The sequence below is a fragment of the Njordella aestuarii genome, from assembly GCF_056494165.1.
The window spans coordinates 2,133,839-2,364,524 of sequence record NZ_CM151397.1 but is presented as its reverse complement, the minus strand read 5'-3'; the positions used below and the strand labels follow the sequence as shown (position 1 = coordinate 2,364,524).

The following is a 230,686-nucleotide window of genomic DNA, read 5'->3' as shown; positions in this document are numbered from 1 at the left end:
TGGTCGCACAGCAAGTATCCATACTCGAGAGGATAATTAGCATTGCGCTTGGTCGAGATCTCCTTCCAAGGTTTCCCTCATACGTTTTACTACTGCTCCAAGAAATGGAGTTGAGACAGCCAGTAGACATTGCAGCCGCGTCCTACGGAAAGCTCTATCGGGCTTCGATGACGGCCTCTTTGGCGAGAAAGGGATTCGACGTTGAGACTGCGCTGTCGTATCTCAGCGAGCTCGCGTACGCGTTCTTCAGCGAACGTACTGATGCATTTGACGACCAGCGTGCGTTTGAATGGCATAATCGCTATGTCACTGATTATAAAATCGCGTTAGAGTTCGAAGACTCTCGCAACCGCCTTGTCAGTGCCGGCCTACTATCTTATCGCAGCGGAGCGCTTCGATTTAAGGTGCGAGCCGCATTCTACTTTTTCCTTGCCAACTACCTCTCTACCCATAAAGAAGAAGCGATCTGTCAGCAAACAATCAAGACGCTGACAACAAAACTCTATCGAGAGGACGCCGCCAATGTCATTTTGTTTCTCTGCCATATCGATCCGACTCCACTCGTGATTGACGAAATGTTAGCCAATGCAAGAACAATCTTCGAAGGTGAGAAAGAGACGAACCTAACGACGGATCTTGAATTCACAGGCGATCTCGTTGCGAGACTCGGGCAGCCTGTGCTCGAAAGTGGTGATCCCGAGAAGCGACGGCAGCAGAAGCTCGAAGCCCAAGATGCTCTCGTCGAAGAAGACGACCCTTCCGACGATATGTATCAATATCGACGAGAGGACGAAACAGAACTTGATTCCGAAAACCGCCGTTATCTAGCTCAGATTAACGCTGCCATGAAGACAATTCAGATACAGGGTCAAATCGTTCGAAGTTTCGCCGGATCGCTTAAAGGCGATCGTAAGCAACACTTGGTCGAGTCGTGCTACGGATTATCCCTGCGACTACTAAACTTTATTTTTCATGCATTTAAGGTCACGAAAGACGATTTTGGCAGGCACCTTGCTGCTCGCTTCGCTGAGAAGAACCCTGAGCTGCTACCTGATCAGGTTACTGCCTTAGCGAACGCGTTTGTTTTTCTCCTTGTTCAGATGTGTACACTGGCCGTCATACGTCACGTAGCTAATTCACTTGGCGCTGAGCGGCTTGCGCCCACTCTCAAAGACATTGTTGACCAGAAAAATTCGTTCGCAATAAGGACTCTAAACGGTGCTATTCAACTCGAACACTTTAAAAATGTGCCGGAAAGGCTCGTTATTGAGCTTTATGAGGAAGCGGGCAAAAATTTGCTGATGCAGTCGGTTATCAAATATCTCGCCTTCGATCGACTTACGTATTTCCATTGTGATCACGATGTGCAACAGCGGATCTGTTCGAAGCTTGGCATAAAACTGATGGCAGCTGTCGCTCTGAACGACGACCGCAAGCGTGATTAGCTCGGCCAGTAGTGAACGGGAACGCTCTATGTTAATCAATTTTCGAAAGCCATAGTAAACGTCACGAAGCGTTCTTATACGCCTGCCCTTATTGAAACGGTCCGCACTTAGATGAGTTGATTTGGACTAAAAACTTGCTATCTAATCGGTGCGACATTCTTCCGATTGGACCTGAGCGAGTTCAATACAAGTCGAAAAAAGGCTGATCGAGGGCTTCGTTTGCAACCCTTTGTTATCGGGCAGTTGGAGTCGGGGTTCAAGACTCGAATCCGGAATGCTCGGGAATCATTCTTTTATTCACAAAGGAAGTCAGCGAATTGTATAGTTCAGTAGCAGGCCAAGGTAATGGTTCCGGATGGCGAGCCCACGTCAAGTGAACCACCGCGTAACGGCCAGTCCCATCTAGTAACTCAAATAGTGCGTCATCGCCATTTCCACGTGCGATCAGTCGAGTTTCAATTCCATGCAGCGGGTGTTCAGAACTGAATTCCGCTTCAAGCTCACGTTTGAAGCCAGCATGGAATTGTTCATCCTCGCACTCAGTTGACCACCAAGGTTCCAGCCATTCCATAACAGTCGCTCAAGTGGAATAACGACCATGTTGACCGAGCCCCCGCCAACACGTTCTCTAAAGTCGAAACGGACCGTCGGGGGGTTCGGTCCAACATTTTGTTATCCGCAGTCTTCTACGGGCTCTTCTTTTGGATTGCCGTCAAGGACTCCTCAACAAACTTTATCACGTCTGGTTTCAGCGAACCATTTGTATCGTACAAGTTGAGGCTTTCTCCTTTTCCAAGCCCAGTTTTTGTTAGTCGAGTGCGGAAATCCTCCACGGTCGAAATATTGATTCTTCGAAGTGTTTCACCTCCGATTTCTCGGAGAGTTGCCGCATCAATTTGTCTTGCGTTGCCAATTGGCCCATAGGTACGTTCGAACAACTCCTTGTTTTTGTACAAATCTAGATACACGGAGAATAACATGTCGGGGGTGCGTTTAATGTACGCCTCTGGAAAGTCACTGATCGAGTGAAGTCGATGGACGTCGACCAGCGTTGCGGCTAGACGAGCATGTTCCGCGAGGCGCTCTTCGTACCCTGGCACACGATTCGTGTAACGATCGACGAACCAGCCGCACGCCAAGGCGGCACTCAAGATGCACAGCATTAATGTCGAGAGGCTGAAACGCATACGTTGGTCAATCGCGGACGAACTACTCATTACACGCAGCCAGCGCGTGATATCGGGCTACACGACTGCGTTTTCCTCAGCTTCAGCGTAAATGGCTTTCACTACGCAGTCAACGCGCTGTTATTGTATTTTCCGCAGCTAGCGCGGATACAGGTTCGCGATGAATCTCACGCCCGCTTCGCTTAAGACGCTAAGACGTAAAGAATTGGAAGACTTCAAGGAAGATGGTGACGCATGAAGGCGGGAATACGAACAGCTTGTAGTACCGGCTTTAGCCGGTGGATTGATGCGCTTGAGCCGCCTGAAGGCGGGACTACGAACGGGGGGCAGCAGACTCAGGATGACAAACATTCTCGGATTAAATTCATCACTGTTGCCCAGCCGAACGATGATGCGCACCAGATGGCTCCTCTCCGGTAGTTCTCTCGCCAGAACCAGACGCCGCCGCGCAATGCACAAATGCCCGTGGGGATAAACAAAAACGCCATAAGAAACGCGGGAGCTAACGAGCGAAGATAATTCTTCCCTTGGGAAAAACTCACCATAGCTACATACGTAAACGTTGAAAAAACGGCTAAGCCTACCAACGTGAAAAATCCTCCCATCAAAATGCTGACCACGGTCAGAAACGGCCTCAAGAGCTTGTAGCGCACAGGCTTTTTCTCTGCCGAAAATGGCTCCGGGCTGCTGGTCGCTTCGTAGGGATTGATGTTGGGCATTTTGGTTTCGCGGCGTGGCGTTTTGTTGGTCGTAGTACAGGATACGCGATGAATCTCACGCCCGCTTTGCTCAAGACGCAAAAACGCAAAGAATTAGACGAGTTTAGGGAAGTTGGTGACGCATAAAGGCGGGAATACGAACAGCTTGTAGTACCGGCTTTAGCCGGGGAATTGATGCGCTTGAGCCGCCTGAAGGCTGGACTACGAACGGTTTGTAGCACCTGCTTTAGCCGGGGATTTGATGCGCCTGAGCCGCCTGAAGGCGGGACTACGAACGGGGGCAGTCCGAGATCATTCTTTACCAGACCGAGGATGGCCGCACGCGCATCCAATGTCGGCTTGAGAACGAAACGCTGTGGCTCACGCAAGCTCAAATTGCCGAGTTGTTTCAAACGACGCCGCAGAATGTCACCCTGCATCTCAAGGCCATTTTTGCGGAACGGGAACTGTCGGAGACCGCAACATGTAAGGATTACTTACAAGTTCGATCCGAGGGTAAACGTCAGGTCACACGCAGTTTGCGGCATTACAACCTCGAAGCCATTCTCGCCGTGGGCTATCGCGTCCGCAGCCATCGGGGGACGCAGTTCCGTCAGTGGGCCACGTCGCGATTGAGCGAGTATTTGGTGAAGGGTTTCACCATGGATGACCAGCGGCTGAAGAACCCGCCGGGAAAGGGCCAAACGGACTACTTCGACGAACTGCTGGAACGCATTCGCGACATCCGTTCCTCGGAGCGACGATTCTACCAGAAGGTACTCGACATTTACGCCACCAGCGTCGATTACGCACACACCTTGGGCAGGAGCCGACAGGAAACAATGCCCCGAGAAACCTAACACCGTGGAGGTCAATCTCATTCAGGGCGGGACAGCCAGTCCCTACCTTTCTTCCTCGCTACCTTTCTTGACTACACATCAACCAGCGACTTCGGCACGGATGCCTTATACGCTGGTTGCAAGCCTAGATATTGAGCCTGTGGCTAACAGCGACTCAGGTGAGATTCACACTCACTCGTCTTCAACTACTTCCAGTTCGATTCGTGCATCGCTTTGTTCGGCAATTTGGTAGTACCAGTACGGCTATCATTCAAGTCGACGCAATTACTATTACACAATTGGCTCAATTGTGTGATCCGGCCCTTCCACGTCGATTTGCTCTGGTTCGTCACCTACGCGGAAGACCAATGCATCAAGGTCTGAGTCATGAGCCGTCGATTCTCGATGAATCGTTCCTGCAGGAACGACAAAGAAGTCGCCAGCAAACGCATCAAACCTCTCAGCGCCGTTCCGACCAAATTCGATTCTGATTGATCCGCGGATAACGTAGACGAATGTATCGCTTGCAGGGTGAATGTGCCAACTGCTAACGTGTCCCGCATCGTTCTGAATCCGGCCCGCCCAACCGGACCAGCGACCATCTCGGTTGAAAAAGATGCGTCTTTCCAATCGCGGTATTGCAGACTCAGAAATTGAACCTTCAAGCTGAATGATGGCTGGTTTGAGTTGGTTCAAAGAAGTCTCCTACCTTGGCAGCTTTCTGGTATGCCGAACTACTCATTACACGCAGCTAGCGCGTAATATCGGACTCAACGACTGCGTTTCCTCAGCTCCAGCGTAAATATCTTTTATTACGCAGTCAACGCGCTGTTATCTTTTTTTCCGCAGCTAGCGCGCATACAGGTACGCGATGAATCTCACGCCCGCTTCGCTTAAGACGCTAAGACACAGAGAATTGGAAGAACTCCAGTAAGATACTAACTCAAACCGTCGCCGAGCCTCATGAACACGGGATTAAATGTTGGCACACACTCGCGTGTTCAGCCCCAATCTCTCATCGTCGACCGAATGTCGATTCAACTCTTCCGCGGCTGGAAACGCAACACCTGAGCCTTTATTTGTTATAACGCAATTTAACAACATGCGGAACGTAACAATCACAAGTTAGTGTACCAATAGACTTGCTTGTGCCCATGCGATCCTAATTCGTGAACCCAGCAATGCGCGTCACGCTCTGAAGTTGGAAAGCCTATAGGCATGACATTGCCATCGTCGCCCTGTCGCCAAACCTGAAAAGAGTCCAAAGTCGCCATTCTTGTCGCCCACGGTTCCGTTACTTTGCAATGCTCTATCTCTTGCTTGTTCGTTTCGGCAGTTGAAATTTTAATCGCGTCGTTCGCAAACGGTATGTGTCGTCTACCATGTTCAAATTCAGGGAGGTCGCCAAAAACGTTTGCAAGTCCATTCATCTTTGGCCCGAGCGGATGAATGAACTCATATAAGAGCTTCATTCCGCAAGGATATTGAAACGCCCAATAGTCAGCGTCACCGAGCCCGTCTACAAAACCCTGGAATCGAGATGGACCAAAATGGTTGCGAGCAGAGTCGATGTTGTAAGTAAGACTGGCGATGTGAAACACGAAAACGTGCTTCTCAGAAAGTGGTAATTCAATTGCGATTGCAGAGTTCTGCAGCATTAACGGCGATCCATTAGTGCGTGATAACACCGGCGAAAGCCGAGTCGCGGCGATTGATTTACCATTCCAAATGCACGCCAGACCGCGACTTCGGCTGATCGCTTCGTTATGTCGCGGTTTGACGGCCCCGCGATGTGACCCAGTTACTAATTGTTAAGACAGTGCCAACGAATGTCAATCCAGCGAGGGTAAGAGCAATTAGCATGACGACATTGTGATCGCGTTGCAGCAGTTGTCGAGCCACCGCAAACACAATCGAAAACGCGGCCGTCGCGAGAAGCATCGTCCGGATTGATATCTGTTTTGAATCGGAGCCAAATCGGAAAGATCGAAACGAGCCAAGGGTCGTCAAAAGTTGAACAATGATAAACACGATGCAGAACGGAAGTGCTGCGCCTTTGGGCCCTAACTTAAGTACCAACGCCTCTAGCGCAAGCAAGATAATTGCGACGATCGGCGTCAAGAATGAGACCGCTGCGAGACCTCGATCCCTAATAACCAGCGCTCCAATTCCAGCAGTCACACCTGTCGCTGAGCAGATCCACCCGGTAACTTGAATCGTCTCAATTCTAATTGCCGCTATATATGTGCAAACGGCGAAAGCGAGAATGTGAATCAGGCATAGCGTGGTGACGACAGTGCGTTTCATGAAAAAGCGACATAACTACTCATTACACGCAGCCAGCGCGTGATATCTGGCTAAACGACTGCGTGTTCCACAGCTCCAGCGTAAATATCTTTTATTAGTCAGTCAACGCGATGTTAACTTCTTTTTCGAAGCTAGCGCGGATACAGGTACGCGATGAATCTCACGCTCGCTTCGCTTAGGACGCTAAGACGTAAAGAATTGAAGGAACTCTAAGAAGATCGTGACTCAAGTTCTTCTCACCTTTGCGTCTTTGCGTGCGAGCGCTCCGGTGGATTCACGCTCGCTCAATGCATCTGTTATATTCAATGGTATTGCAGACCTGGTTTCGCTTTTTTGTCGATAATGCCTGCAGATTAGTGTGTTGTTGTTACGCACGAGGAACGTTTTTGTAATGAAGCTATTCGCGTTGGTAAAGTTTTTAGCGTTCCTATTTTTATTGCCAGTTTTGCAGTCTTACGCTGCGGACGAAGGTGTGGCTTTACCGCGAGAGATAAGTCAAGGATGGGACGCAGTAATCGAGAGGACGGCGGCAGGAAATATTGTCTACGACTTTGAGCAAGAAGGGCGGTCGCCTAATCGCTTTGAGCATAAGTGGACGAACGGGCACGCGTTTTTAACTGCAAACGCCAATTGCCTGTCACCGGACCCTAAACTTGTTGGGCAGATAGTGTGGGTGGTCAATCCGAAATATGAGTTTGCACTGCTCAGTTCAGACTTCTCTGACAAGTGGTCGGTCAAGAGTCTAGTGTTGGGGAATGGGGTTCAAACGTTATGCTCACTGCATCTTTCCAAACCACCTCCAGCTCGCGCTCCAATCGCGACAGATGATCATTTAATATCCGAACTGCTGTCCAAAGGATGGATGCAATTAAAGTTGTGTTCTCCTCTGGCAGATAATCCGAATAAGTATCGCATAGCGTTGGAGCGGAGTGACGATGCGCCGCAAGATTTTAAAGTGAGTCATTGCGATGCAGTTTTGCTTGCTGATCGCGAATATCAGCTGGATACAATAAAGGTCGAAAAAAAGCACGAATCCGGTTCGGAAGTTTACCAAGCATCGTTCAACTACGTAGGAGCGAGCAGCGATCTTTCCTGGTACGATACGTCAACAGAATACATCGGTGCCGATGGATCGAGTCTAATAAATCAAGGGATCGTCAGAATTATTGAGTCGCGCGATGCGCCGCGAGAATCTGAATTTAAGATGTCGCATTTTGGCTTGCCCGAGCCTGCTGGTCTCGAGGAAAGTCCGACGAATTGGTTTATTCTGCTTGGTTTAGCAGTGGGCACTCTACTCTTGATGGCAGCTAGGCGTTTTAAGAAAACGCAAAAACAGCCCTCTTAGCGTAATACTGAATAGGCGGAGATTCGAAAAATGAGACTAGCGTCAATACTATCGTTCTTGTGCGGCCTTGTTCTATGCGTTGTAGTGAGTCGCATTTCAATTGCGCAAGACGCAACACTTCAATTGGCGATGAATCTCACTCGCCAAATTGCGTCATGTGAACTCGAGTATGAAGTGGAGGGCGCATACCCTGGTAAAGGGTCAATTGCCATTGAAGGTGATCGCTTCTTTGTACGTCGCAAGTATGCCGATACAAACCTGACTAGCAGTGGAGGCTTTGACGGAAAATTGTATTGGATTTCTGATGAGGGCGGGGATTCGCCAAAAAAAGCTGCGTTTAGTGAATCTCCTTTTGCCAAGAACAGCGAAGTCGACACCCATCCGCTGCTGATTCCCTATATTTGGTGTTGGGAAAGCACGAGTCAGGCGAGAACTGCGGATCTCTTCTCTCCGGAGTTTTGGGAGAATTTAGCAGCCCGCATGGTTCAGCTTGAGGACGTCACCGTGAACGACATGGATTGTTCCGTCTACAAAGTCGAGTATCCTCCTCGCGGATACTATAAAGTTGCAATTGAAAAGTCGACAGGCTATCCCGTTAAATTGTCAGCTTACAAATTGTCGGACAATAGCCTTGTCGCGAACACTTTTACTGTCTCGCGGTTGAAATCCGACGGCATCGTGCTCGGCACCGATTTTGAGGTGCGGAAACAAGACGACAGCTTGGTTCAAAGAATCACGGCGCGTAACATCAAATTAAACCAAGAGATTGATCCAACGATTTTTAGCTTGGATCCATCGGGAAGTAGTCGCTTACTGAATAAAGACCTGGGTCAGGACGAGTCTCGGGCAAGCCATCTTGATTCGGATTCGAATCTGATTTCGAGAGTACGGCCAGGATGGATTGAGTTGACATTGACTCTAGCGCTCGTAATTGGGTTCGCCTATGTTATTTTTACCAGATTCCGTCGGTCGTAAGTCTTTGGCATTCTGGTTGTTATTGCTACTGACGACATCCGCTGGATGCAAAAACGCGGCCCCTCCGGTGAATCATTGGGATTCTTGGCTGTCTCGAGCATGCCAATAGATGACACCGCAGCGAAGAGCAAAGAAACCAATCGGGATCCAGAGGAGCACAATTAAAACAGCTGTGGCTGCAGTGTTGAGATAGTGCCCTTGTCCTTGAGCATACGCAGTCGCAGACTCGTAAGCAAACATTGAAGAAGCGAAGATGGCAATGACGGTAAACAGACCACCAAACAAAAAGTTGAACGCGGCCAGTAAAATAGTCACACGCTTGTGACGCGCCGGCTTTTTCTCTGCGTGCGATAGCTCTGTGGAACTGGTCGCTTCGTAGGGGTTGATGTTGGACATTGTGGTTGTGCGGCGTGGCGGTTTGTTGGGCGTAGTACATTATACGCGAAGGATCTAACGTCCGCTTCGCTTAAGGCACTAAGAATCGCACGAACTCCAGCAAGATGCTAACTCAAATCGCCGCCGGGCCGCATGAACATGGGCTTAAATGTTGGCCAACACTCGAGTGTCCAGCCCCAATCTCTCTTCGTCGACCGAATGTCGATTCAACTCTTCCGCGGCGAGAAACGCAACACCTGAGCCTTTATTCTTCATCCGAGACGATTCATCATGGTGTGCGCCAGAGCACAAGTGGAAATAACTGCGGCTATACCACAGTGCAAAATTATAAGTATCGGATAGAAACTCGGACCGCGAAGCATGTAGAAACCAATTCCCCATCCCACATTCCACAGCATGCTGAACGTCCAGAATGCAGGCACATTGGCCCATGGTTTTCCGAAAGCAATAAAAACCCAGAAAAGCCAAACGATACCTCCTGGGATGAATAGAATCCAGAACAATGATGGCAGGAATACGACACCAGTTACCGCGAGAAAGCCCGACGTCCACCGAATCCACGCCGAGACGGTTTCACGATTCTTCGGTCGATCAGATCCTGCATTCGACGGCGTAGAGTATGGATTGATTGCCACGTAAGGTAATTCTGCGTAAATGTAGATTCGGTCCGATGACGAACGGATTCAGCGAGTGCGAACTGTCAACTAAAGGTCAGTCAAAAACGACGGCCCCGCGACTTCGGTTCATCGAATGGTTCGCTGCTTTATCGACCAAACGCGGAAGATTGGGAGAGGGCAACAGCGCCAACCATTTGAATCGCGACTATCAAAGTAATACAAGCCCACAAATGCGACTTGCCACGCGAGTGGGCCCAGCCAATGAAAGCGCCCAAAAGCGGGAATTGAATCGCGGCAAGCGTCAGTGAAATTGGGAAAAGCCCCTCCGCGAAAACAAGTGGAACCATCGGAATCGGATAGATTGCACTCGCAAGCAAATAGTCACCATGTCCTGCGCCAGCGGAGATCATCCACAAAAACATCGCAAACGGCGTTGCAAGTACCCCAAGTGCAAGCCCCACGATAATCGGTGTGCGGCTTCGCGGCTTCAATGTCGGGACTGTGATGGATTGAGCAGGGAGGAATGGATTCTGCAACGTCAAACAGTTTCAGGTAATGAGGATTTTGTCGGCGAACACCTAAATTCATCGAGTGCGAGGGGAAGACTCTACGCAAGTCAAAAAGACCGACCGAGCACTTCGATACAATTCTTTGTTCTGTCTCTTATTCATGATTTTGCCGACTATGGATTGACGAAAGTGATGGCATAATGATCGATCTTAGCAGCCTTCAAGTAATGCTTGAATGCCGGAATTATAGCATAGTCACGATTGCTGCCGTATGTTTCGATAAAAACCGTTGCTCCAACTGTTTCCGGCTGTAGCCGCAATCGATAGCTGACGAATCCTTCGAGTATGTAATCGCGGAAATCTACACCGGATTCAAGTTTGGTAGGGTCGCATCTATCGATCGATCTCGCCGAGTAACCGCAATTCAGAGTTCCGTCACCGTTTAATGCAAAGAGCGAAGCTATCACATCATCGATCGGCAGTTCGATGGTGCAGTATGCAAAGGGTTGCGCGGTAGTTTCTTTCATTGGTGTACCAGCGCCATCCTTGTGACAAAACTATTCATTACACGCAGCTAGCGCGTAATATCGGACTCAACGAATGTGTATTCCTCAGTTCCAGCGTAAACCTCTTTTACTACGCAGTCAACGCGCTGTTATCTTATTTTCCGCAGCTATCGCGGATACAGGTACGCGATGAATCTCACGCCCGCTTCGCTCAAGTCGCTAAGACGCAAAGAATTGGACGAACGCAAGGTAGATGGTGACGCCTGACGGTGGTAATACCAATGGTTTGTAGTACCGGCTTTAGCCGGAGTTTAAATGCGCTTGAGCCGCCTGAAGGCGGGACTACGAACGATGGGACTGCCATGGATTGAGCAGGGAGGAATGGATTCTGCAACGTCAAACAGTTTCAGGTAATGAGGGTTTTGTCGGCGAACGACACGCATAACTCGGTCGCCAGGTTCAAGTTATTTCAAAGTTTGACAAGCTCGGCGACTCGGCGTTCATGCTATGGTTCTGCGCTTCTTCTCCGATAAGTTTGGCAATCTTCAGCCGTGCCGATTCGCAGACACCGCCAATCCGAAACGTTCCGTTAGTATATCGCGTTATCTTCAAGGGATCAGTCGGAATACTTGCAACAATGGCGCTCATTAGGCAGATAGGTGCAATCACAAGTGGTATCTGTTTTCCTACAGGTTCCCATCCGAAAACTGATAGAAGCACAACGAAGCCAACAATCATTGAGAATTGGTAGAAGCGAATGAATAACTCACGACGCTGAAAACGAACGCGTGCTTCAGGCGTAAGTCCAAAACACAAACGGCAGGAACGCGGTCGTATATCACCCCAAAACGACGTCGTTATTTGTCGCCATTGAAGCTGTGAATCTTCCACTGGCTGCCCAGTCACAACACAGATAGCGGGAAAGATTGTATCCGGAACGACAACGATGTCTGCTCCGTCAAGTCCCAACGGGAGATGAACGGGAAATTCAGTGTGCGAAGGTGGTTGGTATGGATTCAAGTTTTGACCCAGAACGTTTGGATTCCGTGAGTGCGAGCAGTTGAATCAACGAAAGTCGGTATTGATCGAGCGTCCATTTGTAGCCCATGAATTCAATGACTCGCTCGTCCCTCATGGTGTTCTCTCGACGTATGACCACAATCACCGAGCGACAATGGCGATTGTTCCATTTCAATTAAGCACACGTTTGTCGCCTCGGCGCATTTTTTGTTCTGCTAGATTTCGTTGATCGATCGCGTGTCATAAGCTGTTTCACCCGACAATACCTAACCACATTATTTTGACGGCGAAATAGTTTGCCAAAGAGTGAATTATCGCGGCGAAAATCGAAACGTACAGAACTGCGCCAAATGTTTTGGAGATGATTCCTATCAGCGTTCCGGCCACGCATGATTCGACACAAAGAAGCAAGACTCCGATCCAGCCGATTGCGGTACGTGTATAACTAGTGGTACGAATGACGCTTGAAACAGCGAGTATTTCAGGAGTGGCGGCTCGGTGAAATAAGTTTTCCAACGGTGAGTCAACAAGAAGCCCGAGGGTGATAGCCACGGTTAACATTGTCAGTGAAGAGATTGCGATAAAGATCGAATTGTGTTTGGTAGATGTGTATTCAGGCTGGCCAAAGCGATCAAGCTTAGTAATCAAAATGCATTTCGCTTTATGGTTGATGGTAGAACGACTCATTACACGCAGCTTGCGCGTGACATCGGGCGACACGACCGCGTTTTGCTCAGCCTCAGCGTAAATCTCTTCTATTACGCAGTCAACTCGCTGTTATCTTCTTTTTCGCAGCTATCGCGGATACAGGTTCGCGATGAATCTCACGCCCGCTTCGCTTAAGACGCTAAGAATTGGACGAACGCCAGCGAGAGGCTAACTCAAACTCCGCCGGGCTTCATGAACACGTGCGTAAATTTTGGCTCACACTTGCGTGTCCAGCCCCACACTCTCTTCGCCAACCGAATCTTACTTCCCCCCTGCGCCGGCTGGAGACGCAACAGCTAAGAGCGTGTCTCGAATTCGATTTCGGACTTTTTCTAGCCTCTTCAACATCAATGCAATCATGGTGATTCCACTCATGGCTTGGTGTGATTTTTCTTTGATTGTCCGATCGTCAACCCATGAACCGACGCTCGTCCCTTTGCTGGAACCCTGTTCGAAGGAATCAGATAATGGCAAGAGAATGAAGGCAAAAGAATGATGCGCAATCCATTCTTCTGCCTTCATTCTTCTGCCAATTGAGTTCGCGTGTGGGTGAGCGATGCCATCAGTGAGTCGAACCGATGCGAATTAATCGTGCAAAGATCTTCGATGGTTCGACCTGCGATACGCCCTCTGTTCTAATAAGCTTCTAACTCTAAGAAGTGAAAATGCAGAGGCGCAGAGGACGCAGAAAGAACGGCTCGTCAGGTCCTCTGCGCACTCAGCGCCTCTGCGTTTTAAATCTTAAATCGGCAACTCAGTTGGTTGTCCGATCGCCAACCCATGAACCGACGCTGGTCGCTTTACTGGTAAGCAGTTCGAAAGAATCAGATAATGGCAAGAGAATGAAGGCAAAAGAATGATGCGCAACCTATTCTTCTGCCTTCATTCTTCTGCCAATTGAGTCCGCGTGTGGGTGAGCGATGCCATCAGTGAGTCGAACCGATGCGAATTAATCGTGCAAAGATCTTCGATGGTTCGACCCGCGATACGCCTTCTGTCCTAACAAGCTTCTAACTCTAAGAATTGAAAACGCAGAGACGCAGAGGACGCAGAAAAAACAGCTCCGCATGTCCTCTGCGCACTTATCGCCTCTGCGTTTTAAATCTTACGTCGGCAACTCAGTTGATTGTCCAAGCGCCAACCCATGAACCGACGCTGGTCGCATTACTGATAAGCAGTTCGAGAGAACCAGATAGTGGCAAGAGTATGAAGGCAAAAGAATGATGCGCAACCTATTCTTCTGCCTTCATTCTTCTGCCAATTGAGTTCACGTGAGGGTGAGCGCTGCCATTAGTAAGTCGAACGATGCGAATTAATCGTGCAAAGTGCTTCGATGGTTCGGCGCGCGATACGCCCTCTGCCCTAATAAGCTTCTAACTCTAAGAAGTGAAAACGCAGAGGCGCAGAGGACTCAGAAAAAACAACTCGTCAGGTCCTCTGCGCACTCAGCGCCTCTGCGTTTAAAATCTTACGTCGGACACTGAGTTGATTGTCCAAGCGCCAGCCCATGAACCGACGCTGGTCGCTTTACTGATAAGCAGTTCGAAAGAATCAGATAGTGGCAAGAGAATGAAGGCAAAAGAATGATGCGCAACCTATTCTTCTGCCTTCATTCTTCTGCCAATTGAGTCCACGTGAGGGTGAGCGATGCCATCAGTAAGTCGTATCGTTTGAGATCTTCGATGCCGGGATCGTCGGCGTCTAATCGCTTGGTAACATCGTCCGACGACAGAACAGCAGTCGTCACCTGGTACGCGCGAAAAAGCTCAACTTCAAAACCGCCCAACTCGCGTACTCGGGTGCACGCGATGATTCTGCTCACCCTGATTCAGTCTGCGAGCACCACGCTTACCTTCGCACGCGGATAGCTCTTCTGCATCGAAACAGGGTTCCCTTCCTCCGAGGCGAGAATCGCGATCAAACAAATCTCGTTATCGTCTGAGATTTCTAACGATCGATCCCCCGTCAATGGAATGAGCGTTTTCTCAGTGCCCGGGACATCACTCAGCGGTAACGAGATGTTGGTCGCAATCCCAGAAGGAGTACATTGCGGGCAATTGATACGATAGGCAACCTCTTCGTCTTGCGATAGCAGCACGCCGCGAAGCGTGTTGTCCCTCGGAAGAAACGATAGCAACAGATCGACCGAATCCACGTCATCGTCCAAAGTAAAGGTCTTTCGATTCAGGAATTGCGGTTTTGAATTGGGCCCGTCAAGCACGGATACTACGACATCGAACTTCGTGCCGGGCTTTATGGCGATCCGGTACTTGTAGATGTTCAATCCTGTGACGCTAGAAATATCCGAGGCTGTTAGCGGCAACTGTTCGAGTTTCATGGGCTCGTCGGCCCGTGCCAAACGGTCTGAAACAGCAAAAGGCAGCGAGGCAACAATGAGCATTGACAGCAAGTGAGATCGCATTGCGGATTCCTTATGTGGATTCAATTTGTCATTAGCACAGCGACGGCGGTACCCGAGTCGCCGTCAGAAAACGATGCATTAGAATTCGACGTCATCGGCGGCTCCGGTTCTTCGCTTGGTTCGTCGGCAATTTTGCGGCTAGTAGTCTGCGCAACCTATATGCTGCGTCGTCGCCATCAAGCGTTGCGTCAGGTATCCAGTTTACCATGTTTGGACCACGATAAAGCAAGACACAATCACCAAATATCACAGCTTTCGTAAACGCTGCCCATTTCACATCGGAATTCTCTATTTCGGACTCGGTGCGAACGGCTTCTTCGGAAATAAATAGCTTCTGCTCAGCGTCCGAGTGTGGTGACTTTTTGAAATTCCGAATTGCGAGAAAATCGACAAATGACACCTTGTGGCAGACCTCGGCGCACCGCTTTGTTCTGCATCCTGTTTAATCGATAGTCGTCTTGTCCGGGGGCCAGGGCCGTATTTGAAATTGCAGTTGTGATTCAATCGTCCAACCTGTAGGCCGACATGAATCATCAAACCACTTCATTCCGTTCTCAATCCAACTAAAATAGAATTTTTCATTGTCGTCGAGCCCGTATTCACATCCACAGCATTCGCAAATGTCGTAGGACATCCGAATCTCGGAGACTGATTCGTATGTTCCACGCGGCCCCCAACCACACACAGGGCAATGGTGAATTGGATTTTCGTTGCGAAGGCGTAGCAATGACATCGTTTGTATATTCGCGATTCCGAGCGGACGCATCCTGCCGCATTTTACAAATTGACACATACGACGAAACAGTCCGTCGGGGGCGTCGGTCCAACATCTTGTTATTTGCGATGCTGCGACGGAAAATCGGGATTCAATAGCTCTTTAGCGAAGTCGGCCATGCGAAGGTTCATGGAATCCACCAACATACCTCGCAATTGTCCAGTATCGTCATCGGGCGTTTCTAAGGGCAAGCCGCTTCTGTAGGATTCGCGAATCCAAATCAATGCATCGCGTACTTCCCCTGTAGTCAAATTGCTTTCAACATAGTCGAGCGTCGCAACGCGGAGCGGGTATTCGATCGGGTGACAGGTCACATCAGCGTAGGCGGCAATCTCGAGTAGTCGAATTGTCCGTTGACCATCAATTGTTGACTTTGAGTTATCGAGTGTCCAGGCATCACGCCAATCCTGATTGGTACCGGAGTATTCGCGTGCCATCTCATTCAGTATATCGTCCGGAACGTTTGTCAGCACCGTAAAGGATTTCTCAGTCGCGTCGACAACGTCAGTCGGATTTGCACCAGGTGCTGCTGTCTCTGTTGAGCAGCCCAGCAGCACCATCGCGACAATCGTGATTGGGAGAAGTGTCTTCATGAAGCAAATAACGCCTAAAATCACTCAGTTGCCGCCTAATAACTCTCACTTCAAGAAACGCCCGATCGGTAACTCGGGTGTATTTTTTGTTCGTCCGATCCTGGGCTCGCGTGACATCGTCAGAAGATCTTTCGAACCTTGTTGTCGAGTCCAGATTCGATGACGACCCAGTGAAAGTATAGGCGTATTCCGCACAGATGCAAAAGCGTTAATGTCCACGGCGTCGGTCTGTTCGCAACATCAACATCAATCCAATACGTGTCTTCCGCAACGGTTGAAAAGTGTTTGTGGTAGAACGTAAATCCGTTTTTTTTGAGAATGAGGCCAGCTTCATCAATATCGCTGCCGATTGAAATCAATTGGCGAATTCGATTAGCATTCGCTCGGTACTCGAAGTAGGGCATAAGATCCCATGCGACTAGCACCGTCAAAATCGCAAGTACTGCCAACGCGATTAGACGTCTGTGGTTCGATGGTAGAATTTTCGATGCGGTTTCCTGAGCTGCCATTTAGCGCTTATCTTTTAGGACGAATGTCGCGTCCACCGAGACGCGGCGATAAACCTAAATTCTCAAAACCAACTATTTGCGCGCCTTCGGTGCAACGCTCTGTTATCCTAGAAGTCGCCTGATGAGCGGTATGTCGTTCCCCTGAAATCGCTGTCAGAATATCAATTCTTTGAGGCAGAACACCAATCTGAAAAACGATCCCCGGCGTAGTAAAGTCGTCAACTGACACTTGGTCAGTCGGAGCTCCAAACGCGGTTAGAGCAGAAAATACTCGCAGCGCGTTTTCTGAGTCAGCACGAACCCAAAAATCAATATCCCCAGTTGCACGTGGACAGCCATGTGCTGCCAATGCATAAGCACCAACAAGCAAAAACTCAACGTTCGCGTCGTTCAACGCGAGTAACATGTCTCTGAAATTCTTGTTTAGCATCGTGTCCTGGGACAAAAGCCCAACAATCCTGCGTAATTCGCCACACCATCAGCAGCCGTTCTGTGGCGGTAGAACCGTCCGGCGCAAGCGATCCATCTTCGTCGCTTAGATCAACCTTCCGAATGATTTCACGGTTGTTAGGGCGGTGGGTATTCATACTCGTATTGTACCAAAGTTCGGTCTTTAGGCCAGAACGAACACGGATCTCAATTAGACGGCATCTGCTCTCGGGAAATGTCTAGAATAACAGCGGCTGCAACCGAGCCGCCGCCTAGAATCCAGGATTTCATAAAACGCGCCATCCGCGGCTTCGGCTCACCGTTTTGTTATTCCGCGAATCCAGTGGTTTCATCGCGACGGTACGAACTCGTCACCAATTCTAATAGTATACAATGGTGGATTTGAGTCTCTACGCCAAACACCGCCAATCGTCAATGAGTCTTCTAGGTCAATTTCGTTATCAGTGGCCAAGCCAAAGATGATTCTGTTCAGAGTCTGGGAGCTTTGAGAGGTGACGCGTTCACCGTCAATGTTCAAAATCATCGAATCATCGTTAATACCCACGAGTGACACGGAGTTAACATCAATGGGCGTGTCAAATTTAAAGCGAAGCGAAAGTTGCTCCCAGTTCAAAACAGTCCAAATTCCCAAAGCGCAAATTGTCACGAATGCGAACGCCATCCTAAGAGAAATCTGCAACCTGCGTTTACGTGTCGAGTTTTCAATAGTTGGCATTTGGCAAATCAAGTAGAACATATCGATTCACCCAGCGGCGGGATAAATCATTGCTTTGTCTGTGTGCCTGAGCGCCGCTTGGATGCAATCCTTGGTTCTGTCCAACTGTGTTAGTCCTCGTGAATGAACTGCCAGTAGTCGTCCATCGCAACGTGACTCCAAAGGTTAAACGGCAAGTCGGACGGCCTATGTCGAACGAATCCACAATTGCCTCCAGCATTATCGTCAGTCCATAAGCAGACAACTTGATTGCGATCACGTTCTACCTTGCAGATGCGGATTGGCCCAATCCAAAGCGGTGTTTCGACAACGGCTCCAGCCTCAACCGCATCAGCGATCCGATCGAACTCTGGACGACATGAGTGGAACACCATTTTCAGCGGCATGTCGAATACGACCGTGGATAGGAGTACGGCAATAGCACCCGTGTTTAGCAATAAATGGCGTATTGAACGGATCGCAAACATTGCTGACGTGCTGATAACCAATAGTACAACGCAGATCAACGCGAGGAACATTCTCTCCATTGGCCAGATCGATGCGACAATACCAAGTGCCGGCGGTATCGCAATTAAAACGCTTGGTTTCATTGATTGGAGCGAATCCCTTTTAATGGACAGAACGATTGCGATCAACTCGCCGCGACGAGAGTTCTTCCATTTCAAAACGCCTTCGTCGTACCTGTCAAGTTGACCATTCAGTGTACAGGAAATCTACAACCGAGGTCATAAATTGGAGTATGCCAAGCCCATACCCGATACAGGCAAGGCGCCGCCCGCGTGAGTTTCCGTGGATCCGCTTCGATGCAATCCAGGATGTAACTGATGCAACCAGAAACATGAAAACACGCGGGAAAAGCAAAAAGACGCCATACTTCGAGGTTGCATGCAATCCAGCAGCGAGGCATATGCATGCCAATGGAAAAGTTATACCAAGCGAGATCAGTAACATCGACCATTTTGCAATGATTGTTGGTTGCCAGGGAGACGCCAGTGCGACCGTTCCGAGCGTGCATGCCAGAAGTGATAGTGCAGGCAAAATCCTGAAGTACCACGTCGCGTTCATAAACGCTGGGTAACCGTAATAGGCCATGAATGCGACGAAACCACAAGCGAAGGAGCCCGCGGAAATAATGCGTAGTACATTCGCGATGGGATACGACGCAGCCGCGTCAACAGTTTTGGGAGATGAATACGGATTGCTCAATTTTTGATTCTGTCGACGAACAGTGCCGTTCAGCCAGCCCACGCGGTAAAGGTCAACGTTTCAATAGCCCCATTCGCGCTCTTGGGTGCAACGGTTGGTTCGATGATTTCTAGTCGTTGTGGGGTTTGTAATCGTACACATCGTGGAGCACAAGCTCTGCAGAGACTCCAAGGGCATTGCGTTGCTCCGCGAATTCAAATTCGTCTAACGGTCCAATCGTTGTTCCCGCTTTGAAATCGCCGATCCACCAGTTAAAGTTTCCATCGTCGGGAATCATATAAGAATCTCTAGGTGACCGCTCAGTCAAGTGCTGCTGTTTCGCAATCATGAATCGATTGTCGAAGTCCAGTTCCACAACTTTCGCGGGAATCTCAATACGACCATGTATCTCGATCGTGTGTGAAGATGCGCGCCAAATATAGCAACCACCAGGCAGATCATACGACCAATCCAATACACCTGGTCCGAAACCGATCTCGCATCCAGCCGCAAAAAGGATTGCAATCGCAATCGAGCAACGCCAGAGGAGAACAGTTAGCGGTTTAGGATGATTGAGCATGGAATCTATCCAGCGAACGGCCCGCATCAAGGGGCGGCGGGAGTTGACTCACCATTGCCAGAAACGTCGCCTCCGCTGCTCCGTTGCATCGTTTGGTTCGTCGTTTTACCCTTCCAAATTGGTCGGCCAGACGCTTGCGCACGGCGGTCCGCGTCGGCAGCGATTGCATCAATGTCGCCACCGAATCGGTCAGATATTTCGCGTCGGATGCGGTGAATTTCTTCAATTGGCGTTTCAGTCGTCGATTTCTGAATCATTTCCAAGCAACTCCTCTGGCGTGCAAATCACCGGAATGGGAACCCCAGCGTCGGTGAGAACCTGATGGATACGGGGCAAGATCTTCGCGTTTGCAATGTGCTTGCAGTTCCAAGTCAATAAGTATTGTATTCGATGATGGGCTACCGTGGCGATGTGCAACGCGTCAACCTGCGCTTTTGGTGGCAGAATCGCTCGAGTCATGATCTCGTTCGCAATTTGCGTAATCTGCGGAGCATTTGGAAGTAGTGGAATCCCCGCCAGTACCTGTATGCGTTCGGCAGCCAAAATAGGATCCCCGCACGATGCCTCATCGAGCACGTATTGCGACACAACAAGTTCGTAGTTGGCTCGCTCGGTTTTCCACCATTTGCTCGTCAAAAGCTGGCGCGCCGCCATCACCACCTGAGAGCTCGGGCGTTGCCGGAGATAGCTAACGATAGATGTTTCAATGTAAACCGTATTCATCGCTTAAGTCTATCTGATCGACGAACTGCTCACTACACGCAGCTAGCGTGTGATCAAGGAGGATGGTGGCACCTGACGGTGGGACTACGAATGGTTTGTAGTACCGGCTTTAGCCGGATTTGGTTGCGCTTGAGCCGCCTGAAGGCGGGACTACGAACGTGGGGACTACGAACGTGGGGACTACGAACGTGGAGGAGTGCGAACGGAGCGTTAGGCGGATTGGCGTTTGGTTTGAGGGGTGGCGATTGGGAGGCGGATGGTGAAGACAGTGCCTTTGCCGATGGCACTTTCGACTCGGATGCGACCTTTGGCGTTTTCAATGATCTCGCGGCACATCGATAATCCTAGCCCCGTGCCCCCTTTGCCCGATGCGTCTGGACCGGCTTTGGTCGTAAAGAATCGTTCAAAAATCTTTGGCAGCAACTCTGCCTTTATGCCCGCCCCAGTATCGCGAATCGATAGTAGCACCTGAGTCGGTACGGTGTCGCGAGTTAGCTTGATCGTGATCGTGCCACGCTCTCCGATCGCTTGCCGAGCGTTCGTCACCATGTTAATCAAGATGCGTTGAATCTGCGAAGCGTCGATGGCAGCCGGCGGAACTTCATCCAATTGATGCTCGACATTGATCCGGTACTTCTGAAGCTCACGCTCCAACAGTACTAGCGTATCACGTACCGTGGCTCGCAAGTCGGTCGACGGATTCTCGCTCGTACCGCTGCGGTTTAACGACAATACGGTTGCACAGATCTTGGCGGCGCGAGTCGCACTGTCGTGGATCTTCTGCAAAGCTTTGTCGCGCGTCTGGTCGTCCTTGTGACGCAGCCCCAATTGAGCGTAATTCAGGATGGTCATCAAAACGTTATTGAACTCATGCGTCACCGTGCTCGATAGCTCGCCAACAACCGCTAGCTGTTCCAGCGACGCCAAGCGATCCTGGAGTTGCTCGAGCGTGGGCGATGTCGCAACATTGTTGGGTGCGACGGTTTCCAGTTGAGGACTGGCCTTTTTCGACATACTTGAGACCTTGTTTGGACTGTCAGCTAGCATTGCTGCAGCCGCCAGTCGTGGTGCCGCGTGACGCGAGCAATCTGGATAGATTCGGAGTGTTAAAATCGCTAAGCTAAATTCGAAAGCAGTATTTCAACTGAGTTAGTTAGTACCGAATTTGACCTGCCGATGTCAACCTTACTCGTACAATTCGAAAGCCATGCATACCATTGATTTAGTTAATCTTGGTTTTTCGCGTCTAAAGAACAAAGGCGTTGAGCTGCGATTCTTGCATCGTGCGGGAGTCGCTGGCGGACTGTGCCGAATCGCCAAGCAACATATCTTGTTTATGGACGAAAGTTCGACTGCCGCCGAGCAACTTGATTTGGTGGCCGCAGCCTTTAAACAGCTGGGCACCGATCTCAATGAACTGCCGGCCCCCCTGCGTGATGCCGTCCGCCTGCGGTGAGTTTTATTTTTGCAATTGTCGATAGATATCAAAGCTGTACATGACGACTATCTTTTTCTCTGTTGGTGAGCCTAGTGGCGATCTTCATGCCGCCGGTTTGATGCGAGCCTTGCACGCAATAGCCCCCGAGATAAAATTTCGCGGCTTTGGTGGCGAACAAATGGTCGAGCATGGTTTGCGGCAAGATTTCGATTTGACTCAGCTCGCAGTAGTCGGCTTCGCGGAAGTGCTTCCCAAGCTGCGCGAGTTCTTTGCCCTGAAAGCGCAAGCGAAAAAGATCTTTGCGACCAACAAGATCGACGCAGTTATCCTCGTCGACTTTCCAGGATTCAACTGGCATATTGCGAAGGAAGCGAAACGCGTCGGCATTCCCGTTTTCTATTATTTGCCTCCGCAACTTTGGGCGTGGGGACAATGGCGCATCCGCAAAATGAAGCGAACGGTGGACACAGTGTTGTCTGCGTTGCCTATGGAGCACGCTTTCTTTCAGGCACACGGTATGGATTCCGAGTTCGTCGGTCATCCATTCTTTGAACATGTGGCTCAACACGAGCTTGATCAAGACTGGATTGATGCGAAACTGGCAGACAATCCTAATCGAGTCGCGGTTCTCCCTGGTTCACGTCGCAAGGAAGTGGAAAACATTTGGCCGATCCAGTTCGAAGTCATCAGTCACTTAGCGGTGCGGTTCCCCGAAGTATGCTTTGATGTCGCGTGCCTCAATGAAAAACATGCGAACCTCGTGCGTTCAATGCTCGCTGAGTCTGAGAACGCAGGACTTCCAATTCAGCTTCACGTTGGAAAGACCAGCGAAGTCATTTCCGTTAGTCGATGTGTGCTGATGAAGAGCGGATCGGTTTCGCTGGAGCTGCTCGCGCGACGCAAACCGGCGAATGTGGTTTATCATGCGACGCGTTCGACGTATGCCGTTGCAACGCGACTGACCGATGTGCGATTTATGTCGCTTCCTAATATCATTGCCAACAAAGAAATCGTCCCCGAGTTCTTGGCGATCGGTCGCTCGCGTGAAATCGTGCCTCGGTTGATGGATTCTATGTCGCGATTGATCGCAGACCCCGCTGCTCGAGAGCAACAGCTTGATAATTTGCAAAGTGTCTACCAGCAATGCGGTGGCACTGGCGCTTCGACGCGAGCTGCCGCGGTAATTGTGAAGAAACTCGAAGCCCTCGGTGTCGGGCGAAAGCCGAATGTGAGCGTGTTACCCGATTTAAAAGTTGGGTAGCTTGTCGTAGATCCGTTTGCAAGATACGGTGATTGCGTACAATATGGTTTTCGACGGCAGTACACTTCGAAAGCGTGGTAATGAATCGAGTTACATTGGCACTCGTCCAAATGTCTTGTGGCGAAGACCGCAAGGCAAACGTGGAAAAAGCACTCCAAAAAGTTGCCGAAGCGGCGGCGGAAGGTGCTCAGATTGTTTGTCTTCAAGAGCTGTTCCCTGGTCTATATCCGTGCCAGTCCGAAGATCACGATAGGTTTTCGTGGGCGGAATCGATTCCTGGGCCTACGTCCGATGCGATGGCGGCCGCGGCAAAGCAGCATGGTGTCGTCGTCACGGGATCTCTGTTCGAACGCCGTGCTCCGGGTTTGTACCACAATACAGCGGTTGTCTTCGATGTGGATGGTAAAATGACGGGCATGTATCGCAAGATGCACATTCCCGATGATCCTTTGTATTACGAAAAATTTTACTTTACGCCCGGCGACACTGGGTTTGTTGTAGCAAAAACAAAGTTCGCGAAGTTAGGCGTAGGTGTTTGTTGGGACCAGTGGTACCCAGAGACGGCTCGGCTGTTCGCGTTGGCCGGGGCTCAGATTTTGCTCTATCCTACGGCGATCGGTTGGTCGGAAACAGACAAGGATTCGGTCGGGGAAAGCCAACATGAGGCTTGGGAGACGATGATGCGGTCGCATGCCATCGCAAATGGTCTTTTTGTCGGCGCAGCAAACCGAGTAGGTGTCGAGGGGGAACTCGAATTTTGGGGAGCCTCTTTCGCGTATGATCCTTACGGCAATTTGATCCATCGCGCAAGTCATAACCAGGAAGAAACGGTGATTGTGGAATGCGATCTGGCTTTGTCGGATCGAGCGCGGACGCACTGGCCGTTCTTGCGCGATCGCCGAATCGACGCGTACGGTGATTTAACAAAGCGATGGATCGACTCATGAGCAGTCCATCCTCGAGCGCAGTAGTTGCTACAAATGGGCGATATTGGCCGGCCGAGTGGACGCGACATGCGGCCACTTGGATCGCTTGGCCACATAACCTGGAGACTTGGCCGAACCGGTTTGAGCCGATCGAGCCCGTTGTGCAGCGGATGATTGAAATCATCGCCGAAGTAGAACCAGTCCATGTTTTAGGCGGGCCACCTGAATCGCTGAAGAGAGCACAAGCGGCCTTGTCCGAAAGACCGAACGTCATGGTTCACGACGTTGTGACCAACGATGTTTGGATCCGAGATTATGGACCAACGTTCGTTCATGACACTCGAACGCGGAAGACTGGCGCTGTCGATTGGAACTTTAACGCGTGGGGCGGCAAGTATCCTCCGTGGGACGAAGACGCGCAAAACGCTAAACGAATCGCTAGCATCGCGAACGTCGAAGCGAGCTCGTGCTCACTGACGTGTGAGGGTGGCGGTATCGAAACGGACGGAGAAGGTACGCTGCTTACGACCAGCAGTTGCTTGATGGCGGCTTCGCGGAACCCAAATTACACTCGGTCCGATGTCGAGGGACACTTGAAGGCGGAACTGGGCGTTCGCAAAGTGCTCTGGGTCGACGGCGGAGCACTTTCGGGAGATGACACTGACAGCCACATTGACCAGCTTGTGCGATTTACCAAACCGGGAGTGGTGCTGGCGGCTGTTTCGTACACTAGCGACGATGAAAATTTTCCGAAGCTCGCACAGCAATATGGCTTGCTGACGAAGATGACCGATGCGCACGATCGCAGCTTGGATGTCGTGCCGCTGATGACGCCACCGCCGCGTTACGTCGCTGGTAAACGCGTTCCGGAAAGCTACTGTAACTTTTATATTGCGAATTCGATTGTGTTGGTGCCTACGTTTGGCTTTCGTGAAACGGACGACGCGGCCATTCGAGTCATCGCGGAACATTTTCCGGATCGCACAATTGTGCCGCTGGACGCTTCGGATCTCATTTGGGGCCTGGGAGCGTTTCACTGTGCGACGCAGCAGCAACCCATTGCTCCGGAGTGATAAAGGTTGCTTCGTTTATTGTTCGCTGATCTTGGGTTCAACGCCCAGAAAGATGGCCGCTTCGGTAACGAGCCGTTCGGAGCTGCTCATCTCTTCGCGTTCGAGGAGGACTTGGCGAGCCATATCGGGGCAATCTGTTAACAAGCCGTTCACGCCGCGATTCATCATCGTAGACATGGTGACAGGATCGTTGACAGTCCACACGAAGACTTCTTTTCCAGCTTTGTGAGCTCGCTTGATGAAGCTGCGGGTGGCAAATCGAGCGTTAATTGCAAAGAAATCGGCGTCGATACGATTTACGTTGCCGACGGCGACTGACATGAGTACGCCGCATTTCCAACTGGGACGTAGCGAACGAAACTTTTTGACGCCCTCTAGCTTCAAAGACATCACCATCACTTCGTCCTGCATGGCAAACGATTCTACGATTTCCGCGACCCGTTGTTCAAGTTGCTGGTCGTGCCCGTAGTACTTTAGTTCGATGATTACACCGATACGTCCCTTGCACAACTCGAGGACATCGGCGAGTTTTGGCACTCTTTCGTCGGCAAACTTCGAATCAAGCCAGCTGCCGATATCTATTTTCGCGAGGTCTTCATAGCGGGCATCCCAGATCTTGAGCGAATTGCGAGATAGCTTCATAAAGTCGCTGTCGTGAACCACGACGACTTCGCCGTCAACCGTTTCTTGAACGTCGATCTCAACCCAGTCAGCTTCCATTTCGATTGCAGAACGAATTGCGGCTAAGGAGTTCTCGGGCGCAACTTTGGAAGCGCCACGGTGCGCCATGACTTGTGTAACGTCATCCGTTTGTAATGCTTGGATTGTTACGACTCCTAGCACCATCGAGCAAGCTGCTCCGGTGAGGCCAGCCGCGGCAAGTCTGGTTCGCGTCAACGTCGGTAGCGATTTGCCTTGCCGCGATTCGCTTTCGATCGTTTGCTGCATGGCCGAAAGCGATGCCGGGTGCATCGAACGGTAAGCATAATACAAGACGAACGAGAATGAGATTGTACCGATGGCGTTCAACAACAAACTAACGGTGCTCAGAAGAGCCAGCATCAACCCAACGCGGGCTGCGAGCCAGGTTATGGAACTGACGCTTGAAGGAATCAGCACATCTCCGATTCCGGCGACGACTACGGTTGCCAGGAGATTGATTGCGAGCCCCGCCGCCCCCCACAACATAATCCAGGTTAACACTTGATAGCGCCGCCCAGCAATCTTCCGAGAACTCGTCGGGAGTGCTCTGCGTGGGTTGGTCTTGTCGAAGAGTACCAGCGGCAACGAAAGAAACCAACCGGAATAGAAACGAATCAAGATGAGCGATAGAAGTGCGACAATGATTGCGCCGGCCGACACAGCAAACGTAAACTCTTGCGGACGCTCTTGTAAGTAGTAGTTGATGTCGTATTCGGTGAGTAAGCGACGGTAAACGACTGCGGCGAGTATGACAAAGGGAGCCAATACGACTAGCGACCAGCCAGCAATGCGTCCCGTTACGCGTAGGACCGATACGCTGTGCACCAAGGCGAATCGAACAGCGTTAAGCAGACTCGGCTTGGCACCGTTGGTCCTTGTCGCGAGAATCGACAACAGTGCAGATTGCTCTAACGCAAAGATGCCGAGCCATACTGCTCCGACCAGGATGACGCTCAGCCAACCAAAGGGTCCGGTGAGGAACAGAGCGATGTCGACGTCCGACAAAATCTCGTGCCCACTGACCCTTAGCAGGATTTGGATCAAGACGCTGAGAATGGGAGTGAGAACTGCGAAGGATAGGATTTTAAACGCGAGATCCGTCGCCGCCAAAGTTCGCCAGTCATGTTTTAAGCTAACCCGCAATTCTTTGATGGCTTCGGTGTCAATCATCTATCAGTTTCGGTTCAGATTCGACAAGAGGAATGGAAAGTTAGCGTATCGCGTCCATCTAGACTTAACAACATCTTAACGAAGTGGCGGTTTTTTGTGGTAGTCAGCATCGATAGGATACTCCCAATTGTGCCGCAAAGTGTAGGCGGCAGGGCAATTGGTGCAGGCCTCGCAAAAAAGGACTCAAATGGATGCGAAGTTACCGTGTGCGATCATATAAAGCGTTCACTTTAGTGGAATTGCTTGTTGTCATTGCCATCATCGGAATTATCGCGTCACTTTTGCTTCCGGCAATTCAGTCGTCGCGCGAGTCGGCTCGATTGATGTCTTGCCAAAGCAACGTTAGGCAGATTGGCATCGCCTTGTTAGGCTATGAGAGTGCGCATAAGCGATTCCCGCCCAGCCGAATTAAGTTGAGCAAACCGACTTACGAAGTCGGCTGGCAATCGATGGTACTTCCATTTTTTGAGCAAAGCGTCACGTACCAGGACTACAACCGCCAGTCGAGCTGGTGGGATAGCACGAATGTCGACGCAACGACTGTTGATATCCCTGTCTTTCGCTGTCCATCGGTTCCTTCATTGCGTGCAACCCCGTCTGTCCCGCTCTACAAGAATCGCGGCATTCATTATGGCCAGCCTCAGTTTGGTTATGCTGACTATGGAGCTATCAACGCAGTTCGTAACTCTGTCTGGGTTGTCTCGGGCGGCGCAAGCATCAACACCAAGGAAAAGCTAGGGGCATTGGGACGCGGCCCGGACGGAGTTCGCGCAGCGATGATCATTGATGGACTTTCGAATACGATTTTCATCGCGGAAGACGCTGGCCGTCCTGGACTTTTCATCAACGGTAAGGAAGGTGCGAATCCCAGCAAAGGCGTCGTGCTTAACACTCCGTTCACAGCTGATGGTTGGGGTTGGGCTGATATCGATAACGGCTTCAGCATAGATGGCGGCAACCTTCAGGGTTTGCAGAACGATACTAGTGGTTCAGGTAAAGTAACATTGGTAAAGGACGGCAAGTGTTTCATTAACTGCTCCAACGACAGCGAAATCTACGGATTCCATGCGGCCGGAGCCGTATCGGTTCGCGGCGACGGATCGGTTCACGTTCTAAACACAACGATTGACGGACTGACGCTTGCTGCCCTAGCGACTCGCGATGCACAAGACAAAGTGCCCAAGAACTAGCGGCAAATAAAGGTGTCAGGACTCCTTTTCGGACTCTGACGGTCCATTCGTTTTCCGCCCATTGCTTAGACGTAATTTGTATGAATGTTCGCCACATAGTTTCAAATTGCATGATCGTGCTGGGCGTCCTCACTTTTTTAGGCCCAAACGCTTGTTGTGCCGACCAGCACGTAAGATTATTGGGTATTGTGGAGATTGCCGCGGATTTCGAAGACCGATCAGGGCTAGACACGACGCTTGAAAATGGAAGGTCTGCTGCTCGGTTCGGTGGGATTTCGGGCATTGAGTATCTTGGCAACGATGAATACCTGTTGCTGCCAGACCGTGGCCCGATGGACGGTGCATGCAATTACGCTTGCCGATTCCACCGCATGCAAATCCGTTACGACGCAAACGAAAACCAGTTAAGCTACAAACTAGTTGCCACTACGATGCTGCAAAATGAGCACGGTGAAGCACTGAGTGGTTTAGCGAAAATCGATCAAGCGAGCGGCTTGCGGCTTGACCCTGAGGCCATTCGTGTTTTGGACAAACAGTTGCTGATTTCTGATGAATATGGCCCCGACATCAGAAGCTTTGATTTTAATGGTGTTCAGATTAGGCAGTGGTCGATTCCGAAAGCGTTCAAGCCGAACAGTTATGACTACTGCGACGAATCACAGGTCACATTTGGGCGACAGGACAATGGCGGTTTTGAGGGACTTGCGGTCAGTGCTGATGGCAAGCAGATATTTGCAGCCCTACAGAAGCCTCTAGTTCAGGACCTGGTTGAGGACGCTAGCGACGGCAGTAAGCCTATTGACGACGGTGGCTACTGTAGGTTCTTGAGATTTGACAACGAAGGAAAGGCCAACGGGCAGTTCCTGTACAAGCTGGAAGCTAAGAAATGTGGCATCAGCGAACTTGTCGTGTTGGATTCTCAGACTCTGCTGTGCCTAGAACGTGATAGCAAGAAAGATTTGGCCGCGAGCATTAAACGGCTATATCGAATTACCATTTCAGAGTCATCAAATTCGATCGATAGGATCGACGAAACGGCACAGAACATACTGGCTAGCCAGCCCGCGATGGACAAGCAGCTTTTCGTCGACCTGCTAGATCCTAACTTGGGCATCGCTGCGGATAAGATCGCAGCCAAGATCGAAGGCGTCTGCTTTGGTCCAAAGTTAGAATCGGGCGAGCAGATTCTTCTGATTGCGACCGACAATGATTTTGCTGACGAACAGCCCTCGCGCATTTACGCTCTCGCCGTCTCTGGCGCAACTCTTTAGTTTTTCGCACCAAGCAAATATCCAAGCGTTGCCCGTGAGCAATCGATTGTGCGGCACAAGCTATCTCAACCAGATCGGATCGACGCGCGCTATTCTATTTCTTGACCGATGTCAAGCGAGTGCGCACAAGCCGCTTGAATCCTCACCGTATCTTAACACAACCTACCCGCAAACTTAAAATAACCGTAATAAGATCTCCGCGTGTTCGGAATGCATTCTAACTCATATCGGAGATTTCTTATGCGCATTGTCTGCCTTGCTTTAACCTGTCTACTGACGCTGCCAACCGTTTCACACGCAGCAATTATCATCACTGAAGTAATGTCGTCATCATCGCATGGTGCCGGCACGAGCAATTCGGACTGGTTTGAGCTAACCAATAGTGGAGTTGCAGCAGTAGATATTACAGGCTGGTCGTGGGATGATGATTCCGCATTACCTGGCGTCGCTTCGTTCGGTGCAATAACATCAATCGCTGCTGGCGAATCAATCATCGTAACGCAAGAAACGCTCGGCGCGGAAGCCGCTTGGAGAACGGACTGGAATGTAGCTGCAAGTGTTCAAGTAGTTAACCTTGGCGCTACTGGAATCCCCGGTTTCAGTTCTAACGGTGACACAATTTACATATATGACGCGGCGAACACCGAAGTTACGAGCCGAGGTTTCTCGACGGCAACAAATGGTTCTACATTTGAATGGGATGCCTTTGACAACGAACTGGGCGTGAGTGTCGCTGGTGAGAACGGTGCTTATGTTGCGTCATTTAATGGCGACGGATTTTTTACAGCAGGCTCAGACATTGGCTCTCCGGGCTATGCGGTTGGCGCAACGGCTGTGCCAGAACCGTCCAGCACCGCAGCGTTGATGCTTGCAATCGGTGGCGTTGCGTTTCGTCGGTTTCGCAAAAAGAACGCGTAGTTTCGTCGATTGCTTGTTAGGCAATCTAAGATCTTAAGCTCACTGGTCTTTCTTTTTCAGGGACCCGTGAGCTTTTCTTTATTGGTATGCCGGGTTTCTCGAGCCGGATGCGTATCAGAACTCACGAAGCGTCAGAAACGAGCTTCTGTCGCACTGCCAGTGTGCTTCCGGTGTACGTCGTAGCCACTCTTCTGCATCCCGGCTTATCTGGGACACAACCGCACACTGCTACTGGGCGAGCGACCATTTGAACTTTGAGGCGTTAAGAAAGACGGAAAGATTTTTATTACCGCCGCATAGGCAACTTGGTAATTGGTTCCTTAGCCGCTATAAGAAAGAACTGACATGTGGAAGCTGACTCGCCGGTGACGAGCATGAAGTCGATTGCCGGTGCTGTCTCTGGGAGAGTGCTCCGTCGACAGATTTTACGTGTCGCAGAAATCAGACTGGATTGGCGGAATAGGAAAGAAGGAGTCCTGATTGGGAACGGCGGAGTTAAAAAAATTCGCGGGTGCAGTGACCCGTCCGCTGTGGGGCAGCTTTCGCGATTTGCTGCCAATCATCGCAGTGGTTCTGTTCTTCCAACTGATTGTGTTCCGTCAGCCGCTGCCGAACACAGGCAAGTTGGTCGTCGGTCTTGCGTTCGTGGTCGCCGGCCTGTCCTTGTTTATTGCCGGTTTGGAGATGGGTCTGTTCCCGCTTGGCGAAGGCATGGCGTACGATTTTGCGAGGAAGGGCAGCGTGCCATGGTTGCTCGCCTTCGCTTTCGCGTTGGGCTTTGGCACCACGTTTGCCGAGCCCTCGTTGATTGCGATTGCTTCTAAGGCTTCAACCTTGCGGGAATTCGAGGGCACGAGCGATCAAATAACGAACATGCAAAACAGCTTTGCATTCGCGTTGCGAGCCACAGTCGCAGTGTCCGTCGGAATTGCGTTGTCGCTGGGCGTCATTCGCATCATCAAAGGCTGGCCATTGCACTACATGATTATTAGCGGCTATCTGCTAGTAATGGTCGTTACACCGTTTGCTCCCGAGAATATCGTTGCTATCGCTTACGATTCTGGTGGAGTAACCACGTCAACGATCACTGTGCCGTTGACGGCAGCGCTGGGAATTGGGCTAGCATCTAGTATCCGAGGGCGTAGTCCGCTGACGGACGGTTTTGGACTGATCGCCATGGCATCTTTGACACCGATCTTGTTCGTGCTCGTTTTCGGGATCGTCTGGTCATGATGTTGATATCGTTGCTAGGACAATCGCTTTATTCGACGGTACATGACGTCCTGCCGATCGCGGCGATCATCGCATTTTTTCAACTAGTCGTCCTTCGCAGACCGGTTGCAAACTTTCCGCGTCTACTGTGGGGATTTGCTTTCGTGATTGTCGGCTTGGCGATGTTCCTACTTGGCCTTCAACTAGCGTTGTTTCCATTAGGTGAAGAAATGGCGAACCAGTTGACTTTGGGGCTGAAGTTTGACGAACCGGTCAGTGCGATGGCGAATGAGGGCAATTTAAGTTTACCTTGGTATGCATTCTACTGGACTTATTTATTTGCATTCGCGATTGGAATGAGCACGACGATAGCCGAACCAGCACTGATGGCCGTAGCGATTAAGGCAGAAGAGGTATCGGGCGGTACGATTCAAGCTCGCGGACTGCGACTGGCCGTCGCGGTGGGAGCCGGTCTGGGGGTTGCGCTTGGAACCTTTCGGATTGTCATCGGTGCGCCACTCCCGTACTTTATTTTGACTGGCTACGCCATCGTGGTGGTGCAGACATACTACGCTCCGAAACAGATCATTCCGATCGCTTATGATTCTGGCGGCGTCACGACCTCCACAGTAACTGTTCCACTGATAGCCGCCCTCGGGCTCGGGTTGGCCAGTCGTATTCCGGGCAGAAACCCGGCGATTGACGGCTTCGGCCTAATCGCAACGACGGCGCTTTTTCCGATCATCGCGGTGATGGCTTATGCACAACTTGCGGCGTGGGCCGATGCGCGACGCGCTAGGATTGCTGCGACAGACGCAACGGGCTCGAAAAATTGATTCACCACTATAGAATTTCACAGGAGCAAAATCGATGCGATTCAAACTGATTATTGCGTTCGTGGACGATGACAAAACGAATTCCGTCATGCAAGCAGCACGCGACACGGGCGCGACTGGTGCAACCATCATCGGCAACGCTCGCGGTGAAGGGCTGAAGCCGACGAAGTCGTTTCTTGGCCTATCCTTAGAGAGCCAACGCGACGTAGTGCTGTTCCTGGTGGAAAGTCATCTAAGCCGCGAAATTCTCGAGACCATTGGTCGTGTTGCCCAGTTTGACGAGAAGCCGGGAACTGGAATCGCAATTCAGATCGATGTTGAAGACGCGGTTGGGGTCAGCCATCAAATCGAAAAGTTAACACAAGTTGTTGAGGAGAAACTATGAGCGGAAAACAAGTTGTCCGGGTCGTCGACGTAATGAAAACCCAGTTTGATTTGGTTGACGGAAAACTTACAGTAAAGGAAGCTTTGCTGGCGATGAAGCATCCGGAGACACGGGCATTGATCGTGGACAAACGCGACGATGACGACGAGTATGGTTTAGTGCTGCTTTCGGACATTGCCAAGAAAGTTCTCGGAGCCGACCGCTCGCCGGAACGTATCAACCTCTACGAAATTATGGCCAAGCCTGTGTTGGGTATTTCGCCCAGCATGAACATCCGTTACTGTGCCAAACTGCTGGAGAGTTTTTCGATCACCCGGGCTCCGGTGATCGAAAATGGCAAGGTTTTAGGCATCGTCAGCTACCACGACTTAGTTTTGCGTGGACTGATGCAGATGATCCAAGATTAAGAGCTTGGACGGAATGTAGGTCTCAGGACGTTGGCAAGAGTCAAGCGGTTCGCGTTTCGAAGCCGCCTGTAGTGCTCAGCATGCCCGGCTATTGCGTAGAACAAATTGGCTGGATTTAAGTTTTCGCCATTGGTTCGGCAGCTTCCATGGCCGGGTCCATTTCGTCGAATATTTCACCGACTCCATCGTAAAAAATCCGGCCAATCAATAGGTCGGTAAGATTGCCTCGAAATTGCGGATGTTCTCGCATGAAGCCACCGAAGCTGAACTCCTTGCTGTAAAAAGCATCGACCAATTTTCGCACCCACGATGCGCCGCTCTTGAATTCCTTGCACCAGCTTGCAAGCTGTTGTTCCGAGAGATCGTTTTTCTTCAATCCGGCTATCACAGCGTCAGCGGCTTTCTCGCCTGTGACCAACGCGAAGAAAACGCCCGAGGAATAGATCGGGTCGATGAACCCGAAAGCATCGCCAATCAGTACCCAGCCTTGGCCTGCATGTTGAGTGGTGGAGTAAGTGTACTCTTTAGCCACGTGGGTTTTGCCGACCTGCGTCGCGTTCTCTAACCTCGGCAGCAAGCCGGGGCAAATAGCAATCTCGTCATGGTATGTCTGTTCGGTCGCCGTGTCTCGCTTGAGCATATATTCATGGTCTCCTACGCAACCAATGCTTGTGATACCATTGGAAAGCGGAATAAACCAAAACCAGCTGTCCTTTTCTTTGGTATGCATAATGATCGTCGCGCCCGCGTTGTCACCCGGGTCTCGAATCGCATCTTTCCAATAGCCCCAGATCGCGGACTTTTTCAGATTTGGATCGACCTTCTTCAAGCCAAGTTTGGAGGCGATAAGCGATTGCTGACCTGATCCATCCATTACAACTCGGCAAGATATCTGGTGCTGGCTGCCCGCTTTGTCACGCAGCGTTACACCTGAGCAAACGCCGGCGGCATCAATCTGCACATCCAGGACGCGCGTCTCGTCCACGCAATCCGCTCCCAGTTCTGCAGCCCGATCGAACATCATCTTGTCGAATTCGGCTCGCTCTACCTGCCAAGTCAAGCTACTTTCGCGAGGGTCGTGGTCTTGAAAGAAGAATGGTTCGGAATCCTTGCCGTTGGATGTAACGAATTGGACGCTGTGTTTGCGTACGAAACGAGACTGCTTCATGCGATCGATCAAGCCGAGCCTTTGCAGCGGCCAGAACACTTCCGGCATTAAAGACTCGCCGACGTGAAATCGTGGAAACTTCTCACGTTCTACCAGCAGCACGCGATAACCTGCTTCCGCAACCAAAGCCGCCGCGGTACAGCCCGCTGGACCTGCCCCGATCACCACACAGTCGTATTCCGTTTGCATCGTCAATTCCTCTGAGGTCAGGTTTTGCTTACACGTTTGTTAGGGAACCAGTGCTATCGCCAAAGCTTTGTAGGCTTTCTACGCCGAGTCGTTCCGCCATCGCAACATACAGGTTTGTCATCGGACTCATCTGATTCTGTACAAACCGGCCGGGACGAAGTGTTCCGCCGCCGCCACCCGCCAGAATGACTGGTAGGTCACTGTGCGTATGGCGATTGCCATCTGCGTTTCCAGAACCATAAACGATCATGCTGTTGTGTAACAGCGAATTGCCGTCGACATCCTCCGTCTCACCCATCCTTTTTAGGAAGGCGGCAAGTCGGCGGGTGTACCAGAGGTCAATTTCAGCGACTTTCTCGATGCGATCTTCTTTGTTTTGGTGATGGGACAAGTCATGGTGACCTTCCACAATTCCGATGTCTCCAAAGGATCTATTGCTGCCGTCGTGAGCTAACATCAAAGTCGAAATACGCGTCGAATCGGTTTGGAAGGCGAGGGTAAGCATTTCGAACATGAGATCGACGTGGTCGGAATACGTCATCGGCACCAACGATGGAGTCGGAATGCCGGGATCTTGAACTTCGCCAAACTTCTCTGAACGATCAAGTCGCGATTCAATATCGCGTATACCCGCCAAATACTGATCGAGTTTACGTTGGTCGTTTGAAGACAAACGTCTGCTCATACTGCGCGCGTCTTCGAGAACGAAATCCAAGATGGACCGCTGCTGCTGGCGTCGCGCTTGCATGTTCCTCCAGCGTTCACCGGGATCGCCTTCACCAAACAAGCGTTCGAACACGAGCCGGGGACTCGCTTCTGGTGCGACTGGCGTTGTTGGCGAAGACCACGCTAGATTGAATTGATAGGCACAGGCATATCCCGAATCACACTCGCCCGCTTGGCGTACAGCATCGCAAGTTAGCTCGAGCGATGCAAAGCGGGTCTGGTCGCCGATATTCTGAGCGAGAATCTGGTCGATTGACGTTCCCGCGTATAAATCTGTCGCGGATTTCTTCAAACGAACACCGGTTAAGAAGGTCCCGTTGCCACGCGCGTGGTCACCTGCCCCATCCGGTCCGCCATCCGCTGTCTGGTGCTCAAGCCCCTTAATGACCTGGAGCATCTCGCGGTATGGTTCCAGCGGCGCCAAAGTTTGGCCGAACTGAAACGATTTTTCGTCACCCGTTGGCCACCACGCGGAAGGGATTGCTCCGTTCGGAAAGTATACGAAAGCCGTACGCAGAGGTGCGCCCGTCGCTGTCATCGCCAATGGCTTACTCGCACTGCTGGCCATGGCGGGGCGGAGCGATGCGAACGCCGGTAGTGCGACTGCGGCGCCGATGCCGCGAAGGAATGATCGTCGTTTTAAAGCCATGTCGTCCTGCCCCTCGGAAATAGGTTCTTCGTTGTCTTTTAATTATTGTCGGCGGTAAAGTCCCACCGGTTGATCTTGGTTCTTGATTGATGCTCAGGATTCGGGATTGTTTAAGCGAACTTGCGTAAACGCAGGTGATTCGACAACCCCGTAAATCAAATCCTTTGCCAGACCGCCTGAACTCTCCAGTTTATCAACAATGCCGTCGACTGTGTCCAGGTCGTGATATTCGACTCCACGGCCCAAGGCATATGTCATCAACTTCTCGGTAATCGTGCGATAAAACTCGCCACGTCGCTCGTTCTTGAGCACCGACTTCAACTCTTGAATGTTCGTGAATTTTTCGCCAGTAATCAGCTCGCCCTGCGGATCGATTGCATCTTGCCTTTCATTGTCTCGCCACATGCCGACTGCGTTGAAGTTTTCGAGCCCCAGCCCCAGCGGATCCATGCGATTGTGGCAGCCAGCACAGACAGCCTCTTGGCGATGGATCTCCAAAGTTTCACGCAACGTCAACGACTTAGGATCGCGTCCGTTGAGTGCGTCCTCCAGCGGTGGAATGTCGGGAGGCGGAGGCGCAGGCGGCGTCCCCAGCAAGTTTTCGAGAATGAACAGCCCTCGTTTGACCGGTGAAGTACGGTCAGGGTTTGAGGTAACGGCGAGGAAAGTTCCTTGAGTCAAGACGCCGCCGCGGGGCGACCCTGATGGCAATTCCACGCGTTGCATCTCGTCGCCTTCAACACCTTCAATACCGTAGTGTTTTGCAAGTCGCTCGTTCAAGAAGGTGTAGTCTGCATCGAGCAGTTCGAGAATACTCCGATTCTCGTCGACGATAAAATCGAAAAGCATTTCGGTTTCATTGCGCATGCTCTGGCGCAATTCATAGTTTAGATCAAAACCGCGAAAGCGCCGGAAGCCTGAAAAGAGCTTCGTCCGCGCTTCCACTAGTTCGGCCTTTTCTTCCTCGGTCAAATCCGCCTCGTCCTTGCGCCGCAGTTCGCGAAATCTTTCACGCGCCTTGTCGGCATCAGGATCGGGAGCAGCGTCCCGTGCCAGCACTGCAGCGGCATTCACCGGTACCGATTCTATGTCACGCGAACGCAACCATTGCCCTACAAAGTTCTGGGTGAAAGCAAATGCCTTCCAATCGGCCAACATCCGATCGACCTGCGGCACCAAATTCTGCCGCAACTCCCCTTTATCCGCCAGTTCGAGCAGTTGTTCATCCGGCATGGATGACCAAAGGAAGTACGACAAACGTGAAGCCAATGCATAATCATCCAGCTGAGCAATATGCCATGATTCACTAGACTTTTCTTGAGAAGCAGCGACGCTACCCGCCTCGGCACCCTGCAAAACACCTTCTTCGCGGAAGATGAATCTCGGTGAAGAAATGATTGCCGCAATCGCCGCGGCCACCCCCGACTCAAACGTTGCGTTAGGCATCTTGCTGTTCTCGAGCGCGAACGCGGCAGCTCGCTCAATGAATTCAGCATCCACTGGCCGACGAAATGCTTTGCGAGCGAAGGGCTCTAGAATCCGTGCGGCATAGGCTAGCCGATCAGAGTCACTCTCTGGAACGTCCTCTGGAAAAAACTTCGCATAATCGGGCGGGCGAACGAGATGATCATCCCCCGTGGGCCCAATCAATTTTACGCCATGGACCAGCAATTTCAGGTCGCGAACTTTAGTTTCATCGGTCAAGGGCTCAAGCCGAAACGAAACCTGGTGCTCGCCAGCCTCTAGTTCACGCTCCAATCTTGCTTGAAACGTTTTATCCCCTTCCCGTGCAAACTCCTGCTCCCACGCGACCCCATTATCGATACTGAACACAAGCTTACACTTGTTATAGTCAAAAACGTTGTCGACGTAAGTCTCGTCAATCCCCAAGTGCAACTCGACGTTATACGCCCCGGAGTGTTTGACGTCGAGCTTACCTACGAGTGTGGCCGGAAGATAGTACGAGAGCGCAACTCGACTTCCATTCTGCTCTAGCTCAGTGCCTTCATCTGCAACGAAGTCCTTTCCCGGTACAAATTGCTCGGCAAGAACCCATCCTAACTTGGGAACCGCTTCATCGACTATTCGATTGGCAGCCGAAATGTACTTCTCCAGCAAGATCGGCGAAATTGTTTGTACATCCGCAATGTTGTCAAAACCATGCCCGGCATCATCCGATGGGAAGTTCTCTTCGACCTTGAAGTCGACTCCCAACAAGTCGCGAATCGTATTCTTATACTCAACACGATTCAAACGACGCACAGTCACGACACCTGGATCGGGACGGGCTGGGTCCAGTTGCATAACACCGCGTTTAACCCAATCTGTCATAAGAGTCTGATGCGCGGCGTCGAGCGACTCGCCGTTGGGTGGCATCATATCCGAACGCACCATCCGCAAGACTCGATTCCACAACTTGCGGTCCGCCACAAGCTCCTCTGGCGTCTTATACTGATCAAACGCTATTCCACCCTCGCTCGCGCCGTGTGCATGGCAGTCGTAACATCGCGATTCTAGTAGCGGCTGGATCTCCCCTTTAAGTCGCTCTATTTTCGTCGACGAGACAACCGGCGACGGCGTCGCATCATCAGCGAACACGTTCAGCGCTGAACATGGGACGAGTACCATCGTTGACAAGAGTCGGGAGCGCAAAACTGGAATTCGAGACTTCATCAAGATCAACACTTATCGCTATGGTAAGAGGACTGCGGTTCGTAGGCTGGTTGTGCGGAGGACAATTGAGTCTCCTGCACAAAGTTTCTCGACGGTGCCGGGGCATCGACTGCGGCGAGTACTTAGGCTGGCGGGGTGCTACGGTAAATTCTAGTCTGCTGCACAAACGCGGGTTAACCGTAACGGGGGAGACAAATCAAACTTTCTTTTTTTGCCAACGCCACGCAGCCTTTTTCGTTTTGCGACGCGTCGAGGTGTGCTACGATACGGCATGCCGATCGGATGGTTTACCATTGGCCTAATCGTCTCCCTTTGGACCGCGTTTTGGCTTCAATTTTAACACCACACGGCCGACAAGGTACTGCATTAATTGGTTAATGCGGACTGGAATGCCATTATTTTGGAGAAATCAGATGCTCAAGCAAGCCTTTGCTGTTCTAACGTTAACTGTTTCAACAAGTTTTCTGCTGGCGGCTGACGAAAATGTCAAACTGAAAGTATCAGAAATGCACCTTTGCTGCGGCGCTTGCACGTCGGCGGTGGAAAAGGCGGTTAAGTCGGTGGAGGGAGCAAGTGTCACTGTCAGCGAAGATGAAGGCACAGCCGAGATTGCTGCCAAGGACAAAGAAACCGCTCAGAAAGCGATCGATGCGATGACAAAAGCCGGTTTTCACGGCAAATTAGACAGCGACTTGGTCACCTTCAAAAAGGTCGAGACCCCAGAAGGAACCGTTGAATCGCTTGAGCTCGAAGGAATCCACAATTGTTGCGGTGGTTGCAACGCCGCTATCAAAGAAGCGATCGGTAAAGTTGACGGGATCAAGTCAACGACGCTTGCTGCAAAGAAATCAAGCTTTACGGCTTCTGGAAAATTTGACGCCAAAGAGCTCGTGAACGCAATGCTGGCGGCTGGCTTTCATTGCACCGTAAAAGATGAAGCGAAATAAGGCCGTCTTGGCTTGATCGCTTTCGCGGGTAACCTTAAGCGAATCGATTTACATCGCGCTTATACTCGACTCGACTATGGTACCAGGTGTTGCACTCTTTGATAGCGTCTCAGCTCAGGTGCAACGCTTTGAACACCTCGTAAAAGGGGATATGGTACCGGCCGACCTTCAACAGTTCTTACCCCAGGCACCTTCTGGACTCCGCAGCTTGACTCTTATCGAGCTTGCGAAATTGCACATGCGCCGCCGGACCGCTTTGCAGTTGCCCATCGCTACCTCAGATTACGTGCAAGCTTTTGCAGAACTTGGGCAATGCACTGGCGGGGCGCCGCTAGACCTGATCGTCGAAGAGATCAGGCTCAAGAAACTCTCAAAGGATTTTGATCCCGGTCCAATCCTGAAACAATTTCCGATACACCGGAGCGGCCTGGAAAGATTTCTTAAGGTCGGCGAAACAACGATCGCCAAATCAGTCTCTGCCAATTTTGCTAGTCGGCTGAGCGTCGGAGATCAAATCGAAGGTTTTCAGCTTATCAAAGTGCTGGGGCGTGGCTCGTTCGCAAACGTTTTTCTTTGCCGTCAAGCCAGCATGCAACGCATGGTCGCCTTGAAAGTGTCGGAGAATCGAGGCGATGAAGCAAAGATGCTTGCCAAGCTTGACCACCCCCATATCGTGCGCGTCTACGATGTACGCACTTTGCCCGACCAATCCGCCATGATGCTGTCAATGCAGTATGCGCCAGGGGGGACGTTGCAAGACGTCATTAATCTGGCAACGGGGAAGAAGTGGAGCGAACTGAGCGGCGAAACTCTACTTGCGTCCATAGATCGCCACTTGCTGGCTGCAGAAATCCCTTTCCCGGAAGAAAGTGAGCGTCGACGCCGAATCGCCAAACTCAGTTGGCTGGATCTCGTGATCGAATTAGGAATTCAACTTGCCTCTGCGTTGGACTACGCGCACTCCTCGGGAGTGTTGCATCGGGACATCAAACCTGCCAACATCTTGCTAACGGCCGAAGGCATCTGCAAATTGGCGGACTTCAATGTATCTTTTGCCGAAGAGGTCTGTGCTGGCGATGCATCGAGCTACTTTGGTGGCAGCCTGTTGTATATGTCGCCTGAACAACTGCAGGCTACTCATCCAACGTCACCGATGAACGCAGACAAACTGGATGAACGCTCCGACGTGTTCTCACTGAGCACTGTGTTATGGGAACTGTTGGTCTTACGCACACCTTGGCCTACCGATCAATTGCTCAACGACTGGCAAACGACAATTGAGACCATGCGTCAGCACCGCATTTTAGACCAACCTCAATTACCAACGCTGCCACGTATGTCGCTGCAATTTGAGCGAGTTGTGAACGTGCTGAAGCAAGGCTTGGACGCAAATTCCGACACTCGGATCGGATCGGCTGCACTGCTGGGCGGGCAGCTTCGTCTATGCGGTTCACCCCGGGCATGGCAGCTGATGCACCCCGAATCCAAAGCTTGGCGAGCATTCATCTGCCAGCGACCCATGCTAACATCCGCGGTGGCAATCTTCCTGCCAAACGCTTTGGCGGGTTGGTTCAACTATGCTTATAACCAAACGTGGTTGATCAATAAACACCCTGAAGTCAACGACATCTTTATTCGCACTTCGACGCTGATAAATTTCGTTTCATTTTCGACTGGTGCGTTACTGTTTGTTATAATTGCGTGGCCGATCAGTAAAGATGTCGCGCAGCGATTTCGACGTCGGTCGCAAACTACCTCGAAGTACTTGGAACGAGCTTGCAGCGTTGGCAGCAAAGCCGCAGGGTTGAGCATGCTGCTATGGGGCACAGCGGGGATCGGCTTCCCCGTGTTGCTCGCCCTACAAATGGACAAATTTGGATACAGCGATGCCGTGCACTTCTTGATTTCATTGGCAGTTTGCGGTGCCATCGCTTGCACATATCCGTTTTTGCTGATGACCTTGATCTCAATCGAGTGCTGGTACGGCTTGCTGGTCGGCGATCAATTCAAAGACGCCACTTTTGAAGGCAGATCGAAAAGGCTTCTGCGCCGGTGCGACTGGATATTGCTGCTGGCAATCAGTGTACCACTGGTTGCGCTTGTGTTGCTGCTGGTTCAAGAAGCGCCCGTCCGTCCGGCTCTTTTTGCATTGGTCGGTGCGAGCGGTATTGGCGTCGTCGCTGCATTTCGAGTATTCCGCCGCCTGCACAATTCCATCGAAACGATTCGGCACACGGTTCTCGCCAAAGATACCACCGAGACATCTGACACAGCAGCCAGATCTGTCCTCTAGCGGCTGCACTAGTTACGAAAGCCGCGATGCCAGCAAATCTTGCCAGCTCGAAACACATAGGCTCGGTTGCTTCGACCCGCAATACTCAGCAGCCTAACAACAAACTGGCAGATTCCAGCGTCAACCAACTTGCAACATTGACTCTGCATTGCGAATCAGATCACGAACGCTGACAGTGCCGCTGCGATGCGCCAGTTTTTCATTGCTGCTGACCCAGTCCTCAACACGTTTATGAGCCGAAATCACAGTTGAGTGCTGGCGGTTGCCGAAAAACTGGCCAATCTCGGAAAATGCTGCCGCAGTATGTTTGCGTGCTAGAAACATGGCGAGCATTCGCGGTCCGCTTACGCTCTTGCAACGACTCTTCGCCTTCAAGCTTTTTGGCTCAATGCCGAAAGTATCGCACACAACACGCTCGATATCCGACAACCTAACAATCGGTTGGCTAGCTCGAATTAAATCCAATGTGCAGTTTAATGCTTCTTCTCGTGAAAGCGTACCACCGTTGGAGCGTTGCTGAGCCATCATGCGAAAGACGACGCCATAAATCGAGCGACCGTCACCGGAAGTGCTGTCAGCTAAATCGTTCAACGTCGACTCGCACACGTTGACTTGATGCCGTTTACACAGTTCTTGAAGTAGATCTCGCCGCAAGTTGCGGTCAAGCAAATCGATCGAACAAGTGACTCCGCCTGAGAGTCTCGCATGCAAGTCGGTGCCCAGTCCGACGAGATCGGCCAGCGAACGATCCGCACAGAAGACAACTTGACGACGACGCCCCAGCAAATCATCAACCGTGTTGCGAAGTTCCGCAAGCGTCTGTACTTTGCCAAGGAAGAATTGGACGTCATCTAACAGCAGAGCTTCCACGTCACGATACTTTTTGCGAAACGCAGCAAAGCCAGCTCCGCGAGTCGACTCGGAGAAATCGATCGTAAACTGTTCGGCAGTCATGACCATGACGCGGCGCAAACCGTGCCGAGCCCTTAACTGTTCGGCGATCACCTTCGTCAAGTGCGATTTACCAACGCCATTGGTACCATGAATAAACAACGGCCCCAATTCGCCTGGGCGTTCGATAATCATCTCGCTGGCAGTCATCGCGAGCCGATTGGATGTGCCTGGCAAGAATGGGGCAACAGGTTTGCGAGCTGCAGGCAAGGCTGCGCGAGCGGACACTGGCTGACCACCAAACTTTCGGTCATTAACTGACGTTGGGCGCTCGATCGAGTGAGCAATCCCGGAAACGCTGGCGTGTTCGAATGTATCTTTGCGAACTTGGTTATGTACAACCTGTCGGCTGTGGGCGGCAGGCTGTGAGACGACCAGCGGCTGCACTACAACTGATTCGTTAACTGCCACTTGCAATGGCGAGCCGCTGAAAGCCGTTAAATGCGGTCTAGCGACCAAGGCCGCGGGTGAGGCAGGCATCTTGGGTACATGGGACTGATTTCGGCGGACGACGATCCCGGTTGCGGCTCCGTAGAGCTCTGTTACCGTTTCACGAAGTTCTTTGAAACAAAAGCTGCGGATACAATCAACCAAGAAATCGCTGTCGACTTCCAGATAGAGGTCGCCGGACGCAATTTCAGCATGCGTATTTCGGCGGAACCATAGGTCAAATGCGTTCTGGCCGATCTTAAGCAACAAATGTGCCAGCAATTGTTCAGAAACGTCGGTTGTTGCTGGTTCCGTAGCGTTCGAAGTCTCCAGAAGATTGTCAGAATCAAGGCTTTTCGAGCTATTGGAATTGTCGCTCTGGTAAGCATAAGCGAGAGATGATGACACCTCGCGCTCGCTTGACTTCAATCCTTGGAGAAGATTCATTTCTACCCGCCGCGTTCCAGTTTATATCGCGAATTTGCTTGCAACGCACCTGAAATCAGTTTGTCGCCATCCGTGTCGCCAGCGAGCCTGAGGGAAGCAATTATCCCTTGAGGCCAACTAACGGTGTTGATGTCGACTTTGTGATTCTGTTCCCTGCGTTACATTCCATTTGGCATTCTTGCCTCTTTGACGCGACCGATCAGATTCCGCCTTCGCGTTCAAAGCAGGACCGGATTGTAGTAGTGCTAGCATTGCCGTCAATTTTCGATTCCGGTTTTTGGGTCATTACTTGTGCAAAACTTGTCTGCCGTTGTCGGCACAACGCCACTTTTAGGGAGATTCGCACAAACAGGAATTTTTCATCGCCCGTTCATAATTCGCGGTCGCCATTGTGTGGATAAACCGTCAACAAAGAGCTGACCAAATCCGAAGAATTTAGCCGGTCGGTTTCGTCCCGTTTTCAAGGCATTTGAGATTCTGAAAAGTGTGCCACCGTCGATGCGTTTGCGTTCCTTCGTAGCTGCGTTCGCCAAGAACGCGGTTGAATCGAGGTGAGTTTCCTGATCTGTTGCAAACTTTCGTCTCCTGAAACTTTCATCTCCTGAAACTTTCATCTCCTGAAACTTTCGTCTCCTGAAAAGGGTGCCACTGCTGGCTTGTCCAGCAGTGCTCGTGGCGTAACAGCAAAGCGTCCCAATACGTCCCCGGCTTCTGGAGAAGCCAGCTACGATGCGCTTGGCTGCGCGTGCCTCCGCCTGAAGGCGGTACTACGAACAAATCCCTGAAAAGTGTGCCACTGCTGGCTTGCCCAGCAGTGCTCGTGGCGAAACGGTAAAGCTTCCTAACACGCCCCCGGCTTCTGGCGAAACCAGCTTACGATGCATTTGTTGTTTAAACTGGTGCGACTTTTCAAAAAATTTCGATTTTTGCTTGACAGCCTTCTACCATCCCTACAGAAGACACGCGATGCGATTCGTTCACCATGATGAACGCTTAATCGCTGCAGCTCAATCGTCTGTTTCTGAACCGTGCGTGTGGAGGCCTACACATGTCGGTTCAATTGCACCAGTTAACACTCTCTAAAAAGCACACGGGTAATACAAGATGAAGATTCGATACGTACTGCCACTAGCACTAGTCGCTATCGCAGGTTTCAATGCACCAACAGTTTCCGCCGACGACACCAAACCAGCCGCTGTCTCGGAGAAGGCTGAAAAGTCAATCGTTGACATCGCCGTCGGTAACGATGACTTCTCGACGCTCGTAGCCGCCCTAAAGGCTGCTGACCTTGTCGAAACCCTTCAAGGCAAAGGACCTTTCACCGTCTTTGCACCAACCAACGAAGCATTCGAAAAGCTAGGCAAGGAAGCGATCGCCGATCTGCTGAAGCCAGAGAACAAGGAAAAGCTCGCTAGCGTTCTAACGTATCACGTCGTTGCTAGCAAAGTTCCAGCATCTGCAGTAGTCAAATCAGAAGATGCTAAGTCCGTAAACGGTGAGAAGATCCAGATCTCCGTCAAGGACGGCTCGGTCTACTTGAACGGCAAGTCCAAGGTCGTTAAGACTGACATCATGGCTAGCAACGGTATCATCCACGTCATCGATACTGTCATTATGCCACCGAAGTAAGCTAGTAAAATCTGCTTAACAAACAGATAGACTGAACATAATTCCGAGCCGCATTGACTATGAAAGTCCGTGCGGTTCGTTTCGTTTAAGGGCGAACCGGTTTAAGAAGATTCAGCGGCACGTAGTACCGGACATAGCGTTTACCGTCGTTGTAAAGCACGCCTTTCGGCGACTCGACCAATACAGTCGCTCGCCGCGTGATACGATTCACTCGGCCACGCTTCTCGGCATTATCGATGCGGAAACTGACTACGTCGCCGAGCCGAATGTTGAACTCTTTCTTTGCACGCTCTGCCTGCGTGACCAATTCGTGACGATGCTCCGTATGGCCAAACAAACGATTGGCTATTGTCTGGAAACGAGATGCAGCGCACTCGCTGTGAATCCAGACGAGCATTTCCGCCAAATGAATCAGCTCATGCTCCACGATCCGCTGCATGGCTTGCATACGATTTTCGCACGGCAGTCCGCAGACGCGGATCATTCGATCGTTCCCGCGGAACGTTTGAAACAGCAAGCTTGTCGAAAGAGCAATTTCATAGTCAACTTTTTCGGGCTGACCAAGGTAGGCCGGATAAGTCGTACGCGTCGTCTTGCCACCAGCTCGCGTCATCCGCGAACTGAGCCGGAAGCTCATCCCGTAGATTCTTGCCAAGCCGATACAGCTGCCGTCAAAGAATTTTTCGTCATACGCGACGATCATATTCGTGAGGTCAGTCTGTGAAATCTTCGAAAAATTCTGCTGGTCGATGGCTGGAGAATTATTTAGTGTGAAGGCAGCTATATCAGCCACCCATCTCGCCCTTTCCTCCGGCACAACAATGCGTTGTGTCACGACTTCTTGAAGCCGCCGCAGTAGAACTGTTTTTTGATCTGTTTGAACTGCCATCCGTGTTATTCAATGGAAGGTCGGTGGGACTGCCATTCTGCCAGAGCGAAATTCTAACAGGTCCGCAACCGGACGAAAACGCCCAATGTTGCGGCATATACACAATTGCCGCATGGTTGCGGGTGCTCGTGATACGTCAGTCTTCGCAGTCTTCGACGCTTGCCGTGTTATTGCAGCAGATCGACTACCTGCTGGGCTGGCACACGCCCACCATGCGACTTGCTGATATTGATGAACTTTACTTCGCCCTTTTCAGACAGCAAGATTGTGGTTGGATAGGCGGTTTCGCGAGGTGCATCCCATCGCAGGCCGTATGCATTGGTGAAACTGTAATCAGGATCGAGCAATACGGTAAAATTCTCAGGAAGTTTTGTCTCTGCAAAAAACTCTTTGGCTTTAACGTCCAAGTTGGCGGCTGGCCCCGGGTATACAAGGATCACCCTTGCTTTATGAGCCTGGAACTTTTCATGTGCAGCGACAAAATCCGCGACTTGACCCGTGCACGCCGGACACTGATAGCCTGGAAAGCCACGTAAAGTCACGAGCACAGTCGGACCGTCTTCTAGGTTTTTAGCCAACTCAAACTGACTACCGTCCAGTTTCTTGAGCTTAAAATTGGGGGCTTTGTCACCTACCTCGAGCGGCGCGTTAGATTTTGAGCGAGCAGTATCTTGCTGAGCCCAAACAACGCGATCCTGAGCTGTCACACAAACCGTGGCTCCAAAAGCCGCCGCCACTAAAGTCAGTCCCTTTGCAAATCGGAAACTCATCGCTACCCTCGCAGTCTGGAGAAATTTAAATTGTGAGCTATCTCACAAATGCTTACACCTGTATTTCGATTGTAACACTTTTTACGGCGATCACAATTACAAATGCTAGTCCACGAGTCGGCGTCTTCGTCAGTTCCACTTGAAAGCCATTGCGTATGACCAAGGCCCGGTTAATCGTATTCACTCGATTCCCTGAACTCGGAAAGGTGAAGACGCGGTTGGTTTCGACGTTAGGCAACGAAACAGCAACATCGATTCATACGGCTCTTGCGCGTAAAACTTTTGAAACACTACGACGATTTCGCGCACGGTCTAACATCGACATCGAAGTGCACTTTGCTGGCGGAGACATCGCCGGCATGTCCGAAGTCTTTGGCAGCGATTTCACTTACATTCCTCAACATGCCGGCGATCTCGGAGAACGCTTGCTGGCCGCCAGTCGCGCCGCGTTTGAGTCCGGAGTCGAACATCTCGCAATCATCGGTACCGATTGCCCTTGGCTAACAACCGAACACCTCTCCGGTGCATTCCAGCATCTAAGCAGTCTGAACGCGGTTCTCGGCCCTGCGACCGACGGCGGCTATTACTTGATGGGTTTAAATCGATCGGCGTCCGATCAACAGGCAAGCGGCGCATGGCAGCGAGTCTTTACTGGGATTGATTGGGGAAGCGAACAGGTGCTTAGTCAAACCAAAGCTGCATTCCGCGCGAATCGATGGCGATACAAAACGTTGGAGCCATTAAGCGACGTTGATTTTGCACAGGATTTGGTAGGGCTGAGAAGCGAGCTTAATCGGTTTGACGCGAATATTCCAGAGCCTGTGTGCAACCGATTATCGGTGATTATCCCGACGCGCAATGAAGCCGCCTGCATCAAGCAAACAATCGAACGACTTGTCTCGGCCGCTGCAGAACCCGTTGAAGTGATCGTCGTGGATGGTCACAGCACGGATGCAACCGTCGAGCTTGCGGCGCAAGCGAACGCTATCGTGGTTACGTCAGCAGGCGGACGTGGCGCGCAGATGAATGTTGGGGCAGTGCTTGCAACAGGCGACGCGTTGATGTTCCTGCATGCTGATACGCGAGTGCCAGATCGATACGATCAGATTGTGCGAGACACGCTGGTTCCGGGAGTCGGGATGGGCGCATTTCGCTTGGGGGTAACAGATTGTACGCCGGCCCTGCAGATGATCGTCTATGGAGCGAATCTGCGATCGGCTTGGTGTTCAAAACCGTACGGCGACCAAGCGTATTTCATGATGGCTGATCGTTTTCATGCGATGCAAGGCTTTCGTTGCTGGCCGCTGATGGAAGACTTCGAATTTTGCACACGGGCGAGGAAGTTCGGCCGAATTGTCATAGCGCAAGAAGCGGTAAGCACAAGCGATCGTCGCTGGAGAAAACGCGGCTACTTTAAGACCTTTTTGATGAATCAGGCAATCGTGGCGGCCTACTATTGTGGAGTGCCGCCAACAAAGCTCGCCGCTTGGTACCGGACAAAAGCGACGTAGCTGACTTCGCGTAGAAGCCGGGGATGTATTAGAAAGTTCTGCCGTTTCGCCACGAGCACTGCTGGGCAAGCCAGCAGTGGCACCCGTTTTCAGGAATTGTTCGTAGTACCGCCTTTAGGCGGCGGCACGCGCAAATCAAGCGCATCGTAGCTGGCTTCGCCTAGAAGCCAGTGTAGTGTTGGAAAGCTCTGCCGTTTCGCCACGAGCACTGCTGGGCAAGCCGGCAGTGGCACCCGTTTTCAGGAATTGTTCGTAGTACCGCCTTTAGGCGGCGGCAAGCGCAAGTCAAGCGCATCGTAGCTGGCTTCGCCTAGAAGCCGGAGGGCGTGTTGGAAAGCTTTGCCGCTTCGCCACGAGCACTGCTGGGCAAGCCAGCAGTGGCACCCGTTTTCAGGAGACGCAAGTTTGCAACAGATCAGGAAAGCTCACCCAGCTTCAACCGCGTTCTTGGCGAACGAAGCTACGGGGGTGTTTCCTATAAGGCCCCGTAAGCGTGGTGTCACGAATCAAACATGGTATACTCAAGCGCTCTACCAGCTCGGGCCAAACCAATTATGAGGGCGTAAGTATGATGCGTGCGTGCGTTGGTCGATTCGAATTCCCAAATCTTTTGTTATGTTTGTCGCTGGCGGTCCTCTCGGAACACAGCCTGATTGCCCAGGACGTTCCACGGTTGGAAATACTGCTGAACGCAGCAGAAAGCTCTACGCTTCCAAACAAAATAACTGGTACCACCATACATGAAGTTGTTTTAGAGCCAAATGAAAACGCTCCCTTTGGCTCTTTCGAAATCTTTGTAAACGCGGTTGCCAACCAGCAGGACGCGGGCATCCGCATCGAACTGGATCGTGAATCTCGCAATGATCTGCATGCTCTGTCACTGTATGTTGACGGAAGTCAGTGCACGAACATATCCGAAGCTGGGTTGATGGTCATTGACGCCAACGGGAAAGCGTTTGTGCACTTGGTCAAACCGCATGGCAATGCTTGGCAAAAGATTACCGCTGAGCTCGCAGATTTTACACTTGCCGCCAAAAACGAATCATCCGACAGCGAGCCCAAGGTATCACTTCCGATTCAGACCATTTTCGCGATCGCAAGAGCAACGGAAACAGGCCCCACACGATTCGCTTTCGATGCTCTTACCGCTATTCTCGATAGCTCGGCAACAGAAGATTCGGTTGAGCTAACTCCGATTGGAAATCCACATCGAAACTACGACGATTCACTTACCTTGAACTTGGTCGCAACGAACAAGAGCGACAAGCCGATTGACGTGAAGCTCGCTTCCTCGATACGAATCGATTCTTACGATGGCGACGTCGTTCAGGTAATTGTATCTACATCATCCGGTAGTGAGACCGCCCAGCCGTTTGAAATCAAACAGGAAACTTCTGTCAATCTCGCCGCTCGTTCGATTGCAAGCGTCAAACTGAAGTCCAATAAGTCTATAGCGCCCGGCAACTATGTCGTTCATTTGTCCACGCAACATGCGTTCGGATCTACCACGGATACTTTTCCTTATTTGGTCGATGGCGGAGAGGTCGTTGAGCAATCCGTGCGTGAACGTTTCGGTGTTAATATTTCTGACGGCCAGCGTGCTAAGGATTTGCGTGAACTTGGATTTGGTTGGGCACGAGTGACCGATATCAGTTGGGCTGACTTCAATCCTTCGGAAAGCGTCTTTGATTTTGATTCAGTACCTGTAGATCGCAGAGAGTCACTCGCCCAGACGCTGGCAGCACTAGACCGCGACACTAAAGTAGTTGCCGTCATTTCGAAAACTCCCGATTGGAGTTCGGTGGCAAATAAGTTCCACTCCCAGGTCGGAAGATCATTTCCGCCTTCCAAGAACAGTCATTTTGAGCAGGCAATCAAGCAATTTTCGATGCGATTTGGCGCAGAGAAAGTGGAACAGGACCTACTGTTGACGAAGGACAAAGTATCAGGTCTCTCCCAGATAGATGTGATTCAACCATGGAATCGGCCCGACGATAGTGGATTAGAACATAGTATGTTCTTTGGATCTCTAGCGCAATACGCGGAACTACTCGACGTGGGCAGGAATGCAGCCCTTGCAGTCGATCAAAACCTAGAGACCGCCGTCGCGGCCGTTGAACTGAACGATGCTACGATTGAACACTTTCCATTCAGTGAATCAGCAGAGTCCAAATTCGCTTTGCGTGCGGCCGACAATGTTGCGATTGAAAGTCCATTGGACTCGTTGTCGACGCGCGGGATTTTCGCCAACTATTTGACTCTAGTTCATAAATCCATCCGTGCGAAAGCGCCATGGGCAAAGACGTGGACGATTCAACCGCCCTTACTCAATACGCGTTCGATCAACGACTACAGCAACGAATCGGCTCAACTCGTTCAATATGCCTTAACATCTTATTGTGCCGGTTCAAACGTGACTTTCTTGAACGCTTCACCGTTGGAACAATCAACTGATGATGGCCCCGTCGAGCAACGTTCGCAGCACGAAACGATCTGGGACTCGGACGGTAAGTTGACGGAGGCCGGATTTATGGTCAAGACAGCTCTTCGACAACTTCCTCCAGGCCCAACCCTTGTCAAAAGAATATTTTGTCAAGATTCGAAGATTCGAATCTATGCTATCTTCAGTTTCGAGCGGCATGTCATCGTAGCTTGGACGACAGGTGTGGAAAGGTTCCTGGAGTTTGACAATACGGTAGAAACGGTATTTACACGGGATGGCAGGCTACATCCCTCGGTGAGTACAGTTGTAGATAGCTTTGGACATCGGACCGAAATTGCCAAATTACCAAGAGTCAAAATCCGCCTAACTCCTGCTCCCGTCTACTTGCATTTTAGCAACGAAGTGAAGGATTTGCGTGAAGGCCTTCAACCGAGCCGATTGTTCGAGATGACGAACCGATTGTATGAACAGATGACGCAGCATATGATCGTCGATGCACTTGAGTATGAGTTCGTCCCTACCATGGCATCTTTTCGCAGCTCAAGCTTTCCCGAAAGTCTTGAACAACCGCAATCCCCGATAAGCCAGGCTATACCAGACAACAGGTTTACTGAGCTGCTACGCAAGACAACCGCTTTTCAATATGCCCATCAGACCGAACTGATCCATGTTGGTTCCAACAGTCGATACACGCAAAAAAATCCCTATGGATTTGTAGTTTCCCTCGCTGATCGCAGCGGTAAAGAGATTCAAACCGGAATGCCATTTCGCGTTGCGATTCCCCCGTCAGCTGAAAGGGCAATTATTCGATTTTACTGCGATGCCGCAACCGACATCGATGTAACTATTTTTCCAAATCGGAAACGGAGCTTCGTGGTTACACCGGATAAACCAGAGATTGTTGTGGATCGATTCGAAGGCGGAGACATGCTCGTAGAGCCGCAGAGCGAAGTGGCCTACGCTTATATTCGTATCGAGATGCCTCCGCGGGAGTCATTGGAACCAGAAGAGCTGAAACTTGGTGAGAACTTCCGCTTCGTCAGTACCATTGATGGCCAATAGCAGTTTGTAGATTTTGCAAACTCATTGTTCAAGCACATTGTTCAAGCGCATCGTAGCTGGCTTCGCCAAGAAGCCGGGGACGTGGTCGTCCATTCATTAAATCGCGGAGCGATGGCAGATTCTAGCCTGGGGTGGAGCAAAACGAGCAGAAGGCGAGTTTCGCGGAACCCCAGGTAGCGTACCGAAACGATTCCTGAGTCGCGGAGCGACGCCAGTAGAGTCTCAGCAACAGGATCGATCTGCCGTCGCTCCGCGACTCAGGGCGCTTATTGCTTGCGGACCTGGGACTCACGTCCCAGGCTTTTATCTGCCATTGCTCCGCAATTCTCCTATTGGAAAGCTCTGCCGTTTCGCCAAGAGCACTGCTGGGCAAGCCAGCAGTGGCACCCTTTTCAGGAATTGTTCGTAGTACCGCCTTTAGGCGGCGGCAAGCGCAAATCAAGCGCATCGTAGCTGGCTTCGCCTAGAAGCCGGTGAAGTGTTGGAAAGCTTTGCCGTTTCGCCACGAGCACTGCTGGACAAGCCGGCAGTGGCACCCGTTTTCAGGAGACGCAAGTTCTAGGAGACGCAAGTTTGCAACAGATCAGGGAAGCTCACCCAGATTCGACCGCGTTCTTGGCGGACGCAGCTACGGGAGACGGTTCGACTGGGCACGCCAACTGAAGCTCCCTTTTCGAAACGCTTAAATACGCTTGAGCAACTCGGACTTCTTGGAATTGAATTCGTCGTCGGTCAAAATACCAGCGTCGCGCAGCTTTCCAAGCTTTTCTAACAACGAAATCGGATCCTCGGTCATCGTACTTTGCTGACGGAAGCTCTCAGGTGCAGTTTGCGTTTGTTCCGGTGCTGCAACCGGCGGACTCAACGGCGGTTGCTGCCAATTCGATTGTGATGACTGATTCTGAGTCGAGTCTTGCTGAGTCTGTTGAAACGGCTGACTCGATTGACTTTGCGACGAATACTGCGGTTGCTCCGGCGCATTATTTTGCTGCTGGTTTTGATAGCCAAAGTCATTTGACTGGGCACTGGAACCGGACGATTGAGTCGATTGATTCGGCGATGAAATTACAGGCAAGTCGGCGACGCGAATCGTGCCGTACTGGCTGGAAAAAGTCAACGAGTCGCTTCCGCCTTGTTGTTGGGAAACGCCGCCAATATTGTGGTCAAGAGTATCGTAAATGGTGACGCTGCCACCTTGGTTAACCGCTAATCGCCTTGTTCCCGAAAAGTAAGCGTACTGTAGATTGTTTTGGCTGCCGACACTGTTGGGAAAACCAAGATCGGAAGGCCACCAATTTCCGCTGCTGCTTTGCGAAGCGAAATTTGTCCCTGGATAGCCGCTCGACTGGCTCTGGAATGACCCGCCATAACCACCAGTAGGATAGTCTGGCGGTGCCGTTTTGGCCGCTTCGCTAAGTGCGTAACAGATGCCATCTACTTTCGATTTCAGACCATAATTGAACATGTCGCCGACCATGGTCATGCCGCCAGCCATCCATTGTCCGGACCCGCCCAACTCTTGAATATTGAACTGGGCCATCGTACCATGTCCGCGACGCAGCGCGTCCCACATGCACTTTACGGCATCGACGCTTACGCCAAATTGGTTGGCGGTTTGTTGGAAAAGCTCTTGATTATTCATGGTCTCAGACGGCTACAGAACTGGCAATTAATAAGCGGCAGAACGGTTTAAGAATGCTCATGCCAGACCGTAGTGTGAGCCCGCAAAGTAGAGTCGTCAATGCGAATTACGACAATACGGCCTGCATGACGGTGTTCAGAGAGACTAATTCGTTCGCGAATTATTGATTCGAAAAGAGCCCGTCGTAGATCGATAAATTCAAGCCATCAAAGTTTGCTTGCAGCTTGGAAATGGCGGTTTCCATGCCAATAAACTGCTTTGTCAAACGAAGTCGTTCGCGTTCGAGCTTGAGATTGAGGAAGCCGATTCGTTCCGTGCGAGTTTCGATTTGCCGCTGGAGTGCTGTGTTTCGAGAGACCAAAGCACCGTTTTCGACGCCCACCAAACTTTCGAACATCTGCTTGCCTCGTGCCGCCAAGCCGACCTTCTCGTCGCTCAAAAACTTAATCACCGCATCTGGGTCTTTGGAAATAGCCGCGTTAAGTTTCGAAGAATTCAAGTTCAACTGTCCGTCTTCTCCGACTTCAACACCCAACTGAGCCAGCGACTGAATCGAGCCGGCGGAAATGGATCGCGACGTAATAAAACGAGACAATCCTTGCTCAACTCGCAACGCCTCGCCCGTGCCGAACAAAAAGCCAGTCGTCTGCGTCACAGGATCGTAAGTCGTTTCCGTTTTCAGCTTCTCGGCGACTTTGTTGTACTGATCGACGAAGAGCTTCAAGTTGCTCTCGATTTTAGTGTACGTCTTGTCTGCTTCGATCGTAACCGGCGAATCCGAAACGCCATTTACAGTCAGCGAAATTCCTGACACCAGATTGTCAAAGTTGTTAGTCGCCGAGCGGATGAGCGTCCCGCCGCCTTCACCGTCGGCACCAATTGCGATTACAGCATCTCGCGCTTGAGCCGACTGAGTTGTCTGCAAACCGATCGATGCGCCATCTACAAAGACGCGATTTTCAAGCCCACTCTTTTTCGATGTTAAGATCAGTCGAACAGCGCCGCCGCCGACGTTCAACAGCGAGGCATTTACCGGGGACCTGTCGTCGTCCTTAATCTTGGCAATCAAGGTTTCCAAAGTGTCATCGCTACTGACAGCTAAGGAATACGATTGTTTCGATTCGATAGCGATCTTTGTTTCTCCGTTGATCTCAACGGAACTGGAAGTGCCAGCGATCCCAAGGCTCGCTGCCGCGCTGCCACCGGGACTATCTTCCACAGTCAGTGAGCCTGCACCGCCAGAGTTGTCGACCAGGTAGAATCCGTCGCCCGTCTGGTTCAGCCGCGCTTCGACATTAATGTTCAGATTATTGATTTTATCAATTACGTCACCCAGCGTCTCAGGTGTATCAAGTCTCAGGTTCAAGCTCGATTTTTGTCCGGCCGCGTTGGTGATCGTGAAACTGCCGAGCGTTATGCCTTCGCCGTAATTCAATTCTGAGATTTTGGTTTGACGCGTAATGTATTGCAAGTCTAACGCCCCGCCATCGACACTCGACTCGGCAGAGTTTACTTCGATACCGAACTTCTCGGCAGTGTTCGTCGCATCTCCATTGGCAATGATCAAATTATTCGCAGTGGAACCGCTGATGTCTTGGATCAGTATGCCCGTTCGTGATCGGTTATAACTGGCGGTAACACCGGCCGAAGAATTGTTAATCGTATCAAGCACGTCGTCTAGCGTTTGCGCCGCTGACAAATCGATCGAAGTCGTCGTCCCAGCGCGATTGGTAACTGAAATCGCCCCAAGCTCGCCTAACCCACTTCCGCCCTTGAGCGAACCTAACAGGACGCTGGTGACCGGCGATAGAATTCGATTGCCAGCGAGCACTCCGCCAGCGGCTGTTTTACCAGTAAGCCCTAATGAATCCGACAAAGCTCCCGACGAACCAAACGTGCCACTGCCAGTCGTCTTGTCGACGATTTCCAGCGAAACGCCGTCAGATGCAATGCGAGCTTCGACTAACTCGGTTGAAGAGTTTATGGCATCGATCAGTTTACCGATCGTCTTGGGAGGATCTTCATCATTGATGTCGATATCCACCGTCGATCCATTTGCCAATGTGAACGTTATGTCATTTCCATCGGCAAGATCAATTCCGCGGCCATCGCGAAGATCTTCTAGGCTTGAATTTTCCGAAAGGAACGCGATCGCATCACCGGTTACTTGGCTGGCCGCAGCGTCTGTGAAAGTAAAACCTAAGTCTGCAGCGGTTCTTCCGCCGTCGACCTCTTCGACCTTTAGATTTGAACTCGTCGCACCCGTCAAATCCGCTAGCACTAGCCGATCGTTGGAGATGGATGCATTGATGCGAAGCCCATCGGTCGCGTTAATCGCTTTGGCAACATCTTCTAAAGTCGAAGCAAACCTTAGATCGACGGTGCGCGAGTTTCCTTCGCGATTGGTAATTTGAATCTTTCCCCGCTCGATACCAGCCCCGCCACGCAGGGAATCGAGAGTGACCGACTTATCAACAAATCCTCCGCTGCGAACATTCAGATCGCCTTCAGTAAGCTTTGCCGATGAGCTCGCGAAAACCGAACTGATCTGAGACGACGATTGGGCCGTTTGCACAGTCCGGACGGAAAAGCTGCCCGGAACTGGAGATCCTGTCGACGTTGCCTTAACGATACTATCATTGGATGAGGAAACGCTAACCGTAGATAGATTGGCCAAGCTTCCAAGTCGGCTTGATTGAAGCTGGACGCCGACAACTAAGGCTGTCAGTTCGGCCATAACGACTTGTTGCTTCTGCAACGATTCAACCTGCGATTGAACGCGATCTCGCGGAATCGACGACAACGCAATCAGTTGGTCGACGGTTCCTTTGATATCAGTACCGGTAATAAGACCGATGTTAGATTGAATTCGTCCCATATCGTTCTAGCTTTTGAACTTGCGTGATGCGGTTGCTACTACCAACCAAAGGATAGCCTCCGAATAGTCAGTTGAGCGTCAATTCTTTCATCGGAAATGCAACAAGTGTTGCAATACGCTTTGTTGAATCGGACCGACTTACTTTCGATAAAATTCGGCGTCATCGTCAAATTCGATTCAAGGTGCACAAGCTGGGAAGCATGGGCGAGTTCAGCCGCGATGCGATAACGAAAAACGCCTCGGAAATCGAGTGACTTCCGAGGCGGCCGTTTTTTATCTAAGTCGCTTTTCTAAACTATCGGAGAAGCGAGAGAACGTTCTGTGGATTTTGGTTTGCAATTCCAAGTACGTTGGTACCTGATTGCACCAGAATCTGAGCACGTGTCAAGCTGGCCGATTCCTTAGCAAAGTCTGCATCGCGGATCGACGATTCAGCTTCGGTTAGGTTTGCAATGGTTTCGTTCAACGATACCGAGTTGCTGTCCAAGGTCGTACGTTGGAATGCACCCAACCGACCGCGAAGGCTAGTTACCTTGTTGATAACTTCTTCGATAACCTGAGCAGCACCTGTTGTGTCGCTGGAAAGCGACTTGCTTTGTCCGCTACCTAGTTCGAACAGACGTCCGCTGGAACCACCAAGCTTCGCAGTCGAAACCGAGCCAATTCCAAGACGTGCTTGTTGGTTGCTGACAACGTCACCACCCAATTGGAACAGTGCACCACCACCGGTGATATCGAAGTTGATGCTCGTGCTCGAGCCTGCATTCACGGTCAAGCTCAAGTCGAGCGAGGCAGTGTTGATGGACAGGGTGTTACCGTTTCCGGTCGCTGTAAAGCCGTTCACCGATGCTTGGATGTCGGTACCATTCGCACGAGCCGATGTTAGGCCTGATTTGAACGTTCCGTCTTCACCTTCGGTGATCACTTCGATCGATACGCCACTCTTGCTGCCGTAGGTGGTGCTTGTTAGCTGAAGGTTTCCGCTAACAACACTTGCTTCAACACCAGTCGCGTCTTTCACCAAGTTGATCGATTGAATGACGTCTTCGATCTTAGCACCTTTCTCGAATTGGAACGTTTCCGAACCAATTCCGCCGGTTAGCTGGAACACCACGTCGTCTTCTAGACCACCACCTTGCGAGCCATCTGCTAGGTTCACAATGGTTGGAGCTGTATCGACACCAACGCTGTAGACTCCGTCACCATCAGTTGTTGTTACCGATGCGTTGAAGTCTTCCAAATCGTTGATTGCACTGGCGATTGTTGCCAAGGAGACATCACCATTGTTACGAGTAGTAACGATGATGTTCCCAGTGTTTTCGTCGATAGATGCTAGAGCCACTCCAGCTGCAAGGCTATTGTCCGTTGCGAACGAGATCGACTTGTCGTACTCGCTTCCATCATTCGCGGCCAGAACGGTAATGACATCATTTTCCGTGGCATCAGTACCAGCGGTTGTAACTGTCTTGGTAGCACCAGTAGCCGCGAATCGCGAAGTACCGTTGGTTGTGCTGCCAGGAACGAGCTGAAACAGTTTTCCGCCGTTGCTGCCATCGATATCGGTGATTGCCGCAGCGACTTGGTTTACTGTTGCATTCTCTGCAAAAGTCACCGATACAGTGTTCGTATCAGCGTCATAGGTCGCTTCGGTCGTCGCACCAGCGGTGTAGGTGAACGTTGTTGCGTTTCCAAGCGTACCGTCGACATCTTCGCCGTTTGTAGCTTCAATGCTAAAAGTAGCAGCCGCAACTGGATCGGTACCACTTGCAAACGGACCACCAGTGTTGGTTCCGTTGACATAGGTATAGTCACCGTTGGCAACGTCGGTAGCAATGAAGTTACCTGACAAGTTCGTGTTGATAGCAGTTACGATATCGTCAATCGTCGCACCAGCAGCAACAGTAACAGCGATGGCATTCGTGTCGGCGTCGTAACTAGCAGTTGTGGTGGCACCACTGCTGAAACTTAACGTTGTCGAATTTCCTTTATCGCCGTCAGCAAGACCGCCGTTTACAGCCGTCAGGTTAAAGTTAACTGTCGCACCGTTGGCAAGGTCAGTACCAGCCGTCGAAGGTGTCAAAGAACGAGGTGCAACATCGGCGTCGCCGTTGACGATTGTCAAACCAGCATTCGTAGTCGCAGTAAAATCGAAGATGTCAGTTCCTACTGCAGTTGCTGCCAGAGCAGCTTCAGCGGCTGTACCGGTAAGTCCTTCTTCGATCGTAAGTGTCAAGACCTTGCTATTTGCATCATATGCAGCTGCTGTACCACCGACTGTTGCAGTGGTTAGAACTTGAACGCGTAGACCGTTGCCAGCCGTACCGTCAGCAATCCCGCCATCGATTGCCGCGATGGTGAACTCGACGTCATTGGTATCACCGATGGTTACCGTCGTATACTCCGCTTCGCCGTCCGCAGTAACTGCGTTGGTTAGCGAAACACCGCGAGTTGCTTCTGCACCGATGGTGAATGCGTTTGGAGAACCGATCTCGATGACAGCTTCGGTGTCAGCGACAGGAGTGCCGAACGTAATGGTACCAGTTGACTTCGCAGGAGTTCCAGTGGCAGCGATCGTCGTGTTCTGAATCGTCGCTTTCGAAGCGGCTTGCGAAATACTAATGTTAACGCTGATCTTGCCAGTCGCACCTAAGTTCGCTTGATCGATCTTAAGGTCGCTTACGGTTCCGAAGCCCGTTCCGGCTTTGGTGATGAAGTCCAAGCTACCATCCAAAAGTTTACGACCTTGGAAGGTGGTTGTTTGAGCGATACGGTTGATTGCTTCAAGAGAGCTGTCAACTTGCAGCTGATTAGCTGCGATTTCGTCGTCACTCAAAGCACCGTTGTTAGCGGCTTCAACAACTAGACCACGAATGTCGTTCAACAGCGAGCTAACTTGGCCGAGGGCGCTGTCAGCGGTCGAGATGATTTGGCTTGCACGTTGTGTATTGGACAACGCTTTGTTAAGGCCGGTGATATCGCTGCGAAGCGCTTCGCTCGCGATCAAACCTGCAGGATCGTCGGCACCTGTGTTAATTCGAAGACCTGTGCTCAATCGAGTCAACGATGTTTGCAGATCTTTGTTTGTACGCGACAGACGGCTTTGAGCTGTTAGAGACGAAACGTTTGTGTTAATTCTTGTCATTTGGGGACTTCTCCTACGACGGATCGGTGAATTTGAGCTACGGCTGTATCAGACAAATATTGCCCTGGAACTGTGACAAGCGGTCTTGGTGCGAGCCGAAGCTCGCGTATCCATCAAGTTGTTCTTGGTTGGACTCATCTGCTTGTTAAAGTTCTGGGCCAATTGGAGTTGCCGCGATACAGTGCGACGAGCTGCCGGATAATGGGGTAAAGTACGGGTTCTACTTGTCATTGGAGAACAGCCTGCAAAGCTAGCTAAACATTCTCGTTTTGATTTGTAGATTACTCGCCGCGGAGCTGCGTCGGCTCGTCAGGCGTAACAGCGAAACGCTCTTGGACCGATAAAGAATCCTCGAATGCTATCGCACGTTGGAACATAGCATCGGATTAGCGACACCCCCTTCATCAGGGAACATCCTTTTTGTGGAGAATGTTCTGAAAACCGGGAGCCCCATTTAGCGCAATCTTCACATCAGGCATAATCGGAACTCTTTACCGGACCATTAAAGTCTTTTCGGTAAACCGAACTTGAAAATAATAGAATTTAATGCAAAAACCCGTTGGCTCGAAATTCGAACCAACGGGTTAGTGCTGGAAGTCTATAGTGTCGGCGAGCGGAGCGGTTGGACAACCCACGCGGCGACACGTTATCTAGCGATCCAGAAGCATTAGAAAACAAGTATTATTGCTTGGTCATCCAATAACCTTTAGATCACAATCCTTTGTCTTTTGGGCATGACGACGGTGACAACTCTCTCGAGGTCGTCAGCGATGATCATGCGAAATGACGCTCAATAGTACGATTCGCGATTGGATTCGTAACTATCGCACATCCTTCAGATCGTTCGGCTGAATAGTATTCGCCTTCCGATTCTCTCGCTTGATCGCTTCGTAGACTTCTTGGCGATGAACCGGGATATCGTTTGGAGCTTGTATTCCCAAACGTACTTTATCTCCACGAATGTCCACGATCGTGACGACTACGTCATCGCCAATCATGATGCTTTCGTCTCGATGTCGCGATAGCACCAGCATAAGCGACTCCTTCTCTGTTCAACTCGATCACATCCGAATGCAACCGATACGTGTATTTAACAGGGGCTTTTAAAATGAGTTTGACCGGAAACTAGAAAGCAGCCCAACAAATAGGTTGACACCCACAGCCGTCCGATACGAAATCGGTACAATCTGTTTGTAAAGTTGGCGGGCTGTCGCGTTACCGACCGCAGCAAAGGTCTTATCGACGGATTGCAAGCCAATATGAAAACAGGCACTTCAGTTTCCTACCGTAATGAGCGTGCCAGTTGTGTCGATTATGGTTCGCACAAACCTAGAAAGTTTCCCTAGTTTTGTTTGACAGCACGTTAAGTTGATTCATAGCGTGACAATTCCCTTGTTACGTCAGCCTTACAACTAGAGTTCTGTCTAGGCGTCGCCCACTGTGATTAGACTCCTGCTTGCGTTGATGTCTTTACTTCAGCACATCGGTGCTTCATATCTAACATAGCTGCGTAGCGTTGCTTTAGGAATCTACTTCGGTCCACAAGTAACACTTTGTTCCAATATCCCGATTAATCCGGCATCGTCATTCGTAACGATTGCCATGCTCGGTTGTCGCAGATCCGTCCAGCCTATCCAGTTTCACCTTGCGCTCTAACTCATAGATTGCCGATAGCTTACCCAGACAGCACGCCTTAGGTGAGCGGTATATCAGGATCGTACCGCGTAGCAGTGTCTTCCTGAGACACTGATTCGAGTTTCGATGTGACTCGGCTACGCGGGAGCCAAACGTTCCTATCTGCCACTCGCCACAACACATGCTTGACGTCGTGCTTCCTCACATGGACAACCGCTTGACCGAAATCTAATCACGAGTGAGATTCAGAGTGACTCGCCAACGAAAAACGCATTTGCGACTACATAAAGAAGAATCGCACGACCAAGCGCTTACGCAGATCGAACGGTCGTTGGATGAAGTTGCTTTGTGCCTTGCCAAATTTACGGAGGCGACAGGTTGGGCCATTCGATCGACCGCCAATAAACAAAAAGTGTTAATGGACGGCGAGCATGAGTATGAATATCGTCCGGTAAAATCTCCGCAAGGCAAGTCAGGTACGCCTCACAGCGGTTCGGGCAAGCAGCGGTGGGAGTTAGTAGACGCACTACCAGTCGATAGTGCCCTCGACTTTAATAGCGTTGAAAAATCCCCGCTGGTTTCTGAGAAGTCAGCCAATGAACTGCTAAGATCGATTGAATCGTTGGTAGCGAGACTCGAAAAGGCGGAGGAAAGCGTACGCGCTCAACACGCAAGCCTAGCAACCGATGTCGCCATCGTCCGCAATAAAGACGAGAGCAAGGAAATTGCAAACCGTCTTGAATCGATCCTAGCCTCAAGTTGTAGTTCAGTACGCGCCAGTGCGGCAGCCATCTATATACTGGACGAGACGACTAGCGAACTGAAGATGCGCGCTAGTTGGAACTTGCCGCTCGATCGCTTGATGTCGCCGCCGCGTCCGCTGCGAGGTTCGTTGGCTGACTTGGAAGCACTCCTGGGAAACGCTGTGTTACTGGAAGACCTCGATTCGGCACCAAGCTGGCCGTCTCCCGAGGATTTCGCGTCGGCATTAGTAGTCCCTATCGGCTCGGTTTCGATGCCTCACGGCACGATTTGGTATTGGTCGGACAACGTACGGAAGTATGAGCCGACACAGGTTGAGGTAGCCAACCTCGCCGCCGGTCGTGTCATGAACGAGCTTGAACAATCCGTCTTAGGCGCCGAAGTTCAACAGTCGCGTACGACCACGCGGCAGCTCGATCAAGCTTCGGTCGCGCAAAGTTCCCGAAGACCCGATCGCTGCCAACAGCTACACAGCCACTTCGAGTTCGACGGCTGGACGCTGCAAGATGGCATGCTGGGGGGCGCTTTCCATGATTGGGAGATGACGCCCAAAGAACAATTAGTTGCACTGATCGGCAATGCAATCCCGTCCGGGGCACAAGGAGCGATGGTTGCGACCGCCATCCAATCGATCACTCGGACGGGCTGGGCTCAAAGCCAGTCGCCTACTCACATTATGCAGTTGATTAACGATTATCTAATTAGCGGTGGCGAAGAGGATTGGGCGGCCAGTGCCACTTTACTGCAGATCGATAGCAACTCTGGCCGAGGAACACTCGTTAACGCCGGAGACAACCAGCTATTCATTGTATCGCATCGCGGCTTTCGCCCCGTCGGTGTATCCGCTGCATTCCTCGCGACAAATCCTGATATCAGCCGGAACTGTAACAAATTTATTTTGCAGCCAGGGGAAGTCCTACTGGGCATGAGTGGCAGCTTAGTCCAGCAGTTGAACCTACCCATGTCTGCCGCAAACGAAATGGGAAGTGCGAGTAAGAAGCTCTCAAATTCAGCGACGAATCAACTGCGCCGTCACAAACGTGCACTCGCAAAATCACTTGATCAGCACGACTTGCTGCGTGAAATTCGAGAGATGATCGACGAACCAGCGTCCGATATCGCAATGCACTTTGACCGGCGGTTGCCAATCCTGCTCAATCAAGACGGGCAAGGCTGCGACCGTTCGCTGCTGGTCATTCGCAACAATCGAAAGTGCGTATAAGATACTATGTTTGTATGTCTGCAAACTTAGAAAAACCATCGCACGCCAATTCTACGTACGAAGTCCGCTGGACTGCGCCGGCGGTTTGTTTGGCTTTGGGCGGGATTCTGCTTTTCTTTTTTGGATTGCGAATTCCACTGGCAATGACGAACAATGGCGAAGTCGACGAGGACTGGTTCATTGTTCCCGGCTGGACAGTGTTGCACGAAGGAATCCCCAGGATTCCGTACGCACCGTATGACGATCCGATCGGTATGTTTTATCGCGGAGACGAAATCCTCTTTGGAATGCCACCTGCCTTTTTTTATTGGGAAGCGATCTTTTTTGCAGCCTTACCTGACGGATACGCGACAGGTCGAATCGCATCAATGGTCGCTGGTGCGGTCGCGATACTCTGTACGTTTTGGTTTGGGAGGCTTGTGTTTCGCGACGACCGCATTGCGGTACTAGGCGCAGGACTTTATTCGCTGGCCCGTATCGTTTACTTTCCAGCATCCATTGTACGGCCCGATATGCTGTGCGCGATGTTCGGTGCCCTCAGCGTATGCTTTCTCGTAAAGTGGTCATCAAGCGGACTACGCAAATGGTTATTCGCTGCCGGAGCAACTTGTGGTTTAGGACTGCTGACACACCCGTTCGCTTTGGTCTACTGCTTACCGGCTGGTATTTGGGTTTTGACGCAACGAAGCGAATCAGCAACGCGCCGCATTGCCGACGCCGTAATCTTGACGTCCATCGCCCTGCTCTTTTTTGCACAGTGGCTATTGCTGATCGTTCAAGACCCCGACCTATTTGTTATTCAGTTTCGTAATAACATTCTCAGCCGCCCGCAAGCTGGACTCGCCCAGCGATTCTTTATGTTTTGGAAGCCGCTTTGGTACCATATCGAATTTGTAAATTATCGCACCATGATCCCTCAACTGGTGGTGATGATCGCAGGCCTGCTCGGTTCAACTCTGCTAGTGTTCCGCGGACGCGGGCGTGGCCGAGCGAATCTGTATTTCGGCTGGTTTGCGATCTATTTGCTAGTGTGCTTGGTCGGCAAGCATCCGACGATGGGATACTGGTGCTATCCGGCTATCTTTATTTTTTTAGGTGTCGCACACGTTTGCATAAGGGCGCACGATGCACTCGTAACTGTTCCATTTGGCCGCCTTGCTAGCCTGACTGGAGCTTCTGCGCTATTGCTTGTAATGCTACTAGGTAGCGGCGTTCGCGCTTGGTGGGAGACCGTTTGCAATTGGTCTGACCCGAGCTATAACAGTTCACTGTTGGTTAAAGAGATGCTTAGCGAATTGCCGGTCGACGCACAGTATCTTGTAGACCGGAGTTACGTGTTTGATTTCTACATTGCGGGCAGGCATACGACGTTGGCGCTAAATGATAAAGAGTTCTTCATGGCCGAAGGTTTGCCGTATGACTATTTGATTATCAATCCAATGGAATCGAAAGCGAACTTGCCCTCGGAGTTAAATGGTATCTTTGAGAAGCGGTACGGAGAGCCCGATCGCAATGGCGCAGATGTTTATCGTTCTGCAGGTAAGCTTGGCGGCGACTGAGTTTTAAGTTCGATTTTGCGAGTGCGGAACAGATAGACTGGATCGAGATTCATGCGTACTGCGATTATCCTGTTCCTTTTGCTGACTTTGTTTGTCAAAGTAGTTTTCGTCGGATTGCGCGGCCCGGTAGCAATTGAGCTCGACGCCGCGGAATATTGGCGACTGAGCGAGTTGGCGATGCGAGGGGACGTATTGTTTTTCCAAGACCCAATTGCGTACCGAACGCCGATCTATCCGTGGTTTCTGGCAGCAATCCGCCTCGCGTTCGGAACGGCTGCATTGCCTGCAATTGTCATAATCCAAAGCCTGCTTTCCGTTGGATCGATTCTCATTGCAGCAAAGATTGCGACCAATATCACACAATCGCCTAACGCAATGCCGCTCACGCTGATGTTCTCTTTTCCGCTGCTCTCGTCGTTTACCTTTAACGGAACGGTTTTGACTGAGCCGCTATTCATATTTCTCATGATGTGCAGCCTCTTGACCGTTGACAACTATGCGTTGCGTAGATCGACGGTGGATGCGATGCTTGCCGGAATTGCGTTCGCGGTAACCCTTTTGACCCGTCCAGTCATCATGTTGCTGTGGGTCGCGCATCTGATGTTAGTTGGCTTGGTCTACTTGCGGACTCGTAAATCCGACAACCAGCCTCCCAAACTCACGCATCTCGTACTTGCTACCGTTGTGTGTATCGCGGTGTGCATCCCATGGTTGTGGCGGAACGACCAGCTCTTTGATAAAGCGATGATCACGGAGTTCGTTGGCCGGAATCTCTGGACAGTCACTTTTCAAGATGGGTCGGGTGCAGATTTGGAATTGCCGGATACTTCGGCAGGACGCGATTTAAGACAGAGGCTAGTGCAGGCCGACGTGCTTGATCAAAGCGATCACAATTGGGCAGTGTCCGCCGCTTTGGTTGAGTCAGGGCTAAACGATCCCGAGGCGGATCGTTTGATGAAGCAAGTCTCGATCGACGCCATTAAGCAGGATGTGCCTTGGTTTTCATATCAAACGGTTCGACGGTTTGCGAATCTGTGGCGAACGGCAGCTACCGATCTTCCGCTGCAGGGGAAGCCCGGTGAATATAAGGGTGAAGTCACATGGCGCTGGAACGCCACCGCAGTTGAATGGCTGCTGGAACATCGGGCAAGCCAGTCTGTTTTTGTCAATACCTTTGTTATGGTAGCGGTAGGCCTGTCGACTGCCTATTTGATTGTTCGCCGCTCAACAAGGCACTACGGCGTTTGGTTAGCCGCAATTTTTTGTTATTTTACAGTGATTACGGGGATGCTAGAAATCCCTACCTATCGCTATCGCATTGTATTCGAACCGTTGATCTGCGCGACACTGGCTTCGGCCGTCATCATGTACATCGGCAACAAAGGCGAACTGCGGATGGAAGAGTCAGCGCTATGAAAGACAGGCCGGACGAACGATTCGAAGTCTCTGTGGTAATCCCGTGTCTCAACGAGGCAGATACACTTGGCAGTTGTATCGAGAAGGCGACTCGAGCGATGCGAGAGGAGGGAATTCATGGGGAAATTGTCATCGCCGACAATGGAAGCACCGACAATTCACGCGCCATAGCAGAGGCGTTGAATGCAAGAGTCATCCCTGTAACTCGTCGTGGCTATGGTGCCGCACTCATGGGCGGAATTGAAGCTAGCCAAGGAAAATACGTCATCATGGGCGATGCCGATGACAGTTACGATTTCTTGGAGCTTCCGGCTTTTGTGAAAAAATTGCGGGAGGGATACGATCTAGTTCAAGGTTGCCGACTGCCGCGCGGAGGCGGGCGAGTTTTGCCTGGGGCGATGCCTTTTCTGCACCGATGGTTCGGTAACCCGGTCTTATCATGGCTAGTACGGTTGATGTTTCGTATTCCCATCAACGACGTTTATTGCGGAATGCGTGGATTTACTGTCGAGCTCTATCGCCGACTCGATCTTCGATCAACGGGGATGGAGTTTGCAACAGAGATGATAATCAAAAGCGGCTTGTACGGTGCTGCGATGACGCAGGTGCCGATAACGTTGCATCCAGATGGACGTCGACAACATGGTCCGCATCTGCGAACGTTTCGCGATGGCTGGAGAACTCTCAAGCTCTTTTTAGTGTTTAGCCCCAAGTGGACGTTCTTTCGCCCCGGCCTCGCGCTGATTGCCTGCGCGGCAATCGGCTATGCTCTAGCGCTGCCTCAAGTTAAGCTTTTCGGTGCTACGATCGATGTCCACACGCTGCTCGTCGCTAGCTTAGCAGGGTTGCTAGGTTGGCAGTGTGTGTTGCTCGCGACCTTAGCAAGAATCTATGCAGTTGCCGAAGGAATGCTACCGCCCGACCGGCGGCTGAATGATTTGACGGTCGAACGTGGTCTCGCCGTAGGACTGCTGGCGTTTGTCGCTGGCGGAATTTTGATCGCGGCGGCGGTGGTCCATTGGTGGCAGCAAAATTTCGGTCCGCTCGACTACCCGTTTACGATGCGACTCGTAGTGCCAGGTGTGACGTTTGCCGCGGCAGGCTTTCAGACAATCATGGCGGCGCTAATGGCAGGTGTGCTCACCATGAATCGTACGACAGTTGGGTAGAAGCCGGTCGTACATCAACGTCATTTGAACAGAACAAGTTTTGGCTGAGCTTGCTGTTTTTTTCTAGGGGTTAATTAACCCTAGCAAGTATCAGTTGACGCGACGTTACAAACCTGCTGCGTGTAAGTCACTGGTTCGGTCTTGAGAGATGGGATCAGACTTTGGAATCGAGCAATTTTGCCACAAGTTCTGGCTTGTCTTGGGCTCGCAGGTGCGCAATTCGGTCAGGCGGGATGCCCATCTTCGCCAAGTGACCGGCCACGTTATCCCAAACCTTTTCCCGTTTCTTGCCCTCGGCAAGATATAGCTCGGTAACTAACTCGCCGACGCGCTGAATCGCAATTGACTCGCGATTGTTGTAGTAATTTTTGATCGCTTGTTGCTGGAACCGCGAATAATTTTCCATGGCCATTGTTCGAGCACTCCCAATAAGGTTGCAATTTGATCACTGGAACGATACCGGAGATCGCTCAAGCGTCAACCATTTGCGGCTTTGCGAGGCCGGCAAACGGCGAGTCCAGCTTACATTTCGCCCTTTCCGAGCCGCGACTTGAGGCGATCAGGGCTCCACTATCCCAACTGACCAACTGCGGTAACCGATAATTTGGGAGATTTTTCGACGCCTTCTTAGGCGAAAGCCCACTATACGGAGGGCGTCTGCCCACTTATTTAAGGGTTACGGCGGGCAACCTTAATTCAGCGGAAGGTTTGTGTTGTGAACCTAAAAGTTTGAGCGATTCTATGTTTCAAATCTTTTGCAAGCGCAGTTACCGAAAAGCAAGCCGAACGCTGGGAAAATCTTATTCAATTTAAGAAAGCTATTCTGTTTAGCTCAGATTCGATAGTTATGATAGGTCGGTTGAAAAGGGCGGAAATGCGGGGAGACCCGTCGCTGAATTCGGAGTTCGAATCCTGCCTGTGGTACAAACCGTTCGCTATGAAGGCGTCCTATCGAATGATCAAACGAAACGAACAATTCCTTACGATTTCGCAAATTTTTTCCGCTATTACGCGGCGATTCTTTAGCGTCATATTCGTCGCCGGAGCGCTCTCCGTTGCCGGCTTGATCATGCTCCTGTTCCTTCGCGACGTATACACCAGCGAAGGTGAGTTCTACTTAAACGCCGGCCGTGGAACTGTCACAATCGATCCAACCGCCACGACGTCGCAAGTTTCCAATCTCATGGACACTCGCCAATCTGAAATCCAGTCGATCAAGGACATGCTCGGCAGTCGCATCATGCTTGAACGTACGGCCCGTCGCGTTGGACTCGATCGCATGCTTGAGCAACGTTCCGGCTTCGAGCTGCAAAAAGAAAAAGTGATGAATTTCATCGAAACGTATCTTGGCGTTAAGGATGAAGTCGACGATGGGATGACTGCTGAACAAGTTGCTGACCTTGAGCGACTTCAGGGAGCCGTCGAATACATCGCTGATCGTCTATCGATCACTGGAGACAAGGAAGGCAACACAGTTCAACTCAAGGCGAAAGCCAATACGAGCCTGCTTGCCCACGACATTGTTGAAGCGTTGATGAGCGAGTTTCAAACGCACTATGTCAACGTTCACAGAACTGCGGGATCGCAAAATTTCTTCGTGAAAGAACTGCAGTCGACGCAAGAGAAGTTAAAGGAAGCCGAGAATAACTTGGCGGACTACAAGAACAAGATGCGAGTGCTCTCGGTCGAATCGAAGCGAGACCTGTTGCACAAAGAGTCGGAACTTCTACAAGACGAGATCTTGAAATCGGAAGCCGAAATCACATCGCGATTGGCCGAAATTGCCGAGCTGAATTCAATGATTGAAAAAGAGCCAGCGATGATGAGCGTTACAGCGACTGCGCGTTCGAACGCTGCCTCTGATTCCATGCGCGGCGATTTGTACAAGCTTGAAATTGAAGAGAGTGAACTCGCTTCTCGTTACTCAGATGAACATCCAAAGTTAGTGAAAGCTCGAGAAGCCCTTAAGGTTGCTCGTGAAGCTTTCGAAAACCAAGATTCGCTGTTCGACGAAAAGGCCGACGCAGTCAATCCAGTTCGCCAAGAGCTAACGATCACACGGCTTAAGTCAGCGAGCGCTGTTGAAGCGTTAAAAGCCAAACTAACTTCTCTGAATGAAAAGCTTGTTAAGAACGAGGAGAAGATCCTTCAGCTCAACAGCGATGAAATCTTCGTTGGCGAACTGACTCGAGCCGTTGAACTAGCACGGGACGAACTTCACCAGTATAGCCGCAAGCGAGAAGAGTCACGCCGACAAGCGGACCTGGATGAAGCGATGATTACTGCTCTCCAAATAAGCCATCCTGCGACTCACGTAATCGAGAAAAGCGGTCCCCCCCGACTTCTAGGCCTGTGCATTATCTGCGCTGGAGCGTTGCTGTTCGCATGTGCTCTTGCCGTGTACCGCGAATCAGTTGCAAGTATGGCCGATGATGATCTTTCGCCAACCGCAGCTTATGGTGGTCGCTTAGAAACCGCTGGACTCCACGATACACTGAATCATCATGCGAAAGCCGCAGAGTACACGTTGCTGTCGGGCAGGCTGAATGGAACTGGGACAGCAAATGGGGCAGAATTGTTGGACAAAAAGTCGAGCAAGATTCAAGTCCATGTAAGTGAAAATATTCGCGGATAATAGTCACCGCCGCGCTGAATGAGACAACGATTGACATCGGTCGAGAGGCCGCAAACTAGAAGGTAGGCCCTAAACGCCGCTCCTTCTGCACAAGATTACACAACTAAGATTTTTCATCCTTTTTCGTATTTATTCAGTATGTCATCCGCTTATGTGCCGGTGAAAACAGATTCTGTGGCGCAAACCGCAGGGCCTAAAGCTATTGTGCACTCCGCATTGCTGTCTGCGAGTCAGATGCGATTAACGATCGCGAAAGAACGAATGCGTTGCGACCGTTTTGGCCATCGCTTTGGTTTAATCGTGACGCAACTTCACTGCTCCAAAGCTGAGTACCGCAAACGGCTAAAGCAGTTCGCGGCGATTTTAAATCAACGTTTGCGTCTGACCGACGAGAGAGGCTTCTTGGAAAATGGGGAGCTTGCCATACTGCTTCCCATGGCGGACAGGGCCGCAGCCCAGGTCGTTTTACAGTCAATTACGGATCTAGCTGCGGAAAAAGGAATTGCATTCCGTGCGAAAATATCGATCTATCCTGAATCAAACCGTGATCTTTTGGACGATCTGACGCAAACGACCGACGAAGATTGTCACGACTGCTTGCCTGAAGAATCATCCTCCGGAATCTTGTCCAGCGAGCGAATTGAATTTTCGCCCCCAATTCCAGTCACGTACAAAGTCGTTGCTTTAGGAGAGGCTACTAAGATTGTTGCACCTCCCTACCCTCGGTGGAAGCGTTCTTTTGACGTGGCTGCTGCTAGCGTTGGACTACTTGCAGCCGCGCCAATCATCGGAGTCGCCGCGATTGCAATTCGACTTAGCTCAAAAGGTCCCATCTTTTTTCTTCAACAGCGTACCGGACAGTTTGGCGAGACGTTCAATATCATCAAACTGCGCACGATGGTGCAGAACGCAGATGAACTGAAAGCTTTGTTGCGAGAGAGCAATGAGCGTGACGGGCCGGCCTTTAAAATGACGGATGACCCGCGCGTGACTCGCGTCGGAAAGATTTTGCGTCGCACCGGATTCGACGAACTGCCCCAACTGATCAATGTTCTAAAAGGCGAAATGGCGGTCGTTGGTCCCAGGCCATTGCCATGCGACGAAGACGCTCAGTGCGATCAGTGGCAACGCCGCAGGCTAGATACCAAGCCGGGTTTGACTTGCTTCTGGCAAATCGCAAAGAGCCGCAAAATTCCGTTTACCGAGTGGATGCGCATGGATCTTCGTTACAGTGACAAGCGTTCGATTACTTGTGACGTGGCTTTGATTCTCAAGACTTGCGCGTCCGTTGTGCTAGGTCGTGTAGGGCACTAGCAACAGAAATTCAGCCTGTCGTGCACCGCTCTGAAGTTCGGTGCATTATCTTGTTAGCGATTTAATATCTAGCGACCTAAGCTTTGTCGTCGCCGGACGGGCCATACATTCCTGGGACGGGAATATCGTTTAAGCGCAGGTAAACGCACAGATGAGCCCGATGGTGAATCGTATGGTTAATTACCCATGTCCGAACAACATCTCGCTTTGTCATCGTCATCAACGCTTGGCCGCCGGAGTGGAGTGACCAGGACTTAGGAAAATCCTCGTCTTTTGCGGACAGTAGTGTTTTCCTAGCGGAAGCAACGTTGTTATCAAACAGTTCCAAGATCGCTTCACGCGTTGTCAACTTTGGAGTTTGATAAGGTTCGCCGTCGACCGGATTGATATCCCAAACGTCGCTTGCAAAAGTGCCCTCGACCCAGCCGGGAATTTCCGCCAAGTGACTTGCAACCCAACCGATGGTGTTCGATTTTGGATGAGCTTTCCAGTCAAGCTTCTCAGTCGGTACATTTTCTAAAACACGTCGGGTGTTTGCCATTTCGGCATCGAATTCAGGCATTAGGTCTTCAGCAATTGTCATATATCCTCAGTGCAATAATTAGTAACAAGCAAATCCGCCTGTGTTCGTAGTACCGCCTTGCGGCGGCATTTCAATTTCCCAGACGGCACAATAATCAACTTTAACAAAATGGAACTTGCAGCAATGCGACTCCAAGCTCGCTCACTTCATCAAAGCCCACGAAAATAATCCAGGCTACGCGTTCGCTTCAGCAAAATTCTTAGCAACCTGTTCCCAATTCACGATCTTCCAAAATGCCGAAACATATTCTGGGCGACGATTCTGGTAATGCAAATAATAGGCATGTTCCCAGACATCTAGTCCAAGAATAGGCGTCTTGCCAGCTGAGAGCGGACTGTCCTGGTTCGCAGTTGCTACGACTTCCAAACCGCTATCGCCTACCACCAACCAAGCCCAACCGCTTCCGAACTGTCCAGCCGCCGCTGCATTGAACGCAGTCTGCATTTTCTCCAGCGAACCGAACTTGGAGTCAATCGCGCTCGCCAGTTTGTCCGTTGGCTGTTTCGAACTAGCAGCCGGGGTAAGAACCTTCCAGAACAACGAATGGTTTGCATGACCACCGCCGTGATTGCGGACAGCACCGCGAACGGATTCAGGGACTTTGTCTAAATTGCGAAGCAAGTCTTCGACGCTTTTACCAGCCAGCGACGATTGCGATGCAACTGCCTCGTTTAGTTTGTTGATGTACGCTTGATGGTGTTTCGAATGGTGAATCGTCATCGTTTGTGTGTCGATTACTGGCTCAAGCGCATCGTATGCATATGGCAGTGGCGGCAGAGTGAAACCTGTTGACGTTTGCGCGAACGCTTGGCTCGCTGGCAGCGACACAATGGAAGCCGCCGCGGCTACGGCAGTGGTGGTCGCGATAAACTGTCGACGTCCGACGCGAATGTTGTTGGCAGGCTGACTTTCGGAGCTCATACAGATTCCCTTTTAACTAGCAAAAATGGCAAGTGTTAACATATTCAGTAAATCGCATAGACGATTCCATCATCAAACTGAACCGTCGAGTATACCACCAGCCATTCGTGCGAACCACCATGCGGAGGCCGCGGGAATAAATGGGCGCCGTGGCAAAACGCCGAGTTTCGGCCGCTATAATTGGGCTCTTAGTAGTTTCAGCTGTTTCGAAGTAATGGATCGATCCCATGCGCATTCTTTCGTTTCTTGGCTTATTTGGGCTTGGGTTACTCTCTGTTCTACATTTAGCTGCAGAAGAGCCCAAGGTTCTAAACGTTTGGCCTGGCGAGACACTTGGCGACTTGGGCTCGATTGGAGCGGAACGCGTGCGGTCTCCAGATGAAGCACCAAGCTTGGATGCGAAGTGGATCACGAACGTTACGAAGCCAACAATTTCAATTTTCCCCCCTTCCGAAAATACCGCCAGAGCCGCAATCATTATTTGCCCAGGTGGAGGCTATTGGAATCTTGCTTGGGATCTAGAAGGTGAAGAAGTAGCGACTTGGTTGAACACCTTGGGAATCACTGGAATCGTCTTGAAGTATCGTGTACCGCGCCGACCTGGGCAAATAGAACCATTGCCTGCGCCCGGGCCGCTGCTGGACGCGCAGCGAGCCGTACGATTGGTCCGAAATTCAGCAGCAAGCTTGAATGTTGAACCTGATCGCATCGGGATAGTTGGCTTTTCGGCGGGGGGACATTTGTCGGTCGCAACAGCTACGAATTTTGATCAACCAGCGTACGATTCAATTGATGAAGTCGATCAGAAGAGTTGTCGTCCAGACTTTGCGGCCGCGATTTACCCAGGTTACCTCATTCCACAACCGGAAACGGGCGAAGCTTTGGCATCTTATATTCGGATCCCCCAGGACACCCCGCCCGTTTTTCTTGTCCATGCCAGCGATGACAAAGTAGCAAGTTCCGAAAACAGTGCCTTGATGTATCTAGCACTCAAACGCGCCGGAGTAGAGTCCGAACTGCACATTTACTCTCGTGGCGGGCACGGCTTCGGTGTACGCGAGAGTAGCGAAACATCGGCCGTCCACGCATCACTTTGGAAAACTCAATTCGAGAATTGGCTCCGTACCATCTCGATCCTGCCACCTATCGATTAGCACATAACCTAGTAAGTTGTTTTGTTAGGCTAGACCGCAAGCCCTATGACTTTACCAACTCCTCACAACAATCTGTTCATATTCGCGCTGTCGCACATTCCTGCCGCGCGGAGTCTGATCGAGACTCGTTTTTGCAATCGACGCTACAGTTGCAAAATATGGTAGAACCGATCAATTGCCAAGTCGGCTTGGATCGATTCTGGAGTCACTTGTTAGCTCTTACCCGGGTGGTTCGGCGGAAGCGATATTGATCAAGGACTGGATCGTAGCGATAGGAGTCTATGTCATGAGTGTAATCAAATCGATAACGCTAGATGATTTCGCGGCGAGCCTCAAGGGCGTCTGGCCAGTGCAAATTGAACCGGGATCTTTAGCAGATAAGCTGCTGGAGAAAGGCAAAGACGAAGGAATTATGATAGGTGAAGCACGTGGGATAATAAAAACTCTGCAAAGTGTGCTTGGAGTCGAGGTCCACGGCGAAGATATGCTCCGGGCTATGTCACTGGAAGAATTGAATCGTGCTTGTTATAGATCTTCGCTCCAAACTGCTCGGAGATGCAACAGAAAACGATTCGAAGTAAACTAGCTAGTTCAAAAACGAGACATTGTGAAAAGTTGAGCGAACGAAGAGACTCTATCGCCTTTCAACTCAATTAAGTAATAGCTAGACCGCTAGACTTAAGGATAATCTTGTCGAGTTGGACGGACGACAATGTCGCTGACGTGCACGTGTGGCGGTAGCTTGACAAGGTAGTCGATCGTGTCGGCAATGTCTTCGCCGTAGATCAACGGTCCAAACTTTTCGTGAAACGTTTGCACTTGAGCATCGCTATAGTTCGCTCCCTTTTGAAAACCACTCACGACAACTCCAGGCTCGACTAGCGTTACTCGCACACCTTGAGGACCAATTTCACGTCGCAAACTTTCCGCAATACTATGCACAGCGAACTTGGTCGAACTGTAAACGGCGCTAAAGGGAGAAATATTGCGGCCCACGACCGAACCGATCAAAACGATATCTGACGCATACTTTGGAAAAGGGCGCTCAGGCAAACGTTCGATCATTCGTTTCGCAGATCGCTGCACAAGATTTAATAGTCCCACGACGTTGATGCGCATGACTTCTTCGAACTCCGTTAAATCCGACGTCATGACCGTCCCGCCGAGCCCTCGACCGGCATTGGCAATGACGAGATTGGGATCTTCTCCAAACGCTTCACCGCAGGCTTCAAACATCGACTCGATAACATCATTTTGACTAGCATCACCTTGGACACCGCAAAAGCTGTTACCGAGCTCTTGTTCGAGTCGCTCAAGCTTTGATTCATTCCGCCCGTTGCCGATCACGCCGTAGCCTGACGCGACCAGCTTTCTCGCCGTGGCTTCGCCTATACCAGAAGTTGCACCTGTTACAATTGCTACGCGAGGATATTTCGTTGTCATTTCCTAGTCCTAAACGGTAATATATTGCGCCTCGCCTTTCGCAATATCGTTGCACCGAAACGCCTCGTTGTACACCGCAAATCACAGAGTAAGTAACAGGGAAGATCTGGAAAGAGGACACGGGCAAAACAGTTGGGCACTGGCGATGCTACGTGGCGTGCCCTCATACTGATGCGTAGATCAAAAGTCTTCCAGCCACCCGGGAAAGCAGTGACGAAGCCTGATGTCAATGTAGAATGAGTTTTGTGACTTATGGAGCTTTGTCGAACAAAAAATATTACCAATCTGCTGAGTATCTTGTCCATTTTGTCATGCGCTAGTTGTCATAAGAATGTACCACCAATTTTTCGCTAAAGAATCAAGGAAACCTAGATGGATGAATATGCTCTTGTGATGCGACACCCTAATGCTGGCAAGCTCGTATCTCCCGAACAGATGCAAGAGTGGATGAAGCAGACAATGGAATGGATCGAAACCATGGCTGCTCAGGGGAAATATGTATCGGGAACTGGGCTTCAATTCGATGACGCCTGCGTAGTCCACTCTGACCAGGTAATCACCAACGGCCCCTTTGGCGAAATCAAAGAAACCCTTGGTGGATTCATTGTTGTCAAAGCTGAATCGATCGATGAAGTCGTTGAATTCGCGCGACGGAGCCCTGTTCTAATGGGCGATGGTAACTCCATAGAAATCAGGCGAATCGCGAGGCAAGCATGAAAAAACATCGATTTGCGAAAGCATCAACGCTGATATTGGCGGTCGCTGCTAACATTGCCACAGCACAACTGGCAACATTCCCACAAGATTCAGGTAAAGACGCACCAATAGTGACCGCGAAACTTTCATCATACTTGTTTTTTGATGGAAACTGCGGAGAGGCCATGGAGTTCTACAAATCTGTGTTCGGTGGTGAACTGGTTCAATCTTTGGTTGGGTTGTCGCCTGGGAAGGATATGTTTCCAGAGAAACTGCATGGGCGAGTTCTTAACGCGAACTTGCGAACTGCTCAAGTCGACATTTCCGCGTCCGACTGGCTTCATCCCACCGAGAGGCCAGTTCGAGGAAATATGATATGCCTATATATTCGCGGTGGTACGCCAGATGACTTGATACGCATATTCGAAAAGCTCTCTGTTGGAGCTACCGTTACTGACCCGATTCGCAACGAACCATTCGGACTATATGGTGCATTGAACGACCGATTCGGCGTCCGATGGATGTTCCAAACAGATTTGGCGAAATAAGGGGAATTGAATCCAATGACTCGCTTCAGTACCGAGAAACTGGTTCCTCATCTGTTTCGCACAGAGTTCAGCAAAATTTCGGCTGTGCTGATCAAGCGTTTTGGACTGTCCATGATTGATATGGCAGACGATATCGCAAGTGAAACCTTTCTTGCAGCTCTGGAGTCATGGAAGTTCAACGGAGTTCCTGAGAATCCGACTAGCTGGTTGTATCGAGTCGCAAACAACAAGGCCATCAACCATCTTCGTCGCGACAAGAGGCTGCAATCGACACAACCAGCTAGGCTCGAGTTGATCGCCGACTCGGAGACCGCGATCGATTTGTCGCCCGAGAATGTCTTCGATAGTCAACTTCGAACGATGTTTGCACTGTGTCATCCGTCGATTCCCTTTGAGTCACAAGTCGGTATGGCTCTTCGCATTCTATGTGGTTTCGGTATTGAAGAGATCGCTACAGCATTCTTGACGAACAAAGAAACAATTAACAAGAGGCTTTATCGAGCTAAGTCGATTTTGCGTCAGGGCAAGATCGACTTTGATTTCCCGGGCCAGGCACAACTTGAAGAGCGAATGGAAGCCGTCCGAACGACATTGTACCTACTCTTCAATGAAGGCTACTATTCAGAAACTCAAGCCCAACCTCTGCGTGAAGACCAATGTTACCAAGCAATGCGTCTTACCGAAATGTTGCTCGACCATCCGTCAACCAATTCGCCTGTGACGGAATCACTTCTGGCTCTCATGTGCTTTCACTCCTCACGATTCGGGGCGCGAAAAACCGCAGTTGGCTCAACACTCCTGTACGCAGATCAAGACTTCAATCTATGGAATCAACAATTGATATCACGCGGGGCCACGTTGCTTCACAAAGCATCCTCGGGAAGCGTTCTGTCGCGATACCATATCGAAGCCAGTATTGCGTACTGGCACACGATTCCCCACGACACGGAAGAAAAATGGACTAACATCGTACGCCTTTACGACTACCTTTTGGGGTACGAGCGATCTTCAGTGATTCTTTGGAATCGAATCTTTGCGATCTCCAAGTTGCGTGGATGCGAAACGGCATTGCGAGAAGCCGAACAACTACCAGAATCCAATAATCGTTTCTATTTTGCGTTGATGGCAGAGCTCTATAGTCGGCAGAAACCCGATAAATCGAGACAACTACTGGAAGCCGCATTATCGCTAACTAACTCACCGTCTGAACGCAGCAACCTTCAACAGCGAATTGATCGCCTTTGAGATTGCAAAATGTTAGCGGCTCCGCCAATTCTGAACTGCTAGTCACACATTTGCAAGTAGTTGGGGATTGAGCTCTGAGGCGCTAATAGCGCAGAGCTCACGTTCTGTCCTATTTTCTGCGTATTGCGATCTAATGTTTTGAGAATTCAGGCGTGATTTTGTGACAGGCGGGGTGTTGAAGCGATCCGCTTCCGAAGGTGGCAACCGCGATGCAATCTAAAGATATGACTTCGGTTTGTGGACTCGTCTTTTTGGAAGCATCGCGTTGCATTTCTCGCGAGCACTGCCGATTAACTCTAGACTGCGTTCGCAGCATGGTCCTGAAATGGGTGCCTCGTCTCGCATATGCCGCAGTTATGCTTTTACTACATGCCGCTACTTGCGATGATTTACACCGCGTTTGGAAGGTGTATACTGGGTTTGTTGCACAAAAGCGTCAGTATACTGAGTTGGTTGCTGGCTGATGTGCAATCCTGCCTACCTTTACCCCACCAATACAAAAGAAGCCGGCTTCTGTCGCGGTTGCGCCTTGTGATTTTCAAAGGCCCGTATTCCCTTTGCTTTCTCTAATGTTCAGCTACTAATTTCGAGTCTTGGATCCTTCACCGACAATCCAGTGCTCTTATTCTGAGCAAGTCGGTGTTAAGTTACGACATGGAAATGCAGAGCACACGGTTACGAACCCCCGCGGCATCGCATGCTTTTATCTTAGGTCTTTGACTACCGATGACCACGCAACTTGAAGGTTCAACTTCGATAATAGCTCGGTGCATGAGCGCCAGCTTAGCACTGCTGCTCGCTTTCGGCTCAGCACTAGTCGCCGAAGAAGGGGTCGAGCCATTGATTACCGACGCCGCCTTCCAGAGTCAGATCGAACCACTGCTAAAACAACACTGCTACGATTGCCATTCGGGTGATTCGGCCGAAGCCGACATTGCACTAGACTCTGTTCGTTCGGTCGACCAACTGCGTGGGCAGATACCGATGTGGCTGAAAGTGCGGGCGGTTCTTGATAGCGATCAGATGCCTCCACCGGACGCTGAACCAATGCCAACGGAGCACGAAAAGCTGCTCGAAAGCTGGATCAAGTCGTTCTTACAGCAAGAAGCGACTTCCCGAGCTGGCGATCCAGGGCCGGTGATTCTGCGACGATTGACCAATGCAGAATACTCTTACACGATACGTGATTTAACCGGAGTCGAATCGCTCGAACCAGCTTCTGAGTTTCCCGTCGATGGTGCGGCTGGCGAAGGATTCACGAACACTGGCAGTGGACAAGGCATGTCTCCAGCTCTCGTGCAGAAATACTTCGACGCTGCAAAAAAAGTGGCAGAACACGCAATGCTGGTACCGACAGGCGTACGTTTCTCGCCGGCGACTTCTACAAGCGACCAAGCGATTCAACTGCAGGCCGACATTCGGGAGCTCTACGCACGCCACACCGAACGTAGCGAGGGCAATTCAATCAGCGTTGAAGGAGTGGGGGCCATTTCCAATGAAGGCGGCGGCATTCCGCTAGCCGCTTATCTGCGAGCGACAATTGAATTACGTGACAATGCTGATCCCACGCCAGAGAGTATTGCTGCGATCGCTCGTCGTGAAAACCTCGATGCAAAGTACCTAACCAACCTCTGGAACCAACTGACGGGATATGACACTGCTAGTAACGCGTTGCCGATGGCTAAGCTGCGGGAGGCGTGGCGAAAAACGACGAACGATAGCCTGCCTCATTTGATCGGAATGATCAAAACTGCACAAAGTGAATTGTGGAAGTTCAATTCGATCGGCCACCTGGGCCATCAAGGCGGGCCCAGTCGCTGGATGGAACCAGTTCCGATCAACTTGGACGCACACACGTTTCGTGTCGAACTACCACAGTCTTCGGAAAACCTGGTAGTTACCTTGTCGGAAACGGCGCTCGGCCTCAATTCACATGCGCCTCAGGTGCATTGGCATGACATCCAGCTAGAGTATGCGGCAACCGATGCGTCTCCAGCCCGATCAGTCTCGCTTACCGATCTGTATGCGCAACGCACACCCGCAGTATCAAGCGATTCGGTAACGAAAGCAAAGTTCACAATCCCCGGCGACCTACTTCCCGGCGCTACACTGACTCTAACGGCCAAGCTTGCAGATGGTTCGCAGTCGTTCGGAAACGTCGCAATTGGCGTGTCAACTTCGAATTCATCGCAGCAACCTGAAAACTTGCTGATGAAATACCTTGTCGGCACAGACGGACAACTTCGTACGACAGCTAATGCCGCGATCGATCAGTTTCGCGAACTCTTTCCTGCCGCCCTTTGCTATACAAAAATAGTGCCGGTAGATGAAGTAGTGACGCTGTCGCTGTTTTATCGTGAAGATGATTATCTAAAGAAATTGATGTTGGATGATGCAGAATCAGCAAGACTTGATCAATTGTGGGATGAATTGTACTTCGTAAGCCAAGAGCCTATTGCGTTGACCGTGGCATTGGAACAGCTTTCCGAGTTCGCTACTCAAGATCGCGCGGATCTCGTCGACGTCTTTGCGGAGAAACGTAAACCGATTGCAGATCGAGCTGACGCATTCCGCGCCAAGATGATCGAGAGCGAGCCGGTTCAGATCCATGCAGTGGTTGACTTCGCCGCAGCGGCTTGGCGTCGACCGCTGATCTCTTCGGAACGGCAGGAAATCTTCAGCTTCTATCAGACGCTACGTTCAAAAGATCTTTCGCATGACGCGGCGTTGCGGTTAGTGATTGCGAGGCTTTTAACCGCCCCTTCGTTTCTCTATAAAATCGAAACACCCGGGAGCGGCGGCGAAGCGACAGCGATTCCAGCGCACGAGCTTGCATCGCGATTAAGCTATTTCTTATGGTCGTCGATTCCAGACAAGTCGCTCACTGATGCGGCCCCCGCGTTGGTTACTGACCGAGCGATTGCGGCTCAAGCGAACCGCATGCTCCGAGATCCACGCATGCGTCGTTTTGCGATACAGTTTGCTTGCCAATGGTTGCACCTTCGCGATTTCGATCAGAACGATGACAAAAACGAAGAGGTCTTTCCGGAGTTCGCAGGACTTCGCGGTGATATGTACGAAGAGACCGTCTTATTCTTTGAACATCTCTTTCGCAACGATGGCTCGGTGCTCGACATTTTGGATGCAGACTACTCGTTCGTGAATCCTCGTCTAGCAGCGCACTACAATTTGCCTTTACCAGATTCAGATAACTGGCATCGCGTTGAAGGGGTGCGAGGTCAAGGTCGAGGCGGAGTGCTTGGTATGGCTTCTGTCCTGGCAAGCCAATCGGGAGCTTCGCGTACAAGTCCCATCTTGAGAGGCAACTGGGTTTACGAAACGTTGCTTGGCGAACGACTGCCGCGGCCGCCTGCAAATGTACCGACTTTGCCGGAGACGGTTCCAAGCGGTCTGACGGCTCGGCAACTGATTGAGCTGCATAGTTCGGAGCCAGCTTGTGCTAAATGTCATATGCACATCGACCCATATGGCTTTGCGCTTGAGGGTTACGATGCGATCGGTCGCCGATTGACAGACGCCGGTGATGTGACAGCGACTTTAGAAGATGGCACTGAAATCGAAGGTCTCGGCGGATTGCGCGACTATCTGGCGAATCAACGCCGTGATGATTTTGTGCGCCTCTTCTGCCGCAAGCTGTTAGGCTACGCGCTTGGCCGAGAAGTCATGTTATCAGATGAACCACTACTCGAAAGCATGCACGAATCTCTTCAGCGTAGCGGTTACCGAACCAGCGTGGCAATTGAAGCCATCGTTACCAGTAGTCAGTTCCGCAACATCCGCGGTAGCCAATTTTCAGACAACTAAGCCGTTTTTGAAATGAGATACAGAATGAAGAATTTCTATTTGGATCGTCGAAACCTGCTTCGCGGGCTGGGTGTAACCATGGCATTGCCCTGGATGGAGTCCGTTCGAGTCTGGGGCGACGAAGGTTCAGGAACGTCCGAGCACCAGGAGGCTCCGACTCGTATGGCAATCCTGTTTGCTGGTTGCGGATTTCATAGCCGCGAGTGGTGGGCAAAAGGCCAGGGGCCAAACATGGAATTGGGCAAAGTCCTGCAGCCGCTAAATGATTTCCGCGATCGCATGACCTTCATTCGTGGTCTCTATAACGCCGAAGCTTTGAAAGGCAACATCCACAGCTCACAGACGGGCAATTTGCTGTCGGGGGCACCGCTCGCTTCGGGTGGCACCATTCAAACGGGAACCAGCGTGGACCAAGTGGTCGCGCAACGAATCGGGAACCAAACGAAGATCCCGAGCCTTGTGCTTGGGTGTGAGAAAGCCAATCCGTCGGTTCATAAAAACTACTCGATGCTTTACAGTTCTCACATATCTTGGAGCAGTCCAACGACGCCTACGCCTCTGGAGGTCTATCCCGCTCTCGCGTTCGATCAACTGTTCAAGGAATCAAACCAGCAGGGCGATGCCAGCGTCCTCGACGCAGTGCTTGGCGACGCTTCTGATCTACAGAGAAGGGTCAGTAGCCTCGATCGTCAAAGGCTGGATGAATACTTTCAATCGATTCGGGAGGTTGAGCAGCGAATCGAGCGAGCTGGACGCCGTGGCGAAGTCCAAGGCTTCCGGCCGACATTGGAGCAACCTGACATGCCTCGACCGGAAGATGGCTATCCTCAAGACATCGTCGAGCATATGAAACTGATGTGCGACATACTGATTCTAGCGTTCCAAACGGACACGACTCGAGTCTGCACTCTTAAGTTGAACAATGACCACGGTACGCTTCGCTTTCCGCACTTGAACGTGGATTACATGATCCATCATTTGCTATCCCACAGCGACGGCGATGATTGGTTGAAGGTCAATCAATTCTTCTTGGAACAAATGGCCTATCTTGCGCGTCGGATGGACGCGATCCAGGAAGGCGAACGTACACTCTTAGATAATTCGATGGTTATGTTGTGCTCAAGCATGATCAACGGGAATCACGACGCATCGCAGTTGCCAGTCGTCATGTTGGGGACAGCAGGGGGACAGATTCAAGGCGGACAGAATCTTGATTACCTTGGCCAGTCCGATCGCCAGATGTGTCGGCTGTACATGAGCATGATGAACAAGATGGGTATCGAGCTCGATAGCTTTGGCGACGCAACGTCGGCGTTGGACGAGGTCTAACATAGAAAGCACATCCGACCATCGTTTAACAGTTTAGCCGCAGGGGTACTCTTAACTCTCGCCGTTACGTACGTTCGCCCGCAACTGACTGTTAATAGGGGCGATAACATTGGTGGGCGCAATAAAAAACCGCGAGCTCTAGTTTTCCAGAACTCGCGGTCAGTTGTTCGTTAAGCTATTCGCAAAATCGATTTCAATTACCAGCGATCGCGGCGTCCGCCGCCACCACCGCCGCCACCGCCGCCGTGTCCGCCGCCGCCGTGACCACCACGACTGCCGCCGCCACCACCGCCGTAACCGCCGCCACCACCACCAGATCGTTCTTCGCGTGGTCGCGCTTCATTGACCTGTAGACTGCGTCCATCGCGATCTTGACCGTTAAGGCCATTAATTGCTGCCGTAGCTTCTTGGTCGCTCGACATTTCGACAAAGCCAAAACCTTTGCTTCGTCCTGTATCGCGATCTTCGATAACCTGAGCACTTACTACGCTACCAAACTCGGAAAACATTTCCTCGAGCTGTGCAGATCGCACATTATAGCTCAGGTTGCCGCAGTACAGTTTCTTTCCCATAACCAAACTCCATACATGTCCCGTTCATTATCTATTGGATCAATTGGACACCGGGACCGAGTCGCCCACTTGAAACTCTTTGAACATTCCTACAGCATCTGGTTGAGCGCAACGGTCGTTAATGATTTCATGATAGAAGTTACTCTACACGAGTTCGGCGACGATTTGCATGGCCATAATACTGCAGCGGCAGTCATTGAAAGATCTAAAAAAAAGATGGCTCTATCTGCCAAGAAACCGATCTCATACGCGGATTGTGACTACCTTACAGACCGTTGTCCATCGGTAAAAGACGAATAGTTGTAAAGTTTCCTCGTGCCACACTAATTTTTTATTTAAGCAATTTTCTGAAAGCTATCTATTTCAAGAGGCTTTACGGCTACTTCCAAGGATTCTGGGTCGTTGTAACCAACAAAACGATCTAACTTGGTATCCCACAATTTCAGTCTTAAGCAAGCCAGAATGTCAGCAATTCGAAGCGAAGTCGTCGAAGGCGATTGCAGCGGTGGCAAGCCTTCCATCGCTTCTGGAAGCCGATAGAAAGGTATTTTGGCGTTCAAGTGGTGAACGTGGTGGTAACCAATGTTGCCTGTAAACCATCGCATCACCCGCCCCGTGTGAAGGTAGCTGGACGAATGCAGCGCTGCGTCGGTATAGCTCCACTCTTCACAATGCCGAATTTTTGCAGTCGGAAAATTGTGTTGGATATAAAAAAGATACGATCCACAACACATCGCGATAAATGTTGGCAGCAGGAAGACAAACGTCGCCATTTCCCAACCGCTGAAAACAACACATGCGGCCGTCAAACCAAAATGACAAAGCAATGCAGGCAACGAATCCCAGTGACGACGAAAGTCCGTGATCATTGGCAGGAGCGTCATGCCAAACAGGAAGACCGAAAAATACCCAAAGACGATGATCAATGGACTGCGCGAAATTCGGTATTCCAGTTTGCGTGCCCAGCTTGCTTCTGCATACTGCCGGCAAGTCATGATGGGAAAGGAACCAATGCTTGCGCCAAAGAGCTTAGAGTTATTGCGATGATGGTGATTATGAGTTCGACGCCACACACTTGGGGGCGTCAACATCAGGTATCCATACACGGTCAAAATGGCGTTGGCGAGCCGCGAATCCTTCAGAATCGCTTGATGTTGATAATCGTGGTAAATGATGAACATTCGCACGAACAACAGGCCAATGATCACGCTCGCAAAGAGCCTGATCATGAATACGTCAACGAACGCTGCGACTGCAACAGAGGCAGCAAGAGCTACTAAAGTTGTGGCGAAATGCCACCAACTCTGGCGGATATCCTCTTTGGCGTACTGGCGACTATCGATCAGTAACTTTCGGTCAGTTTCCTTCGTCGACTCCGAAACCTTGATCAAATGCTCTTCGGTTTCGTGACGCTCCATCAATAAACTACTCAATTGTGCATACTCCAGACAGACTGCAATATTTGAAAGGCTGTGCCACGACCATCGGAAACAGGACCCCTCTGAAAGCTTTCAACAAGTTTGCCTACACAATCATACGGCCAAGGAAAGAGATGCGTTTACTCCGCAGTTGATGCAATCTCTACAACTTCATCACGTATGTGAAACCAGGAATGATCTACTACTTCTTTTACTTGCGCGACATCCAATTGCATTCGATCGGCAATCTGATCGATCGGCGACGGACCATTAATGTAGAGGTGGTCCCAAATCTCAGGACGCAGCAACTCAAGTTCTTCACCTGTCATCGCGATTGTTCTTCTAAATAAAGTTATTCTGCAACAACGAATGATTCGTCAATCGTTTCATCAGCGCATCTCATGCCAAACCAAGGCACAAAAGGCTAACGATTCAGACTAAACCAATCGGAACATCGAGCACCACCGAAGAAGTGTCGAGTTACACCACTGCAATCCATGCAGAGAGTTGTAATGCAAAACGCAATTCTTGCTGATCAGATGTTTTGTAAGTGCCGCTCAAAATGATGCACTCAACGGGCCCCAAGTTATCGCGTAAAGTCTGCGAAGGTCAACGCCGAAAGGCCGTTGCATCTGGGAATTCGCCATAAATTGCCAATAAAAAAGCGGCAATTCCTCTTTTCAGATGAAGGCCGCAACGGTGACTACACGCAGTCCAAAAATCTGTCCAAACTTGGTTTAACCGCCCCTAGACACAATTCCGTTTCAGTGCAGTCAACGCAGGTCAACTTTCAAAAACACTCAATTGCCAATGCAAACGAGATATTCTTGTCTCGCCCCAGAACTGTCTTGCATCGCAATGCGTTGATAAATGTGGCCACCGCAAATTGCAGGCGTCGCGAATATGTCAAAGCCAAGTAAATTTTGCGCAACTTTTACATAGGCTGCTGGGTCCGCTTTGAAGATCGTCGTTTCGCCCGCTTCGTTCGTCGCATAGACCATTTCACCGACTAGTACCGGAGAACATGAAAATGTACCGCCGATTCTTGCTTTCCACATTTCTTTGCCCGTGTCAGCCTTCCAACAACTAGCAATTCCCGCGTCCAAAACGCCGTACAAATAGCCATCGCGAAAAACCATCGAAGGCACATACAACCGCGTATCATTTTGCCAGTCGACTTTGTTCGAGCCATCGGCGCGGATCGCCGACATATGATTGCGAGGATAACCACCGCGGGTAAAAATTCGCTCACCATCAGTGAGCGTTGAAGTGACACATTCGGTCGTCGCCCCGTCGGTTTCCCAAATCGTCTCGCCCGTCATCGGGTCATAGCTCACAATTTTATCGCAGCCTACCAAGACAACTTGGTCCCTCCCCGCCGCATGCAAAACAATGGGCGAAGCATAGTTTGGCTTGGTCGGCCGATCGCGTTTCCAAACTACATCGCCGCTCGTACGGTCAAGCCCGACGATCGCTCCTCCAGCTTTGTTATCAGACGTCGCGATCACAAGATGCTGGTAGAGAGCCGGCGATGCGCCATAGCCTTGGTGTTCCTGGTAGTGTGAGACTTCCGTTTGCCAGACGATCTTTCCCTGCAAATCTAATGCACTTGTTATCAGGTGATCTTTGTTTGCGAAATTAATGTAGACGCGCTCACCATCGCAAGCCGGAGTGCTTGATGCGCCCGTCGATTTTTCATTCTTTCGCAACGCACCACTCTCATGCACAACCGTTTGCCAAGCCGGCTCGCCATTTTCTCTATCAAAAGCCAAAAGCGACTGCGAGCCGCTTGTTTCGTCGCTGGCCGCCAGGATGACGAGCGAACCTACCACAATCGGTGAACCGTAAGCCCTTCCGTCGATCTTCGATTTCCAGCGGATGTTCTCCGTCTCGCTCCACTGCGTTGGCGGTGTTTGATCATCGTTGGCAGCACCATTTCGCGTCGGCCCTCGCCACCACGGCCAATCATTCTTATCGACGTCGAGCTTGTCATTCACAGGCTCAACTGCGAGAAGCGCTTCGCTGGGAGAGGCCACAAAACCGAACAAGCAGGCAGATAACACCAGGTTACACAGAGACAATCGCATGCAAACATCCAGAGGTTCAAAGGTGGGAAATCGGCTAACGCCAGACTTATTGACGCCATTCTAGCAATTCCTGCGTCGACGGCACCTTCCCTATAGTTCGTTTGATCAAAAGATCGTTTGCTCAAATATCGCGGGCTCTTAACACTGCGAAATTAGGCCTTCAGCCATCGGTCAAACCAACCTGCAGCCTCGACCTGCATCGCTGCATCGAACTTATGTGGGCCTGGATAGAACGAGCATCGGTAGCGGTCGGGCGCACCGGCTTTGGCAAAAATAGACTTCATCATCACGTCTGCTCGCTGCATCTCGGGCAAAGTGAACAACGGGTCTTCGTTGTTATTCAAGACCATTGTTGGCAGTGGAGCACGCATCGCCATGATCTCTGGATAGTCCAGCGAGTTGGGCAATCCCGGAATGTAAATCATCCATGTATGCGTATAAGCCTTGTGTAACAAGTAGTCGCGCCAAGTCGTCATCATACCGACACAACACGCACATCGGATGCGGTCATCCAGACCGCTCAGATAAGCCGTGCGTAGCCCTCCGCCAGAAAGTCCAGCACATCCAACACGTTCGGCGTCAACTTCAGGCCTGGCGCACAATATATCCAGAGCGTGTTGATCTTCCCAAGTAAAGACACCCGGCCACGTCGTGCCTGCGCAGTAAAGGCTCTTGGCCATCAAGTGCTCATGATCGCTAGCAAAATCGTTGTACGCCTGTACCATCTCAGAAGAATCGCCCTCCATGCTTGGAAGGTTCCTTGTCAGTCGTTCCGGCAAGTCCTGCGGTAAGACACGCCGCGAACCAAAGGTGAAGACATCATGAACCAATACGACATAACCTTGCTTGGCAAATTCATTCGCCCATGCAAAACCACCGTAGTCGCTAGCTTGATGGTCAACAATCATCGGATGTTGCTTGGCGTTTGTCTTGGTAATCTTGTCGACTCCGAAAAACTTCATGCCACCATGATCGTGAAGGCCAAGTATGCCAGGCAATTTGCCAACTGCATTTTCTGGCTTTAGCAACAACGCTCTTGTTCGAGGCCCGAAAGGTAGCTGCCAGCTCAGATGCTCGATCATGACTCCGTCCAGGATCTCCGTACTATCGGTTCTAACTTCACTATCGGTTCTAACTTCGGCCACCGGAGTTGGATCAGGTTGCTGCAAGTGGAAGCGAACGCGCTCGCGTGCTTTGGCTCGCCATTGGTCAACGTCACTAAATTCCTCGCGGAGAAACGACAACTCCCCTAGACGCTCGCCGATTCGATTCGCGGCCCATTCGCCGTAAGCACCGATCATATTCTTCTCAGCCACGTTCGGTTGCTCCGTAAAGCCTGCCTGGGCGGCGCCACCATTGGCCAAGCCCGAAACCATTGCGGTCGCCACTGCGGCTTGCGTCAATTTCAGTACATCTCGTCGGTCAATTGGCGGCGTAGGCATCGAACGAACTCCTAAGGTTGAAACGCACAACTGAGTCACAATTAGACGCTGCTATTCAGCAGTCTGAATCGTCACGCTGCTGCAAGATTACTTCAATGCGCCCAACGGAGCGACTCCCGTGGCGTCTGTTTTAATAACATAAACGCTCGTTCTGGCTGTGGCGACCAAATACTGTCGCTCGGGACCAGCGAAACAAACATTGGCGGGCTGCTCGGGTACTTCGATCGTCTGCAAGCGCACTCCAGTCGGACTGTAGACATCGATGCCTTGATGCGTCGTAACATAGAGCCGGCCTTGAGTGTCGATGGTGCCGCCGTCTCCTCCTGATTGAGAGTCGGCGATGCCTTCTTTGGGATCGACTTTGCAAAAGACGCGTCGGTTGGATATCTGACCTGGGCCTGTGACGTCAAAGGCGATCATGTCGCGTTGCATACTTGGCAATACATACAGCGTTTTTGCATCGGGGGACAGAACAATACCGTTCGGCGCAATCATATCTTCGGCGATTCGTTCGATTTTGCCATCGGCCGCGCGATAGTAAACAGCTTCGATCGTTTGCGGCCAAGGTTCTGGAGCGGCGTAGCGTGGATCGGTAAAGTAGAGGCCGCCTTCACGATCGATCGTCAAATCATTACAGGCGTTGAAGCGAACTCCTTTAAAATCCGTGGCCAACGGCGTTCTCGTTTTCGAGGAAACGTCGACTACAGAAATCAGTCCGCCCATTTGGCACATGATCAACTTACCGTTACCGTCGATCATGAGTCCATTGGCGGAATTGGTGTTTTCTAAAAACACCTCGGGCGCAACTTTTACATCGCTCAGGAACGCGATAATGTCCAACCGGTGAATGCGATTCGCCGGTATATCGGTAAAGTAGACGAATCGTGATCCGTCGTACGTGGGACCTTCCGTAAATTGAAATTCGCCGGGGACTTTGAGCACGGTGTCAGTTTTTACTTTGCCTGGCGCTTCCTGCGCGTTTGCGTGTTGGGGGACTACCACCAGGCTTAAACAAATCGCCATAACTGAATTGAAAGTTTTCATTTTTCGATAGCTCAAGAAGTTAATGTCTTTACCTCGTTCCCAGGCTCTGCCTGGGAATGATACGCCTTGGAGGCTCTGCCTCTATTCTAGCGTAACGGTTGCCCCAACAATGCGCAGGCAGAGCCTGCAGGTCAGTGGGTTACCAGGCGGAGCCTGGGAACCAGGAACATCGCGTATTGTACCTAAATTTTAACTCGGTAACTCGTTCCCAGGCTCTGCCTGGGAATGAAATGTCTTAGAGGCTCTGCCTCTCTTCTCGCGTGACAGGTGACCCAACAATGCACAGGCAGAGCCTGCAGTGCAGTGGTTTACCAGGCGGAGCCTGGGAACCAGGAACATCGAGGAAAAAGTGTCCTTTTTCCAAACGGTGACCACTTTCTCTAATCTCTGAAGAAGTCCCGCGAACCTTGGAATTCTATCGCAAAAAATGCCAGGGGTAGGCGTCACGATCGGTCTGCTTGCTCTAACTGGAACAATCGAAGTGGTACTTTTCCTTCTGACAGTGATCGCCGATATCTTCCGCACAGAGGTGCTCGTTTTGCGACCGCAGAACGAGTTTTCGCAACTTGAAGGAGTCCCGCCACGATGATGCAATCGGAAATAAGTCGTGATCAACAAATTCGCAATTGGGTTGAACACCAACTCAGCGAAGAAAACGACTTGGTACCCGGCGCATTCCCGATGACCGAACAACTGATCAACAAGCAAGGTAACTTATGCGGAACACTGTTCTGCTTGCATGGACCACGTAGTGTACGAATAGTCGCCGTCCATGATTTTCAAAGCGATCGGATACTAACCTATGACTCGCAAGGAACGCGAACCGGTAGTTTCGAAGTAGTCAAGGTTCTAGACACCGACGCCGCGAATTCAACAGTGTCCGCCCGTGAGTTGCTTTCCTCATAGTCTTTAACAACTTAACCCTTGAACCATCGCAATACGGAAACGGATTTCCAACTATGCTCATCGTATCCCGCCGCCAGTTAGAACAAGTACAACTGGGTAACGACATTACTCTTACAATCGTTAAAGTCGCGGGAGAAAAAGTGAGAATCGGCGTCAACGCTCCGCCGAATCTGAAAGTGTTGCGAAAGGAACTCGACAGACAACCAGCTCCAAACGCGTCCGACATTGCGCGTTTCCGCAAAGCTGCTTAAACAAGCCACCTTCTGAGCAAAGATCTTGATGGTACTGGCGTTGACCATTTCCATCAGCTGCAAATAGCAGCGATCTTGATCAGTTTTAGTTCGGGGCAATGGCAGACAGCGCGAACTGTTGATAGACGTCAGCAACAGCTGCAGACATGGCAACATCGGAAAACTTGTCTTGCTGGCGTCTGGCCGCCGCCGTCGAAGCTTTGCACCATAGCGGACGACTCCGCGTTGCTCGGCGCAAAGTCTGTGCTAGGTCTTCGATATCCCCGGGCTCTGCAAGCCAACCCTCTTGCCCATCAGTGATCACTTCGGGCGTGCCTTCGACGCGCGTCGCCACGACGGGAACACCACATGCCAGCGCTTCTAGAACAACCATCGGCATGCCCTCCCCAAAAACGCTCGGTAACACTAACAAGTCCAGCGCCCGCATCCGCTGCGGAACGTCTGTGACAAACCCGCGCAACTGAACCTGCTCGCGATGCTCCATCATGTCGATCTGCGCGCGAATGCTATCTTCATAAGCTTCCGTTTCAAAGCCTCCGATAATCTCAAGCTCGAACATCCCCGGATCTACGTTGGGCATCTCGCAAAGTGTCTCGAACGCTTCGAGCAATATTTCAAGTCCCTTCCGCGGACGAAAGAGAGCGACCACGCCCAATCGCCACTTCGAATTTTGCAATCGCTCGGTGGGTCGAATCGGCACTTGGCATGCGACGCCATTGGGAACGACGTAGATCTTGTCAGCGGGAACTCCGCGGCCAAGCATTTCGTCGCGCAGTGATTGCGAAACCGTAATCAGCGCATCGCAATTTTTTAGCGATCGTTTTTCGACAATACCATTCAGCCAGTTCACGACGCGTCGATTCGAATCGCGAACGGTCGGGCTATGAACGTGGTAAACCCAAGGCAGCTTTGTTCGCTTGGCAACTTGAGCTGCTACCATCGCGGTCCTTGGAGTATGTGCGTGCAGCAACTGGACACCATGTTGTTCAATCAGACTACAAACGCGTGACACAACTGTTGTATCTAGCCTAGATTGCATAGCTACCGCATGCACCCGATCAAGCGGCAGACCGCTCAGCTTCTCAAACTTGCCTGGCTTCAAACATGCAAAGTGCGCGTCGTAACCAGATTCACCAAGCCTTTGACCAAGCAACTGCTGGACTCGCTCTGCACCTGAGAAATGTTCGCCGTTGATTAAGTGCAGGATTGGAAGGCTTTGGCGTGCAGTCTGCTTTGTTGTCACTACAACAGGGACTGCTATAGTTCCACTAGCAAAGCTTGTATCGATTGTCGGGTCTGGATGGATTATTTGGAGCATGGAAGATCTGGGCCGTAGGTAAACTGTGCGTGCAGCCATTTGGAAAACTTAGGTCATTCGAGAACATTTGTTGAACCTGTACCCAAGTTTTCGCGCACAATTCCCGGTCGATAGGTCAGATTTGATCGAGGAGTTGAATAAAAATGTCACGGTTCTCAAAAAATTCAGCGCGAGCAATCGGATATGCCTTTTTTGCCTTAGCGGGCGGAGCGGCTTATGTCGGGTTTTACGGAATGCCTGAATTCGTCACCGACAAAACTTTAGAAAATTCCACGTCAGTTGAAAAACTGCCAATCACGTTGGGAGCGACTGGCGATTACGCTACCGAACTTTCGGCCGTGATGACGCGGACTAGGTTTGACGATCCCGTTGTAGAACTTACACCAACACGAAAGCCACATTGGATTCGCGAAAACAACTTCTCCCAAGTGGAGTCGCTGACCAAGAATTCGGTCGAGCACGATTTGCCCAAGCAGTATCCTTATCAAAAGGTTGCGCCAATTTCGATTCCACGTCGTGGCGATGCCGTCGTAAATGCTTTGGCAGTTCAACCTACGAATGCACCCGAGCTGAAGTCGCTCGGTCCTGAACGACCTAAGCCGTACACGCCACGACCAACGTTTGCTTTCAATGACGATATTCCAACCGTTCCCGTCCAAGGGCTTGGTAATTCCAACGCGAACCACGACAGCTTAGCCGTTGTCGAGCCAGAAGGTCCTTTAACGTGGCCCGATCGCGGATTGATCGTTTTGGATCACCTCAAGAAGGGGTTCTTTCCAGCCAACGACAATGGCGGCTCGTCCAATTCGGCGGAAACCGTCGCGGTTAATGGAACTCCGCCATCACCTACGGCCGGCGCAGACCGTCCTGGAAAGTTGGTCGGAAACAGTCGCAGTTCGTCGAGTATAGCGTCGCACCAAACCGCCGAAATCCTGCCACCAACAATGAGGCCAATCGACGAAAGCGTCCGCGTGAACCGTTCCTTTATCACTCAACCAATGCCTTAAGTCCCGGTAGCTTGCCCGCATTGTCACCGTCTTGGAGCTGCGACTCCCTCGCAAACTCCCAACCAGGCGGACTTCCAATCTGGTCTAAAACACGAATTAGACTGGGTTGGTAGTCCGTCTTTTTTCATTTCCGATCCGATTTTCAAACAGGTCAGAGTCGAATTATGGCTGTTCGAAATTTGAATATCGAGTTAACCTAATCGGCAAAGCGGCATGTCTTTTTGGGACTTTGCCGCATGTTTTTCGTTCCCATTCACATTCTTGATTCGGATTTTTGCAGTGCGCAAAGGCAGTGATTTCGCAGGCGTCGGCGTAGCTATCGTGACCCCATTTCGCGATGGTGAATTGGATCTGCCGCGTCTACAAGAACAAGTCGACTTCCAGATCGACGCCGGTGTCCAGTTTCTAGTGCCCGTCGGAACCACCGGCGAATCGCCAACTTTAACGCATGACGAGCACGACCGTGTTATCAGCGAAGTCATTCAGCGTGCAGCGGGACGTTGCAAAGTGATGGCTGGCACTGGCAGCAATTCGACTGCGGAAGCATTGCGGTTGACCAAACGGGCGGCGAAGGAAGGGGCCGATGCGACGTTGCAAGTCGCACCGTACTATAACAAGCCGATGCAAGAGGGTTTCTACGAGCACTTTAAGGCGATTGCGGAAGACATCGACATTCCCGTCTGTGTCTACAACATTCCGGGCCGATCTGCCAAGAACATCGAACCGGAAACGATTATTCGACTCGCCGAACTTGAGAACATCACGATGGTCAAGGAAGCCACGGGCTCGATGGATCAGTGTTCCCAGATCTTAAATCAGACCAACTTGACGGTGCTTTCCGGTGACGATTCGATGACGCTACCGATGATGAGCGTTGGAGCAGAGGGCGTTATCAGCGTTGTCGGAAACATTGTTCCAGCAGATCTTGTTAAGCTCGTTCGTTCAACTGCCGCTGGCGATATGCAAGAAGCTCAGCGTTTACACCATCGCTTGTTCTATCTGTGCCGTGAACTTCTTTCGATGGCAACGAATCCGATCCCGATCAAGATGGCAATGCATTTGTTAGGCCGCGACACCGGCGAACTGCGACTTCCGATGACCAGCTTGAATAGCGAAGCAACACAAAAGCTGCGTAAGCTGCTAGAAGAATACGGACTGACGTGCGAAGACCTGATCGAAGTGCGCAGCTAGCTCAATCCGCATCTGCGTTAAAACTCTTTTCCTGAAAACGGGTGCCACTGCTGGCTTGTCCAGCAGTGCTCGTGGCGGAACGGCAAAGCTTTCCAACACGTCCCCCGGCTTCTAGGCCAAGCCAGCTACATTTGCTTGTCGATCTTCAAAAACCCCGCATCGCTCGCAGCTGATCATCAAACGACTTCAGATTCCCAGCTTCATCAAATTCAAGCGGCTTGCTTAGACCACACTCAACCAAGTTGTTAGCCAGAGCACTTGTCGCTTCCAGTTGACCGCGGAACGCTTCACTGCAAATGATCCATTCGAGCCGCTTGGTGTTCTCGATCCAAGCGATCGTCGAATCGGAATTCGATTCGCTCGGTCGCCACGGTGTCAGCTGCATGGCTGCATCAAACGCCGCCAAATCAGTTTCAAACGCGGTAGGCATCATAGCGGCCGACAAATGCCCAGCGGTGATACTGTTCACATAGGTTTTATGAAGATTGATGGCGTCAGCAAGCTGTTTGTGACACATGTCAGCAATCCCAATTCCCGATGCATTGCCACCGGCTTTGGCGGTCAAACGACGAGCGTACAAGGTATGCACCCGAGGCGTTTCATTGGCCATAGCAACGCGGTCGTTGAATTTACGGCCAACGACGTTCGTATCCATCCCTGTTCCGCTGATGTCCTTTCCAATCTCGTCAACGACCACCAGATCGGCCTTCAGAAATGGCAACCGCGGCAGCAACTCTTTCGCTCGCTGTAAGACTTTAGGCTCTTGCTCCACAATTTGCTCCCCCCGTATAGCATGCAGTTCGGCGATTTCTTCAAACGCATTTTCGACTATCGCAAGGCCAGCGATTACGTTCGCTTGTTTGATAACCACAGGAGCGATTGATTTAGCGATTGCCTGAAAATCACCATGATTCAAAACGCGATGATAGATCTTCGCTCCCGCATGCTTCCCCAGCCCAATCATTAGCATCTTGATAAGACCGCTTTCGATCTCGCCGTCAAAACGAGTATGTGATTTGACGCGATTCACGACGACAACGCCATCACACTCCATGGCATCGCGCGACACATTGACCGGAAACCCACCGTCTGCCGTAGCAACTTCCATCGTCTCCATGGAACTGACAATTGGGCAACCAAGTACCTCTTCGGTCATCCCCAGTGAACCGAGCAACTCTTGCTGTCCAGCGCCCGTCGCACCGCCGTGCGAACCCATCGCAGGGATAACAAACGGTTTAGCCAATTTGGATTTGAGATAGCTAACCACGGCGGCCAAAACGCATGGGATGTCTGCAATGCCTCGCGAGCCAGCGGTGACTGCGAGTCGTTTTCCTTCGAAGAGTGACCAGTTAATCCTTAGTGCATCGAACTGTTCGGCAACTTCGCTGGTGATATCGGCGACTTGCGGACGGACAAATTTTTGCTGAACGGCAAAGAACTTTGGTAACTGCATCGCTGATTCGCCTCCCAATCAGATATGGTCCACTCGCTAGCCTAAAATGGCAAAAAGAACTTTTATTGCGCGGACAGCGGTTGAGCTGGAGTCGCTTGTTCCACTGGATCGACCGCATTTTCAACCAACGGAGCGGCACCGCGGACTTTTAGAATACCACTGATTGCCACGATCAAGGCGGCAGACAATACAATCAGCCCCAACCATCGGACTCGATTGTCGCGCATCGATTGAAGCTTTGGCGAGCGTCCCACAAGTGCCGCGGCCATAAAGAAGATCCCAAAGGCTAGAATCATCTTGATTCCAATCAATGCGTGATAAAGCCCATCCCCTTTGTGCAGCGGCATCTGTCGAAAATAATTGTAGAACCCTGTGACCAGCAGCAGTAAAGTTCCACCCATGACAAAGGGCTTCCAGTAACGGGTCACTCCGCCCACAACCATTTGTTTAGTGGTCAAATCAAGCGTCCGGAGCGCCGGCAATAGCACGAGCAACGTGTAGACACTGCCTCCGGCCAGGACGATTGCGGTCCCTACGTGGAAAATTCGCGACAGCACATCCAAGGCAAAAGTTGGTTCCATATTTTCCATCCATCATTTAGCGTTTCGAAGTGAACAGTTGCAGAATATCAGAATTGAAGCAACCGAAAAGCGACCCGACCGATTTCGCTCGGTTATAACACAGAACAACTAGCTGATCGCTCGCAGAACCGATGCGTAAAGTGTATCGCGTACACCGTTGTAGTTGTGGTCCGCGTCAGCAATTACCTCAACGGAATGCTGCGTTTTGCCTTCTATGCATTTCGCAAGCATCCGATCGCAGTCAGAAAAATTCTTTCGTTGCCCGCGCACTTCGCGCTCACCAAAAATCCAAGTCGCTTGCGGCAGTTGGTCAGCCCAGCTTAGATAATCATACAAACTTGACGGCCCATACTTGTCGAGAAAGGTTCCTGCACTGATCGTCAACGGCTGTGGAAAACGAATTCGCAGTAGTCGGTCTGGCTCTCCCTCTTGCATCGCTTTCTCGGCGGCCGCCAAATCGCGACGGTAAGCGTCTCCAAATCGAGCGTCGTCCAGCATCGATTGGTAATGGAGCCGCGGCGGCGATATCAAAATCAATTTTTCTGACGGAGCCGTAACTTCGCCATCGGTATTCGCGTGAATGGTAAAGTAAGCAGACTTGATAGCGCCCAGGCTATGTCCTAACAAGCCGACACGCTTGAATCCGTGCTGCCGAGCGAACTGAAGCCACGCGTCGAGATCTTGCACGGCGTCGGCGATCGATTCAAAGGCAGATCCAACCAATGTCGGCAATGCTCCAGAGGCGGCAAACGCAATCTGGTCATGCCCACGCGTGTTGATTCGCAGGCTGTGACAGCCACCCATGCGAACTGTCCGGGAAAGTCCGGCGAGCAACGCCGAGGAGTAAAAGTTACCCGCAACGCCATGAACTATCATCCACAATTCCGAGCGGTCGGAATCAACCAGCGGAAACTGAAGGAAACCATTCAGCCTGACAGCATCACCACACTGGACTTCAACCAGTTGGCCAACGTTTTCGGAATTCATATTCACAACGACAGCTTAACCGCCATCCATGGTTGGAAACTGAGACGTGTCGACGCTATCAGACTGCGTATCGAGTCTGACTTCTGATAAGTTTGGCGGTGGATACTTGGATGCGTTGGCCAGCATCTTGGATCGCAAGGCTTGCGATAAATCGATTCCGCTAACGTTGGCGAACGCAAGCACGTAGGACAACACGTCGGCCAGCTCCTGCGCGATCGGATGATCGGCAGGCAAACCGCTTGCCTGTTCGCGCGACTGTTCGACGCTCAGCCACTGGAAATGCTCAGCTAGTTCGGCCGCTTCAATCAAAATCGACGTCGCTAGATTCTTGGGCGAATGGAAAACTTCCCACTGCCGCTCGGATACAAACGATTGTACGACCTGTTTGAGCTCTTCAACGCTCGAGCTCGAGTCCGAATTTGAATTGTTCGTCATGGTGCGTCCTGTCAAAGCCTGCGTTACTGTTCGTCTACTTTGCGGCGCGGCAAATGGCAGCGAAGCTATCGGCCTTGAGCGCCGCTCCGCCAACCAGTGCACCATTGATGTTTGGCTGCCCCATCAACTCTTCAGCGTTGTCCGCTTTAACGCTGCCACCGTACTGAATAATGACCTTCGCAGCAATCTCGGCACCGAACTTGTTCGACAACCAACCGCGAATGAATGCGTGGACCTGTTCAGCTTGCTCGGGCGACGCTGTCTTACCTGTTCCGATTGCCCAGACAGGTTCGTAAGCAATCACGGTGTTGCTCATCTGTTCTGCTGTCAAGTTGGCAAGCGAACCGCTGCACTGCGTCTCAACAACCTTTTCCGTTTCGCCAGCCTCACGCTGCTCAAGAGTCTCTCCGACACAAACGATTGGAGTAAGCTTGGATTCGAACGCCGCGAAAACTTTTTGATTGATGAATTCGTCCGACTCATGAAAAATCGCGCGACGTTCGCTGTGTCCTAGGATAACGTACTGGCATCCAATATCGGCGAGCATCTTGCCACTGATTTCACCCGTGAAGGCTCCGTCGTTCTTTGGGTAGAGGTTTTGGCCGCCGAGCCCGATTTTGCTGCCACGCAAAGCGGCAGCTACCGTGTGCAAGTAGACGGCTGGCGGGCAGAGGGCAACACCGACTTTGTCAGTCGGTTCGATCTGATCCAAAATGCCGTGGACCAAAGCCATCGCTTCGTCCTTGCAAAGATTCATCTTCCAATTTCCAGCAATCAGGTATCGGCTCACAGCTTCTCCAGAACTCTTGAAGGTATCAAATCAAAGTCGAACAAATTCTTTCCAGGGTTGCTACGCAGTACGCTGCAAGCGCATCGTAGCTGGCTTCGCCAGAAGCCGGTTGAGCATTGGAAAGCTTTGCCGTTCCGCCACGAGCACTGCTGGACAAGCCAGTAGTGGCACCCTTTTGGCAGGCTAGGCCCCCGTTAAATCAGGTTAGTTCTCCCATTTTCAGTAATCGCATCTAACTTCAACCACGTTCTAGGCGAACGCAGCTACGGAAGAAGCATCGTAAACTAATTCGATTGCTAACATAGCAGATTACAGCCATTTCTCCAGACCTCTGACGTGGCGAAGTACGCCGGTGGCAGCTCGGATAAGGCAACCATTACTTGAGTTGCGAAACAAAAAAAGCGAACGGGCTTTTGTTGGCCACCGTTCGCTTTGTATGGATAAGAATGCTGACCTAGCGATCTAGTTTTGCGGCAGCTGCATTCTGCTCGACAACGCGTGAATAGTTGGCGGGCGACAGACCACGATGCAAAGCGGCTTGGTCGATCCCGTCCCCGTCGAAGTCGCCGACGATGTAATCGCCGTCTTCCGACTCAAGTTCAAATACAAGGTCCGTCACGTCCTCTTGACCGTTGCGGTTTGAATCGACGATTAGTTTTCCGTTGCGAATCACGGCAATGTCGTCGATTCCGTCGCCGTCGAAATCGCCGACCACGGGGATGTCGCCTGGGCGGCCAAATTCGAATTGGTCGTCGGAAGCTGCGTTCCATTTACCATCGCCATTGGTATCCAACCGCCAACGTCCTTCGCGATAGATGCCAACGGTCGATATTCCATCACCATTAAAATCACCGGAGATTGGACGATCGCCCCGAACGCCTTGGCGGAACACGTGATCGATCACATCGCTGCGACCAAGCCCGTCGGTGCCGCGTTGCAGAATGCGTCGCTGATTCTCTGCAACTTCGTCTTCGCGTGGAATGTTCTTTGGACGATTGCGTCGGAAGTTCTCGGAGTCTGGCAGACCTGCTTCATTGGTGATCGCAACGTCGTCGCCATCCCACTCGGGACCAAACACACCGATGTCATCTTTTCCGTCGCCGTCCCAATCGCCGATTACTGGCATGTCGGCTTTGTCGCCGAGTTTCGCCCACATGTCACCATCGTCCCAGCGACCGTTTCCATTGACGTCAATCAGCCATTCACCTTCCAGGAACAAGGCTAGTTCATCGACTCCGTCACCGTTGAAATCACCTGCGAGCGGAATAGCCTCTGGAATATCGAAAGCGTTTTTCGATACAAGCTGCGTCTTATTCTGCTCGACCGACACAAAGCTCCACTCGGACGACTTCATCTTGGCAACTTTCCAATGATAGACGTCCAAGATGCTCGCGATATCGGCCAGCTTTGCCTTATTCACCTGCATCGCAGTCGCACTGCCACGCGGCATACCAGCGTTAATAACACTCAGATGCCACGTATAGTCCGCCGACGCAGCGCCGGCGATCATAAGATCTGGCACGATCATTGGCGGCGGTGGCGTTGGCAAGACAACTTGCAGTTGCGGATAAAGGCTTGGCAAATCGCGTGGTGGTTCGAATGGCGTCTTAGGCGGATCGATTGGCGGAATCGGTTGTTCTTGACGCACGAGCACTTCGGAGAAGTTATTCTCGCGCGATACCTGTCCTGCCCCGATCTGAATCATGAGAATCGCATCGTGCCGCGGATTCGTAGCATCATCCAAAGCCAGTAAAGATAGCAGACCGGCTGCTTCCGGATCGTTCGGTAAATCCTCTGGATTCAAGCTCAAACCGCCGGTCGTGCCAGGCGTATCCAGCCCGTCAACGTATCCCTCTGGCTGCACTTGATAGACGTGGTAAGTTCCCGGGCGCAATCCCATGAACTCAAAATAGCCGTTCGCGTCGGTCGTCACCCTTATGGTATCGCCAGTATAAGTACCAGGTAACGCTCGTGAAGACGGGAAAGGTATGCCACTAACGGCTCGCAGTTCCAAAACGACGTTCGCCAGTGGTTTATCGCCTGCATCACGCTGCCCATCGCGAACTGGGCGCAACGCATCTGGAACTTCGCCAGTTGCGTTCGTGATGACATCACCATCTTGGAAAACATAACCAGCAATAGTCGCTGGGGGCGCTTCGCAGAAATTCAGATCGTCCAGAAACTCACCATTGGCTAAATCGATATTAGAAAGTATGTCGTCGATCGAGGTGCCAGCACGTCCAGCAGGTGCAGTCTGACCGCCTTGGAAGTAACCTTGTGGCTGAATTTCTCGTACGCTGTAGCGACCAGGTTGCAGATTCGTAAAGGTGTATCGGCCTTGACCATCAGTCACCGTAAAATTGATAACCAGTCCCGAGCTATCAAGCAATTCAACGCGAACACCTGAGATCGGCTGTTCGTTAGGATCCATGATGCAGTCTAAATCGAGATCCGCAAAGACGACGCCCGCAAGGCTTGCTGGCTCAAGTTCGCAAAAGTTGTAATCGACTAAATCGTCACCACCGACGATGTCAATTGCCGTGATAATATCCTGAACAGACGCGTTCCCGCCGCCGCTGCCTGCTTTTTGCTTACCCTGAAAGTAGCCTTCTGGCTGAGTCTCGCGAACACCGTAACGCCCCGGAGCGAGATTCTCAAAGCGATACTTACCGTTCGCGTCGGTATACGTAGTCCTTAGGATGTTGCCCGAGGAATCGAGCAAATCGATACGCACACCGCTTAGCGTCTTTTCGTTCACGTCCGGCATGCAGTCGTCATCGAGATCGATAAAGACGTAGCCTTCCAGCGTTCCCGGCTCGATTTCACAGAAGTTGTAGTTGACTAGGGCATCGCCACCGTTGATATCGATCGCGGTTATAATATCTTGAACAGTCGCATCACCACCACCGCTGCCGGCTCGTTGGTTACCTTGGAAGTACCCTTCCGGTTGCGTTTCGCGGATCGCATAACGCCCCGGCGCTAGATTGGTAAAGCTGTACGATCCGTCGGCCGCGGTGCGCGTCGTCTGCAGTACAACTCCATTGGCATCGATCAAGTCGACGCGCACGTTCGCCAGCGCCTGCTCACCAGGCTGCACCAAGCAGTCGCCATTGGAGTCGATAAACACATAACCAGCGATTTGCGCCGGGGGTATTTCCGTGAAATCGTAGTCGACTAAGCTAGCGCCGCTGTTGATCGTAAAGCCACGAATCAGGTCCAGTTCGGATGCATCTCCGCCGTGGCTTCCAACATAAGTTTTTCCATTAAAGAAGCCGTTCGGTTGGACTTCGCGAACGCTATACTTGCCTGGTCGAATATCGGTAAACAGATATTCGCCATTAGCATTCGTCGTTGTCGTTTGGACGATGCTTCCATTGGAATCAAGCAAGTGGATGGTAACGCCAGCGAGTGGTCGTTCGGCTGGCGTATCAATCACGTTGTTATCATTGACATCAACGATGACAGCTCCCGCTAAAGACCCCGGGCGTAACTCGCCAAAGTCGTAGTTGATGCCTTTCATGCCATGAGGCAAATTGATCTGCGATATGGTATCTGCTGCGGAATCGACAACGCCAACGCGAGCTCCGCCAATCGTCCCAGCGATATCTTTGCCATCCAAGAATCCGGCTGGCGTTGTCTCGCGCAATCTATAGACGCCGGGCCCCAGAAAGCGAAACGAATAGAATCCGCTCTGGTCCGTAGTCACGGAATCGACGAGGTTCCCCGCCGCATCGAACAGGTCGATTTGAACTCCGGTAAGCAACGGTTCGTCCGTTTGTCGGATGCCATCGTCGTTCATATCTTCAAAAACGTGCCCAGAGATCTCGCCCGGCAGCAATTCGCAGAAATTATACTCAACGCCGTCCTGACCAGGCAAAACATTGATCGCAATGATGTTGCTAGTGCCATCAACTTGACCAACCATCTGTCCGTTGATTAGTCCGACAGTCGCGCCGCCGTCGATCACTCCGGCCGGTGTTATTTCGCGAATCGTATAAACGCCAGCAGGTAGATTTTCGAACTTATAGGAGCCATCATTTCGGGTAACTTGCGTTGCGACAACTGTACTGGTGCTGTTGAGCAACTGGACGGTTACGCCTGGCAGCGGTGTGTGAGCAGCTGGATCAGTGTCATCGCAATCGTAGCCTGGATTGACGATGTGCACATAGCCTTGCAACGTACTGGGCGGGAGTTCACCAAAGTTGAATTCGACGCCATTCTCGTTACCATTTAATTGTATAGCGTCGATCACTTCATTGACCGTTACCACACCGCGCGTCTGATTGCCGACCCGTCCCGCGGTATCTTTGCCGTCAAAAAAGCCGGCCGGCTGCTGGACTTGAACAACGCGGTAACGACCCGGCGGCAAGTTCGTGAAACTGTAGGAACCATCCGCTGCGGTCGTTGCAGTACGAATAACAGAACCGTTAACCGTCGATATGGATTCGAGGCGAATTTGTACACCGCCAATCCCTACTTCACCAGCTTCTCGAATGCCGTCGTTATCAAGATCTTGATAGACAAAACCGCGGATCGAGGTCGGCTGAGCTTCGGCAAAGTTTAGTTCTTTTGCGTGTAGATCGCCCAGCAGGATTTCGATTTGAGTCAGCACGTCGGCGTTGGTCAAAACCGTGCTACCTACGATGGTACCATCTGCTAGCTTGCCAGGGACTGCGCCCACGCTGTAGTAGCCGTTGGGTTGAGTTTCGCGGATCTCGTAAGTTCCGGGCTGAAGATTCAGGTTGATGCCGAACTCATATTTACCATTCACATCAGTCGTAGCTCGATGGCCCGTCGATATGAATTGGTTTCCTTCTTTTCGGTAGAGTTCCAGTACGACACCGCTGAGCGGCTGTTCGTTTCCGTCCTTGACCAAATTCAAGTTGTTGTCGACAAAAACCGTACCTGCAATCGAGATAGGTTTCGGAATCTGCGTAACGCTAAAGGCCGTGCCCGCAGTTCGGTCGCGCAATCCATTGGCGTTGTCGAGGGGAAGGTCCAGATTTGTTCCTTCCAGGTACGAATCGTAGCGATTCCAGAATTCCGACGAACCGTCGATGTCTTGGTAGTGCGGAGCAGCAAAGTACGCTTTGAAGGCCGACGACTGGAACTCGACACCGGATGTAATTGGGTCGAACCCTTCGTTCGTTATCTCAAGGTCAGTTTCGCTCGGATCGTAGATTTCGACTTCTTCAACGTCGATTGAAAAGACCAGCAGATCACCTGCCTGAAAGTTTTCGAAGTGCAGAATCAACTGCGACGAACCGTCAACGACCTCTGCTGTTACTTTTGCATTAGGATTCGCCGTTCGCAGTTCAACAATTTCAAACGGAAAGGCATGGTCGGCGCCAAGCCCCGTCGGCAAAGTGTCAAAGAAGACATCGCCTCGGTCGAAACCCGGCTGTCCTTGATCACCGTCGATAATAAGCTTCGTCATCTTTGTTCCGGCAGCCCCGCCGGTGAACGAGATGTAGAATGTATCGCCATGGGCATCGCTGCCAGTGTCTTCCTCGACGTAAACTCCGCCAACCCAAATTGGATCGACGTTGAACATCGTGCGGCTTTCCATCTGTTCAAAGATCGCCGTACGTTGCGTCGCCTTCTTACGGTCAAAGTGCGCAACCGCCTTTGCGCGTTCGCGAAAAGCGTTTGGCGAACCGACTACAGTATCGTCGCGCAGAGCTGTGCGCAGGAGACGAGAGTCTTTTCGTCGACCGGTTAAAAATGATGGCATTCGCATCATAGCTGCACCTCCATGTGCAGGACGGATTTTTTGCAAATGGTACGACTGTGGATCGATCAGTAAGTGGGTTCGTTAACGCCGGAATCGTAGTAGCGACTGCGGACAGGATGAACCAATGGAGCGGAGTCTTGTGCGGATGAGCTAAATGTGCTTATGTCCCAGAGCCGAATCGTAGTATCAAATCCGGCAGTTATCAGATATCCATCGTGGCGAAGCATCATGGCGACGCTGCCATCATGTCCGACGAGCTTATTCATTGTTTCACCGGTGCGACGGTCCAACACTTGAACAGTGTTGTCCGCTCCAGCAGCAACCATTCGTTCGTCGTCAATCAGTTCCAACGCCAGCAGTTTGCCTGAGCGCAGCTTCGTCGACACCAAGGTCTCGCCCGTTTCCCAGTTAATTTGATTCACCACGCGATCTTCACCAACACTGGTAAGTATGTTGCCGGATGCGTCCAATGTCAGTGACCTCAGACGTCCACGGTGCAAGTGATAGTCATGTTCTAGCTTCCCAGTTTGAACATTAAACACATGAACAGCTCCATCGCGCCCGCCAGCGATGACGCGCTGACCGTCTTGCGTGAATACAAAATCGCGTTGATCGCCACATTCGCAGTGAAATTTGTTAATCAGTTTGTTGGACTCAAGCGAGCAGATATAGATTTCGTTGCTGAAGCCGCCGACACAGACGCGTTGGGCTTGCGGGTCTATGGCTAAAGCGGTCAGAGTATGGTCGGTTTGTAGCAAGACGGTCTTCTGGACGCTGCGCGGATCATCCGCATTCCACGCCCACAGGATTACCTTTCCATCGTCTCCGCAGCTCAGCAATCGCAGATCTTTGCCGAGCGTAGGCATAAACGCTACACGACGAACCCAGTCGGTATGGCCTTCCAAGATCAGTTGCGTCTTTCCGCTGCCGATGTCGATCCAGCGGATGGCGTGGTCGTCGCCTGCCGCGACCAATGTTTGGCTTGTCCGATCGCTAGCTAAAGCTGTAATGACGGGGCTATACTGACGGCCTTGAATTGGAGCGAGCTGGATGAAATTGGATGGCCCTGCGGGAGAACTCGTTTCGCTCCAAACCGGCTTGGCGACCGACGCAGTTTGCCAGTTGGCGGGCGGCTGAGCGACGGCGGAGGCGACTCCGACAACACTCTGTACCAGTAAAATGCCTGGGCAAGTGAACTTAGCGAGGTTGGCTAAGCTAGTTTGCCGACCGGAATTGTTCATAATCTTAGTTCGCTCGGGCTGAAGAAAAACGGCGACACTGCGCCACCATCTTTTTTATCGTCGAGGTCCGGTTGTAACGTTTAGGTAAACTTTGCCGGTTAACTAAACTTTTTCAGCAAGCGGCTAGCCGTATCGGTGCCGCGGCCCGCAACTCCCGTAGCTGCGTTCGCCAAGAACGCGGGTGTATTTAGGTGTGCTTCCTGAAAAAGGTGTAGCTTCGGAAAAAGCGGCCGATCCGTGGAAAAGGGTGCCACTGCTGGTTTGTCCAGCAGTGCTCGTGGCGAAAAAGAAAAGCTATCCAACACGTCCCCCGGCTTCTGGCGAAGCCAGCTACGATGCGCTTGGTTGCGCTTGCCTCCGCCTGAAGGCGGTACTACGAACAGATCCTCTGGAAAAGGGTGCCACTGCTGGCTTGCCCAGCAGTGCTCGTAGCGAAAAAGAAAAGCTATCCAACACGTCCCCCGGCTTCTAGCAATACCAGCTTGGATGCGATAAATCAGTCGTTTATTGCTCCACTAGACCAAGCTTTGTTGAACAGACGGCTTTTGTCTGCCATAATGGAGGAGCTAACAGCCCCCCACCTATTAAATGCGACTACGATCCCCGTTAGCCGTCCACGAGTCGTCGCTTCCACAGCTGATCGAGCAAACGCCAACAACCGGACAAGTTTTTCCGCCCCTCGTTGCTAGTGTTCGAAATCCCAAAGCCTAACCACCTATGACTTTACGATCGCCCTCTTGGTCGAAAGACTTCCCGCAAATGCGTCGGATTTTGTTTTTATCAGTCAGTCTGCCCCTTGTCTGCCTGGGAAATTCCTTTGCGTTCGCAGATGGAATCGCTGAAACGCAAAACGAACCCCACAAGGTCACCTTTACACGCGACATCGTCCCGATCTTGGCCGATACGTGCTTGGCGTGTCATGGCCCTGATGCGAACACTCGCAAAGCCGACCTGCGACTCGACGACCGCCAAGCGGCAATTGACGCCGGTGCGATCGATCCCGGTAGTGTTTCGTCGAGCCTCTTGATTGACCGGATTTTTTCCGACGATCCTGAGTCGATTATGCCACCACCGGACTCTCACAAAGTTCTGACCGACGCTCAAAAGGAAACGCTGCGGCTTTGGGTCGAACAAGGTGCCGATTACGAAAAGCACTGGTCATTCGAAGCTCCGGTTATGCCCGAGGTCCCTCAAGTTAGCAAACCGGAATGGGTGCGCAACCCGATCGACAGTTTTGTGCTCGCGAAACTCGATGAGCAAGGCCTGACGCCATCGCCCGAAGCAGACCTACGATCGCTGATCCGTCGTGCGTGCCTAGACCTTACTGGTCTTCCGCCAACGCCGGAAGAGATCGAGAAAGTCTTGGCCGATCCGAACCCTGATCGTTACGAACGTTACGTTGACTGTCTATTGGATCGGGAGACTTGGGGCGAGCATCGAGGACGATATTGGCTGGACTATGCTCGCTATGCCGACACGCACGGCATTCACTTTGACAACTATCGCGAAATGTATTCTTATCGCGACTGGGTCATCCGCGCCTTCAACGACAACATGCCTTTCGACCAGTTTACCGTCGAGCAGTTGGGGGGCGACATGTTGCCTAACGCAACGCTTGACCAGCAGATCGCCACCGGCTTTCAACGTTGCAATATCACGACGAACGAAGGGGGCATTATCGATGAAGAATACGTTGTGCTCTACGCACGCGACCGCGTCGAAACGACAGGTGCAGTATGGCTAGGCCTAACCGTCGGCTGCGCTGTCTGCCACGATCACAAGTTTGATCCTATCAGCCAACGTGAATTCTACGAACTGTCAGCGTTCTTTAACAACACAACGCAAGGCCCACGCGACGGCAATCGCAAAGACACGCCGCCAACGGTCGTCGTGCCGAGAATGGGAGATCGCCCGCGGTACACTGAACTCAAGCAACAACGACAGACGCTTGACGGCCAGATCGCAGCTCGCCGCAATGCTGCCCACGAGCCCTTCACCGCTTGGCGAACCTCCCAAGAAGCGTTCGCGCAGATCGAATCATCGCACCTACAAGCATTGAACGCCAGCGAAGCCAAACTGCAGTTCCATGTTCCTGCCAGCGAGGGCAATGGCAGGCAGATCTACTTTAGCGATGCTACGCCCGGCGTTCACTCCAAAACGTTAACGGCAGATCCTCAACGTACGAACGGCGCCATTGCAGAGAGCGCTTGGGTCAACCAAGACGCCTTACAAGTCGCATGGCCCGAGGCAGGCCGATTCGAAAATACTCAGTCCTATAGTGTCGCGCTTTGGATCAAACCGCCCGCGAATCCCCCCAACGGTGCCGTTATTGCCCGGATGGACCCAAATAGTGAACACCGCGGTTGGGACGTCTGGCTTGAAGGCGGACGTGTCGCCATGCACTTGATCAACAAATGGCCTGAGAACGCTGCGAAGGTCGTTTCCGAAGCGGTCTTAACCAACGATCAATGGACGCACGTCACATTCACGTACGATGGCACGAATAAGGCCGAAGGGTTCCGATGCTACTTGAACGGCGTGCCGACAAAACTAACGATAGCTCAGAATTCGCTCTCGAGCACAACGCAGACAGACGTACCATTTAAACTTGGAGGTCGTCACATCGGAGCATCCACGCCTGGTGTCGCCATCCAAGATATACGGCTTTTCGACGGCATTGTAAGTGAGCAACTAGTGTCGTCTTTGTCCGGCGATCGGCAAACATTGTTCTTGCTTTCCAAAGAAGACGCTGCGTTAACGGAAGAACAACGAAACGGCTTATTCAGCTACTATCTCAAGCGTTTCGACACCGAGCACCAGCAGTTGCTCGCGAGCAAGAGTGCAGTTGATTCCGAGATTGCTCAGATTGAAAGCAAGGGGACGCAAGCTCACGTCATGGCTGAACGTGAAACGAAACCGCTTGCCTACATTTTGAATCGTGGCGAATACGACCAGCGCCGCGACGAAGTTTACCCTGAGACGCCTGCAATTTTGCCTGCCATGGCAGATAGATTTCCACCGAACCGACTTGGGCTTGCACAGTGGTTAGTTTCTGACGACCATCCACTTACGGCCCGCGTCACGGTGAATCGATGTTGGCAAGAGTTGTTCGGTCGCGGGATTGTGGCTACGGCTGGCGATTTCGGTACGACAGGTATGTTGCCTACCAATCAAGCGTTGCTCGATTATTTGGCTATCGATTTTCGGACCAACGGCTGGGACCTCAAACAGCTTTACCGCCAAATGGTGACGAGTGCGACGTACCGGCAATCGCCTGCCGTCACACCTGAAAAGCTCGAGAAGGATCCTGAAAACATCTACCTTAGCCGCGGGCCTCGCTATCGAATGGATGCGGAAATGGTAAGGGACTACGCTCTATCGGTCAGCGGTCTGTTAAACCCATTAATCGGCGGTCGAAGCGTTCGGCCTTATCAACCCGAAGGTGTCTGGGAAGCGGTCGCGATGCCTGAGAGCGACACGCGTATTTATAAGCAAGACGAAGCGCCGATGCTGTATCGTCGCAGCATGTATACGTTCTGGAAAAGAGCCGCCCCGCCCGCTTCCATGGATATCTTCAACGCGCCAGCTCGTGAAGTCTGCACCGTTCGGCGGGAACGAACCAACACTCCTCTGCAAGCATTAGTTACTATGAACGACCCGCAGTATATCGAAGCCGCGCGTGTTCTTGCCGGCAAGATGATCGCTAGCGGTGAATTTGAGAACGATGAGTCGCAAATTAGTGCGTTGTCGCTTCGCATCTTGGGCCGCGAGTTTGCGCAGGAAGAGACGCAGATTGTGCTGCAGACACTATCGAGTGCACGAGCGTTTTATGAAGCGAACTCAGAAGAAGCAACCGCCTTACTGGCAATTGGTGCGGCAGAGCGAAATGCAGAGATTCCGCTGGCGGAACATGCGGCATGGACGCTGGTTTTGAACCAAATGATGAACTTGGACGAGGTACTTTGCAAATGATGTCACGAAATCCACAAAATATGCCGCCAGTTCATCCCGAATTCCAGCGCTGGGTTCAGATGGAAACTCGGCGTCAGTTTTTTCGTCATGGCGGCAATGCACTCGGCATGGCCGCACTTGCGCACTTGGGTGCTGGAGCAGCGTTTGCAGGGGAACAACCGGTTACCTTTGAGCAATCGCCACTAGGCTTGCCGCATTTCGCACCTAAGGCAAAGCGCGTAATCTATTTGCATATGGTCGGCGGACCTTCGCAAATGGATTTGTTCGACTACAAACCGCAGATGAACGAGTGGTATGACAAAGACCTGCCGGAATCGATTCGCAATGGTCAGCGACTGACCACGATGACCAGCGGCCAATCTCGCTTTCCAATTGCTCCTAGCATGTACAAGTTCGCTCAGCATGGCGAGTGTGGGATGTGGATGAGCGAATTGCTGCCGTGGACTTCGAAGGTAGCGGACGAAATGTGCTTTATCCGCAGCATGCATACAGAAGCGATCAACCACGAACCGGCGATCACGTATATGCAAACCGGCAATATGGTCACCGGCCGTCCTTGCATTGGCTCTTGGATTTCTTACGGTCTCGGTTCAATGAATAGCAACCTGCCGACGTTTGTCGTGTTGGTCGCGCAGCCGACTAACACCGAACAGATTCAAGCGATTTCTGCGCGGCTCTGGTCAAGTGGCTATTTGTCCGGGGAGCATGCGGGAGTAAATTTCCGCTCGAGCGGCGATCCGATTCTTTATATCAACAACCCCGCTGGCATTCCGACGGCGATGCGTCGCGAAATGCTCGACGGCCTCCGCCAGTTGAACGAGCGGACCTATCAAGCTGTCGGCGATCCTGAAACGCATACGCGTATCCAACAATATGAGCTTGCCTTTCGTATGCAAGCGAGCGTCCCAGACTTGACAAATATCAACGACGAGCCAGAAAGCACGTATGAACTGTACGGCGAAGCGGCCAAGAAGCCAGGATCATTCGCGAACACAGTGTTGCTCGCGAGGCGGATGGTTGAGCGTGACGTACGTTTTGTGCAAGTTTATCTTAACAATTGGGATCACCACGGGAACACGAAGGACCGTTTGCCTAGCCAGTGCAAAGACATCGATCAAGCGACTTATGGGTTAATCACTGATTTGAAGCAACGTGGATTGCTAGATTCGACGCTGATCATCTGGGGCGGCGAGTTTGGACGGACGATTTATTCTCAAGGCGGTTTGAGTACTACGAATTATGGCCGCGACCATCATCCACGCTGTTTCACGATGTGGATGGCTGGTGGCGGGGCAAAGGGCGGAGCGATTTACGGTGAGACCGATGATTTTTCGTACAACATTGTGAAGGACCCGGTCCACATCCGTGATTTTCACGCGACAGTGTTGCACATGCTGGGGATCGAACACGAACGATTCACCTATAAGTTCCAGGGGTTGGATAATAAGCTTACCGGTGTCGAACCAGCCCGAGTCATCACCGACCTGCTCGCGTAGCGACGTCGCGTTTGAACGAAGCGTTTGCGATCCTCTTCCGTCGCTTCGTTCGCCCAGAACGCGGTTGAAGTTAGGTGCGGTTCCTGAAAAGGTTCTAGGGGCAATACGGAAAAAGGATCTTCGGTCGATCCTGAAAAGGGTGCCACTGCAGGCTTGTCCAGCAGTGCTCGTGGCGTAACGGCAAACCTTCCCAACACATCCCCGGCTTCTTGGCGAAGCCAGCTACGATGCGCTTATATCTGCGAATTGCGGAGCAATGACAGACGGACGTAAGTCCCAGGAAGGAAGGCGCCAGATGCATTTGAGTCGCGGAGCGACGGCAGAAGGTTAAAACGACGGTGGCCTCACGTTGACGTGATGCTGAATTGAATGCCGTCGCGCCGCGACTCAGAAATCTTTGGGGCGTTATACCTGGGGTTCCGCGTAAACTCGCCTTCAGCTCGTTTCGCTCCCCCCCAGGCTAGCAAATGCCATCGCTCCGCGATTCAGTAACACAACGCGATTGAACCTGGGTCCGTTTCCTCGAGAGAGTGACCTTGCCGAATCACCGTTCGCAGTGAAAATGGCAGACATTCCAGTCCTCGTCCGTACTCCAAAGTCAATCGCATGTTCAAAGCCGTAGGCACCGATGTCAATTTCCCAAAGCAAGAAGAAGAAGTCCTGCAATTTTGGAAATCTCAAGACATTTATGCGAAATCGCTGGCCGCGCGGCAAGGCTGTAAGCCGTTCGTCTTCTTCGAAGGCCCGCCGACTGCTAACGGAATGCCGCATCCGGGCCACTGTTTGACGCGGGCGATCAAGGATCTGTTTCCTCGCTATCGCACCATGACCGGCTACCATTGCGAGCGTCGAGCCGGTTGGGATACGCATGGCTTGCCGGTCGAAGTCGAAGTCTGCAAGGAGCTTGGCATCCATAGCAAGGAAGAGATCGAGGCGTTCGGCGTCGAGCCGTTCATTCAAAAGTGTCAACAAAGCGTCTGGCGCTACATGCAGGAATGGGAGCGGCTGACCGAGCGAATTGGTTTTTGGATAGACCTGTCCCAAGCTTACGTGACTTACCATCAAAGCTACATCGAATCGGTGTGGTGGTCGCTCAAGAATCTGTTCGACCGCGGTTTGCTCTATCGTGGCCATAAAATCGTTTGGTGGTGGGCTCAAGGCGGAACAGCACTCAGCAGCGGCGAAGTTGGTCAAGGCTACCGCGAAGTGGCTGACCCGAGCGTCTATGTAAAATTTGCTTTAGACGACGAGCCTAACACGTCGTTGCTTGTGTGGACCACAACGCCGTGGACCTTGCCCAGCAACCAGTTTGCCGCCGTGCACGAACAGCTCAGCTATGCTTATTGCACCGACGGGGAAACGGGTGAAACGATTGTTGTGGCCGAAGCGCTTGTGGCAGACCTAGCCGAAAAATCAAAACGAGAGCTGACGGTACAGAAATTGGTTAAGGGATCGAGCTTGATTGGCAAGACCTACCGGCCGCCGTTTGGCTACTATTATGATTCAATTGGTCGGCAGCAGGGTGAGTTGCACGACGGGACGAAAGTCCAGCAGGCTTGGCGAGTCGTTCCAGCGGACTTTGTGACGACCGACTCAGGCACAGGACTGGTGCACATGGCACCTGCTTTCGGCGAAGCGGACTATGGCGTACTTGCCGACGAACAAGCAAAATTCGTCGCCGGCACCGCTCCCAAGTTAATCTGCGCAGTGGGACCAGATGGTAAATTTACCGACGTAGTTCCGGACCACCAGGGCGAATGGGTCAAGGATGCTGACAAAGCGATCATCCGCCAGCTCAAAGACAACAATACGTTATGGATGCAATCTCAGTACGTCCACGATTATCCATTCTGTTGGCGAGCTGAAAGTGACCCGCTGATCCAGTATCCGCGCGAAAGCTGGTTTGTACGCACCACGCAGTTCAAAGATGCAATGTTGGCGAATAATCAGCAGATTGCGTGGCAGCCAGAGCATATTCGTGACGGTCGATTCGGAAACTTCCTGGAAAGCAACGTGGACTGGGCATTGTCGCGCGAACGCTACTGGGGAACTCCGCTGCCGATCTGGGTTTGCGAGGCTACAGGAAAGATGGAAGCGATCGGCAGTTACGACGAATTGCTCACCAAACCCGACGTGCAGGGAACCGAAGTCTGGGCTGCGGCGAAGAAAGCCAACCCAGAACTCGTCGAAGATCTGAAGGTCCACAAACCTTACATCGACGCCGTTACTTACCAGTCGCCATTCGTTGCGACCGCGCGTATGCGACGAGTCACGGAAGTAATCGATTGTTGGTATGACAGCGGCGCAATGCCCTTTGCACAGTGGGGCTATCCGCATAAGAATCAAGCGGAATTCAAGAAGCAGTTTCCTGCGGACTTCATCAGCGAAGCGATCGACCAGACGCGTGGTTGGTTCTATAGCCAATTGGCGATCAGCACGATGATGTTCAGCGAAGCGAACGATGAACTGCCCGCTCACAAGTATCCGCATCCGTTTCGGAACTGCATCGTGTTAGGATTGATGCTGGCCGAGTGGTATGAGAGCAAAGATGGCAAACAACGTTTTCTGAGCGAAGAGGATGCGAAGAACGCATGCGGCAAGAACTACGTTCAGAAGTCGGGCAAGATGAGCAAATCGTTGCGAAACTATCGCAGCCCAAGCGAAATCTTTGACAAGTTTGGTGCCGACGCTCTTCGCTGGTACTTCTATGCGAATCAGCCACCATGGAATTCGATTTTGTACAGCGAGCGGGCGATTCGCGACAGCATTCCTGAATTTATGCTCCGGCTATGGAATGTGTTTAGCTTTTTTACGATCTACGCGGAAATCGATGGTTTCGCTGGCCCATCCAAAGGCGGCGTCGTCGACGATCAAATGGACAACCTCGCTGGTGCCGGTCATAGCGGTTACCGCTCGGTGTCCGAACGTGGTGAGTTAGATCGCTGGATGATGAGCGAACTGCACGGTTGCGTTGAGGACGTGCGAGCGCGCATGGATCGTTACGATAGCTACGGTGCGTGCCAGTCGATGAACGAATTAGTAGACGCGATGAGCAACTGGTTCGTGCGACGCAGCCGCAATCGTTTCTGGGCAGAGGATACGCAGGCCGTCGAAAAAATCGACGCGTATTGGACGCTGTACGAATGCATGATCACCATTAGCAAACTCATCGCACCGTTCACACCATTCTTGGCGGAATCGCTATGGCATCACTTGACGGCGAGTGTAAAAACTCAGGTGCGAGAAAGTGTTCATCTGTGCGACTATCCTACGGCCGATACGGCTTTGATCAACCGCGATCTCTCGGTGCAAATGAAGCTTTTGCGCGAAATTGCATCGCTTGGTCGTTCGGCGCGTATGGAATCGAGATTGAAGGTCCGTCAACCTCTGGCACGAGTCGAAGTGACTTTGGTCGACGACAAGCACGCTGGCTGGCTTAAACTGCATGATGAGATCGTCCGTGAAGAGCTGAACGTCAAAGAGATTCATTACGGTAGCGGATCGAGCCCCTACATCGAGTACGAAGTTTTGCCGAATTTTCGTGCTCTGGGACCCAAGGTTGGCAAACTCCTTCCGACTTTGAAAGCGGAATTGGCCAAAGCAAATGGTGCGGATTTGCTGGACCAACTGAACAGCAAGGGTATTGTAGAACTTGTTTTAGGTGGACAGCCAATGCAGTTCAACAGCGAAGAGCTTCAGGTGCGATTGAAAGCGAAGGAAGGCTGGGCTGCAGCGCAGGGCAAACAGTGTGTCGTTGTACTATCAACGGAGCTTAACAAGGAGTTGATCGACGAAGGCATTGCACGCGATGCAATTCGTTTGATTCAGGATCAACGAAAGAAGCAGGGTTTTCAGTTTACGGACCGCATCAAGATTGTCTTGGTCAGTGAGGAAACAAATGTACTGTCGGCCCTTAAGTCGTTCGAGCAAATGATTTTGCCGGAGACGTTGGGTGTGGAGCTGACTTTGTTATCATCCTTGCAAGATAACGTGTCGGTTATCGAAGCTGAACTTGGTGAGACGAAGGTCTGGGTTGGATTGGAGCAAATCGTTCCAGTTTGATTGGATGGTACGACGAGCTTCGCTTCGCTGCATCGTAGCTGGCTTCGCCAGAAACCGGGGGCGTAGTGGAAAGCTTTTCCGTTTCGCCACGAGCACTGCTGGACAAGCCAGCAGTGGCACCCGTTTTCAGGGATCTGTTCGTAGTACCGCCTTCAGGCGGAGGCAAGCGCAACCAAGCGCATCATAGCTGGCTTCGTCGGAAGCCGGGGGCGTAGTGGAAAGCTTTTCCGTTTCGCCACGAGCACTGCTGGACAAGCCAGAAGTGGCACCCGTTTTCAGGAAACGGCCAACCTTTTTCCGGAATCGGCCAACCTTTTTCAGGACACGCACCGAACTTCACCCGCGTTCTGGCGAACGCAGCTACAAAGAGGGTTCTTGGCGAACGCAGCTACGAAATGAGTACTTACTAAATGCAAAAAGCCAAGTAACAAGGAGCCGTTCATGGCACCCGAGTTACTTGGCGTTTTTGTCTTGATTCACTTATCCAGTTTTCGAACCAGATCGGCAGCGATTGGGATTACGTTACAAATGCTCCACAATCGCTGTGAGGTTCTTCAACTGAATTTCTACACTAGCATCCACAACCGCAATCAGCAGCTGGAGCTGCACATCCGCAAGAGCTGCTGTGGCATCCGCCCAACAGGTTCTTGCCAATTCGACGTAGGCGACCGTTGAACAGACCGTTCAACAATCCACCGTTGCTGCTACCAGCGTTTGCACAAGGATCGCAAGCCGAAGCACCACCGCAGCTAACGGTTACTGGAACTTCTTCGCAAACGGTCTTTGGAACGCATCGGGTGTAAGTGTAAGGAACACAAACCTTAACGCACTTGGCAACCTTCACCGTGGTGGTGTAAGGAACGCACTTGGTTACGCAGTAAGGTACTTGCTTTGTACGGCACTCGGTTGTCATGTGGCAAACCTTGTAGCTGTACTCTTGCGAACGTTGCTCGCAAACCATCTTGCAGGTTGTGTAGCAAACGTCTTTAACGCGTTGCTCGCAAACCATGTTGCAGGTGGTGTAGTTAACAGTCTTGCTACGGCATTCTGGAACCATCTTGCAAGTTGTGTAGGTGCAAACCTTGCTACGTGGCTCGCAGACATAGCTGCAAACGGTGTAGCTAACTTCTTTGCTGTGGCACTCAGGAACCATCTTGCAGGTCGTGTAGTTTACAGTCTTGCTACGGCACTCAGGTACCATCTTGCAAGTGGTGTAAGGAACAACCTTGGTACGGCATTCTGGAACGCACTTGGTTACAGTGTAAGGAACAACCTTGGTTTGGCATTCCGTTACGTAGCTTGTGCACTCAACTGTCTTCTCTTCGCATGTTGGAACCCAGACCTTCTTGCAAACGGTCTTTGGTGGGCACTGTACGCATTCAACTCGGCATTCGCCTGGGCAGTAAACGTTCTTGCAGGTGCTTGGATCGAATGTCCAGCTGCCTGGCTCACGAACTACCTTACGAACAACTGGACCAGCAACTTCTTCGGAAACAGTGTCCCAGTGACCGCCTTGAACCTGGATGGTCTTGGTTGTGGTAACAGGACGAGTTACGTTGGAAGTTACAGTTCGTTCGCGAGTTTCGGTAACTGGCACCATAACGGTGTAGTTAACGGTTCGCTCGTGGTTTTCAACAACGCGGTTCATAACCGTGTAGTTAACAACCTTGCTGTGCGTTTCATGCACTGGCTTCATGACCGTATAGTTAACGATCTTTGTCCGAGTCTCAGTAACAGGCTTACGAACTGTGTAGTTGATAACCTTTTCATGGGTCTCGTACACAGGCTTCATCACCGTGTAGTTCACAACCTTGCTGTGTGTTTCGTACACTGGTTTGCGGACCGTGTAAGCAACTTGCTTGGTGTGTGTTTCGTACACAGGCTTCTTCACAACGTAGTTGCGAACGCCGGTCTTTGTTTCGTATACTGGGACGTTAACAGTGTAGCTAACGTCACGATATTGGGTCTCGCGCTCTACACGATTGCGAGTAACCGTTTGGTCTTCATAGACCACTTGGTTTTCCATTCGAGTGGCGTTTACTGTTTCTTGCTCGTAAACAACCTTTTGTACCGTTTTCATAACGGTGTATGTCTGCGGTCCACAGGAGTCAACGACTCCGCAACCACAGTTATCATAACTGACAGCGCCGCAGTAAGCAGCGTTGGCAGTGTTACCAGTCCAAGCGGTCAGCAAAGCCGCCAAAGCTGGTAAAGCGAAAACTTTCTTCATCACCGATCTCCTTAAGGGATTCAATCGCTGGGGAAACAAGACAAAAATTGACCTACTTTGACGGGTTCGTCCAAAGCAACCTTGAGCGACACGTTAGTTCCAGCGTTAAGATCCATACTTAACGTCCCACCTCGATTCGACATCTCCTTCTCTCGTCAGGAGAAGCCGGGTGCTCCCGTCCCTGCTCGCCTCCGTTTTGCGGAACAGAAGCGTGCTTGACGAGAACAGAGCGGCGTCGTGGTAAAATGGGTGTGCTGGGGAACGAGTTCTCAAAGCACCAGATTCATCGACTGGTGAATAAAGGTGCCATAAGAAAAATAGAACGAAGGGGAAGAATAGATGGCTTAGTGAAGAATGGAGGACAAAGTTGTTCTGACTTTACCGGTCGTAACGACCAACTGCGGTTTGCCTCAAGTCCGGTGACGTTTCTTCCGCAGAATGCGAACCGTCCTCCACCCATCTGATGGTGGGTCGTTTCAGCACACTAAGACGTTCCCATACCTTAGAAATTGCGTCGTTGATTCCGATTTACGCGAGCGGGCCTCGCTCGAGTACAATAGAGACAAAGGATCCGGCAATCCTGCTGCAGATGACCTCGAATGGAACGTCCAAACTCCCGTCCCGCTGATGGATGAAACAGAGAATTCGGATGATTAACGACTCAAACGAAGATACAGCAGCAATTCCGAAATCGACAGTTACGCGACTGGTGCTATACCTTCGCGAACTGCAGCAACTTTCGCGAGCTGGGATTACCTATATTCGCTCAAGTGGACTCGCCGACCGCCTCGGGCTTTCTGATTCACAAGTGCGTCGCGACATTTCACACATCGGTCAGTTTGGCCGACGCGGCGTCGGGTATCCGACCAAGGAACTGTCGCGGGCGATTCGTGAAGTGCTCGGTACCGACCGTCTCTGGCGAGTCGTTTTGATCGGAATGGGCAATTTAGGCCAAGCGCTTTCGGGCTACAAAGGCTTTCGAGAACAAGGTTTTAACCTAGCAGGCGTCTTTGATAGCGATCCAAAAAAGATCGGAACGAAAGTACACGGGCATATTGTCCAATCAGAGGATGCAATCGAAGAGTTCGTTACGCAAGAAGGAATCCAACTTGCCATTCTTGCGGTGAATGCGGCCAGTGCCGAAGTAATGGCCGCTCGGCTGAACGCAATCGGGATCGCAGGAATACTCAATTTCGCTCCAGTCAGTGTGCGACGCGAGTCGGGTGACGCTGCCGTGCTGGACGTGGACCTTGCGCTGGAACTGCAGCGACTTGCGTTTGCTGTCGTCCGGCGGTAGTCCTCGAAAATTCTAATTATGAGACGATTGAGTCCTACAGCCGGAGCATTCGATAGCCTGCGACGAGTAAATCGACGGCAGTGTCGATTTCTTCACGTGTTGTGAAGCGGCCAAGTCCAAAACGAGTAGAACATCGCGCGTTGTCAACTTCCAAACTGATCGCCGTGAGGACATGACTAACCGTTTGTTTTGCCGAACTGCATGCGCTACCGGTACTGAAACAAAGATTTGGTACCGAGAGCATCAGCGACTGGCCCTCGACGCCTCGCCACTGAAAATTCAAATTTTCGGCAATGCGATGCTGATCAGGATCACTTGTGACCACGGGACCATTCAAAGTGAGATCGTCGCCCAAATGATCTAACAACTTATCTGAAAAATACGATTGTAGCGTACCGAGCCTTTTTCGTTCAGTAACGTGAACTTCGCGAGCGATTTCGAGAGCTTGGCTCATGCCGATTATTCCAGGCACATTCAGCGTCCCGGATCGCAGGTTTCGTTGCTGCCCGCCGCCTAAAATTTGAGCTCGCACACGAAGGCCACGGTTATTGCCGTTCACGTAAAGCCCGCCGACGCCTTTGGGACCGTAGAACTTATGAGCCGAAAAACAAAGCATGTCGACGCCCAGTTCTGAAACGTCGACGCTCAGTTTCCCAACACCAGCCGTTGCATCGCAAAAGCTGATGGCTCCGACCGCTTGACATCGTTTCGCTAATTCGGCGATCGGTTGAATTACGCCAATTTCGTTGTTGACGAGCATAACGCACACTAACGCTGTATGGTCATCGATGATCGCATCAGCAGCGTCGAGATCAACGGTGCCAGCGGCGGGATGCCCCTGTGGGTAAACTGGCAGCCAATCGACTTCGAACCCTTGGTCGACCAACCGGGCGATCGGATCGAGGACCGCTTGGTGTTCCGTTTGGACGGCAACAATTTTGCGGCGTTTCTGTCGAGGATGTTGGCAAACGCCGAAGATCGCTAAATTGGCAGCTTCGGTAGCTCCGCTGGTGATGACTAGCTGATCGCTGGTTGTGCCGAGCTCGTGCGCAAGCGAGCCTAATGCCTGGGCGACTGACTCTGCCGTTTGACGGCCCATTTCGTGAGAAAGGCTGCCTGCATTAGCAAACTCGTCGCGGAAATACGGCAGCATCGCGTCCAAAACTTGTGGGTCGACCCGGGTTGTCGCATGGTTGTCGAGGTAGATAAAGTCGGACATGTTTGAATTGTACGCATTGGCCAACGAAGTCTGAAGCTCAATCGTGGCTGGCTTTGACTGCATCTTGGTGGCTCGGTTTTGGTAGCTGGCTTCGCCTAGAAGCCGGTCAAGCATTGGATCGCTTTACCATTTCGCCACGAGCACTGCTGGACAAGCCAGCAGTGGCACCCTTTTTAGGGATCTGTTCGTAGTACCGCCTTCAGGCGGAGGCACGCGCAACCAAGCGCATCGTAGCTGGCTTCGCCAGAAGCCGGTCAAGCATTGGAACGCTTTACCGTTTCGCCACGAGCACTGCTGGACAAGCCAGCAGTGGCACCCTTTTTCAGGACCCGTTAAACATTCGTTATCAGAATACGTTAAACATTCGTTATCAGGATACGTTAAACATTCGTTTTCAGGACACGCAACCATTTTTAAGGAAACGCACCGTGCTGCAACCGCGTTCTAGGCGAACGCAGCTACGGGAGATCGCAACCACACGCGCATCAGGTTTTTGTTATACTAAGGGCTCACTAACCCACCTCGAACCTCGCCAACGGACCTTCTCGATGAGCAAGAAAGACTTCTCCCGATACTCCTCCAGTCGACGACAATTCCTCAGCGACACACTTCTCACGACTGCCGCTGCCATCGCTGCAGCCGAAGCAGCGAATTCCCTCTCTAGCAACGCATACGCGCAAGAATCCGAAGGCAGCGTCGCGCCGAACGACCAGATTTCAGTGGCTGTTGTCGGAGCTGGCGGCCGTGGTGGCTCGCATATTGAAGGCTTTACCAAAGCGAAAGAGACGGTTGTAACGCACATCTGCGACCCGGATGAACAAGCCGGTTATCGCCGCTGCGAAGATACGGCTAAACGCCAAGATGGACGCAAGCCAGAATGGGTCCGCGACCTGCGTGAGATTTTTGACAACAAATCAATCGATGCTGTTTCTGTTGCAACGCCTAACCACTGGCATTCTCTTGCGGCGATCTGGGCGATTCAAGCGGGTAAGGACGTTTATCTCGAAAAACCTGTATCGCACAACGTCAGCGAAGGCCGTCGCGTTGTCCAAGCGGCTGCTAAGTATGGAAAAATCGTCCAAACGGGCACTCAAAGCCGTTCGAATACCGGCATGCTGGACGCCATCGACTTCATTCACAAAGGTGGCATTGGTGACGTGCGGCTTGTCCGCGGACTGTGCTACAAACGTCGACCATCGATCGGCGAAAAAGGTGTCTACGACGTGCCCGGTCATATCGACTACGACTTGTGGAGTGGCCCAGCGGAAATTCTTCCGGTGACTCGTCCTCAGTTTCATTATGACTGGCACTGGCAATGGGCTTATGGCAACGGCGACTTGGGTAACCAAGGCATCCACCAGATGGACGTCAGCCGTTGGGCTCTGGGCGTTGACCAGCTCAGCGATCAGATCTTTTCGTTAGGCGGTCGTTTCGGCTATGAAGATGCCGGCGAAACAGCGAATACACAAATGATTGTGCACGAGTTTGGCGACAAACGAATTATCTTCGAAGTTCGCGGACTAGAAACAGAGCCGTACAAAGGAGCGGCAGTTGGTTTGATCGTCTACGGTTCGGAAGGCTATGTTGTGTTCCCGAGCTATTATACGACCGCCGTGGCGTTTGATACCGATGGCATGGAGACGAAGAAGTTCCAGGGCGGCAACGACCAGCTGCATTACAACAACTTTATTCAAGCGGTCCAATCGCGCGACGCTAGCAAGTTGAACGCATCGATTCTGGAAGGACATCTATCAAGCGGCTTATGCCATCTCGGCAACATTGCCTACCGATTAGGAACGGCAGTTCCAATGGACGAAGTACCTGGTACGCTAGAAAAACTTTCGAATTCGGGCGAAGTGGTTGAAACTTACGATCGTATGCTTCAGCACTTGGCGGACAATCAAGTCGACTTGGCAGCCAAACCGATGACTGTCGGCACGATCTTGAAGTTCAACCCGACGACGGAAACTTTTGAAGGCAACGAAGCGGCGGATGCAATGTTGACTCGTCCTTATCGTGCGCCATTCGTCGTTCCAAGCGAGTCCGAGGTTTAGCTGCAAAGTCGCGTCCGTTCCCGTAGCAGCCTACCCGTAGCTGCGTTCGCCTAGAACGCGGTTGAAGCTCGGTGCGTTTCCTCTTGTGTGGAGGACCTAAAACGTTTTGTGGAGGACCTAAAACGAGTGCTGAGTTTCTGAAAACGGGTGCCACTGCTGGCTTGTCCAGCAGTGCTCGTGGCGAAACGGTAAAGCTCTCCAATGCTTGACCGGCTTCTAGGCGAAGCCAGCTACGATGCGCTTGGTTGCGCGTGCCTCCGCCTGAAGGCGGTACTACGAACAGATCCCTGAAGAGGGTGCCACTGCTGGCTTGTCCAGCAGTGCTTGTGGCGTAACAGCAAAGCTACCCAATGCTCGACCGGCTTCTGGCGAAGCCAGCTACGATGCGCTTGGTTGCGCGTGCGACCGCCTGAAGGCGGTACTACGAACAGATCACTGAAAAGGGTGCCACTGCTGGCTCGTCCAGCAGTGCTCGTGGCGAAACGGTAAAGCTCTCCAATCCTCGACCGGCTTCTAGGCGAAGCCAACTACGATGCGCTTGACCCCGGCTTCTTCATCTCCCAAATCAATGGGCCGTTAGCTGTTGGGAGATTTGGCGTTTTCTGCTAATTTGTGCACACAAATCGCCGAGCGGCTTGGCGTGCGACTTTTTCGCAGGTTATCCCGTTCCGAAAATCTCGGTCTAATCAATGTCAGCTTTGATGTGCAGCTTGATGCTCGATCGCGAGACGCGTGTTTGCTGAAGGAATGCAGCTTTGGAAAACTCTAACAATTCGTTCAACGGATTGACTCATTTGGGGCCAGACGGTTCGGCTCGGATGGTAGATGTTTCCGAAAAAGCAGTCAGCACTCGCACTGCCATCGCGAAAGGACGCTTACAGATGTCGACCGAAGCCGCAGAGGCGATACGAGCCGGCGGTGTGCAGAAGGGCGATGTGCTTCAAATCGCTAGAATTGCAGCGATTCAAGCGGCAAAGCAGACGAGCAGCCTAATTCCGTTGTGCCATATTGTGCCGCTGGAAAAAGTCTTAGTCGACTTTCAGTGGCTCGGCCCAACGGAGCTTGAGTGCTCGGCGGAAGTCAAAGCGACGGCGAAGACTGGTGTGGAAATGGAAGCCCTGACTGCAGCTAGCCTTGGGTTGCTGACGGTTTATGACATGGTGAAGTCGATTGATCGTAGCATGACGATCTGCGACTTGGCACTGTGGACAAAACAGGGTGGTGTACGAGGAATGTACCAACGCGATGAAGAGTAAACGATGAGCCCATTTGCAATGCTTGCCGAAGAATTCCTTGAAGCCAAAAACGAGCTTCGAGCCGACTTTCACCCCGGAAATACGGTTTTCGAACGTCGTTCGTCCGTCGCGGTCAGCGTTCCTGAAGTCCGTCCCGGCCCCGCTCGTTCTGATACCGATGCGGAACTTGCCCCGAGCAAGCCAGGGAACTTAGCGGCTGCTCCGGAACTGATTGGACTTGACTACCGCACGGAACTTACGCGGTCGCTGTTGACGATCAAGCACCCCTTAATCGCCGTCGAACAGTTGCTCGACGATTCGCTCAAATCGCGTCGCGAAACAGTTCAACCGCTGCTGGACTATGTTTCCGAATTGGGGGGCAAGCGACTAAGGCCGGCACTTCTACTACTGACGGCCCAGGCGCTCGCGCCGATCAACGAACAAGCCATCCGATTGGCGGTAGTTGTCGAACTGGTGCATACAGCGACGTTGGTTCACGATGATATTTTGGACGCGGCAACGATGCGGCGGCATAGGTCCAGTTTGCACCAAGAGTGGGATGTCCCTCGAGCGATCTTGATCGGCGACTGGCTGTTCACGCAAGCGTACAGTCTTGCAAATGCTGGGGATTCGACGGTACCTGGACGTTGGGTGGCGGCCGCAGCGAAAGCAGTTTGCGAAGGCGAGATTCAGCAAGGCAGTGCAGCCGGGCGGGGCGAGCTTACGGAGCGAGAGTATTTCCAGATGTTGTCCGGCAAGACGGGGGCTCTGTGTGCGATCAGCTGCGGCCTGGGTGCTTGGTCGGCGGGAGCTGATCTCAAGCTTTGCGAGCAGATGTACGATTTCGGTATGAAGCTCGGAATCGCCTTTCAAATCCATGACGATTGGCTTGATATCTGGGGTGATGCGACGAAAACCGGCAAGCCGACCGGTTCAGATGTGCAAGGCGGCAAGTGGACGCTGCCGATTCTCCGTTACCTGGCGACTGCGACTGAGGCGAATTGTCAGACGATGATGGGTTTACTGAACGGCAAGCTTTCCAAGGACAATTTCGCCCAGGTGCGATCGATGTTGGACGCGTCGGATGCTAGCGAATATGCGAGGGCAAGCGCTCATCGGCTCGTCGAAGAAGCGTTATCTGGCCTGGAAAGCATTCCCGACAACGCGGAACGGTTAGCTTTACGGCGATTGGCGTTAGCTGCCATCCAACGTACCTGCTAGCAGCTTACCCCCGGAGCTTGGGTGATTCCAAGCTCTGCGGCGATTGTCGCTCGGCAACTCGATTACACACCTTCTGCAGCAATCTAAACTGCGTATAATGTCGCGCTTGCCTCACGTGTCTAATTCGAATTGAGAACTGCTGCCGTATGCCTATGGGATCGATGTCATTCAAAATCCCAGGGTTAGGCGACTTCGATGAGCGGTTTTTGACGACGGCCCATGTCAGCGGAATCGAAGGCGTGCCCTGGGCTGGCAGAATAACGACCAAGGGTGATACGCTGACGATTCTGCGAGCGATCGAGGAATCGGGCAAAATGCAAATTGTATGGCCTACGCTTACGCGTGGCCCGATGCAATTGTCAACGGCATCGCTCCGGTGCAATCAGGAGCCCTATTTTTTACCTCGGGAATTGGCCCGAGGCGGCATGGATCGGCTGTCGAGCCGGTTTTCTGAGTGGAGTCGTTGGGGCATTCAACCGCCGGAAAACTTTTTCGAGCTGTACGAATTCGCCCGCGACTATTTCGTCGATTCGATTGTTGCCGCGGATGACTACCACGCGGCTGCTCAAGCAGCTCAACATTCGATTGAATACGAGCTTGCCGCTTCGAGGCTTCTCTGCCAGACCTTTTCGCGACAGTTGCTAGCGAATCGAAATAAGAACGAAGGACAACTTGCGACGCTGATGGGCAGCAGGTTGCCGTTTCACGAAAACTGGCATGCGACGGCCGAACGGATCAAACCTGTTTTGAATACCGCCTGGATTGATGCTAGCTGGCACAACGTTCGTTTGAAGTCTGGGCGGCTTGACATCGAACGCTTGGAAGAGCAATGCGGCTGGTGCTCCGATCAGCAGATGCGAGTGCTGGCTGGCCCGTTGGTCAGCTTGCAACCACATGCGATCCAGGAGTGGTTCTTTGTCATGGATCATTTCGAAGCGATCGTCGACGCGGCTTGCGAATATGCCGAAGAGATCGTCAAACGGTTGCGTGGACGCGTGAATCTTTGGTACGTGGCAAGTGGCTTCAATACGCCCAACGAATTGAACTTGAATGAAGAGCAAACGATGCTGCTCGCCGTCAACCTCTTGCAAGCGGTCCGCAACGCCGATCCAATGACGCCCGTCGTCTTTGGGATCGATATGCCATACGGCGAGTATCTAGGCCAAGACGAGAAGGCGATCAGTCCGCTCCATTTTGCTGATGCACTGATTCGTTCGGATATCGGGTTGAATGGTTTAGTATTGGAGATGAATCACGGAGTCTGGCCGCACGGTACGCCGCTGCATGATTCCATCGATTTTTCAAACTTGCTGGATCTCTGGAGCACTCTTGGACTACCGCTCGTTCTTTCGATGAGCGGCGAGGTCTTCCCAGCGCCGAAGCAGTCGCTGAGTCGCTATGGGGCGATCTCTGATTGGCGGCTGCCGACACCGCCTTCTAGTACAGAGGCGATGCAGGGTTTGGTTCGGCAAAGTTCGTGTTCACAAATTTTTGAGTCATTGACGTTAGCGATCTCCAAGCCATGTGTTCATGGTGTCTTCTGGAACCAACCCGACCCCGAAACGTCGCCTTTCTATCCAGCGAGTTCGCTGGTCGATGCGAAGGGAAACGTGAGCGATTTGATGACTGGCATGGCGAACTTAAGAAAACGCCACTTGCTGTAGACGATTCTTCCCCTCGTTCCCAGGCTCTGCCTGGGAACGCAATGCATTCGAGGCTCCGCCTCTATTACAAACCAGTGGCGTAGAGAACTACGTAGGCCATACCCTCTTATCCCGCGCGTCATCTTGGGAACACACGCCCGCTGCCAGCTCGACGGGCAGGAGCGAACGTTTCCTCAGCTAGAGCGAGCTATCCCTGATCCTCTCCAATCGCCAATTTAAGCCGTCGGGTATAAGCCCTCGTTCGTCTTCTCGCGAGCAGCTCGCCACCGCAGCCATCGCGAGCCCAACGAACGGCTCGTGGCAAAATCGTTAGAGCATGCGCTCATCATGCCTAACGCTATTGCCAAGACCGTATGCTCGATGGTCGAAAATGAAATCTCGTGAAATGCCATCTGTACGCCGTGGCTTGCAATGACGCCCAACGCAAAAATTGAAGTCGCACGGGCCCATGGAGGTGCGGCTTTGTTAAAGTACAATCGCCACAAAGTTCGCAAAAACGCAACGCTCACACCGACATAAAAGATAACTCCGACCAGTCCCAAATCGACCAACAGACTCAAATATGAGTTATGGTGCACGTATCCGCGAATCGACTCGAGCCTGATGGAAGTGGTTCGGTCATCCAGGTACGGCGGGTTATGAACTTGAAACTGATTGAAACCGAACCCAACGATCGGTTTGTCCAAAAACATTTTGTAGGACACATATGCAAACGCCCCGCGCATCCGCGTGCTCTCCAGCGTCTCCGCTTCCGAGTATTCGCGTTTGAAGGCGACGAGCGACGGTCCGACGACGACAGCGCCAAACAAGCCCCCGACGATCATCGCTCCCAAGGTGACCGATCTCGCTTTCCCACGCAGCATCGTAACAACTGCGATTAGCGTAATCAGAATCGTCCCCATCCAAATGCTGCGAGTCTTCGTCAGAAAGATGCCCAACAAGAAAAGCGGCGTTAAGAACGCGGTGACGGTCCAAGCCCAGCGATCATAGCGTCGCAGGAACCATACGAAGGTCCACAGAGTTATTAGGCACATGTTTAAGCAAACGCCCAGCCGGACCGATTGCAGCATAGGGCCTCGGGCTCGGCCAAAGTGAATGCCCAGCGTTGGATCACCAATAAACTTTGGAAAGACAAGCGACCACATCCCAGCTGATTCGAGAACCGCTGTGATCGAAAGATAGACACCGAAAAACAAAATGACGACGACTGCAGGGTAGATTGAACTTGGTGTTACACGTGAGAATCGAATCAGTAGATAAATAAAGATTGGTATCAAATAGCCGTTTAGCAGGTGCATCAGCGTATTGGGCTGACCCGGCACTTGCTCTCCTAAAGGTTGGCTTACCGTTCGAGCGATCAACCAGAGCGTGAATGAAATCAGGAGCAGGTCGGCCGTCTGCAACTCGCGCCACCGAACCCTTTTCTGCCAGACGTTATATGCAATCTGTGCAACAAGAAAGATGATCCAGAATCGATCAAGCGTCCAGGTAAGCCCACCAGCATCAACACCGAAAAAGTCTGGGCCAAATGTGCTTGATACAACCAAGAAAATAGCGCTACCCAGCAGCAAATCATGGTACTTCAATATAGTCAACGACCATATTGATAGTGCCAGCGCAAAGATGAGAATAGGTATTAGCATGAACGGAAAACTCCCCGCAACCATAACCTACTGCTAAAAGTCGCTTGGTTCTCCTGCAGGAATTAGCGCCCGACCGCGCACAAAGTTGCTCGCAGAGACTAACTAACCGCTACAACTGGAAAAACCAGCAGAGTTCTCTGTACTTCGACGCGTGTCATCCACAACCAGCGGTGCCCATGCGTAAGGAGCGTTCAATACTTTCGCACTTAAACGAAATTTGTGAATCAGCTCGCATCCCCCGATTCCTGTTGATCAACTGTTCGGAACGATCCGAGCGGAAGTGTCATCGCGTAATATACTGGGAGTCTCCCATGTCGCTCATCCGCCAAAGCATGTTGCAGTCGTACCAAGTTGCTACGCATAGTTGGCGCACGCGCATCCGCGACAGTTTAACTGCGCAGCAGCAACTGCCAGCAGCTGTCTTGTTCTATCATCGCGTTGCAGACTCTCACCCAAATTCATGGTCAATCAATCGCCACGATTTTGCCAAGCATCTCGATTGGCTTGCGAGCCGCGTTCAGTTTGCGACCTTGGCCGAAATTCAATCGTCGCAGCGTTGCGGAGCTCGATCTCAGATTCAAGCGTGTATTACTTTCGACGATGGCTATCATGAGAATTGCGAATTTGCACTGCCGGAGCTAATAAACAGGAATATCCCGTGTGCGTATTTTGTGACGACAGACAACGTCATGAATCAGACTCCATTCCAACATGATGTCAAGAATGGAAGAGCTTTGCCGATCAATACCCTGGCGCAAGTCCAGGAAATGGCCATGCGTGGGATAGAGATCGGTAGCCATTCAAAAACGCACCCAGACTTCGGCTTAGAACACTCCCGAGCTTTTCTGCTCGCTGAGATAAGTGATAGTCGCAAGCAACTGCAGGATTGGACGGGGCAAAGTATCGATTACTTCGCGTTTCCTTATGGTTTGCCCGAAAACATGAGTCAAGCGGCAATCGATGTCGTTATTGAATCGGGCTACCAAGGGTTTTTGAGCGCCTACGGTGCGTGGAATTGGCCGGGCGAAGATGACTATCATGTTCAGCGAATTCATGGCGAACCGGGTACGGCTAGCTTGACGAATTGGCTAACCCTAGATCCTCGAAAGCTGCGCAGGACTGCGAAATTTCGCTATGCGAAGAACGACGCTGAGATGATGAGCCAGGTGCATGATGCATAGCGTTGGAAAGCCACTCAAAACGTTCTTCGTCATTACGAGCATGCATGTCGGTGGAGCAGAGACGCTGCTCACGAACTTGATTCGTCGTGTCAATCGAGCGCATGTCGAACCTCATTTAGTATGCCTAAAGGAACTTGGGCCGCTGGGCGAAGAGTTGAGTCACACGATTCCGACCTTCCATTCGTTGACTCGCGGTAAGTTTGACCTGCGAATTCTTCCGCGATTAACGAACCTTTTCCAGAGCCACGCGGCCGACGCGGTGATCACTGTCGGCGCTGGGGACAAAATGTTCTGGGGAAGAATTGCCAGCAAATTGGCCGGAGTTGGAATAACGGCTTCGGCACTACATTCTACCGGTTGGCCAGATGGGATCAATTTTGCCAATCGATTGTTAACGCCCTGGACAGATGCGTTCATTGCTGTCGGCGAAGCACATCGCGACTATCTACGCGACGTTTCACGACTGCCTGATTCTCGCATTTTCGTCATCCCGAACGGAATTGATACGGAACGCTTCAAGCCAAACACATTATTGCGCCCTGATGTTCGTGAAGAGCTTGGTTTCGCTGCGGACGATCCTGTTGTAGGAATCGTGGCGGCGTTACGGCCGGAGAAAGACCACGGTCTCTTTTTGCAGGTCGCCAAACGTGTTCTTGCCAGCCAGCCAGCGACGAAGTTTCTAATCATCGGTGACGGGCCTGAGCGCGCATCGATCGAGTCGACGATTGCTGCTGAAGGGCTCGGAAATTCTGTTCGGCTGCTCGGTTCGCTCAGTAACACGGAACGATACTTAGCGGCTACGGACGTTTTTGTTCTGACGAGCAAGAACGAAGCGAAACCAGTTTCGATCCTGGAAGCGCTCGCCTGTGGAGTGCCAACGGTTGCACCCAATGTCGGCTCGGTATATGAGAGTGTGATTGACAACAATACGGGCTATTTAGTCAACGATCGACGTCCTGATTCGTTTGCGCAGCCAATTCTGAAGATTTTGCAGGACCGCGGACTCGCGTTAGAACTGGGCAACAATGGCCGGATGTTGGTGCAAACACACGGTTCGATCGATTCGATGGTACATGGTTACGAAGCGTTGTTATGGCAGTTGCATTGCCGGCAAAAAGGGAAGACTTGGCCCGCATGGCTTGGCCGCCCTAGTCGCGTTGCATTACCATTTCTAGGTCGCAAAGTGGCAGCGAAGTAGCTTTCGTAGCTGCGAGACGCTTGCAAATCTCTTACGTAGCTGCGTTCGCCTAGAAATCGCTTTCGTAGCTGCGTTCGCCTAGAACGCGGTCGAAGTTCGGTGGGGTTCCTGAAGCGTCGGCGTATCCTGAAAACGGGTGCCACTGCTGGCTTGCCCTGCAGTGCTCGTGGCGAAACAGAAAAGCTCTCCAGTGCGTCCCCGGCTTCTGGCGAAGCCAGCTACGATGCGCTTGGTTGCGCGTGCGTCCGCCTGAAGGCGGTACTACGAACAGATCCCTGAAAAGGGTGCCACTGCTGGCTTGCCCAGCAGTGCTCGTGGCGAAACGGCAAAGCTCTCCAGTGCGTCCCCTGCTTCTGGTGAAGCCAGCTACGATTCGATTGGTTGCGCTTGCTTCCGCCTGAAGGCGGTACTACGAACAGATCACTGGAAAAGGGTGCCACTGCTGGCTTGTCCAGCAGTGCTCGTGGCGAAATGGCAAAGTTTTCCAATGCTCGACCGGCTTCTGGCGAAGCCAGCTACGATGCGCTCGGTTGCGCTTGCTTCCGCCTGAAGGCGGTACTACGAACAGATCACTGGAAAGGGTGCCACTGCTGGCTTGTCCAGCAGTGCTCGTGGCGAAACGGCAAAGTTCTCCAATGCTCGACCGGCTTCTGGCGATGCGAGCTACGATGCGCTTGCATGATGCGCTTGGACGATGCTTTCGGACGATGCTTTCGGACGATGCTTTCGGACGAAATCGATTCTCTTCATCCTGGGTTCCAATACCGCTATAATGAACGGTGGACTCGGAATTTTCCCCTGAGGTGGAGTATTACAATGAAATCTTTCTTAAATCCGGCTTTATGTTTGCTCGTCGGTCTTCTGGCCAGAGGTTGTGCGCAGGCGGCAGAACCCACAGTGGAACCGACAGCGAAACCGGCAGATTCAAAGACCGAATCCGCTACGGCAATTTTTGCCGGTGGATGCTTCTGGTGCGTCGAGACTGATTTTGAACATGCACCTGGGGTCATTGATGTCGTATCTGGCTACAGCGGCGGCACAACCGAAAACCCGAACTATCAAACCTATCACGACGGGCATCACATTGAAGTTGTGCAGGTCGAATATGACCCAACGAAGGTCACCTACGCTGGCTTGGTAGAATGGCTCGTTAAGCATAGCGACCCGACCGATCCGGGCGGAGCATTTGTTGATCGCGGCGACGGGTATCGCCCCGCCGTCTTCTATGCAAACGACGAAGAAAAAGCGGACGCCGAACGCGTTCTGTCGACGATCCAAAAAATGGGCGTCTACAAAGCTCCTCTCCAAGTCGCGGTTTTGCCACGTGACACTTTCTGGCCCGCCGAAGACTATCACCAGGACTATCACACAAAAACGCCCAAGAGCCGAGCGCATTATTCACGCTATCGCTTAGGCACAGGCCGCGACGCTTATGTTCGCAGTATTTGGGGCAAGCGACTTAACGTTCTGGAACTAGACGGCGCCTATCCAGAAGGCGTCGTAAACAAGAAGGCCGCCGGAAAGTAAGTGAGTTCCGGGTTGCGAAACGACCTACTTACGCAGTTTTTCGAGCCATTTTTGCATCTCGTATGGCAGTTCCATCCGTAGACTGATCGTTGCTTTGGTCATTGGATGCTCAAATTTCAGCCGCCCTGCATGCAGTGCTTGCCGCGGAGCGTGGCTGTTGTCGGGGATCAATTCGCCGAGCAGGTTTCGATTGTAGATCTTTTCGCCGCAGATCATATGTCCTGCTTCCGAAAGATGGATTCGGATCTGGTGCGTACGTCCTGTCTCTAACTTGCATTCTACCAACGTATACTTCCCATCAGCAAGCCTTTCAAGCGGGCGCACATGAGTCACTGCCCGCCGCGCGTCTTCGGGGATTACACCGTTTTTGATGATCGTGCTGCCGCGACGCCCATCACCGCGATCGCGAACCATATAGCTTACCAAAGTCTGCGCCGGACAGTCTCCTTGCACAACTGCCAGATAGCGACGTTCAACACTATGTTTGCGGAACATCTTACCCAAGGCCATCGCCGTGTCTTGATCGCGAGCAAACATGATCAATCCACTGGTGTCGCGGTCCAGGCGGTGGACGGCTAGCACTGCGTGGTGCCGAGCAGCGTTTTCGATCAAACTCTTGGTCTCTAAGGCGGTTCGAGGTCGGCGGCGACGTTTATTGTCGGTATCAGCACTGTGACGCAAGTCGTACATTTGACGGGCGATCGACTCCGGCGCTAATTCTTGCAAGGTCGGCTGCAACTGGCGGCGACGGACGTGCATTTTCCGCTCTTCAAAATGGCGGACCGACGTCACGTTTGCTGGTTTTTCGAAGACAACCACATAACGGTCCATGAAGGCGATTTTGATATTCGCTGCCGTCGCTGGCTTGGGCGCACTGCTGGCTAAAACGCGAACGGCGTCATCGATCTTGAGCCGGCGAGCTTCGTCGGTGCACAGGTTACCATTGACTTGAACGTGACGTGAAGCGATCAAATCCTTGGCTTGAGTCCAAGAACAACCGGGTAGCCACGAGCGGACCATAGCGGCCAACGTCTGCCCTTCGTCAGCTTGCAAGGTACGAAACGTCTGGACATTTTTCAGTTGGAGTTTGCGATTTGACATAATTTAGGTCGGCTTCTTGGAAACAGACCTGATTCGGATCTGATTTAATTCTAAAGTCGTAAAGGGAAATAAAGTTTGATTTTAGCGATGCGGTGACGTTACATCCTTTTACCGATCACGAATCCGATGCATTTCTTGGTAAGGCAAAACGATTCCGCCATCGATTGAAAGCGTGGCACCGGTGATATACTCGCTGTTGGGATCCGCCAGAAAGACAACGCCTCGGGCGATATCTTCTGGTTTTGCGAGCCGTCCCATTGGAAGTTGAGCTCCACGATTTTGCAGGTCTTCGTCGGAGAAAAACTTGCGTTCACCCGGCGTGTCGGTCCAACCAGGGTGAATAATGTTCGAACGTATGCCAAATTCCGCCAGCTCAACGGCAGCCGTTCGCCCCAGTTGGTCCAGTGCCGCCTTGGCCATATTGTAAGCCATGGCGCCAGGAATCGCCAAATAAGCATGGGGAGAACTTACAAATATAAGTGAACCACCCTTCCCCGCTTTGATCATGTGGTTTGCAGCCGCTCGCGCCAAATAGTACGGGCCCCACATGCAAATATCGATCGTCTTGCGAAATCCGTCCCAATTCGCTTTGTAGAAAAGCTCGCGATCACTGAACGCCGCGTTGGACACCAAGATATCGATCGAACCAAACTCGTTGACGACTTGATCGACCGCCGCTTCCATCGCTTCCCGGTCGGAAACATCCGCGATACAAGGTGACGCCTTGACGCCAGCCGCTTGGCACATCTGAATTGTTTCGTCGGGCGATCTCAGGTCATTTACGATTACGTTTACTCCAGCATTGGCGAGTGCAACAGCAATCCCCTGCCCGATGCCGCGACCAGCACCGGTTACCAATGCGTTTTTCCCTTGCAGTGTTTTACTTGAACCTTTGTCCATGGTTTTAATTTAAATTGCGTGCGATGTCAGTTAGTAGAGTCCGATGCGAGCATCATTCTAGTCGCGAACCAGGATTCTTCTATCCGAGGTTGCTTGAATGGCAAAATGGTCTGGGATTAAACGGTCTGCCGTTGTTTCGCAACTTGTGATCGTAGGCTATAATTTCGACGACATCCCGCCTGATTGCGAGAGTTAGCCTGCCGTTTCGATGTAGGTACTCGCATTCTAAATGGCTGGCTTGCGTAAGCGAACCAGCCGATTCCCGCCAGCCAGCGTTGCAAACCTGACGAGCCTTCGTTCAGCTTTTTCAACGTCCACCATTGTCCCTCCCCGTTGTTGCAGAATTCATGCTGAAATTTACGGAAGACTGTGAATGCCTTCGAGAGCGTGCAGAATCGCGGCTTTTCGCGCCTTGGCGACGCTGTAGCCTGACGTTCAATCGCCAGCGTTTGCGTCGCTGCGTTTCCGTTGGTTGGCTGTTCTTGTTCGCATGCGTTGTCACTCCACATGCGGTCAACGGACAAGCGCCAGCGGAACTGTCGCACGAGTCGGCGCTTGAGCTGTTACAGCAAAAGTGCGCGGACTGCCATAATGAGGATGGAGCGTTTGACGTTGATCGGCTGCGAGATCTTTCCGCGTTGACCGACCACTACGAAGAGTGGATGCATGTCCGTCAACGCCTAGCTGATCATTCCATGCCGCCCGAAGCGTCGGGTGAGATTGAGATTGCGTCACGTCTGCAGATCGTCGACTGGATCAGCAATGCAACTCGATCTGCGGTTCTTGAGCGAGGCGAACAAGCTGGCCCGCCTCAGTTCCGACGGTTGGCACGTCACGAGTATTCGAACACGATCCGCGATTTGCTTGAAACGCACTTCGACGCCGGACACAGTCTGCCGCAGGATTTCGCTGGTGGAGAAGGCTTTAACAATGCCGCTGAGACGTTGATCATATCGCCGATCCATGCGGAAAAGTATGTCGAAGCGGCAACCGAATCTTTGGAGTATGCGTCGCGAGATTCCAAAGCGCGAGAAAAACTGTTCGCTGTCTTGCCCAGCGAAACGATGTCGGAAGATGAAGCTGCTCGCGAGAACTTACGACGTCTGGCAGATCGCGCCTTTCGTAAACCTGCGCTGCCTGAACAGGTCGACCGATTTTTTCAGCTGTACAAAGACGCTCGCGCGGAAGGGCTAGATTACAACGACGCGAGCTTTTATGCGATGCGCAGCATTCTCGTTTCCGTCGACTTTCTGTTCTTGGCCGAAGCTGCTCCGGAAATGCCTGGTCAAACTCAACCATTAACTGACCACGAGCTTGCTTCGCGGCTGAGCTATTTCCTTTGGGCGTCGATGCCCGACGACGAACTTCGGCAGGTTGCTGACGATGGAAAGTTACGGGATCCCGAGATTCTAAAGCAACAAACCTTACGTTTGATAACCAGCCGCGGAACTCACCTGAATGATTCCATGGTTCATTTTGTAGGCCAATGGCTGGGCACAGACGACTGGGGCAATGCCAAGCAGCCCGACAAAGCGATCCACACGTGGATTCAGGAGAACCACATCTCGTCGATGCGCAACCAGCCAGTTTATCTTTTCGAAGCGATGCTCCAATCGAATACCAGCATCCTTGACTTGATCGACGCCGACTGGACGTACATAACTGGCGATCTAGCTGATTTGTATCGCATCAAGCGATCCGAGTTGAAGACGGAGAAAGGCGAACTGCAACAGCATTTGAAGAAGGTGTTCTTGCCTGAAGAATATCGCAATCGCAGTGGTTTGTTAGGCTGTGGTGCGGTGATGAGCGTATCGGCTTATCCGCGACGGACCAGCCCGGTACTGCGGGGAGCTTGGGTACTGGACAAAATGCTGGGCATCGAACTGCCCCCGCCACCTCCTGACGTTCCGCCGTTGGAGGAATCGGAGCATGTTGCAAAAGAACAAACAGTGCGAGAGCGGTTGGAAATGCATCGAGCGAACCCGACTTGTGCGACTTGCCACGATCGAATTGACCCGATCGGGTTTGCCCTTGAAAATTTCGATGAGTTGGGACGCTGGCGTGATGAGGACTCCGGCGGCAAAGTGGACGCGACCGCCGAACTGGCCGACGGGACGAAGATCGATGGGCTCTCGGGGCTCAAAACATATTTGCTAGCTAATAAAGATCAGTTTGTGCGACATCTGACGGAAAAGATGCTGGGCTATGCGCTAGGTCGAGGGCTTCGGCCGTCCGACTTATGCACGGTCGAGAAGATCGTCGAACGAGTTAAACAGAACGACTATCATGCCCAAGAGTTAGTACTCGGGATTGTGACGAGCGAGCCATTCCTTAACAAGCAGCTTACCGCGGAGTGAACATGAACAGACTACATCGACGAACGATCTTGCGTGGGGCTGGCGTCGCGTTGGCACTCCCGCTGCTTGAAGCGATGCGTCCGGCCGGCCGAGCTTTGGGAGCGAACATCGAGAAGCAGCCAGTCCGATTCGCTGGCCTGTTCTTTCCCAACGGAGTGCGACCTGACCGATGGACTCCGGCCGATACGGGGTTCGAGTGGACGGCGCCTCTGCAATTGGAACCGATCGCTCAGGTCAAATCGGATGTTTCTGTTGTCTCTGGTTTATGGCACCAAGCGACTGAGAACCAGGGGGACGGGCATTACGTCAAGGATGCAGCTTGGCTAACGGGGCGAACAATCAAAAAGACGACCGGTGTCGACTTGAACAGCGGCGGAATTTCGATGGACCAGATCGCTGCTCAGACGCTAGGCAAGTTTACTCCGCTGCCATCACTTGAGTTGGGTACAGAACAAGTGCGTTCGGGTATCGATGCCGTAGTCGGCTACACGCGAGTTTACGGAGCGCACGTATCGTGGCGACAGCCGACGCAGCCGCTTGCAAAAGAAATCAATCCGCGGCTCGTATTCGATCGAATGACAATGATCTCAAACGGCAAGAGTTCTGGCCGATCGAATCGACCGTTATTGGATCTGGTCAGCGAAGACGCCCAGCGACTCCGTCAGTCGTTGGGTCAGAACGACCGCCAACGATTGGAGCAATACCTCGAGTCCGTACACTCGTTAGAGCAGCGGCTGGAGACCATGGAGTCACAGTCAGAAGACAGTTGGAAGTCGCGCGTTGATTTCGCAACACGAACGGCTCCGACTGACTCACCGAAGGACCATACCGAACGCACGCGGCTGATGCTTGATATGATCGCGCTTGCTTTCGAAGCGGACATCACGCGCGTGTCGACGTTTATGTTCGGGAACTCGGTCAGCGACATCAACTTTTCGTTTTTGGAAGGCGTCGAAGGCTCGCACCATGAGATCTCGCACCATTCGAATGAAGAAAAGAAGCTCGCTCAATACGAGAAGATCGTCCAATGGCACGTCTCGCAGTTCGCATACTTGCTAGAGAAGTTGCGATCGATTCCGGAAGGAGACGGGAACTTGCTCGACAACAGCGCGATCATGTTCGGATCTGGGTTTCGAGACGGCAATGCTCATGACCCGCGGGACTTGCCGATTTTGTTGGGCGGCCGCGCTGGAGGAGCTTTGCGCTCGGGTCAACATGTGGCGTGCACGAAGGACAATCCAATGTCCAATTTATTGCTAACGATTCTAAATGCGATGGGAATTCCAGAAACGAGCTTTGCAGATTCATCAGGATTGGTCGAACCGCTACTAGCGTGATGTTTTTGCGTAAGGCCACGTTGGTCTTCCCGTAGCTGCGTTCGCCTAGAACGCGGGCAGAAGCTCGGTGCGTCTTCTGAAAAGGATTTCGGGCCGATCCCTGAAAAGGGTGCCACTGCTGGCTTGTCCAGCGGTGCTCGTGGCGTAAAAGTAAACCTTCCCAACACATCCCCGGCTTCTGGCGAAGCCAGCTACGATGCGCTTGCATGTTTGCGCGTGCGTCCGCCTGAAGGCGGTACTACGAACAGATCCCTGAAAAGGGTGCCACTGCTGGCTTGTCCAGCAGTGCTCGTGGCGAAACAGCCAAGCTTCCCATCACATCCCCGGCTTCTAGGCGAAGCCAGCTACGATGCGCTTGACCGACTTCTAGGCGAAGCGAGCCAGCACGAGTATATTTGCACCTCTTCTCGGTTGGCAAAATTGCTAACCGGCGATCGAATTTCAATATCTCGCTTAGCAAAACAATGCCCGAAATCCAAGCTTTCCGCGGACTCCGTTACGATCTTGCCCGCGTCGGATCCCTTTCCGATGTGATTGCCCCTCCATACGACGTCGTGGACAGCGAACTCCAGAACCATCTCTACGGACTCAGCCCGTACAATTTTCTCCGTCTGGAGCTAAACCGGCCCGAAGCTGGTGATGCCGATGCCGACGCGATTTACAGTCGTGCGTCGAACATCTTCCGCACTTGGAAAACGGAAGGCGTCTTGCAAACGGAGCCTGACGCGGCGATCTATTACTACACGCAGACGTTCGATGTTGACGGTCATACCCTATCGCGCCGAGGCTTCATGGCTCGCGTTCGACTCCAACGTTTTGGGGAGGGCAATATCTATCCTCACGAACAGACACATTCCAAGGCTAAGGACGATCGCTTGAAACTGACGAGAGCGACCGATGCGAACCTCTCTCAGATCTTCGGCCTGTATCCTGACCCTGAAAATGAAATCGCAGACATGATCGAGGCGACGGTGGCCGGCAAGCAAGGCTTGGTGGCGGTCGATCATTTGGGCGTTACTCATACGATGTGGCCGATTACCGACTTGAATGTCTACAACCAAGTATCCGCCAAGATCCAAAATCTCCCGATGTTCGTCGCCGACGGGCACCATCGTTACGAGACCGCCTGTAATTATCGCGATGAAAAGATTGCGTCCCACGGGGAACTGGACCGTCAAGACCCTGCGAACTTCGTTTTGACGATGCTTGTTGGAATGAACGACCCAGGACTTGTTGTGCTGCCGACTCATCGATTGCTTTCGGGAGTGCCAAAACTGACGGCGGATGACTTGCGGGCAAAGCTTTCGGATTGCTTTGAAATTGAATCGCGAGGTCCTGGTGCGGAGACGGCTGAGAAGTGCTGGGAGCAAATGGCGTTCGAAGACGACCAGACGGTCATATCGATCTACTCAAAAGCATCGGACGAGTGGTTGTTGATTAAGGCTCGACCTGAAGCTTTGGAAAAAATGGAAGAGATCGCCGGCGAACAGAGCGAAGATTGGCGGCAGTTGGGGGTGTCGATTCTTCACAAGCTGGTCTTTGATACGCTGCTGGGACTTGAAGGCCATCCGAAGCCGACGTATGTCCATCAGGTCAGTGAAGTGATTGACGGATTGCACGGGAAACTGGAAGGGAATCTCGACTACCCGATCGCGGCATTGGTGATGCCAGCTTCGATTGATCACATTCGTGCGATCTCGTTGCATGGAGAACGAATGCCTGCAAAGAGTACTTACTTTTATCCGAAGCTGGTTAGTGGATTAGTCATAAATCCGCTTTCATAAAATCCAAAGTTACACGTGCCACTGGGATTTTTTTGGGTTTTGGCGGCCTGTGAGTTGCGATTGCGGGGATGCGAGAGCCGATCATCCAAGCGCATCATCCAAGCGCATCATCCAAGCGCATCATCCAAGCGCATCGTAGCTGGCTTCGCCAGAAGCCGGTCAAGCGCATCGTAGCTGGCTTCGCCTAGAAGCCGGATGCGTATTGGAAAGCTTTGCCGTTTCGCCACGAGCACTGCTGGACAAGCCAGCAGTGGCACCCTGTTCAGGAACCTGGACTGGAACCATCTCAAGAGAACCAACCGAACTTCCCCCGCGTTCTGGCGAACGCAGCTACGGCAGGTCAGCCGCAACGCGATAGCGTGCGGGCGCGGTACATCGCCAGTTTGAATGCGAACGCCTGAACCAACCGAGACGCGCCCGCAGGCTGCGCCAAGCGGCTGATTGGGATGCCTTGCTGTTTCGCTACGAGCACTGCTGGACAAGCCAGCAGTGGCACCCTCTTCAGGATACGAACTCGAAGTAAGTCGAACCCGAAATAGATCACACCCAGATTCGACCGCGTTCTAGGCGAACGCAGCTACGTGAAGACAAGTCCGGCGCATCGCAGCAACGGAAGAGGCCGACCATCTCGTCAGACTTACATTGACTCGTCACGTGGCAATGTTGTATCTGTCGTGTATGGAAACTGCGACGAGGATATTTTGCATTGCGAATCAGAAAGGGGGCGTGGGTAAGACAACCACTGCCGTCAATCTCGCCGCATGCTTGGCTGAAGCTGGCCAACGTACACTCGTCGTCGATCTCGATCCGCAATGTAATGCAACCAGCGGACTTGGTATCGAGCCTGTCTCGAAACATCCGTTGTTGATCGACGCGCCGCTGCGAGCTAACACGCAATCGACTGCGACTGAAAATCTTTTTGTAGTGCCGGGCAGTCGCACTTTTGTCGACGTTGATCGACTCGCACATTCGGATGAAAACGAGTCGGCACAGATTGCTCAGCACCTAGCGAATGAATCACGCTGGTACGACTCGATCCTGATTGACTGTCCGCCTTCGCTTGGGCAATTGACCAAAGCGGCGCTCAAGGCCAGCACGGAAGTACTGATGCCAATCCACTGCGAGTATTTCGCGATGGAAGGGCTTTCGCAGATGATCCATGTCATTCGCGACATCATGAAATCCAAAGCTCACAAGCTTACTTTCGGCGGCATCTTGCTGACGATGTACGACCCTCGGCTAGAGCTTACACACGAGATCGACAACGAGGTTCGTGAGTTCTTTGGCGAGATTGTTTTTGATACTGTAATCCCACGCGATGTCGCGCTGTGCGAAGCGCCGAGTTATGGTCAGCCCATAACTCAGTATGCTCCTCGCAGTCGCGGTGCCCGCGCTTATATTGAACTTTGTATGGAGGTACTTAACCGTGACTAAAGACCGACGTTTGGGCCGTGGATTGGCTGCTTTGCTTGGGACGCCTGCGGATGGCGAAGAGAATTTTGAAAACGCAGCAGAACGAGCCGACAGCGATCTAGAGACGGCAAGTCCGTCGCGTACATCGCGCACCGAGACAATCGCCAAACTACGCAGCGAAGCCCAACCGGCATCTGCAGACAACTCGAGCGCGGTTATTACCGTTCCGATTCGATCGCTCGAAATTGACGTAAAGGAGATCGACCCGAACCCGTTTCAGCCTCGCCGTCAATTCAACGAAGAAGAGATCGCTTCACTTGCTGAAAGCATCAAGACGCACCAACAGATCCAACCGGTGTTGGTAAGGAAGGTTGGAGATCGCTTTCAGTTAATCAGCGGCGAACGTCGATTGCGAGCGACGATCCATGCAGGCTTAACAACAATCCGCGCCGAGGTTCGTGAGGCCGACGATCGTTTGGTCTCGGAGCTTGCGATCATCGAGAACTTGCAACGCAAGGACTTGAACGCGATCGAGAAAGCATTGTCGTTTCGACGCTATCTTGACGAGCATCAGTGCACTCAGGAAGAGCTCGCACAACGTTTGTCGCTGGACCGATCGACTATAGCAAACTCAATGCGATTGCTCGAGCTACCGAAGGCGTTAGTCGAAATGGTACAGCGAGGCGAGCTGACTGGGGGGCACGCTAAACCAATGCTAGCACTTGGGTCGGAAGCGGCGCAGATCGAGTTGGCGAAGACGGTTGTTCTTGAGGGTTGGAGTGTCCGCGCGGTCGAACGACGAGTGGGTGAGATCGTTCGTGCCGAAGACGAAGATGATGCCGGGCTTGCAACCGCGGTGGCTAGAAACCGAAAGAAGCCCAAGGACGATCAAGCGGCTGCACTTGAGCAACAGATGAAGATGGGCTTGGGTACTAAAGTTGAAATACAACGTACGTCGCGCGGTCGCGGTCGGATCGTCGTTCACTTTACGAGCCTTGAAGAATTCGATCGCTTACATGGATTGTTCAGCGGCAAGACCTCTCTTGGCAAGGCAGCGTGAGAACGATGTTTACTTGGCACAATGCAATCTGGGCTCTGGGCGCGTTCTTGGCCGTTAGCACGCTGATCAAGATGAGCCAAGCGAGATACAGGGCCTTGAAGTCAAAGCTCGATGTTTGGCTGAAAGAGGAAGTCGAAACGATTGCCAAGAAGAAGCACCTATTGCAGACCGTTCGGAAGAAGCGGGCTGAGATGAAAATTGAAGCCGAAGCCCGCGCCGCTCAGGCCGCGGCACAGATCGCAGAACTCAATATTGCAGCCATGATGGAAGACCCTGAGAAGCTAAAAAATTAGAGTTCTTGCCGCAAATCCTGACGGCCGTTTGCGTTTTTGCAAACCTATGATTCTTAAGTGCGATTCGCTCTAAAGATTCGTTGGAAAATCGTGTCTAAGCGGCCTGGCACCATCTTATATGCACAACCGTTCACAGTAGAATGCGTGAACTTTCGATCACCATTTGGGGCAGATTCGATTGCGATCAACGAGAGATGCACTACACCTGGAGAACCGTTGTTATGAGCCTAAAATTCCGTGCTTCACTTTGTCTTGTTACATTACTGTCTTCGACGGTTTTCGGAAACGAAACAGACGAGAACGTTGGGACAGAGGCTGCCACTCTGACGTCTGTATCCGAGGCCCTGGTACCGCACAATTTTGCTGCTCGACTTACAAATGGTAACTTACGAGTCGCATTGCAAAACTCGGGCGCAGGCGTTCGGTCGATTCGTTTGATCGGTGCCGACGGAATAAAGTTGCAGGCCACTAGCGATCTAGCGGGCAATGCAGTTTTTGAAAATGTAGCTGAAGACGCTTTTTATGTTGTTGTGGTTGCGTCGGAAAATGCCCATGCTGCAATCCCAGTAATGGTCTTGAGCGAACAGGCTGCGGCCGCAAAAAACGTAGTTGTGGATGTGGTACCGATCCCATTGGTTCGAGCTAGCCAGCACGAGATACTTAAGAATCTGGCCGGCTTTACTGATCATCTTTCGTTGTCGCGTGGGGAGGTTTTTGGAGCTGATCGCTTGGACTCTAGCGTACAGGAAGTCTACAGCTACCAATTGACGCCGGAAGGGAACTTGAACGGCCGGATCGTAATTCCCGAGACAGGCATGACCACAGAACAACGTTTTGCGAATATTACGTTGCTCTCCGATTCCGCGACTGTGATTGCTCAGACAACATCCAATGATGCTGATGGCTCTTTCTCGCTCAAGGATCTTAGTCCAGGCCGCTACGGGATGATTGCCTCTGGGCCAGCAGGCTACGCGGCTTACTCAATTGAGCTTTTGGCATCGTCCGGGAGTCTTAAGGCAGCCAAGGTATCGGACTTGAAGTACGTAGCATCTGATGTTGGATGTGAAATGGTTTGCCCTTTGACACCGCCAAATTTGATGCCCGCAGTTTGTGAGGTTATTGAGCAAGATTGTACATCCATTCCGACAGAAGTAGTTTGTGAACCAGTCGTTGAAACTTTGCCCGTCTGCGGTTCGCCATGCGGGGGGCTGCCTGTTGAGGCTGGATTTCCCATGGAAGGTGCGGCTCCGATGGGCGGTTTTGGTGGAGGTGGTTTTGCCGGCGGCGGTTACGGAGGTGGTGGAATGGGAGGTGGCGGGCTTGGCGGAGGCGGGCTTGGTGGCTTGGGCGGGGGGCTTGGTAATTTAGGGCCGATTCTTGGACTTGCGGCAGTTGGGGGAGTTGCTGCTGCAATCGCTTCTGACGATGACGGAATCAGCTTCGTTAACCCACCTGTGACAAGTCCTGTTAGGCAGTGATCACGAGTCTTCCGAGTTAGTTCCGACAATTTCAACTCAGAAATTCCTAGCTGAGGGGCGGGTTCGCCTTCCCCATAGCCCGCTTGTCTTTTGCACGACAGGTCCAAACGTATAATTTGAGAAGTATTTTCCACAAATTCGGCCTTTTTGTTTCACCTTGCCTATTCCGAGCAATTGACGACGTTAAAATGACCTGTTACGGGTAAATACAACGATTGGTTGCGCAGTTGCTGAACCTGGATCACATCTTAAGAATTTGCGTCGCGTTAGAGGTCTGGAATTATGAAGTATCGGCATGGAATTTCGCTGTGTTTGGCGATGTTTATGGGTCAAGTGGCCTTTGCTGCTGACGCAGAATTGCTGTCAACGCAATCTCCGGCCCCCATTGCACAAACAACCTCCCTGGTACCGCATGAGTTTGCGGCTCGGTTGTCCAATGGCAGCCTACGAATTGCTCTTCAACATTCGGGAGCCGGGAGCATCCCTGTCCGGCTTGTTGGCATGAACGGCTTTAGCACGCAAGCGATGACCGACGTATCGGGCAACGCAGTGTTCGAAAACGTGCAGCCTGACGCCTTTCACGCGGTGGTGGTTGCTGCCCCTGGAGCCCATGCGGTTGTTCCGGTAATGGTTCTTAGTGAAGCAACTGCGGCTGCTAAGAATGTAACCGTGGATGTCGTTCCGGTGCCTGTGATTAAGGCTGGCCAGCAAGAAGTACTAAAGAACCTTGCAGGCTACTCGGATTATTTGACTTCGACTCGTGGCAGCACTTTCGGCACTGAGCATTTGGATTCCGATTCAAACGATGTTTACCGAGTTATGCTGTCGTCGGACGGGGGCTTGAAGGGCCGAATTGTGATTCCTGAAACCGGTATCTCCGATGATATGCGATATGCGAATATCACTTTGCTTTCGGATTCGACCCCAGTTGCTCAGACGACCTCCAATTCAGCAGATGGTCGATTCTCTTTTACTGGCTTGAATCCAGGCCGTTATGGCATGATCGCTTCCGGTCCTTCGGGTTACGCTGCTTACTCATTTGAGGTTGTTGCCGCGTCCAGCAAGCTAGCACAACGAAGCGCTTCGAATGTAGTTTTTGTAGCTGCCCAGACGGCTCCTGAAATGGTGGTTACATTGGTTCCTCCAAATTTGATGCTGCCGGTGGCTAACACCGTTGAGCAAGATTATGCAATGTTGCCTCCACTACCTATCGCTGGCGATCCGGTTTTGGGTATGCCAATTGGTCCGGTTGGAGGATTCCCAGGCGGTGGTTTTGCTGGCGGTGCCGGTGGTGGTTTTGCTGGCGGTGCCGGTGGTGGTTTGGCTGGGGGTGGTGCTGGTGCGGCTGGTGGCGGAATTGCCGGCGGTTTAGGCGGTCTCGGCCCTGTGCTTGGCTTGGCTGCAGCTGGCGGTGTCGCTGCCTCGGTTGCCTCGGAAAACAATGACAAGAATTTTGTTAACCCTTCGACAGAGAGCCCGTTGAGCAACAATTAACTTGAAGTCGCGTTATGGTTGCTTGATTGCAAAGCTTTTCGCACCGTGAACTAACTAAAAAGCCGGGGTAAACTGCCCTGGCTTTTTTTCTAATGCTGTGACCACTCGTGTCACTCTTGAAGTCTAAACCTTTGCTTATCGTGAGGTCTTCCACCTCTGTACAGCAAAGCAATGGACAACCACTAGCTGCTTAGCTAGCATTTCAAGGGGGGGATGCATATGTACACAGCGGCAAAACAAACAACGACAGGAAGCTTAGCCAGCCAAGCGGCTTGGCCGAGCAATAAGACTAGCCCGCTACGAGCCCGGGCGATGTCACCAACCAGCCCCGCCGAGCGCCCAATCGCTCGGTTGGCTCAAGCAGTACGGGCTATTGAGACATCCAGCTTCGCCCGTTCTGCGGTCCCCATCTCGACGGGGTGCCAAACGATTGACACAGCGTTACCAAATGGCGGGCTGCAAGCCGGCAGCATTGTCGAATGGATCAGTGATGGGCCGGGCGACGGAGCCCTGTCGTTGGCTCTCATGGCTGCTAAATCAGCCATGGGCCAAACCAAGCATGCGGTTATCATCGATTCCAAACGCCAATTCTATCCCCTCGCCGCAAAATCACTCGGAGTTGCCCTAGAGCGACTTATCGTCCTGCGTCCTAACAACAAAGCGGACGCGATGTGGAGCTTTGACCAGTCGTTGCGTTGCCCGTCGATTGCCGCCGTCATCGCGTGGCAGGACCGAATCGACGACATTAACGCCCGCCGCTTACAACTCGCCGCCGAACAGGGCCAGACGCTAGGCCTGTTGTTACGAAACGCCAGGCACATGCAAGCCGAACCCAGTTGGGCTGAAATAACTTGGCAAGTCAAATCGTTACCTGCTGCTCATACCAACCAATCTCGTTATTCGGGAAGGCAGCCTAACAAAACCGCTGCTACCGAGCTAGCTGCAACGCTCAACCTGACCAATAAACGCCCTCCAAGCGTTCCCGCCTACAGCGACAATTACCGTTGGTTGCATTTGCAGTTAAAGCGAATGCGATTTGGGCGAGGCAAATCCAATTTGGCTTCGGAGATCGCTGCTGGAACGGCAGGGTTCTTGGTAGCTTTGGAAGGCCAGCACGGCACCATGTACGCCGAACGCAGATCCTTCTTGCCTGCTGAACATCATGAGGAACACTATGGATCGACAAGTGCTCTGCATTTGGCTTCCGAATTGGCCATGCCAGCGCATCGCGGCAGACAAACGCAAACGCAACCACAACCCGCAGTCCGAGTCGGTTGAGCTTAACGCAGGCCCATTTGCATTACAAACGCATGACCCCAAGCGCGGCTTACGTATCGCCGCCGCTGATGTAGTCGCTCGTCAAAGTGGCATTCGCCCCGGCATGTCGCTCAGTGAAGCGACCGCAATGTTGCCGGAATTGTCAGTCTGGGACTATTCTCCTGAAGAAGATTTGGCAGCGATCCACGAACTAACAGACGCAGCTGGGCAGTTTAGCCCATTAGTCGGCCTCGAGCTTATGGACAAACGTCCCTGGGTCGGGCGACACTTGAATGAACCGCAGGCGATTTTTGCCGACGTCACGAATTTAACTCACTTCTTTGATGGCCCGGCGAATATGACGCATGCCATTTATGACTGGTTATTGCAAAAGTGCTACATCTCCAGTGTGGCCATTGCACCCAGCGTCGGCGCAGCCTGGGCCGCCGCCAATTACGCGCGTCGCAACCAGATTCTTGCTGTCATGCAGCAACATAACAAGCAAACGCTCACTCAACAAACCAACGAAAAACAAGCAAACGAACCTAAAGTCGACGCCGCTGAAATTGACGCACAATGGCCAGAACAAAACTACCTAACCAGCGTTTGGGATAAATGCAATCTGCTCGAGCAACTCAGTCCCATCGATTTGGCCGCATTACGCATCGACGAAAATACCTACAAGTCATTGCGACGCCTAGGCATCCGGACCATTGGGGCGTTACGAAAGCTGCCACGCGCAGGCTTGGCAACTCGCTTTGGCAAACCGCTCCTGCAACGATTGGACAGCGCCTGCGCTGAAGACCAAGAGGCCATTGCGTGCTACCATGCAGGCCCGGAATTTTATGTCGAACTGCGGCTGGAGCTACCGACTCAACGACGGGATACGATCGAAGAACTGATTCGCAGGACCTGCCAACAGCTTTGCGATCGACTGAAGCATCATGGACAAGGCGCGTTACGTTTGTTATGCCGCTTAAGTATCGTCAACGAAAAAACTAACAAACCCAATATTCATTTGATGCAACTGGGCTTATACCGACCGACCGCAGAGGCTAAGCACATCCAACGGTTGCTCCTGGGGCAATTCGATCAAGTCCGTGTGTCGCTAACGGTAACGGCAATATCGATGCAAGCGACCGTCGTCGGAGCTCTGCGCTGGCAACAAACGGATCTCTTCAACCAAGCGGAAGTGAATCACCGTAACCAAGCAGCCGAGCTTATTGACGTTCTCGCTAGCCGGCTTGGTAGTGACGCTGTAGTGCAACCGCAATGCATATCGAACCCGCTCCCAGAACTCGCCGTGCAATGGCAGCCACTGACCGGAAAGCAAGTTGCAGAGACCGCCAAAAAAACGGCTGCTCAGCAAAACACGCACAGCAACTCGGATAACTTGAACGAAGAAGGATTTGATGCAGTAGGGGCTGCGCCGTCAATTCAAGATCCGCTGCGTCGTCCACTATGCTTGCTAGATCCTCCCGCGCAGCTAGATGTACTCGCGATTTACCCTGACGGCCCGCCCGTACGATTTCGTTGGTCAAGCCGATTGGAGGTAGTGGTGCGTCACTGGGGACCGGAACGCATCGAGTCAGGTTGGTGGAGCGGAGCAACGCAGCGACGTGATTATTACCGGGTCGAAACAGAAAACGGAGCTTGGCTGTGGCTCTTCCGCGACTTACGCGATCAAACGTGGCACATGCACGGCGAATTCACCTAAGCAATCTAAGCGGCACGGCGCAAGCCGTCCGGTTCTTCAGCGGTGCGGCATGAAATACACCGGAGGGCTTGCGCCCTGCCGCTTGCACTAATCTGCGATGTAAATCGCCGATGAACGGTAAGCCATCTCGATTTGCCGCGTTGGTGGCATATCCGGGCCGTCGAACGCCGGGTATACATCCTCGGGACTCGGACGTTGCGTGTCCATGAACAGCCGCCAACGCAAGCCGCGGACTGCTTCGGGCATAACAAACGTTCGCGACTCGGGCGTCCCATTGAACAACATCAAGATATCGCGTCCGAACCCATCTGGATCCGCTGCAGGACTAGGTTTTGCCAACCAGCACACCAACGTTCCGTCCGGCGATTCCCAATTGATCCCCTGCCCCGTCGATTCGTACCAGCTGACGTCGGGCACGCCACGGTGGTCGGTCGCACGGCCGGTCAAAAACTGATCACGCAGCAGCGATGGCTGGCTTCGGCGGAAACTAATCAAAGCTTGCACGAATCGGAACAAATCCTGATTCGCTTCTACCGTGTTCCAATTCAGCCACGAGATTTCGTTATCCTGGCAGTAAGCATTGTTGTTGCCTTTCTGAGTGCGACGGACTTCGTCACCCATCACAATCATCGGCACCCCTTGGCTCAGCAACAACGTCGACATCAGGTTCTTGATCTGACGCAGCCGCAATTCATCAATCGCCTTGCGGCGCGTCGGGCCCTCGACACCGTAGTTGTCGCTGCTGTTATTGTTGTCGCCGTCACGATTTCCCTCACCATTCGCTTCGTTATGCTTATCACGATACGATACGAGATCGTTCATCGTGAAACCATCGTGCGAAGTGATAAAATTGATACTGCAGAAAGGTGCTCGGCCAGCATGTTCGTACAAATCACTGGAACCGCTTAGCCTTGTAGCCAGTGCTCCGGTCAAACCGCCGTCACCACGCCAGTAGCGTCGGATATCGTCTCGGTAGCGACCGTTCCATTCTGCCCATCGCAGATCGCCGAACGAACCAACTTGATACGCTCCAGCCGCATCCCAAGCTTCCGCGATAATCTTTGTATCGGCCAGCATCGGGTCTTCGGCAATCATCTCGACCATCGGCGGATCTGGCATCAAATTGCCGTAGCGATCTCGGGACAAAATACTTGCAAGGTCGAAACGGAACCCGTCAACGTGATAGTTGTGCACCCAGTGTCGCAAACAATGAAAAATCAGTTCGCGACAGATTGGATGATTACCATTGAACGTGTTACCGCAACCGGAATAGTTGCTGTAGTAAGCACCGCCGCCGCTCAGAATATAGTAGACCTGGTTTTCAAGGCCCTTGAACGACAGGACTGGACCACGCTCGTTGCCTTCGCATGTATGATTGAAAACAACGTCCAAGATGACTTCAATGCCAGCTTGATGCAAGGCCTTAACCATCTCCTTGAACTCACGCACCTGGGCACCAGGCGTCTTGTCATGAGCATAACCACGGTGTGGAGCAAAAAATGCTAACGGGTCGTATCCCCAGTAGTTTGATCGCTCTTGTTGGTTGCCGTGAACATCGTTCGTCGGAAACTCATGCACCGGCATCAATTCCACAGCGGTAATTCCCAGACTTTTTAGGTAAGGGATCTTTTCAATAATTCCCAAGTACGAGCCGGGACATTTCACCTTAGCCGTTTTGCTCTGCGTAAAACCGCGAACGTGCATTTCATAGATGATCGACTCAGAGAGCGGCCGACGCACGTGCCGGTCCCCTTCCCAATCAAAATGATCATCGATGACCACGCATTTTGGAGGTCGAATCAGGCCATCGGTCGACTTTTGGAAGACGCCGGCCAACGCTTTAGCATACGGATCGACCAGCCGAGCACTGCCGTCGAACCATTGCCCGATTTCGGGATCAAACGGTCCGTTGGCTTGTAAGTGATAAAGCTGTCCTGCCTTGAGACCTGGAATGAAAACACTCCAAACGTCTCCCCAACGGTCGACGTTGCGATCAAGTTCGACGACTTCGCTGGGTTCGCGATCGTCGACGTTGTCGTAAAGCAGAATTCGCATCGCGGTTGCCGACCGCGAAAAAATCGAGAATTGAACGCCACGATCGTTTACCGTAGCGCCATAGGGCAATGTATACGTAAATTGTAATTCAGGGAGCGGTTGCCGCATAAGCATGGCCGGTCTGCTTCCTTTTCGAGAGCGAGGTTGTTTGTTGGTCGAGCTGTTCGACTTGGACAAGCCAACCATAGCACTCCCCTTCCTAGGAAACTGGAATGAAACCGGTAGTTTGGGACCGAAAAACCATCCGCCGAGGTCTAACAGAATACGTAGGAAAAATGTAATAGCTCGGCAAAATGTGACGCCGTCGGACGACCACAAACTTCGTACGGTCCTGCCCGACCTCGAAACGCTCGCAAAGCTCTTCAGCATGGTAGCCGCCAAAGCTCGACCGTCAAAGGACTAACAACAGAAAAGTTTGTGCCAATCTCTTCATAACGCGCGAAATCTGCTTCCCATCTGACGCAAAACTAAGATCGTTGTCATAATCAGCCAGCCAACTCGCCGCCAAAGCTGCGTGCGTTGTTTAGGTTTACTTAACCCAGATTTTCCAGCGATGACAACTTACAAAGACAGCGGCGTCGATTTAGAGCTCTACGAAGACGGAATGCGACGCCTCCCCCGGTTGATGCACCGTACGTTCAGCCCACGCGTAATCCGCAACGATGGCGGCTTTGCAGGCCTCTACGCACTCGATTTTGCCAGCAGCCTGTTTGCAAGAAACTATGCCGAGCCAATCCTGGTTTCCGGCACAGACGGCGTCGGAACGAAACTTAAAGTAGCAACGCTGTGTGGCCGCCACGACACGATCGGCATCGACTTGGTCGCAATGTGCGTCAACGATTGCTTGTGCACTGGCGCCGAACCGCTGTTCTTTTTGGACTATATCGCCATGTCCAAGGACAATCCACCGCTGCTGGAGCAAGTTGTCAGTGGCATTTCGGATGGTTGTGTACAAGCGGACTGTTCGCTGTTGGGCGGCGAGACGGCGATTATGCCCGACATTTACGCTGGCGAAGAATATGACGTCGCGGGCTTTTGCGTCGGCGTTGTCGACAAGAAAGATCTAGTTACCGGAAAAGCAATCTCGCCGGGCGATGTACTTATCGGCGTTGGATCCTCAGGGCTGCACAGCAACGGTTACTCGTTGGTTCGCAAAGTCGTCTTTGAAAAAGCGGGCTTGGCCGTCGATACGCACATCCCAGAACTCGGCGCGACAGTCGGAGACACGCTCCTCACGCCAACACACATCTACGCTAAAGTCCTGCGACGGGTCCTGCAGCACTACCGGGTCAAGAACGTCGTCCACGGAATTGCTCACATCACCGGCGGCGGCCTCTTGGAAAACACGCAGCGAATTTTACCTCCACATGTCGACATGGTTTTCGATCGTGGCAGCTGGTCGGTCCCGCCTGTTTTCCCTTGGCTGGCGAAACTGGGAGATATTCCGGCCGACGAAATGGAACATGTATTCAATATGGGCCTTGGTCTGGTGCTCAGCGTCAGCGAGTACTACGCCGAGAGTATTTTGGGCATGATCGCCAAAGAGGGCTACAAAGTCAGCGTCATCGGCAAAGTCACACCAGGCACCGGCCAAAGCAAGTACGCTTAAACATCAAAACGTAAGCGGCAGGGCGCAAGCCCTCCGGTGCATTTCCTTGCGATTATACTTCAACCGCACCTACGAAAAACCGGACGGCTTGCGCCGTACCGCTAAAGTTAAGACGAACCAAACGATTCAACATTCAACACGTTTGAATTCTTAGCTTGAAAGCAGATTCTGTGCGAATGCGTATATCGACCATGTGGCCATGATGCTCATCACTACGACGCTGGTCCACAGAAAGACGTCCCATAAAACGCTAGGTCGCAAATCTTTCGGAGTATCTCGATAGCGGAACACCAAGGCCGCAAACCCCAACATCGGCAACATGAGCGTCTGGGCCGCTCCGCTGATCATGACCAACAAAGCAGGCTCTGGCAGGCACCAGTAGATTACCAAACAAAGCATTGGGAAGAGAGCACTTAGAATTCTCACCCAACGCGCTCGATCTTGCGGAGTATCGTCCAGCGCTCCAACAACACACATGCCGTCGGTGAATGTACGAGCGTGGCTGGCGTTTGCCACAAAGAACGTTGAATAAAGTACGACGATCGCTCCAACAATAAAGATCGGCGTTCCCATCGCGCCAAACACCGGAGTGTACATCGTCATCAAAGTTTGCAACATCATCGACTTTTCCGGAACAAGGCCTGCTCGATGCAAAATTGCCACTCCCAAGATAAAGAACGCAATCGTGGCAAACGTGTAAATGACCATTGAACACCATGCGTCAAATTGCATGACTTTCAGCCAGCCCTTTGCCCGCGCGGTCCATTCCGGGCTTCCGTCATTGCGTCCCGTCCAACGCGCGTACCCTTTTTCGAGGCACCAATACGGGTACTGAATCAGCTCTGCCGCTCCAACGCCAATGATTCCGATTGTTGATAGTGCGACTGCAATCGCCCTAGTAGCGTTGTCCGCTCCGGGCAAACGGAATGATAAGCCCTCCAAGAACTGAGCTCCGGTAACTTGCCAGTTCGGCAACTGTTGGATGCGCACAACGTTCCATAATGTCACCGCTGTGAAAATTGCAACCAAGACCGTCGAGACCGATTGGATGACTCCGTACCTTCCGCGCAAAAGCAAGATCGATGTGAAGATAGCAATCGGAATGCACCATAACCGGTCATCGATACTGCCAGTCGGGACGCTCGCTGCTTCAGCCGCCGCAGCCGTCTCCAATTCCTGCTGCTGGTCCGCCGATGGTTCCACGTCGACCGCTTCCTCGGCCGCGACCTCTGGAATAACAGCCGCTAGCTGAGCTTCAATGCGTTGCCGATTGGTCTCAACAAACAGTTCGCCCTGAGCCGTTAGGGGATAGACAATCGCCAGTGCTTGCCCACATCCGCCGACGATGCCTCCCAGTTGCGAGATGCTGCAGAACCACATTGCAAACCAGTACCACACCAACCAATTCCCTCGGCCTTTGACGCGTGGTCCCGGAATCGTATTTAAGGCGGACAATGTTTGCTTGCCCGAAATAATCGTCGCGCGGCCAATTTCGATCTGCACAAAGACTTTGATGACGCATCCCAAGATGATCAGCCACAACAGCACGATTCCCGCTTGCGCACCTGTTAGCGTCGTTGCGATTAGCTCGCCGCTGCCGACAATTGCGGCCGCAATAATTAGTCCTGGGCCTAACTGTCCGATGATGCCGCCGAATCGCCGGGGTGGCTGACGGTGATCCAAAACGGAGTCCGTGGTTACAGGCGGGCGGCGAGTTTGCGGTTCGGTCATTGTGTTCTCCATGTAAAGGAATGAGAAGTCTACAATAAACGGCCGCGAACATGTACTACGGGCTTTTACTCTCGCTGCTCGATTCGCTATAAGATTCCCAACGAATTCGACCATTCAGCCTCAAGACATTGGAATGCAGCCTTATGATTATCGGTGTGCCAAAAGAAATTAAGTCGGATGAATATCGCATCGCCATGCTACCCGTCGGAGTCGAAGAGCTTACCAGTCGGGGCCACAAGGTACTAATGCAGCCGGCAAGCGGACTAGGTTCAGGCATTGCCGATCATGAGTATTTGCGAGCAGGCGCGACGATGGTTGGCGGTGCGGCTGAGATCTTTGCAAAGGCCGACCTGATCGTAAAAGTCAAAGAACTGTTGCCGGAAGAATGGCCGTTGGTTCGTCCGGGGCAGATCTTTTTTACTTACTTCCATTTTGCGGCCGACCGCGAACTCACCGAAGCGATGCGTTGTAGTGAGGCTCGCTGTCTTGCTTATGAGACGCTGCGTGATGAACGAGGGCGATTGCCGCTACTGACTCCGATGAGCGAAGTGGCCGGTCGTATGAGCATTCAGGAGGGCGCTAAATATTTGGAGCGACCTCAAATGGGACGCGGTATCCTTCTGGGAGGAGTTCCGGGAGTCGCTCCGGCGCACATTACGATTCTTGGCGGCGGTATCGTGGGAGCCAACGCGGCCAGAATCGCAGCTGGCTTCCAAGCGGATGTAGCGATCTTGGACGTCGACCTCGACCGACTCCGTTATTTGGATGATGTCATGCCGCCGAACGTAAATGTATTGTTCAGCGACCGCCACATGATTCGCGAACAACTGAAGTTGGCCGATCTCGTCATTGGCGCAGTGTTGATTCCCGGAGCCAAGGCACCTTACCTAATCAAACGCGAAGATTTGAAGACGATGAAGCCAGGCAGCGTCATTATCGATGTGGCGATTGACCAAGGCGGATGTGTTGAGACATCGCGACCGACGACACACCAGCAACCGACGTACATCATCGACGATGTGGTGCATTATTGTGTCACGAACATGCCCGGAGCGGTTGGCCGGACGAGCACTTATGCGTTATGCAACGTAACTTTGCCTTGGGTTATTCGCATCGCCGAAGCGGGACTCGACCCAGCCCTCGCCAAGTACTTGCCATTACGATCCGCGTTAAATATTGACCGCGGCCACATTACCAACCAAGCCGTCGCTGATACATTCGGATTCGAATGTGCCGGTTAGACGACTCACCTTTCGCGACACGAAAGGCACCGACTGCAAACAGATGCTCAAAGGGTCGATGAATTGTCTGCCGAGCTTGTCAAGTCAGTGGGAATTGCTGAGCTTTTGAACTTAAACGTTTTTAGCTCAAGCTGTTTTATTTGTTGGGTGCCTTCGGTGATCTCGATCGATCGGTCGACTGCGACGTCTTTGAAAGTTTGCGTCGTATCAGAAGTTGGCCAGTAGATCTCAAGCATATCGATTTTGCTTGCGGTCCCCAATCCAAGCTGCTGGTCCAGTGGTTTCGCGCCGAAACTGCCGCCGCTGTTGACCCATGCGTAGATGCTTCGCTTCACGCCCTCTTCCACGATGTCTGCGCGAATGCGAGCGCCGATCGCTGACTTGTTGCTCTTGGTGCCGACCAGCTTTACACGTAGAAAATGGTTGCCGAAACCTGGGTTTTCGAACAGCACGTCGCCAAACGCATCACCCTTGTAAGCTCCCCCCATTTGGATCATTACATCTTGATCGCCGTCGTTATCCAGATCGACAAACGAAGTGCCATGCCCCTTTTGCAAATGTCCGAAACCACCAACAAACGTGATGTTGTCAAATGCTTTCCCCTTCGCATTGTGGAACATCAAGTTGGGCATGAGAGCTTGAAGGTCAGGAAAGCCAGTACCTAGATAGAAGTCAGGGTAGCCGTCATTGTCGAGATCTCCAAAATTGCACCCCATCGGCTCCGTTGCCGTCTTGAGTCGATATTCTTTGCTCGCTTCAATAAAGCCACCTGCGCCATCGCCTAGGTAAAGCCGATCTGTTTCGCTTTCGATCCCTTTATCAAGATACTCGCCGGGGATAAGCTCCAACCGACGCGTGTAACTAGCTACATAAACGTCAAGATTTCCATCGTTGTTGACATCCCAAAACCATGCGGGAAAGCTCGTCGCAGGCTCGGTTGTTTTTAGCTCTGCGGCGACGTTCGTAAATTTATAGTTGCCATCATTGCGATACAAACAGTTGCTCCCGTCAAGATTCGAAATATATAGATCGGGCAGTCGGTCGTTATTATAGTCTCCCCACACCGCGGCTTTGGTATATAGACCATTGGTCACGCCGGCTTCCTTTGCAATATCCACGAACTTGCCATTGTCGTTTCGGTATAGCTGGCATGGATAAAGTTCGTTACCGACGAACAGGTCGAGATCACCGTCGTTGTCGATATCGGCCCAAGCGGCTGTTGGGGTTGGCAAGACCGCTTCCAAGCCGACCTCGATCGTCACATCTTGGAATTTGCCGTTGCCCAGATTCCGTAACAAAGAATTTGGCACGCGTCCAGCTTCGCCTAACCAAGCCCCGCGCACGACAAACAAGTCGACCAAGCCATCGTTGTCGTAGTCTCCCTGAACGGCATTGATGCCCCCAGTTATGCCCTTGATTCCAGCTTCTTCTGTGATGTCGACAAATTTTCCGTCGCCAGCGTTCTTAAACAAGCGTCCGTGATCATCTGGAGCCCAACTGGACGCGAAGACGTCGATCAGGCCGTCATTGTCGAAATCCTCCGTTACCAGTGCTCCGCCGCAGCTAAGCGTTTTCAAGCCAGCGTCCTGAGCGACATCCAGGAATCGAGGAAACTCTGTTGCAGATGAAAAACTTTCCGTTGGGATGAGGTACTGCTCAGGGACTTCGTCTGGATACTTGCCGAGAGTCATAGCGGCAATGTTCAGCAGCCAGATAGCTTCCAAATTGTTCGGTTCAATTTCGAGCGACTTCAAGAAGTACTTCATCGCATTGGTACTGCCTTCTTGTTGCTTATGAACGCCCGTCCCGGCGATAGGCAATATACAACTTTCTCCTGTACGACAGTGCACGCAGTTGGTTGTTTCGGCCAAACGCAGCCATGACAAACCAGCTTCGTAAAAGAACGCGGCTTCTGCTTGGGGGTTCTCGAACAAATCATGTCGGTCGGCGATTGCCTCAGCGGCCGTTACATGCTTAACTCCTTCGCGATCACGCCCCAAACGCCGATAGTCGATCGCAAGTTGTAGGTTCGTCAGATACGCATTGCCCGGATCAGTTGCTTCGTCGATCGTTTGCAGCAGAGCCAACTGACGGTCGATCGATGCTTCTTCGAAGTAGGGATTCACGATTTTCGCGCGTTGGCGAATGATCGACAGCATAATTTCCATCTGCCGCTGTCCACTGGCAGTATCAGGCGATTGCGCAGGAGTGCTTTCTGACTTATTGCAGCCTGCGGTGCACGGGATTAGACTGCAGATCGCTGTTGCCGCTAGAAGGCAAAGCGAGTTTCGTGATCGTGACATACGGACCTAACCGGCAATTCTACTGCCAATACTATCGAATTGAAGAATCGATTGCGCACTGCACTTTGGGCAAGCTACATCACTTATTATATCGAAGTTTCCATAACTCGCCATGTCGGAAGCCGCGGCTGGATTAGCCCCTTCCGCGATCCTCTTCCCGTAGCTGCGTTCGCCTAGAACACAAGTTCGTAGCTGCATTCGCCTAGGACGCGGTTGCACCTCGGTTGGCTTCCTAAAAGAGACTCACTGCCGCTTCCTAAAACGGGTGCCACTGCTGGCTTGCCCAGCAGTGCTCGTAGCGAAACGGCAAACCTTTCTAACACATCACCGGCTTCTGGCGAAGCCAGCTACGTTGCGCTTGGTTGCGCGTGCTTCCGCCTGAAGGCGGTACTACGAACGGTCCCTAAAAAGGGTGCCACGGCTGGCTTGTCCAGCAGTGCTCGTGGCGAAACGGTAAAGCTTCCTAATGCGCGACCGGCTTCTGGCGAAGCCAGCTACGATGCGCTTGGTTGCGCGTGCTTCCGCCTGACGGCGGTACTACGAACGACCAGAGAAGCCCATTGCAGAAGCTAGAATTCTGCTAAAATCATCGAACTTGAAGAGACTCAGCTTTCTAAATGTGAATTCGGTTGTGACGCAGAATATTGAATCAAAAATATACGTTCAGCTAGTAAACGCAGCCCTCGACGCCGTTCGAACCGCAACGGGAGCGAGTGGGCCGCGTTTGTTTCATCAGGCCTCGGGCAAGTGGAGGCCTCTTTCGGCGGATCGCGGAGACCAGGTCGCCTCGGGAGATTATCTTCGTTTGCTGGAATTGTGCGACCACGAAGGCAAATTGGCTAGGCACGCAGATCTAGCCGGAGTCTTGCTTCCAACACGGACGATTGCCAATTGCGTACTCACTTGGGAGAGCGATGCGAGCAAGCCTCAGGCGACAACGCAAGATATGCTCGCGTGCATCTCGTGGCTAACATCCCTGCTTGATGGAACCGCAGATCTGCAAGCTTCGGCCGAAGTGACCGAGCGACTTAAGTTGATACTCGCCCAGGCTGCAGAATGGGTCGGGATGCGCGACCTCCCACTCCTGCTCGAATCGATCGCGCGAGCGGCAACGAAGCTGTTTAAGGCCGACCGGGCAAGTATTTTTCTGGCTGACAAGAAAGCTCGGCAGTTGGTTGGCTACCCTGCACTTGGCATTGCCAAGGGGACGCTTCGTGTTCCCGATAACGCTGGAATTGTCGGAGCCGTTTACCAAAGCAACTTACCACGTCGCTGGAACAATGACGATCCAACCGACGAAGTCAATCGATCTGTCGACGCGACAAGCGGTTACAAGACGAACTCGTTGCTTGCCGTTTCCATGTTGGATCGCAAGCAGCGCTCGCTAGGAGTATTTGAGCTTATCAATTCTGTCTCTGGCGAGTTCACGCTTCTGGACGAGCAATTGTTAGGCTATCTCGCTTCGATAGCAGCAGCGGCGATCGCAACAACGCAGCAGGTGCAAAGCCTGTTGAGCGGCAGGACGGTGGTGTTGTCCGAACAAGAAGGACGCTCGCACATCATCGGGCAAAGCCACGCCTCTACCCGCATGAAATCGCAATTGGAAGCCGTTGCCGGAACCGACCTGCCAGTCTTGTTGATTGGCGAAAATGGAACGGGCAAAGAGGTCGCGGCCAGGTTCTTGCATACCGCCAGTGAGCGAAGCAGCCAACCTTTCGTCGCTGTCAATTGTGCCGCGATCACAGAAACACTGCTCGAAAGCGAACTGTTCGGTCACGAACGCGGCGCGTTTACCGATGCGCACGAGTCGCGAGTTGGAAAATTCGAATTGGCAAGCGGCGGAACGCTACTGCTTGACGAGATTGGCGATATGAGCCTGAACGGACAAGCAAAACTCTTGCGAGTGCTTGAGGATCGAACGGTCGTGAAAGTCGGAGGTTCGGATGCAATATCGATCAACGTACGTGTTATTGCTGCCACGAACCAGGACCTTGCAAGCTTAATTTATGCCGGACGTTTCCGTGAGGATCTGTACTATCGACTGAGCGTCGTGCCGATCGACGTCCCTTCGCTTCGAGAACGCCCGAGTGACATCGAATTGTTGGCAAACCATTTCCTGATGCAATTCGCCAGCGAACTTCATCGCGAACCGCTTCAGCTTACCGAGTCGTCGCTGGATAAACTGCGTACGCATGCTTGGCCAGGCAACATTCGCGAACTTCGGAACTTAATGCATCGCTTGGCTGCGCTACATAATAAGCCACAAATTGAAGCGGATGACATTCAGTTCGTCGCCAGTTCGCGACCCGCTCGGACGCAAGATATATCTGACTATCGCGGACGATCGCTAACCGATGCCACCAACGAATTTCAGATGATGGTAATCGAACAACACATTGAAGCCGCCGAGAAGAACATGACCCAAGCCGCCGAGACGCTTGGTTTGCAACGCAGCAACCTTTACCGCAAAATGAAGCAGCTAGGGATGAACACTCGGTAAGGGTGCGTTATTTTACTGTTCGCGGAATAAGCAAGAGCTAGCAAAAAAATCGTCGGCCAACCACGGCTCCAGCGGCGAGCGAGTTCTCGGACCAGGACCGCTCCGCCGCCGTACAACGGTGCGAAGAACGCGATGGTCCAAAAAGCATCGACGGCAATGTTGCCCAGTAAAAACTCGGCAATCAACGGCGAGACGACGAAGAGCGCGAGGGCGGGTATGATGCGAATGAACATAGTAAACTGCGAGCAGTAGCGGGGCTCTGGGAACGGCAATCGAGTTTTGCGATTGCTTTTTTTGTCCTAATGTTCGCTTTAACGGCAAACATATTGCTGCAAAAGCCTCGGAATTGAAAGCTGGGATTGAGCCAAGTGGGCACGGACCATATATTTGCGGTCTTTCCTTGCTTTCGGAGCTATTTTCCGCTCCCTGCCGCTCGCCCAGAACGAACGGCTGGTTTTACGACTGCACGGTCGCAAAGCATTCCTCCGAAACCTAAAATCGTTATCAATATGTCTGGTCAAATCGCCGAAACACCCGCGAATCGCTCTTCAAACCGCACTGAAATTCAGAGCAATCTGCTGGCGGATCGCCTGGAACGGTTCATTATTCGCACGAAACCATTTTTGCCATGGATTATTGGCGGAATCGTAGCGGCGGTACTGATTGCCATTCTGGTCGCTATTTTGTCAGGCCAAGCGCGAAAGCGGGAAGCGAACGCGTGGACGGAAATCTATTTTTCGCAATTACAGCCTGAGCAGTTGGAAATGATCGCGGGCGATTTCGATGGGACGACCGCTTCGTTGTGGGCGACACAGGAAAACGCCGATTCGAAGCTTGGGCAAGCTTTAATGCAAGTTTACTTGGACCGCCCCGTTGCCATGAAGTTGCTGTCGGAAGCTCGAGAAGGCTACGAAAAAGTCATGGCTGGAACCCGTGACCCGCTGCTAAACTCGCGTGCAACTCTTGGTATTGCCAAAACGTACGATGCAGAAGCGAACATAGAAAAGGCTGTCGAGCTCTACAACAAGGTGCTGTCGCTGCCGGGAACGCACGAACAACTTCAGGAAAGCGTGAACGAACGGCTGAAGTTCATGCAAAGCGCTGACGGTAAAGAATTCTACGCTTGGTTCTCGGCCAATTCGCCCGCAAATCCTCGCGAAGTCGGAACGCCAGCTGATTTGACCGAACTACCCGATTCCGCTGACTTCCAATTCTCGACGCCGCCAGCCCCACCAACTCCGCCCGCTGTCGACGCTCCAGCTGCTGAAACACCTGCAGTTGAAACACCTGCAGTTGAGGATTCGACCGCCGAAGCTCCAGCCGCCGAGACTGCGATTCCTGAGGTTCCTGGAGACTCAAACGCTTCGGAAACGGAAGCGACGGCAGAACCTGAAGCGGAAGCAGCGCCGGCACCGTAATTGTCGCGCGGTAAATCTTTGATGCAATTCTTTGTCGCGAGGTACAATTGTGCTTCGCTGCCTGATATCCCGATCGTACAACTCTACGAGTTCCGTGCGATCAACTCGCGAATTTATTTCACTTCTTTAGATTGCTGATGTCCTTTGTCTGATAGCCAACGTTGCTCTTTTGAGGTTTCGGAAGACAAAGACAATATCCGAATCGATCTGTTTTTGACGCTAGTCTGTGATGGGTACAGTCGAGTGTTCATCCGTAAAGTTGTTGCCGATGGCAATGTCACGGTCGACGGGGAACGAGTAAAGCCAGCCTTTAAAGTTCATACCGGCCAGCAGATCGTCGTTGATCTTCCTCCGCCTCCAACCGACGGTCCAATTGCGGAAGATATCCCGCTGGAAGTACTTTGGGAAGATGAGCATCTGGTTGTTATTAACAAACCGCCAGCAATGGTTGTGCATCCTGCCAAAGGACACTGGAAAGGCACGATGACCGCGGCGCTGGCGCATCACTTCCAGTCGCTCAGCAACGTTGGTGGACCGACCCGGCCAGGGATTGTCCATCGGCTTGATCGCGACACGAGCGGTGTTATTGCCGTTGCGAAGACCAATGAGGCACACTTTAAGCTAGCCGCTCAGTTCGAGAGCCGCGATGTGAAAAAAGAATACCGATGCATCGTTGTTGGCAGGATTGATCACGATCGCGATTGGATCAAAGCTCCGATTGGCCACCATCCCTACCAGCGTGAGAAGATGGCGATTCGAGCGGGGCATATGTCGAGTCGTGATGCAGAAACGTTTTTCGAAGTTATCGAACGTTTCGCGAGTCATACGTACATCAGTGTGCAGCCCAAGACAGGTCGAACACATCAGATTCGTGTTCATTTAGACCATTTTGGGCACGGCGTGTTATGCGATCGATTGTATGCAGGGCATGCTCAAGTGACTCGAGGCCAGCTCTTGCGCAAAGCTTTGCAAGGCAAACCAGCGACCGAAGCGGACAATGAGGTTATCTTGGATCGTCAAGCGTTACATGCCTTCCGTTTGCAGTTTTCGCATCCCATACACAACACGCCGATAGATATTTCCGCACCTCTTCCCGCCGATTTCGAGCGTACGCTGGAAGTATTGCGCAGCGTTTCATAAACCGCATCTGCTTTCTTCTTCCCGTAGCTGCGTTCGCCAAGAACGCGGGAGAAACTCGGTGCGTTCCCTGACCAGCATCCAGGCCAGATCCCTGAAAACGGGTGCCACTGCTGGCTTGCCCAGCAGTGCTCGTCGCGTAACGGCAAAGCTTCCCGATACGATGCGGTTGGACCAGCTTCTAGGCGAAGCCATCTACGATGCGCTCTCATTCCAGAATTCTTTAGCTCCGTGATGCAATCGAGCTCCGACTTGAGTGATCACTTTCATGCAAAGAAAATTCGCCCCCCGAGCGGTCGATCGCGGCGAGCAACCTTGCGTTATGCCGTACATGAACGCACCGGCAAACATATCCCCAGCCCCAGTTAAGTCCTTTGGCTGACAGGTACACGCTTTTTCGTGGAACTCTTCGCCTTGATATCGCACGTAAGCTCCATTCGCTCCATCGGTCAGAACACAGTTGGGCACAATATCCTTCAACATCGCGAATGCATCGACTGTGCTTTCAGTTCCAGTGATCGACATTGATTCGGGGCCATTGCAAAAGAGCAGGTCTGCGGACTCAAGTGCTTCTCGTAACGCATCGCCAAATACAGCTGGCACAAAAGCGTCTGAGCAGGTAATTGCAATTTTAGTTCCTGCAGCCTTGGCGACTCGGATTGCTTCGCGTATTGCATGTTGTCCAGTCGCAGGATTCGCAAATACGTAGCCTTCGATAAAGAGCCATTCGGAGTTCTCGATCCTGCGTGCCTCAATGTGTTCGGCAGCTAGCTGGCTTGAAACCGCCAAACACGTACGCATTGTTCGCTCCGCATCGGGCGTAATGATCGCGACGCACGTGCCCGTAGTTTCGCCCATCAGGACTGGGTTGCCGATGTCGATCTGCAATTGCGAAAACTCTTCGGCATAGTGCAGACCATAGCGATCATCCCCGACACAGCCAATGAACGCTCCGTTTCCGCCCAATTGCGAGATCGCGATAATCGAATTCGCAACCGAACCGCCGCTAGCAAGCTTTGGCTTATGGTGCGAAGATTCAAATCGTTTGAGCAGCTCAAGTTGCTCTGCGTGCTCGACCAGTCGCATTGTACCGCGTTCAAAACCTAGCCCTTCGAACTCCGTTTCATCGACGTCAACAAAGATGTCTACAATCGCATTGCCAAGTCCACAGACGTCAAATTCACGTTTCATCGAAATCCAAAGCTTTTTGAAGGTTAAGTTATGATTTGCAAAGTTCTAAATCACTGCTAATCGTGGTTGAAAAACGCATTTCCGCAACCCCCGGCGTCGTGTTTTATCTTAGAGTTCCAGTAGAACCTCGCCTTTACACGCAGTCAGCTTGTTAGCAGCTCGTACATGCTTCGGGTCAGATTGTGCTGGTCTCAATTCGCCAAATGGCGCTATTGCCGCTGAGTCTGCAGATTGGGCGATTTATTTGTTCATCAACGCATGTTATGATGTTAACCGGTGACTCGGGGCGTAGGCATCGCCTTTACCTGCGAGTTCCATCGGTCGTAGGCAAAACTGGAAGGAAATCGATGGTTCGAGCGAATTGCGCAGTGGTATTGAAGGCATTTCCTTTGTTGTCAGTCGATTTGATGCAAGGACAGATGTGGATTGAAAGTTGATAAACTGACGGTCGATCAGCAGAGGCAATTGCATGATCTGGGCTGGGAATTTGAAGATGCGTGGCTGTCAGGAACGCGTCCAAAACTGGAAGATTGGGTGCGGCGAGTTGACTCGGGCAGCCAAGCGGCTCTTTTTGAAGAATTGCTGTCAGTCGAAGTTGAATTGCTGAGTCAGAACAATCGCAACTCAGCAGTAACAAAACACCTCCGCGCAAACCTGGAAGCGACATGGCATGGTTCTAAACCCCCAGTACTCGTCGACTCTTATGTAGCGAGGTTTCCAGAAAGGGCAGACGTCGTACGTAACGTATTCGCGCGCATGACGGACCAAGCATCTATCCCGGAGCCGGCGACGACTTCGGATGCAAACAATTTATCGTCGGCGAACTTCCGATATCATTTTATCGAAGAGATCGCTCGGGGCGGAGCAGGGGTGGTCTGGCGTGTACTTGACCGCCATTTGCAACGCGAAGCGGCCGTTAAGGTCCTGCTTGATAGCCAAGATAACGCAGAAATGCGCCAGCGGCTCGAACGCGAGGCTCGGATTTGCGGCTGTCTACAGCACCCGAGCATTGTGCCTATCCACGAACTTCATTACTTCGACGACGGTCGCCCCTTCGTCAGTATGAAGCTGGTGCAAGGGGAGACTCTGTCAACGCTGCTGAAAAAAAATCCGTGTATCTCGCTTGCGGACGCGGCGAAGATCTTTGGTGAAACTTGCGAAGCGATCGCATTTGCGCACGAGCAAGGAATAATCCATCGCGACCTCAAACCCAACAACATCATGGTTGGGAGGTTTGGCGAGGTGCAAGTGATGGACTGGGGGCTTGGCAGGCAGCTACGGTCGAACGCCAGCGAAGATTCCAAGTCTTCTATTCTCGAATTACCTCAACCGCATGAGCGGACTAATTTCGGTTCGGTATTCGGTACTTTGGCTTATATGGCTCCAGAGCAAGCTCGCGGGGAAGTCGATGCGGTTGATGAACGAAGCGATGTCTTTTCGTTGGGTGCAATACTTTGCAAGATCTTGACGGGTGAACCGCCGTACGTCGCATCGTCGCCAGAGAAGCTGTTACAAATGGCCAAACAGGCTGATTTAACCGATTGCAATGCGAGGCTCTCGCAGGTTCGTGGTAACGCTAAACTAGTCAAACTTGCTCGCGAATGTATAGCTGAGTTTCCTGCCGATCGGCCTCAAAACGCACGCGAAATCGCAAATCGCGTCGATCAAATTCTGAAACCTAAATATCGACCAAGACTCGCAAAATGCGCCAAGGCCTTTGTCGCTTTATTAGTGATCGGACACATTGTGAACCTCGGACTCCTGTACTTCTATAAGATAAGGTCGGCCGAACTTGAAAAGCCTGCGGTAGACTTTGAACATTTGCAGGACCCGCAATCAAACTCTAAAGTCACCCTGGCTGTCTTGGAAGTAAAGCGTTTGAGAGAGTCAAAACGGTTTGACGCTGCGCTTAAAATAGTCGACGACTTGTCGAGAGAGTCGCCTGATATTGAACTGGAGATTGCAAAAAGCGAAATACTCTTAGAGATGGGCAAAGCTCGCGAGGGTGCCGAAAATTTATCCGCTGCCATAAAGCGCTACCCTCCACATGCGGCCGCATACTATGCGCTGTTCAATTGTTTACAGACTGTTCGTGATTTTGCCGAGCTCGAACGTATAACTACTGAGCTTGTTGAACGGTTTCCAAACGATGCACAAAACAACAAGTTGCACATGCATGCGATTTTGCACGCTGGGAAACTTTCGGATGCCAAAGTGCACTATCATGACATCCTCGAAGCGAATCCAGGAAATTCTTATTTGCGCAACGATGTAGCACGCAACCTTTTTCGCTGCGGTGAACTTGACGAAGCCGAATTTTATAGCGCGGAAGGGTTTTCGATTGACCCATGGCGTGCCGACCTCGCGTTTCTAATCGGCGAAATAGCGCTCGAACAAGGCAGATACAATGACGCCGTTAAGCACCTGGAATTAGCCATTTCTTTAAACCACGATGGAATCTTGGACAGCACCGTGGTTTACCAACTGCTAGCAAAATGTAACGATTTTAAGGCGATTGAAGATCAGTTAGAAAGCCTGCTGAATGATCCTGAAAGATTGAATGCTCTACCGGATTTATATCCGGTTCTCTTGAGCTGCATCAACAACGGCAATCGTCAAGAAGCAATCCGGATTTTTAACATGTCCATGGAGCGGAGCTCGATATTCCAGTGGTCGATACAGCAGTACGGGCGTACCTTGGCTCATATTGGCGACGAACTCGCAGTCCTCGACATCGAAGCGAAAGAACGTGATGATCTCGCATCGATTGGCGCATCGATCCTCTTTGCCGCTATTGACGGGATTGTCCAGTGGGATGGTCGCGATCTAAACAGCAGAAACCGAGCACTCCGAATATTCGATTCGTTGGAAAATTCAAAGAAACTCGAGCCCCTGCGTGCGCTCCGGCACGATCCTAACATTCCGGAAGCAAATCGCTTGCGGCTGAGCGAGGCTTACACGAAAGTTTATCTAGCGCGCACGGCACTGCTGCAGCTCGAATTCTAAGCCGCTGTGAACTCCAAAGTACTTCTTGCTAGCGACGTTTTTTGGGTAAACCCTTGCTTAAGAATTACACAAGCAAATTTACACAGTGTCTTTCGCAGCAAGCCTGACTAAGATTGATGGGTACGCTTGCCGTGAACAATCTTACCGAAGATGAAACTCTCCTACGTTTATGTTTACTTGTTTTCGAAAACTGAATTTGTTTCTTTGCTGTATTTTCATGTTCAGTTACGCTGCCAACTGGACGGAAGCGGCTGAGAGACTTCGGTACCAGGGGCAGTGGCGAAGCCAATCAACGGGACATACGGGCGCGGTTCGCGCTCGATTGACGCCGCAGCCTGACGGTTCGTACTTCGCGGTGTTTGCCGGACGATTTGCCAAGGTCATCCCATTCATATATCGCGCTGAATTGCAACCGGTTGGGAGCGATCGATATGTTTCAACAAAACAACTTGGGCCGCTCCTGGGCGAATATCGCATGTACGCGACGATCAACAGCGGCGTCTTCAACGCTCGATTCCAGGCAGCCGGTGACAATGGCACATTCTCGATGATGCGTCGACGTTAGCGACAACGATTCGCCGATTGCTCAGCCAATCCAACGTGCTACGACTGAATGGATTTCTTCACCCTCAATCGATTCGTGAGCGTCCAGCAAGTCTGCAATTTCGCTGATCGCTTGCCAACATCGGTCGTCGCTCAAAAACTGGAATTATCGCGAGCATGCACTTTCCAGAAGCCTCAAGCGTTTCAGTTCGTCAGGCACGATTGTGGCCGCGACGCGATCAGCCCGTTCCCAGTCATCCTGCCACTGCGCGACGGTCGCTGGATGGAGCGGTTCACCGGTGTAAACCATTTCAGCCGCTGGACCGGCCAGCAGCGTAAGGACTTCATTGCGTATTTGGGTTTGAGCCGTGCTGCCTTTCTCTTGCCACGCGACACTGATCGAGCCGGCTTGGTCGGGCCGGTCAAGCCAATCGCGTTCGATCGTAGCGAACAACACGCGTCCGCCCAAGAGCACAGCGATTACGGCATGACCGGCTTCGTGGTAGGCTGATTCTGGGTTCAAGATTGACTCAACTGGCTGCCGAGAGCGTTTAAAATTTTGGAGCCAAGAAGTTTACTTGATCGGCGTTCTCACCGTTAGTCGGCGTATTGAGCCAAATAGTTCTTCAGCTTGAATTTGCTCATCGTTGAATCGCTCGTCATGTAACGGATCTTTCCAAAGATCTCTCGTTCTGGTCCCCAAGCTCGATCATAACGCCCCAACACCCAGAAGATCCCGCTGTAAGAATTCGGGTCGCGACCATCCAGCGCGTATTTGTTATTCAGCTCGATCATGTAAGCCAGCGCTGTTTTCGGATCGGCCGTCCAGTGAAGAATCTTCTTTCCCCACAGCATCCTCAAATAGTTGTGAATACGGCCTTCGCGGCGCAGTTCGTTCTGCGCTGCATTCCACAGCGGGTCATGCGTTTCTGCTTGATCTAATTCTTCGAGCGTGTAGATAAACTCTCGCTTATCAGACGCATGTTCGGCCAAAGTTGTTTTCGCCCAATCTGGTAGCGAATCGTAGCGATCGTAATCCCGTTCCCGCGAAGTCATGTTGTAGCCGACTTCACGCCATGTGATCAGTTCGTCCAAGAACGCTTCGACGTGTGGTGCCGCTCCCCAGTAGCCCGCCCGAGACCCATTCGGCTTTTGTAGCTTATCAATATTCCAATCACAAGACTTCATCACCGCATTGAAGACATCGTGCGAAGATACAAAGCCGAAATGTAAGTGTGGACTTAAACGGCTTGCACCTTGAAGGTCCGGGACGTTACGATCCTCGGAATACCTCTCTAGTTTGTTGCTAACAAACTTCTTCAAAATTTGCTGACCAGTCCGTGCGCCTCCTTGAGAGTCAACAGGCTCAATGGAATGGTCAATTCGGAAGCGGTCAAAATTCGCCGTGCCTGATTTGAAGTCTTGCAGATTCGCTCGAGGCCATCGCTTTGTAATTTTCGCGCTGAGCTCAACCGGCGCAACAAGTTCCGCCTTGGCCAGTGGGTCTTCTTTCGGAAAGTGCTCGTAGTGGTTTGGAAACTCTTTCTGCATATATCGCCGAAACGAATGAGCAAGCGGGAATGTCCGATCAGCCGTGCGAAGCGGGATCAGCCCGTTCGAATCAACCAACTGTACGTTGACGTTCCATTTGCTAACGATCCGCTCGTAAAGCACCGGGTAGAAGAAGCAAGGATAGTCGTCGGTTACTAGCAGGCACGCCTCTTTGCTGCACGTTTCCAAGAACTCGTGCCCCGAATGTTCTGTCGTTTCAAGAAATGGATAGTAAGTAACGGGAGCGTCGGCAAAATCCTGCTCGTTGTCGATCATGCCATCGATAACAAAGCGATGAAAGCGATCGCAGGCCCATTTGTAACCAGTTCTGAGAGCTTCAATAACAATCAACGGTTTGCCAAGCTCCTCGGCCCACCATCGCGCATGTTGTAACGAAAAGTTGTACCTGCGACGGCGAAACGCATTCATCCAGTACAGTACGTACTTGGCATCTGGACGCACATCGACCGTCGTCAGCTCGCGAACTCGAATAGCAGGAATATTATAGGACTCGGTCGGCATAGTCAAAAGTTATCGATTGAGAGTTCGGCGATAGAATCAGCGTTGACGAGATGGTTATTTCTTTGCCATGAGTTTGACCGAACCTAAACCGCCGTCAACATTCAAGACTTGCCCAGTGATCCACCGGCTTTGATCGCTGATCAAGAACTCGATGGCAGCGGCAATGTCGTCGGGAGTACCTAACCTTCCGAGCGGGTGCAGCGCGACCGAAGACTCGACCGCTTTTGAGTTCGACATGATTTTGGCCGACATGTTCGAATCAAAAAGGCCTGGGGCGACGGCGTTTATTCGTACGGGGCGACCTGCGTAAGTTGCCGCAGCGGCGCGAACCAGACCTTCCACCGCAGCTTTGCTCGCCGCGATCGCTTCGTGCATCGCGAGCCCCATCGTCGCCGCCGTTGAGCTAACCAGGACAATAGAACCGCCGTCCACCAACCGATTGGCCGTTGCGCGGACTAGACCGAAGGCGGTCGTGACGTTCGCGTTGATCGTCTTCATATAGTCAGCGTGCGAAGTCAGGTGAGCCGGCTTCAGAAGAATCGATCCAGCCAGATTGACTGCGGCGGTCGGTTCGCCCAGTGCGTCGATTGCGTATTCGACCGCCGTTCGTAGTTGTTCCCAATCGCTGGCATCTGCAATGGCGTACCCCCAGCCGTAGGTGTCGGCCACTTTCTGCAAGCTTTCGGCTGTCCGGCCGATCAAGAATGCCTCACCGCCCGCCTCGTCGATCCGTGCGCTGAGCGCAGTACCGACGCTTCCGCCTCCACCAACGATTATTACTTTCATCTGCAGCCAGGTTTGTTTGTGACGTTAACTTCAAGGTGTAGCAAACCACTAGATAGCTATAGCAATATGGCAAGCTCCTTGGCGTTTCGTCGGAAGCCGCCAAAAGCTGTCAAAACTGAAAAATCAGATTAATTTTGCAAGCTTTCGACCGAGACCCAAGTTGGACAGTTAGTTTTTGAAACGAGGGCGGCTGCTCAAAAACTGTGCACGCTTTTGGCTGCTATCTTTTTAACCTGCCGTGCACAGATTTGAGGCATAGCTAGCATGATTGACGTAAAGCTAGAATTAGTAAGGACTTGCGACGCTAGCATTGTCTGCCTTGCGAATATGACGGCAAAACCTGACACGAAAAACGAGGAGCGGCTTGGTTGGCTCACCCTCGCGTGTCGTAACGCTTTCGACTCCCGCAAGGACAGACTGGTATTCGCAATGGAATATTCGAATCAAAATCACTTCGGCCAACAACCGGCTCCGCAATCGAATCAGCCTAATCATATGGGCCACGGCTCCAGCAACATGACGCAGCCTGGAATGTCAGCTCAGCAGCCGGAAAGCAATTCGGCGATGCAGACCGCAGTTCATGCTGGCGGTCCTGCGGATGCTCAGGCCACAGCGCCAACCAAGGCCCCTAAGAAGCTCGACCCAGCGGCCGAAAAGATAGCTAACGAAATGCGCGTCTTCGATCGCTTGGCTACCGAGCTCCGCGAACAGTTGAACTTGCAAGCGACTTTCGATGATCGCTGCAACCAAGTGAACCATCATGCAACAGAACTGTTTGGTGTCGCTCCGACCTGGGCGGCCTTCTATCGCGAAATCTTAGGTTGTGACGGTGTGCTGCGAACGATGTTTCCGGACGCGGCGTCCCGCGAACGTTACGAGCAGACCGCTCAGTATGAGCAGGTCCTAGAGATGCTGACCGCTTTGCGTTCCCGCGACTTGCCAGAAAACGACCCAACCGAATCGCAGCGCATGGTTACGATCCGCATGCCAAAATCTTTGTACGACGTCATCTGTGCGGAAGCCAATGGTCTTGGAATCAGCGTCAACAAGCTGTGCATTTCGCGAATCACTCAACGACTCGACAAGGCAGTAGTGCCGAAGACTGTCAAGAAGCGTCGCGGCCGTCGTCCAGGTTCGGCTGGCGAACTGCGATCCGTCTAGGTTTGCTGACTGGTGATGCACGTGTGAGGCCGGAGTCTTTGTGCTATGCTTGTCGCTGCGAAGAGGAGCATGCAATCGCTGCGCAGAAATGCGGAGAGGAAAGTCCGGGCTCCACAGAGTAGAGCGGTCGCTAACGCCGACCAGCCGTGAGGCTAGGGAAAGTGCCACAGAAAAGATACCGCCTGGCTCGCGCAAGCAAGTTAGGTAAGGGTGAAATGGTAGGGTAAGAGCCTACCAGAACCGGGGGTGACTCCGGTTGCTAGGTAAACCCCGCTCGGAGCAAGATCCAACAGAAAGCCATTGCGGCTGGCTCACGCCGGTCGCGATTCAAGTCGACTCGGCTTGACGCTGCTTTCGGGTAGATCGCTTGAGCCGGCCAGCAATGGTCGGCCTAGATAAATGATTGCACCTCTGCGGCTCAAGCTGCAGTTGTAACAGAACCCGGCTTATCGCTCCCCTTCGCTTTTTTTGTAGCAGAAAAACGCAATCGCATCGTAGCTGGCTTCGCCTAGAAGCCGGTCAAGCGCATAGTAGCTGGCTTCGCCTAGAAGCCGGGGACGAAGTGGAGAGCTTCGCCGTTTCGCCACGAGCACCTCCAGCCACATCAGCAGTGGCACCCTTTTTTAGAATCGCGGAGCGATGGCATATTCTAGCCTGGGGTGGAGCGAAACGAGCTATAGCGAGTTTACGCGGAACCCCAGGTTTCACGCCACAATAGTTCCTGAGTCGCGGAGCGACGGCATTAGAGGCTTATCGACAAAAGCGAACTACCGTCGCTCCGCGACTCGAAGGCGTTTATGGCCTGCAGTCCTATGACTCACTTCACAGGCTTCAATATACCATTGCTCCGCAATCCTTCCGTTGGGGAGCTTTACCGTTACGCTACGAGCACTGCTGGACAAGTCAGCAGAGGCACCCGTATCAGGAACCTGGCCGGGAACTATCTCAGGAAAACCAACCGAACTTCGCGCGCGTTCTGGCGAACGCAGCTACGGGAAGAGAGGAAGCGCTACTACGGGAAGAGGCGAAACGGCCCCTCAACAGACCTCCGTAACGCAATATCGCAAGATTTACATATTGCAAGCTTTACATATTTACACATGCAATCAACGGCTCAAAATCCAAAGGAAAACGATATAATTCGAGCTAATTCACTCGACGGCAAAGAAAACTTCGAGCGCCCCCGCGCCCTTTGCTAGATCGTAGACTTGCATAGCAAGCCCCATACTTGTCACACCAGTCGGATCGACGACGACGGGCATATCTGGCCGAATTTTTATCACTGCGGCTAACTTGTTGCCGATCTCACTCGGTCCGGAAATCGCATTGCTATTAAACGTATACGTCGCCGCAGGACTCGCCGGATCCTGATCGATCGTAATCACAATCTCCTCCGACTGCTCTGTCAAATCATCCAAGATATCGTCGATCGAACCCGACTGCTGGACGACTGCTGGTGGTGGTTCGGAAATGCCCGTCGGCATCGACCGCTCGACAATTTCAAAGCTTGCCGTTGCTAAGAAGAAAATCAGCAACAAGAACACGACATCGATCATCGGCGTCATCGCCAATTCAAGCTCGGTTCGACCTCGCAACTTACTCGTCAAATTCTTCATGGCTACTTGCCCTCCTTGTCATCGTACACCGCAAAGACCACGTCGGTCACTTGCGCTATGGCACATGCTTTCAACACCGGAGACACACGAGCGTACGGTGATAGTTTACCACAACGAACGCGAACCTGCAGCTTGCCTGCCACCTCGGCGGCGCGTGTCGCGAGCAAACGGCTGAGCTCTTCTACCTTCACTTGGGCCGCGCCCAACTGTACCGTACCGTCATCCAAGATATTGACCGTCGCACTGTGCTCGCCCGCTGCGATATTTGCATCGATCGCATTGGCCGCCGCCGGCAGGTCCAGCTTGACATTGTTCTCCTGCTTGGACAAATGACTACTGACCAGGAAGAAAATGATCAGCAAAAACGTGACGTCGATCATCGGCGTCATGTTGATCGCGACTCGTGTCCTTCGCATTGTTGCAGTCGGGTTTCGCATTCAACGTCACATTCAGTCGGAAACGGTTTCGCAAAGATCCACTGGCAGAAACTAAGTGCTGCTTCGCGGAGGATTTCCGGGCGCAGGGGCAGTCGCGACCGGTCGCCCTACGGCTGAACTCTGCATGCGTCGGCGGATCGGCTGGAAGACTTGTTGCGCCGCGTATATCGTCTCGGCAATCAACTGATCTACTCGATTTCGCAAGATCGCAAACGCACCCAAGGAAGGGATTGCAATCAACAGGCCAGCGACCGTGGTCACCAGCGCGGAATAGATCCCTTGAGCCAAATCGGCGGCCCCCGCTGTACCTTGCGACGCGGCGACTTGACGGAACGCCACAATCATCCCGCTAACAGTGCCCAATAGCCCTAGCATCGGAGCGATATTGCCCAAGACAGACAAGTACTCGATTTTGCGATAGAGCCTTGCAGCTTGTTCGGCGGTCGATTCCTCCATCGCTTTTTCGACTGACGTCCAGCCGAATTCAACTTCGGAAATACCGCTCGCGACTACGTAAGAAAGTGGCGAAGGTCGCTGGCGGCAAAGCTGATCGGCGTCTTTCAAACGTCCTTGTGCTAGCAATTGCCGAACCTGCTCTAGGTACTCTTCCGGAATGATGTCTTTCCGCCGCAAAGCAAGCGACTGGTCGATAATCAGATAGCCGGCCAGCAAGGAAAGCCCGATCAGCAGTACCATAATGGAGATGCCAAGAAAACCGCCGCTGAAGATAATCTGCATGAACGATTCGCTGCCCGCGTCTTGTGCAAGCATAAAAATAGAAGTGAATTCGATCACGCGTCAGTCCTTGAGGAATCAGTTCGTCGGTCAACCCTTGCCCGGTTGAATTCTATCGCTTCGCTGCAAATTAAAGTAGATAGCATTCAGCCGCAATAAGGTCGAGAGCTTGAAACGCATCGCAACTCGTCAAACGCTTCGTAGCTGGCTTCGCCTAGAAGCCGGGGATGTAGTGGGGAGCTTTGCCGTTACGCCACGAGCACTGCTGGACAAGCCAGCAGTGGCACCCGTTTTCAGGAATCGCACCTAGGTTCAGAAAGCCCATCTAGGTTCGAACGTGTTTCGTTATTGAATCGCGGAGCGATGGCATATTCTAGCCTGGGGTGGAGCGAAACGAGCCGAAGGCGAGTTTACGCGGAACCCCAGGTATGGTTGTAGTGGGGAGCTTTGCCGTTACGCCACGAGCACTGCTGGACAAGCCAGCAGTGGCACCCGTTTTCAGGAAATTGACCTGGAAACGTTTCAGGAATGGCACCGAACTCCCCCCGCGTTCTAGGCGAACGCAGCTACGGAAGAATTTCCAACGACGGGAGGACCACGCGGCTATAAAAAAATCCCACTGACGCAATGTCAATTTGCGTAGCTTGGGCGAGATATCGCGATTGAATCAATTGTTTGCATCGTACCAGTAGTAATGCGTCGATAGTTGCTTTGTGCCATCTCTTTTCTCGGCGCTGTACGTTTGCTTTCTTTCCGCCTAAAGGATCTTTGATTCCATGAAATGGACTTACACTCGATTCACTGGAATGTTTGTGGTCGCTGCACTTTGTTCGACGTTTGGTTACATGCAAGCGGCCTCACCGACGCAGATCATCGTCCCTGGAACCGGCGTTCAGCTAATGCAAGTGGGCGACGATTTCGAAGACGAAAACTGGGCATTCATTCCCAATGGGCTCAAGAGCAGCGAAGAGATCGACAAACAGCAGCGACTGCCGCTGGGAAAGAGCAACAATGGACGCTGGTACGAAGGCGCCAAACGTGGCTATCCCGATATTGCTAAACGCGTACCTACGCCCGAGGGCGGCTTGGTTGGCAGCACCGGCGCTATGCTTCTACAATCGCGACTAACAGGCGTTCCGGGCCGCATCAGCAATGAAGTGCAACAAGATGACTTTATTGCCAACGTACAATACGCTATGGGCGGTCCGATTCCCGTTTCCCAATGCCCGAGCTTCGTGACCCGCGTCTACATGCCCCCTTTGAACGAATGGGAAAGCCGCCAAGGGCCTCACTTCGCATTTCGATCCGCGATTGAAACGACGGAGATGAAAAAAGGGAAGTTCTTCTTCTCAGGCTCTAACGAAGAGAACGAAATTTATTGGCCGGGTCTGTTCGTACTGATGGAGATGCGTAAAAACGCCGAAGGCAAGATGGAACGACACGCCTTTTTCCGAGTGCGAGCAAACCAAAACGGTGGCGACTTCCGCGGACCCGACATTCCCGTGATGGGCTGGTGGACGCTCGGCTTGTCGTACTCTGCCGACGGCGTCGTGCATTATTTTGCCAAGCCTGGCGTCGAAGATATCACGCGGGAAGACTATATCGCGTCCGCTTTGCCGTACGGCTACCGTTGCGAGCGCGTGCGAACATTCTTCTACAACACAATCAACCGCGAAGATGGCAAGACGTGGAGCACTCCGTTTATCGTCGACGACCCCAAAGCCTACGTGCAATACGCCGCTCGCACCGCTCGTCGATAGCCTGAAAGCGCAAACGAGCCGTTCTTGATGCGGCCCCGACAACTAAAAAAACATCCGACAGGGGAGCAAGCCGATGACTACGAATTGCTCCCCTGTCGTTTTTTCAGCAGCGACTCTTTCTCATACAACGTCAATTGTTCAGGCCATCACGCAATTCGGCCAATCTCTGGCACAACTTCGCTTCAACTCTAACGTCGGGACCGGAAACCTTCGCCGATGACTTTCGAAAGTGAATTAGCCTAGAATCACGTTTGCAAAATAGCTAGCAATTACCACATGCGTGTGGTCTAATGCCGGCCAATTAATTTTCAACGGTAGAACTTCGACGCCCTTTTTTCTTTCTTGAAAATGCACCACGAACTTATTCTTAGTCATCGGCCGACTTCCCGCTCCAAATCGCTTGCGGGATTGCTGGTCGGCTTCACGATCGCAGCCCTCTCTACGGGTTGCAAACCAGAGTCTGCAGCACAAGTTGCACCCGCAGCTCCGGCGGTATCAGCCATCGTTGCTATTGAACAAGAAGTTACCGACTACGACGAATTCGTTGGGCGGACTGAAGCGACCGAGACGGTTGAAGTTCGCTCGCGGGTGTCGGGCTTTATCCAATCGGTTGAGTTTACCGATGGCGATCGCGTGAACGCCGGCGATCTGCTCTTTCGCATCGAACCAGACGCTTACGAAGCGATTCACCAACAATCGCTGGCCCAGATCGATTTGTGGAAAGCCAAAAAAGGACTCGCCGATTCAAAGCTGAAACGCACCAAAACGCTTTACGATATCAAGGAAGTCTCCGACGAAGAGTATGACGAAACGGTCTCTGCCGTAAAGGAAGCAGACGCGTATATCGTTGCTGCCGAGGCGGACGCTATCCGAACGGCATTAGACGTAAAATACACGCAGGTAGCTGCCGAAATCAGCGGTCGAATTGACCGAGCTTATGTGACGCCAGGCAATATGGTTACGGGAGGTCTTGGTTCTGGCACTCTGCTGACTCGCATCGTCAAGAATTCGCCGATTTATGCGTATGTCGATATCGACGAGCGCTCATTGCTTCGCTACCTGCGTCGCTCGAACTCGAACAAATCGTTGGACCGTGAGAAATCGACGAGCCTGCGAGATCTAAACATTCCGTGCTTCCTGCAGTTGGGTGACGAGACCGATTTCCCACACGAAGGGAAGCTCGACTTCGTTGAGAACCGAGTCGACGCGGCGACTGGTACGATTCGCATTCGCGCTGTCTTTGGCAATGACGATAACCTGCTCACCGGTGGTCTATTCGTTCGGTTACGAGTCCCCGTGTCAGAAACGTACACTGCGATCAAGGTGCCCGAGCAATGTATCGCTACCGATCAAGGTGCCAAGTATGTCTATGTCGTGGACGGTGACAACGTCGCTCAGCGGCGCAACATCCAGTTGGGCAGCTTACGCGACGGATGGCGCATCATCAAATCGGGAGTCGTTGCGGGTGATAAAGTTGTCTACCGTGGCTTGCAAAGAGTGCGTCCTAGAAAACCCGTTCAAGCAGAAATCGAAAGCGTTCCAAGTCCGCCGGTAAATCAAACCACTGCGATTCCTGCTAACGCTGCAACTCAGGATGCGAGCGAAATGCCCGCCGACGAACCGCAGTCCGATGGAAATGCGGCGACCGACAACTCTGCGACCGAGAAGTAAGAAAGGGACAGCATGCTTTCACGCTTCTTTATCGATCGACCGATCTTCGCCGGAGTGATCTCGTTTGTCATCACAATGGTTGGAGCGATCTTTGTTTGGACATTGCCAATCGCTCAGTATCCAGAAATCGCTCCGCCAACGGTGCAAGTATCGTGCTTGTACCCAGGAGCTAGTAGCGAAGTCGTCGCGGAAACTGTCGCTGCGCCGATTGAGCAACAAGTCACTGGCGTTGAGGATATGCTCTACATGTCTTCTCAGTCGACCAACGACGGGGGCTACAACCTGACGGTGACGTTTGACGTCGGCACCGATTTGAATATGGCGCAGGTTCTGGTCCAAAACCGAGTGAATCTTGCCGTCCCGTCCTTGCCAAGTGAAGTCAAAAACACTGGCGTCAGCGTTAAAAAGAAGTCGGCGAGTATTCTTTTGGTCGTCAACGTCGTGTCACCCAAAGGCACTCGCGACCAGTTGTACTTGAGCAACTATGCGACCATCCGCTTGCGCGACGAACTAGCAAGAATTCCTGGCGTAGGCGACGTCGGGCTCTTGGGACAGCTTGACTATAGTATGCGATGCTGGCTAGATCCCGAGCGGCTCGCGGCGTTGAACATGACTGCGCCGGATGTGTTGCAGGCGCTGCGGGAACAGAACGTTCAAGTCGCTGCGGGGGCGATTGGTCGTCCGCCCGTTCCTCAAGGCCAAGCGTTCCAGTACACGATGTCGACTCAAGGGCGACTCATGGAGGCCGAAGACTTCGGCGACATCATTGTCAAAACGGGTGCGGACGGGCGGGTCGTACGACTGAAGGACGTTGTCACCGAGCAACGAATGAATGACGCTGGTCGCTTGTTTGGCGGAATCGAACTTGGAGCCAAGAGCGAGAATACGACTTGCATGTTGGACGGCCAACCTTCAGTCGGATTGGGCGTCTATCAGTTGCCAGGCTCGAACGCGTTAGATACTGCGACTCGGGTGCGCGAACGGATGGAAGAGCTCAAACGAAGCTTTCCGGAAGATGTCGACTTCAAGATTGTCTACGACACGACGCCTTTCATTTCGGAATCGATTCACGAAGTCTTCAAAGCTTTGCGCGACGCAATCATCTTGGTCGCGATCGTAGTGCTCGCCTTCTTGCAATCATGGCGAGCGACTTTGATTCCTTTGATCGCGGTCCCCGTAGCCATCATTGGTACCTTTGCCGCTATGGCCGGCCTGGGATTTAGCTTAAACAATTTATCGCTGTTCGGCTTGGTGCTCGCGATTGGCATCGTCGTTGACGATGCGATCGTGGTTGTCGAAGCGGTCGAGCATAACTTGGAGCACGGACTGTCGCCCAAGGAAGCTACCCGGAAAGCGATGGACGAAGTCTCAGGACCGATTATCGCAATTTCCTTGGTGCTGATGTGCGTTTTCATTCCCTGTATTTTCATCACCGGCATCACCGGCCAATTCTTCATGCAGTTTGCGGTGACGATTGCCGTGTCGACTTTCTTTTCAGCAATCAATTCCTTGACGCTAAGTCCTGCACTGTGCGCAATTCTGCTGAAGCCGAAGGCCGAGCAGCGTGATCCGCTCAGCCTCCTGTTGAACGCTTTGTTTGGCTGGTTCTTCAAGCTGTTCAATCAATTTTTCGGCTGGCTTTCGGCAAGCTACGGTAAACTGGTTGGATGGTCACTGCGGATGAGCTTGATGGTCATGTTGTTGTACGCTGGCTTGCTGGCAGCGACTTATTTTGGAATGACCTCGGTGCCGGTCGGTTTTATTCCTGCCCAAGACAAAGGGTATCTGCTGGTTGACGTGCGGTTGCCCGATTCAGCGTCGTTTGAACGCACAGAGGAGGTCATGAAGAAGATCGACAACCTTCTGATTGAGATCGGCAACGACGCACATGTCGAGCAGAACGAATCAGCATCGCACGACGCTGCGCACGGGAGCGACCACGAGGGGATTGGCAAGATTCCTGGTGTGGCGCACACGTTGGCCATTACTGGACAATCCTTTATTCAGAACGCGGTCGGCTCCAATTTTGGTTCGTTCTTTGTGATCTTGGACGAATTTCATCATCGATCGGAAGCCGAAGAGGCGTCCAATGCGATCGCCGACAAGATCCGTGCGCTGGTGATGAAAGAAGTCCGCGATGCCTCGGTCGCTGTTTTCGGCCCTCCGCCAGTCGATGGTTTGGGCAGCGGCGGCGGCTTTAAGCTCATGGTTCGCGACGTCGGCGCCTTAGGCTTTAACAACTTGGAGCAATCCGCCGATGGCCTGGCGCAAGCGGGCAACGCTTCTCCGGGCTTGGTAGGCTTGTTCAATGGCTTCCGTGCAAACGCGCCGCAGATGTATGTCGACATCGATCGTACGAAGTGCAAGTCGTTGGGAATCTCGCTTCAAGACGTCTTCTCAACGCTGCAGCTTTACTTGGGCGGCGTCTACGCGAACGATTTCAACCAGTTTGGTAGAACTTGGCAAGTCAACTTGCAAGCTGACCCGATGTTTCGCGTCAGTCCGGAGCAGGTAAGCCAATTCCGAGTCCGCACGCTTGCCGGCGGCATGGTTCCGCTCGGCACCGTTTCGACGATCCGAGAGAGTACCGGACCTGCGATGGTGGTTCGTTACAACGGTGTGACCGCGGCGTCCATCAACGGCGGTTCAGTGCCCGGAATGAGCTCCGGAGCGGTCGTATCAACGATGAATAATCTGGTACGCGACCAACTGCCGCCAGGCGTCGACGCGGAATGGACCGAAATTACTCTCCTACAGATTCGAGCTGGCAATACGGCGTTGATTGTCTTCGCGATTTCGGTGGTGCTCGTTTACCTGGTCCTGGCCGCCCAGTATGAGAGCTTGTTGTTACCATTGGCCGTCATTCTAGTCGTACCGATGTGCTTGCTGAGTTCAGTGATTGGCGTGGCGATGGCAGCGATGGATATCAATATTTTCGTCCAGATCGGCTTTATCGTATTGGTGGGCTTGGCGAGCAAAAATGCAATTTTAATCGTCGAGTTTGCCAAGGAGCTTCGGAAGTCGGGCAAATCGGTGTCCGAAGCAACCGTGGAAGCATGCCGCTTAAGATTGCGGCCGATTTTGATGACCTCAGCGGCATTCATCCTAGGGGTTGTCCCGTTGGCAATTGCCGTGGGAGCGGGAGCGGAAATGCGGCGAGCTTTAGGAATCGCGGTATTTTCCGGGATGCTGGGCGTAACGCTGTTCGGGCTGCTTCTCACCCCGGTCTTTTACTACATCATCGAAAAATGGTCCTCGAGGCAGCCGCGCTGAACTCCGCGCGGCAAATGACGTTCGCGAAAAACGATCTGGACTAACATAGCGGGGGTTTTTTCGATTATCATGGGGGCTATCGGAAACTACCAAACGACTCCCCCTAGTGGGCCGATCGCGTCAATGTTCTCCACCGATGACCATTTAGTACCCCTTAGTTCTGTTTCGTTCAAAAGGATCGTTCGTCATGTTGAATAAGTCTCAAGCCAATCGACGTAAGTTTATGCAGGGGGTTGCCGCAGTAGGCGCTGCCAGCGTCGTGCTCCCATCGGCTCGCCGTGCTTCCGCGTTCCAAGCTTCCAATGACCGACCAATTTTCGCTTGCATCGGCATGCGTAATCAAGGTTGGGTCATCACGTCCAAGACAATCCCTTCTGCCGACTTTGCTGCTCTGGCTGACATCGATTCAAAGATCTTGGCAGCAAACGTCGCCAAGGTTGAAGAGAAGCAGGGCAAGAAACCAGACGCATACAGCGACTATCGCAAAGTACTCGACCGCAAAGACATCAACGCGGTTATGATCGCGACGCCAGACCATTGGCATACCAAGATCGCTATCGAAGCGATGTTGGCTGGCAAAGACGTATATTGCGAAAAGCCTCTAACGCTGACGATTGCTGAAGGCAAGTTGATCGAGAAAGTTGTCAAGGATACGGGCCGAGTGTTCCAAGTCGGTACGATGCAACGTACTGAGATCGACCATTTGTTCCTCAAGGCCATCGCTTTGATCCGTGCAGGACGAATTGGTACCGTTCAAAAGATCACGTGCGGTATCAACGGCATCACTCCATCACCAGAGATTCCAGTGGCACCAGTTCCCGAGGAACTTGATTGGGACACTTGGTTGGGACCAGCTCCTAAAACTGACTACCGCGCACTGCCTGAACTGCGTGTTGGGTACGGCGGGGGAGTTCCTTTGTACAGCAACGGCCATTATTCGTTCCGTGAATGGCACGAGTATGCTGGTGGTAAGCTGACCGATTGGGGCGCTCACCACGTCGATATCGCTTGCTGGGCGTTGGGCGAGAAGAACAACTCACCAAGCAAAGTGACGCCAGTTGAATACAAGATGGGTTGCGAATACAAAGACGGAAATCCAGTTGTCAACGATCGTTACAACGTCGCGACTGACTTCGTCGTTCGCGTTGACTTGCCAAACGATGTCGAGATGAACATTGTCAGTGCAGGTGACAACGGCATCTTGTTCGAAGGTACCAAGGGCCGCTTCTTCGTAAACCGCGGCAAGATCACTGGCGCTCCAGTGGAAGATCTGGCGAACAACCCATTGCCAGAAGGTGCGCTTGAGGAAGTTTACGGCGGACCAATTCCAGCGAACCACAGTGTGAACTTCATTGAGTGCATGAATTCACGCAAACAGCCAGTTTCGGACGTTTGGTCGCATAACCGCATGCTTGAGATCTGCCATCTTTCCAACATTGCGATGCGTCTAGGTCGCGAAGTGAAGTGGGATTCGGCCAAGCGTGAGATCATTGGCGACGACCAAGCGAATTCGTTCTTGTCGCGTGAAAACCGCAAGGGCTTTGAAATCAACATGTAGTCGATCTGAACAAGATCTCGATGTTCAATTCGGCATCTTCGCTCTTGAGATTTGCCGAATTAGTCATCTCTAATTTACAGGCTGGGAATCCATCGTTTGGATTTCCAGCCTGTTTTTTTTCGAGGCGGCTAAAGGCTATCGTAGTTGTCGCTGCTGGCAGGCAGCTTCTTTAGCAGCCCGCACCGCAAACGTTCTTCGTTTGCTCGTTGGCTAATGTAGAAAAAGACAGCAAGCCAAACAAGCGGCAGGAACTGAGTGAGGCCTAGCCACAGGGCGATGCTCGACCGTCCGACGAGTTTGGCGACTCGAATGATCACCAGAGCGCGGTAAAAGGATACCGAGGCCATTATACAGATTATATATGGTACAGCGGACCAGAAATCGCGGACGCTGTTTAGCACCAGTAAAGCAAGCGGCCACGCCCCCAGGTAGGTCAGAATTGCAAACGCAATTTGCTGTTGCCCTTGAATCAGCTGCCGTGTCTGAAGATCACCGAGAGGTGGAGTTGGTGCTTCCGCATTGGAATTCTCAACATTAGGCGGCGTATATGGATTGGAAGTCATAGGATGATTTCTTAGTAGCCGCGGATGCAGTTGAATCTAGACCGTAGCTGCGTTGCTCTTCGGTAGCTGAGTTCGCCTAGAACGCGGGCGAATCTGGGTGCGTAGTCCATTTCGCACCCGGCTTCTTGGCGAAGCCAGCTACGATGCGCTTGTATTCTCTTCCGTAGCTGCGTTCGCCAAGAACGCGGGTGAATCTGGGTGCGTCGTCCATTTCGCCCCCGGCTTCTGGCGTAACCAGCTACGATGCGCTCGAACGATGCGCTCGAACAATACGTTTGGACGGTGAACTACACTTGAATTCCGGCGATGGCAAGCTTGGCTGGGTCAATTTGCCCGTTTTGCATGGCGAGCCAAACGAGGAGCCCCTTCTGAGCGTGCATTCGGTTACCAGCTTGCTCAAAAATGATACTGTTGCAACCGTCGATCACATCGTCTGTGATCTCTTGCCCTCGATGAGCCGGCAGGCAATGGAGAACTTTGGCGTGGGAAGGTGCAAACGACATCGCTTTGGCGTTCAATTGAAAGTCGCAGAAGATCTTCTTCCGTATTTCGGCCTCCGCTTCCTGCCCCATCGATACCCACACGTCGGTATAGATAAAGTCAGCGTCTTTCATCGCTTCCTTTGGATCTTCCGTTTGCAGAAAATCAATCGAACTTCCTTTGGTGATCTCTTCAACAAGCGATTGCTCCATAGCATACTTGTCGGGTCCGTACATCGTAAAATTGACACCAGCTAACGCGCAAGCGTGCAAGACAGACCGAGCAACATTGTTTGCGTCGCCGACAAATACCAAACGTTTGCCCTTGAGCGATGGCGTCAGTTCTTGCATCGTCATCAAATCAGCGATAGCTTGGCAAGGATGTGCCACATCGGTCAAACCGTTAATAACGGTAATGCAATCGTGCGACGCAAGTTCTTGGACCGTCTCGTGAGAGTTTGCACGGCAGACTATCGCGTCGCAGTACTGAGCGACGACGCGCACAAAGTCGGCAACCGACTCACGCTTTTTCCAGCCGACATCGCTCGTCAAATAGATCGCTTGACCGCCAAGCTGTACCATACCCGCTTCAAAGCTGACGCGCGTTCGCAAGCTTGGCTTTTCGAACAGCAGAGCGATCGCCCGGTTTTGCATCAAGCTTGGGCGTTCGCCACGTCTCAACATCGCCTTGAGCGTGTGAGAGATTTGTAGAATCGCTTGAAATTCGGTGGAAGTGACGTCGTGTAACGTATTTAAATGTCGTAGCTTCATTATCAGTTCTCTACAAAAGCAAACTTCTCCGAAGTCTGCCAATATCGCAACAGAACACAAGTCATCGCAGGAGAGGTTAATCCAGCCTGTACGCTCATGTGCGCTCTTGCTTCGGTCATTTTACAGCCTGGGCAGACCAACGTAGGCTGCACAGGAGTGGATGTCCGTCTGAGCTTACCTCATAACGTGACCTTCCAATTTGTCGGATACGATCTCCGTACCGACTCCGGCTGTGGTATAAATTTCTAACAACAATGAATGCCGCAGTTTACCGTCAACAATATGAACCTTCCCTACGCCTCGGTTCAAAGTTGACAGGCACGCTTCGACTTTCGGGATCATCCCGCCCACAATGACTTCATCTTTGATCAACTGTCGCGCTTGAGACGCGGTCATCGAATGAATGACGCTTGACGGGTCGTCTTTATCACGACGTACGCCGTTCACATCGCTAACGAAGATCAATTTTTCTGCGCCCAACGTTTCGGCGACGGCCATAGCGGCCGTATCAGCATTCACGTTGTACTTCTGTCCGTTTTCATCGATGCACATCGACGGAATGACGGGAATTTGTTCGGTATAGCTCAGCGATTCAATTGGCCGACGATCAACACGAGTAACATGCCCCACAAAGCCCAAATCGAGCGGTTCGCCTGTGTTTTCGTCGACGGTCAGTTTCTCGCCAAATAGTACGTTTGTAGTATTGAAGTTCAGGTTAATCGCCCGCCCGCCCAACTTCTCGATTTCGGCGGTTAAGTTTTCGTTAACGCTGCCGGCAAGCGTCTGTTCGACAATCTGCAGAACTTTTTCATCGGTAACGCGGCGACCTTTGACCCATTTCGGTTCGATTTTAGCGGCTTCCATCGCCTTATTAATCGACGGTCCACCACCGTGGACGATTACGGGCCGCATCCCTACCGATTCCATGAAGATGATGTCGAGCAGGATATGGTGCATCGATACGCGGTCGTCCATCATGGAGCCACCAAGCTTGATGACGGTCGTTTTCCCGCGAAATCTCCTGATCCAAGCCATCGCTTCGATGAGTGTGTCGGCTTTGGCGATGGCTTCGTTAACGATCATTTCGTTCCTAGTTTGCGATAGGCCAATAAACGAAAGAACGCTCGGAGGCGACCCGAGCGTCAAATAAAGCTAGATTTGTCACTTAGCCGCACAAATGCGACATTTTTCTGGGGAAAAACATGAGAATTTACCCTTGCCAGCCCTCCCGTGTCAATCCTACGTCCCAACAGCTAGCTTCTTTTGTCTGGGGTCACTGTTGCCTGGTCTTGTCTGTGTGCCACTGCCTGCTTGTCTTATCTGGGTGCCACTGCTGGCCTTCCTAGCAGTGGCACCCAGATCAGTACAGCAAGCCAATTGCTAGTCCACCGCTCGGCCACGGCACTGCTGGACAAGCCAGCTGTGGCATCTAGCCTCAAAGATCAGAATCGAGGTCGCCGAGCTGAGTTCGGAGGCGGCGGAGGATGCGGCTGCGGACTTGACGCACGTATGCCGGCTGGACTTCGAATTCAGCAGCAACCAAGGGCGTGGCGATCTGGTCAATGACGCTCCGCTGAAAGATCGACCATGTTCGCGGTTCAACTTCGCGGCGAACGTGCTCCAAGCCACGGTCGACCAAACGTTTTAACTCGATCGACGACGTTGGCTCGTCATCCGGTACTTCCACAATCTGGTGTAGTTGGACCATCGCCGTGCTGCCACCGACAGGATCGACATGGCGATTCTCGCGACGTAAATAATCTCGGACCTTATTCGATGTAATGGTCCACAGCCAACTTCGGAATGCACCGCTGGTTCGATTCGGTTCGTAAGACGCCAACGATTGTGCCACGGCAGCGAACACTTCCTGAACACAATCCGCAGTTGCATGCGAGTCTAATTTGCAACGATAACACCAATGAGCGACCAATGGCCCGTACAGCTCAACGAGCAATTCCCATGCATCTGCATCACGCTGACGAGCACGAGAGATTAAACTGGCACGAGTCGAAGTAGTAACGGTCATCGGTGCTCGCACGGTGAGGTCACAGGCAAATGTTTCAAAAAAAGTTTAGCTCAATCCAACTTCCGTGTCACGCACCTTTCGTTCTAGAAACTTAGCGGCCAAGCGGGACCAAGTGGCCACGATCCGCTAAAATGACTTTGACAAGGAACCCGATATGACTGTCCAAGACTGCTTGCCGCGTGAGACGCTGAAGAAGTACCTGCACGGTTGGACCGATACTGCTCAGTCGCAAACCATCGGAGCCAATCTGCGAAAGTACGTGTGGTCCGAAGATGCTGTCGCGCGGTTGACGCGTGGCTTTGCATCGAGTACTGCGACGTTACTTCGGAGCGGCACCGAAATACTTCTCCACGATCCAGTCTGGTTGCCACTGATCAGGCTTGCGCGGGAGTCCAGTCAAATCAACCAGTGGCGGTGGTACGCTTTCTTCCGGAATATTGGCCGTGTCGCCTGACTCCAACTGCCACTGATTCATTGCAGCACGCAGCCGAACGACATGCGGCTGAAACTCCGCACGATCGATGAGATTGGTCATCTCGTGAGGATCATTTTGTAAATCAAAGAGTTCTAAGTACTGAAGCTGCGGATAGGCAATGAACTTCCAACGCTCGTCTCGAACCGCTCGTTGTGACCGAACGTAGGGCAGAAAAACTGTCTCTCTGACTTTTTCAGCTTTCGCTTCCCAAATCGGGCGAAGACTCTTGCCGGTCATTCCGCTCGGTGGTTCGATGCCGATCAAATCGCAAAGCGTTGGATATATATCGAACAAACAGGTAAGCGCTTGAGTCGATTCACCTGCGGGAAATCCTGGCCCGTAGGCGATCATCGGAGTTTTCACGCTGTGCTCATAGACTGATTGTTTTCCTAACAGTCCATGGCTTCCGATCGCCAAACCATTGTCGGCCGCAAAGATCACGATGGTGTTATCTAACTCACCTGTTTGCTCTAGCGCAACCATGATCCGAGCGAGTTGATCATCCAGATGCGTGATCATACCATAGTACTCCGCTAGCTGATCGCGAACGACTGCTTCAGTCCTTGGCCAGGCGGCAAGGTCTTCATCGCGTCCGCCCTTCATCGATCCATTGTCGAAAGGCAACTGCGGAAGAAAATTTTCTGGTAGTGGAGGCAGATTCCGGTAGTACATCTCGCGATACTCAGTCGGAGGTTGCCTGGGATCATGAGGCGCTGTGAATGCGACGTAGGCGAAGAACGGCTTTCCTTCCTCGCGACTTTCTAGAAACTCAATCGCAGCATCGGCAAACAACTCGCTTGAGAACTTTCCGCCAACGTGCTCCGCAGTAAAGTTCCCATCGGGAAGAAGATCGTGTATCGGCACTTTTGTATGATCGGACATGCCGCCGAACATGATCGATTTGCCACGCTGAAATGATCGGAGCCACGATGGCTTTCCGTTGTGCCATTTGCCCGTGGCGAAGGTCTGGTAGCCATGCTCTCTCAGTAGCTCTGGCAGCAGTTTTTCTCCAGCAAGTGTCAAGTTATCAATCTTCGTCCAAATCTTGCCACTCATCAGCATCGCGCGGCTCGCCATACATACGGCAGCATTGCTACCTCCGCAAACATAGTTGGATCGGAAGCTGTAGCCTTTTGCTGCCAAGCGATCGAGCGTCGGAGTTTTAATGTGCGAATTCCCATGTGCCGCAATGGTATCGGCTCGCATGTCATCGGCAAACAAGAGCAGCACATTGGGAGCTCCTGCGCATGCAACTTCGCACGAAAAAATCGAAATAGCGACGATAAACACTGTAATTAAGCGAAGCATGGGAGGTTACCGCGTTCTGAGACAGCGAGAGGTCAAGTGGAGGAACTTGACCTTAACATTATCCAAGCGCAGTTTAAAGTAGGCATCGAAATCAGCCATGATGCAGACTCAGTTGTGTTCAGTTGTCGCCAAGCTTTTATCAACCCACCTTTGATTAGGGTTTTTGATGCGTTAAGCCAATTGCTCGAAAAAGGTTCGTTCGTGTTTGAGCGGACGCTTGAAATAGAGTTTCAGGGAACTTGCGAATTAGTTAAAAAACTGTCCTATCTGAAGCTAGTTTCGGTTTCAAGGCTTTGTGCTCGTCGAAGGCCTGGAGGGCCGATACATTCATCTACTTTGGCGGCTATGTACCAGCCTTTCAGGCTTAAGAGAACCTACCATGCTAAGGCAGGCTTTTTAGGTGCAAGAAGATCCCTCAGGCCCGCATCATTTGGCAATCGTCATAACAATATGCTCGCCGATTGCGCGGCCCATTGCTAAACCTGCAGTGTTGTCAAAGTTGTAATGAATGCCGCCGTAAATACGACTCAGCCCGGCTTCCGCGGCAGCTTCGGCAAAGCTTGTAAAGGTACGCCCACCAAGCAAACTTGGATCGACCAGTTGCTGATTCGAAGCCGTGTGCGGATCGACAAAACTTGTAAATGAAACATCGCCTAACAAAGAAGTGAGCACCGCGGCTGCCGCACCGCTAAATGTACTGTGGCCCGACGTGTATGCTGGGAATGGTGGTGTGACCAGCAATGGACTCCAAGCGACATCAGAACCTCCTTCGATACCAGAATTTAGATCCTCGATCGCATCGATCGGGCGCCAGAGATCATAGTGAAGCTTTGACTGCCACGCGGCTATGCCTGCGTCGGCCATCGCGATATTCAATAGCGTCAGAACACGAGCATGTTCAAGTGTCGACAGCGGTTGGCTCATCAGTACATCCGCCGCAATCTGATTCCAGTGCCCCGGCGGTGTTACCGTCCCAGCTCCATCGGCCCAGAACACAGCGATGGCGGACTGCTCGGCCGTGCGTTCGGCACTATCGGCTCCGCCCAGTCGCATTACTTCATCAACGGCTTCCAAATACTCTGCACTGGTGAGCGCCGGAGGCGAATGTGCGGCGAAGTCGATTAAGTTATCGCTGCCAAATGGTGCTACGGTGCCCCAGTGTGGCAACAGAAATGGTTGATACGCAGGCGCTGTCGGTCTCCAATGCCCGGGCTCATCGATTGGGTTGTATTCTAGCGACGCAGCGGAACCGTCGGCGGCTCGCAACGCCAACATTGCATCGGCAACGCTAAAACCAAAATCAATTCCGGCCGTCTTGCTCATACCATCCGGAATAGCCGCAAGAGATTCGGCGAGTGCAGCCTCCCAGAGCTGGCGTTGGCCCGGGCTCGCGTAAAGTGCGGACGAAACGCGGTAGGCTGCCGCTACGGCCGCAGCTTCCGAAGACGCGTCGCTTGGTGCACCTTCAACGGCAACGTAATTTGTATAGTTTCCGTCGATCCCATTCATCGCATCGAACATAGCCGTGTGAATCATCGCCAGATTACGTGCAACAAGCGGTGGCGGAGAGCTAGCGGCGACACCGTCAATAAGTTGCCCTTCGATCGGATTCCATCCTCGTACAACGTTCAGCACCGTAGCGTTCCAATTCGTGATCAGGTCGCCACGGCGGATCTCATGCTGAATGCTCGTCGTGCGGCCTAACGGATCGCGTGCCAGCAGCTCGAATGTGTTGCGGCCTGGAGCAAGTTGAACTTCGATCGCGAAACGACCATCGTCGCTTGATTCGACCGTCGTTAAAATGGAGCGACTGCCGTCTTCGGCATTTGGTACGCTTGCAATCTGTACCGAAACGCCAGGTAGAGTCTGTCCGACGAACTGGACGGTTTCGTTGAGCGTGACGCCATTGCGGTCGACGTCATCGAACTGCGATAGCGAAGCACTCAGCTGCAAAGCTGCGTTAAATTTGTTGAGACCATTGATGACTGACAGAAGGTCGAGCGGCGTGATATAGCCATCGCCGTTGACATCACAAAAGGCCTCGTCGACCGGTTTGACGCTCGGGAGCAACCGTACTCCCTCACGATCGATGAGATCAGCGAGATGCACTAAGTCGGCAGCATCGACTAAGCTTGAATTGTCGATGTCGAGCCGATTGTCTGTGTTTTGCCAGACGCTGCTCAAACACCTCCGCGGTTCAAGCGTCTCAATTTTCAGTTGGCGTCGTATTGCAGGCATCTTTTATGTCGAAGCACGGTTGGCCGCACTACGCGAGTAACGTTATGTCCAATCGCGATGGACATACCGGATTTTTGGCTTGATTGACAATAGCAATGTGAAATGCAGATAGCGATCCCAGTCGTGACGCAAAGCGAGATCGCATTCGGCTGGTTATGATCCTTTCTCGACCGAGGCAAGCTCGGTCGGGTTGCATTTTGCGTGGCCAACTACGTAGTTTGCTTCGACCGCTCAAACATTTCTGCAGTGGTCAGAAGCTAAACATGTGTTGCTGTATGCGGCTAGCTTCGTTTGAAAGACTTTGTAGAGTAAGATCATGGTCAGCAAGTCGCGGAGCGTTTGGCGGCGTTGCCTTAATGCGTGTTTCCAATGGAGTCTACTCGACGATGCGATTACCACCTTTCTTCAAAGATCTGCCCAATGACGCTGTCCGTCGTGTCGTCGACTTGTTGAACCAGCCTCAAATTGTGCAGACAGTCAAAGATGCCGCTCAACAAGTCGGCGCAACGACTGAGTGGGGGACCGCACAATTGCAGGATTCGCTGCAGCAGGCCAAACGCTGGATCGATTCGGTTAGTGGCCGTTGGACAGCTCACGCGCCGTCGGCTACCGCGCCGATCGTGAATGCGACGGGCGAAATTTTCTCGAACAAGTGGTCCTCGCCTGCTCTCACCGACGCCGCCGCAGCCGCCTACTCGCGTGTTTCTGCTGGCTATTCCGACGACAGCTCAATTCGCAGCGAGACTGAAAAGCTGTTGATGGATGCAACGGGCGCTGAATCGGCCTTGGTTGTCCACAATATCGCGACCGCCCTTCAGTGTGCCGCGATTCATCCCGACGCGCGGGACGGATGGGTCATTCCTCGCAGCGCTGCCATGCGTTTGCATGATGGCGGAGATGTTTTTTCGATTTTTCAGCGGTTTGGCAAAACGATCGAAATCGGAGCGGTCAACACCTGCTCTGCGGATGATCTGGCCGGCGGGTTGGCGGAAAGTTCTGGCGAGGCGAAGAAGGCGTTATTTTCGCTTTCGCCGTCGATTTCCGACAACGATGAAGCTGGCCAAGGTGCGATTTGCGAGCTTTTTTTGCAAGAAAGTAAGAAAAGGAATCTGCCGCTTTTGGAGCTTCGTTACGACGGAAGTCTGTGTGACTTGCGAAAAATTGTCGCCACAGCAACTCCGGTCCAGGAGCGGATTAGTGCCGGAGTGGCAGCGGTCGTGCTGCCGGGCGACGCGTTTCTGGGAGGCCCGCGCTGCGGCATCATTGTCGGTAAAGCTTCCTTTGTCGAACCGATGCGCGAAGCCGCGCGGACGTTGGGATTCGCAGCTTCCTCAATAATTAATGCGATTTTATTGGGCAGTCTGCCTCACAATCAAAGCTCGGACGCTTGGGAGAATTCTCCTACCGGAGCGAGTTTTATGGCGAGTATGGCGAACCAAACCCATCGAGCTCAACGGATTGCCGAACAAATCAAAGCGTCACGATTTGTAAAATCGATCGACGTCAGCGAAGTCAGTTGTGCGATTGGTCCGGCTCCATGGACCAATGTTGTTCTGCCTTCTGCGCTGATCACGATCGTTCCGGCCTCGACCTGCGACGAAGTCATGACGCAACTGCGACGAGCTGACCGGTTGGTCGTGCCGAAGATCTCGCACGGAACGGTACAACTCTATATGCGGACGATCGATCCGGCAGACGACAGGAGCGTTGTAAGCGCGTTTGGCGTCAATGAACAGCCGACTGAAGCTGAACAGACCAATTGACGCATTTTCGGTGCTGCTTTAGACTTTCGCCTCAAAAATACGTGGAAAATTTGGTTTCCACGCGGCAGTCATGCAACTCGCCGAATATTTCGTTTTCGTTAATTCTCTCCGTTCATAAAGACTGATTGCACAGGATTCGTTATGGCTAATAAGATGATCTACTACTTCGGCAAAACCAAGACCGACGGAAAGGGCGTCAGCAAGGCGATCCTGGGCGGTAAGGGTGCTAACCTCGCAGACATGACAAGCATTGGTCTGCCTGTGCCTCCAGGTTTCACGATCACGACCGAAGTTTGCGACGCGTACTACAAGAGCGGCCGCAAGATGCCTCCTGGTTTGATGGAAGAAGTCGCAAAGAATGTCAAACTGCTCGAGAAAGAGCTTGGCAAGAAGTTTGGCGACGACAAGAATCCGCTGCTGGTTTCTGTTCGCTCCGGTGCAGCGATGTCGATGCCCGGTATGATGAATACAATTTTGAACTTGGGTTTGAACGACGTTTCAACCGAAGGCTTGGCTAACGCGACCAGCAATCCTCGATTCGCTTACGATGCGTACCGACGTTTGATCAACATGTTCGGCGACGTCGTAATGAACATGCATCACGAATACTTTGAAGAAGCTTTCGACAAGATCAAAGCCAAGTACAAAGTTGTTGAAGACACTGATGTACCTGCCGAAGGACTCAAGGAACTGTGCGTTGCTTACAAGGCCTTGTACAAGAAGCACACCAAGGAAGACTTCCCGCAAGATCCAATGAAGCAATTGGAGAAAGCGGTTGAAGCAGTATTCAAGAGCTGGATGGCTGACAAAGCTGTAAAATACCGCGAAATCGAAGGCATTCGTGGCTTGTTGGGCACTGCTGTTAACTGCCAGTCGATGGTTTACGGCAACATGGGCGATGACTCGGGTACAGGCGTTGCCTTTACTCGTAACCCTAACACAGGCGAGAACAAGTTCTTTGGCGAGTTCCTCGTGAATGCTCAAGGCGAAGACGTTGTTGCTGGCATCCGAACTCCACAACCGACCGAAGAGATGTCGAAGTGGAACAAGGTCGTCTACAAGCAGTTGATGGAAATCAAAGATACGCTTGAGAAGCACTACAAGGACATGCAAGATATAGAGTTCACCATTGAACGCGGTACACTCTACATGTTGCAAACTCGAAACGGTAAGCGAACAGGTGCTGCCGCCGTCAAGCTTGCTTGCGACATGGTGAAGGAAAAGCTGATCGACGAGCGGACCGCGATTTTGCGAGTGCCTGCGAGCGACCTAACACAGCTTTTGCTCCCGAGCTTCAAGCCTGAAGCGTGGGACAAAGCGAAGAAGATCGCTAAGGGTTTGCCAGCTTCGCCAGGCGCGGCTGTGGGAGCGCTTGCGTTCACGCCAGAAGACGCCAAGGCTCGTGCACTGAAGGGTGAAAAGGTTCTCTTGATCCGCAAAGAAACGAGTCCAGAGGACGTTGACGGTATGCACGCTGCCGCTGGTATTCTGACCAGCACCGGCGGTATGACTTCGCACGCGGCCGTGGTTGCTCGCGGTTGGGGACGCTGCTGCGTCGCTGGAGCCAGCGGTGTTAAGATCGATCTGAAAGCTAAAAAGGCTGTGATCGATGGTAAGACCTACGGCGAAAAAGACATCCTGAGCATCAACGGTACGACCGGTGAAGTTGCCGCAGGTTCGGTCGAGACTCAGCCAGCCAGCTTGTCGGGCGATTTCGCTAAACTGATGAAGTGGGCTGATGAATACCGCGTCTTGAAGATCCGAACCAACGCCGATTCGCCTGCGGACAGCATCCGTGCTCGCGAGTTCGGTGCTGAAGGAATCGGACTTTGCCGAACAGAACACATGTTCTTCGGTGGCGATCGCACCAAAGCAATCCGCGAGATGATTCTTGCGTCGACTGAAGAAGCGCGTCGCAAGGCTCTTGCAAAACTGCTGCCGTTCCAACGTGATGACTTCGTCGGCATCTTCACTGCGATGAAGGGACTACCTGTCACCGTTCGTCTGCTTGATCCACCTTTGCATGAGTTTGTACCTCATGATGAAAAGGGGCAAAAGGAAATGGCTGCCGAAATGGGAGTCAAGCCTGCCGATATCAAGGCTCGCGTCGATGCCCTCCACGAGTTTAATCCGATGTTAGGCCATCGCGGTTGCCGACTGTGCATTACCTATCCAGAAATTCTGGAGATGCAAGTTCGCGCTATCGTCGAAGCTGCGATCGTCTGCAAGGGCAAGAAGATCGACGCAATTCCTGAAATCATGATTCCGCTCGTTGGAAGCGAATCGGAATTGAAGATCTTGCGAGCCAAGACCGAAGAAACGATCGCGACTGTCATCAAGGACAAGGGCTTCAAGGGCAAGCTCGATATCTTGATCGGCACGATGATCGAAGTACCTCGCGCGGCACTGACTGCGAATGAAATCGCTAACCAAGCGGACTTCTTTAGCTTTGGTACCAACGATTTGACTCAAATGACCTTTGGTTTCAGCCGTGACGATACCAACTCGTTCCTGCCAGATTACCTGCATCATGACATCTTGTTGAACGATCCGTTCCAATCCCTCGACACCAGCGGCGTTGGACAACTGGTCGAGATGGCTGTGAAGAAGGGTCGCGACGTCAAGAAGGGCCTGAAGCTTGGTATCTGCGGCGAGCATGGTGGAGACCCTGCGTCGATCGAATTCTGCAGCCAAGTTGGACTCGATTACGTGAGCTGCTCGCCGTTCCGCGTGCCGATCGCTCGCCTCGCAGCCGCTCAATCGGCTCTGCGTGCTTCGACCAAGAAGAAGTAATGTCGAGAGACTGAGAACTCGTTAAAATTGCAACGCCACCAAGATAACTTGGTGGCGTTTTGCGTTTGCTGTGCGAAGCCGAACTGCTCCGAGTCGCAATCTTTTGTCTCGGAGTGATACTGCTACGAGTTAAACTCGCGCGGTCGCCGTCAAGCTGCTTGTGCGTGGCTGCGGTTGATGTTCAGCGGCAAACGAAATCTCCATGGCAACCGACCAACGGCCTTCGCTATCGCCACGCACCAACCAATGCGGCATCACGCATACGCATTGATGAACGAGCTCAAATCCGGCTTCGCTTTGACTTACCGTTTCAACCGGGTAGGTCCAGATCGATGTCGGACGATTTAGCTCATACTGGACCGACAGACCAAGCCACTGGTCGATCAGCCCTAGGTGCTGGACGTCGTGCAAGTCGAGTCGATTGCCAAGGTGTCCCATCTTTGCTCCGGTGCAATCGAAGTAGAAGCGATCGTCCGCTCCAGCCGGCAACCCCGCCCAGTTCCATTCAACTGCGAAGTGGAACGACTCGTGCTGCGGAAGGCCTTCCAAAAGGTAGGCGATGTGCAACGCGTCGGAACCGGCGGACATGGTAATTGCCTTGGTAACGGTCAGCGGTACCCCCCAAGCATTCCCATCGCGTTTCATGTGCAGTTGAATCTTGTCGGAGCCTCGACGAATTTTCGCTTCATACGGGCAATTGACAAAGTCGCCTCGCTCCATCGCTTTGTTATTCACGAGCGTCTGCGGATCGAGGTCGTTATCGTAAAAATGGTCGATAAGTGCCTTGCGAGGATGATTGTCGTAGTGCAGCAACTCGTTCAAGCCTGCTTGCTTAAAGACCACGCGATCGTGGATGCTAGCCGATTCGTTGCCATCCTGAGGCACACCGGCGAGAACTTTCTGGTGGTAGCTTTCAGGTCGGCGCTGCAAGCCCGCGAGCAAGTTATGTTTTACTTGTCGAATATCAAGTTCGTAGAGCATGCCGCCGCGATAGGGTGCTACGTAAGCGACTTGGTGCTCATTCGATAAGCGCACTTCAGGATATAGATCTTTATCGAAGTCGTCGGTCTTCGCATCGATCCAGTTGCCCGACTGGCCATTCGCTGCTTCGAGCAAGTTGTCGGCGGCGATAAATTCGCTGTAAGTCGCATTTCGCAAGTGCGGAAGGTAGATGCCGCCAAACGCACCATGCCAATATGGACAATTACATTGTCCGCGGTACAAGTGGTCTTCGATTTGATTCAACAGCGAAGCGTCCGCCGAATCGCTACGTCGCGTTTTTTCCAGGTTCTTGCTGACTTCCAGCATGCGGCAGTACATCTCGTTGGCTTCTGAGTATTTGACACGGAAGTTTCGCCAAATCCCGCCGCGTACGAATTTCGAGATTGTCGGCCAGCGTGAGTCACTTTCTAACTCGTGCGTAATTTCGTCATAGGTCAGTTGCTGTTCGACCGGCAACGCCCATTCCGTCATCTCGCGGTAGGAGCAGTCTGGCAAAAAGGCTCGGCCAGCGGGCGGCGTTTGTCGAATGATTTCGCTCGGTCCGCAAGTGATCAACCAATCGCTGTTTTCGGATAGCAAGTCGAGGAACCGACGCAGCCAACCTTGTTCATAAACGTGCACTTTGGTGTTGGGCCAAGTGCCGAATTTCTCGCCATCGTCACCAAACACAAGGCTGCCACCAGGATTCGCTTGAGCAAAGGATCGACAGTAGTCGATGGTTTCATGAGGTGCGGCAAAGGGGATTAGGTACCTTAGTCGTTCGCTGCCTGGAAAAACGCGAAGCACGTACCCGTCATCTTCGGTTGCAAAGTAGTTGGTAAGCGAGTCAGCGGAGTATCCTGCAGCGCGAAAATGGAAGTCGTCAAGAATCGTGTACTGCATGCCTGCGGGAACTACGTCACGAACCAGTTGGCTTTCCCAAACACGTTCAGGCATCCACATACCGTGGATGTTCGTATTAAATTGATGGCTCAACCAACTCGTATATTTTTGGATCTGGCCAATTCGGTCTCGACTTGGCAGCATCGTAAGGATGGGTTCATAAAAGGGCCCGCCCAAGATCTCGATGCGGCCAGCGTCGACCAAACTACGCAAGCGATCCAAGTATTCTGGATGCTTGTCGGCGAACCAAAGCATCAGAGGGCCGCTAGTATGCAGTCCGATTCGAATCTTGTCGTAGGGTTCGAAAACTTCCAGAAACGGCAAATAGCTATCCTGATAAGCTTGTTCGATAACCCCATCAAAGTTTCCGATTGGTTGATGATTGTGCAAGACCAAGGAAAGTCTGACGATCGAACTCATGAATGCGCTTCCAATTGCGGTAGAGTGACAAAGCGGTCCAGCGACCTATAAATTGAACAATTTGCAGCTTTTTCTACAAGCTTGACAGTCCGAACTTTAGCGAACTGGGCAAAGAACAACGATGGCGACACCCCGCCTCGCGACGTCGGCATACATGTTGGCTTGTATCGACTTTGCCGATTGCAAGGCTTGAGCCAAAGAAAACGATTGTTTTGGCGTGTTCAAAGGCGCGTTTCTTCGCCAAAATAGCTAAACGTTACAGTCGCTACGATCGATACTATCGCTAAAATAGCGCATCTTCTGCGCATCAATCAGACTTTTGCCATCTACTTCAAATGTCCAATAATTCAGTTGCCAAAAAGGTTCAAGTTGTCAGTGGTGTTACCGTCCGTCTCGCCGGGGACTCCGGAGACGGCATGCAGTTGCTCGGTACGCAGCTCACCAACACTTCCGCTCTCGCAGGCAACGACGTAGCGACATTCCCAGACTTTCCGGCGGAAATTCGCGCTCCACGCGGCACACGCGGTGGTGTTTCGGGCTTTCAAGTTCAATTTGCTTCGCACGAAGTTCATACGCCAGGCGACACCGTCGATACGCTTGTTGCGATGAACCCGGCGGCGCTCGTGACCAACCTGCCTGACTTGCGTCCGGGTGGCACACTCATCGTTAACGAGGATAGCTTTGAAGATAAAGACCTCAAGCTAGCTAAGCTGCGAACGAATCCGCTCGATGATCCGGCGATGGAGAACTACAACGTCGTCAAAGTTCCTCTAACTCGAATTACCAAAGAAGCAGTGGCTGAATTTGGTCTTAGCGTCAAGGAAGCGGATCGTTGCAAGAACTTTTTCGCGATGGGATTGGTCTATTGGCTGTATGGTCGCAGCATGGAACCGACCGTAAAGTTTATCCGCGGGAAGTTTGCTACCAAAGATCCGAACTTGGCACATGCCAATGAGAAGGCTCTGAATGCCGGTTGGGCGTTCGGTGAAACGATCGAAGCGTTGCCGATGAGCTACGCGGTTCAGCCAGCGCGACTCAAGCCTGGTGTTTACCGCAACATCATGGGTAACCAAGCGATGGCCTTGGGTTTAGTCGCCGCTGCAAAACGCTCTGGCAAAGAGCTGTTCTATGGTTCGTACCCGATTACTCCGGCCAGCGATATCTTGCACGAGCTGGTCAAGATGAAGAATTTCGGCGTCTGCACTTTCCAAGCAGAGGACGAAATCGCTGCGGCTTGTGCTGCGATCGGAGCAGCCTACGGCGGGCAAATGGCGGTGACTTGCAGCAGCGGTCCTGGCGTAGCGCTCAAAGGCGAAGCGATGGGGTTGGCGGTAATGCTTGAGCTGCCGTTGATTCTACTGAACATTCAACGTGGTGGCCCTAGCACCGGGTTGCCTACAAAAACGGAACAGAGCGATTTGCTGCAAGTGCTCTTCGGGCGAAACGGGGAAGCACCGATGCCAGTCCTTGCGGCACAATCGCCCGCCGACTGCTTTAACATCGTGATGGAAGCGTGGATGTTGGCTACCAAGCTCATGACACCCGTCACGATCCTGTCGGATGGTTACATCGCAAACGGTTCCGAGCCTTGGCTGGTACCACAAGTCGACGACCTGCTGCATATGGTGATCAAGCATCCGCAACGCAACGACCACGATGGTCCATTCCTGCCATATGGACGCGACGCAATGCTGGCTCGTCCGTGGGCGATCCCTGGCACGCCAGAATTGATGCATCGAGTCGGTGGTTTGGAAAAAGAAGATGGCACTGGAAACATTTCCTACGATGCGGAAAACCATCAGAAGATGGTCAACATTCGCGCTCAAAAGGTTGCGAACGCCGCTCAACTCCTACCTCCCCAACAAGTCGATGGACCTAGCGAAGGCGAGCTTCTCGTCCTCTCATGGGGTGGCACTTATGGAGCGGTCTTTACCGCCGTCAATCAAGCCCGCAGTGAAGGCCGCAGCGTCGCACACGCTCATATCCGCTACCTGAATCCTTTCCCCAGCAATCTGGGTGAAATCATTAGCCGTTACGAAAAAGTGCTCATTCCCGAACTCAACCTTGGCCAACTCCGCATGCTGATCCGCAGCAAATATTTGGTTGATGCGATCGGTTTCAACAAGGTGAAGGGCAAACCTTTTGCCGTCAGCGAGCTTGTTGAAAAGATCTGCGAACTCACCAACTGCGACAAGGCTGCTAGTTCGCGTGCGGCTTCTTAGTCGACGCAGGCATCGAATTCTTCCGAGCGACGCTTCCTGCGTTCGCTGAACCGACTTAAAGTTAATCCATCGATTTTTCAGTAGACAATATAATGACAGCGACACTACCAGTTCTTACTGCCGGCGATTTTGCAAGTGATCAGGATGTACGATGGTGCCCAGGATGCGGCGACTACTCGATTCTGGCTCAGATGAAGAAAGTACTGCCTGAAATCGGCGTTCCACCCGAGAAGACGGTTTTTGTTTCCGGTATCGGATGCTCAAGCCGCTTTCCGTATTATGTGAATACATACGGTGTTCACTCGATCCATGGTCGTGCTCCAGCCATCGCAACTGGCCTGAAGGTGACTCGGCCTGAACTGAGTGTCTGGGTTATCACCGGTGACGGCGATGCACTGAGCATTGGTGGAAACCACTTTATTCATTGTTTGCGTCGCAACTTGGACGTAAACATCATTCTGTTCAACAACCGAATCTACGGTTTGACCAAAGGTCAGTATTCGCCAACCAGCCACGAAGGCCAGATCACGAAGAGCTCGCCCATGGGAGCCGTCGATCATCCTTTGAACCCGTTGATGATCGCCTTGGGAGCTCAAGCGACATTCGTTGCTAGGTCGATCGATGTGCATATCAAACATCTCGGTGAAACGCTTAAGCGCGCCGCGGCTCACAAAGGTACTTCGTTCGTTGAAGTCTACCAGAACTGCAATGTGTTTAACGATGGTGCTTGGTCGTACGCTCAAGACAAAGCGACTCGCGATGATCATACGATCGAACTTCAGCATGGAAAGCCGTTGATCTTTGGTAAGGACAAGAATAAAGGAATTCGACTCGATGGTTTGAAGCTCGAAATCGTCGACTTGGAGAAGAGTGGTGTGAAGGAAGATGACTTGCTGTTCCATGACGAGCAAGCGGACATCATGTACCCGTTCTTGCTGGCTAGAATGCGTAAGCCTGAGTTCCCAGAACCGATCGGGGTCTTCCGTCAGATCAGTGATGAGACGTTCGACGACGGCGTTCGTGGGCAAATCGACGAAGCGATTAGCAAGCGTGGTCCAGGCGACCTGCAGAAATTGCTAACCGGTTCGGACACCTGGACCGTGAGCTAATCATAAAGTGGCTCCCAGGCTCTTCCTGGGGCGAGCATCATTACTGGCTTACTGGTTCCCAGGCTCTGCCTGGTAACCCAATGCACAGCAGGCTCTGCCTGCTATTTCCCAAACCAACCAAACTGCAGAAGAGAGGCAGAGCCTCCAAGGCGGTGCGTGCCCAGGCGGAGCCTGGGAACGAGGAGCATTACTGGCTCCCAGGCGGAGCCTGGGCACGAGAGTGTGGAGTAATTGGGTAACAAGTGCTCCAAAAAAACTCGCTAGTTGCCGTTCTTTTGTCCTCTATCGCCTACGGATCGGCAATGATTATTAGGCGAGCTCGAAATGCGTCCTCGCTGAACGTTATCGCCTTTTAGTTGGTAGGAATTTCTTGGACGGTAAAGAGCTTTTCGAGATCCTGATGCGTGAGAATTCACGCTCTTTGTTCGCGTTTTTGCGTGCATCAGGCTGCGATTCGAACTTCGCTGACGACATCTGGCAAGAAACGATGCTCGTTGCCTGGAGAAAGCTAGACGAATTCGATCGGTCGCGGCCCTTCGGCCCCTGGTTGCGTGGGATCGCCGGCAAGCTTCTGCTGAGCTATCGTCGTAAATCCCACCGCATGCTTCTAGTATCCGACGAAGCAGATCTCGAATACCTCAGTCAACGACTTGACGAAGTCCATCATCTGGCTGGCGACACGCTCGACGAAAAACTCGACGCACTGCGCGATTGTATTGCTAAACTTCCTGACCACGATCGGCAGTGTGTCGAATTGCGATTCAAGTCTGAACTGATGCCAGCAGCGATCGCAGCGCAAATCGATGTTGGGCTCGAAACGGTCAAGAAGCGATTGGTCCGTGCCAAGCAACGTTTGCTCGCATGCTTGGAGCTGAAATTGTCCGCAGCGCAGGCTGATGTCTCTCAACCGATAGGAGACACAATATGAGTATGACACGCGAGCAACAAACCAAACTTGACGATGCACTCCTGGAAACGCTTCTCGAGCAAGTCTACATCGATGACAACTCTGCAATGGAAGGATCGATTCAGGCAGTACTGGGCAAGATGGGGGAGCGTTCCATTCTCACAGCGAAACGCCGAATTGTATATGCGTTGATTCCGATCGCGTTGGCCGCCACAGTTTTCCTGGCCTTCACTTTGTTCACATCGGAGTCGGCTCCTTCCAACCAAGCATACGCAGCGGTTGTCCGGTCATTGACATCGGCTCCGTCAACACGCGAGTATCGCGTTTCAATCGAGCACCAACGATCACCGGCTCAAACGCACCAAGTTGAAGCCACTTTATATTTAAACGACGAAGAAAAATTTGTGCTTCGCCATCCGGGAGTACGTCGCATGGGCGAAGTTTGGATCGGTGGCGATTCCAAAGATCGATGGCTTGTGCCGCGTCGCGGCCCAGCGTACATCGGCGGGCAGAGTATCGTCGGCGGTTGGCTTAGCAGACAAGAACTTCCTAATATTTCACTGCACCTGAGCGAAATGCTTGATCAGTTAGAGGCATTTTACGAACTTGAACTATTGCCGGAACAATCGATCCCGGATGCCGCCGATCCAGCTCAGATGATTGATTGTCAGCACGTAGTGGGAAAATTGAAGCGCAGACGCAAGGCTTTTCCAAACACGATCGAACTATGGGCCGATATCGAAAGCGGGATCGCTCGAAAGATCGACATCCAGTGGAACCGTCCGCCCAACGAGCGCGGTCCTCGACGCTGGACGGTCGAGCTGGTCGGAACGCCCGACTTGCCTAGCGATTGGTTTACCGTAGGCGGGCACATAACTCCTGGTCGCCGTCTTGTTATTGCAAACAATCCCGATGATTTGCGGGAGATCGAATTAGAGTGACGGCTCCGCCAATTCTACTAAACCGCGCACCCTAGCGATTATCTCCGTCGAACGCCGAGTTAGTTCTTTTTGGTTCGCCCAAGCTTGTAACTCGCCAGATGACGACCACAGAGCCGTCATGAACGTCATATCGCTTGACCAAAACAGCGCTCGCTGGATCAAACAGGCGATCCATCTTTAGCTCCGCTAACACATCGATAACATTGCTTCTATCATCTGACGTTGTTACTACCAAAACGGAAGAATCATCGGTAAGTCCACTACCCGGCACCTGAAAGTGATTCATATTCCAAGCGTTGCGTTTAAAATGATAAATGATCGGGGCAGACGCCGGCGTTACGACGGCGATTGGTTGATTCTTTACTGAGTTCGTCGAGAGCCATGCGGCAACGTCAACGGCATTGCGAAGCGTTCCATGGCGCGCCGTTGTGTGGATCGCTTGGTTCCAGCCTAGAAGCGACAAATTCACCGCTAAGATAACCAACACCACTCCCGTCGTGGCAACATTTTGTGCTCGGATGGGCGCGAAGCTCAAGATGTTCCTAAAGCCTGCCGCTGTCACGAGTGCAAAGGCTGGCAAGAACATAATCCAGACCCGTTCCGGGGGCAGAGTGCCATGAATAACGACCAAGCCCACAAGGCCCAAAAGGCACGCCAAGCGTGCGAGTCCATTCCGCAGGTGATCCAAAGGAAAAAAGCCTACTATAAAACCAATTAAGAGCACAATTTGGATCGGCACCGGTATGCTCCACAACAACCAATGGCGGCAATCGTTCAGGTAGGCTGGAAATCTCTGGAGCGTTTCATAAGGCGAACTTTTCTCCCCTCCAATGACTTGCAGTATTTCTTGAAGTTGATTGGTGATTAGCAACGGACCATAGAATAATAGAGTAAGACCTCCAGCCAGCCCGAGCGCCACGATTGGACGAAGAACTTGGGAAGCATAATTGACAGCGTGCTCGTTCGCAGCGTCATTCGCCATGAGTGGACGAAGCAGAATCCACAACGTTAGTAAAGCGACCCCATATACCGCTGTCGGTACAGTACATAACGCCCCAGCCACAGCGACCGACAACTGAAGTTGTATCCATATGTCGCTCGGTCGACGCCGCAGCAGTTCGAATGCGACTACTGCTAAAGTCAAGAACGACCCCGCCATCATATGGCCGCGAGCGTTTGTCGCAGATTCCAGAAAAGTCGGCATTGAGACTAAAACCAGAGCAGCAACGTGACCTACATGATTTCTGAATATGAGTTTGCCTGCTAGCAACGTCAGTAGTGCCGCAACGATCGTGCTGAACCAGACCGGCAAGCGTAAGGCGACCAAGTTGTCACCCAATAGCCGCAGACTGATATTGGCCAAGACTGAATGAAGCAGATGATTGTTAGGTGCGTCGTACTTCGTCATCGCAATAAAGAGCGGTTCCGAAGCGTAGTTCACATAAGTATGTGCTTCGTCATACCGTACGGGTTCATCCATGAACATTAGTGGCACAGAAATGGTGATGGCAACAACGGCAGTGATGCAAAGCCACGTTGCCCGGGTTGCAGTTCGACTTACCCGCAATGCATCTGATACGTCGGCCCTTAGAATCTGAAGCGATTGTTGGAAACGGCGGTCGATTCGCTGCCGCAAACTCCAACCTATGATCGCCAGCGTGATAACCGCCGCACTGAACGCGAACAACGCTGCACTGACACGACGATGAACCTCGGGCGTGTAAGCATCCGCGGTGCCGTCGCCAGAATATCCGTCCAACCAACTGCGAAACGAAGCGTAGGGCAAGAACGAAGCGGCGAGAGAGCCGATCCCTACGAGTGCTATTGTGATAAGCAGCGCCCTTATTGCAACGCTGGGAGCACGTTTGCGCGATGGATGACTCTCAGTTTCCGACAGCATTTACTTCACAGTACCAATCACGGCGTGGGCTCCGTACGCAACTCACTCAGTTGGAAATCTTGCTTCATTCCAAGCAGACCAACCGCCATCCATGGACGTCACGTTCGTATAGCCCATTTTTTGCAGATTGTCAGCCGCCATAGCTGATCGAAAACCCCCACCGCAGTACAGGATCAATGGCGTGTTAGGCTCGGGAAATCGCTTTTCGATATCGCGTTCGATGATTCCCTTGCTCAAGTGAACCGCTCCCGGAATTTTACCAGCCGCATATTCACTCTCCTCGCGGACGTCGATCAGTACGAAATCCTCTTTGTCATCCATTTTCAGTTTTACATCGTCCACAGTACAGTGTCGGACACGAGCGGCTGCTTCAAAAGTGATCTTCAGGAACTGTGGGGAGTGTTGTTTCATAATTCAATTGAACCGCTTTAAGATTCTAGGTCTTGTTCATTTCGCTTGGGCCACTGTTACGGACCAAGCTATGGTTGGCATTGCTGACATCCGGCATCTGAGTGACAGATTGTCTGTTGGCGGCTTCATTTCGCAACTCGTCACCACTTGTACGCCAACTTCTTGACGTCAGCGTTACCCGCCATTCGTTGAATTTAGTTTACAACAAACGCTTGATTGGAAGGAGATGGGGAGTTGCGGATTGATCGCTGTATTCGATGATGGTGTTTGTCTGGTACACTAATCAAAAGTCAGCGAGGCCAGAATTTTAGTGTCAGTTGGCAAAAATGGTCGACCATAGTTTGGACGGAAAATTTGAACTGGATTTCTCAGAAACAAAACGCCATCGCCATCTTGGCAACAGTTGCAATCGCAATGCATCTGCTGCTTCGCTTTGCCCTGGGGGCAAACGAGCTTGCATCGAACGTTCCACTGTGGATCGCGTTGACGTTGGGCGGCGTACCACTTGTTTGGGACTTGCTAAAAAAATTGCTGCGGCATGAGTTCGGTTCCGATTTGCTGGCAGGAATCTCCATCGTAACGGCAATCGTACTCGAAGAATATTTGGCAGGAACAATCGTCGTTCTGATGCTCTCGGGAGGCGAAGCGATCGAAGCTTACGCAGTCCGCAGCGCGTCATCAGTCCTGGAAGCACTGGCGAGCCGGATCCCTTCGATCGCGCATGTCAAGCGATCCGATGCGTTAGTTGACGTAGCAATGGACAAGGTCCTAGTAGGCGACTTGCTGGTCGTTTATCCTCACGAGATCTGTCCGGTCGACGGCGTGGTGGTCGAAGGTCACGGATCGATGGACGAATCGTACCTAACCGGCGAGCCTTACTTGCTTTCGAAAACACCGGGATCCAATGTGCTCTCTGGTGCTATTAATGGCAATGCGGCTCTGACGATTCGCGCCGAACAGGTTGCTAAAGACTCGCGTTACGCCAAAATTATGACGGTAATGCAGACTTCACAGCAACAGCGGCCACGTATCAGGCGTCTGGGCGATCAATTGGGCGCTATCTATACTCCAATCGCCGTCACCATTGCACTGATTGCTTGGATGTTCTCTGGCGAAGCCGTGCGTTTTCTTGCAGTGCTGGTCGTTGCAACGCCTTGCCCTCTTTTGATTGCGATTCCTGTTGCAATCATCGGCTCGGTATCGTTGGCAGCCAAGCGAGCGATTATCGTGCGTGATCCAGCGGCGCTCGAACAAGCGTCGACCTGCCGCACCATGATTCTGGACAAGACAGGCACACTGACCTATGGCAAGCCGACCTTGTCAACACAGATTGTCGAAACAGGATTTGATGAAGACCATGTCCTGCAGTTGGTCGCGAGCATCGAAAAATATTCAAAACATCCACTTGCCCAAGCTGTGTTGACAGCTGCGCAGACGCGTGGCCTGAAGCTGTTGGAAGTCGACAGCATCAGCGAAAAACCGGGGACCGGTCTGACCGGCAACGTTGCCGCTAGTTCCGTATCAGTAACTAGCCGCAACAAATTACGAGAATTAGCACCGGAGCAATTTGCCAAGCTACCGCCATTAGCAGTAGGATTAGAGTGTGTAATTCTAGTCAACGACATCTATGCCGCGACTTATCAATTTCGGGACACTCCGCGAACCGACGGCGCGCCCTTCATCAACCACTTGGGCCCGCGGCACAATATCGATCGCGTGATGATCGTTTCGGGTGATCGTGAATCCGAGGTCCGGTATCTTGCGGATCTAGTAGGAATCAGCGAAATTTATGCCGAGAAGAGTCCAGAAGATAAGCTGCAGATTGTTAGAGAGGAAACGAAGCGTGCTCGGACTTTGTACGTCGGTGACGGCATCAACGACGCACCGGCGTTGCTGGCCGCAACGGTCGGTATCGCGTTCGGTCAAAATAGCGATGTGACGAGTGAAGCGGCGGGCGCTGTCATCATGGATTCATCACTGTCTAAAGTCGACGAATTCCTGCACATTGGCACAAGAATGCGAAGGATTGCCCTTGAGAGCGCACTTGGCGGAATGGGATTGAGTATCATTGGGATGCTATTCGCATCCTTAGGCTGGCTCCCTCCCGTAATGGGCGCGGTCGCTCAGGAGCTGATCGATGTACTTGCAGTGTTAAATGCGCTGCGCGTGGCCATGCTGCCGAAAAGCCTTACCGATTTCGAAATCTAGCTGACGCGATTCCATCACTACGGTTCTATATGACAACAACGACAACAATCGCAAGCACGACTAAGGTCGAATCTCCGACCAATACTCCAGCCAAACCAATGGCTTGGTCCGCTTGGTTTTCGATCGCCGTTGTCCTGATCGTAATGGCCGCAATACTGCACCTGCAAGGACGAATCTGGTGGTGCAAGCTCGATTCGCCATTGCACTTGGCAACACCGCATGCTTGGAATGACCACACGTCGCAGCACTTTTTTGATCCCTATTCGATCACGCACGTTTTGCATGGCTTTCTGTTCTATTGGTTGCTGGCTGCCGCAATACCTCGCAGTTGGTTTGGGCCGCATCGAGTAATGTGGTTACTTTGCATCGCCATGGTCATCGAAGCAGGCTGGGAATTGCTTGAAAATTCAAACATGATCATCGAGCGGTATCGTCAGAACACCGCGTCGCTGGACTATTTCGGCGATTCAATCGCGAATTCCATAGGCGACATGATCTCTTGCATGATTGGATTTGGCGTCGTACGAAGAATCGGATGGCGTTGGGGGTTGGGCTTGTTCGTGCTGATGGAGCTATTACTTCTGATCTGGATACGCGATAATTTAACGATCAACGTCCTTATGCTTACCTATCCGATCGAAGCAGTGAAAGCCTGGCAAACGAAATCGCTGCCGCCTTTTTAGCATTGATGGTGAGTGTCGTCCGATTGCCCATTAAAGAAACTACGAACCGTGTCGACTTTCGCAAGCCTTACAAACGAGCGTAAATCAGCCATCCTTGCCGCGATCGACGCAGTGATGCCGGACCTTGTTAAAGCACGCAGGCATTTACATCAGACGCCCGAACTGTCAGAAGCAGAATTTGCGACGACTGACTTCATCGCCAAAAAGCTGCAAGAACTAGAGCTTACCGTTGTCATACCGCCGGAGCGTCGCGGTTTGACGTGCGACATTCTTGCTGATGGCGTGTCGCACAAGCCCGAGTATATCGCACTGCGTGGTGACATCGACGCTCTGCCTATTCAAGACGAAAAATTGGTCGACTATCGCAGCCGCGTTCCAGGCGTGATGCATGCTTGCGGCCATGATGTGCATGCTTGTGTTGTGCTTGGTGTCGCTATGGTTTTGCAGCGATTGAAGTTGCAAGGTTTGCTCCCAACGACGTTCGCCTTTCGAGCCATATTTCAGCCGGCGGAAGAGATCGCAACAGGGGCAAGGTACATGATTCATCATCACGCACTGCGGGATGTACAATCGATTTTGACTTTGCATGTCGACCCCGTGTGGCCGGTTGGCTGCATTGGTTTAAAACCTGGAGCATTAACGGCCAGCTGCGATATGTTCCGGCTTGTTTTTCATGGCCGCGGTGGACATGGGGCACGGCCACACTTGGCTATCGATCCGATAGAAGCTGGTGCTCGCTGGATACAGTCGGCATACTCACGTTTTTCCAGGGTGATCAGTGCTGCGGAAACCGTAGTGATCTCAGTTGGTAAGTTCAATGCGGGGCACAGCGCGAATGTCATTCCCGAAACGGCCGAGCTTGAGGGGACACTTCGGACTTTGGAATCAGGTGTCCGCGCTCAGGCATTAGAGTTGCTAGAGGATATCAACGAAGCAATCAAAGTCGAGACCGGATGTCGAGTCGAAATGACTTTGGGGATGTCCGCTCCGACCGTAAACAACGACCTTCATATGACTGAGCTGCTACGATTAGCTGGCAACGAGATGTTAGGCCAAGCTGCCGTTCGTTCGATTGAAAGACCTAGTATGGGTAGTGAAGATTTTTCATACTATCTTGAACACTGTCCTGGCGCGATGATGCGATTAGGTGTTGCTGGCGACCAGATCGGTCAAGCGCCGCTTCATAACCCTCATTTTGACATCGACGAGCGATCGATCGCGATTGGAATCAAAGTTTTGACAGCCGCAGTTCTGATGTACAAGGCGACCAGTCAATCATGACGAAGATTATGTTTAACGGAAACTCGGCTCCTTCCTTAGGTGTAGAGATCGAGTTGGGTTTGATCGATGCCGAGACGATGGAACTATCGAATTCTTGCAATCGGTTGTTAGGCGATCTTGAGAAAGCTGGCATCTCGCACTACAAACCCGAGCTGATGCAAAGCTGCATCGAGATCAACACGAATGTCTGCATGAACGTGGGCGAAGCTCGAGCGGATCTTTCACGAAAACTAAAGACACTGCAAAGTTTTGCGGACAACAACAGCATCCAACTTTGGTGGGGAGCAACGCATCCGTTTTCACGCTGGAAGGACCAGATCGTTACTGACAATGAGCGTTACCTCGGACTTGTAGATTCGTTGCAAGAGATGGCTCGGCGACTCGTTACGTACGGGTTGCATGTTCATGTAGGGGTTGAATCGGGCGACAAGGCGATCATGATTTGCGATCGAATTATGCAGCATCTGCCGACGTTGCTTGCGATTTCGTGCAGCAGTCCCTATTGGGAGTCGCGCGACACTGGACTGCAGTCGCACCGTACAAAAATTATGGAAGGCTTGCCGACGGCCGGGCTGCCGCCGCTGATGAGAAACTGGAGCGAATACGTTTGGTTAGTCAATCATATGGTCGAAACGGGTTTTATTAACACGATTCGCGAGATCTGGTGGGACGTGCGCCCGCACCATAACTTTGGCACGGTCGAAGTTCGAGTGTGCGATATGCCGGGTTCGCTGGACGATGCCTGTGCAATCGCCGCTCTTATCCAGTGTCTGGTCAGGTCACTTAGTGAGGAAATCGATGGTGGGACTTATCAGTTTGATTGCCATCCGGTCATGATCCGTCAAAACAAGTGGCGAGCCTGTCGCTTCGGGCTCAATGCACGACTGGTGAATAGCTACACCTACGAAGTGGAATCCGTACCTGTTATCGCGAACAAGATGGTCGATCAACTGGGCGACATCGCCACGGAGTTGGGTTGTCGCGACGATTTGGAATACATTCGTGAAATCGTCAAAGGGCAGACATGGTCGGATCGACAGCGGGCGATCTTGTCTGCAACTAGCCAGCCGCAACAAGTCGTCCGGCAAATGGTTCGCCAGGCACGTATCGTTTGATGCCGTAGCTGCGTTCGCCTAGAACGCTCCACCGTAGCTGCGTTCGCCTAGAACGCGGGGGGAAGTTAGGTGCGTTTTCTTAAGGATGAGATTCCTGAAAAAGGGTGCCACTGCTGGCTTGCCCAGCAGTGCTCGTGGCGAAACAGCAAATCTCTCCAATGCGTCACCAGCTTCATGGCGAAGCCAGCTACGATGCGCTTGGTTTGCGAGTGCGTCCGCCTGAAGGCGGTACTCCGAACAGTTCCTGAAAAGGGTGCCACTGCTGGCTTGCCCAGCAGTGCTCGTAGTGAAACAGCAAAGCTCTCCAACACATCCCCGGCTTCTAGGCGAAGCCAGCTACGATGCGATTGAACGATGCGATTTGAACGATGCCACAGGATGAAGCGTTTGCAGGCTACACCGGTCGCTTACGCGGCTCGTCGCATGCGAGGAGACGAGCGTCCAAGCCACATTGTCTCACGAACCGCAAAGGGCCGACGCCCCTCTCTTGAATAATATAGACGTGTGTTCGCTTCGCCTAATAATCCTACCGATAGCACTTGAACACCCATCAGCGTGAACAGACCACCCAGCAACAGAAGCGGATTGCCAGTCATGTCCACGCCACTGATAACTTTCATCATCACCACTGCGGACAACAGAGAAGCGCCGACAGCGTTAAACGCTAATCCAATTCGACCGAAGAACTTCATCGGCGAAGTGAAGTAATCTAACATGTATTTGACGGTGAGCAAATCAAGCAACACTCGAACTGTGCGCGAGATACCATACTTGGTCGTGCCAAAGCGACGGGGATGATGTTTCGTTTCGACTTCCACACACTTTGCTCCACGCCAATGAGCTAAGATCGGTATAAAGCGATGCATTTCGCCATACAACTCTAGCTCATCTGAGATTTCTCGGCGGATGGCTTTCAGGGTACAGCCTAAATCGTGTATCGGAAAATCGGTGACTTTTGAAATCAGCCAGTTAGCGATCTTTGAGGGCAACTTGCGGTTAATCATCGCGTCCTGCCGATGCTTGCGCCAGCCATGAACCAAATCGTAACCTTCATCGATCTTGGCAAGCATCATTGCGATATCAGTCGGATCGTTTTGCAGATCACCATCCATCGTAACAATCACGTCACCACTGGCAGCTTCGAGCCCTGCTTGCATCGCCGCCGTCTGTCCGTAGTTCCTACGAAAGCGAACAATGCACACGCGGTCATCAATTTTGGCATACTCAGCCAACCGCGCCACCGTTTGGTCAGTCGAACCGTCGTCGACAAAGATGACTTCACTTTCGCACGCTAATTGGTCGATCGCGTCGCGGATCTGGTCGTACAGAATCGCAACGTTGTCTTCTTCGTTGTACAAAGGAACGATGATGGAAAGCGACTGTACCATTGACTCCTCAGAATCTACAAAAGCCGGGCCGGCGAAATACTGATTGGAAGTTACCATGTTGGACGAACCGGCCGCAACGCCGGAAAATATGGGGCTGTGGATCTCAGACCAAGTTTAGGACTTTGAACGACTCACGACCCGTCGTGCAGTTGTCGCACTACGGTTTCATATCGATAAACCACTGGTCGAAGCGTTGTTGATTGGGCTATCATCAAAGGAAAGCAATGGCGACTAGAGCCATTGCGAATCGACAATAATGCTTGCATTGTGCACACGCAGTCAGCGTGACGCCTTCCAGACTTTAAAACAGAACCATCGAGCTGACGTTGAACGGAACGAATGATTCATATACTGACGAACTGCGACGATATCGGCGGCAGATGAATTTCCGCCATATCGGAGTGGAGGGGCAGCGGCGATTGTCCGCCGCCAGCGTAGCGGTCATCGGGACGGGAGCGCTGGGCACCACCATTGCAGAGCGGTTGGTTCGTGCGGGCGTCGGGCGATTGCGGTTGATCGATCGAGACTGGGTGGAGTTAGACAATTTGCCGCGGCAAACGCTTTTCGTTGAGCAAGACGCTTTAGAACGACGGCCAAAGGCTATCGCTGCCCGGGAACAACTTCAAAAAATTGATTCGAAGGTGGACATCGATGCGAGAGTCACCGAGTTCGCACCAGAAAATGCGCTTGAGCTGCTCACGGACATCGACGTGATTCTCGATGGAACTGATAACTTTGAAACGCGATACCTGATCAACGATTGCTCCTTAGAATTAAACGTTCCGTGGATTCACGGCGGAGTGATTGGAAGCAGTGGACAAGTAATGTCGATCGTGCCCGGCAAGACTTGCTGCTTGCGTTGTATTTTCCCCGACCTTCCCAATCCGGAAGAACTGGAAACCTGCAATACGGCGGGTGTGCTCGGGCCCAGCGTTTCCATCGTGGCGGCCTGGCAAGCCTTAGAAGCGATCAAGCTGATTGTTGCAGGCACGGATAGTTTGCGGAGCGAATGGATTAGCATCGAGACGTGGGACGCTTCGGTGCGTCGATTTTCAGCAGACTTTTCGAAGCTGAGCTTCTCTTGTCCGGCTTGTGGTTTGGGCCACCGCGACTTCTTAAGCGGAAAGCACACTCGCTCGGCCGTCGTTCTCTGTGGGCGAAACGCTGTTCAGATCGGAGGAAACAACCACAAGCGAGTGGACCTCGAAAAAATTTCGCACCGGCTCCAGAACGAATCGATTGACGCGAATCCTTTTTTTGTAAGGCTGCGTATTGCAGAGGGAGAAATGACGATCTTCGCCGACGGTCGAACCATTGTCACAGGCACCGAAGATCCGATCGTTGCAAGAATGCTAATCGACCGCTGGATTGGTGGGTAATGCCAAAAAAAATCAGAGCCATATGTGGCTCTGATGTGGGTCAAATCGTCATGCGCATCGCGTTGCTATGACCAGCTGGGCGATTCGCTCGAATCATAAGCATCGTACGACCTGGGTCGAATTTCTTCTTGTCGGGCGCATGCGATGCACATTGTGGCGTGTGGAATCGCTTGCAGCCGGGCGAGTGGAATAGGCTTTTCGCACGATTCGCAGTCGCCGAAATTGCCTTCGCGAATCCGAGTTAAAGCATCTTCGATCGAGCCCAATTCGCGACTCTCGACTTCCGCCAATTGGCTGCTAAGTTCTTCCTGAGTCGAATCCATGGCACAATCAGCCGAATCGCCGCCGTCCTTTGCTAACTGCTGTAGCAAAGTCAAATCGCCCGCCAGAGCGTTTCGAAGGGCTTCTCTGCGGCGTAAAAGGACGTCACGCAGCTTTGCAAGCGCAGTTTGACGAGACATAAAAAACCCTCGCGTTCTTAGCAGAATGTCGCACACGATTGGCTGGCGTCTACGTTTCAACCGACCCAGTCAGTAAGTCAACCGTCGCAACGGTACTATATTACGCTGAATGCCGATTTGAGTTCGGAAATTCCGCCAACAAAGCAATTTTCATCTGAAAATTCCTGGTATGGCGATAGATCTTCCGTAAATCCCTGTCGCCAGGACACTTACAAATCGTTGCGATCTGTCGGCCAAAGCGAAGATTTGAGGAATTTCGGCTCTCCGTCACTTCCCGGAGCCAATTGCCTCTAAGTCTTGCAGGTCGCACTTCTTTGAATTGAGGTGCAAATCTTACAAAATTGCGGCGGTACTCCACATCCGCCTTTATCTCGCCAAAAGTTCATCAGCGCCTGACTAACTTGTAGGGCGGTTACCCACCGCTGAACATTTGTTTGCTAGCAACTTCAATTTAATCGCCCAAATTTCCTACCTTCTACATTTCCCGTCCGGGCCTTGAGCGTTCTATCGACCAGTCCGATTTTCGAAGAAGAATCTTGAGAAAATCTTTGCCAACGGAAGGGGCGGCCGTCGCTTCGGTCGATAGAGGAATAAGAGATAGCGGAGTGGACACTGTCCGAATTTGCGCAATTTTAGATAGCATACCTCGATCGAAAGACGTCGATGGGTTTCCTGTTACAATGAGCATTCATTCACAAACTACCAACGGATGTTCGGACGCTCGCAGTGAGAGTGCCGCCTTGACTTCGTTTGGACGAATTGAGCTGTTGGACGAATCTGGCCGGTCGGTTGAATCGTGGCTCGTCAATGCTCAGCAGTGCACAATCGGTTCGGGCCCGAATTGCTTCGTCCGCATCTCCAACGGCGGCCTAGCCCCGGTCCATGCGAACATCGTCTTCGGACGACGCAATACGCTGATAAAATGCTCGCAAGGCGATTTTCGCGTCGGCCGTAAACAGGTCAGCGAATGGTTAATCGATGAGCCAGCAACGATCAGTTTGGGGAAACTACGATTTGTGGTCTATCCCACTTCCTATGTGCGGGCCAGTCGCGATTTTCAGCCGACGGTTGGCTCCTTACAAGACGCCTCGACCCGCTTGAACGGCAACGCAAAAGTTCCTTCGACCGATGTAGATGCCGCGCTGGCAAACCAGTCAGTCCTAACGGAACAGGCGAAAGAAGAACTGCGTAAATCGATCCTGCAAGAAACTCTGGCTGCAGTTGCCGTTTCCGTTACGCCGCTTCAAAACTCGCTGGAAGCTCTGAGCCAGAACTGGCGAGAGTTTATGGAGAAGAATGAGCGGGAAAGTGATAAGGATCGAACGCAAGAACAGTTGCTAGCGCTCGAGGAAAAGCTACCCGAGATCAACGCCGCCTTAGAGAGTCTCGATCAGCGCGTCTCGCATGTTACGGATCGTTACGATAACGCAATCCACTCCTTGGCAGACGAAATTCGCTCGCAGTTCAAGAATATAGATGATCGCATTTCGGAATTACCTCAACCGAAGAACGAGGCGATTGAACTGACCCTGTTAAGCCTGCATGAACAAATCGCTGTCGTGCAAGAGCAACTATCGCAACAACTCAATCGTGGACTTGAGTCAGTAGTTAACCCGGCCCCCCACGTCGAACAAGCAACCGCAGAAGTTTTGCTTGAAGTTGAAGAGGAAAAGCCGCATGCATTTTCATGGGACGACGCCCCTGTGGCAACATCCCCCTCTGACGCCTGGGAAACCTACGACGTTGTTGATGCATCAGAGTTGAGTTATAACCAGTTCGACGAGGCTGCATCGGGCGTCTTTGAAGAAGTTGAACTGGAAGCAACCGACGCCCACGCCGAACATCCGCAGTATCCTTCGCACTTTGATGGATACGGCGAAACGGTTGAACATAGCGAGCCTACAGAATATCAGGGGAGTTCCGATGATTTACGAGATTCGCTTGAGCTTGCTTACAGCGATGTAGAATCAATCGAATCTGAGCCCTCTGTTGAAGCTCATAATTACGCCAGCGACGTCGATGAAGCGGACTCCGAACTAGTTGGCGGTACCGATGCGTATTTCGATGACTCGGGCTTTTCGAACGAATATTCCGCCCAGTCCTTCCATGACGAACCTGCAAGCGACGATTACAGTGGCTACGAGGATGAAAACGCATACCATTCGACGGCCGACCATGAAGTTAGCACTGTCGCAGAAGAAGAATTTTATTCGGACGAAGAACCGTACGACAGCAATGGTTCATTTGACATTGCCTCATACGCCGCGCTGGAAATGCGCGAGGAACTTGAGGCTGACGACCAGTCTTATAGCGAACCGGTCCAAGAGTACTTTGAACAACCGAGTGAAGCCAGCAGCGATTCGGAAAGCCTGTACGCCTCAGAGGAAATTGATTCTTATGTAGACGCCGAATTTCCGTCGAGTACGGACAGTGTTCCCGTAGACGACAGCGAGTTCATCCGCGACTTGGTTAGCACTCCTACTGAGTTTGACGAATGGGACGATTCCAAAGAACTGGGCGAAGAAAAACCTGCTGCGAAGCTACCATCTTGGTTCACAGAACAAGACGATCAAGAAATAGTTGCTCCAGTTGAAGACGCTTTGGTTCCTGAAGTCGAACAATACGTTGAATCAGAGGACTATGCCGAACCAGAAGGCCATTTTGCGGGTCGGTTTGAAGTCCGCTTCGATGAGGCCCCACTCGCTGTTGACTCAACCGACGCTGAACACAGCCCGCAATCTTATGACGAATCGTCAGACGATGAATCTTCCTACGCTGATTCCATTTACGATGACGCCCATCCGCACTCCACACTTGCCGACGAATTCGAAGACGAGGAAATTGCTCCGACGTACACTCGAAACAGCGAACGCATGATTCAGCCCAGTGCGCCTGCTACATACGACAGACTTACTCCTGAGGCAGATGAAGTTGATATCGATGCCGACCAGATGATATCCGATGACTTCGAACAGGAAGAGGAGAGCGAGATTGGGTATGCCGAAAATGTACATGCTGAGCTGCCCAGACAAGCGGAACCTGAACAAGTTGAGGAAGAAGAAGAGTCAGTTGAAGAGTACATGCAGCGTTTACTGCAACGCGTAAAGGGCGACTCGGCAATCGTGAGCGTTCCAACGACCAAAATCGCTCCGCAAGCAAACACCGTGAGTTACGATAAGGCGAAAACCGAGCAGATCAACTCGGACTTGGATGAGACAGAGGAGGTTGAATCTCTGGACATTCACAACTACACACCTAGATCGGCTGCGCCCGAAAACAATCTGAATTTGGCTGCCATGCGAGCGCTCGCGAACGAGACCGCCCGAACCGCAATTGCTCGCAGTAACACGCATCGCCCGGTGAGCCCGCCAAACAACATGAGTCGAATGATTACGTCGATCGTGGGATTCGTAATCGGAACATCAATACTGCTGTTCAATGGCTTGACGCTAAACGTCGCGTTTCTTGGAATGGTTGCGTCCTACATGATCTTCTTAATCTGGGGATACGAAGCCACTCAGGGTGCTGGTTTGTTAGGTGTTACCGCAGTCAAGTCAAATACTACAGCACCTACTAAATCCTCTTCAGACGAATAGTCTGCGAGGCAGACTTCGCTAGGCTTAGCATGAGTCTAATGAGAAGTTGCAGCAGCACCGAGAATGGCAGCTGCGACGGAAACGTTAAGACTATCAACTAGACCAGACATCGGAACGCGGATGTTCTGAACACGAGCATCGCGCCAGCGGCCGCCCAGTCCCCAGGCTTCGCTTCCCAATACAATTGCGACGCGTCTTGGCCATTGGACGGTTCGATAGTCAACCGAATCTTCGATTCGCGCTGCGAAAATAGAGTAGTGTTTTCCGATCAGCCAATCGAAAACGGCGACTGATGAATCAGAGACCATTGGTGTTTCAAAGATCGCGCCTGCACTCGCTCGTATGGCGTTCGGATTCCACATATCGCAGACAGGTTCGCTCAGTAACACGGCGTTGACGCCAAGTGCATTTGCCGAGCGAAGCACTGCTCCAATATTGCCAGGCTTTTCAACTTTGTCTAGCACTAGGATGACCGACCGCTCGCTGTCCACATTCTCTATCGATTCTAAAGTTCGCGTTGGCGGGAACGCGACCGCCACTGGATGGACGGATTGCCCATACGAAACTTTCTTGAGAACATCTCCGGGCACTTCAATCCAATCAAACGTCAAGTCGCTATTCTCCAGCGCTTCAGCCAATGATTCTCGCTCGCCTGATCCCGCCCGATCCTGGCATGAGATTACGGAGCTGAACCGCCATCCAGCGCTGATCGCCTGCAAGATCGCTCGTTCGCCATCGATTAATATTTGGTCAGACTTCCGGCGGTGCTTGGCTTGACGTAGCGTATTTGCCGATTTGATGAGCGGATTCTGAGCACTGGAAACTAAGCGTGGATGCGGCATATTCAGTCTAAGCTGGCAGACTTGCTGACAAGACAATTGAATCGGCATCGACGACGAGCGAGGCCTCTGGCGCAGCAGCTGGTACGAAAACCGTCTCGCCGACCGATAGATGTGTCTCAATACCCTTGCAATTTAGCACGGCCGATCCAGTTGGGACCGTGAAGATACGAAACATATCCTTACTCGGAAAGCGATACTCTCCTCGCTCCATCCGCAGCAAAGTGAACTTATCGCATGCCACAAGTTTACTGACACTCCCAGTTCCATCGATTTCCGAGTGGTCGTAGGGCTCAGGTTTCTGATTTTCAATCGGCCCGCGTTGGAAATCGATTACTTCCAATGCGCTTTCGACGTGCAAAGGACGAGAGTTGCCTTCTGAGTCAACTCGGTTCCAATCTGACAAGCGAAAGGTTGTATCTGACGCTTGTTGAATTTCCGCAACGATCAGGCCACTACCTAAGGCATGAACGGTGCCAGCGGGTATAAAGACGCAATCTCCTGCAGCAGGTGTCAGCACGTGCAAACACTCGTCCGTCTTACCTGCCTTGATTGCAGCCATTAGATCCTCTGCTTGAACGCCGGCTTTCAGGCCTGCGTAAAGTTTTGCATCTGGCTCGGTGTCGACGATGTACCACGCTTCAGTTTTGCCGAGGTCGGGAGGAGTCATCGCCAATGCATACTTGTCATCTGGGTGCACTTGGACGCTTAACACGGAATGGCAATCTAGATACTTCAGGAGCAGCGGGAAGCCTTTATGCTGGCTCGCGGCCTTAACACCCAGTATTTCCTGAGGAAACGACTCGATGAGTTGTCTTAGGGTCCAATCTTTCCAAGTTCCGCAACGAACAACGCTCTGATCTTCCCCGTGATCGACTACTTCCCAGCTCTCGGCCCACCGACCGCTATCGGGGACCGCTTTGTTAAGCCGCCCTTTGAGCCGATTTCCTCCCCACAGATAAGAGCGGAATACTGGTTCAAACTGGAGCGGTTCGTCGGGTACCATTGTGGGCGGGTTGGATTAAGAAAGATTGAACAACATGAAAATAGCCGCAAGCTGACGCTACTCAGGCGTAGCTGCTGGAGCTTGCTCGTCCTGCTGGGCTGCTGGCGCTTCTAACTCCCGTATTAGATCATTAAGGCTCTCAGTTGTCGAACCGGGCGCGACATTGAGATTGTCTTCAGCGGGGATCGCGTCATCAACAACATTCTCGGGCGCATCGGAGGCATTCTTGAGTTCGGCTTCTGCATTCATTTTGGCGGCGTTGGCTGCCCGCTGTGCTTCAATTTCTTGTATTCGTTTTTTAAGCGTATCAAGAGTTGCTTGTTCACGGTCAGCCTTCTCGGGGAGATTCAATGCGTCATAGACTTCTACTAGTTTTGCGCGAGTCTGCAAGTTTTGCGGACCTTGGATTAGAACAGCCTCGTACGATTTGGCGGCCTCTTCCAATCGGTTCATTTTTCGCAATATATCACCCTTTGCATCCGCGACTGACAATGAATCTTTGCTCACTTCCATCGCGTGGTCAATTAACTCTAAAGCCCGATCATAATCCGGCTCTTCTTTCATCGCCAAAGCCAACGCAAGACTTCGCAGCACGGGTACGAATCGATCGTTGATCTTCGACGCCAAATCCCAATGCAAGATCGCTTCGTCAACCTTCTTGTCGATATAGAAGACGTTCGCGAGTAACGTGTGAGTTACAACTGGTGCAGCTCCCGCAGCAATCTGATCGCTCAACGAGTCCAACGTTTCTTGAGTTATCGTGTTACCAGCCAGCATCGCGGTTACTCGTGAAATCTCCTGTCCAAGTTGTGGATTTGTCGGATCGGCTTCGACGGCCCGGTCAAGTAACACCAAGTTTGCTTGAAATTGCTGTCCTTCAATACGAGCTGTAGAAAGGTAGCTCAAACGATAAACTTCGGAAATCGCGCGGCGATAATTGTTGTCGGTCCCCCGCGTGCGCAACCCCTCGTCCAAAATAGCGATCGCTTTGTCGGGTTCATTCAGCAACAAATACGCCCGAGCAATCTCAAGTCGATCGGAATCCGATTCGCGATCCGTGTTTAAGTGCCGAGAATAATGAGAAATAGCTCGCTGTGTCGTTTCCTGAAGGCGCGAGCGTTGGTTATGCCGACGGAATGCATCGGCCAAGATCAGATGAAACTGCGGATCGCGGTCGGCAGCGATCGAATACATTCGCAAAGCTTCGTTTATTTTGCCATCTTTTTCCAGCATCGCTCCACGACGCAGTAAAAGTTGCGGGTTGGTCCCGCCCCAGTTCGCAGCAATATCCAGATGATGCTCTAACTGTTTGATGTCGACTGACTGGGCACCGGCGGCGAGCTGCTGAAGGATGCTGCCAGCCATCCAGGCGTGCGCTGCGGGATAGCCCGAATCAGTGTCAGGAGCCAGCGACGCCATCATACCGCGCACGACTGGCATGTTGCCTTGCTCGCCTAATCGAGCTGCGACGTAATAGCGTGCACGTTTGTTCTCTTTCTCAACTGCCAACACGCGTTTGAACAGGAGCGTTGCATAGTCGGTCAACTCTTGCCGCTCTTTCTCTTTCAGCTCTTCGCTTTGTTCTGGAATTGTACCTGTGGTCGCGTCACCTTCATCCGCGGCCGTCGCTTCATTCGCACCAGTCCCGTCCTCCTTGACCGGTGCTGCTTGCTCAGCAGCTTCGACGTAGGTCATAAGCAGACCCCGAGACGCCACCGTCTTTCCCCAAATGACCATGCCGATAACGGTGAGGAGAAAGAGCAGCGGAAATAGTCCCAGCGCGATCGTCCCCCATTCTCGCGACGCTCGCCATTCATCGAAATTGGTCAGCACACGCCGCGTGGTAGCCGTCGGATTAAACTGCGCTTTATCGGTCCACGACTGCTTGAAATCGCTGGCAGTTTCAGCTGGGGCTGCGGGCGTTTTCTTCTTGAACATATCCGTCCGGGGCTATTGTGCGAGGAAATTAAGTCTACTACGGTGTCTTTGTTATAAAGGAATTTGGCGACAGCGAAAGTTTCAAACGGAAAACTTCACGCAATCCTTCGCTTTCCGACAGCTTAGCGTAACAATTTTTCTTCGGGCTCAAGCGAATGGCTCGGTCCGGCCGTTAAGCTAGAATGAAGCATCCGACTGTGAAGCCCCTCGCCTCGGACCAGATCTATGCGCGATACCGAATGATAAACATCGGATCGATGGCAGATTGTAGACCGCCGTTACCAATAACGAAACAAACCTGAGCCTCGATGCTTGATCATTTCACTTGGATTGTCATCCTCCTGCCCCTCGCAGTCTACTTTATCGTAATCGGCATCTATTCAAGCCGGCGCCGGCCATTGTTAGTTTCTGGAACGCGAGACTTGATCGCGCTGGGCATGGGTTTGGTCGGCGTGATGATGGTTGGACCGTTTACGCTGTTCTTTCCGCAAGCAACCTTTAATTTTCTGGGCGGCCGAGTTTGGTTCGGCTTAGCGATGCTCTACATGCTCCTGCTGTCGCTTATTGCACTCAGCCAACGACCTCGTATTGTCGGCTATTCCATGAAGAATACAAACCTGAAGGGCATACTTCACCATCTGGTCAGCCAGCTAGATCCCGACGCGACTTGGGCGGGAAATGCCTTTTACTGTCCGAATCTACAGATTAGTGGCGTCGTCGAGCAACATGCGTTTCAATCGACAGCTCAAATCGTCGCCAACTCGCGCCAGCAAAGTCTAGCTGGCTGGATTCAGATTCACAGCGAACTGGAACAGTTGATCAAACAACAACCCAAGAGCCGCATCTCGCTTAGCCCTTGGTTAGCAGTCGGCTTGGCAGTAGCATTGGTAGTCCTTTCGATCGTCACGCTCGCGCCCGACCAAACCGTATCCTCCATGCAAGAAATGCTACGGTACTAGCGGTTCGCTCATTAGTTTGTACGCATTCATCGAGTCTGTGGCGTTGCTCCAACATCGGGAAGCGGTTGATCGGCGACTTCGATGGAATGATTTGTTCGTCGCGTTTTCAGTACGATTCGTCCCGACTCTCTTTGTTCTTTTTGCAACCGAGCCACGAGTCCCTCTAAGGTGTCGCCAGATTCGGCGAGCAGTTGTTCGCGTATCGTGTGTAGTTCATCCAGAATTGACTCTGAGTTTTCCATCTCAATTACCACCCAAAAATTCCGCAGGTGTGCAAATTAGCATGCCCCTAATCCCTTCGTCATCCAGCAATTTGTAGACACGGGGCAACTCATGTGCGTTCGCTATGTGTTTGCAGTTAAGTGTCAACAAGTATTTTACTCCACCTAACGCTGCCGCTGCAACATGCAAAGCATCGGCGGCAGCCTTTTGCGGCATCATATGCCCTGACAATAAAAGTCCAGCCAATGCCTGGACATCACTGTCAATGTCTAAAAGCGGGAGGCCGGCTAGTAGTTTCAGTCTCTTAGCAGAAGCTGTCGGATCACCGCGAGACGATTCCTCAAGCGTCAACTGCGAAGTAACAAGGTCAAACTTTGGCCGTTCAGAGCTCCACCAATCGCGCGCTTGCTGTTGCAATGCGGCGGTCTGAATATCACGACTCGGCCAAGCCGTGGCAAAACTGACGATTGATGTCTCAATGTAAACTTTTTCCATCTGCGTATTTAATCAAGACGAACTATCATCCAACCTACATCCAACCTATCAATGTGCCTACAGTTTCTTATCACTACCAAATCCTAATGCGATCCTTCGGGGGAACATACATCGCTTCGTCAGGCTTAATCGTGAACGCTTCGTAAAAGCCATCCATGTTCGACACGATCCCATTGGCACGATATTGGCTCGGTGAGTGCGGATCGGTCAAGAGTCGTCTCCGCAGTTCTGGTTCGCGGTACTTACGACGCCAAACTTGTGCCCAACCCATAAAGAATCTCTGCTCTCCAGTCAGACCATCAATCACAGTGAACTTCTTTCCTTCCAGTGACAGTTGATAGGCTGTGAAAGCCGATGTTAGGCCTCCGAGGTCACCAATATTTTCGCCCAGCGTCAGTTCGCCGTTCAAGTTCGCATCGTCAAATGGCTTGTAAGCCCCATATTGCGCGACAAGCTTCTTTGCACGAGCTTCAAACTCTTTGCGATCCTGTTCCGTCCACCAGTCTCGCAAATTACCGTGTCCATCATATTCGCTGCCGCTGTCGTCGAAGGCGTGGCTGATTTCATGGCCGATTACCGCTCCTATGGCCCCGTAGTTTACTGCGTCATCCGCTTGCACATTAAAGAAAGGCGGCTGCAAAATCGCTGCTGGGAAAACGATTTCATTCATTAAAGGGTTGTAGTAAGCATTTACTGTTTGTGGCGGCATATGCCATTCGTTGCGATCAACAGGCTTGCCCAGTTTGCTTAAGTTGTAAACGTGTTCGAACTCGGCAATCGCCAAGATATTTCCAAACAAGTCATCGCGATTGATTTGAACCGACGAATAGTCTTTCCAAACATCGGGGTAACCGATCTTGGTAGTAATCATGCCCAGTTTTTCCTTGGCACGTTGCTTGGTCCCATTCCCCATCCACTCAAGACCATCAATTCGTTGGGAGAAAGCTCGCTTCAAATTGTCGACCAGTTCTACCATTCGTGACTTCGCGTCGGGCGAAAAATGCTCTTTCACGTAAAGCTGACCGACAGGCATGCCTAACAAACCATTGCAAAGCTGCACTCCGCGTTTCCACAACGGCTCTTGCTCGGTAACGCCGCTGAGTGCTTTGCGATGAAAGTCGAAATGCAACTGCACGAGCTCTTCGCTAAGCGTGTCAGCAAAGTAGTCGAGCAAATGGAAGGCACTATAAGCCTTCAGGACTTCCAAGTCCGTTTCAGCAATCGCGGCATCCACGCCCGCAAAGAAGCTTGGCTGCCCGATGATGACCTCGCCTTCGGTCGGCAAGTCAACTATGGCGCTGTACTCGACCCAGTTTAGCTCGGGATTGCTCGACGCGAACTTTTGTACATCCATCACGTTGTGAGTGGCGATCGGATCCCGAAGCTCAGTGTTTGTCCACTGAACGGTTGCGATCTTCTTTTCGAATTCAAGGATCGATTTTGCAAGTTCCGCCGCGTCACTATAATTGGCCTTGCCAAGCAACGCAGTCGAATAGCTCAGCAACGCACCTCGAAATGCGATGTAGCGCGGTTGATCTTCAAGATAGTAGTCTCGATCGGGTAGCGTTATGCCGGACTGAACGACGTAGGCAGCGTACTGTGTAGACTTCTTTGCGTTAGGCTCGACATAATAACCCATTGGGTTGTTCACCCCGATCCGGCTTAGCTGCGCGGCGAGGTTCGTCCACTCTTCTTTACTTTCTATGCTCCGAATGCTTTCAAGCAGCCCTTCGAGCGGTTCCATGCCAAGCTGATTTCGCAGCTCGATATTCATATATGAAGCGTATAAATCACCGGCCTGCTTGGCTATTTCGTCCGCCGCATCGCCCTTCTCCGCTGCGGCCTCAAGCAATTCGCGAACGTCCTGTTTGGCCGCATCGTCCAGCGCTGTAAACGCACCATAGTTGGACTGATCGCCGGGGATCTCCGTTTCCTGCAGCCATTTATCGTTTACATACTGGTAGAAGTCGGCACCGGGAGCAAGATCCTTGGAGACGTTCGTCAAGTCGATTCCAGACTGCTTGGAGGCCTCTTGGCCGACGGCCGCTGACGGGCAATTGGTCGCGGCGAACCACGCCAACATTGCGATCGTAGCTGCTGGCCGGAATAAACTTGCAAATCCCCTGTTTCTGGTCGACTTTTGAGCCGGACTGAATCGCATCGTTCACTTCCTTGGGTAAAATTAGTTATCACTGCAACGCGACAATGGAATCGTTTGCGACCGCATCTTCGCATATCGCTGAAGGCCAGAGTCTTGAAGACTAAAAATTTACCGCATTCATCAAAGTTTTCCTATGCGGTAACTGCGTGGGCTTTTTACGCAGCGAGTTTGGCTGCGGTTCGGCTTCCCCGGCATGTCCTAGCGGGACTTTGGTTATGTATTGCGATTATTCAGAATAGCCCGATCGTGCAACAGCAGGCGCTGGGGCAAGTTTCGACCGTAAACGAAAACCTACAGCAAAAGTTACTGGACGGTCTAGCCGAAGGCACGCTCACATCGCAACAAGCACAATCGATTTACGCAACGCTTGCCTTTCGAGGAAGTATTTCGGCACCGGATCGAATGCTTATTCGCGTTGAACCGAGCGACTCGAACGAAAGCATGCCACCTCAAGTTTCAATCGAGACGCTTCCCTCCCAGTGGCAGGGTATTTGCAGCGATGCCGACGTTCAGTCTGACGAATCGAGCAAATCAACTTCGCTCGATCTTCGTTGGGAACGTCCTAAAGACAAAGCCCTGCTGGCAACACGAAAAAATCGAAACGCTGTGCTCCTCCGCAGCCAGCACTTTCTCTTCGAAGTCGACACGCTCCCCAAAACATGGCAAGGCATTGTCCAAGAGTGCGAGTCGACCTATGCAGCGCTCGCAGCCATGCTTGAATTGAAAGATGACGCTCAACTGCTGAACGTCCAAGTGTTAAGAACTCGCGCGTCGTACGTCCGCCTGCTTTCAAAGGTGAGCAAACAAATCGAGCTCACGAATGGCTATTTTGATTCCACGACTAACACAGTCTACTGTTTTTGGGCCGAAGACACTGCGACTCGTTCAGCTCTGCGGCATGAGGTGACTCACCAGATCCTAGCAAATGTGTGGAGTCGAGGAATCACGATCGACTGGGCTCGCCAAACCGATTTCTGGGCCTTTGAAGCGATGGCGACTTATATGGAATCGCTTTCGTTGCGTCCGGGCGTTGACGAATCGTACATTATGCTGGGCGGTTGGGAGTCGCCGCGACTGCAAGCGGCTCGCTATCGCCGATTGCACGACATGACTTGGATGCCTTGGCCTCAACTGCGCGGGAACTCGCGCGATGCGTACCAACAGCCTGTGGACATTCAAATCCGTTACAGCCAAACGGCGGGGCTCGCCCATTATTTTTTCGATTCTTCTCGAGCATCACGAGAACAATTTTTACGATATGCCGAGAGTGTCCATCGCGGATCACCTGACGTTACGCTACTGGAAATCGCAAGCGATGATGAACTGCGAGCCGCCTATGATACATTTTTGCTCGGCGAACAATCCAACTTCCAATCCTACGCGCTTCAACCGCCACGTGCAGATCTTGTTCTATCGCGAACGGCGATTACGGATGAAATATTGGCGAAGTGGCCAACGTCCCATCGCAACTTTGAATGGCTCGATTTGTCTTTTACAAAAGTGGATGGACGCTTCTTATCCAATGAACATGCAACTTGGTCGGCTCGCCGGTTGAATATGGAGAGCACGGAAGCAGACGATGCGGCGTTCGACGCAATCCTGACCGTGCAAGGGATTGAGGAGCTGGACTTGTCGAATTGTAATGTGACGGACAGCAGTATAACAAAACTGCGAGCGATGAACGAGCTGCGGAAGCTTTGGTTGACAGGGACCACTGTCACGGACGCAGTACTTGAGCCGTTAGGATCGCTGCCGAATCTCGTGTACATCGATGTGCAAGGAACCGCAATCTCGCGAGAAGCGTGGCTTGCTTTCCAGAAGAGCCATCCTAGGATAAAATAGGCGTGCAGCCACGACTGCGATTTTGTCGCTATTCTACATCAGAAGGCACTGCCATGCTTCATGTTTTGAAACTTCTATGTGTGCTTCTGACTCTCGGAACGACTGAAGCGATCGCTTCGGCAGCTGACCTGCCTAACATTCTTTGGCTCACGAGCGAAGACCATGGCCCGGAAATGGGTTGTTATGGCGACAAACTTGCGAGAACGCCCAACATCGATGCACTCGCAGCGAAAGGCATGCTGTTCAATCGCGTCTGGTCGACCGCTCCGGTATGCGCACCGGCCCGAACGGCCATCATTTCTGGAGTTTACCCGTCCAGCAGCGGCGGACTGCACATGCGATCGATGGTCTCGCTACCGGACGAAATGAAACTTTACCCACAGTATTTACGCGAGGCAGGTTATTACTGCACCAACAATAGCAAGAAGGACTACAATCTGCGCGAGGTGGGCCAAGTTTGGGACGATTCATCCAACAAAGCTCATTGGCGCAATCGTCCGGCGGATCAGCCCTTCTTTGCAATTTTCAATTCGACAAAAAGCCACGAAAGCCAGATCAGAACGCGACCTCATCAAGCTATAACGGATCCCGCAAAGGTCCGCGTCCCGTCATATCATCCTGATACTCCCGAGGTGCGACAGGATTGGGCGCAATACTATGATAAGGTCAGTGAAGCAGACGCAGACGCAGGAAAGCATCTGCGAGAGTTGGATGAGGCTGGGTTTGCCGACGACACGATCGTCTTCTACTACGGGGATCATGGAAGCGGCATGCCGCGATCCAAACGTTGGCCTTCCAATTCGGGACTGGCTGTCCCTTTGGTCGTGTACTTTCCCGAAAAATGGCAACACCTTGCACCAAAGGAGTATTCTGCCGGTGGCAAGTCCGACAGAATGGTCAGCTTCGTCGATCTTGCACCGACTTTGCTGAGCATCGTTGGAATCCAGCCACCCGATTGGATGCAGGGACACGCATTTGCAGGCACGTATCAATCAGAGCCTCAGCCGTACTTGTATGGTCAGCGCGGTCGAATGGACGAACGAATGGATCTTGTGCGGAGTGTAACAGATGGGCGTTTCGTTTACTTGCGAAACTACTATCCACACGTATCTCAAGCGCAACGCGTTGCCTACCAGTTCGAGACACCGACAACGCGTGTTTGGCGCGATCTATTCAAGCAAGGGAAGACTTCGCCCGCGCAGTCGCAGTTCTGGAGTATCCCGAAAGCGTCCGAAGAATTGTACGATCTAGCAACCGATCCTGATGAAATCGTCAACCTAGCTGGTTCACCCGAACATGCATCGACTCTCGAGCGACTGCGGAACGCGAATCGACAGCACATCCTTGACGTTCGCGATGTTTGCTTCTTGCCAGAGCGCGAGATCCACACGCGCAGCCAAGGCCGTACGCCATACGAAATGGCGCGCTCAGAAAATGACTACCCGCTGGAACGAATTCTGACGATGGCAGAACTAGCATCCAATTCGGACACCGACGTAGTCGACAAGGTATTGCAAGGGTTCAAAGACAACGACAGCGCCGTACGTTTCTGGGCCGCACAAGCAATTCTGATGCGTGGAGAGAAAGCGGTTATGACTCATTCTGCGTTGCTGCAGAAGGCATTACAAGACGAATCCCAGAACGTGCAAATTGTTGCCGCCGAAGCGCTTGGCCAATACGGAAGTCCTGCTAATCAATCTGCCGCTCTGAATACGCTCAAGCATTTGTTTTCGCCAGCAGACAATGGCGTATTGGTAGCAATGCCAGCCTTAGCAGCGGTCGAATCGCTAGGCGAAGTTGCATCTCCACTCCACGGCCTTGTTGGGGACCTCAATCCCCAAGGAGAGTCGCCAGACCCTCGATACGACAGCTACGTTCCGAATCTCATCTCGAACATCACCAATCCACAGTAACCTCATCGGCAGTCGAAACGATGATGAACGTGTGAAGCCCACTATCGATTGGCTCCCGTCGGATCACGTCACCAATAACCGACAACTTCGCTTTTAATTTTTGCAAAACGCAATAAGTCAAAAGAAGATCATTTGCGCGGGATGCGACAAAGAGGTGAATAATTTTACCATCTGCCACTCCTTCGCGGCGTGTTCAACTCGGCATCGAAGTGATTCGGTTGAAAGCTTGCGGCTTACCGCCCCCCTTGGAAAGGGCAAAAAGCTTGCGCACCCTCTCAAACTTGCGAGTAATGAGCACTCTCGAATCATGCGGATTAGGGCTCCAAAGCACTAAGCCATGTCCACTGTATCAGCACGATAGCGGTTGGAGCGATACAGTACGACGCTATAAGAAACTTATACCCGATCAAATCTTCCTGAAGTACGAAACCTTGTATTGTCTCGCCAACTTTTCGAAGACGAAATCGGATTCAGTTCTCTTTTTAGGCAAAAGTACATACCTTTACGAATTGTCTAACGTTTCGGGATTTTTTAGCGACTTTCTCTCGTCAGATGTTAGGCGTCGCTCGACTTTCTTTACATCCTCCGACGCTGGTAAACTCTCGGGCCGAATGCCACGACTTAGTAGTGTTTGACGAACAGCTTCGTTGTTAGTGACGTGTTCACGCGATATTTGCGGTTCACTTGACATCTGCTTTTCGCGGGCGTTGTGGATCGTGATTTCGGTGGCAAAATCTTTTGCTTTGAGGATAATAGTGGGTGCGAAGTCGGCGAGTGGGCGAGTGTCCGGGACCTTCCACTGCGCTTTCATCACTTGAGTACTCTTACCAAACAGGGCATGATCTCCCTTGCTACGAATCAACGCGAAATCCTGATTTCCCCCAGTTTGTTCGAAGATGACCGCCGAAAGCTCTTTCTCTGTATTTGAAAGCTTTCGACGCGCGGACACACGTTCTGCCTCCAATAATCGCTGCTCGATTAACTCGGCTCTGCGAGTCTGGATAGCAAAGTAGGTTTGGGCGAACGCTACTTCTTGCTTGGACGGGTCCCCGTTTTGAGCGACTAGGTAACACGCATAGCGAGTTAACATGATGTCCGGAATTTCCCGCTGTCCTCCTGAACCAAGTTCGACCATTTTGCCGACGTCGGCAAAATGGTCAGCAACTTCATGTCCTGAAAGTTCACAGGCCGTTTTAGCCTTTCCAACTACGTTCGAGAAGTTATCCCACTTGGTATAGCCCAACAAAAATTGTAGATCGCGGGCCAACCAGTATTCAATGCCGCTCTCGGTTTGCTGGGCGTGACCCTCGAAGGTTGCTGTCAAAGTTAGAATTTGATTGTTCTCCATTTTGAACTCCTATCCTTCTAACTATATATCTGACTGAAACAGACCGCTGAATTGAAGTCGTTTTCGTAAAAAAAGACAAAATGCCCACGCCGCGATTGTACAGCAGGTTGTGTCTCTCCGAGCAACTTTGCAATGCAAATTTACGAGGGAAACAAAATCATCCTGGCGTCTACTTAGATTCGACGAAGTCTACGCCGACACGACGAAACTAAGTTCGATATCAAACCAGTCTGTTATCGAACATCGCGAACCACAGTAGATTCAGGGGAGACAAATCGCTAGTCGATCTTATTGGCGATTTCTCACGCTTTCTGGTTCAGTGCTTTCCAAACGGCGCTGATTATTGCTAGGTAAGTCAGAATAACAAGCACGTTTAGGCCCATCAACACTCCAGACGTCGTTGCGGTTGAAACTTGAAACTGACCACCTACCAGGAGCACGAGCTTTTTCACGAGATAAGCAATTGCGAGCAACAAACACAACGATGCAAAAGGGATACTCGCGATCTTACCGGAAGACGCCCCAATGACGCGCGAACGCCTTAAAAATCCAAGCGTGGCGACGAATGCGATAATTGAAAGAAGAAGCATTTTTAGGAGTCAAATTTGTTACTTAAAAGGTAGCCCGCCATTGCTCGGCACTGGACGCTCGAAAGGGATACTACACTTTGACAGCTCGACACCAACGTATTGGATAGGAGCAGTCTTCTTAGTTGAGCAGTTTGGCTTGAACAGCCATAGCAGCAAACTTCGAAACCACCTACGCGGTATGTTGCCCGACTGAGCTCGCCTCGGTCGAAACTGGATCATAACCAGCCTAACGCATTACTGCCTTTGTGTCACGACTGGGCTTGTCCCAGTCGAACGATGATCCAATCTCTGCGGTTGGAATCATAAATCCACCAAGACAAGCTTGGTGGTGACTTCAAACCAATAGTTACTATATCACGCAAAAACGACCCTGCCGCAGTATCGCATCACCTAGTATTGGCTGATGGAAGTGTTTCGAATTCGGCTTGAGCAAAATCGGCGTCTAGCATTCGTACGACGATGCGATGATTGGCAGGTCCGGCTCCTGCAGTGTCGACTGCGAGCGATGCCATTGACCAACGACGATCCAATGGGGATTGTTGCACAGCAAACGATTGGACCTTATCTAGAAACGTCGTCGAGAACTTTCGATCCAGCACTCCTGAGCGAAAAAAGACTTGATTCGCTCCTCGGGCGTAACGCATCGACTTCGCTTTTTTATTGGCATACCAAATCGCTAGCGGTATCGCGAACAGCAAAATCAAGCCGCCCCAAGGACGAAGAGCAATTCCAACCGACAACGATGCTGCGATCGCAACGAGTACTCCAATTCGACGCAGTCGTTTCCCAGCTCGTGGCGATAGCGATTTCCAATCCAGCAACTCCTGCTTCCACAAGATCCCTGGCCTCAGTTCCTCTATAACGTTAGGCAGTTTCGCTTCCGCGATGATCGGCACAAACCAACGCCGCCCAATCGACGACGAAGCGTCCTCCGACTTGCCAGCCCCGCCCGCAGTCTCAACCCGGATCGTCGCCAGCTTAAAGAATCTTTGTAAAACAGACTGTTGAACGCTGATCAACTGGATGCGCCGTCGAGGAATCGTTGCCGACAGCTGCGTAAATAAACCACATCGAATGCGAAGGTCATCATCGGTCAGCTCCAATCGATAGTTATAAAACCTCATTACGTACCACGCAATCGAGAAGGCTTTGACTACAAACACAATGCCGATGAAGAGTGCCGGAATCACGACAACCCAAGATGCCGACTGCCAGAGCCCTTCCAGCGTTCTTCGCACCGATTCGCGAGCGTCCCACCAATCGATTTGGAACAGCAGGCCGAAAATCACACCAAACAACACGATACCGCGGTTGCTGAGCAGCCCGGCTAAAACTAAATCTTTCAACGATAGACTCAACAAAGTCTTTGTTGCCAGTTCCCTTGTATCGCCTGACTCAGTTCTTGCAGCTAAAG

General features: G+C 52.0%; 177 protein-coding genes and 1 other RNA gene (2 of these 178 cut by a window edge). 87 read left to right on the top strand and 91 right to left on the bottom strand.

Annotated features, from left to right (window positions below; translation table 11 throughout):
• A protein-coding gene (locus tag SH451x_RS09140) for an anti-phage protein (RefSeq protein WP_479362147.1) crosses the window boundary here: on the top strand, nucleotides 1-1,445 show its 3' portion. Its footprint begins 1,738 nt before the window's first position; only the last 1,445 of its 3,183 coding nucleotides appear in the window; the start codon falls outside the window, past its left edge; its stop codon occupies nucleotides 1,443-1,445.
• Between the two features lie 256 nt (nucleotides 1,446-1,701).
• Here SH451x_RS09140 and SH451x_RS09135 read toward each other — a convergent pair whose 3' ends face one another.
• The 3 genes from SH451x_RS09135 to SH451x_RS09125 all read right to left on the bottom strand — a co-directional run bounded on the left by SH451x_RS09135 (nucleotide 1,702) and on the right by SH451x_RS09125 (nucleotide 3,351).
• Nucleotides 1,702-2,016 (bottom strand): hypothetical protein, encoded by a 315-nt coding sequence (locus SH451x_RS09135; protein WP_479362146.1) that lies wholly within the window; start codon nucleotides 2,014-2,016, stop codon nucleotides 1,702-1,704.
• Between the two features lie 115 nt (nucleotides 2,017-2,131).
• Nucleotides 2,132-2,662, bottom strand: a complete 531-nt coding sequence (locus SH451x_RS09130; protein WP_479362145.1) for a hypothetical protein — start codon at nucleotides 2,660-2,662, stop codon at nucleotides 2,132-2,134.
• A gap of 305 nt (nucleotides 2,663-2,967) precedes the next feature.
• The gene (locus SH451x_RS09125; RefSeq protein ID WP_479362144.1) at nucleotides 2,968-3,351 is read right to left on the bottom strand and encodes a hypothetical protein; all 384 of its coding nucleotides are present in this window, start codon (nucleotides 3,349-3,351) and stop codon (nucleotides 2,968-2,970) included.
• Nucleotides 3,352-3,734: 383 nt separating this feature from the next.
• On the opposite strand from SH451x_RS09125, the gene rhuM reads away from it, so the two are divergent.
• On the top strand, nucleotides 3,735-4,190 hold the full coding sequence (gene rhuM / locus SH451x_RS09120; RefSeq protein WP_479362143.1) for a RhuM family protein: 456 nt from the start codon (nucleotides 3,735-3,737) through the stop codon (nucleotides 4,188-4,190).
• 270 nt (nucleotides 4,191-4,460) lie between these two features.
• Here the strand turns inward: rhuM and SH451x_RS09115 are convergent, their stop codons facing one another.
• From SH451x_RS09115 to SH451x_RS09105, 3 genes are all read right to left on the bottom strand, one after another.
• A complete protein-coding gene (locus tag SH451x_RS09115) occupies nucleotides 4,461-4,865 on the bottom strand; it encodes a cupin domain-containing protein (RefSeq protein WP_479362142.1) in 405 nt (134 codons plus the stop codon).
• Nucleotides 4,866-5,287: 422 nt separating this feature from the next.
• Nucleotides 5,288-5,827, bottom strand: a complete 540-nt coding sequence (locus SH451x_RS09110; protein WP_479362141.1) for a hypothetical protein — start codon at nucleotides 5,825-5,827, stop codon at nucleotides 5,288-5,290.
• Between the two features lie 106 nt (nucleotides 5,828-5,933).
• Nucleotides 5,934-6,476, bottom strand: coding sequence for a hypothetical protein (locus tag SH451x_RS09105; RefSeq protein ID WP_479362140.1), 543 nt, complete (start codon nucleotides 6,474-6,476; stop codon nucleotides 5,934-5,936).
• Nucleotides 6,477-6,867: 391 nt separating this feature from the next.
• On the opposite strand from SH451x_RS09105, the gene SH451x_RS09100 reads away from it, so the two are divergent.
• Nucleotides 6,868-7,821 carry a hypothetical protein gene (locus SH451x_RS09100; RefSeq protein WP_479362139.1) on the top strand — a complete coding sequence of 318 codons (954 nt, stop codon included), beginning with the start codon at nucleotides 6,868-6,870 and terminating at the stop codon, nucleotides 7,819-7,821.
• A gap of 84 nt (nucleotides 7,822-7,905) precedes the next feature.
• Complete coding sequence (locus SH451x_RS09095; protein WP_479362138.1) at nucleotides 7,906-8,796, top strand: hypothetical protein; 891 nt, start codon at nucleotides 7,906-7,908, stop codon at nucleotides 8,794-8,796.
• A 72-nt stretch (nucleotides 8,797-8,868) separates the two neighbouring features.
• On the opposite strand, the gene SH451x_RS09090 is transcribed toward SH451x_RS09095, so the two are convergent.
• The 20 genes from SH451x_RS09090 to SH451x_RS08995 form a co-directional block, all read right to left on the bottom strand.
• The gene (locus tag SH451x_RS09090) at nucleotides 8,869-9,192 is read right to left on the bottom strand and encodes a hypothetical protein (protein WP_479362137.1); all 324 of its coding nucleotides are present in this window, start codon (nucleotides 9,190-9,192) and stop codon (nucleotides 8,869-8,871) included.
• A gap of 144 nt (nucleotides 9,193-9,336) precedes the next feature.
• Nucleotides 9,337-9,573 carry a hypothetical protein gene (locus SH451x_RS09085; RefSeq protein WP_479362136.1) on the bottom strand — a complete coding sequence of 79 codons (237 nt, stop codon included), beginning with the start codon at nucleotides 9,571-9,573 and terminating at the stop codon, nucleotides 9,337-9,339.
• A gap of 382 nt (nucleotides 9,574-9,955) precedes the next feature.
• Complete coding sequence (locus tag SH451x_RS09080) at nucleotides 9,956-10,345, bottom strand: hypothetical protein (protein WP_479362135.1); 390 nt, start codon at nucleotides 10,343-10,345, stop codon at nucleotides 9,956-9,958.
• 146 nt (nucleotides 10,346-10,491) lie between these two features.
• Nucleotides 10,492-10,845: a hypothetical protein gene (locus SH451x_RS09075; RefSeq protein WP_479362134.1), complete on the bottom strand. Its 354-nt coding sequence runs from the start codon at nucleotides 10,843-10,845 to the stop codon at nucleotides 10,492-10,494.
• A gap of 438 nt (nucleotides 10,846-11,283) precedes the next feature.
• Nucleotides 11,284-11,844: a hypothetical protein gene (locus SH451x_RS09070; protein WP_479362133.1), complete on the bottom strand. Its 561-nt coding sequence runs from the start codon at nucleotides 11,842-11,844 to the stop codon at nucleotides 11,284-11,286.
• Between the two features lie 252 nt (nucleotides 11,845-12,096).
• Nucleotides 12,097-12,531 carry a hypothetical protein gene (locus SH451x_RS09065; protein WP_479362132.1) on the bottom strand — a complete coding sequence of 145 codons (435 nt, stop codon included), beginning with the start codon at nucleotides 12,529-12,531 and terminating at the stop codon, nucleotides 12,097-12,099.
• A 282-nt stretch (nucleotides 12,532-12,813) separates the two neighbouring features.
• On the bottom strand, nucleotides 12,814-13,074 hold the full coding sequence (locus SH451x_RS09060; RefSeq protein WP_479362131.1) for a hypothetical protein: 261 nt from the start codon (nucleotides 13,072-13,074) through the stop codon (nucleotides 12,814-12,816).
• 1,087 nt (nucleotides 13,075-14,161) lie between these two features.
• Nucleotides 14,162-14,374: a hypothetical protein gene (locus SH451x_RS09055; protein ID WP_479362130.1), complete on the bottom strand. Its 213-nt coding sequence runs from the start codon at nucleotides 14,372-14,374 to the stop codon at nucleotides 14,162-14,164.
• A 6-nt stretch (nucleotides 14,375-14,380) separates the two neighbouring features.
• The gene (locus SH451x_RS09050; RefSeq protein ID WP_479362129.1) at nucleotides 14,381-14,974 is read right to left on the bottom strand and encodes a hypothetical protein; all 594 of its coding nucleotides are present in this window, start codon (nucleotides 14,972-14,974) and stop codon (nucleotides 14,381-14,383) included.
• A gap of 91 nt (nucleotides 14,975-15,065) precedes the next feature.
• Nucleotides 15,066-15,374, bottom strand: a complete 309-nt coding sequence (locus SH451x_RS09045; RefSeq protein WP_479362128.1) for a YcxB family protein — start codon at nucleotides 15,372-15,374, stop codon at nucleotides 15,066-15,068.
• A 434-nt stretch (nucleotides 15,375-15,808) separates the two neighbouring features.
• The gene (locus SH451x_RS09040; RefSeq protein ID WP_479362127.1) at nucleotides 15,809-16,342 is read right to left on the bottom strand and encodes a hypothetical protein; all 534 of its coding nucleotides are present in this window, start codon (nucleotides 16,340-16,342) and stop codon (nucleotides 15,809-15,811) included.
• 119 nt (nucleotides 16,343-16,461) lie between these two features.
• Nucleotides 16,462-16,851 carry a hypothetical protein gene (locus SH451x_RS09035; RefSeq protein WP_479362126.1) on the bottom strand — a complete coding sequence of 130 codons (390 nt, stop codon included), beginning with the start codon at nucleotides 16,849-16,851 and terminating at the stop codon, nucleotides 16,462-16,464.
• Nucleotides 16,852-16,858: 7 nt separating this feature from the next.
• Complete coding sequence (locus SH451x_RS09030) at nucleotides 16,859-17,257, bottom strand: hypothetical protein (protein WP_479362125.1); 399 nt, start codon at nucleotides 17,255-17,257, stop codon at nucleotides 16,859-16,861.
• Nucleotides 17,226-17,438, bottom strand: coding sequence for a hypothetical protein (locus SH451x_RS09025; protein WP_479362124.1), 213 nt, complete (start codon nucleotides 17,436-17,438; stop codon nucleotides 17,226-17,228). Before SH451x_RS09025 ends, SH451x_RS09030 begins: the two co-directional genes overlap by 32 nt.
• Before the next feature lie 191 nt (nucleotides 17,439-17,629).
• A complete protein-coding gene (locus SH451x_RS09020; protein ID WP_479362123.1) occupies nucleotides 17,630-18,016 on the bottom strand; it encodes a hypothetical protein in 387 nt (128 codons plus the stop codon).
• 110 nt (nucleotides 18,017-18,126) lie between these two features.
• A complete protein-coding gene (locus SH451x_RS09015; RefSeq protein WP_479362122.1) occupies nucleotides 18,127-18,606 on the bottom strand; it encodes a hypothetical protein in 480 nt (159 codons plus the stop codon).
• A 725-nt stretch (nucleotides 18,607-19,331) separates the two neighbouring features.
• Nucleotides 19,332-19,781 (bottom strand): DUF3997 domain-containing protein, encoded by a 450-nt coding sequence (locus SH451x_RS09010; RefSeq protein WP_479362121.1) that lies wholly within the window; start codon nucleotides 19,779-19,781, stop codon nucleotides 19,332-19,334.
• A 26-nt stretch (nucleotides 19,782-19,807) separates the two neighbouring features.
• Nucleotides 19,808-20,038, bottom strand: a complete 231-nt coding sequence (locus SH451x_RS09005) for a hypothetical protein (protein WP_479362120.1) — start codon at nucleotides 20,036-20,038, stop codon at nucleotides 19,808-19,810.
• Complete coding sequence (locus SH451x_RS09000) at nucleotides 20,016-20,504, bottom strand: type II toxin-antitoxin system VapC family toxin (RefSeq protein WP_479362119.1); 489 nt, start codon at nucleotides 20,502-20,504, stop codon at nucleotides 20,016-20,018. The genes SH451x_RS09005 and SH451x_RS09000 overlap by 23 nt, the downstream gene beginning before the upstream one ends.
• Before the next feature lie 210 nt (nucleotides 20,505-20,714).
• Nucleotides 20,715-21,518: a sensor histidine kinase gene (locus tag SH451x_RS08995; protein ID WP_479362118.1), complete on the bottom strand. Its 804-nt coding sequence runs from the start codon at nucleotides 21,516-21,518 to the stop codon at nucleotides 20,715-20,717.
• 193 nt (nucleotides 21,519-21,711) lie between these two features.
• Between SH451x_RS08995 and SH451x_RS08990 the strand changes: the two genes are divergently transcribed.
• From SH451x_RS08990 to SH451x_RS08975, 4 genes are all read left to right on the top strand, one after another.
• Nucleotides 21,712-21,960 carry a hypothetical protein gene (locus tag SH451x_RS08990; protein ID WP_479362117.1) on the top strand — a complete coding sequence of 83 codons (249 nt, stop codon included), beginning with the start codon at nucleotides 21,712-21,714 and terminating at the stop codon, nucleotides 21,958-21,960.
• 40 nt (nucleotides 21,961-22,000) lie between these two features.
• The gene (lpxB, locus tag SH451x_RS08985) at nucleotides 22,001-23,203 is read left to right on the top strand and encodes a lipid-A-disaccharide synthase (RefSeq protein ID WP_479362116.1); all 1,203 of its coding nucleotides are present in this window, start codon (nucleotides 22,001-22,003) and stop codon (nucleotides 23,201-23,203) included.
• Nucleotides 23,204-23,283: 80 nt separating this feature from the next.
• A complete protein-coding gene (locus SH451x_RS08980) occupies nucleotides 23,284-24,150 on the top strand; it encodes a carbon-nitrogen hydrolase (protein ID WP_479362115.1) in 867 nt (288 codons plus the stop codon).
• Entirely contained in the window at nucleotides 24,147-25,202 is a 1,056-nt protein-coding gene (locus SH451x_RS08975; protein WP_479362114.1) for an agmatine deiminase family protein, read from the top strand. Before SH451x_RS08980 ends, SH451x_RS08975 begins: the two co-directional genes overlap by 4 nt.
• 15 nt (nucleotides 25,203-25,217) lie before the next feature.
• On the opposite strand, the gene SH451x_RS08970 is transcribed toward SH451x_RS08975, so the two are convergent.
• Nucleotides 25,218-27,074, bottom strand: a complete 1,857-nt coding sequence (locus SH451x_RS08970) for a glycerophosphodiester phosphodiesterase family protein (protein WP_479362113.1) — start codon at nucleotides 27,072-27,074, stop codon at nucleotides 25,218-25,220.
• Between the two features lie 191 nt (nucleotides 27,075-27,265).
• Here SH451x_RS08970 and SH451x_RS08965 point away from each other — a divergent pair, with 191 nt between their 5' ends.
• The 7 genes from SH451x_RS08965 to SH451x_RS08935 all read left to right on the top strand — a co-directional run bounded on the left by SH451x_RS08965 (nucleotide 27,266) and on the right by SH451x_RS08935 (nucleotide 33,293).
• Nucleotides 27,266-28,264, top strand: coding sequence for a DUF1559 domain-containing protein (locus SH451x_RS08965; RefSeq protein WP_479362112.1), 999 nt, complete (start codon nucleotides 27,266-27,268; stop codon nucleotides 28,262-28,264).
• An 80-nt stretch (nucleotides 28,265-28,344) separates the two neighbouring features.
• Nucleotides 28,345-29,535 (top strand): esterase-like activity of phytase family protein, encoded by a 1,191-nt coding sequence (locus tag SH451x_RS08960; RefSeq protein ID WP_479362111.1) that lies wholly within the window; start codon nucleotides 28,345-28,347, stop codon nucleotides 29,533-29,535.
• Between the two features lie 210 nt (nucleotides 29,536-29,745).
• Nucleotides 29,746-30,453 carry a lamin tail domain-containing protein gene (locus tag SH451x_RS08955; protein WP_479362110.1) on the top strand — a complete coding sequence of 236 codons (708 nt, stop codon included), beginning with the start codon at nucleotides 29,746-29,748 and terminating at the stop codon, nucleotides 30,451-30,453.
• 516 nt (nucleotides 30,454-30,969) lie between these two features.
• Nucleotides 30,970-31,686, top strand: a complete 717-nt coding sequence (locus SH451x_RS08950) for a DUF1538 family protein (protein WP_479362109.1) — start codon at nucleotides 30,970-30,972, stop codon at nucleotides 31,684-31,686.
• A complete protein-coding gene (locus SH451x_RS08945) occupies nucleotides 31,683-32,501 on the top strand; it encodes a DUF1538 domain-containing protein (RefSeq protein WP_479362108.1) in 819 nt (272 codons plus the stop codon). Before SH451x_RS08950 ends, SH451x_RS08945 begins: the two co-directional genes overlap by 4 nt.
• A gap of 34 nt (nucleotides 32,502-32,535) precedes the next feature.
• Entirely contained in the window at nucleotides 32,536-32,886 is a 351-nt protein-coding gene (locus SH451x_RS08940) for a P-II family nitrogen regulator (RefSeq protein ID WP_479362107.1), read from the top strand.
• The gene (locus SH451x_RS08935; protein ID WP_479362106.1) at nucleotides 32,883-33,293 is read left to right on the top strand and encodes a CBS domain-containing protein; all 411 of its coding nucleotides are present in this window, start codon (nucleotides 32,883-32,885) and stop codon (nucleotides 33,291-33,293) included. Before SH451x_RS08940 ends, SH451x_RS08935 begins: the two co-directional genes overlap by 4 nt.
• A 115-nt stretch (nucleotides 33,294-33,408) precedes the next feature.
• Here SH451x_RS08935 and SH451x_RS08930 read toward each other — a convergent pair whose 3' ends face one another.
• The 3 genes from SH451x_RS08930 to SH451x_RS08920 all read right to left on the bottom strand — a co-directional run bounded on the left by SH451x_RS08930 (nucleotide 33,409) and on the right by SH451x_RS08920 (nucleotide 38,623).
• On the bottom strand, nucleotides 33,409-34,650 hold the full coding sequence (locus tag SH451x_RS08930; protein WP_479362105.1) for an NAD(P)/FAD-dependent oxidoreductase: 1,242 nt from the start codon (nucleotides 34,648-34,650) through the stop codon (nucleotides 33,409-33,411).
• A gap of 28 nt (nucleotides 34,651-34,678) precedes the next feature.
• Complete coding sequence (locus SH451x_RS08925) at nucleotides 34,679-36,025, bottom strand: DUF1552 domain-containing protein (protein ID WP_479362104.1); 1,347 nt, start codon at nucleotides 36,023-36,025, stop codon at nucleotides 34,679-34,681.
• A gap of 93 nt (nucleotides 36,026-36,118) precedes the next feature.
• Nucleotides 36,119-38,623 (bottom strand): DUF1592 domain-containing protein, encoded by a 2,505-nt coding sequence (locus SH451x_RS08920; RefSeq protein WP_479362103.1) that lies wholly within the window; start codon nucleotides 38,621-38,623, stop codon nucleotides 36,119-36,121.
• 488 nt (nucleotides 38,624-39,111) lie between these two features.
• Between SH451x_RS08920 and SH451x_RS08915 the strand changes: the two genes are divergently transcribed.
• Entirely contained in the window at nucleotides 39,112-39,645 is a 534-nt protein-coding gene (locus tag SH451x_RS08915) for a heavy-metal-associated domain-containing protein (RefSeq protein ID WP_479362102.1), read from the top strand.
• A 76-nt stretch (nucleotides 39,646-39,721) separates the two neighbouring features.
• Entirely contained in the window at nucleotides 39,722-41,938 is a 2,217-nt protein-coding gene (locus SH451x_RS08910) for a serine/threonine-protein kinase (protein ID WP_479362101.1), read from the top strand.
• Nucleotides 41,939-42,058: 120 nt separating this feature from the next.
• Here SH451x_RS08910 and SH451x_RS08905 read toward each other — a convergent pair whose 3' ends face one another.
• On the bottom strand, nucleotides 42,059-43,765 hold the full coding sequence (locus SH451x_RS08905; RefSeq protein WP_479362100.1) for a DnaA ATPase domain-containing protein: 1,707 nt from the start codon (nucleotides 43,763-43,765) through the stop codon (nucleotides 42,059-42,061).
• A 1,104-nt stretch (nucleotides 43,766-44,869) separates the two neighbouring features.
• On the opposite strand from SH451x_RS08905, the gene SH451x_RS08900 reads away from it, so the two are divergent.
• Nucleotides 44,870-45,394, top strand: a complete 525-nt coding sequence (locus SH451x_RS08900; RefSeq protein WP_479362099.1) for a fasciclin domain-containing protein — start codon at nucleotides 44,870-44,872, stop codon at nucleotides 45,392-45,394.
• 85 nt (nucleotides 45,395-45,479) lie between these two features.
• Here the strand turns inward: SH451x_RS08900 and SH451x_RS08895 are convergent, their stop codons facing one another.
• Together SH451x_RS08895 and SH451x_RS08890 are read right to left on the bottom strand one after the other, a co-directional pair.
• Nucleotides 45,480-46,283, bottom strand: a complete 804-nt coding sequence (locus tag SH451x_RS08895) for a hypothetical protein (RefSeq protein WP_479362098.1) — start codon at nucleotides 46,281-46,283, stop codon at nucleotides 45,480-45,482.
• Between the two features lie 167 nt (nucleotides 46,284-46,450).
• Nucleotides 46,451-47,053: a peroxiredoxin family protein gene (locus SH451x_RS08890; RefSeq protein WP_479362097.1), complete on the bottom strand. Its 603-nt coding sequence runs from the start codon at nucleotides 47,051-47,053 to the stop codon at nucleotides 46,451-46,453.
• Between the two features lie 155 nt (nucleotides 47,054-47,208).
• Here SH451x_RS08890 and SH451x_RS08885 point away from each other — a divergent pair, with 155 nt between their 5' ends.
• Together SH451x_RS08885 and SH451x_RS08880 are read left to right on the top strand one after the other, a co-directional pair.
• Nucleotides 47,209-48,564, top strand: a complete 1,356-nt coding sequence (locus SH451x_RS08885) for a TIGR04283 family arsenosugar biosynthesis glycosyltransferase (protein WP_479362096.1) — start codon at nucleotides 47,209-47,211, stop codon at nucleotides 48,562-48,564.
• Between the two features lie 568 nt (nucleotides 48,565-49,132).
• Nucleotides 49,133-52,069 (top strand): hypothetical protein, encoded by a 2,937-nt coding sequence (locus SH451x_RS08880; RefSeq protein WP_479362095.1) that lies wholly within the window; start codon nucleotides 49,133-49,135, stop codon nucleotides 52,067-52,069.
• A gap of 682 nt (nucleotides 52,070-52,751) precedes the next feature.
• Here the strand turns inward: SH451x_RS08880 and SH451x_RS08875 are convergent.
• The 4 genes from SH451x_RS08875 to csrA all read right to left on the bottom strand — a co-directional run bounded on the left by SH451x_RS08875 (nucleotide 52,752) and on the right by csrA (nucleotide 60,765).
• The gene (locus SH451x_RS08875; protein WP_479362094.1) at nucleotides 52,752-53,711 is read right to left on the bottom strand and encodes an SHOCT domain-containing protein; all 960 of its coding nucleotides are present in this window, start codon (nucleotides 53,709-53,711) and stop codon (nucleotides 52,752-52,754) included.
• Between the two features lie 160 nt (nucleotides 53,712-53,871).
• Complete coding sequence (gene fliD, locus SH451x_RS08870) at nucleotides 53,872-56,589, bottom strand: flagellar filament capping protein FliD (protein ID WP_479362093.1); 2,718 nt, start codon at nucleotides 56,587-56,589, stop codon at nucleotides 53,872-53,874.
• A gap of 295 nt (nucleotides 56,590-56,884) precedes the next feature.
• Nucleotides 56,885-59,731 carry a flagellin N-terminal helical domain-containing protein gene (locus SH451x_RS08865; protein ID WP_479362092.1) on the bottom strand — a complete coding sequence of 949 codons (2,847 nt, stop codon included), beginning with the start codon at nucleotides 59,729-59,731 and terminating at the stop codon, nucleotides 56,885-56,887.
• An 821-nt stretch (nucleotides 59,732-60,552) separates the two neighbouring features.
• Nucleotides 60,553-60,765, bottom strand: coding sequence for a carbon storage regulator CsrA (gene csrA / locus SH451x_RS08860; protein ID WP_479362091.1), 213 nt, complete (start codon nucleotides 60,763-60,765; stop codon nucleotides 60,553-60,555).
• An 851-nt stretch (nucleotides 60,766-61,616) separates the two neighbouring features.
• On the opposite strand from csrA, the gene SH451x_RS08855 reads away from it, so the two are divergent.
• From SH451x_RS08855 to SH451x_RS08840, 4 genes are read left to right on the top strand one after another with little or no spacing between them, the layout of a single operon-like run.
• Nucleotides 61,617-63,350: a SpoIIE family protein phosphatase gene (locus SH451x_RS08855; RefSeq protein WP_479362090.1), complete on the top strand. Its 1,734-nt coding sequence runs from the start codon at nucleotides 61,617-61,619 to the stop codon at nucleotides 63,348-63,350.
• 14 nt (nucleotides 63,351-63,364) lie between these two features.
• The gene (locus SH451x_RS08850) at nucleotides 63,365-64,909 is read left to right on the top strand and encodes an ArnT family glycosyltransferase (protein WP_479362089.1); all 1,545 of its coding nucleotides are present in this window, start codon (nucleotides 63,365-63,367) and stop codon (nucleotides 64,907-64,909) included.
• 51 nt (nucleotides 64,910-64,960) lie between these two features.
• A complete protein-coding gene (locus tag SH451x_RS08845) occupies nucleotides 64,961-66,325 on the top strand; it encodes an ArnT family glycosyltransferase (RefSeq protein WP_479362088.1) in 1,365 nt (454 codons plus the stop codon).
• On the top strand, nucleotides 66,322-67,494 hold the full coding sequence (locus SH451x_RS08840; RefSeq protein ID WP_479362087.1) for a glycosyltransferase family 2 protein: 1,173 nt from the start codon (nucleotides 66,322-66,324) through the stop codon (nucleotides 67,492-67,494). Before SH451x_RS08845 ends, SH451x_RS08840 begins: the two co-directional genes overlap by 4 nt.
• 154 nt (nucleotides 67,495-67,648) lie before the next feature.
• Here SH451x_RS08840 and SH451x_RS08835 read toward each other — a convergent pair whose 3' ends face one another.
• Complete coding sequence (locus SH451x_RS08835) at nucleotides 67,649-67,906, bottom strand: hypothetical protein (RefSeq protein WP_479362086.1); 258 nt, start codon at nucleotides 67,904-67,906, stop codon at nucleotides 67,649-67,651.
• A gap of 543 nt (nucleotides 67,907-68,449) precedes the next feature.
• Between SH451x_RS08835 and SH451x_RS08830 the strand changes: the two genes are divergently transcribed.
• Nucleotides 68,450-70,129 (top strand): GumC family protein, encoded by a 1,680-nt coding sequence (locus tag SH451x_RS08830; RefSeq protein ID WP_479362085.1) that lies wholly within the window; start codon nucleotides 68,450-68,452, stop codon nucleotides 70,127-70,129.
• 138 nt (nucleotides 70,130-70,267) lie between these two features.
• Nucleotides 70,268-71,443 carry a sugar transferase gene (locus SH451x_RS08825; protein ID WP_479362084.1) on the top strand — a complete coding sequence of 392 codons (1,176 nt, stop codon included), beginning with the start codon at nucleotides 70,268-70,270 and terminating at the stop codon, nucleotides 71,441-71,443.
• Nucleotides 71,444-71,519: 76 nt separating this feature from the next.
• On the opposite strand, the gene SH451x_RS08820 is transcribed toward SH451x_RS08825, so the two are convergent.
• A complete protein-coding gene (locus SH451x_RS08820) occupies nucleotides 71,520-72,026 on the bottom strand; it encodes a DinB family protein (protein WP_479362083.1) in 507 nt (168 codons plus the stop codon).
• A gap of 174 nt (nucleotides 72,027-72,200) precedes the next feature.
• Nucleotides 72,201-72,947: a superoxide dismutase gene (locus SH451x_RS08815; RefSeq protein WP_479362082.1), complete on the bottom strand. Its 747-nt coding sequence runs from the start codon at nucleotides 72,945-72,947 to the stop codon at nucleotides 72,201-72,203.
• 227 nt (nucleotides 72,948-73,174) lie between these two features.
• On the opposite strand from SH451x_RS08815, the gene SH451x_RS08810 reads away from it, so the two are divergent.
• Both SH451x_RS08810 and SH451x_RS08805 read left to right on the top strand, forming a co-directional pair.
• Nucleotides 73,175-74,101 (top strand): alpha/beta hydrolase, encoded by a 927-nt coding sequence (locus tag SH451x_RS08810; protein ID WP_479362081.1) that lies wholly within the window; start codon nucleotides 73,175-73,177, stop codon nucleotides 74,099-74,101.
• Nucleotides 74,102-74,276: 175 nt separating this feature from the next.
• The gene (locus SH451x_RS08805) at nucleotides 74,277-74,687 is read left to right on the top strand and encodes a hypothetical protein (protein WP_479362080.1); all 411 of its coding nucleotides are present in this window, start codon (nucleotides 74,277-74,279) and stop codon (nucleotides 74,685-74,687) included.
• A gap of 92 nt (nucleotides 74,688-74,779) precedes the next feature.
• Here SH451x_RS08805 and SH451x_RS08800 read toward each other — a convergent pair whose 3' ends face one another.
• Complete coding sequence (locus SH451x_RS08800; protein WP_479362079.1) at nucleotides 74,780-75,544, bottom strand: SDR family oxidoreductase; 765 nt, start codon at nucleotides 75,542-75,544, stop codon at nucleotides 74,780-74,782.
• A gap of 372 nt (nucleotides 75,545-75,916) precedes the next feature.
• Between SH451x_RS08800 and SH451x_RS08795 the strand changes: the two genes are divergently transcribed.
• From SH451x_RS08795 to SH451x_RS08775, 5 genes are all read left to right on the top strand, one after another.
• Nucleotides 75,917-76,261 carry a YciI family protein gene (locus SH451x_RS08795; protein ID WP_479362078.1) on the top strand — a complete coding sequence of 115 codons (345 nt, stop codon included), beginning with the start codon at nucleotides 75,917-75,919 and terminating at the stop codon, nucleotides 76,259-76,261.
• Nucleotides 76,258-76,788, top strand: a complete 531-nt coding sequence (locus SH451x_RS08790) for a VOC family protein (protein ID WP_479362077.1) — start codon at nucleotides 76,258-76,260, stop codon at nucleotides 76,786-76,788. The genes SH451x_RS08795 and SH451x_RS08790 overlap by 4 nt, the downstream gene beginning before the upstream one ends.
• 15 nt (nucleotides 76,789-76,803) lie before the next feature.
• Nucleotides 76,804-78,033, top strand: coding sequence for an RNA polymerase sigma factor (locus SH451x_RS08785; protein WP_479362076.1), 1,230 nt, complete (start codon nucleotides 76,804-76,806; stop codon nucleotides 78,031-78,033).
• A gap of 726 nt (nucleotides 78,034-78,759) precedes the next feature.
• The gene (locus tag SH451x_RS08780) at nucleotides 78,760-81,858 is read left to right on the top strand and encodes a DUF1592 domain-containing protein (protein WP_479362075.1); all 3,099 of its coding nucleotides are present in this window, start codon (nucleotides 78,760-78,762) and stop codon (nucleotides 81,856-81,858) included.
• Between the two features lie 24 nt (nucleotides 81,859-81,882).
• Nucleotides 81,883-83,187: a DUF1552 domain-containing protein gene (locus tag SH451x_RS08775; protein ID WP_479362074.1), complete on the top strand. Its 1,305-nt coding sequence runs from the start codon at nucleotides 81,883-81,885 to the stop codon at nucleotides 83,185-83,187.
• Nucleotides 83,188-83,384: 197 nt separating this feature from the next.
• Here the strand turns inward: SH451x_RS08775 and rbp are convergent, their stop codons facing one another.
• From rbp to SH451x_RS08745, 6 genes are all read right to left on the bottom strand, one after another.
• On the bottom strand, nucleotides 83,385-83,759 hold the full coding sequence (gene rbp, locus SH451x_RS08770; protein WP_479362073.1) for an RNA-binding regulator: 375 nt from the start codon (nucleotides 83,757-83,759) through the stop codon (nucleotides 83,385-83,387).
• Between the two features lie 335 nt (nucleotides 83,760-84,094).
• Complete coding sequence (locus tag SH451x_RS08765) at nucleotides 84,095-85,177, bottom strand: fatty acid desaturase family protein (RefSeq protein WP_479362072.1); 1,083 nt, start codon at nucleotides 85,175-85,177, stop codon at nucleotides 84,095-84,097.
• A gap of 140 nt (nucleotides 85,178-85,317) precedes the next feature.
• On the bottom strand, nucleotides 85,318-85,506 hold the full coding sequence (locus SH451x_RS08760; protein ID WP_479362071.1) for a hypothetical protein: 189 nt from the start codon (nucleotides 85,504-85,506) through the stop codon (nucleotides 85,318-85,320).
• Nucleotides 85,507-85,977: 471 nt separating this feature from the next.
• Nucleotides 85,978-87,264 carry an outer membrane protein assembly factor BamB family protein gene (locus tag SH451x_RS08755; protein ID WP_479362070.1) on the bottom strand — a complete coding sequence of 429 codons (1,287 nt, stop codon included), beginning with the start codon at nucleotides 87,262-87,264 and terminating at the stop codon, nucleotides 85,978-85,980.
• A gap of 152 nt (nucleotides 87,265-87,416) precedes the next feature.
• Nucleotides 87,417-88,706, bottom strand: coding sequence for a dienelactone hydrolase family protein (locus SH451x_RS08750; protein ID WP_479362069.1), 1,290 nt, complete (start codon nucleotides 88,704-88,706; stop codon nucleotides 87,417-87,419).
• Between the two features lie 87 nt (nucleotides 88,707-88,793).
• A complete protein-coding gene (locus SH451x_RS08745) occupies nucleotides 88,794-89,750 on the bottom strand; it encodes an SMP-30/gluconolactonase/LRE family protein (RefSeq protein ID WP_479362068.1) in 957 nt (318 codons plus the stop codon).
• 585 nt (nucleotides 89,751-90,335) lie between these two features.
• On the opposite strand from SH451x_RS08745, the gene SH451x_RS08740 reads away from it, so the two are divergent.
• Together SH451x_RS08740 and SH451x_RS08735 are read left to right on the top strand one after the other, a co-directional pair.
• Nucleotides 90,336-90,656, top strand: coding sequence for a hypothetical protein (locus tag SH451x_RS08740; protein WP_479362067.1), 321 nt, complete (start codon nucleotides 90,336-90,338; stop codon nucleotides 90,654-90,656).
• Nucleotides 90,657-90,709: 53 nt separating this feature from the next.
• Nucleotides 90,710-90,907 (top strand): carbon storage regulator, encoded by a 198-nt coding sequence (locus tag SH451x_RS08735; protein WP_479362066.1) that lies wholly within the window; start codon nucleotides 90,710-90,712, stop codon nucleotides 90,905-90,907.
• Between the two features lie 85 nt (nucleotides 90,908-90,992).
• Here the strand turns inward: SH451x_RS08735 and SH451x_RS08730 are convergent, their stop codons facing one another.
• Entirely contained in the window at nucleotides 90,993-92,225 is a 1,233-nt protein-coding gene (locus SH451x_RS08730) for a glycosyltransferase family 4 protein (protein ID WP_479362065.1), read from the bottom strand.
• A 143-nt stretch (nucleotides 92,226-92,368) separates the two neighbouring features.
• On the opposite strand from SH451x_RS08730, the gene SH451x_RS08725 reads away from it, so the two are divergent.
• Together SH451x_RS08725 and dapA are read left to right on the top strand one after the other, a co-directional pair.
• A complete protein-coding gene (locus SH451x_RS08725) occupies nucleotides 92,369-93,232 on the top strand; it encodes a hypothetical protein (RefSeq protein WP_479362064.1) in 864 nt (287 codons plus the stop codon).
• Nucleotides 93,233-93,445: 213 nt separating this feature from the next.
• Complete coding sequence (gene dapA / locus SH451x_RS08720; RefSeq protein ID WP_479362063.1) at nucleotides 93,446-94,423, top strand: 4-hydroxy-tetrahydrodipicolinate synthase; 978 nt, start codon at nucleotides 93,446-93,448, stop codon at nucleotides 94,421-94,423.
• A 145-nt stretch (nucleotides 94,424-94,568) separates the two neighbouring features.
• On the opposite strand, the gene SH451x_RS08715 is transcribed toward dapA, so the two are convergent.
• The 7 genes from SH451x_RS08715 to SH451x_RS08685 all read right to left on the bottom strand — a co-directional run bounded on the left by SH451x_RS08715 (nucleotide 94,569) and on the right by SH451x_RS08685 (nucleotide 105,644).
• Nucleotides 94,569-95,876: a nickel pincer cofactor-dependent isomerase, group 22 gene (locus tag SH451x_RS08715; protein WP_479362062.1), complete on the bottom strand. Its 1,308-nt coding sequence runs from the start codon at nucleotides 95,874-95,876 to the stop codon at nucleotides 94,569-94,571.
• 62 nt (nucleotides 95,877-95,938) lie between these two features.
• Nucleotides 95,939-96,457, bottom strand: a complete 519-nt coding sequence (locus SH451x_RS08710; RefSeq protein WP_479362061.1) for a hypothetical protein — start codon at nucleotides 96,455-96,457, stop codon at nucleotides 95,939-95,941.
• A gap of 108 nt (nucleotides 96,458-96,565) precedes the next feature.
• Nucleotides 96,566-97,444 (bottom strand): alpha/beta fold hydrolase, encoded by an 879-nt coding sequence (locus SH451x_RS08705; RefSeq protein ID WP_479362060.1) that lies wholly within the window; start codon nucleotides 97,442-97,444, stop codon nucleotides 96,566-96,568.
• A 15-nt stretch (nucleotides 97,445-97,459) separates the two neighbouring features.
• A complete protein-coding gene (locus SH451x_RS08700) occupies nucleotides 97,460-97,879 on the bottom strand; it encodes a MazG-like family protein (RefSeq protein ID WP_479362059.1) in 420 nt (139 codons plus the stop codon).
• Between the two features lie 34 nt (nucleotides 97,880-97,913).
• Complete coding sequence (tpiA, locus tag SH451x_RS08695) at nucleotides 97,914-98,669, bottom strand: triose-phosphate isomerase (protein WP_479362058.1); 756 nt, start codon at nucleotides 98,667-98,669, stop codon at nucleotides 97,914-97,916.
• 454 nt (nucleotides 98,670-99,123) lie between these two features.
• Nucleotides 99,124-104,412, bottom strand: coding sequence for an MSCRAMM family protein (locus SH451x_RS08690; protein ID WP_479362057.1), 5,289 nt, complete (start codon nucleotides 104,410-104,412; stop codon nucleotides 99,124-99,126).
• A 56-nt stretch (nucleotides 104,413-104,468) separates the two neighbouring features.
• Nucleotides 104,469-105,644 carry a WD40 repeat domain-containing protein gene (locus SH451x_RS08685; RefSeq protein WP_479362056.1) on the bottom strand — a complete coding sequence of 392 codons (1,176 nt, stop codon included), beginning with the start codon at nucleotides 105,642-105,644 and terminating at the stop codon, nucleotides 104,469-104,471.
• A 717-nt stretch (nucleotides 105,645-106,361) separates the two neighbouring features.
• Here SH451x_RS08685 and SH451x_RS08680 point away from each other — a divergent pair.
• From SH451x_RS08680 to ileS, 3 genes are all read left to right on the top strand, one after another.
• A complete protein-coding gene (locus tag SH451x_RS08680; protein ID WP_479362055.1) occupies nucleotides 106,362-109,616 on the top strand; it encodes a DUF1553 domain-containing protein in 3,255 nt (1,084 codons plus the stop codon).
• Nucleotides 109,613-111,112, top strand: a complete 1,500-nt coding sequence (locus SH451x_RS08675) for a DUF1501 domain-containing protein (RefSeq protein ID WP_479362054.1) — start codon at nucleotides 109,613-109,615, stop codon at nucleotides 111,110-111,112. The genes SH451x_RS08680 and SH451x_RS08675 overlap by 4 nt, the downstream gene beginning before the upstream one ends.
• 606 nt (nucleotides 111,113-111,718) lie before the next feature.
• Nucleotides 111,719-115,174: an isoleucine--tRNA ligase gene (ileS, locus tag SH451x_RS08670; RefSeq protein WP_479362053.1), complete on the top strand. Its 3,456-nt coding sequence runs from the start codon at nucleotides 111,719-111,721 to the stop codon at nucleotides 115,172-115,174.
• 571 nt (nucleotides 115,175-115,745) lie between these two features.
• Here the strand turns inward: ileS and SH451x_RS08665 are convergent.
• A complete protein-coding gene (locus tag SH451x_RS08665; RefSeq protein WP_479362052.1) occupies nucleotides 115,746-117,404 on the bottom strand; it encodes a hypothetical protein in 1,659 nt (552 codons plus the stop codon).
• Nucleotides 117,405-117,842: 438 nt separating this feature from the next.
• Between SH451x_RS08665 and SH451x_RS08660 the strand changes: the two genes are divergently transcribed.
• Together SH451x_RS08660 and SH451x_RS08655 are read left to right on the top strand one after the other, a co-directional pair.
• Entirely contained in the window at nucleotides 117,843-118,061 is a 219-nt protein-coding gene (locus tag SH451x_RS08660; RefSeq protein WP_479362051.1) for a hypothetical protein, read from the top strand.
• Entirely contained in the window at nucleotides 118,054-118,701 is a 648-nt protein-coding gene (locus SH451x_RS08655) for a redox-sensing transcriptional repressor Rex (RefSeq protein ID WP_479362050.1), read from the top strand. Before SH451x_RS08660 ends, SH451x_RS08655 begins: the two co-directional genes overlap by 8 nt.
• 34 nt (nucleotides 118,702-118,735) lie before the next feature.
• Here SH451x_RS08655 and SH451x_RS08650 read toward each other — a convergent pair whose 3' ends face one another.
• On the bottom strand, nucleotides 118,736-120,034 hold the full coding sequence (locus SH451x_RS08650) for a cysteine desulfurase family protein (protein ID WP_479362049.1): 1,299 nt from the start codon (nucleotides 120,032-120,034) through the stop codon (nucleotides 118,736-118,738).
• Nucleotides 120,035-120,468: 434 nt separating this feature from the next.
• Here SH451x_RS08650 and SH451x_RS08645 point away from each other — a divergent pair, with 434 nt between their 5' ends.
• The 4 genes from SH451x_RS08645 (at nucleotide 120,469) to SH451x_RS08630 (ending at nucleotide 126,094) form a co-directional block, all read left to right on the top strand.
• Nucleotides 120,469-121,974 (top strand): Gfo/Idh/MocA family protein, encoded by a 1,506-nt coding sequence (locus tag SH451x_RS08645; RefSeq protein WP_479362048.1) that lies wholly within the window; start codon nucleotides 120,469-120,471, stop codon nucleotides 121,972-121,974.
• 755 nt (nucleotides 121,975-122,729) lie between these two features.
• Entirely contained in the window at nucleotides 122,730-123,230 is a 501-nt protein-coding gene (moaC, locus tag SH451x_RS08640) for a cyclic pyranopterin monophosphate synthase MoaC (protein ID WP_479362047.1), read from the top strand.
• Nucleotides 123,231-123,233: 3 nt separating this feature from the next.
• The gene (locus SH451x_RS08635) at nucleotides 123,234-124,430 is read left to right on the top strand and encodes a polyprenyl synthetase family protein (protein WP_479362046.1); all 1,197 of its coding nucleotides are present in this window, start codon (nucleotides 123,234-123,236) and stop codon (nucleotides 124,428-124,430) included.
• 161 nt (nucleotides 124,431-124,591) lie between these two features.
• On the top strand, nucleotides 124,592-126,094 hold the full coding sequence (locus SH451x_RS08630) for a hypothetical protein (RefSeq protein WP_479362045.1): 1,503 nt from the start codon (nucleotides 124,592-124,594) through the stop codon (nucleotides 126,092-126,094).
• A gap of 215 nt (nucleotides 126,095-126,309) precedes the next feature.
• On the opposite strand, the gene SH451x_RS08625 is transcribed toward SH451x_RS08630, so the two are convergent.
• Nucleotides 126,310-127,737, bottom strand: coding sequence for an O-antigen ligase family protein (locus tag SH451x_RS08625; protein ID WP_479362044.1), 1,428 nt, complete (start codon nucleotides 127,735-127,737; stop codon nucleotides 126,310-126,312).
• Between the two features lie 311 nt (nucleotides 127,738-128,048).
• On the opposite strand from SH451x_RS08625, the gene SH451x_RS08620 reads away from it, so the two are divergent.
• The 3 genes from SH451x_RS08620 to msrA all read left to right on the top strand — a co-directional run bounded on the left by SH451x_RS08620 (nucleotide 128,049) and on the right by msrA (nucleotide 131,643).
• Nucleotides 128,049-128,918, top strand: coding sequence for a polysaccharide deacetylase family protein (locus tag SH451x_RS08620; RefSeq protein ID WP_479362043.1), 870 nt, complete (start codon nucleotides 128,049-128,051; stop codon nucleotides 128,916-128,918).
• On the top strand, nucleotides 128,908-130,116 hold the full coding sequence (locus SH451x_RS08615) for a glycosyltransferase (protein ID WP_479362042.1): 1,209 nt from the start codon (nucleotides 128,908-128,910) through the stop codon (nucleotides 130,114-130,116). The genes SH451x_RS08620 and SH451x_RS08615 overlap by 11 nt, the downstream gene beginning before the upstream one ends.
• Before the next feature lie 816 nt (nucleotides 130,117-130,932).
• Nucleotides 130,933-131,643, top strand: a complete 711-nt coding sequence (gene msrA, locus SH451x_RS08610) for a peptide-methionine (S)-S-oxide reductase MsrA (protein WP_479362041.1) — start codon at nucleotides 130,933-130,935, stop codon at nucleotides 131,641-131,643.
• A gap of 24 nt (nucleotides 131,644-131,667) precedes the next feature.
• Here msrA and SH451x_RS08605 read toward each other — a convergent pair whose 3' ends face one another.
• Together SH451x_RS08605 and SH451x_RS08600 are read right to left on the bottom strand one after the other, a co-directional pair.
• Nucleotides 131,668-132,744 carry an RluA family pseudouridine synthase gene (locus SH451x_RS08605; protein ID WP_479362040.1) on the bottom strand — a complete coding sequence of 359 codons (1,077 nt, stop codon included), beginning with the start codon at nucleotides 132,742-132,744 and terminating at the stop codon, nucleotides 131,668-131,670.
• A 108-nt stretch (nucleotides 132,745-132,852) separates the two neighbouring features.
• Nucleotides 132,853-133,644 carry an SDR family NAD(P)-dependent oxidoreductase gene (locus SH451x_RS08600; protein WP_479362039.1) on the bottom strand — a complete coding sequence of 264 codons (792 nt, stop codon included), beginning with the start codon at nucleotides 133,642-133,644 and terminating at the stop codon, nucleotides 132,853-132,855.
• A gap of 347 nt (nucleotides 133,645-133,991) precedes the next feature.
• Between SH451x_RS08600 and SH451x_RS08595 the strand changes: the two genes are divergently transcribed.
• From SH451x_RS08595 to SH451x_RS08550, 10 genes are all read left to right on the top strand, one after another.
• Entirely contained in the window at nucleotides 133,992-136,001 is a 2,010-nt protein-coding gene (locus SH451x_RS08595) for a DUF1588 domain-containing protein (RefSeq protein ID WP_479362038.1), read from the top strand.
• Nucleotides 136,002-136,003: 2 nt separating this feature from the next.
• Entirely contained in the window at nucleotides 136,004-137,338 is a 1,335-nt protein-coding gene (locus SH451x_RS08590) for a DUF1552 domain-containing protein (protein WP_479362037.1), read from the top strand.
• A 464-nt stretch (nucleotides 137,339-137,802) separates the two neighbouring features.
• Nucleotides 137,803-139,122, top strand: coding sequence for a DUF1015 domain-containing protein (locus tag SH451x_RS08585; RefSeq protein ID WP_479362036.1), 1,320 nt, complete (start codon nucleotides 137,803-137,805; stop codon nucleotides 139,120-139,122).
• A gap of 660 nt (nucleotides 139,123-139,782) precedes the next feature.
• Nucleotides 139,783-140,556 (top strand): ParA family protein, encoded by a 774-nt coding sequence (locus SH451x_RS08580; protein WP_479362896.1) that lies wholly within the window; start codon nucleotides 139,783-139,785, stop codon nucleotides 140,554-140,556.
• Nucleotides 140,549-141,595, top strand: a complete 1,047-nt coding sequence (locus SH451x_RS08575) for a ParB/RepB/Spo0J family partition protein (protein WP_479362035.1) — start codon at nucleotides 140,549-140,551, stop codon at nucleotides 141,593-141,595. Before SH451x_RS08580 ends, SH451x_RS08575 begins: the two co-directional genes overlap by 8 nt.
• Before the next feature lie 5 nt (nucleotides 141,596-141,600).
• Entirely contained in the window at nucleotides 141,601-141,888 is a 288-nt protein-coding gene (locus tag SH451x_RS08570; protein WP_479362034.1) for a hypothetical protein, read from the top strand.
• Nucleotides 141,889-142,028: 140 nt separating this feature from the next.
• The gene (locus SH451x_RS08565) at nucleotides 142,029-143,366 is read left to right on the top strand and encodes a hypothetical protein (protein WP_479362033.1); all 1,338 of its coding nucleotides are present in this window, start codon (nucleotides 142,029-142,031) and stop codon (nucleotides 143,364-143,366) included.
• A gap of 282 nt (nucleotides 143,367-143,648) precedes the next feature.
• Nucleotides 143,649-144,860 (top strand): carboxypeptidase-like regulatory domain-containing protein, encoded by a 1,212-nt coding sequence (locus tag SH451x_RS08560; protein WP_479362032.1) that lies wholly within the window; start codon nucleotides 143,649-143,651, stop codon nucleotides 144,858-144,860.
• A gap of 312 nt (nucleotides 144,861-145,172) precedes the next feature.
• Complete coding sequence (locus SH451x_RS08555; RefSeq protein ID WP_479362031.1) at nucleotides 145,173-146,138, top strand: ImuA family protein; 966 nt, start codon at nucleotides 145,173-145,175, stop codon at nucleotides 146,136-146,138.
• A complete protein-coding gene (locus tag SH451x_RS08550; RefSeq protein ID WP_479362030.1) occupies nucleotides 146,035-147,834 on the top strand; it encodes a Y-family DNA polymerase in 1,800 nt (599 codons plus the stop codon). Before SH451x_RS08555 ends, SH451x_RS08550 begins: the two co-directional genes overlap by 104 nt.
• Before the next feature lie 87 nt (nucleotides 147,835-147,921).
• Here the strand turns inward: SH451x_RS08550 and glgX are convergent, their stop codons facing one another.
• Nucleotides 147,922-150,003, bottom strand: coding sequence for a glycogen debranching protein GlgX (gene glgX, locus SH451x_RS08545; protein ID WP_479362029.1), 2,082 nt, complete (start codon nucleotides 150,001-150,003; stop codon nucleotides 147,922-147,924).
• Between the two features lie 439 nt (nucleotides 150,004-150,442).
• Here glgX and purM point away from each other — a divergent pair, with 439 nt between their 5' ends.
• Complete coding sequence (gene purM / locus SH451x_RS08540) at nucleotides 150,443-151,498, top strand: phosphoribosylformylglycinamidine cyclo-ligase (protein ID WP_479362028.1); 1,056 nt, start codon at nucleotides 150,443-150,445, stop codon at nucleotides 151,496-151,498.
• A gap of 150 nt (nucleotides 151,499-151,648) precedes the next feature.
• On the opposite strand, the gene SH451x_RS08535 is transcribed toward purM, so the two are convergent.
• Entirely contained in the window at nucleotides 151,649-153,229 is a 1,581-nt protein-coding gene (locus SH451x_RS08535) for an Nramp family divalent metal transporter (protein WP_479362027.1), read from the bottom strand.
• A 143-nt stretch (nucleotides 153,230-153,372) separates the two neighbouring features.
• Here SH451x_RS08535 and ald point away from each other — a divergent pair, with 143 nt between their 5' ends.
• Entirely contained in the window at nucleotides 153,373-154,470 is a 1,098-nt protein-coding gene (ald, locus tag SH451x_RS08530) for an alanine dehydrogenase (protein WP_479362026.1), read from the top strand.
• A 47-nt stretch (nucleotides 154,471-154,517) separates the two neighbouring features.
• Here ald and SH451x_RS08525 read toward each other — a convergent pair whose 3' ends face one another.
• Nucleotides 154,518-156,773: a CRTAC1 family protein gene (locus tag SH451x_RS08525; protein ID WP_479362025.1), complete on the bottom strand. Its 2,256-nt coding sequence runs from the start codon at nucleotides 156,771-156,773 to the stop codon at nucleotides 154,518-154,520.
• A gap of 631 nt (nucleotides 156,774-157,404) precedes the next feature.
• Here SH451x_RS08525 and SH451x_RS08520 point away from each other — a divergent pair.
• The gene (locus SH451x_RS08520; RefSeq protein WP_479362024.1) at nucleotides 157,405-159,273 is read left to right on the top strand and encodes a sigma 54-interacting transcriptional regulator; all 1,869 of its coding nucleotides are present in this window, start codon (nucleotides 157,405-157,407) and stop codon (nucleotides 159,271-159,273) included.
• Here SH451x_RS08520 and SH451x_RS08515 read toward each other — a convergent pair.
• Complete coding sequence (locus SH451x_RS08515) at nucleotides 159,234-159,506, bottom strand: hypothetical protein (RefSeq protein WP_479362023.1); 273 nt, start codon at nucleotides 159,504-159,506, stop codon at nucleotides 159,234-159,236. The genes SH451x_RS08520 and SH451x_RS08515 overlap by 40 nt on opposite strands.
• 276 nt (nucleotides 159,507-159,782) lie before the next feature.
• Here SH451x_RS08515 and SH451x_RS08510 point away from each other — a divergent pair, with 276 nt between their 5' ends.
• Together SH451x_RS08510 and SH451x_RS08505 are read left to right on the top strand one after the other, a co-directional pair.
• The gene (locus SH451x_RS08510; RefSeq protein WP_479362022.1) at nucleotides 159,783-160,691 is read left to right on the top strand and encodes a hypothetical protein; all 909 of its coding nucleotides are present in this window, start codon (nucleotides 159,783-159,785) and stop codon (nucleotides 160,689-160,691) included.
• A gap of 144 nt (nucleotides 160,692-160,835) precedes the next feature.
• Nucleotides 160,836-161,831, top strand: a complete 996-nt coding sequence (locus tag SH451x_RS08505; RefSeq protein WP_479362021.1) for an RluA family pseudouridine synthase — start codon at nucleotides 160,836-160,838, stop codon at nucleotides 161,829-161,831.
• A 192-nt stretch (nucleotides 161,832-162,023) separates the two neighbouring features.
• Here the strand turns inward: SH451x_RS08505 and SH451x_RS08500 are convergent, their stop codons facing one another.
• On the bottom strand, nucleotides 162,024-163,019 hold the full coding sequence (locus SH451x_RS08500) for an adenosine kinase (protein ID WP_479362020.1): 996 nt from the start codon (nucleotides 163,017-163,019) through the stop codon (nucleotides 162,024-162,026).
• A 426-nt stretch (nucleotides 163,020-163,445) separates the two neighbouring features.
• Between SH451x_RS08500 and SH451x_RS08495 the strand changes: the two genes are divergently transcribed.
• Together SH451x_RS08495 and SH451x_RS08490 are read left to right on the top strand one after the other, a co-directional pair.
• Entirely contained in the window at nucleotides 163,446-166,025 is a 2,580-nt protein-coding gene (locus SH451x_RS08495) for a protein kinase domain-containing protein (protein ID WP_479362019.1), read from the top strand.
• A gap of 217 nt (nucleotides 166,026-166,242) precedes the next feature.
• Nucleotides 166,243-166,590 (top strand): hypothetical protein, encoded by a 348-nt coding sequence (locus tag SH451x_RS08490; RefSeq protein WP_479362018.1) that lies wholly within the window; start codon nucleotides 166,243-166,245, stop codon nucleotides 166,588-166,590.
• Between the two features lie 144 nt (nucleotides 166,591-166,734).
• Here the strand turns inward: SH451x_RS08490 and SH451x_RS08485 are convergent, their stop codons facing one another.
• The 3 genes from SH451x_RS08485 to SH451x_RS08475 all read right to left on the bottom strand — a co-directional run bounded on the left by SH451x_RS08485 (nucleotide 166,735) and on the right by SH451x_RS08475 (nucleotide 169,427).
• Nucleotides 166,735-167,091, bottom strand: a complete 357-nt coding sequence (locus SH451x_RS08485) for a hypothetical protein (RefSeq protein ID WP_479362017.1) — start codon at nucleotides 167,089-167,091, stop codon at nucleotides 166,735-166,737.
• Nucleotides 167,092-167,165: 74 nt separating this feature from the next.
• Complete coding sequence (locus SH451x_RS08480; RefSeq protein ID WP_479362016.1) at nucleotides 167,166-168,641, bottom strand: cryptochrome/DNA photolyase family protein; 1,476 nt, start codon at nucleotides 168,639-168,641, stop codon at nucleotides 167,166-167,168.
• Between the two features lie 54 nt (nucleotides 168,642-168,695).
• Nucleotides 168,696-169,427 (bottom strand): SDR family NAD(P)-dependent oxidoreductase, encoded by a 732-nt coding sequence (locus tag SH451x_RS08475; RefSeq protein WP_479362015.1) that lies wholly within the window; start codon nucleotides 169,425-169,427, stop codon nucleotides 168,696-168,698.
• Nucleotides 169,428-169,691: 264 nt separating this feature from the next.
• On the opposite strand from SH451x_RS08475, the gene SH451x_RS08470 reads away from it, so the two are divergent.
• The gene (locus SH451x_RS08470; protein WP_479362014.1) at nucleotides 169,692-170,588 is read left to right on the top strand and encodes a hypothetical protein; all 897 of its coding nucleotides are present in this window, start codon (nucleotides 169,692-169,694) and stop codon (nucleotides 170,586-170,588) included.
• Between the two features lie 59 nt (nucleotides 170,589-170,647).
• An RNA gene (gene rnpB / locus SH451x_RS08465) (RNase P RNA component class A) lies at nucleotides 170,648-171,053 on the top strand.
• Between the two features lie 686 nt (nucleotides 171,054-171,739).
• On the opposite strand, the gene SH451x_RS08460 is transcribed toward rnpB, so the two are convergent.
• From SH451x_RS08460 to SH451x_RS08450, 3 genes are all read right to left on the bottom strand, one after another.
• The gene (locus SH451x_RS08460; protein WP_479362013.1) at nucleotides 171,740-172,204 is read right to left on the bottom strand and encodes an ExbD/TolR family protein; all 465 of its coding nucleotides are present in this window, start codon (nucleotides 172,202-172,204) and stop codon (nucleotides 171,740-171,742) included.
• A gap of 2 nt (nucleotides 172,205-172,206) precedes the next feature.
• Nucleotides 172,207-172,620, bottom strand: coding sequence for an ExbD/TolR family protein (locus SH451x_RS08455; RefSeq protein WP_479362012.1), 414 nt, complete (start codon nucleotides 172,618-172,620; stop codon nucleotides 172,207-172,209).
• Between the two features lie 72 nt (nucleotides 172,621-172,692).
• Nucleotides 172,693-173,412, bottom strand: a complete 720-nt coding sequence (locus SH451x_RS08450) for a MotA/TolQ/ExbB proton channel family protein (RefSeq protein WP_479362011.1) — start codon at nucleotides 173,410-173,412, stop codon at nucleotides 172,693-172,695.
• Between the two features lie 740 nt (nucleotides 173,413-174,152).
• Between SH451x_RS08450 and SH451x_RS08445 the strand changes: the two genes are divergently transcribed.
• The 4 genes from SH451x_RS08445 (at nucleotide 174,153) to SH451x_RS08430 (ending at nucleotide 181,638) form a co-directional block, all read left to right on the top strand.
• A complete protein-coding gene (locus SH451x_RS08445) occupies nucleotides 174,153-175,136 on the top strand; it encodes a hypothetical protein (protein WP_479362010.1) in 984 nt (327 codons plus the stop codon).
• A 348-nt stretch (nucleotides 175,137-175,484) separates the two neighbouring features.
• Nucleotides 175,485-176,807, top strand: coding sequence for an efflux RND transporter periplasmic adaptor subunit (locus SH451x_RS08440; RefSeq protein WP_479362009.1), 1,323 nt, complete (start codon nucleotides 175,485-175,487; stop codon nucleotides 176,805-176,807).
• Nucleotides 176,808-176,819: 12 nt separating this feature from the next.
• The gene (locus SH451x_RS08435) at nucleotides 176,820-180,080 is read left to right on the top strand and encodes an efflux RND transporter permease subunit (protein ID WP_479362008.1); all 3,261 of its coding nucleotides are present in this window, start codon (nucleotides 176,820-176,822) and stop codon (nucleotides 180,078-180,080) included.
• Nucleotides 180,081-180,267: 187 nt separating this feature from the next.
• Nucleotides 180,268-181,638 carry a Gfo/Idh/MocA family protein gene (locus SH451x_RS08430; RefSeq protein WP_479362007.1) on the top strand — a complete coding sequence of 457 codons (1,371 nt, stop codon included), beginning with the start codon at nucleotides 180,268-180,270 and terminating at the stop codon, nucleotides 181,636-181,638.
• 128 nt (nucleotides 181,639-181,766) lie between these two features.
• Here SH451x_RS08430 and SH451x_RS08425 read toward each other — a convergent pair whose 3' ends face one another.
• The 6 genes from SH451x_RS08425 to SH451x_RS08400 form a co-directional block, all read right to left on the bottom strand.
• The gene (locus SH451x_RS08425; RefSeq protein WP_479362006.1) at nucleotides 181,767-182,201 is read right to left on the bottom strand and encodes a hypothetical protein; all 435 of its coding nucleotides are present in this window, start codon (nucleotides 182,199-182,201) and stop codon (nucleotides 181,767-181,769) included.
• A 287-nt stretch (nucleotides 182,202-182,488) separates the two neighbouring features.
• On the bottom strand, nucleotides 182,489-183,451 hold the full coding sequence (argF, locus tag SH451x_RS08420) for an ornithine carbamoyltransferase (protein ID WP_479362005.1): 963 nt from the start codon (nucleotides 183,449-183,451) through the stop codon (nucleotides 182,489-182,491).
• A gap of 174 nt (nucleotides 183,452-183,625) precedes the next feature.
• Nucleotides 183,626-184,534 (bottom strand): acetylglutamate kinase, encoded by a 909-nt coding sequence (gene argB / locus SH451x_RS08415; protein ID WP_479362004.1) that lies wholly within the window; start codon nucleotides 184,532-184,534, stop codon nucleotides 183,626-183,628.
• A 352-nt stretch (nucleotides 184,535-184,886) separates the two neighbouring features.
• Nucleotides 184,887-185,477: an RNA polymerase sigma factor gene (locus SH451x_RS08410; protein ID WP_479362003.1), complete on the bottom strand. Its 591-nt coding sequence runs from the start codon at nucleotides 185,475-185,477 to the stop codon at nucleotides 184,887-184,889.
• A gap of 319 nt (nucleotides 185,478-185,796) precedes the next feature.
• A complete protein-coding gene (locus tag SH451x_RS08405) occupies nucleotides 185,797-187,260 on the bottom strand; it encodes a sulfatase family protein (protein ID WP_479362002.1) in 1,464 nt (487 codons plus the stop codon).
• A 426-nt stretch (nucleotides 187,261-187,686) separates the two neighbouring features.
• Nucleotides 187,687-189,498: a phosphatase PAP2 family protein gene (locus SH451x_RS08400; protein WP_479362001.1), complete on the bottom strand. Its 1,812-nt coding sequence runs from the start codon at nucleotides 189,496-189,498 to the stop codon at nucleotides 187,687-187,689.
• 386 nt (nucleotides 189,499-189,884) lie between these two features.
• Here SH451x_RS08400 and SH451x_RS08395 point away from each other — a divergent pair, with 386 nt between their 5' ends.
• Nucleotides 189,885-191,261 (top strand): hypothetical protein, encoded by a 1,377-nt coding sequence (locus tag SH451x_RS08395; protein WP_479362000.1) that lies wholly within the window; start codon nucleotides 189,885-189,887, stop codon nucleotides 191,259-191,261.
• Between the two features lie 141 nt (nucleotides 191,262-191,402).
• On the top strand, nucleotides 191,403-194,054 hold the full coding sequence (gene ppdK, locus SH451x_RS08390) for a pyruvate, phosphate dikinase (protein WP_479361999.1): 2,652 nt from the start codon (nucleotides 191,403-191,405) through the stop codon (nucleotides 194,052-194,054).
• A 129-nt stretch (nucleotides 194,055-194,183) separates the two neighbouring features.
• Here the strand turns inward: ppdK and SH451x_RS08385 are convergent, their stop codons facing one another.
• Complete coding sequence (locus SH451x_RS08385) at nucleotides 194,184-196,358, bottom strand: alpha-amylase/4-alpha-glucanotransferase domain-containing protein (protein ID WP_479361998.1); 2,175 nt, start codon at nucleotides 196,356-196,358, stop codon at nucleotides 194,184-194,186.
• Nucleotides 196,359-196,693: 335 nt separating this feature from the next.
• On the opposite strand from SH451x_RS08385, the gene SH451x_RS08380 reads away from it, so the two are divergent.
• The 4 genes from SH451x_RS08380 to SH451x_RS08365 all read left to right on the top strand — a co-directional run bounded on the left by SH451x_RS08380 (nucleotide 196,694) and on the right by SH451x_RS08365 (nucleotide 201,537).
• Nucleotides 196,694-198,580: a 2-oxoacid:acceptor oxidoreductase subunit alpha gene (locus SH451x_RS08380; protein WP_479361997.1), complete on the top strand. Its 1,887-nt coding sequence runs from the start codon at nucleotides 196,694-196,696 to the stop codon at nucleotides 198,578-198,580.
• A 92-nt stretch (nucleotides 198,581-198,672) separates the two neighbouring features.
• The gene (locus tag SH451x_RS08375) at nucleotides 198,673-199,689 is read left to right on the top strand and encodes a 2-oxoacid:ferredoxin oxidoreductase subunit beta (protein WP_479361996.1); all 1,017 of its coding nucleotides are present in this window, start codon (nucleotides 198,673-198,675) and stop codon (nucleotides 199,687-199,689) included.
• Between the two features lie 370 nt (nucleotides 199,690-200,059).
• The gene (locus tag SH451x_RS08370; protein WP_479361995.1) at nucleotides 200,060-200,617 is read left to right on the top strand and encodes a sigma-70 family RNA polymerase sigma factor; all 558 of its coding nucleotides are present in this window, start codon (nucleotides 200,060-200,062) and stop codon (nucleotides 200,615-200,617) included.
• A complete protein-coding gene (locus SH451x_RS08365; protein ID WP_479361994.1) occupies nucleotides 200,614-201,537 on the top strand; it encodes a hypothetical protein in 924 nt (307 codons plus the stop codon). Before SH451x_RS08370 ends, SH451x_RS08365 begins: the two co-directional genes overlap by 4 nt.
• 31 nt (nucleotides 201,538-201,568) lie before the next feature.
• Here the strand turns inward: SH451x_RS08365 and SH451x_RS08360 are convergent, their stop codons facing one another.
• Nucleotides 201,569-203,437: an ArnT family glycosyltransferase gene (locus SH451x_RS08360; protein ID WP_479361993.1), complete on the bottom strand. Its 1,869-nt coding sequence runs from the start codon at nucleotides 203,435-203,437 to the stop codon at nucleotides 201,569-201,571.
• Nucleotides 203,438-203,479: 42 nt separating this feature from the next.
• Nucleotides 203,480-203,848: a rhodanese-like domain-containing protein gene (locus SH451x_RS08355; protein ID WP_479361992.1), complete on the bottom strand. Its 369-nt coding sequence runs from the start codon at nucleotides 203,846-203,848 to the stop codon at nucleotides 203,480-203,482.
• Between the two features lie 414 nt (nucleotides 203,849-204,262).
• Here SH451x_RS08355 and SH451x_RS08350 point away from each other — a divergent pair, with 414 nt between their 5' ends.
• From SH451x_RS08350 to SH451x_RS08335, 4 genes are read left to right on the top strand one after another with little or no spacing between them, the layout of a single operon-like run.
• Nucleotides 204,263-206,056 (top strand): heavy metal translocating P-type ATPase, encoded by a 1,794-nt coding sequence (locus tag SH451x_RS08350; RefSeq protein WP_479362895.1) that lies wholly within the window; start codon nucleotides 204,263-204,265, stop codon nucleotides 206,054-206,056.
• A gap of 29 nt (nucleotides 206,057-206,085) precedes the next feature.
• The gene (locus tag SH451x_RS08345; RefSeq protein WP_479361991.1) at nucleotides 206,086-206,739 is read left to right on the top strand and encodes a DUF2585 family protein; all 654 of its coding nucleotides are present in this window, start codon (nucleotides 206,086-206,088) and stop codon (nucleotides 206,737-206,739) included.
• Between the two features lie 48 nt (nucleotides 206,740-206,787).
• Nucleotides 206,788-208,020, top strand: a complete 1,233-nt coding sequence (locus SH451x_RS08340) for an amidohydrolase (protein ID WP_479361990.1) — start codon at nucleotides 206,788-206,790, stop codon at nucleotides 208,018-208,020.
• The gene (locus SH451x_RS08335; RefSeq protein ID WP_479361989.1) at nucleotides 208,017-209,135 is read left to right on the top strand and encodes a carboxylate-amine ligase; all 1,119 of its coding nucleotides are present in this window, start codon (nucleotides 208,017-208,019) and stop codon (nucleotides 209,133-209,135) included. Before SH451x_RS08340 ends, SH451x_RS08335 begins: the two co-directional genes overlap by 4 nt.
• Before the next feature lie 407 nt (nucleotides 209,136-209,542).
• Here the strand turns inward: SH451x_RS08335 and SH451x_RS08330 are convergent, their stop codons facing one another.
• Nucleotides 209,543-210,523: a glycosyltransferase family 2 protein gene (locus tag SH451x_RS08330; protein ID WP_479361988.1), complete on the bottom strand. Its 981-nt coding sequence runs from the start codon at nucleotides 210,521-210,523 to the stop codon at nucleotides 209,543-209,545.
• 326 nt (nucleotides 210,524-210,849) lie between these two features.
• On the opposite strand from SH451x_RS08330, the gene SH451x_RS08325 reads away from it, so the two are divergent.
• Entirely contained in the window at nucleotides 210,850-211,902 is a 1,053-nt protein-coding gene (locus tag SH451x_RS08325) for a ThiF family adenylyltransferase (RefSeq protein ID WP_479361987.1), read from the top strand.
• A 65-nt stretch (nucleotides 211,903-211,967) separates the two neighbouring features.
• On the opposite strand, the gene SH451x_RS08320 is transcribed toward SH451x_RS08325, so the two are convergent.
• Nucleotides 211,968-212,363 carry a TraR/DksA family transcriptional regulator gene (locus SH451x_RS08320; protein WP_479361986.1) on the bottom strand — a complete coding sequence of 132 codons (396 nt, stop codon included), beginning with the start codon at nucleotides 212,361-212,363 and terminating at the stop codon, nucleotides 211,968-211,970.
• A gap of 680 nt (nucleotides 212,364-213,043) precedes the next feature.
• Here SH451x_RS08320 and SH451x_RS08315 point away from each other — a divergent pair.
• Complete coding sequence (locus tag SH451x_RS08315; protein ID WP_479361985.1) at nucleotides 213,044-215,959, top strand: hypothetical protein; 2,916 nt, start codon at nucleotides 213,044-213,046, stop codon at nucleotides 215,957-215,959.
• A gap of 35 nt (nucleotides 215,960-215,994) precedes the next feature.
• On the opposite strand, the gene SH451x_RS08310 is transcribed toward SH451x_RS08315, so the two are convergent.
• From SH451x_RS08310 to SH451x_RS08300, 3 genes are read right to left on the bottom strand one after another with little or no spacing between them, the layout of a single operon-like run.
• Nucleotides 215,995-216,801: a TrmH family RNA methyltransferase gene (locus tag SH451x_RS08310; protein ID WP_479361984.1), complete on the bottom strand. Its 807-nt coding sequence runs from the start codon at nucleotides 216,799-216,801 to the stop codon at nucleotides 215,995-215,997.
• 7 nt (nucleotides 216,802-216,808) lie between these two features.
• Entirely contained in the window at nucleotides 216,809-217,804 is a 996-nt protein-coding gene (locus SH451x_RS08305) for a type I phosphomannose isomerase catalytic subunit (RefSeq protein ID WP_479361983.1), read from the bottom strand.
• A 57-nt stretch (nucleotides 217,805-217,861) separates the two neighbouring features.
• Nucleotides 217,862-219,742, bottom strand: a complete 1,881-nt coding sequence (locus tag SH451x_RS08300; protein WP_479361982.1) for a tetratricopeptide repeat protein — start codon at nucleotides 219,740-219,742, stop codon at nucleotides 217,862-217,864.
• A 308-nt stretch (nucleotides 219,743-220,050) separates the two neighbouring features.
• On the opposite strand from SH451x_RS08300, the gene SH451x_RS08295 reads away from it, so the two are divergent.
• Nucleotides 220,051-220,701, top strand: a complete 651-nt coding sequence (locus SH451x_RS08295) for a hypothetical protein (RefSeq protein WP_479361981.1) — start codon at nucleotides 220,051-220,053, stop codon at nucleotides 220,699-220,701.
• A gap of 26 nt (nucleotides 220,702-220,727) precedes the next feature.
• Here the strand turns inward: SH451x_RS08295 and SH451x_RS08290 are convergent, their stop codons facing one another.
• The 3 genes from SH451x_RS08290 to SH451x_RS08280 form a co-directional block, all read right to left on the bottom strand.
• On the bottom strand, nucleotides 220,728-220,943 hold the full coding sequence (locus SH451x_RS08290; protein ID WP_479361980.1) for a hypothetical protein: 216 nt from the start codon (nucleotides 220,941-220,943) through the stop codon (nucleotides 220,728-220,730).
• A gap of 1 nt (nucleotide 220,944) precedes the next feature.
• Nucleotides 220,945-221,418 (bottom strand): PIN domain-containing protein, encoded by a 474-nt coding sequence (locus SH451x_RS08285; protein ID WP_479361979.1) that lies wholly within the window; start codon nucleotides 221,416-221,418, stop codon nucleotides 220,945-220,947.
• 73 nt (nucleotides 221,419-221,491) lie between these two features.
• The gene (locus SH451x_RS08280; protein ID WP_479361978.1) at nucleotides 221,492-223,579 is read right to left on the bottom strand and encodes a M13 family metallopeptidase; all 2,088 of its coding nucleotides are present in this window, start codon (nucleotides 223,577-223,579) and stop codon (nucleotides 221,492-221,494) included.
• Nucleotides 223,580-223,672: 93 nt separating this feature from the next.
• Here SH451x_RS08280 and SH451x_RS08275 point away from each other — a divergent pair, with 93 nt between their 5' ends.
• Both SH451x_RS08275 and SH451x_RS08270 read left to right on the top strand, forming a co-directional pair.
• Nucleotides 223,673-225,421, top strand: a complete 1,749-nt coding sequence (locus SH451x_RS08275; RefSeq protein ID WP_479361977.1) for a hypothetical protein — start codon at nucleotides 223,673-223,675, stop codon at nucleotides 225,419-225,421.
• Nucleotides 225,422-225,474: 53 nt separating this feature from the next.
• Nucleotides 225,475-227,334, top strand: a complete 1,860-nt coding sequence (locus SH451x_RS08270) for a sulfatase-like hydrolase/transferase (RefSeq protein ID WP_479361976.1) — start codon at nucleotides 225,475-225,477, stop codon at nucleotides 227,332-227,334.
• 502 nt (nucleotides 227,335-227,836) lie between these two features.
• Here the strand turns inward: SH451x_RS08270 and dinD are convergent.
• From dinD to SH451x_RS08255, 3 genes are all read right to left on the bottom strand, one after another.
• Nucleotides 227,837-228,682 carry a DNA damage-inducible protein D gene (dinD, locus tag SH451x_RS08265; RefSeq protein ID WP_479361975.1) on the bottom strand — a complete coding sequence of 282 codons (846 nt, stop codon included), beginning with the start codon at nucleotides 228,680-228,682 and terminating at the stop codon, nucleotides 227,837-227,839.
• Nucleotides 228,683-228,984: 302 nt separating this feature from the next.
• Nucleotides 228,985-229,272 carry a hypothetical protein gene (locus tag SH451x_RS08260; protein ID WP_479361974.1) on the bottom strand — a complete coding sequence of 96 codons (288 nt, stop codon included), beginning with the start codon at nucleotides 229,270-229,272 and terminating at the stop codon, nucleotides 228,985-228,987.
• A 386-nt stretch (nucleotides 229,273-229,658) separates the two neighbouring features.
• A protein-coding gene (locus tag SH451x_RS08255) for a PH domain-containing protein (RefSeq protein WP_479361973.1) crosses the window boundary here: on the bottom strand, nucleotides 229,659-230,686 show its 3' portion. Its footprint extends 583 nt past the window's final position; the window shows 1,028 of its 1,611 coding nt (coding positions 584-1,611); the start codon falls outside the window, past its right edge; the stop codon is at nucleotides 229,659-229,661.

Excerpts from the sequence above, each read along its gene's own strand:
- SH451x_RS08615 (WP_479362042.1), top strand. The coding sequence starts at position 128,908 with ATGATGCATAGCGTTGGAAAGCCACTCAAAACGTTCTTCGTCATTACG.
- SH451x_RS08400 (WP_479362001.1), bottom strand. The coding sequence starts at position 189,498 with ATGCCTGCAATACGACGCCAACTGAAAATTGAGACGCTTGAACCGCGG.
- SH451x_RS08595 (WP_479362038.1), top strand. The coding sequence starts at position 133,992 with ATGCTGAAATTTACGGAAGACTGTGAATGCCTTCGAGAGCGTGCAGAA.
- SH451x_RS08580 (WP_479362896.1), top strand. The coding sequence starts at position 139,783 with ATGTTGTATCTGTCGTGTATGGAAACTGCGACGAGGATATTTTGCATT.
- SH451x_RS08560 (WP_479362032.1), top strand. The coding sequence starts at position 143,649 with ATGAAGTATCGGCATGGAATTTCGCTGTGTTTGGCGATGTTTATGGGT.
- SH451x_RS08335 (WP_479361989.1), top strand. The coding sequence starts at position 208,017 with ATGACGAAGATTATGTTTAACGGAAACTCGGCTCCTTCCTTAGGTGTA.
- SH451x_RS08665 (WP_479362052.1), bottom strand. The coding sequence starts at position 117,404 with ATGAAGAAAGTTTTCGCTTTACCAGCTTTGGCGGCTTTGCTGACCGCT.
- SH451x_RS08555 (WP_479362031.1), top strand. The coding sequence starts at position 145,173 with ATGTCACCAACCAGCCCCGCCGAGCGCCCAATCGCTCGGTTGGCTCAA.
- SH451x_RS08880 (WP_479362095.1), top strand. The coding sequence starts at position 49,133 with ATGATGCGTGCGTGCGTTGGTCGATTCGAATTCCCAAATCTTTTGTTA.
- SH451x_RS08395 (WP_479362000.1), top strand. The coding sequence starts at position 189,885 with ATGCGATTACCACCTTTCTTCAAAGATCTGCCCAATGACGCTGTCCGT.
- SH451x_RS08305 (WP_479361983.1), bottom strand. The coding sequence starts at position 217,804 with ATGGTACCCGACGAACCGCTCCAGTTTGAACCAGTATTCCGCTCTTAT.
- SH451x_RS08525 (WP_479362025.1), bottom strand. The coding sequence starts at position 156,773 with ATGTCACGATCACGAAACTCGCTTTGCCTTCTAGCGGCAACAGCGATC.
- SH451x_RS09015 (WP_479362122.1), bottom strand. The coding sequence starts at position 18,606 with ATGAAACCAAGCGTTTTAATTGCGATACCGCCGGCACTTGGTATTGTC.
- SH451x_RS08675 (WP_479362054.1), top strand. The coding sequence starts at position 109,613 with ATGATGTCACGAAATCCACAAAATATGCCGCCAGTTCATCCCGAATTC.
- SH451x_RS08450 (WP_479362011.1), bottom strand. The coding sequence starts at position 173,412 with ATGCTTGCACAAGACGCGGGCAGCGAATCGTTCATGCAGATTATCTTC.
- SH451x_RS09000 (WP_479362119.1), bottom strand. The coding sequence starts at position 20,504 with ATGAATACGGTTTACATTGAAACATCTATCGTTAGCTATCTCCGGCAA.
- SH451x_RS09125 (WP_479362144.1), bottom strand. The coding sequence starts at position 3,351 with ATGCCCAACATCAATCCCTACGAAGCGACCAGCAGCCCGGAGCCATTT.
- SH451x_RS08790 (WP_479362077.1), top strand. The coding sequence starts at position 76,258 with ATGAAAAAACATCGATTTGCGAAAGCATCAACGCTGATATTGGCGGTC.
- SH451x_RS08800 (WP_479362079.1), bottom strand. The coding sequence starts at position 75,544 with ATGACAACGAAATATCCTCGCGTAGCAATTGTAACAGGTGCAACTTCT.
- SH451x_RS08925 (WP_479362104.1), bottom strand. The coding sequence starts at position 36,025 with ATGGCTTTAAAACGACGATCATTCCTTCGCGGCATCGGCGCCGCAGTC.
- SH451x_RS08430 (WP_479362007.1), top strand. The coding sequence starts at position 180,268 with ATGTTGAATAAGTCTCAAGCCAATCGACGTAAGTTTATGCAGGGGGTT.
- csrA (WP_479362091.1), bottom strand. The coding sequence starts at position 60,765 with ATGCTGGTGCTATCGCGACATCGAGACGAAAGCATCATGATTGGCGAT.
- SH451x_RS08320 (WP_479361986.1), bottom strand. The coding sequence starts at position 212,363 with ATGTCTCGTCAAACTGCGCTTGCAAAGCTGCGTGACGTCCTTTTACGC.
- SH451x_RS08710 (WP_479362061.1), bottom strand. The coding sequence starts at position 96,457 with ATGGAACCAACTTTTGCCTTGGATGTGCTGTCGCGAATTTTCCACGTA.
- SH451x_RS08480 (WP_479362016.1), bottom strand. The coding sequence starts at position 168,641 with ATGCCGACCGAGTCCTATAATATTCCTGCTATTCGAGTTCGCGAGCTG.
- SH451x_RS08895 (WP_479362098.1), bottom strand. The coding sequence starts at position 46,283 with ATGGCAGTTCAAACAGATCAAAAAACAGTTCTACTGCGGCGGCTTCAA.
- SH451x_RS08930 (WP_479362105.1), bottom strand. The coding sequence starts at position 34,650 with ATGCAAACGGAATACGACTGTGTGGTGATCGGGGCAGGTCCAGCGGGC.
- fliD (WP_479362093.1), bottom strand. The coding sequence starts at position 56,589 with ATGGGACGAATTCAATCTAACATCGGTCTTATTACCGGTACTGATATC.
- SH451x_RS08875 (WP_479362094.1), bottom strand. The coding sequence starts at position 53,711 with ATGAATAATCAAGAGCTTTTCCAACAAACCGCCAACCAATTTGGCGTA.
- argB (WP_479362004.1), bottom strand. The coding sequence starts at position 184,534 with ATGATCGTTAACGAAGCCATCGCCAAAGCCGACACACTCATCGAAGCG.
- SH451x_RS08315 (WP_479361985.1), top strand. The coding sequence starts at position 213,044 with ATGAGCATTCATTCACAAACTACCAACGGATGTTCGGACGCTCGCAGT.
- SH451x_RS08645 (WP_479362048.1), top strand. The coding sequence starts at position 120,469 with ATGAGCAAGAAAGACTTCTCCCGATACTCCTCCAGTCGACGACAATTC.
- SH451x_RS09040 (WP_479362127.1), bottom strand. The coding sequence starts at position 16,342 with ATGAAGACACTTCTCCCAATCACGATTGTCGCGATGGTGCTGCTGGGC.
- SH451x_RS08975 (WP_479362114.1), top strand. The coding sequence starts at position 24,147 with ATGAGCAGTCCATCCTCGAGCGCAGTAGTTGCTACAAATGGGCGATAT.
- SH451x_RS08360 (WP_479361993.1), bottom strand. The coding sequence starts at position 203,437 with ATGCTGTCGGAAACTGAGAGTCATCCATCGCGCAAACGTGCTCCCAGC.
- SH451x_RS08990 (WP_479362117.1), top strand. The coding sequence starts at position 21,712 with ATGCATACCATTGATTTAGTTAATCTTGGTTTTTCGCGTCTAAAGAAC.
- SH451x_RS08890 (WP_479362097.1), bottom strand. The coding sequence starts at position 47,053 with ATGAGTTTCCGATTTGCAAAGGGACTGACTTTAGTGGCGGCGGCTTTT.
- SH451x_RS08440 (WP_479362009.1), top strand. The coding sequence starts at position 175,485 with ATGCACCACGAACTTATTCTTAGTCATCGGCCGACTTCCCGCTCCAAA.
- SH451x_RS09025 (WP_479362124.1), bottom strand. The coding sequence starts at position 17,438 with ATGAATACCCACCGCCCTAACAACCGTGAAATCATTCGGAAGGTTGAT.
- SH451x_RS08995 (WP_479362118.1), bottom strand. The coding sequence starts at position 21,518 with ATGTCGAAAAAGGCCAGTCCTCAACTGGAAACCGTCGCACCCAACAAT.
- SH451x_RS08410 (WP_479362003.1), bottom strand. The coding sequence starts at position 185,477 with ATGACCGTTACTACTTCGACTCGTGCCAGTTTAATCTCTCGTGCTCGT.
- SH451x_RS08655 (WP_479362050.1), top strand. The coding sequence starts at position 118,054 with ATGATTAACGACTCAAACGAAGATACAGCAGCAATTCCGAAATCGACA.
- SH451x_RS08345 (WP_479361991.1), top strand. The coding sequence starts at position 206,086 with ATGACAACAACGACAACAATCGCAAGCACGACTAAGGTCGAATCTCCG.
- SH451x_RS08955 (WP_479362110.1), top strand. The coding sequence starts at position 29,746 with ATGCATTCTAACTCATATCGGAGATTTCTTATGCGCATTGTCTGCCTT.
- SH451x_RS09030 (WP_479362125.1), bottom strand. The coding sequence starts at position 17,257 with ATGTTACTCGCGTTGAACGACGCGAACGTTGAGTTTTTGCTTGTTGGT.
- purM (WP_479362028.1), top strand. The coding sequence starts at position 150,443 with ATGACAACTTACAAAGACAGCGGCGTCGATTTAGAGCTCTACGAAGAC.
- SH451x_RS08760 (WP_479362071.1), bottom strand. The coding sequence starts at position 85,506 with ATGACAGGTGAAGAACTTGAGTTGCTGCGTCCTGAGATTTGGGACCAC.
- SH451x_RS08550 (WP_479362030.1), top strand. The coding sequence starts at position 146,035 with ATGGATCGACAAGTGCTCTGCATTTGGCTTCCGAATTGGCCATGCCAG.
- SH451x_RS08865 (WP_479362092.1), bottom strand. The coding sequence starts at position 59,731 with ATGACAAGAATTAACACAAACGTTTCGTCTCTAACAGCTCAAAGCCGT.
- SH451x_RS08460 (WP_479362013.1), bottom strand. The coding sequence starts at position 172,204 with ATGAAGAATTTGACGAGTAAGTTGCGAGGTCGAACCGAGCTTGAATTG.
- SH451x_RS08355 (WP_479361992.1), bottom strand. The coding sequence starts at position 203,848 with ATGAAACAACACTCCCCACAGTTCCTGAAGATCACTTTTGAAGCAGCC.
- SH451x_RS08605 (WP_479362040.1), bottom strand. The coding sequence starts at position 132,744 with ATGTCAAATCGCAAACTCCAACTGAAAAATGTCCAGACGTTTCGTACC.
- SH451x_RS09035 (WP_479362126.1), bottom strand. The coding sequence starts at position 16,851 with ATGGCAGCTCAGGAAACCGCATCGAAAATTCTACCATCGAACCACAGA.
- SH451x_RS08765 (WP_479362072.1), bottom strand. The coding sequence starts at position 85,177 with ATGGAGCGTCACGAAACCGAAGAGCATTTGATCAAGGTTTCGGAGTCG.
- SH451x_RS09005 (WP_479362120.1), bottom strand. The coding sequence starts at position 20,038 with ATGATTCAGAAATCGACGACTGAAACGCCAATTGAAGAAATTCACCGC.
- SH451x_RS08845 (WP_479362088.1), top strand. The coding sequence starts at position 64,961 with ATGCGTACTGCGATTATCCTGTTCCTTTTGCTGACTTTGTTTGTCAAA.
- lpxB (WP_479362116.1), top strand. The coding sequence starts at position 22,001 with ATGACGACTATCTTTTTCTCTGTTGGTGAGCCTAGTGGCGATCTTCAT.
- SH451x_RS08475 (WP_479362015.1), bottom strand. The coding sequence starts at position 169,427 with ATGAAAGTAATAATCGTTGGTGGAGGCGGAAGCGTCGGTACTGCGCTC.
- SH451x_RS08310 (WP_479361984.1), bottom strand. The coding sequence starts at position 216,801 with ATGCCGCATCCACGCTTAGTTTCCAGTGCTCAGAATCCGCTCATCAAA.
- SH451x_RS08435 (WP_479362008.1), top strand. The coding sequence starts at position 176,820 with ATGCTTTCACGCTTCTTTATCGATCGACCGATCTTCGCCGGAGTGATC.
- SH451x_RS08300 (WP_479361982.1), bottom strand. The coding sequence starts at position 219,742 with ATGTTCAAGAAGAAAACGCCCGCAGCCCCAGCTGAAACTGCCAGCGAT.
- dapA (WP_479362063.1), top strand. The coding sequence starts at position 93,446 with ATGTCTTTTTGGGACTTTGCCGCATGTTTTTCGTTCCCATTCACATTC.
- SH451x_RS08820 (WP_479362083.1), bottom strand. The coding sequence starts at position 72,026 with ATGACAATTGCTGAAGACCTAATGCCTGAATTCGATGCCGAAATGGCA.
- SH451x_RS08970 (WP_479362113.1), bottom strand. The coding sequence starts at position 27,074 with ATGATTGACACCGAAGCCATCAAAGAATTGCGGGTTAGCTTAAAACAT.
- SH451x_RS08590 (WP_479362037.1), top strand. The coding sequence starts at position 136,004 with ATGAACAGACTACATCGACGAACGATCTTGCGTGGGGCTGGCGTCGCG.
- SH451x_RS08755 (WP_479362070.1), bottom strand. The coding sequence starts at position 87,264 with ATGCGATTGTCTCTGTGTAACCTGGTGTTATCTGCCTGCTTGTTCGGT.
- SH451x_RS08285 (WP_479361979.1), bottom strand. The coding sequence starts at position 221,418 with ATGGAAAAAGTTTACATTGAGACATCAATCGTCAGTTTTGCCACGGCT.
- SH451x_RS09135 (WP_479362146.1), bottom strand. The coding sequence starts at position 2,016 with ATGGAATGGCTGGAACCTTGGTGGTCAACTGAGTGCGAGGATGAACAA.
- SH451x_RS08775 (WP_479362074.1), top strand. The coding sequence starts at position 81,883 with ATGAAGAATTTCTATTTGGATCGTCGAAACCTGCTTCGCGGGCTGGGT.
- SH451x_RS09110 (WP_479362141.1), bottom strand. The coding sequence starts at position 5,827 with ATGCTGCAGAACTCTGCAATCGCAATTGAATTACCACTTTCTGAGAAG.
- SH451x_RS09010 (WP_479362121.1), bottom strand. The coding sequence starts at position 19,781 with ATGCTCAATCATCCTAAACCGCTAACTGTTCTCCTCTGGCGTTGCTCG.
- SH451x_RS08650 (WP_479362049.1), bottom strand. The coding sequence starts at position 120,034 with ATGCTTGACCGGCTTCTAGGCGAAGCCAGCTACCAAAACCGAGCCACC.
- SH451x_RS08500 (WP_479362020.1), bottom strand. The coding sequence starts at position 163,019 with ATGAAACGTGAATTTGACGTCTGTGGACTTGGCAATGCGATTGTAGAC.
- SH451x_RS08905 (WP_479362100.1), bottom strand. The coding sequence starts at position 43,765 with ATGAATCTTCTCCAAGGATTGAAGTCAAGCGAGCGCGAGGTGTCATCA.
- SH451x_RS08900 (WP_479362099.1), top strand. The coding sequence starts at position 44,870 with ATGAAGATTCGATACGTACTGCCACTAGCACTAGTCGCTATCGCAGGT.
- SH451x_RS08795 (WP_479362078.1), top strand. The coding sequence starts at position 75,917 with ATGGATGAATATGCTCTTGTGATGCGACACCCTAATGCTGGCAAGCTC.
- SH451x_RS09130 (WP_479362145.1), bottom strand. The coding sequence starts at position 2,662 with ATGAGTAGTTCGTCCGCGATTGACCAACGTATGCGTTTCAGCCTCTCG.
- SH451x_RS09075 (WP_479362134.1), bottom strand. The coding sequence starts at position 10,845 with ATGAAAGAAACTACCGCGCAACCCTTTGCATACTGCACCATCGAACTG.
- SH451x_RS08660 (WP_479362051.1), top strand. The coding sequence starts at position 117,843 with ATGCGAACCGTCCTCCACCCATCTGATGGTGGGTCGTTTCAGCACACT.
- SH451x_RS09090 (WP_479362137.1), bottom strand. The coding sequence starts at position 9,192 with ATGTCCAACATCAACCCCTACGAAGCGACCAGTTCCACAGAGCTATCG.
- SH451x_RS08405 (WP_479362002.1), bottom strand. The coding sequence starts at position 187,260 with ATGCTTCGCTTAATTACAGTGTTTATCGTCGCTATTTCGATTTTTTCG.
- SH451x_RS08260 (WP_479361974.1), bottom strand. The coding sequence starts at position 229,272 with ATGCTTCTTCTTTCAATTATCGCATTCGTCGCCACGCTTGGATTTTTA.
- SH451x_RS08705 (WP_479362060.1), bottom strand. The coding sequence starts at position 97,444 with ATGAATTCCGAAAACGTTGGCCAACTGGTTGAAGTCCAGTGTGGTGAT.
- SH451x_RS08980 (WP_479362115.1), top strand. The coding sequence starts at position 23,284 with ATGAATCGAGTTACATTGGCACTCGTCCAAATGTCTTGTGGCGAAGAC.
- SH451x_RS09050 (WP_479362129.1), bottom strand. The coding sequence starts at position 14,974 with ATGCGATCTCACTTGCTGTCAATGCTCATTGTTGCCTCGCTGCCTTTT.
- SH451x_RS08740 (WP_479362067.1), top strand. The coding sequence starts at position 90,336 with ATGATGCAATCGGAAATAAGTCGTGATCAACAAATTCGCAATTGGGTT.
- glgX (WP_479362029.1), bottom strand. The coding sequence starts at position 150,003 with ATGCTTATGCGGCAACCGCTCCCTGAATTACAATTTACGTATACATTG.
- SH451x_RS08680 (WP_479362055.1), top strand. The coding sequence starts at position 106,362 with ATGACTTTACGATCGCCCTCTTGGTCGAAAGACTTCCCGCAAATGCGT.
- SH451x_RS08830 (WP_479362085.1), top strand. The coding sequence starts at position 68,450 with ATGATCAAACGAAACGAACAATTCCTTACGATTTCGCAAATTTTTTCC.
- rbp (WP_479362073.1), bottom strand. The coding sequence starts at position 83,759 with ATGGGAAAGAAACTGTACTGCGGCAACCTGAGCTATAATGTGCGATCT.
- SH451x_RS08635 (WP_479362046.1), top strand. The coding sequence starts at position 123,234 with ATGAGCCCATTTGCAATGCTTGCCGAAGAATTCCTTGAAGCCAAAAAC.
- SH451x_RS08470 (WP_479362014.1), top strand. The coding sequence starts at position 169,692 with ATGATTGACGTAAAGCTAGAATTAGTAAGGACTTGCGACGCTAGCATT.
- SH451x_RS08455 (WP_479362012.1), bottom strand. The coding sequence starts at position 172,620 with ATGCGAAGGACACGAGTCGCGATCAACATGACGCCGATGATCGACGTC.
- SH451x_RS08935 (WP_479362106.1), top strand. The coding sequence starts at position 32,883 with ATGAGCGGAAAACAAGTTGTCCGGGTCGTCGACGTAATGAAAACCCAG.
- SH451x_RS08835 (WP_479362086.1), bottom strand. The coding sequence starts at position 67,906 with ATGGCCATGGAAAATTATTCGCGGTTCCAGCAACAAGCGATCAAAAAT.
- SH451x_RS09085 (WP_479362136.1), bottom strand. The coding sequence starts at position 9,573 with ATGGGGAATTGGTTTCTACATGCTTCGCGGTCCGAGTTTCTATCCGAT.
- SH451x_RS08960 (WP_479362111.1), top strand. The coding sequence starts at position 28,345 with ATGAATGTTCGCCACATAGTTTCAAATTGCATGATCGTGCTGGGCGTC.
- SH451x_RS09105 (WP_479362140.1), bottom strand. The coding sequence starts at position 6,476 with ATGAAACGCACTGTCGTCACCACGCTATGCCTGATTCACATTCTCGCT.
- SH451x_RS08785 (WP_479362076.1), top strand. The coding sequence starts at position 76,804 with ATGACTCGCTTCAGTACCGAGAAACTGGTTCCTCATCTGTTTCGCACA.
- SH451x_RS08730 (WP_479362065.1), bottom strand. The coding sequence starts at position 92,225 with ATGCTCCAAATAATCCATCCAGACCCGACAATCGATACAAGCTTTGCT.
- SH451x_RS08600 (WP_479362039.1), bottom strand. The coding sequence starts at position 133,644 with ATGGACAAAGGTTCAAGTAAAACACTGCAAGGGAAAAACGCATTGGTA.
- SH451x_RS08915 (WP_479362102.1), top strand. The coding sequence starts at position 39,112 with ATGCTCAAGCAAGCCTTTGCTGTTCTAACGTTAACTGTTTCAACAAGT.
- SH451x_RS09065 (WP_479362132.1), bottom strand. The coding sequence starts at position 12,531 with ATGAGTCGTTCTACCATCAACCATAAAGCGAAATGCATTTTGATTACT.
- SH451x_RS08685 (WP_479362056.1), bottom strand. The coding sequence starts at position 105,644 with ATGAACAATTCCGGTCGGCAAACTAGCTTAGCCAACCTCGCTAAGTTC.
- SH451x_RS08425 (WP_479362006.1), bottom strand. The coding sequence starts at position 182,201 with ATGACTTCCAATCCATATACGCCGCCTAATGTTGAGAATTCCAATGCG.
- msrA (WP_479362041.1), top strand. The coding sequence starts at position 130,933 with ATGAAATCTTTCTTAAATCCGGCTTTATGTTTGCTCGTCGGTCTTCTG.
- SH451x_RS08445 (WP_479362010.1), top strand. The coding sequence starts at position 174,153 with ATGAAATGGACTTACACTCGATTCACTGGAATGTTTGTGGTCGCTGCA.
- SH451x_RS08690 (WP_479362057.1), bottom strand. The coding sequence starts at position 104,412 with ATGATGCGAATGCCATCATTTTTAACCGGTCGACGAAAAGACTCTCGT.
- SH451x_RS08330 (WP_479361988.1), bottom strand. The coding sequence starts at position 210,523 with ATGGTACAGTCGCTTTCCATCATCGTTCCTTTGTACAACGAAGAAGAC.
- SH451x_RS08375 (WP_479361996.1), top strand. The coding sequence starts at position 198,673 with ATGACAGCGACACTACCAGTTCTTACTGCCGGCGATTTTGCAAGTGAT.
- argF (WP_479362005.1), bottom strand. The coding sequence starts at position 183,451 with ATGAAGCTACGACATTTAAATACGTTACACGACGTCACTTCCACCGAA.
- SH451x_RS08625 (WP_479362044.1), bottom strand. The coding sequence starts at position 127,737 with ATGCTAATACCTATTCTCATCTTTGCGCTGGCACTATCAATATGGTCG.
- SH451x_RS08280 (WP_479361978.1), bottom strand. The coding sequence starts at position 223,579 with ATGCGATTCAGTCCGGCTCAAAAGTCGACCAGAAACAGGGGATTTGCA.
- SH451x_RS08570 (WP_479362034.1), top strand. The coding sequence starts at position 141,601 with ATGTTTACTTGGCACAATGCAATCTGGGCTCTGGGCGCGTTCTTGGCC.
- SH451x_RS09060 (WP_479362131.1), bottom strand. The coding sequence starts at position 13,074 with ATGAAGGCAGAAGAATGGATTGCGCATCATTCTTTTGCCTTCATTCTC.
- SH451x_RS08490 (WP_479362018.1), top strand. The coding sequence starts at position 166,243 with ATGTTCAGTTACGCTGCCAACTGGACGGAAGCGGCTGAGAGACTTCGG.
- SH451x_RS08350 (WP_479362895.1), top strand. The coding sequence starts at position 204,263 with ATGCATCTGCTGCTTCGCTTTGCCCTGGGGGCAAACGAGCTTGCATCG.
- dinD (WP_479361975.1), bottom strand. The coding sequence starts at position 228,682 with ATGGAGAACAATCAAATTCTAACTTTGACAGCAACCTTCGAGGGTCAC.
- SH451x_RS08700 (WP_479362059.1), bottom strand. The coding sequence starts at position 97,879 with ATGACGAACAATTCAAATTCGGACTCGAGCTCGAGCGTTGAAGAGCTC.
- SH451x_RS09020 (WP_479362123.1), bottom strand. The coding sequence starts at position 18,016 with ATGCCAACTATTGAAAACTCGACACGTAAACGCAGGTTGCAGATTTCT.
- SH451x_RS08620 (WP_479362043.1), top strand. The coding sequence starts at position 128,049 with ATGTCGCTCATCCGCCAAAGCATGTTGCAGTCGTACCAAGTTGCTACG.
- SH451x_RS08750 (WP_479362069.1), bottom strand. The coding sequence starts at position 88,706 with ATGCCTACGCCGCCAATTGACCGACGAGATGTACTGAAATTGACGCAA.
- SH451x_RS08725 (WP_479362064.1), top strand. The coding sequence starts at position 92,369 with ATGTCACGGTTCTCAAAAAATTCAGCGCGAGCAATCGGATATGCCTTT.
- SH451x_RS09100 (WP_479362139.1), top strand. The coding sequence starts at position 6,868 with ATGAAGCTATTCGCGTTGGTAAAGTTTTTAGCGTTCCTATTTTTATTG.
- SH451x_RS08965 (WP_479362112.1), top strand. The coding sequence starts at position 27,266 with ATGCGAAGTTACCGTGTGCGATCATATAAAGCGTTCACTTTAGTGGAA.
- SH451x_RS08585 (WP_479362036.1), top strand. The coding sequence starts at position 137,803 with ATGCCCGAAATCCAAGCTTTCCGCGGACTCCGTTACGATCTTGCCCGC.
- SH451x_RS08385 (WP_479361998.1), bottom strand. The coding sequence starts at position 196,358 with ATGAGTTCGATCGTCAGACTTTCCTTGGTCTTGCACAATCATCAACCA.
- SH451x_RS08825 (WP_479362084.1), top strand. The coding sequence starts at position 70,268 with ATGTCATCCGCTTATGTGCCGGTGAAAACAGATTCTGTGGCGCAAACC.
- SH451x_RS08565 (WP_479362033.1), top strand. The coding sequence starts at position 142,029 with ATGCGTGAACTTTCGATCACCATTTGGGGCAGATTCGATTGCGATCAA.
- ileS (WP_479362053.1), top strand. The coding sequence starts at position 111,719 with ATGTTCAAAGCCGTAGGCACCGATGTCAATTTCCCAAAGCAAGAAGAA.
- SH451x_RS08380 (WP_479361997.1), top strand. The coding sequence starts at position 196,694 with ATGTCCAATAATTCAGTTGCCAAAAAGGTTCAAGTTGTCAGTGGTGTT.
- SH451x_RS08535 (WP_479362027.1), bottom strand. The coding sequence starts at position 153,229 with ATGACCGAACCGCAAACTCGCCGCCCGCCTGTAACCACGGACTCCGTT.
- ppdK (WP_479361999.1), top strand. The coding sequence starts at position 191,403 with ATGGCTAATAAGATGATCTACTACTTCGGCAAAACCAAGACCGACGGA.
- SH451x_RS08745 (WP_479362068.1), bottom strand. The coding sequence starts at position 89,750 with ATGAAAACTTTCAATTCAGTTATGGCGATTTGTTTAAGCCTGGTGGTA.
- SH451x_RS08510 (WP_479362022.1), top strand. The coding sequence starts at position 159,783 with ATGTCTGGTCAAATCGCCGAAACACCCGCGAATCGCTCTTCAAACCGC.
- SH451x_RS08885 (WP_479362096.1), top strand. The coding sequence starts at position 47,209 with ATGACCAAGGCCCGGTTAATCGTATTCACTCGATTCCCTGAACTCGGA.
- SH451x_RS08910 (WP_479362101.1), top strand. The coding sequence starts at position 39,722 with ATGGTACCAGGTGTTGCACTCTTTGATAGCGTCTCAGCTCAGGTGCAA.
- SH451x_RS08780 (WP_479362075.1), top strand. The coding sequence starts at position 78,760 with ATGACCACGCAACTTGAAGGTTCAACTTCGATAATAGCTCGGTGCATG.
- SH451x_RS08270 (WP_479361976.1), top strand. The coding sequence starts at position 225,475 with ATGCTTCATGTTTTGAAACTTCTATGTGTGCTTCTGACTCTCGGAACG.
- SH451x_RS08810 (WP_479362081.1), top strand. The coding sequence starts at position 73,175 with ATGCGCATTCTTTCGTTTCTTGGCTTATTTGGGCTTGGGTTACTCTCT.
- SH451x_RS08735 (WP_479362066.1), top strand. The coding sequence starts at position 90,710 with ATGCTCATCGTATCCCGCCGCCAGTTAGAACAAGTACAACTGGGTAAC.
- SH451x_RS08840 (WP_479362087.1), top strand. The coding sequence starts at position 66,322 with ATGAAAGACAGGCCGGACGAACGATTCGAAGTCTCTGTGGTAATCCCG.
- SH451x_RS08295 (WP_479361981.1), top strand. The coding sequence starts at position 220,051 with ATGCTTGATCATTTCACTTGGATTGTCATCCTCCTGCCCCTCGCAGTC.
- SH451x_RS08290 (WP_479361980.1), bottom strand. The coding sequence starts at position 220,943 with ATGGAAAACTCAGAGTCAATTCTGGATGAACTACACACGATACGCGAA.
- SH451x_RS08940 (WP_479362107.1), top strand. The coding sequence starts at position 32,536 with ATGCGATTCAAACTGATTATTGCGTTCGTGGACGATGACAAAACGAAT.
- SH451x_RS08365 (WP_479361994.1), top strand. The coding sequence starts at position 200,614 with ATGAGTATGACACGCGAGCAACAAACCAAACTTGACGATGCACTCCTG.
- SH451x_RS08515 (WP_479362023.1), bottom strand. The coding sequence starts at position 159,506 with ATGTTCATTCGCATCATACCCGCCCTCGCGCTCTTCGTCGTCTCGCCG.
- SH451x_RS08715 (WP_479362062.1), bottom strand. The coding sequence starts at position 95,876 with ATGCAGTTACCAAAGTTCTTTGCCGTTCAGCAAAAATTTGTCCGTCCG.
- SH451x_RS08815 (WP_479362082.1), bottom strand. The coding sequence starts at position 72,947 with ATGAGCTCCGAAAGTCAGCCTGCCAACAACATTCGCGTCGGACGTCGA.
- SH451x_RS08850 (WP_479362089.1), top strand. The coding sequence starts at position 63,365 with ATGTCTGCAAACTTAGAAAAACCATCGCACGCCAATTCTACGTACGAA.
- SH451x_RS08630 (WP_479362045.1), top strand. The coding sequence starts at position 124,592 with ATGTCATTCAAAATCCCAGGGTTAGGCGACTTCGATGAGCGGTTTTTG.
- SH451x_RS08945 (WP_479362108.1), top strand. The coding sequence starts at position 31,683 with ATGATGTTGATATCGTTGCTAGGACAATCGCTTTATTCGACGGTACAT.
- ald (WP_479362026.1), top strand. The coding sequence starts at position 153,373 with ATGATTATCGGTGTGCCAAAAGAAATTAAGTCGGATGAATATCGCATC.